196 protein-coding genes and 2 pseudogenes (2 of these 198 cut by a window edge) are annotated in these 230686 nt (G+C 43.7%); 146 read left to right on the top strand and 52 right to left on the bottom strand.

Annotation, left to right across the window (positions count from 1 at the left end):
- From PTQ21_RS29545 to PTQ21_RS29525, 5 genes are all read left to right on the top strand, one after another.
- Window positions 1–782 carry the 3' portion of an amidohydrolase family protein gene (locus PTQ21_RS29545; RefSeq protein ID WP_274568183.1) on the top strand. 445 nt of this gene lie to the left of the window's left edge, so only the last 782 of its 1227 coding nucleotides appear in the window; the start codon falls outside the window, past its left edge; it ends in the stop codon at window positions 780–782.
- 179 nt (window positions 783–961) lie between these two features.
- Window positions 962–1390 carry a GNAT family N-acetyltransferase gene (locus tag PTQ21_RS29540; protein WP_274568181.1) on the top strand — a complete coding sequence of 143 codons (429 nt, stop codon included), beginning with the start codon at window positions 962–964 and terminating at the stop codon, window positions 1388–1390.
- A gap of 66 nt (window positions 1391–1456) precedes the next feature.
- The gene (locus PTQ21_RS29535) at window positions 1457–1867 is read left to right on the top strand and encodes a DUF6157 family protein (RefSeq protein WP_063565271.1); all 411 of its coding nucleotides are present in this window, start codon (window positions 1457–1459) and stop codon (window positions 1865–1867) included.
- A 62-nt stretch (window positions 1868–1929) separates the two neighbouring features.
- Window positions 1930–2421: a GNAT family N-acetyltransferase gene (locus PTQ21_RS29530; RefSeq protein WP_274568179.1), complete on the top strand. Its 492-nt coding sequence runs from the start codon at window positions 1930–1932 to the stop codon at window positions 2419–2421.
- A 26-nt stretch (window positions 2422–2447) separates the two neighbouring features.
- A complete protein-coding gene (locus PTQ21_RS29525; RefSeq protein WP_090809572.1) occupies window positions 2448–2921 on the top strand; it encodes an NUDIX hydrolase in 474 nt (157 codons plus the stop codon).
- Here the strand turns inward: PTQ21_RS29525 and PTQ21_RS29520 are convergent.
- Window positions 2918–3820: an ArsR/SmtB family transcription factor gene (locus tag PTQ21_RS29520; protein WP_274568177.1), complete on the bottom strand. Its 903-nt coding sequence runs from the start codon at window positions 3818–3820 to the stop codon at window positions 2918–2920. The genes PTQ21_RS29525 and PTQ21_RS29520 overlap by 4 nt on opposite strands.
- 177 nt (window positions 3821–3997) lie before the next feature.
- Between PTQ21_RS29520 and PTQ21_RS29515 the strand changes: the two genes are divergently transcribed.
- From PTQ21_RS29515 to PTQ21_RS29470, 10 genes are all read left to right on the top strand, one after another.
- Entirely contained in the window at window positions 3998–5488 is a 1491-nt protein-coding gene (locus PTQ21_RS29515) for a glycoside hydrolase family 43 protein (RefSeq protein WP_274568176.1), read from the top strand.
- Between the two features lie 197 nt (window positions 5489–5685).
- Complete coding sequence (locus PTQ21_RS29510) at window positions 5686–6549, top strand: GNAT family N-acetyltransferase (protein WP_274568175.1); 864 nt, start codon at window positions 5686–5688, stop codon at window positions 6547–6549.
- 48 nt (window positions 6550–6597) lie between these two features.
- The gene (locus PTQ21_RS29505) at window positions 6598–7143 is read left to right on the top strand and encodes a GrpB family protein (protein ID WP_274568174.1); all 546 of its coding nucleotides are present in this window, start codon (window positions 6598–6600) and stop codon (window positions 7141–7143) included.
- Between the two features lie 42 nt (window positions 7144–7185).
- On the top strand, window positions 7186–7614 hold the full coding sequence (locus PTQ21_RS29500; protein ID WP_063565278.1) for a hypothetical protein: 429 nt from the start codon (window positions 7186–7188) through the stop codon (window positions 7612–7614).
- A 40-nt stretch (window positions 7615–7654) separates the two neighbouring features.
- Window positions 7655–8182 carry a cysteine hydrolase family protein gene (locus tag PTQ21_RS29495; RefSeq protein WP_274568173.1) on the top strand — a complete coding sequence of 176 codons (528 nt, stop codon included), beginning with the start codon at window positions 7655–7657 and terminating at the stop codon, window positions 8180–8182.
- 766 nt (window positions 8183–8948) lie between these two features.
- Window positions 8949–9431: a DinB family protein gene (locus tag PTQ21_RS29490; protein WP_274568172.1), complete on the top strand. Its 483-nt coding sequence runs from the start codon at window positions 8949–8951 to the stop codon at window positions 9429–9431.
- Window positions 9432–9457: 26 nt separating this feature from the next.
- Window positions 9458–10351 carry a phosphotransferase family protein gene (locus tag PTQ21_RS29485; protein ID WP_274568170.1) on the top strand — a complete coding sequence of 298 codons (894 nt, stop codon included), beginning with the start codon at window positions 9458–9460 and terminating at the stop codon, window positions 10349–10351.
- Between the two features lie 50 nt (window positions 10352–10401).
- Window positions 10402–10755 (top strand): hypothetical protein, encoded by a 354-nt coding sequence (locus PTQ21_RS29480; RefSeq protein WP_090809586.1) that lies wholly within the window; start codon window positions 10402–10404, stop codon window positions 10753–10755.
- A gap of 556 nt (window positions 10756–11311) precedes the next feature.
- The gene (locus PTQ21_RS29475) at window positions 11312–11500 is read left to right on the top strand and encodes a hypothetical protein (RefSeq protein WP_274568168.1); all 189 of its coding nucleotides are present in this window, start codon (window positions 11312–11314) and stop codon (window positions 11498–11500) included.
- On the top strand, window positions 11479–11862 hold the full coding sequence (locus PTQ21_RS29470) for a hypothetical protein (RefSeq protein WP_274568166.1): 384 nt from the start codon (window positions 11479–11481) through the stop codon (window positions 11860–11862). The genes PTQ21_RS29475 and PTQ21_RS29470 overlap by 22 nt, the downstream gene beginning before the upstream one ends.
- A gap of 140 nt (window positions 11863–12002) precedes the next feature.
- On the opposite strand, the gene PTQ21_RS29465 is transcribed toward PTQ21_RS29470, so the two are convergent.
- Together PTQ21_RS29465 and PTQ21_RS29460 are read right to left on the bottom strand one after the other, a co-directional pair.
- Entirely contained in the window at window positions 12003–13070 is a 1068-nt protein-coding gene (locus PTQ21_RS29465) for an ABC transporter substrate-binding protein (protein ID WP_176854651.1), read from the bottom strand.
- Between the two features lie 87 nt (window positions 13071–13157).
- On the bottom strand, window positions 13158–14726 hold the full coding sequence (locus tag PTQ21_RS29460) for a helix-turn-helix domain-containing protein (protein ID WP_274568164.1): 1569 nt from the start codon (window positions 14724–14726) through the stop codon (window positions 13158–13160).
- 421 nt (window positions 14727–15147) lie between these two features.
- Between PTQ21_RS29460 and PTQ21_RS29455 the strand changes: the two genes are divergently transcribed.
- Window positions 15148–16272, top strand: coding sequence for an MFS transporter (locus PTQ21_RS29455; RefSeq protein WP_274570585.1), 1125 nt, complete (start codon window positions 15148–15150; stop codon window positions 16270–16272).
- Window positions 16273–16284: 12 nt separating this feature from the next.
- Here PTQ21_RS29455 and PTQ21_RS29450 read toward each other — a convergent pair whose 3' ends face one another.
- Window positions 16285–16725, bottom strand: coding sequence for an Lrp/AsnC family transcriptional regulator (locus tag PTQ21_RS29450; RefSeq protein WP_274568163.1), 441 nt, complete (start codon window positions 16723–16725; stop codon window positions 16285–16287).
- 185 nt (window positions 16726–16910) lie between these two features.
- On the opposite strand from PTQ21_RS29450, the gene PTQ21_RS29445 reads away from it, so the two are divergent.
- From PTQ21_RS29445 to PTQ21_RS29420, 6 genes are all read left to right on the top strand, one after another.
- A complete protein-coding gene (locus PTQ21_RS29445) occupies window positions 16911–18071 on the top strand; it encodes a serine hydrolase domain-containing protein (RefSeq protein WP_274568162.1) in 1161 nt (386 codons plus the stop codon).
- A gap of 91 nt (window positions 18072–18162) precedes the next feature.
- Complete coding sequence (locus PTQ21_RS29440) at window positions 18163–18333, top strand: hypothetical protein (RefSeq protein WP_274568161.1); 171 nt, start codon at window positions 18163–18165, stop codon at window positions 18331–18333.
- Between the two features lie 155 nt (window positions 18334–18488).
- Entirely contained in the window at window positions 18489–18815 is a 327-nt protein-coding gene (locus PTQ21_RS29435) for an immunity protein TriTu family protein (RefSeq protein ID WP_274568160.1), read from the top strand.
- A 127-nt stretch (window positions 18816–18942) separates the two neighbouring features.
- Window positions 18943–19761, top strand: coding sequence for a purine-nucleoside phosphorylase (locus PTQ21_RS29430; RefSeq protein ID WP_076287857.1), 819 nt, complete (start codon window positions 18943–18945; stop codon window positions 19759–19761).
- Between the two features lie 185 nt (window positions 19762–19946).
- Window positions 19947–20276, top strand: coding sequence for a GRAM domain-containing protein (locus PTQ21_RS29425; protein ID WP_063565294.1), 330 nt, complete (start codon window positions 19947–19949; stop codon window positions 20274–20276).
- 336 nt (window positions 20277–20612) lie between these two features.
- The gene (locus tag PTQ21_RS29420; protein ID WP_063565295.1) at window positions 20613–21152 is read left to right on the top strand and encodes an SMI1/KNR4 family protein; all 540 of its coding nucleotides are present in this window, start codon (window positions 20613–20615) and stop codon (window positions 21150–21152) included.
- Window positions 21153–21264: 112 nt separating this feature from the next.
- Here PTQ21_RS29420 and PTQ21_RS29415 read toward each other — a convergent pair whose 3' ends face one another.
- Genes PTQ21_RS29415 through PTQ21_RS29390 form a run of 6 tightly spaced genes read right to left on the bottom strand, consistent with a single transcriptional unit; the run spans window position 21265 to window position 27214 of the window.
- Window positions 21265–21654, bottom strand: coding sequence for a DUF3899 domain-containing protein (locus PTQ21_RS29415; protein WP_090809598.1), 390 nt, complete (start codon window positions 21652–21654; stop codon window positions 21265–21267).
- On the bottom strand, window positions 21654–23312 hold the full coding sequence (locus tag PTQ21_RS29410) for a peptide ABC transporter substrate-binding protein (RefSeq protein ID WP_274568158.1): 1659 nt from the start codon (window positions 23310–23312) through the stop codon (window positions 21654–21656). Before PTQ21_RS29410 ends, PTQ21_RS29415 begins: the two co-directional genes overlap by 1 nt.
- A gap of 32 nt (window positions 23313–23344) precedes the next feature.
- A complete protein-coding gene (locus tag PTQ21_RS29405; RefSeq protein WP_063565298.1) occupies window positions 23345–24301 on the bottom strand; it encodes an ABC transporter ATP-binding protein in 957 nt (318 codons plus the stop codon).
- Window positions 24282–25316, bottom strand: coding sequence for an ABC transporter ATP-binding protein (locus PTQ21_RS29400; protein WP_274568157.1), 1035 nt, complete (start codon window positions 25314–25316; stop codon window positions 24282–24284). The genes PTQ21_RS29405 and PTQ21_RS29400 overlap by 20 nt, the downstream gene beginning before the upstream one ends.
- Before the next feature lie 13 nt (window positions 25317–25329).
- Entirely contained in the window at window positions 25330–26286 is a 957-nt protein-coding gene (locus tag PTQ21_RS29395) for an ABC transporter permease (protein ID WP_063565300.1), read from the bottom strand.
- A gap of 1 nt (window position 26287) precedes the next feature.
- Window positions 26288–27214 carry an ABC transporter permease gene (locus PTQ21_RS29390; RefSeq protein WP_063565301.1) on the bottom strand — a complete coding sequence of 309 codons (927 nt, stop codon included), beginning with the start codon at window positions 27212–27214 and terminating at the stop codon, window positions 26288–26290.
- Between the two features lie 352 nt (window positions 27215–27566).
- On the opposite strand from PTQ21_RS29390, the gene PTQ21_RS29385 reads away from it, so the two are divergent.
- The 3 genes from PTQ21_RS29385 (at window position 27567) to PTQ21_RS29375 (ending at window position 30795) form a co-directional block, all read left to right on the top strand.
- Window positions 27567–28007 (top strand): GNAT family N-acetyltransferase, encoded by a 441-nt coding sequence (locus PTQ21_RS29385; RefSeq protein ID WP_090809602.1) that lies wholly within the window; start codon window positions 27567–27569, stop codon window positions 28005–28007.
- A gap of 141 nt (window positions 28008–28148) precedes the next feature.
- A complete protein-coding gene (locus PTQ21_RS29380) occupies window positions 28149–29396 on the top strand; it encodes an MFS transporter (protein ID WP_274568153.1) in 1248 nt (415 codons plus the stop codon).
- Window positions 29397–29472: 76 nt separating this feature from the next.
- Window positions 29473–30795, top strand: a complete 1323-nt coding sequence (locus PTQ21_RS29375) for an LLM class flavin-dependent oxidoreductase (protein WP_274568152.1) — start codon at window positions 29473–29475, stop codon at window positions 30793–30795.
- A 32-nt stretch (window positions 30796–30827) separates the two neighbouring features.
- Here the strand turns inward: PTQ21_RS29375 and PTQ21_RS29370 are convergent, their stop codons facing one another.
- The gene (locus PTQ21_RS29370; RefSeq protein WP_274568151.1) at window positions 30828–31511 is read right to left on the bottom strand and encodes a DUF6199 family natural product biosynthesis protein; all 684 of its coding nucleotides are present in this window, start codon (window positions 31509–31511) and stop codon (window positions 30828–30830) included.
- Window positions 31512–31704: 193 nt separating this feature from the next.
- A complete protein-coding gene (locus PTQ21_RS29365; RefSeq protein ID WP_274568150.1) occupies window positions 31705–34854 on the bottom strand; it encodes an alpha-mannosidase in 3150 nt (1049 codons plus the stop codon).
- A gap of 250 nt (window positions 34855–35104) precedes the next feature.
- Between PTQ21_RS29365 and PTQ21_RS29360 the strand changes: the two genes are divergently transcribed.
- From PTQ21_RS29360 to pstB, 17 genes are all read left to right on the top strand, one after another.
- Window positions 35105–36919 (top strand): cache domain-containing sensor histidine kinase, encoded by a 1815-nt coding sequence (locus PTQ21_RS29360; protein ID WP_274568149.1) that lies wholly within the window; start codon window positions 35105–35107, stop codon window positions 36917–36919.
- Window positions 36916–38475 (top strand): response regulator transcription factor, encoded by a 1560-nt coding sequence (locus tag PTQ21_RS29355; protein WP_274568148.1) that lies wholly within the window; start codon window positions 36916–36918, stop codon window positions 38473–38475. The genes PTQ21_RS29360 and PTQ21_RS29355 overlap by 4 nt, the downstream gene beginning before the upstream one ends.
- A 285-nt stretch (window positions 38476–38760) precedes the next feature.
- Entirely contained in the window at window positions 38761–39666 is a 906-nt protein-coding gene (locus PTQ21_RS29350) for an ABC transporter permease (RefSeq protein WP_205524889.1), read from the top strand.
- 22 nt (window positions 39667–39688) lie between these two features.
- Window positions 39689–40645, top strand: coding sequence for a carbohydrate ABC transporter permease (locus PTQ21_RS29345; protein ID WP_063565310.1), 957 nt, complete (start codon window positions 39689–39691; stop codon window positions 40643–40645).
- A 58-nt stretch (window positions 40646–40703) separates the two neighbouring features.
- Window positions 40704–42212 (top strand): ABC transporter substrate-binding protein, encoded by a 1509-nt coding sequence (locus PTQ21_RS29340; RefSeq protein ID WP_274568147.1) that lies wholly within the window; start codon window positions 40704–40706, stop codon window positions 42210–42212.
- Window positions 42213–42311: 99 nt separating this feature from the next.
- Window positions 42312–44975, top strand: a complete 2664-nt coding sequence (locus PTQ21_RS29335) for an endo-beta-N-acetylglucosaminidase (protein ID WP_274568146.1) — start codon at window positions 42312–42314, stop codon at window positions 44973–44975.
- Window positions 44976–45299: 324 nt separating this feature from the next.
- Entirely contained in the window at window positions 45300–46307 is a 1008-nt protein-coding gene (locus PTQ21_RS29330) for a zinc-dependent alcohol dehydrogenase (RefSeq protein ID WP_274568145.1), read from the top strand.
- A 12-nt stretch (window positions 46308–46319) separates the two neighbouring features.
- On the top strand, window positions 46320–47147 hold the full coding sequence (locus PTQ21_RS29325; protein ID WP_274568144.1) for a sugar phosphate isomerase/epimerase family protein: 828 nt from the start codon (window positions 46320–46322) through the stop codon (window positions 47145–47147).
- 35 nt (window positions 47148–47182) lie between these two features.
- Window positions 47183–48061: an AraC family transcriptional regulator gene (locus PTQ21_RS29320; protein ID WP_274568143.1), complete on the top strand. Its 879-nt coding sequence runs from the start codon at window positions 47183–47185 to the stop codon at window positions 48059–48061.
- Between the two features lie 543 nt (window positions 48062–48604).
- Window positions 48605–49660 carry a hypothetical protein gene (locus PTQ21_RS29315; protein WP_274568142.1) on the top strand — a complete coding sequence of 352 codons (1056 nt, stop codon included), beginning with the start codon at window positions 48605–48607 and terminating at the stop codon, window positions 49658–49660.
- 621 nt (window positions 49661–50281) lie between these two features.
- Complete coding sequence (locus tag PTQ21_RS29310) at window positions 50282–50713, top strand: RrF2 family transcriptional regulator (protein WP_072734667.1); 432 nt, start codon at window positions 50282–50284, stop codon at window positions 50711–50713.
- Between the two features lie 72 nt (window positions 50714–50785).
- On the top strand, window positions 50786–51652 hold the full coding sequence (locus tag PTQ21_RS29305) for an aldo/keto reductase (protein WP_274568139.1): 867 nt from the start codon (window positions 50786–50788) through the stop codon (window positions 51650–51652).
- Between the two features lie 281 nt (window positions 51653–51933).
- Window positions 51934–53328, top strand: a complete 1395-nt coding sequence (locus PTQ21_RS29300) for a stalk domain-containing protein (RefSeq protein WP_274568138.1) — start codon at window positions 51934–51936, stop codon at window positions 53326–53328.
- A 55-nt stretch (window positions 53329–53383) separates the two neighbouring features.
- Window positions 53384–54247, top strand: coding sequence for a phosphate ABC transporter substrate-binding protein (locus tag PTQ21_RS29295; RefSeq protein WP_063565318.1), 864 nt, complete (start codon window positions 53384–53386; stop codon window positions 54245–54247).
- A 107-nt stretch (window positions 54248–54354) separates the two neighbouring features.
- Complete coding sequence (pstC, locus tag PTQ21_RS29290) at window positions 54355–55323, top strand: phosphate ABC transporter permease subunit PstC (protein ID WP_274568133.1); 969 nt, start codon at window positions 54355–54357, stop codon at window positions 55321–55323.
- Window positions 55320–56228, top strand: coding sequence for a phosphate ABC transporter permease PstA (pstA, locus tag PTQ21_RS29285; protein ID WP_274568132.1), 909 nt, complete (start codon window positions 55320–55322; stop codon window positions 56226–56228). Before pstC ends, pstA begins: the two co-directional genes overlap by 4 nt.
- A gap of 242 nt (window positions 56229–56470) precedes the next feature.
- On the top strand, window positions 56471–57226 hold the full coding sequence (gene pstB / locus PTQ21_RS29280; RefSeq protein WP_170867890.1) for a phosphate ABC transporter ATP-binding protein PstB: 756 nt from the start codon (window positions 56471–56473) through the stop codon (window positions 57224–57226).
- Window positions 57227–57291: 65 nt separating this feature from the next.
- Here the strand turns inward: pstB and PTQ21_RS29275 are convergent, their stop codons facing one another.
- Entirely contained in the window at window positions 57292–58170 is an 879-nt protein-coding gene (locus PTQ21_RS29275; protein WP_274568128.1) for an SDR family NAD(P)-dependent oxidoreductase, read from the bottom strand.
- 135 nt (window positions 58171–58305) lie between these two features.
- Here PTQ21_RS29275 and PTQ21_RS29270 point away from each other — a divergent pair, with 135 nt between their 5' ends.
- Window positions 58306–58764, top strand: coding sequence for a MarR family winged helix-turn-helix transcriptional regulator (locus tag PTQ21_RS29270; protein ID WP_072734664.1), 459 nt, complete (start codon window positions 58306–58308; stop codon window positions 58762–58764).
- 506 nt (window positions 58765–59270) lie between these two features.
- Window positions 59271–62792 carry an S-layer homology domain-containing protein gene (locus PTQ21_RS29265; RefSeq protein ID WP_274568124.1) on the top strand — a complete coding sequence of 1174 codons (3522 nt, stop codon included), beginning with the start codon at window positions 59271–59273 and terminating at the stop codon, window positions 62790–62792.
- Window positions 62793–62986: 194 nt separating this feature from the next.
- On the opposite strand, the gene PTQ21_RS29260 is transcribed toward PTQ21_RS29265, so the two are convergent.
- Window positions 62987–63853, bottom strand: coding sequence for a helix-turn-helix domain-containing protein (locus PTQ21_RS29260; protein ID WP_274568123.1), 867 nt, complete (start codon window positions 63851–63853; stop codon window positions 62987–62989).
- A 190-nt stretch (window positions 63854–64043) separates the two neighbouring features.
- Between PTQ21_RS29260 and PTQ21_RS29255 the strand changes: the two genes are divergently transcribed.
- Together PTQ21_RS29255 and PTQ21_RS29250 are read left to right on the top strand one after the other, a co-directional pair.
- Entirely contained in the window at window positions 64044–65060 is a 1017-nt protein-coding gene (locus PTQ21_RS29255; protein ID WP_274570584.1) for a quercetin 2,3-dioxygenase, read from the top strand.
- A 7-nt stretch (window positions 65061–65067) separates the two neighbouring features.
- A complete protein-coding gene (locus PTQ21_RS29250) occupies window positions 65068–66417 on the top strand; it encodes an MFS transporter (RefSeq protein ID WP_420800387.1) in 1350 nt (449 codons plus the stop codon).
- A gap of 333 nt (window positions 66418–66750) precedes the next feature.
- Here PTQ21_RS29250 and PTQ21_RS29245 read toward each other — a convergent pair whose 3' ends face one another.
- The 3 genes from PTQ21_RS29245 to PTQ21_RS29235 all read right to left on the bottom strand — a co-directional run bounded on the left by PTQ21_RS29245 (window position 66751) and on the right by PTQ21_RS29235 (window position 68882).
- Window positions 66751–67626 carry an amidohydrolase family protein gene (locus tag PTQ21_RS29245; protein ID WP_274570582.1) on the bottom strand — a complete coding sequence of 292 codons (876 nt, stop codon included), beginning with the start codon at window positions 67624–67626 and terminating at the stop codon, window positions 66751–66753.
- A complete protein-coding gene (locus tag PTQ21_RS29240) occupies window positions 67602–68072 on the bottom strand; it encodes an amidohydrolase family protein (protein WP_274568122.1) in 471 nt (156 codons plus the stop codon). The genes PTQ21_RS29245 and PTQ21_RS29240 overlap by 25 nt, the downstream gene beginning before the upstream one ends.
- 198 nt (window positions 68073–68270) lie before the next feature.
- Window positions 68271–68882, bottom strand: coding sequence for a TetR/AcrR family transcriptional regulator (locus PTQ21_RS29235; RefSeq protein ID WP_274568121.1), 612 nt, complete (start codon window positions 68880–68882; stop codon window positions 68271–68273).
- A gap of 404 nt (window positions 68883–69286) precedes the next feature.
- Between PTQ21_RS29235 and PTQ21_RS29230 the strand changes: the two genes are divergently transcribed.
- From PTQ21_RS29230 to PTQ21_RS29190, 10 genes are all read left to right on the top strand, one after another.
- Window positions 69287–71527 (top strand): ATP-dependent nuclease, encoded by a 2241-nt coding sequence (locus PTQ21_RS29230; RefSeq protein WP_274568119.1) that lies wholly within the window; start codon window positions 69287–69289, stop codon window positions 71525–71527.
- Window positions 71509–73386: a UvrD-helicase domain-containing protein gene (locus PTQ21_RS29225; protein WP_274568118.1), complete on the top strand. Its 1878-nt coding sequence runs from the start codon at window positions 71509–71511 to the stop codon at window positions 73384–73386. Before PTQ21_RS29230 ends, PTQ21_RS29225 begins: the two co-directional genes overlap by 19 nt.
- Before the next feature lie 169 nt (window positions 73387–73555).
- Window positions 73556–73825, top strand: a complete 270-nt coding sequence (locus PTQ21_RS29220; protein ID WP_274568117.1) for a hypothetical protein — start codon at window positions 73556–73558, stop codon at window positions 73823–73825.
- Between the two features lie 198 nt (window positions 73826–74023).
- Window positions 74024–75061: an ROK family protein gene (locus PTQ21_RS29215; RefSeq protein WP_274568116.1), complete on the top strand. Its 1038-nt coding sequence runs from the start codon at window positions 74024–74026 to the stop codon at window positions 75059–75061.
- Between the two features lie 96 nt (window positions 75062–75157).
- Complete coding sequence (locus tag PTQ21_RS29210) at window positions 75158–76357, top strand: MFS transporter (protein ID WP_090810011.1); 1200 nt, start codon at window positions 75158–75160, stop codon at window positions 76355–76357.
- Between the two features lie 186 nt (window positions 76358–76543).
- The gene (locus tag PTQ21_RS29205; RefSeq protein ID WP_274568115.1) at window positions 76544–77506 is read left to right on the top strand and encodes a phosphatidylinositol-specific phospholipase C/glycerophosphodiester phosphodiesterase family protein; all 963 of its coding nucleotides are present in this window, start codon (window positions 76544–76546) and stop codon (window positions 77504–77506) included.
- Window positions 77493–78191 carry a response regulator transcription factor gene (locus PTQ21_RS29200; RefSeq protein WP_079697362.1) on the top strand — a complete coding sequence of 233 codons (699 nt, stop codon included), beginning with the start codon at window positions 77493–77495 and terminating at the stop codon, window positions 78189–78191. Before PTQ21_RS29205 ends, PTQ21_RS29200 begins: the two co-directional genes overlap by 14 nt.
- Before the next feature lie 75 nt (window positions 78192–78266).
- Window positions 78267–78407 carry a histidine kinase dimerization/phospho-acceptor domain-containing protein gene (locus tag PTQ21_RS31430; RefSeq protein ID WP_139295696.1) on the top strand — a complete coding sequence of 47 codons (141 nt, stop codon included), beginning with the start codon at window positions 78267–78269 and terminating at the stop codon, window positions 78405–78407.
- A 64-nt stretch (window positions 78408–78471) separates the two neighbouring features.
- Window positions 78472–78957 carry an ATP-binding protein gene (locus PTQ21_RS29195; RefSeq protein WP_274568114.1) on the top strand — a complete coding sequence of 162 codons (486 nt, stop codon included), beginning with the start codon at window positions 78472–78474 and terminating at the stop codon, window positions 78955–78957.
- Between the two features lie 356 nt (window positions 78958–79313).
- Window positions 79314–79550 carry an XRE family transcriptional regulator gene (locus PTQ21_RS29190; RefSeq protein ID WP_274568113.1) on the top strand — a complete coding sequence of 79 codons (237 nt, stop codon included), beginning with the start codon at window positions 79314–79316 and terminating at the stop codon, window positions 79548–79550.
- Between the two features lie 187 nt (window positions 79551–79737).
- Here PTQ21_RS29190 and PTQ21_RS29185 read toward each other — a convergent pair whose 3' ends face one another.
- Window positions 79738–80211, bottom strand: a complete 474-nt coding sequence (locus PTQ21_RS29185; RefSeq protein WP_274568112.1) for a hypothetical protein — start codon at window positions 80209–80211, stop codon at window positions 79738–79740.
- Window positions 80212–80860: 649 nt separating this feature from the next.
- On the opposite strand from PTQ21_RS29185, the gene PTQ21_RS29180 reads away from it, so the two are divergent.
- The 6 genes from PTQ21_RS29180 to PTQ21_RS29155 all read left to right on the top strand — a co-directional run bounded on the left by PTQ21_RS29180 (window position 80861) and on the right by PTQ21_RS29155 (window position 84914).
- A complete protein-coding gene (locus PTQ21_RS29180; RefSeq protein ID WP_274568111.1) occupies window positions 80861–81421 on the top strand; it encodes a DUF4367 domain-containing protein in 561 nt (186 codons plus the stop codon).
- 171 nt (window positions 81422–81592) lie between these two features.
- Window positions 81593–81886, top strand: coding sequence for a hypothetical protein (locus tag PTQ21_RS29175; RefSeq protein ID WP_274568110.1), 294 nt, complete (start codon window positions 81593–81595; stop codon window positions 81884–81886).
- Window positions 81887–81963: 77 nt separating this feature from the next.
- Complete coding sequence (locus PTQ21_RS29170; protein ID WP_274568109.1) at window positions 81964–82476, top strand: polysaccharide lyase domain-containing protein; 513 nt, start codon at window positions 81964–81966, stop codon at window positions 82474–82476.
- A 389-nt stretch (window positions 82477–82865) separates the two neighbouring features.
- Window positions 82866–83384 (top strand): aldo/keto reductase, encoded by a 519-nt coding sequence (locus PTQ21_RS29165; protein WP_274568108.1) that lies wholly within the window; start codon window positions 82866–82868, stop codon window positions 83382–83384.
- 76 nt (window positions 83385–83460) lie between these two features.
- The gene (locus PTQ21_RS29160; RefSeq protein ID WP_274568107.1) at window positions 83461–83706 is read left to right on the top strand and encodes an XRE family transcriptional regulator; all 246 of its coding nucleotides are present in this window, start codon (window positions 83461–83463) and stop codon (window positions 83704–83706) included.
- A gap of 215 nt (window positions 83707–83921) precedes the next feature.
- Window positions 83922–84914, top strand: coding sequence for a phosphotransferase enzyme family protein (locus tag PTQ21_RS29155; protein ID WP_274568106.1), 993 nt, complete (start codon window positions 83922–83924; stop codon window positions 84912–84914).
- A gap of 324 nt (window positions 84915–85238) precedes the next feature.
- On the opposite strand, the gene PTQ21_RS29150 is transcribed toward PTQ21_RS29155, so the two are convergent.
- From PTQ21_RS29150 to PTQ21_RS29140, 3 genes are all read right to left on the bottom strand, one after another.
- Complete coding sequence (locus PTQ21_RS29150) at window positions 85239–85697, bottom strand: hypothetical protein (protein WP_274568105.1); 459 nt, start codon at window positions 85695–85697, stop codon at window positions 85239–85241.
- Between the two features lie 292 nt (window positions 85698–85989).
- On the bottom strand, window positions 85990–86142 hold the full coding sequence (locus PTQ21_RS29145) for a hypothetical protein (protein WP_274568104.1): 153 nt from the start codon (window positions 86140–86142) through the stop codon (window positions 85990–85992).
- Window positions 86143–86258: 116 nt separating this feature from the next.
- A complete protein-coding gene (locus tag PTQ21_RS29140) occupies window positions 86259–86582 on the bottom strand; it encodes a hypothetical protein (protein ID WP_274568103.1) in 324 nt (107 codons plus the stop codon).
- Between the two features lie 224 nt (window positions 86583–86806).
- Here PTQ21_RS29140 and PTQ21_RS29135 point away from each other — a divergent pair, with 224 nt between their 5' ends.
- Window positions 86807–86977, top strand: coding sequence for a hypothetical protein (locus tag PTQ21_RS29135; protein WP_274568102.1), 171 nt, complete (start codon window positions 86807–86809; stop codon window positions 86975–86977).
- A 495-nt stretch (window positions 86978–87472) separates the two neighbouring features.
- Here PTQ21_RS29135 and PTQ21_RS29130 read toward each other — a convergent pair whose 3' ends face one another.
- The gene (locus tag PTQ21_RS29130; RefSeq protein ID WP_274568101.1) at window positions 87473–87673 is read right to left on the bottom strand and encodes a hypothetical protein; all 201 of its coding nucleotides are present in this window, start codon (window positions 87671–87673) and stop codon (window positions 87473–87475) included.
- Window positions 87674–87682: 9 nt separating this feature from the next.
- The gene (locus PTQ21_RS29125; protein ID WP_274568100.1) at window positions 87683–88387 is read right to left on the bottom strand and encodes a hypothetical protein; all 705 of its coding nucleotides are present in this window, start codon (window positions 88385–88387) and stop codon (window positions 87683–87685) included.
- Window positions 88388–89780: 1393 nt separating this feature from the next.
- Between PTQ21_RS29125 and PTQ21_RS29120 the strand changes: the two genes are divergently transcribed.
- Together PTQ21_RS29120 and PTQ21_RS29115 are read left to right on the top strand one after the other, a co-directional pair.
- A complete protein-coding gene (locus PTQ21_RS29120; RefSeq protein WP_274568099.1) occupies window positions 89781–90401 on the top strand; it encodes a hypothetical protein in 621 nt (206 codons plus the stop codon).
- Between the two features lie 132 nt (window positions 90402–90533).
- The gene (locus PTQ21_RS29115; RefSeq protein WP_072734642.1) at window positions 90534–90989 is read left to right on the top strand and encodes a DinB family protein; all 456 of its coding nucleotides are present in this window, start codon (window positions 90534–90536) and stop codon (window positions 90987–90989) included.
- Window positions 90990–91106: 117 nt separating this feature from the next.
- On the opposite strand, the gene PTQ21_RS29110 is transcribed toward PTQ21_RS29115, so the two are convergent.
- A complete protein-coding gene (locus PTQ21_RS29110; RefSeq protein WP_274568097.1) occupies window positions 91107–91661 on the bottom strand; it encodes a stalk domain-containing protein in 555 nt (184 codons plus the stop codon).
- A 100-nt stretch (window positions 91662–91761) separates the two neighbouring features.
- Between PTQ21_RS29110 and PTQ21_RS29105 the strand changes: the two genes are divergently transcribed.
- The 6 genes from PTQ21_RS29105 (at window position 91762) to PTQ21_RS29080 (ending at window position 98524) form a co-directional block, all read left to right on the top strand.
- The gene (locus PTQ21_RS29105; protein WP_274568096.1) at window positions 91762–92205 is read left to right on the top strand and encodes a GNAT family N-acetyltransferase; all 444 of its coding nucleotides are present in this window, start codon (window positions 91762–91764) and stop codon (window positions 92203–92205) included.
- 105 nt (window positions 92206–92310) lie between these two features.
- A complete protein-coding gene (gene rarD / locus PTQ21_RS29100; protein WP_274568095.1) occupies window positions 92311–93189 on the top strand; it encodes an EamA family transporter RarD in 879 nt (292 codons plus the stop codon).
- A gap of 371 nt (window positions 93190–93560) precedes the next feature.
- Window positions 93561–93863 carry an AbrB/MazE/SpoVT family DNA-binding domain-containing protein gene (locus PTQ21_RS29095; RefSeq protein ID WP_053781483.1) on the top strand — a complete coding sequence of 101 codons (303 nt, stop codon included), beginning with the start codon at window positions 93561–93563 and terminating at the stop codon, window positions 93861–93863.
- Window positions 93860–94195, top strand: coding sequence for a type II toxin-antitoxin system PemK/MazF family toxin (locus PTQ21_RS29090; RefSeq protein WP_053781482.1), 336 nt, complete (start codon window positions 93860–93862; stop codon window positions 94193–94195). Before PTQ21_RS29095 ends, PTQ21_RS29090 begins: the two co-directional genes overlap by 4 nt.
- A gap of 296 nt (window positions 94196–94491) precedes the next feature.
- Window positions 94492–97644, top strand: a complete 3153-nt coding sequence (locus tag PTQ21_RS29085) for a GNAT family N-acetyltransferase (protein ID WP_274568089.1) — start codon at window positions 94492–94494, stop codon at window positions 97642–97644.
- A gap of 1 nt (window position 97645) precedes the next feature.
- Entirely contained in the window at window positions 97646–98524 is an 879-nt protein-coding gene (locus PTQ21_RS29080; RefSeq protein ID WP_274568088.1) for an amidohydrolase family protein, read from the top strand.
- 172 nt (window positions 98525–98696) lie between these two features.
- On the opposite strand, the gene PTQ21_RS29075 is transcribed toward PTQ21_RS29080, so the two are convergent.
- A complete protein-coding gene (locus tag PTQ21_RS29075) occupies window positions 98697–99233 on the bottom strand; it encodes a phosphotransferase family protein (RefSeq protein ID WP_274568085.1) in 537 nt (178 codons plus the stop codon).
- Between the two features lie 60 nt (window positions 99234–99293).
- A complete protein-coding gene (locus PTQ21_RS29070; RefSeq protein ID WP_274568083.1) occupies window positions 99294–99530 on the bottom strand; it encodes a hypothetical protein in 237 nt (78 codons plus the stop codon).
- Between the two features lie 270 nt (window positions 99531–99800).
- On the opposite strand from PTQ21_RS29070, the pseudogene PTQ21_RS29065 reads away from it, so the two are divergent.
- Window positions 99801–100943, top strand: a pseudogene (locus PTQ21_RS29065) (iron-containing alcohol dehydrogenase).
- Between the two features lie 366 nt (window positions 100944–101309).
- Here the strand turns inward: PTQ21_RS29065 and PTQ21_RS29060 are convergent.
- Together PTQ21_RS29060 and PTQ21_RS29055 are read right to left on the bottom strand one after the other, a co-directional pair.
- Entirely contained in the window at window positions 101310–101492 is a 183-nt protein-coding gene (locus PTQ21_RS29060; RefSeq protein ID WP_274568082.1) for a hypothetical protein, read from the bottom strand.
- A gap of 9 nt (window positions 101493–101501) precedes the next feature.
- Window positions 101502–101636, bottom strand: coding sequence for a hypothetical protein (locus PTQ21_RS29055; RefSeq protein WP_274568080.1), 135 nt, complete (start codon window positions 101634–101636; stop codon window positions 101502–101504).
- A gap of 578 nt (window positions 101637–102214) precedes the next feature.
- Between PTQ21_RS29055 and PTQ21_RS29050 the strand changes: the two genes are divergently transcribed.
- Window positions 102215–103246, top strand: a complete 1032-nt coding sequence (locus tag PTQ21_RS29050) for a cysteine peptidase family C39 domain-containing protein (RefSeq protein WP_274568078.1) — start codon at window positions 102215–102217, stop codon at window positions 103244–103246.
- A gap of 175 nt (window positions 103247–103421) precedes the next feature.
- Here PTQ21_RS29050 and PTQ21_RS29045 read toward each other — a convergent pair whose 3' ends face one another.
- Window positions 103422–103667, bottom strand: a complete 246-nt coding sequence (locus tag PTQ21_RS29045) for an acyl carrier protein (RefSeq protein ID WP_079697375.1) — start codon at window positions 103665–103667, stop codon at window positions 103422–103424.
- Complete coding sequence (locus tag PTQ21_RS29040; RefSeq protein ID WP_274568077.1) at window positions 103664–104467, bottom strand: helix-turn-helix transcriptional regulator; 804 nt, start codon at window positions 104465–104467, stop codon at window positions 103664–103666. The genes PTQ21_RS29045 and PTQ21_RS29040 overlap by 4 nt, the downstream gene beginning before the upstream one ends.
- 337 nt (window positions 104468–104804) lie before the next feature.
- Between PTQ21_RS29040 and PTQ21_RS29035 the strand changes: the two genes are divergently transcribed.
- The 25 genes from PTQ21_RS29035 to PTQ21_RS28930 all read left to right on the top strand — a co-directional run bounded on the left by PTQ21_RS29035 (window position 104805) and on the right by PTQ21_RS28930 (window position 155835).
- On the top strand, window positions 104805–109253 hold the full coding sequence (locus PTQ21_RS29035) for an amino acid adenylation domain-containing protein (RefSeq protein ID WP_274568075.1): 4449 nt from the start codon (window positions 104805–104807) through the stop codon (window positions 109251–109253).
- A gap of 30 nt (window positions 109254–109283) precedes the next feature.
- The gene (locus PTQ21_RS29030) at window positions 109284–110753 is read left to right on the top strand and encodes a serine hydrolase domain-containing protein (protein ID WP_274568073.1); all 1470 of its coding nucleotides are present in this window, start codon (window positions 109284–109286) and stop codon (window positions 110751–110753) included.
- A 100-nt stretch (window positions 110754–110853) separates the two neighbouring features.
- The gene (locus PTQ21_RS31550; protein ID WP_079697379.1) at window positions 110854–111138 is read left to right on the top strand and encodes a TauD/TfdA family dioxygenase; all 285 of its coding nucleotides are present in this window, start codon (window positions 110854–110856) and stop codon (window positions 111136–111138) included.
- Window positions 111135–111338 carry a TauD/TfdA family dioxygenase gene (locus tag PTQ21_RS31545; RefSeq protein WP_420800348.1) on the top strand — a complete coding sequence of 68 codons (204 nt, stop codon included), beginning with the start codon at window positions 111135–111137 and terminating at the stop codon, window positions 111336–111338. The genes PTQ21_RS31550 and PTQ21_RS31545 overlap by 4 nt, the downstream gene beginning before the upstream one ends.
- Before the next feature lie 53 nt (window positions 111339–111391).
- A complete protein-coding gene (locus PTQ21_RS29025; protein WP_274568071.1) occupies window positions 111392–111751 on the top strand; it encodes a TauD/TfdA family dioxygenase in 360 nt (119 codons plus the stop codon).
- 33 nt (window positions 111752–111784) lie between these two features.
- Window positions 111785–112828, top strand: coding sequence for a guanitoxin biosynthesis L-enduracididine beta-hydroxylase GntD (gntD, locus tag PTQ21_RS29020; protein ID WP_274568070.1), 1044 nt, complete (start codon window positions 111785–111787; stop codon window positions 112826–112828).
- Complete coding sequence (locus tag PTQ21_RS29015; RefSeq protein ID WP_274568069.1) at window positions 112819–117192, top strand: MupA/Atu3671 family FMN-dependent luciferase-like monooxygenase; 4374 nt, start codon at window positions 112819–112821, stop codon at window positions 117190–117192. Before gntD ends, PTQ21_RS29015 begins: the two co-directional genes overlap by 10 nt.
- Window positions 117189–124838, top strand: a complete 7650-nt coding sequence (locus PTQ21_RS29010; RefSeq protein WP_274568068.1) for a non-ribosomal peptide synthetase — start codon at window positions 117189–117191, stop codon at window positions 124836–124838. Before PTQ21_RS29015 ends, PTQ21_RS29010 begins: the two co-directional genes overlap by 4 nt.
- Window positions 124839–124939: 101 nt before the next feature.
- Window positions 124940–134275: a non-ribosomal peptide synthetase gene (locus tag PTQ21_RS29005; protein ID WP_274568067.1), complete on the top strand. Its 9336-nt coding sequence runs from the start codon at window positions 124940–124942 to the stop codon at window positions 134273–134275.
- 12 nt (window positions 134276–134287) lie between these two features.
- A complete protein-coding gene (locus PTQ21_RS29000) occupies window positions 134288–136408 on the top strand; it encodes an HAD-IIIC family phosphatase (RefSeq protein ID WP_079697386.1) in 2121 nt (706 codons plus the stop codon).
- Entirely contained in the window at window positions 136401–137618 is a 1218-nt protein-coding gene (locus PTQ21_RS28995) for an ACP S-malonyltransferase (RefSeq protein WP_079697387.1), read from the top strand. Before PTQ21_RS29000 ends, PTQ21_RS28995 begins: the two co-directional genes overlap by 8 nt.
- 25 nt (window positions 137619–137643) lie before the next feature.
- Window positions 137644–141117, top strand: coding sequence for a condensation domain-containing protein (locus PTQ21_RS28990; RefSeq protein ID WP_274568065.1), 3474 nt, complete (start codon window positions 137644–137646; stop codon window positions 141115–141117).
- A gap of 137 nt (window positions 141118–141254) precedes the next feature.
- Complete coding sequence (gene asnB, locus PTQ21_RS28985; protein WP_274568064.1) at window positions 141255–143093, top strand: asparagine synthase (glutamine-hydrolyzing); 1839 nt, start codon at window positions 141255–141257, stop codon at window positions 143091–143093.
- 9 nt (window positions 143094–143102) lie between these two features.
- Window positions 143103–144962, top strand: a complete 1860-nt coding sequence (locus tag PTQ21_RS28980; protein ID WP_338020298.1) for a non-ribosomal peptide synthetase — start codon at window positions 143103–143105, stop codon at window positions 144960–144962.
- The gene (locus PTQ21_RS28975) at window positions 144934–145923 is read left to right on the top strand and encodes a cysteine peptidase family C39 domain-containing protein (RefSeq protein ID WP_274568062.1); all 990 of its coding nucleotides are present in this window, start codon (window positions 144934–144936) and stop codon (window positions 145921–145923) included. The genes PTQ21_RS28980 and PTQ21_RS28975 overlap by 29 nt, the downstream gene beginning before the upstream one ends.
- The gene (locus PTQ21_RS28970; RefSeq protein ID WP_274568061.1) at window positions 145913–146653 is read left to right on the top strand and encodes a thioesterase II family protein; all 741 of its coding nucleotides are present in this window, start codon (window positions 145913–145915) and stop codon (window positions 146651–146653) included. Before PTQ21_RS28975 ends, PTQ21_RS28970 begins: the two co-directional genes overlap by 11 nt.
- A gap of 2 nt (window positions 146654–146655) precedes the next feature.
- The gene (locus tag PTQ21_RS28965; protein WP_079697393.1) at window positions 146656–146910 is read left to right on the top strand and encodes an acyl carrier protein; all 255 of its coding nucleotides are present in this window, start codon (window positions 146656–146658) and stop codon (window positions 146908–146910) included.
- 10 nt (window positions 146911–146920) lie between these two features.
- Window positions 146921–148669, top strand: coding sequence for an ABC transporter ATP-binding protein (locus PTQ21_RS28960; RefSeq protein ID WP_274568057.1), 1749 nt, complete (start codon window positions 146921–146923; stop codon window positions 148667–148669).
- A 12-nt stretch (window positions 148670–148681) separates the two neighbouring features.
- The gene (locus PTQ21_RS28955; protein WP_274568056.1) at window positions 148682–150424 is read left to right on the top strand and encodes an ABC transporter ATP-binding protein; all 1743 of its coding nucleotides are present in this window, start codon (window positions 148682–148684) and stop codon (window positions 150422–150424) included.
- A gap of 202 nt (window positions 150425–150626) precedes the next feature.
- A complete protein-coding gene (locus PTQ21_RS28950; RefSeq protein ID WP_274568055.1) occupies window positions 150627–151478 on the top strand; it encodes a hypothetical protein in 852 nt (283 codons plus the stop codon).
- Between the two features lie 71 nt (window positions 151479–151549).
- The gene (locus tag PTQ21_RS28945; protein ID WP_274568054.1) at window positions 151550–151786 is read left to right on the top strand and encodes a hypothetical protein; all 237 of its coding nucleotides are present in this window, start codon (window positions 151550–151552) and stop codon (window positions 151784–151786) included.
- A gap of 169 nt (window positions 151787–151955) precedes the next feature.
- Window positions 151956–152027 (top strand): hypothetical protein, encoded by a 72-nt coding sequence (locus PTQ21_RS31425; protein ID WP_338020328.1) that lies wholly within the window; start codon window positions 151956–151958, stop codon window positions 152025–152027.
- A 637-nt stretch (window positions 152028–152664) separates the two neighbouring features.
- Window positions 152665–153270 carry a family 43 glycosylhydrolase gene (locus PTQ21_RS28940; RefSeq protein ID WP_274568053.1) on the top strand — a complete coding sequence of 202 codons (606 nt, stop codon included), beginning with the start codon at window positions 152665–152667 and terminating at the stop codon, window positions 153268–153270.
- 201 nt (window positions 153271–153471) lie between these two features.
- A complete protein-coding gene (locus tag PTQ21_RS28935; protein WP_274568052.1) occupies window positions 153472–153915 on the top strand; it encodes an AbfB domain-containing protein in 444 nt (147 codons plus the stop codon).
- Window positions 153916–153996: 81 nt separating this feature from the next.
- Complete coding sequence (locus PTQ21_RS28930; RefSeq protein ID WP_274568051.1) at window positions 153997–155835, top strand: RICIN domain-containing protein; 1839 nt, start codon at window positions 153997–153999, stop codon at window positions 155833–155835.
- A 193-nt stretch (window positions 155836–156028) separates the two neighbouring features.
- Here PTQ21_RS28930 and solA read toward each other — a convergent pair whose 3' ends face one another.
- Entirely contained in the window at window positions 156029–157168 is a 1140-nt protein-coding gene (solA, locus tag PTQ21_RS28925) for an N-methyl-L-tryptophan oxidase (protein WP_274568050.1), read from the bottom strand.
- Between the two features lie 231 nt (window positions 157169–157399).
- On the opposite strand from solA, the gene argH reads away from it, so the two are divergent.
- The 17 genes from argH (at window position 157400) to PTQ21_RS28840 (ending at window position 174792) form a co-directional block, all read left to right on the top strand.
- Entirely contained in the window at window positions 157400–158908 is a 1509-nt protein-coding gene (gene argH, locus PTQ21_RS28920; protein ID WP_274568049.1) for an argininosuccinate lyase, read from the top strand.
- A gap of 18 nt (window positions 158909–158926) precedes the next feature.
- A complete protein-coding gene (locus PTQ21_RS28915; protein WP_063565353.1) occupies window positions 158927–159871 on the top strand; it encodes an amidohydrolase family protein in 945 nt (314 codons plus the stop codon).
- A 60-nt stretch (window positions 159872–159931) separates the two neighbouring features.
- Window positions 159932–161281: a sugar ABC transporter substrate-binding protein gene (locus PTQ21_RS28910; RefSeq protein WP_274568048.1), complete on the top strand. Its 1350-nt coding sequence runs from the start codon at window positions 159932–159934 to the stop codon at window positions 161279–161281.
- A 27-nt stretch (window positions 161282–161308) separates the two neighbouring features.
- Entirely contained in the window at window positions 161309–162253 is a 945-nt protein-coding gene (locus PTQ21_RS28905) for a carbohydrate ABC transporter permease (protein WP_274568047.1), read from the top strand.
- Window positions 162254–162277: 24 nt separating this feature from the next.
- A complete protein-coding gene (locus PTQ21_RS28900) occupies window positions 162278–163138 on the top strand; it encodes a carbohydrate ABC transporter permease (RefSeq protein ID WP_274568046.1) in 861 nt (286 codons plus the stop codon).
- Between the two features lie 138 nt (window positions 163139–163276).
- Window positions 163277–164637 (top strand): IS3 family transposase gene (locus PTQ21_RS28895; protein WP_274568045.1). Its coding sequence is split into 2 segments (ribosomal slippage): window positions 163277–163733 and window positions 163733–164637, totalling 1362 coding nucleotides; the frame shifts between segments, so codons are not numbered across the junction.
- 205 nt (window positions 164638–164842) lie between these two features.
- Window positions 164843–165667, top strand: coding sequence for an alpha/beta hydrolase (locus PTQ21_RS28890; RefSeq protein ID WP_090953872.1), 825 nt, complete (start codon window positions 164843–164845; stop codon window positions 165665–165667).
- A 109-nt stretch (window positions 165668–165776) separates the two neighbouring features.
- Window positions 165777–167420, top strand: a complete 1644-nt coding sequence (locus PTQ21_RS28885; protein WP_274568044.1) for an AraC family transcriptional regulator — start codon at window positions 165777–165779, stop codon at window positions 167418–167420.
- A gap of 117 nt (window positions 167421–167537) precedes the next feature.
- A complete protein-coding gene (locus PTQ21_RS28880) occupies window positions 167538–168539 on the top strand; it encodes an ABC transporter substrate-binding protein (RefSeq protein WP_274568043.1) in 1002 nt (333 codons plus the stop codon).
- 105 nt (window positions 168540–168644) lie between these two features.
- Complete coding sequence (locus PTQ21_RS28875) at window positions 168645–169571, top strand: FecCD family ABC transporter permease (protein ID WP_420800386.1); 927 nt, start codon at window positions 168645–168647, stop codon at window positions 169569–169571.
- Window positions 169564–170586 (top strand): FecCD family ABC transporter permease, encoded by a 1023-nt coding sequence (locus PTQ21_RS28870; RefSeq protein ID WP_064636055.1) that lies wholly within the window; start codon window positions 169564–169566, stop codon window positions 170584–170586. The genes PTQ21_RS28875 and PTQ21_RS28870 overlap by 8 nt, the downstream gene beginning before the upstream one ends.
- Before the next feature lie 37 nt (window positions 170587–170623).
- Window positions 170624–171358 (top strand): alpha/beta hydrolase, encoded by a 735-nt coding sequence (locus tag PTQ21_RS28865; protein ID WP_274568042.1) that lies wholly within the window; start codon window positions 170624–170626, stop codon window positions 171356–171358.
- Between the two features lie 105 nt (window positions 171359–171463).
- Window positions 171464–172219, top strand: a complete 756-nt coding sequence (locus tag PTQ21_RS28860; RefSeq protein ID WP_063565361.1) for an exodeoxyribonuclease III — start codon at window positions 171464–171466, stop codon at window positions 172217–172219.
- Window positions 172220–172250: 31 nt separating this feature from the next.
- A complete protein-coding gene (locus PTQ21_RS28855) occupies window positions 172251–172460 on the top strand; it encodes a hypothetical protein (protein WP_274568041.1) in 210 nt (69 codons plus the stop codon).
- A gap of 26 nt (window positions 172461–172486) precedes the next feature.
- A complete protein-coding gene (locus PTQ21_RS28850) occupies window positions 172487–173473 on the top strand; it encodes an alpha/beta fold hydrolase (protein WP_274568040.1) in 987 nt (328 codons plus the stop codon).
- Between the two features lie 50 nt (window positions 173474–173523).
- Window positions 173524–173670, top strand: a complete 147-nt coding sequence (locus PTQ21_RS28845; RefSeq protein ID WP_157258407.1) for a hypothetical protein — start codon at window positions 173524–173526, stop codon at window positions 173668–173670.
- Between the two features lie 144 nt (window positions 173671–173814).
- Complete coding sequence (locus PTQ21_RS28840; protein ID WP_371121655.1) at window positions 173815–174792, top strand: diaminopimelate dehydrogenase; 978 nt, start codon at window positions 173815–173817, stop codon at window positions 174790–174792.
- 180 nt (window positions 174793–174972) lie between these two features.
- Here the strand turns inward: PTQ21_RS28840 and PTQ21_RS28835 are convergent, their stop codons facing one another.
- Complete coding sequence (locus tag PTQ21_RS28835) at window positions 174973–175827, bottom strand: pentapeptide repeat-containing protein (protein WP_274568038.1); 855 nt, start codon at window positions 175825–175827, stop codon at window positions 174973–174975.
- Between the two features lie 210 nt (window positions 175828–176037).
- On the bottom strand, window positions 176038–177414 hold the full coding sequence (gdhA, locus tag PTQ21_RS28830) for an NADP-specific glutamate dehydrogenase (RefSeq protein ID WP_274568036.1): 1377 nt from the start codon (window positions 177412–177414) through the stop codon (window positions 176038–176040).
- 388 nt (window positions 177415–177802) lie between these two features.
- On the opposite strand from gdhA, the gene PTQ21_RS28825 reads away from it, so the two are divergent.
- The 4 genes from PTQ21_RS28825 to PTQ21_RS28810 all read left to right on the top strand — a co-directional run bounded on the left by PTQ21_RS28825 (window position 177803) and on the right by PTQ21_RS28810 (window position 181253).
- Window positions 177803–178276: a GreA/GreB family elongation factor gene (locus PTQ21_RS28825; RefSeq protein WP_090953627.1), complete on the top strand. Its 474-nt coding sequence runs from the start codon at window positions 177803–177805 to the stop codon at window positions 178274–178276.
- Complete coding sequence (locus tag PTQ21_RS28820; RefSeq protein WP_076287930.1) at window positions 178266–178772, top strand: cation:proton antiporter regulatory subunit; 507 nt, start codon at window positions 178266–178268, stop codon at window positions 178770–178772. Before PTQ21_RS28825 ends, PTQ21_RS28820 begins: the two co-directional genes overlap by 11 nt.
- A 3-nt stretch (window positions 178773–178775) precedes the next feature.
- Window positions 178776–179981: a cation:proton antiporter gene (locus PTQ21_RS28815; RefSeq protein ID WP_063565369.1), complete on the top strand. Its 1206-nt coding sequence runs from the start codon at window positions 178776–178778 to the stop codon at window positions 179979–179981.
- 315 nt (window positions 179982–180296) lie between these two features.
- Window positions 180297–181253, top strand: a complete 957-nt coding sequence (locus tag PTQ21_RS28810; protein WP_274568035.1) for an alpha/beta hydrolase — start codon at window positions 180297–180299, stop codon at window positions 181251–181253.
- Here the strand turns inward: PTQ21_RS28810 and PTQ21_RS28805 are convergent.
- Window positions 181248–182126 (bottom strand): PhzF family phenazine biosynthesis protein, encoded by an 879-nt coding sequence (locus tag PTQ21_RS28805; protein WP_090809713.1) that lies wholly within the window; start codon window positions 182124–182126, stop codon window positions 181248–181250. The genes PTQ21_RS28810 and PTQ21_RS28805 overlap by 6 nt on opposite strands.
- Window positions 182127–182307: 181 nt before the next feature.
- Between PTQ21_RS28805 and PTQ21_RS28800 the strand changes: the two genes are divergently transcribed.
- The 3 genes from PTQ21_RS28800 to PTQ21_RS28790 all read left to right on the top strand — a co-directional run bounded on the left by PTQ21_RS28800 (window position 182308) and on the right by PTQ21_RS28790 (window position 184788).
- Entirely contained in the window at window positions 182308–183234 is a 927-nt protein-coding gene (locus tag PTQ21_RS28800; RefSeq protein ID WP_274568033.1) for an NADP-dependent oxidoreductase, read from the top strand.
- A 104-nt stretch (window positions 183235–183338) separates the two neighbouring features.
- The gene (locus tag PTQ21_RS28795; RefSeq protein WP_079696318.1) at window positions 183339–183968 is read left to right on the top strand and encodes a type 1 glutamine amidotransferase family protein; all 630 of its coding nucleotides are present in this window, start codon (window positions 183339–183341) and stop codon (window positions 183966–183968) included.
- Between the two features lie 82 nt (window positions 183969–184050).
- Window positions 184051–184788 (top strand): cyclase family protein, encoded by a 738-nt coding sequence (locus PTQ21_RS28790; protein ID WP_079696317.1) that lies wholly within the window; start codon window positions 184051–184053, stop codon window positions 184786–184788.
- A 130-nt stretch (window positions 184789–184918) separates the two neighbouring features.
- On the opposite strand, the gene PTQ21_RS28785 is transcribed toward PTQ21_RS28790, so the two are convergent.
- Window positions 184919–185119: a hypothetical protein gene (locus tag PTQ21_RS28785; protein WP_063565515.1), complete on the bottom strand. Its 201-nt coding sequence runs from the start codon at window positions 185117–185119 to the stop codon at window positions 184919–184921.
- Window positions 185120–185305: 186 nt separating this feature from the next.
- Here PTQ21_RS28785 and PTQ21_RS28780 point away from each other — a divergent pair, with 186 nt between their 5' ends.
- Window positions 185306–185797, top strand: a complete 492-nt coding sequence (locus tag PTQ21_RS28780; protein ID WP_064636083.1) for a hypothetical protein — start codon at window positions 185306–185308, stop codon at window positions 185795–185797.
- A gap of 77 nt (window positions 185798–185874) precedes the next feature.
- Here the strand turns inward: PTQ21_RS28780 and PTQ21_RS28775 are convergent, their stop codons facing one another.
- From PTQ21_RS28775 to PTQ21_RS28765, 3 genes are all read right to left on the bottom strand, one after another.
- Entirely contained in the window at window positions 185875–187701 is a 1827-nt protein-coding gene (locus PTQ21_RS28775; protein WP_079696315.1) for an ABC transporter substrate-binding protein, read from the bottom strand.
- Window positions 187702–187766: 65 nt separating this feature from the next.
- Window positions 187767–189281, bottom strand: a complete 1515-nt coding sequence (locus PTQ21_RS28770) for an ABC transporter permease (protein ID WP_090953620.1) — start codon at window positions 189279–189281, stop codon at window positions 187767–187769.
- Window positions 189282–189293: 12 nt separating this feature from the next.
- Window positions 189294–190712 carry an ABC transporter permease gene (locus PTQ21_RS28765; RefSeq protein WP_072734795.1) on the bottom strand — a complete coding sequence of 473 codons (1419 nt, stop codon included), beginning with the start codon at window positions 190710–190712 and terminating at the stop codon, window positions 189294–189296.
- Window positions 190713–190882: 170 nt separating this feature from the next.
- Here PTQ21_RS28765 and PTQ21_RS28760 point away from each other — a divergent pair, with 170 nt between their 5' ends.
- Window positions 190883–192634, top strand: coding sequence for an ABC transporter ATP-binding protein (locus tag PTQ21_RS28760; protein WP_274568028.1), 1752 nt, complete (start codon window positions 190883–190885; stop codon window positions 192632–192634).
- Between the two features lie 106 nt (window positions 192635–192740).
- On the opposite strand, the gene PTQ21_RS28755 is transcribed toward PTQ21_RS28760, so the two are convergent.
- The 3 genes from PTQ21_RS28755 to PTQ21_RS28745 all read right to left on the bottom strand — a co-directional run bounded on the left by PTQ21_RS28755 (window position 192741) and on the right by PTQ21_RS28745 (window position 195484).
- Window positions 192741–193529 carry a hypothetical protein gene (locus PTQ21_RS28755; protein WP_063565378.1) on the bottom strand — a complete coding sequence of 263 codons (789 nt, stop codon included), beginning with the start codon at window positions 193527–193529 and terminating at the stop codon, window positions 192741–192743.
- Window positions 193530–193642: 113 nt separating this feature from the next.
- Window positions 193643–194401, bottom strand: a complete 759-nt coding sequence (locus tag PTQ21_RS28750) for a helix-turn-helix transcriptional regulator (RefSeq protein ID WP_274568027.1) — start codon at window positions 194399–194401, stop codon at window positions 193643–193645.
- A gap of 18 nt (window positions 194402–194419) precedes the next feature.
- Window positions 194420–195484: a suppressor of fused domain protein gene (locus PTQ21_RS28745; protein ID WP_072734612.1), complete on the bottom strand. Its 1065-nt coding sequence runs from the start codon at window positions 195482–195484 to the stop codon at window positions 194420–194422.
- Between the two features lie 148 nt (window positions 195485–195632).
- On the opposite strand from PTQ21_RS28745, the gene PTQ21_RS28740 reads away from it, so the two are divergent.
- The 5 genes from PTQ21_RS28740 (at window position 195633) to PTQ21_RS28720 (ending at window position 202466) form a co-directional block, all read left to right on the top strand.
- A complete protein-coding gene (locus PTQ21_RS28740) occupies window positions 195633–195923 on the top strand; it encodes a hypothetical protein (protein ID WP_274568026.1) in 291 nt (96 codons plus the stop codon).
- Window positions 195924–196203: 280 nt separating this feature from the next.
- Complete coding sequence (locus PTQ21_RS28735; protein WP_062325655.1) at window positions 196204–197661, top strand: glycoside hydrolase family 1 protein; 1458 nt, start codon at window positions 196204–196206, stop codon at window positions 197659–197661.
- Window positions 197662–197908: 247 nt separating this feature from the next.
- Window positions 197909–199333, top strand: coding sequence for a glycoside hydrolase family 1 protein (locus PTQ21_RS28730; RefSeq protein ID WP_274568025.1), 1425 nt, complete (start codon window positions 197909–197911; stop codon window positions 199331–199333).
- A gap of 234 nt (window positions 199334–199567) precedes the next feature.
- Window positions 199568–200419: a BglG family transcription antiterminator LicT gene (gene licT, locus PTQ21_RS28725; protein ID WP_053781440.1), complete on the top strand. Its 852-nt coding sequence runs from the start codon at window positions 199568–199570 to the stop codon at window positions 200417–200419.
- 127 nt (window positions 200420–200546) lie between these two features.
- Window positions 200547–202466: a beta-glucoside-specific PTS transporter subunit IIABC gene (locus PTQ21_RS28720; protein WP_274568024.1), complete on the top strand. Its 1920-nt coding sequence runs from the start codon at window positions 200547–200549 to the stop codon at window positions 202464–202466.
- A gap of 102 nt (window positions 202467–202568) precedes the next feature.
- Here PTQ21_RS28720 and PTQ21_RS28715 read toward each other — a convergent pair whose 3' ends face one another.
- Window positions 202569–203462, bottom strand: a complete 894-nt coding sequence (locus PTQ21_RS28715; RefSeq protein ID WP_063565383.1) for a LysR family transcriptional regulator — start codon at window positions 203460–203462, stop codon at window positions 202569–202571.
- 184 nt (window positions 203463–203646) lie between these two features.
- Between PTQ21_RS28715 and PTQ21_RS28710 the strand changes: the two genes are divergently transcribed.
- Together PTQ21_RS28710 and PTQ21_RS28705 are read left to right on the top strand one after the other, a co-directional pair.
- Window positions 203647–204231 (top strand): ankyrin repeat domain-containing protein, encoded by a 585-nt coding sequence (locus PTQ21_RS28710; RefSeq protein ID WP_274568023.1) that lies wholly within the window; start codon window positions 203647–203649, stop codon window positions 204229–204231.
- Complete coding sequence (locus PTQ21_RS28705) at window positions 204228–205574, top strand: uracil/xanthine transporter (protein ID WP_274568022.1); 1347 nt, start codon at window positions 204228–204230, stop codon at window positions 205572–205574. Before PTQ21_RS28710 ends, PTQ21_RS28705 begins: the two co-directional genes overlap by 4 nt.
- A 67-nt stretch (window positions 205575–205641) precedes the next feature.
- Here PTQ21_RS28705 and PTQ21_RS28700 read toward each other — a convergent pair whose 3' ends face one another.
- The 4 genes from PTQ21_RS28700 to PTQ21_RS28685 form a co-directional block, all read right to left on the bottom strand.
- Window positions 205642–206019, bottom strand: coding sequence for a PilZ domain-containing protein (locus PTQ21_RS28700; protein WP_063565385.1), 378 nt, complete (start codon window positions 206017–206019; stop codon window positions 205642–205644).
- 181 nt (window positions 206020–206200) lie between these two features.
- Window positions 206201–207364: an alpha/beta hydrolase family protein gene (locus PTQ21_RS28695; RefSeq protein WP_063565386.1), complete on the bottom strand. Its 1164-nt coding sequence runs from the start codon at window positions 207362–207364 to the stop codon at window positions 206201–206203.
- A complete protein-coding gene (locus PTQ21_RS28690; RefSeq protein WP_063565387.1) occupies window positions 207337–208026 on the bottom strand; it encodes a GNAT family N-acetyltransferase in 690 nt (229 codons plus the stop codon). The genes PTQ21_RS28695 and PTQ21_RS28690 overlap by 28 nt, the downstream gene beginning before the upstream one ends.
- On the bottom strand, window positions 208023–208835 hold the full coding sequence (locus PTQ21_RS28685; RefSeq protein WP_063565388.1) for a MerR family transcriptional regulator: 813 nt from the start codon (window positions 208833–208835) through the stop codon (window positions 208023–208025). The genes PTQ21_RS28690 and PTQ21_RS28685 overlap by 4 nt, the downstream gene beginning before the upstream one ends.
- A gap of 100 nt (window positions 208836–208935) precedes the next feature.
- On the opposite strand from PTQ21_RS28685, the gene PTQ21_RS28680 reads away from it, so the two are divergent.
- From PTQ21_RS28680 to PTQ21_RS28645, 8 genes are all read left to right on the top strand, one after another.
- Window positions 208936–209385 (top strand): DUF6386 family protein, encoded by a 450-nt coding sequence (locus PTQ21_RS28680; RefSeq protein WP_274568020.1) that lies wholly within the window; start codon window positions 208936–208938, stop codon window positions 209383–209385.
- Between the two features lie 38 nt (window positions 209386–209423).
- Window positions 209424–210047 carry an SMI1/KNR4 family protein gene (locus tag PTQ21_RS28675; protein ID WP_090809737.1) on the top strand — a complete coding sequence of 208 codons (624 nt, stop codon included), beginning with the start codon at window positions 209424–209426 and terminating at the stop codon, window positions 210045–210047.
- Window positions 210048–210085: 38 nt separating this feature from the next.
- Entirely contained in the window at window positions 210086–210412 is a 327-nt protein-coding gene (locus PTQ21_RS28670) for a hypothetical protein (protein ID WP_090809739.1), read from the top strand.
- 140 nt (window positions 210413–210552) lie between these two features.
- Window positions 210553–211101 carry an RNA polymerase sigma factor gene (locus PTQ21_RS28665; protein WP_256338006.1) on the top strand — a complete coding sequence of 183 codons (549 nt, stop codon included), beginning with the start codon at window positions 210553–210555 and terminating at the stop codon, window positions 211099–211101.
- Entirely contained in the window at window positions 211091–212230 is a 1140-nt protein-coding gene (locus PTQ21_RS28660; protein WP_269054836.1) for a DUF4179 domain-containing protein, read from the top strand. Before PTQ21_RS28665 ends, PTQ21_RS28660 begins: the two co-directional genes overlap by 11 nt.
- Window positions 212231–212428: 198 nt before the next feature.
- On the top strand, window positions 212429–213481 hold the full coding sequence (locus PTQ21_RS28655; RefSeq protein WP_090809742.1) for a pectate lyase family protein: 1053 nt from the start codon (window positions 212429–212431) through the stop codon (window positions 213479–213481).
- 310 nt (window positions 213482–213791) lie between these two features.
- Window positions 213792–215273: a methyl-accepting chemotaxis protein gene (locus tag PTQ21_RS28650; RefSeq protein WP_090809744.1), complete on the top strand. Its 1482-nt coding sequence runs from the start codon at window positions 213792–213794 to the stop codon at window positions 215271–215273.
- Window positions 215274–215529: 256 nt separating this feature from the next.
- Window positions 215530–216753: a GNAT family N-acetyltransferase gene (locus PTQ21_RS28645; protein WP_274568014.1), complete on the top strand. Its 1224-nt coding sequence runs from the start codon at window positions 215530–215532 to the stop codon at window positions 216751–216753.
- A gap of 129 nt (window positions 216754–216882) precedes the next feature.
- Here PTQ21_RS28645 and PTQ21_RS28640 read toward each other — a convergent pair whose 3' ends face one another.
- The gene (locus tag PTQ21_RS28640; protein ID WP_274568013.1) at window positions 216883–217251 is read right to left on the bottom strand and encodes a VOC family protein; all 369 of its coding nucleotides are present in this window, start codon (window positions 217249–217251) and stop codon (window positions 216883–216885) included.
- 359 nt (window positions 217252–217610) lie between these two features.
- Between PTQ21_RS28640 and PTQ21_RS28635 the strand changes: the two genes are divergently transcribed.
- Together PTQ21_RS28635 and PTQ21_RS28630 are read left to right on the top strand one after the other, a co-directional pair.
- Window positions 217611–218867, top strand: coding sequence for an amidohydrolase (locus PTQ21_RS28635; protein ID WP_063565396.1), 1257 nt, complete (start codon window positions 217611–217613; stop codon window positions 218865–218867).
- A gap of 170 nt (window positions 218868–219037) precedes the next feature.
- Window positions 219038–220672: a carboxylesterase/lipase family protein gene (locus tag PTQ21_RS28630; protein ID WP_274568011.1), complete on the top strand. Its 1635-nt coding sequence runs from the start codon at window positions 219038–219040 to the stop codon at window positions 220670–220672.
- Between the two features lie 107 nt (window positions 220673–220779).
- On the opposite strand, the gene PTQ21_RS28625 is transcribed toward PTQ21_RS28630, so the two are convergent.
- A complete protein-coding gene (locus tag PTQ21_RS28625) occupies window positions 220780–221340 on the bottom strand; it encodes a hypothetical protein (protein ID WP_274568009.1) in 561 nt (186 codons plus the stop codon).
- Between the two features lie 740 nt (window positions 221341–222080).
- On the opposite strand from PTQ21_RS28625, the gene PTQ21_RS28620 reads away from it, so the two are divergent.
- Together PTQ21_RS28620 and PTQ21_RS28615 are read left to right on the top strand one after the other, a co-directional pair.
- The gene (locus PTQ21_RS28620) at window positions 222081–223037 is read left to right on the top strand and encodes a helix-turn-helix transcriptional regulator (protein ID WP_274568007.1); all 957 of its coding nucleotides are present in this window, start codon (window positions 222081–222083) and stop codon (window positions 223035–223037) included.
- A gap of 110 nt (window positions 223038–223147) precedes the next feature.
- Window positions 223148–224335 carry an MFS transporter gene (locus tag PTQ21_RS28615; RefSeq protein ID WP_274568006.1) on the top strand — a complete coding sequence of 396 codons (1188 nt, stop codon included), beginning with the start codon at window positions 223148–223150 and terminating at the stop codon, window positions 224333–224335.
- A 2-nt stretch (window positions 224336–224337) separates the two neighbouring features.
- On the opposite strand, the gene PTQ21_RS28610 is transcribed toward PTQ21_RS28615, so the two are convergent.
- Genes PTQ21_RS28610 through PTQ21_RS28600 form a run of 3 tightly spaced genes read right to left on the bottom strand, consistent with a single transcriptional unit; the run spans window position 224338 to window position 226300 of the window.
- A complete protein-coding gene (locus PTQ21_RS28610) occupies window positions 224338–224997 on the bottom strand; it encodes an Imm50 family immunity protein (RefSeq protein ID WP_274568005.1) in 660 nt (219 codons plus the stop codon).
- 60 nt (window positions 224998–225057) lie between these two features.
- A complete protein-coding gene (locus tag PTQ21_RS28605) occupies window positions 225058–225615 on the bottom strand; it encodes a DUF1697 domain-containing protein (protein WP_274568003.1) in 558 nt (185 codons plus the stop codon).
- A gap of 34 nt (window positions 225616–225649) precedes the next feature.
- Entirely contained in the window at window positions 225650–226300 is a 651-nt protein-coding gene (locus PTQ21_RS28600; RefSeq protein ID WP_274568002.1) for a hypothetical protein, read from the bottom strand.
- Window positions 226301–226834: 534 nt separating this feature from the next.
- Between PTQ21_RS28600 and PTQ21_RS31540 the strand changes: the two are divergent.
- The 3 genes and pseudogenes from PTQ21_RS31540 to PTQ21_RS28580 form a co-directional block, all read left to right on the top strand.
- Window positions 226835–228308 (top strand): annotated as a pseudogene (locus tag PTQ21_RS31540) (DUF1593 domain-containing protein); the annotation flags it as partial.
- A gap of 187 nt (window positions 228309–228495) precedes the next feature.
- A complete protein-coding gene (locus PTQ21_RS28585; RefSeq protein WP_072734598.1) occupies window positions 228496–229302 on the top strand; it encodes an alpha/beta fold hydrolase in 807 nt (268 codons plus the stop codon).
- 29 nt (window positions 229303–229331) lie between these two features.
- Window positions 229332–230315 (top strand): sensor domain-containing diguanylate cyclase, encoded by a 984-nt coding sequence (locus PTQ21_RS28580; RefSeq protein WP_274567997.1) that lies wholly within the window; start codon window positions 229332–229334, stop codon window positions 230313–230315.
- A gap of 127 nt (window positions 230316–230442) precedes the next feature.
- Here the strand turns inward: PTQ21_RS28580 and PTQ21_RS28575 are convergent, their stop codons facing one another.
- Window positions 230443–230686, bottom strand: partial view of a right-handed parallel beta-helix repeat-containing protein gene (locus tag PTQ21_RS28575; RefSeq protein ID WP_274567995.1) — the end only. It continues 1247 nt past the right edge of the window; 244 of the gene's 1491 nt are visible here — the last part of the coding sequence; the start codon falls outside the window, past its right edge — the gene reads right to left on this strand; it ends in the stop codon at window positions 230443–230445.

Here is a 230686-nt window from a genome sequence, read left to right as displayed (position 1 = left end):
CAAAGCAGGCATTGGAGTCATTTTCGGGCAAAATATCCTCTGAAATCGTCGCTTTCCCGCAGCATGGACTTCTCCGCTCTAATTCGGTTGAACTCATGCGTCAAGCCATGGCGGAAGGGGCTACTCATGTAGGTGGACTTGATCCTCACACCGTGGACGAGCATATTGAGAAATCGCTTAACGCAATGGTCGAACTGGCTGTTCAATATCAGGCAGGCATCGATATTCATTTGCATGATTCTGGAGAACCGGGTAAACAAACGTTGCTGCAATTGGCTGATCTGACCGAAGAAGCAGGACTTCAGGGTAAAGTTACCGTAAGCCATGCGTTCTGGTTCGCCCGTGCGGAGCAGCAAGAAGCGGAAGATATGGCCAAGCGATTGGCCTCCCTTGGTATGAGCGTTGCTTCGACCGTGCCTATCGGTAAAATGATGATGCCACTTCCGATGCTCCATCAACATGGGGTGAACGTGAAGCTGGCGACAGACAGTTTGACGGATCATTGGTCTCCATTTGGGAATGGAGATCAACTGGAGAAAGCCGGCCGTTTTGCCGAATTGTACGGGTATAACGATGAACGCTCCTTGGCTCAGTCTCTTGCATTTGTCACAAGTGGTATCACTCCACTGGATTCAGAGGGACAACAGGTATGGCCGAAGGTAGGGGATACAGCTAGTTTTGTACTGGTAGAAGCAAGTTGCTCGGCAGAGGCGGTTGCCAGAAGGTCTGCGCGACAAGCGGTATGGTTTGAAGGAAGACTGGTAAGTGGATCGGTAGAATAGAGCATACTGGAATGGATGGACCACGGGAAACCGTGGTTTTTTGTTCTGGACCTGTAAGGAAAGAACCGCTAATCAGCAGGTGGGAAAAGAGGAAGTTACTGTTCGCATATACCGCTTTTTGGGTTATTATGGACGTAGTTATCATTTAATTTACTATTTAAGTTGAGGAGTGGAACCTGATGATCAGAGAGGCCGAAGCAAGGGATGTCGAGGTTATTGAAAGGTTGTACAAAGAATTATTACCGAACAACCTGAATACGAAGGTACTGGCGGAGCGGATTGAAGAAGTAAGGGATAATCCCAACAGTTTCTTATTTGTTTACGAAGTCGATGATCAGGTTATTGGGACTGCGCATTTACATATTTGTCTGGATGCTTTAGTGGAAAATAGACCTTTTGGCGTGGTTGAGCGGGTTATCATTACGGAGCATGTGCAGAGCAAGGGATATGGATCTGAACTTATGAAGTATATAGAGGATGTATGCATACAGAAAAATTGTATAAAGGTGTTTCTCACCAGCGGTTCATCCAGGTACGAGGCACACGGCTTCTACACGAAGTTAGGGTACGATGGGGAATCCAGCAAGGCTTTTAAGAAATATTTATAAAACAGCTCCAGCTTGATTGTATATTCGTATCCATATTTTTTTATGAATTGATGGGAGGATATATAGATGAAAGACATGAACTACTATGAAACTTTTATTGCAGTAGCAGAAGATTGCCCTGTTAAAGTGGCAGAGATCCCCAAAGCCAAAAACGGCAGTAAAACCGTTCCAGTTATACAATATGAAATGATAGCAAACCACCCTTATCAATATACGCAAGAGGATGTCATGTTTGAAGTGTTCGCGCAGCGCAATGATATACCCGACGAACAAAGATCCATAGAGAGAACCAAGTTTTTCTCTAAGGGACAACCCTGTCTTCGTACTTCTTCGTTGGGTAAGCGTTACGGTTGGGGTATTCATCATAATTCACAAGGAAAAGTGGCGATCTACGCCGTTGAATCCGAAGTCTATAAAGAGTTCTTAAACGATAGTAGTTTAAAACATGTAAAGGCGATGCGTTCGAGCCGTCAATAGCTCTATCCGTTGGAGCACCAATGCTCAGCGTGAAATTTAAAAGAGAACTATAGGGAGGCAGTATGATAGTAGACCTCACTCCAGTAACGTTGGCAGAGAAAAATATGTTATCGAATCTGTATCAACTGTACCATTATGATTTCAGCGAATTTACAAGCGAGGATATCAATCAAGAAGGTAAATACGATGTGAATATTGACTTCATTTGGGAAGGTGATAACAGGTGGAGGCCATATTTCATTACGATTTCTGGCACTATAGCCGGCTTTGTGATTGTACTACTTGAAAATTTAGATACCGATCCAGATCCTACACATGTAATCTATGACTTTATGATCCTGAAGAAGTTTAGAAGAAGTGGGGTTGGATATGCTGCTGCGATGCAGATATTTGAGTTATACAAAGCCAATTGGGCACTTGCTCAGATGGAGAGTAACACACCTGCAATAGCGTTCTGGCGAAAGGTGTTAAAAGATTATACAAATGATCATTATACGGAAACATTCAGAGACGATGCCAGAAAGTATATTCAGACATTTAGTACGAAGGAATAAAAACAAACATAGGTTAAGGAGAAAAAATGAAAATTCGTTCTGTCTCATTAGCTATTTTGAGGAAAGAAGATCGCATTTTGGTTCAGGAAATTAACTTCCCGGATATTTCAACTACTTTCTACAGACCTATTGGTGGAACGATAGAGTTCGGTGAGAACAGTAAGAAAACTCTGATCAGGGAGCTCAAGGAAGAGTTGGATCAAGAGATCGAAGAGCCCCGATTAATTTCCGTTATTGAAAATATTTTTGGGATAGAAGATGAATTAGGTCATGAAATTGATTTTATCTATGAAGCATCATTTATAGATAAATCTCAATACAACCAGGAAGAATTTGTTGGAATAGAAGGCTCTATCCCCTATAAAGCATGTTGGAAACCAATCACTTATTTTTCAACAACAATGGATGATGTAAAGCTAGTTCCTGATGGACCGTTCATTCAAAGGAATACGTTTGAAGAGAAGAACGGGATTATTCGTTACTACATAAAGAAAGATTAGCGTTGTACGCGTATGACAATATCCTGGTCATGATTGCCGAACCCGGAACCATAAAGTGTTAATCCCCCGACGTTAGCCCCCTCCTCGTCAACTGTGAAACGAAGCGTCCAGAATGGCTGCTCCAGTTTGATATCCTCGATCGTCACGTCCGACATCCGCTCTCCATCCATATACGTACCCGAGTCATCAACACGAATCGTCTTTAATAATCCATATTGATTCACATTGCGATGCCACCATGTTGGTGTATATTTGCCTCGGGCAGCTCTTCCGAAGTCAGCGGGGCTTGTCCACGTTCCAAGCGAAATGCCGTTAAACGTAAATCGGATATCCGATGGCCAATGATCTCTTAAACCCGGGGCTTCAGAAGCCAGTTCCACTGAAATTTCAATGGCGTTAGCAGTCTGATCGGGAAGTATATAGTTAGGCGTTTTGTATTCGACATAACCTCTTCCAAACCAAAGGATGGCAGCGTGAACCCGCTCAGGATCAAGAAAGTAGCGTGGGTCGTCCCAAACACCAATTTCTTTCTCGTGTGTTCCAAGTCCACAGGTAGGATGGATTTCAAATGCAGTATAGTGCCCCACTGAAATTGTCTGCTCTCTAATTCTTGCTGTCCGGCTGGGGGATGGTAGTTCGATCTCAATGTTATTTTGTTTGAGGAAACACAATTTGTGCGTGCCTCCATTCAGGCGTATCCTACGGCTATCAATCAGTCCGGCTTGCTCAAGCTTTCGTATGTGCATCGTGACGATGGAGGGGCTAAGTTCTAACGCAGCCGCAATATCCTTGACATTCATTTCGCTATCTGCAATCAAATCCATGATCCTCCATCTAACCTCGCTTGCCAGCGCTTCGTATAATGGTATGAATTTTGGATCTCCGTTCGCTTTGATCATCTTTAACAATCTCCTAACCAGATCTATTGAAATCATATATATATTAATTTAATGAATTTAACTGGACTCTTCAACTCTAATGCATTGAAAGTATGTTTGCGATAGTGTTTAATTTTTTTATCTACTTATAAAGTTGGATTCTTAAATATATGAATTATAGAAAAAGAGGTGGCTCAAATGAAATACAATAATCCGGTTATTAAAGGATTCTATCCTGATCCGAGCATCTGCAAGGTGGATGACACTTATTATCTGGTGTGCAGTTCTTTTCAGTATTTTCCGGGTGTCCCGCTTTTTGAAAGCAAAGATTTATTGAATTGGACCCAAATCGGTCATTGTTTAACTCGAAAAAGCCAGATTCGTCTGGAGACGGTGGGCAGCTCTGGAGGTGTCTTCGCCCCTACAATTCGATACAACAATGGGCGATTCTATATGACCACGACGAACGACACGACGCGTCAGAATTTCTACATATGGACTGACGATATATACGGGGAGTGGTCAGAACCGATTATTGTGGATCAAGGGGGAATCGATCCGGATTTGTATTTTGAAGATGGTAAGGCCTTCTTTATGAGCAACGGGACCGATGATGAAGGGATTGGGGGAATCATTCAGTGTGAAATTGACATTGAAACAGGTCGCAAAAAGACTCCAAGCCGTTCAATATGGCAAGGATCAGGCGGACGTTATCTGGAAAGCCCACATTTGTATAAAATCAATGGATACTATTACCTCATGGCATCTGAAGGCGGAACCGAATACGGTCATATGGTCACGTATGCGCGGGGAGATTCTCCTTCGGGTCCTTTCGAGCCCTATGCCAAGAATCCTGTTCTGACCAACCGTAATCTGGGCGGTTACGAATTGCAGGGGGTTGGTCATGGCGACTTGATTCAGGACAAGGAAGGCAACTGGTGGATTTTCCATTTGGGATTCCGTCAGAGTGGACAATGGCTTACCTATCATCATCTGGGCCGAGAAGTATTCCTTACGCCAGTTAACTTTGATGAGGAAGGCTGGTTTACGGCAGGGCATGAAGGTACGACGCTTATGAGTTTTGACACTGATCGTATTTCCGACATAGTCATTCAACAAGAGAAGAAAAGCTATACGTTTGAGAACACGGATTGGAATCTGGACTGGTGTTATCTTCGTCATCCCAATACAGAAAATTATTTGTTAGAGCAAAGCAACTTAAAGTTAAAAGGAACCGAAGTGACACTGGATGTTCCAGCATCCCCGACATTCATTGGCCTACGCCAAAAAGACTTTGATGCGACCATCTCTGTTGACGTTAGTCTTACGAATGGCGAGGCAGGCATCACCATCTATATGGATGAACAGCACCATTATGACTTGGCCATTCGCAAAGAGCAGAGCGGGTATAAGGTGATTGAGCGTCTGAATATTGGGGATATCAAATCAGTCGAAAATGAAGTTGAACTGGGAAGTGATCATCATGCCACATTGGTTATACAGGCAAGCCATGAACGCTACAGCTTCCTAATTCATGCAGATGGCAAGGACATCCTCTTAGGTACAGCACAGACGAAATACCTTTCTTCAGAAGTTGCCGGGGGATTTACAGGGGTGCTCATTGGTCTATACGCGAGCGGAGAAGGTTCTGTAGCTGAGTTTTCTAAATTTAAGTGTGATTATATCTGAAAAGGTAAGGGGAGGGACTTTTGTTCCTTCTCTTTTTTTGTCAATTCTCGTGATTTCTCAAACAAAAGTGTAGTAGCACTTGTTTATGTATTATATAGCCGTAGCAAAGAATGAGTTGTATGCTGAGAATCAAATATAGATTACAACATATTTGGATAACCACCGAGAAGTAAGTTGTAGTAGAGAGGGAGAAGGCAATGAGTGATAAGACTTCATATTCGTTAGTAGCAGCGAATCAAACTAGCTATGCCAAGTATTTTGCGACGTATAGAAAGAATATCTGGTTTAGACCGAGCTGGGCATCTCTTCAAGAAATGATGCTAGACGCAAGTGATTGTTATTGGATCTATCAAAACAATCAACGAGTGGGCGGGATTTCTTTGACAAGTAATGAACTTGGATCTTTCTTTATGATCCCTCCATCCACGTTGACTGTAGATATGGTTCATTTCTTAAAGGATTATGCCATTCAAAATTCAGGGGGGCAGTCAAAGGTAGATGCTTACAATGTTCTGGCTGAACATATTGATGTGTTGAAGTCGGCTGGTTTCGAAGTTTTAAACACAAGGAAATGTATGATTAGACCTACAGAGAAGATCGAAAATGACCTCCATACTGATTGTATTTGTATTAAACCCCAACTGGAACATTTGCCAAGCATTGTTCAAGTCATGAACGAATCATATCGTGGAGGAATGGATGAGGGAAATCTGGATACATATCGGGATGACGTGAGTTATTATTTTGAACATAACCGTCAGGATGAGCTGTTGAATGCATCATCGGTTTTAGTAGATAAAAAGACGAACGAGGTCGTTGGATTTTGTTTGATTTCGATGTGGGAGGATATGCCTCTTGTGTATGATATATCGGTTAAGCCGGGCTATAGTAATCAGGGTCTAGGAAGATATATGTTATACAAGGCGATTTCTCATTTGGAAGGTTTCTCTCCAACCATTCGTTTGTTCGTTACTATAGGAAATAAGGCTGACTGTTTATATACCAAATTAGGTTTCCTTTCAGGAGACGAAGCATCTCACATGGTTTATAGAGTCGTGTAGAGAAATGATGATAGAAACTATACTTAATGAAATTGAAGGGAGGACTACATGGAAGATCAATGGAGAATTGCAACGTATGATCCTGCTTGGAGGCACATGTTCCTCGATACCGGAATGAATTTAAGAGAGGCGTTGGGAGAGACGGCTGTGCGGATTGATCATGTCGGATCAACTTCCATCGTCGGAATGGATGCCAAGCCGATCATAGATATACAAATTTCCGTATCTGATTATGATGGTTTGCTTAACTACAAACAAGAAATCGAAGCGGCCGGCTTCGTATTTAGAGAAGAAAATCCCGATAATACCAAGCGATATTTTCGTGAAGTGCCCGGAAGCAGGAGAACACATGTACATGTAAGACAAGCAGGGAGTTTCTCTGAGCAGATGAACTTGCTTTTTAGAGATTATTTGAGGCAACATCCAGAGGATCGATTGAAATATGTAGAAGAGAAGCACCGGCTTATGGCATTATACAAGGACCAGCGTCCAAAATACGTGGAAGGCAAAGGACCGATGGTGTGGAGCATTTTAGAGAAAGCTCATCTATGGTCCCAAGAAATCGGGTGGCAACCGGGAGAATCTGACGCATAGGAAACATTCATTGTATATGGATAACCTTATGGGAGTGGTGAGATGAACATTGGAAGAAAGCTTCTGACGACCGTTCTAACCATCATTAGTTTTACTTTAATTGCAAGTATCATATCCATGAATGAATCTTACAGCTTTGATTTCTATATTCTTGTTTATCTTGTATATGCGACTCCCCTGATCACATTGATCGGGCTACCGTTATCTTTATTGCTGGACTATCTGTTGAGCAGAATTCAGTTCGTTAATCATGCCTTGTATCTAAGTCTGAGAATACTGGGTTACGCATGTGCTGGAGTCTTAGGTATGTATATCTATTATTTACTCATGGGTGCTGGAGAAGAAATTTTAAATTTTAAAGAGTCGTTAGTTTTGAGCTTATTTGGCGTCCTAGCTGCTATACTATTTGTGTTGATCGATCTGGGTTTGGAAGGTTTGTTAACGGTGCGAAAACGGAAGAAGGAGTCATAACAAGTGCTAATTTAATATTATTTTTCAGGAGGAATATAAGATGCCAACCCACTGTGCACTTCTTGTAATCGATGTTCAGGTAGCCATGTTCGATGAATCAGATCCCGTATATCAGGGGGACGTATTGCTTCAGAAAATTCAACACGTCATTTTCAAGGCTCGGGAAAAAGGTCACTCCGTTATCTACATTCAGCACAGTGAAGGAGCAGGCAGTCCCCTTGAGCGTGGAACGGCAGGTTGGGCGATTCATCCGTCCATTGCGCCGATCACTGGTGACCTTATTATTGAAAAGCTTACACCGGATTCGTTTCACGAAACAGATCTGAACATGAAATTACAAGAAAACGAAGTGAAGGATCTTATTCTGACTGGCATGCAGACGGAAATATGCGTGGATACGACTTGTCGCAGAGCAAGTAGCCTTGGCTATGCACTAACCTTGGTTCGTGATGCTCACAGCACATGGAATTCCAACATTCTTCAAGCTGAGCAAATTATAGAACATCACAATTCGGTTCTGAGTATGTTTGCGAATGTGGTGGATACCGAAAATGTAATGAATGGATGAGATGAATTGACGTTTAATAAAAGAATATTTAATCTTTCGGCTTGGCTTGCTGTATTAGGTTTGATCTTTATTCCAGGAACAGCCTACACGGAGGGTACTTTACGAACAGAGTATGGTTTTCCATTCCGGTTCTTTACTGATTATCACTATAAGACACCTGATGATACGATCTGGTTTCTTTCCAGTGTAAATGTGAATGCCCTTCTTTATCTGTTTAATGTCCTGTTTATATACGCTGGAATTCATGTTTTACTCTATGTAAAGAAGAGAATAACGACGCCAAAAGAGTAGGAGCTGCGACGATCGCGGCTCTTTTATTTTTACCATATCATGGGTTATGATAGAAGGCACGAATAGATTGGGGCCACAGAATCAACGTGGCGCTCAAAAATTGGCCTGCATTACGATTTTGGACCAAATCGGGATTTGATCAAATTAGCGGGATTTGCGGAGACCCTGAACATTCGGACAAAACTTTTGCAAATATGGAACTGATCAAAATACTTAAAAAGCATGATATATAAATTGAACTAAACATTTACACGAGAACGTAGAGGGCAGAAATAACCTGAAGAAGCGGAGCGTTCGCCTAAAAGCTTTCTGAAAGAAAGCTACATCGGAAGCATAGGCTATCCCCGGATTTTCCCCTTTGAAAAAGGGATTCCAAAAAATCTGGGGATAACAGCGATCGGAAGGTTGTTCTGTCATTGGAGTGGCAAGTGTAAATATTTTTTAGTTCAATTATATAGAAAAGGAGAATAGCTAAATGGAATCTTTCTTTCGTTATAACTGGATCGTGCGTGAGCAATGGTTTCAGTGGTGTGAGGATGTACCGCTGGAAGAGCTGCTTCGACCTCGGACGGGGGGAGTAGGCAATATTTTGCAAACGTTTTTTCATATCATCGATGTAGAGTGGAGCTGGCTCCAAGTATTGCAGGGCAAACCGGATGGTATGGAGAATTTTGATAATTATAAAACACTGGAAGCCGTACGACAATTCGACCGCAAGCTGCGACCTGATGTGGAAGCATTTGTTCTATCCTGGGATCCCAGCATGGAAAAGAGACCTTACATTGATCCCGAATTGGATAGCTCCATCGCCAAGGAATCGTGGGGAGAAGTGATGCGTCACGTGATTGCTCATGAGATTCACCATATGGGGCAATTATCGGTATGGTCCAGAGAACTGGACAAGAAGCCTGTGTCTGCCAATTTCATTGGTAAAGGACTAATTCCACTCGACAACTAGAGTGAAGAGGAGACAGAAAGATTCAAATGCTAATTCACAGAGAAGGGTTGGGCAAAATGAAGTTAACGCTGGAAAGTATCCGTTGGATAGAGTTGAGCGAAGAAATTCGCATTCTGACTGAAAAACCATACAAGGTGCTTCCCCTGTCACCAGGGCTGGAAGCAGATGTTGTGAAGATAGAATGCGCCGATCACGCTTATGTGTTAAAGATATGGAACAAGGATTCCAAACCCAATATTCGCAACCAGTATGAACTATTATCTCAACTATACGAGAGTGGAATAAAAGTCTCCCAACCCTACGGTTGGGGCGTGGATGTGGATTCTAATCAAGTCCTGTTAACAAGTTATGACGGGGAGCCTATAGCCAAGTTAAGCAAAACCAAGCTGGAGCAATTGGCTCAAAAGTTAATTCAGGTCCACGGTTATGATGTAAAGGATGCAGGTAACGCGGCTGCAAATTACATACCACAATATGATTTCGTTGGATATTTTTTTCCCTCCATTGAACTGCATGAGGATATGCATCAGATTCTGACGACCCTTCTTCAACGGACTGAGTTGAGGCAAGATCATTTGATCCATGGTGATTATAACCTGGGAAATGTTCTGGAGGCAGGTGATCAATATGCGATCATCGATTGGACAAATGGTCAGCGTGGTGATCCCAGATACGATATGGCGTGGTCCATTTTTTTGATGACGATCTATACGGGGGAACGAAACGGTAAGATGTACAGTGCTCTATTCAAGAGTCTGACGGAATACACACCAGACGATGCGGAGATTTTTGAAGCGATGGCTTGTTTGCGCTGGATTCTATTAAAGCGAGTGTCTAATGTTCCTCTGGGGCCGGGTGTGATGCAACGGATTAAAAAGATTATTGGCAATAATTCATATTTAAATGATGAACTGCTGTAGTAGTGTCCTAAACTATCCTTCACTGCATACCTATGGTATAGAGGAGCGTGATGGGTATGGAACAGAAGGTGCAAACCTATTTTGAATTAAAACAGCAACAAAAAGAAATTGAACAACGTCTATCTGTGTTACGAGATGAGATTGTCGGGTATTGTGAGGAGCAGGGCGTCTATGAGACGCAAGTTGGCGGATACGCTGTGAAAACGGTGCTTCAGCACCGCAAGGAATATAATGATCAGAAGCTGTATGCTTCCCTTCCCGATCCGGACATCTGGCGACTTCTGTCCAAGGTGGACAGTCATAAGCTGAAAAGCCTGATCAAACTGAACATACTGACTGAGGAGCAGATTAGTCCAGCTTGTACGGTGAAGCCGGTAACATTATTACAGGTGGACAAGTTGTAACCCTTCACACGCCATTACAGATTAACCATTCTATGATCGTCATCACAAAGCACCTTCCAAGGCATATTGCTCTGCTGTCATCATGGACGGAATACGGAGGTGTTTTTGTTTTTTTGCGTGGAAGCAAAAACTGGCCTTTGTATATTCGATCAGCAGCTCAGCCAAAGAAGCCGTTCTGGAGTAACATTAAGGAGAGCAATCATGGGCTCCTTGTCATTCGCTCATATTTGCCAACGCTCCCCGAGGAGCTGATTGAATCGGTCACGAGGTGACCGGTTTTTTTGTTGTATGCAAAAGTTGTGTGCCAATTTCAGCCGTGCGTTTTAAGGCATCTGTAAGCATAGGCCTGATTCCGTGCCGTAATGAAAGTAAGTGAATTGCTTTAAACCGTTATGCGAGTAGTTTATATGTTATAATTTGTAATTAATTCATATGCCATCTTTGATAGGGGGGGAATGAAGACTTTCCCATCCCTGTCCATATTCAAGGGAATGAAGATCAGGAAGAGACAGTATATCTTCAAAAGTTGTAGACCGATGAGTTGAGGAGATGGACTATGAGGAAAAAAATCATTTCGATCGTGCTTGCCATCTGGGTATTGATGATTGTGATCAGTGTGGTTCTTCTGTTTCTGCCCAGAACGATCCATCTTGATGGTGTGGGTGTAAAGTATCGGCTGGGGGAGAAGACAACAGGGAGCCAGAGCAAACGGTTCATATCAAGATGGATGGCAAGCGTTATCTAACGACCTCGGGTGATTACATATTCAAAGGAACCATTGATATTGAAGGTGAGCCTTTCCCTGTACCCGAAGATCAAAAGATGCTCAAAATTCGTTTTCATAAAGGATACGGATCGATGGAGTACATCATTTTTGAAAATGGGAAAACGGATATCTTCCTATACGGAACACTATTTGTTGATCGTGCATTCAGCAAACTCACCATCGCCATTTCCGAGGAGGATTCAAGCGGAGAGCAGAACAGTAAAAGCTGGAGCGCCGAAGATGGGCTCATGCTCTCGATGCCTGCAACGAATCGTTCCGAAGCTATTCAGCTCTCTAATGAACTGATGGAAACTTATCTCGGGGGCTATACATTAAAATGAGAAACAAAATCATAAACATAAACATAAACATAAACATAAACATAAACAGGCATGCATTTACGTTGAGGGCCTTCCCCCTTCATGTAAACGACATGCCTGTTTTTTTTTATTTATGCCGCAAATCTCTAGTCATCTTGCGTTCAGTTTCCAAGCAAAGCTTGTTCTACTTCATCCAGAACCTGGCCATAGGCAATCGGTCCAAATCCAGCTACCCAGACCGTGTTGTCCACCATGTAGACCTGGTTACTTTTCACAGCTTTCAGGCCTTTCCAGACTGCATTGTCACGCAGCTTAGTGAGTGCTTGTTCGTTATCTGCTTCACTACCGGAGATGATCATGAAAATACGATCCGGATTCAATTCAGGCAACAATTCGAGCGACACATTCTCAATAACTTCATTCATGACGATGCCTGCTTTGGCAAGATCAGGTGCATGGAGTCCGGCTATATCGTACAGCAGGTTCGGAGAATAGAAGGCGTCAGGTGATTTGTCACTTGGAGCAAATACCTGAATCTGCTTATCGGTCAAACGAAAAATCAGAATGGTATCATCCGCGGCATCGCTGGCAGCAACCTTGGTGCCCAGATCCTTCGCCTTTTGATACAACTGATCCACGATTTCGTCTGCCTCTTTTTCTTTGCCCAATACTTTGGCTGTATCCTTGAACCATTCAAGCGAATTGCTGAAGTAGCTACTCATATAGACTGGTCCAATTGCGCTGATTGCGTCGTATTCATCAACAAGTACTTCATTGGACAGAATGAGATCCGGCTCTGTGTCTAGAAGTGCTTCCTTGTTGAATTCATTAACTGAACCGAGTGGAATGACGCCTTCGAGCTTGTCCTTCAGATAGGCAGGCATCTCCTGACCGACTTGGGTCACCATGGCGTATGGTTTCATGCCCAATGCCACGAGGTGATCGGCATACGCATAGGTCAAGCCAGCGATACGCTTGGGTTCAGCAGGAATATCAACAGGACCCTTAATACCCTCAACGGTGCGTGTCTCTGTACTGATTGCCTCGCTATCCGACGATGAGGTGCCGTTGGTGCTCTCTGTTGACTCACTGGTTGTGGAAGTAGATTCACCCGTAGAAGCTTGTTCGGCCTTGGAGCACCCGGCAACCAGAATAAGCAGCAGCATTAGCATGATGCTTGCCTTCAAATTGGTTTTGAATCCACGTTTGTTTCTTCTATCTGTATTCATATGTGCATGTTCCCCTTTACTGATTATCATTCTCAATTACTAGTATAGGAGAGAAGATTCCGTGCGTCGAGGCACAAAAGGAACCATTCACATGCACGATAGTGACCGAAGGCGCTCGGGAATTTCCCGTAATAACAGATCATGCGAGAAGGCATTATAGCTACCGAGTACATAATTCATCTGATCCAAATAAACCCGCCCCCGCTTCACCGCTTCCCGCGCTTTCCACCAGGGTGAGTTCAACCATCTCTGCTGCTCGGCATCACTGACCGAAGGGTGGAACACTAGCATGATGTAATCGGCGTCCAGATCGTCCATTTTCCAATCCTCAGCAATATAGTGGCTCTGCTGTTCATGGATCAGGGAAGGGGTGGACAATTGCAGATCCTGATACAGGACCGCACCCATATGGCGGTAGCCGGCAACAAAACAATCCTGACTTCGAACGAGTAACGACACGATTGAAGCAGAGCCAATCTGCTGACGAAGATGGGTTGCAGCCTGATGGGATTTCTCATCATATTCATCCAGCCAGCTGCAAGCTTGTTGATTTCGTCCGGTCGCCTCAGCAATTTCGAGGAACTGACTGCGCCAGTCCTGGGATTGAAAAGCAATCGTCTGTGTAGGTGCAATCTGGTGCAACTGCTGAACATGTGCCTCGTCTGCATATTCACTGGTCAGAATCAGATCCGGTTCAGCCCGGAGCAATGTAGTTGAATCGGGCGCATCCCCTTCATAGGCATTCATGAAAAGCGTATGATCCAGCAAAGAGGTTTCGGCTTTGAAAGAAGGACCCGTTGCGGCGCAAGGCTCCAGTCCCAGTGCTAGCAGATGACCTGTATATTGATTATTCATGGCGGCCACCCTGATCTGGCGTGGATTTGAATGAATATAGACGGTGGGCGAGAGGCCCACGGTTTTTTTGAATATACGACTGAAGTATAAAGGGTTGTTATAACCCACTTGAGCGGCTACATCCTGTATGGAGCTTTGTTGCCTGGTGAGCAGCCGTTTGGCATGATGCATTCGAATGTCGGTCAGATATTCTTGCGGACTTTTGCCCACGTTTTTCTTGAAAAAACGGGAGTAGTACCCCTCGGAGAAACCTGCCCGTTCGGCAAGCTGTTGGCGTGTAATCGGCGTCTGATAGTTCTGCTCCATGTAACGCAGCGCATCCAGTACAAGACTGGCCGAGTCATAATCGGAGGTGGATTCAAGCCGTTCTCCTACATCTGCGACCCATTGCAGAAATTGTCCTTGGATACGAATCTGCTGCCAATGATTATGCTTCTGCCAGAGTATATGCAGTTCTTTGATTAACTCGCGTTCATGGGATTGCAGAATACCCACACGGTTATGCTCAAAAAGGGGAGGGAGAATAAGAGCCTCTTCGGAATCCTCTCTATTCGAGACTTGCCCCTCTATCTCCAACGCGATGATGCGTAATGGATCTGCGGAAGTCTGTCTAATCTGCAGCTGCTTGCCATCCTGGAGAAAAATAAAATACCCTGCCTTAAGATCGCGATGCTGACGATTCACGGTCAGACAGATCTCTCCATCCTCCAGCAGCAATAACAGTTGTCCTTCTGTATGTGTGAACGGGTTGCCGTTAGAGGGCAGCCTGGTGTGGTGCTCAATGGATGTAAGATTGTACATCGAGATGTCCCCCTCTATGAAGCCGATTTCAGTGTGTGTTTAAAGGCATTGAAGTCAAAGCCTATGTATTATCTTATCATTCTAGCGAGTATCAGAAGTGCTATCAATCATCTTCGTCATCTTCGATGTTCCCTTCGTTGTTCTCCCATCCTCTTTAATGATCCAGTACGCGATGATAATTGCTTTAATAGCGTTTACATTGAAATTCGAAGTGAAACACCGAAATTAAATGGATTATCCTTATAAAATGCTCGATCTGCCGTTGATTATGTATGCCAAATGTGGGTTCGATTTTATAAGCTTATTCTGTAGGCCAGAGGCTTCTAGATTATACAAAAATAAAGGATAAAGGAGAGTTTTTGTGAACGCGAACACAATCGCAAAAGAACGCCTTCCCTGGTCAGCTCTACTCGCTTTGGCCATGGCTGGATTTATATGCATTCTTACAGAAAGCCTGCCGGCGGGGCTGCTGCCGCAAATAGCGAAAGATCTGAATATCAAAGAAGGTTTGGCTGGACAGCTCGTCACTTTGTATGCGGTGGGGTCTATTCTGGCGGCAATTCCTCTGACGACAGCAACTCGTGGATGGAGACGCAGGCCGTTGCTGCTATTATGCATCTTCGGTTTTCTGATTTTCAATACGATTACGGCCGTATCTACAGTATATGGTTTGACCCTTGCTGCACGCTTCATGGCGGGTGTATCTGCTGGAGTGTTGTGGGGGATGACTGCAGGTTACGCACGCCGGATGGTTTCAGACTCGCTAAAGGGAAAAGCGATGGCTGTCGCCATGGTGGGAACACCGCTCGCCCTTGCATTGGGCGTTCCCTTGGGAACCTTTTTGGGCAATTACGCAGGATGGCGTCTTATTTTTGGAACAGTCTCATTATTGACGGTAGTGCTTGTATTGTGGGTGCTCTGGAAAGTACCTGACTATGAGGGGGAGCCTGCACGTCATCAGCTTGCGCTTCATCGGATTTTTGTTATACCGGGGGTTCGTCCCATATTGTTTGTTGTTCTGACCTGGGTACTGGCCCATAACATTCTGTACACGTATATCTCACCTTATCTGGGCGAGACGATGCTGTCCGAAAGGGTGGACCTGGTTCTGATGATCTTTGGAGTGACTTCGGTAATCGGTATATGGATTGTTGGACTGTTGATTGACCGTTACATGAGATTATTGATTCTGGTTAGCCTTGTTCTATTTGCGCTGGCATCGCTGGCAATGGGGATCTTTATCCATCAACCGATAATGATCATTCTGGGAGTAGTCGCTTGGGGGCTTACATTTGGCGGAGCGGCTACGTTATTACAGACTGCAATTGCGCAGGCCGGAGGCAAAAGTGCCGATGTTGCCCAATCCATGCTGGTGACAGCATGGAACCTGGGGATCGGAGGGGGAGGGATCGTCGGAGCCATCCTGCTGGAGCAGACAGGCGCTCGTTTCCTACCTATTTCCCTGATCCTGTTGATCGTTATGGCCTTACTCGTCGCCTGGTTCGCCAGTAAACATGATTTTCCAAGACAGGTTAAGGACCGATGATCGATGAAACATTTAAACCGGATTCGTTCCTTCGATGAGATTTTTGGTTGCAATAGGTGAGGACATCGCGATGAGGGTGGTGTAGGTACCGTATTGATCGCATCGGTCTCCAAATGCTTCAAGACCAGCAATCGAATCTGTCATGATCTTCAACAGGTAATTATGCTCTCCGCTCACGCGATGACATTCAATCACTTCGGGTGACGAACGGCAGAAATCAAGAAAGGCATGACAATCCCGTGTGCGAAAAAGAAGATAGGAAGTACTCGACCTCCCTATTTTCAGCGGGGAAATGATAGTACGGTACTCTTCGATTACACCGCTTTCTTCTAGACGCTTCACGCGTTCCGTTACGGCGGGTTGAGATAAACCGACCAGCTTGCCCAATTCCGTCATGGATAGCCTTGCCTGGTTTTGCAAATGAAAGAGGATATTAGTATCGATTTGGTCCATAAGATGGCCTCCTTTTAAATTATAGGAAATATTTTGTGAATGCCTTTATATTCATTGTAGATTAAAGCTGATAACTTTGTTGTCTTATGTAATATGAATGAGATCATTTATATAATAAGCACACTTACTTTAAATAATCAAGCAAGTGGCACATGGAGGGGAAGAGAGAAATGGGAGACAAAGATATGAAGTTTAATTCTGCATTTGTAGAAGAAGTGATTCACCGTACGTTGGCAGAAAAAAGAATTGTGGGTTCCGTTGTTAAGATTGCGTGGAAAGGGGAGATGGTCTATAACAGCGCGGATGGCCTCGCCGATCGGGAACAGAACAGACGCATGCAAGAAAATGCACTGTTCAGGTATGCTTCTGTAACCAAACCGATTGTATCCACCGCCGCCATGGTATTGATATCCCAAGGTAAATTAAATCTGGATGACCCGGTTATGAAATGGCTGCCTGAATTCCGTCCCAAACAGCCAAATGGGGAAGTTGCCTCCATGACGGTTCATCATCTGATGACACATACGGCGGGTTTAACGTATCGTTTTTTTCAGGAAAACGGAGGAACGTACGAACTTGCCGGAGTATCAGATGGGATGGATATCGCTGATATTACGCTGGAAGAGAATTTGCAGAGGATTGCTTCTGCTCCACTTCTGTATGAGCCCGGGAAGATGTGGAGATATTCGATTGCAACAGATGTACTCGGTTCTGTTATTGAGAAAGTGACCGGGGGGTCACTGCGAGAGGCCGTACAACTGCTCTTGACTCATCCACTGGGTATGAAGGATACGGATTTTGTCGCTGTGGATTCGAAGAGAATGACAGCTGCCTATGCGGACAGTTCCAACAGTTCGGGGCAACCTCGTCGCTTGTGCGATGAGGACCATGTACCTTTTATTGAAGGAACGGCGGGCTTCCAACTCGCACCCGAAAGATACCTTGATCCATCGGCCTATCTTTCGGGTGGTGCGGGCATGATAGGAAGTGCAGGAGACTTTCTTATATTGCTTGAAACACTGCGTCAAGGTGGAGGTTCGCTTCTTCCTAAAGCGCTGGTCGCTGAAATGACGAGCAATCAGATTGGCGATCTGGAGATGCCTTATTGGCCAGGCAGAGGATTTGGCCTGGGATTCACGGTGCTGAAAGATCCGGTTGAGGCGGGTACTTTGGAATCTACTGGAACGTGGCGCATGGGTGGAACCTATGGTCACTCGTGGTTTGTTGATCCAACAGAAGAACTGAGCGTTGTCGCATTTACGAATACGGCTCTGGAGGGCATGTCAGGCAGATTCACAACGGAACTTTGCGAGGCGGTCTATGAGGGGATTGAGCGAAAGAGATAAGTTGTATTATGGATTTATATGGAAAATTATGATAAGGTAGAGCAGCAGATTACAGTGAAATCTAAATTTGATTCCGAAATGAGATGAGAAGATGGATCGCATCCGCAATTACCTGTTTGTTTTCGCAGGCAATTTTCTAGCTGCCTATATGATCTTTCCTGAAAGAACCATTGGTAAATCCGTGATGTTTGCTGCACTGATGCTGTTGCTGTGCATGGGGATGGATTTCATGAAAAGCAAAAATCAGCATTCGCTAGAGTAGCAGTAAGCCAGCTTATCATTACATGTCAGTATGGAATATCTTATCCGTATTTAATAATGGGGCCGATTCTCGACAGAGGATCGGTTTTTTGTGTACAGTTGAAGCATGAATGGCCTGAATGTTGGTCAAGCCAGAAGGCAGGGAGCGTTTTTCATATGATCCGAAACCAATTTAATCAATGGGCCAGGTGTCAGGTAGAACGGCAACAATCGTTGGGTATCTCGACGGAGCAGGCCAAACAGGGGGACGTTGATGAACAACTTATCCCAGATCCTTCAACCGGATTCGTTCATGAGTCCGAGTATGCCATCGGCCAGGTGACTGTCTGGGCATCAAAACAAATGGAATATGAGGTTGTGAACATCGAGACGGAAGAACTTCTTTTATGGAAGTATGTTGAAAACGTAGAGGATGACGAACCTGATTTTGATGAGATTTTGAAACCATATTTCGACGTGTTACAGTCAGGGCTCAAACTTTAACCTGCTTTGGGGAGGAGAGGCAGAGTCCACTTTATCCGGCTCCCATTTACTTGATCACTAATGTTCATTACACTTGGTTTATAGTACTTACTTAATCCAAACTCAGATGTTCAGGGGGAATATATTTATGCATCAATCCGCACATATTCAGGAAGCCAGAGATTACATATTAAACCGTATTAATAACAAGCCTGTCGTGGGTATGATTCTGGGATCAGGGCTGGGAGCGCTCGCGGACGAGATCGAGAATGCTACCGTCATTCCATATACGGACATTCCTTATTTTGCTCAATCCGAGGCGATTGGTCATGCTAACGAATTGGTCATCGGAGAACTGATGGGCAAGACAGTCGTAGCGATGAAAGGACGCCTTCATTATTATGAAGGATTTACCCTGGATGAAGTCACGTTCCCGGTTCGGATTATGAAAGCACTGGGTGTTGAGCAGTTGATCATCACGAATGCTTGTGGAGCGATCAATACCAGCTTCGAACCTGGACAGCTTATGTTGATCACGGATCATATCAATCTGGTAGGCAATAATCCGCTGATGGGGCCGAATAATGCCGAGCTGGGCGTGCGCTTCCCTGACGTGTCACAGGTATATAATCGTGAACTTCGCAGTATCGCCCTGAAGGTAGCGGAGGAGCAGAATGTTGGCTTGCAGCAAGGGGTATATGCATGGTGGAGCGGTCCGGCGTATGAGACTCCAGCAGAGATTCGCATGATTCGTACGATGGGCGCGGATGCTGTGGGTATGTCGACGGTACCTGAAGCGATTGTAGCCATTCATGGCGGGATGAAAGTACTGGGCATTTCCTGTCTGACCAATATGGCCTGCGGCATTCTGGATCAGCCGTTAAGTCATGATGAAGTGATTGAAGTCGCGGCAAAAGTGAAAACAACCTTCATCGGACTGGTTAAAGGTATTCTGAAAGAGATGTAATCTGTAATCGAGAGGAAGCTCTTCTTTCAAAGCACTAATATATTAAGCATTGTCCAAGACGGAGTGATTCCGTTGGGCAGTGCTTTTTTTTACAAATGAACATGTGCAAAATATTCCTATATCGGTCAAAACGACCTATAATAATAGAGATTCAAGCTATAGGCTGAAAAAGGAGACTGATAGAAATGGAAGAATTGGGCCCCCATGAACACGTCATTTTTGAGAGGATTCATGCAAACTGGTTAAGAGGTTTTGAAGGAGTAGGAGGAAAGCTTTTTCTAACTAATGAACGATTAGTTTTTATTCCTCATGGTCTGAATTTTCAGACGGAATGGGTTCAAATCGAGATCTGGGCTATGACTAAGATTGAGAAAAGTGCGACATGGGGACTAATCCCTAACGGAATTACCATTACATTAGACAGTGGACATGTCTTCAAGTTTGTTGTCTGGAATCGTTCTAAGATCATCAAGGAGATTGTACAAGCCAAGAGAATGAATAACGAAATAATGTAAGTTTCAGATGAAGTACATAAACCAAAAAATGTGGGATAATAAAGTGAACGGATTCTGCTCTGGACAGATGAATTTATTAAATCCTCACAGATTAATCATGCATTGAAATCTATATAGACAATATTAATAACATGATATGCACTAAAAAGGCTATACAATGGGCACTGTCTATACGGAATTAATCCGTTGGGCGGTGCTTTTTGATTTGGCAAAATGATGGGATTAACAAGATCGTCATGCACTCCCTTGTATTTCCTATCTCTGATATCGTACAGTTAGATTTTCTATATCATTAGACTAGACAATCTATAAAGCGCACAAGAAGGAGGATGTAGAATGATCAAGCAAGCAGAACTGCTGTGGCAACGTATTATTGCAAAAGGGACGGTAGCAAATGCAGATTTTGAGGTAGCACTGAATCTTCAACCTGGTGCGAGCGATGAAGATTTTCGATCCGTAGAAAACGAACTTGGCGTGACCTTGCCTGAAGAGATGAAGGCTCTGTATCGTGTGCATAACGGACAAGCCTGGAATGTTGGCGTAGATTCCTTTGTTCGTACCCTGACATTGTCACCTCTGGATCAGGTGAAGGAGAACTGGGCCTTTTTGCAGGAAGAATTCGATTCGGACGAGATGGAGCCCGAGATTGAGGATGATGCCATTAAGCCAGTACTGTGGAACTGCAAATGGATTCCGATTGCAGAAAATGGCGGTGGGGATTATCTATGTCTGGACACAGACCCATCAAGTTCTGGAACCGTGGGACAGGTATTGTACTTTTGGCATGATTGGGGACATCGGTCGGTTGAGGCTAAGGGATTATTTGATTTTATTCGGAAATGTATAGCAGAGGACGAATCGAACGATTCCGCTTAATCATTAGGCAGAAGAAAGAAATTTCCGTGCAAAATAGTGGCGCAGAAAAATAAATCGCTCCCTGGAGTGCAGGCATCAAGCCGCACCAGAGAGCGATTCTTTTATGTTGGATTTAGTAGGATACGGGCCAGAGCAACAGCAGTGAACATAGAATCAGACCTGAACCGCCGCCCAAGGTATAGACCGTGAGCTGGCGGAGTAAGGACTTTTTCCAGAACGGCAGAGCTGTCTGGGTGCGAATCCGTTCATTTTCCCGTTGCAGGGCGTTCGATTCTCTGACAAACATGCGCTTGAGATCACCGAATCCTTGCAGAAAGGGGTTCATGAACCCAGTCTGCAGCACATGGATTGCTGTTCCGGCCAAGAGACATATCAGACCGGCGACAAACAGCTGGTCTGAACCTTCATGTAGGCCACCGGAGCCGCCTAGTATTCCGCAGAAGTCCAGCAGATAGGCGGCCAGAGCCGTTATCAGACCGGCCAGAGCGTAACGGATAAACATTACTCGGCTACCCGCTTGGTGAAGCGGAGATCCGGGTTGGAACGAGTGTCAAAGATAACGCCCTCAATACTAGGACTAATCAATGCAGTGTCGGCAGAGAAGAGGATCGGTATAATTGGCAGTTCGTCCATTAGAATGGCCTCGGCTTGATGCAGCTCTTCAAACCGTTTAACTGGATCAAGCTCAAACGTGGATTCACTGATCAGCTTGTCGTATTCAGGATTGCTCCAGTTGGTGAAGTTGTTGGAGTTCTTCGATGTGTAGTGTTCCAGCACACCCAGCGGATCGAGGAAGTTTCCTTCCCAGCCCATACGTGCGACTTGGAAATTCTTTTGCTTGAAGGTATCGATGTAAGTTTTCCATTCTTGATTCTCCAAGTTGACTTCAATACCCAGATTAGTTTTGAGCATTTCCTGAATGGCTTCGGCTACTTTTTTATGTTTGTCGGACGTATTGTATTTGAAGATAACTGTCGGGAGTGCAGACAAGCCTTCTTCCTTCAATCCTTCCGCCAGCAATTCTTTGGCTTTTGCCGGATCGTACGCATAATATTGGGTTGGCGCCTCTTCCCGGAAATCTTTGCCGGATGGTGCTGTTACGCCGTAAGGGACATATCCGAAAGCTGGTGTTTCACCGCCCTTGGTTACACTTGTCGTCAACGCTTCACGATCAAGTGCATAAGCTAGGGCCTGTCTGATCTTTTTGTTCGTGAAAGGTTTTTCCTCCACATTGAAGGAGTAGGTATATACGCTGAACGAAGGATGGGACAGGAACTCGGCATTGTTCCGCTCCTGATCAAGCGTATCCACTGGTAGGGAGAGGATCAGGTCAAGCTCACCCGTTTTGAACAGTTGATAGTACGTGTTGGAGTCCTGAACCATTTTGAAATGGATGGTATCCATTGTGATGTTGGATTTATCCCAGTATTGATCATTTTTGGCCAGTGTAATTTGTTCATTGTGTTTCCATTCCTTAGCAATGTAAGGACCGTTACCTACAATCGTATCGGCTTCTGCTGCCCACTTCTCATTGTTGTCCACAACGGAAGCTTGAACCGGCAGATAAGCATGGCCAACGACAATGGTTGGGAAGAAGGCCAGCGGAGATTTCAGCTCAACCACCAGTGTATGGTCATCTTTGGCTGTCACACCGACATCCTCAGCTTTTCCTTTTCCCGTGTTATAAGCTTCTGCACCCTTAATGTAATACAGAGAAGAGGGGTCGTAAGCGGCAGTGGCAGGGTTCAATACACGTTTCCAAGAGTATTCAAAATCCTTGGCAGTTACAGGTTCGTTATTCGACCATTTTGCATCGTCGCGGATAGTGAACGTGTAAGTTTTACCGTCCGGTGATACATCGACTTTGCTTGCTGCCCCTTCAACGATTTTGCCTGATTTGTCGTATGTATACAGTCCCTCATACAGATTATCAATCACCCAGTAGGATGTTGTGTCAGATGCCAGTGCAGGGTCCAGTGTGTATGGTTCTCCACCGGCCAGATTTGTGTTCAGTACTTGCTCAACGTTTGCCGCTGCTGCCTGATTGTCCGGTTTTGAAGCAGTGGCACCATTGTCAGTTGTCGAACTGGAGCATGCGCTCAAGGCAACGGATGCTGCGAGCAAGAGAGAGACGGTCCAGTTCGTTTTTGTTTTGTTCATTTGTTCATTCCTCCATTAATGATTAATTCGTGTTATTCGTAAAGATGACATGCTACCCAGTGTCCTTTTTCGACCTCCCTTCCGGCAGGCATGCGGTTTGCGCAAACATCCATCGCGGCAAAACATCGTTGATGAAACGGACAGCCCGCCGGGGGATGAATGGGACTGGGCGGATTCCCTTGAAGCCGAATACGCTCCCTTTGCCCTTTTAAACGGGGATGTGCGGCGGGAATGGCCGACAGCAGCGCCTGAGTGTAGGGGTGGAGCGGATTAGCAAACAGATCGTCCCGTCCGGACAGTTCCATCATTTTACCCAGGTACATGACTCCGATCCGGTCGCTGATATGCTTCACCATAGCCAGATCATGCGCGATAAATAGATACGTCAGTTCCTCTTCGCGCTGCAGGTCCTTCAGCAAATTGACGATCTGTGCCTGAATGGACACATCCAGCGCGGAAATGGGTTCATCGGCTACGATGAAACGTGGCTTGACGGCAAGTGCCCGGGCAATCCCGATGCGCTGGCGCTGTCCTCCACTGAATTCATGGGGGAAGCGGTGGGCATGATCCGGGTGAAGCCCGACGCGCAGCAACAAGTCTGCGATGATGTCTTTTCGCGCTTTTCCTCGAGCCAGCTTGTAAGCATCCAGCCCCTCAGCGATAATATCTCCGATGCGAAGCCGCGGGTTAAGCGAAGCGTGCGGGTCCTGAAAGATCATCTGCAGATGGCGGTTCAACTCCCGCTTCTCACGCGGTTTGGCCTGTCCGGTATCTTGTCCGTTAAACAAAATCTGTCCTTCCGTAGCTTTCAGCAGCCCCACGATGGTTCGACCTAGTGTAGATTTGCCGCTGCCGCTCTCGCCGACAAGCCCGAGTGTCTCTCCCCGACGGATGTTCAGGCTGATGCCGTCAACCGATTTGACGGTCAGATTGGACGGGCCGTGAAAATGCTTCTTCACATTGCGAATTTCAATTATAGATTCGGTCATGCTCATTCCTTTCTGCCGGGATACGGTCATCCGCTCGAGGAGCTCGAGGATCGTTTAGCCAGCATCTGGCACTGTGTTTTGATGAAAATATGGTTGCATCAGGCATTTCCGTCAAACAGATATCCATCGTGTGCGGACATCGGTCTGCGAACGGACAGCCAGGCGGGAGCGCAGCAATATCCGGGGGCGAGCCCTCAATAGGAATTAGCCTGTCATGTTCTGTATCATCCAGTCGCGGGGTGGACTGGAGCAGTCCCCACGTATATGGATGGCGTGGCCGATCAAAGATATCCTCCACCGTGCCGGTCTCCACAATGGTGCCTGCATACATGACAGCAACGCGGTGAGCCACTTCGGCGACAACGCCCAGGTCATGGGTAATCAGCAAAATTGAACTGCCCGTTTGCTGCTGTAGGCTGCTTAGAATATCCAGAATCTGCGCCTGAATGGTAACGTCGAGAGCGGTCGTTGGCTCATCGGCGATCAGAAGCTTGGGATCACAGGCAAGTGCCATCGCAATGGCAACCCGCTGACGCATTCCGCCGCTAAATTCATGAGGATATTGATGATAGCGGCTTGGTGCATCAGGAATACCCACGAGGTTTAGCAGTTCTACAGATCTGGCCCGGGCATCTTTTGGCGATAGTTTGCGGTGCTTGCGAAGTCCCTCGCCGATCTGAATACCGACCTTCATCGTTGGATTCAGAGAAGACATGGGGTCCTGGAACACCATGCTGATCTCGGAGCCTCGGATTCGGCGCATGGCTTTAGCGGATAATCCGCTGATAACCCGCCCCTCAAAGCGGATTACGCCGCTGCGAATACGGCCGTTTGGTGACGAGAACATCCCCATCAGGGAACGGGCGGTTACGCTTTTTCCACTCCCACTTTCACCGACGATGGCAAGTGTCTCTCCTTCATCGACGTGAAAAGAAACATCTCTTACAGCTTCAAGTTCTTTATCACGTGTGGCAAAGGAGACCTTCAAATGATTGACCTCCAGTAAATGACTCATGGTGTGAACCTCCTTAACGGTTGGAGCGCGGATCAAAAGCATCCTGCAGCCCATCACCGAAAGCGTTAAATGCAAACATGGTGAGCGAGATCATTAGACCGGGAAATAACAGTCTCCACCATTGTCCACTCAGAATGACCCCAAGCGAATCGTTGGCCATCGTCCCCAAGCTAGCGATGGGTGACTGGATACCGAGTCCTAAAAAGCTCAGAAAGGATTCGGAGAAAATAGCCGATGGAATCGTGAAGGTCAGGTTGACGATAATGATTCCAGCCGCGTTGGGCAGCAGGTGCCTGAAAATGATCTTGGCATGGGATGTGCCGAGCTTCTGCGCTGCAAGCACGTATTCCTGTTGTTTCAATTGCAGGATCTGACCTCGGACGACGCGGGCCATCCCAACCCAACCAGTAATGGACAGGGCAATAATCATCGTTAATAATCCCGGTTTCATAACGACAAGAAGTAGAATGATAACCAGCAAATACGGGATACTGTACAAAATTTCAATGATTCGCATCAAAAGGCTGTCGATTCGATCTCCTGTCCGTCCCTGTCCGGCGCAGTAACCGGCGATTCCGCCAATTAGGACGCCAAGCACGAGGTCTATGGCTGCGGCAGTAAAGCCAATCAGCAGGGATATACGAGCTCCTGACCAGGTACGGGCCCACATATCCCGTCCGAGATCATCCGTGCCAAACCAGTGATCAGCGGAGGGTGGCAAATTGGTCTTGAGCAGGGACTGTGAGCTTGGCGAGTAGGGAACCAGTAACGGACCTACCAGAGCCAGCGCAATAATGACAACGAGCAACAACAAACCAAGCAAGGATAATCGATGACGAAAAATACTGTATGTACGTTGCTTCCATAAGGGAAGACCCGGGCTGGATATGCGGTTCGCACTCAATCGGCTTCGATCTGCCGGTGTGAAGCGAGGGTCCGATGTAATGGGGTCTGTAGTTGTAGCTTTCATGCTAATCTCCTTTGCTGGAAAGCTTGATTCTCGGATCGACGATCCGGTACGAAAGGTCGATCAGGAAGAGGGTTACGACCAGAATGACACTGTAAAAGATCGTCGTTCCCATGATGACCGGGTAATCACGGTTGAAGATGCTGTCCACAAAATATTTGCCGATTCCCGGAATGGCAAATATCTTCTCAATTACGAAGGTGCCGGTGATTACGGAGGCGAAGAGCGGCCCGATAAAAGATAATACCGGAATGAGCGCGTTTCGCATTCCGTGCCGGATGACGACTGACCAGGTAGATAATCCTTTGGCTTCTGCTGTTCTTATGTATTCCTGCTGCAGCACATCCAGCATGCTGGTCCGCATGAAGCGAGCGATGACAGCCAGTGGTGTTACCGACAAAGCCAGCGAGGGCAGTATCGTATGCTGCCAGGTTCCCCAGGATGCAACGGGGAAGAGCCTCCATTGGACAGCCGCATATTTAATGAGCAGCGGTGCAAGAATGAAGCTCGGGACGGATATCCCGATGATGGCAATGAACATGGATATGTAGTCCAGCGGCCTTTTGTGGAACAGGGCGGCAACCGTGCCCAGTGCAATGCCTGCAATCAGTGCAATGACAATGGACTGGATGCCAAGAAGGGCGGAGGGCGGAAACCCTCGTGCGATCAATGTGTTGACATCGGTCGTTTTGGACTGGATGGAGGGTCCCAGATCCAGCACCAGCAAATTTTTCAAATACAGTGCATACTGGACAGCAAGCGGTTCATCCAGATGGTATCTTGCACGCATATTTTGCAGGACAGCTTCAGGTATCGTTTTGGAATCGTTAGAAAAAGGGTCTCCAGGGATCATGTGCATGATTAGAAAGGTCAGCGTCACAATGATCCAGAGCGTCAAAAGCATGGTGAAAAAGCGTTTAACAATATACATGATGCAAATCTCCTGTTCTGTTTCTCTAAGCACTCTTCCCATTTAATCTACTACTGTTCAATTAATAATCGCACAGAAATGCACACATTCGATGTAGAATGCGAGAAACTATTAAAAGCTGATAAGAATACTAGGTATATTAAAGTGGTTTGCATATATTGTCAACATAGGTTGTCAGGTTTTTCGCCTTGGAAAACGCTCAGAACATAAAAATAGCTTGCTTTTTCCTGTATAATTGGGGTCGAATGAATTTATTAAATCCCCATAGACCAATGATCCACCGAATCCAATATAGACAATCTGAATAGCTAGAATACAGAATAAAATAATCGAAGAAAAAGGAGTCTTTCCAATGATCCAAATCACCATGCGTCAATCCAAGCAGGCAGATCAGGAGCACCTTGCTGAGTTGCGAGCTTTGGTTCTATATGATGATCTAAACAGGCTGGGAAGGTATGACGATGTGAAGGTTCGTGAACGTTTCCGTAGTACATTTGACCCTGTCCACTCGTGGATTATTGAGGTCGAGGGTGCACTGGTGGGGTGTGTAGCGATGAAGCCCAAGTCAGAGGAGATGCTACTTGAGCATTTCTATATTCATCCCGATTATCAGGGTCAACAAATAGGAACTCAAGTGCTGAATATGCTGCTGAAACGGGATGAGGTCCGGGGCAAACGTGTTACTTTAAATGTATTGCAGGGCAGTCCGGCTCGGCGTTTGTATGAGCGCTTTGGGTTTGTTTTGGACAGTGAAGATGAGGTGGATGTGTTCATGTCCGTTCAAGTGCACTAATTGTTACGGTCAAAATAGCAGCATCTAACAGACCCATTCATTTAATTCTTGAATGGGTCTATTGAACTTTTCTATTATACTTTCCAGTGACGGTATCCTAATATGGATAATAACCTACTTTTTATATAGGAATTATATAGTATGGAGAATACCAAGATGCCGCATTGGAAGCGAAATCTGTATATTCTGTGGTTTGGCCTATTTTTTAATCATATGGCTTACACCTTGTCTGTGCCGTTCTTTCCGCTGTTTCTGCAAAATGATCTCGGTATTCAGAGCGGATTGGAAGTCTGGTCCGGCATTTCGATCTCGATCAGCTTTCTGATCAGCGGACTATGTGCTCCTTTCTGGGGCTCGCTGGCTGACAGATATGGAAGCAAACTGATGCTGATTCGTTCGGGCGTTGGCCTCGCCATTGCTCATCTGGCTAACTATTTCGTTTATGATCCTTACACGTTTATCGCTGTGCGGATATTTCAAGGACTCATGGCCGGCTTCAATCCTGCATCTATTACGTTGGTCGGCACCAATACACCAGAGAAGCATGTAGGTTATGCGCTTGGTGTCATCTCTACATCCACGGCTGCCGGAGGAATTCTGGGACCGCTTGTGGGTGGAGTACTAAGCCATTGGATCGGGCTGCGAGGATGCTTTATCGCCTCGGGAATCATTACGCTGCTCTCGGCTGTGATGGTGATATGGGTAAAAGAAGCCCGCGGCCCCCGCACTGTGGTTCGCACAAGTATTCTGGGTGATCTGAAAAAAGCTGCCTCCACTCCGGGATTAATGCGGATCTATGGTTTGATTTTACTCGTTTCAACTTCCGTGCTCATTATTGAACCTGTATTGACGCTTTATGTGGTCCAGATTGGTGGAGACGTTAGTAGTGCAACACTTAGTGCAGGAATCGTCTTCTCAGCCATCGGCGTGGCAACGGTAATAATGGGGCCGCGCTGGGGACGGATTGGTGGGAAAATCGGATACGAGAAAACGCTGTTTATCGGCCTGCTGGGCGGCGGCATTGGTAGTTTACTGCAACTGACGGCGTATAACCTCATTTATTTTGGAAGTTTGCGATTTGTCTACGGTCTGTTCTTTGCTGCCGTGTATCCGGCCTTGAATGCGTTAATCATCAAATATGCTGACCGTGATTTCCGGGGAAGGGCTGTCAGTCTGAGTCAGACTGCAAATCAATTCGGTATTGTACTCGGCCCGTTACTCGGCGGTTTTCTGGGCGGATGGACGGGGATTCCTTTTATTTTTCTCCTAACGGGCATTGTCCTTCTGGGAGCAGCCTGGACAGTCCAGGTAAGCGAAAGGAACGAGGCGAATAAACCGGGATTGGGCATGGCAGCAGCAGAAGCAGGCGGAAACAGCATAAAGAAATGATGAAATGATCCTCAGAGAAAAAAAGGTACTTGGACTGAATTAAATGGTCATCACTACAACATAGGGAGGAATCAATATGTCACAACGACGATTGAGATTGGGAGCAAACTTGAATGGAGTGGGAAATAGCATCTCTTTTTGGCGACACCCGGATATTCCGATCAATGCCAGCGTAAATCTGGATTTCTACAAGAAACAGGCGATTAAGGCGGAGGAAGGGAAATTCGATCTTCTCTTTATTGCCGACGGCCTCTTTATTAACGAGAAATCCAACCCGCATTTTCTGAATCGTTTTGAACCGTTAACCCTGCTCTCCGTTCTCGCAGGAGCAACCTCACACATCGGGCTGGTCGCGACGTTGTCCACCTCATATAGTGAACCGTTCACAGTGGCAAGACAATTTGCCTCCCTGGACCATATCAGTGGAGGACGAGCCGGATGGAACGTTGTCACTTCACCACTGGAAGGCTCGGCTCTGAATTTTGGCAAAGGTGAACATCCGAACCACGCGCTGCGCTACGAAATTGCAGAAGAACATCTGAATGTGGTCAAAGGGCTGTGGGATTCATGGGAGGATGACGCGTTTATCGGGGATAAAGAGAACGGTGTTTTCTTCGACCCATCCAAACTGCATACGCTGAATCACAAGGGAGATTACTTCTCCGTTCAGGGTCCACTCAATGTGGCGCGCTCGGAGCAGGGACATCCGGTCGTTTTCCAGGCAGGTTCTTCCGAATCCGGCAAGGATCTGGCGGCCCGATCGGCCGATGCTGTATACACGGGGCATGAGACGTTAGAGGAAGCTCAGGAGTTCTATTCGGATGTGAAGGCAAGAGCGGTGGCTTATGGGCGTAAGGCAGAAGATATCCTGATCTTCCCTGGCATTGGTCCTATTGTGGGTAGAACGGAGGAAGAAGCGGAGCGCAAGTATCAGGAAATCGCGGAGTTGGTCGATATTGACCATGCGCTGAATTATTTGGGACGTTACTTCGATCATTATGACTTCGCCCAATTCCCATTGGATGAGCCCTTCCCCGAGATTGGTGATTTGGGAAGTAATAGCTTCCGCAGTACAACAGACAAGATCAAGCAGCAGGCACGAGAACAGGGACTGACCCTCCGCCAAGTGGCATTGCTTGCATCGACGCCTCGCACTTCTTTTATCGGTACACCGGATCAGATCGCTGATCAGATTCAGGAGTGGTTCGAAGGTGAAGCTGCGGACGGTTTCAATATTCGCACAGTTGTGCCGAACGGACTCGCGGACTTCGTGGACCTGGTCGTACCTGTCTTACAAGAGCGAGGCCTGTTCCGTACCGAGTATGAGCATGAGACACTGCGCGGTAATCTGGGGCTTGAGATTCCACGCAATCGATATACATTGGAGACTGTAAAATAAATCAATCATGGCTCATCGAACTTGCTTCCGGTTCAGAATGCTTTAAAGGCGATCCATAAAGCCCCTATCATAACGACAATCCCGCATACCTTGCTCAAAAAGTAATCAAAGTCGCTAGGCTCGACATCGTTCGCCCAGAACGAACGAAGTGAGAGGTAGAAAAGGAAGTTTTGAAATTTTTGATAACGGAAGCTGCACCATCCGAAAATCACTGCGGCTAATGCGAGAAACAGATAACCTGGAGCACCACGAGTGTAATGATATTCTGGGTAAGCGGCTGTTACAAGCGTTGCAGGAGAGAATTGTTCTTCCCCCTCCTGAAGTACTCTTTGACTGCCAACGTACAAGAAGACCTCGGAAACGCTATTGCCTTTTGCATCAAAACTTATTAATTGTCCGGAATGATCTTGGACTTCATATTTGTTCCCGTTAGGATATATCAACTTATACGTTGTACTGAACGCAGAATCAATTTTCTTGATGAGATATTGCTGATGATTGATGTAAACAGTCCGTTCCTGATGATCAAGGCGTACTTGAATAGGATCTGCCGTTCCGCTGCGATAAGTCATTAGATTACCTTGTTCACTATCGAATGTGTACTTGTTGTTCTCAACATGGAAAATCGGCTCTGTGAAATAAGGTCTGGACAGGATCGCGATGATTACGGACAGGACCAGAACGCATGAAAAGAAAATGAAGGTGGGGGACTTCATTTTTTTGAGTGACTCTCCCATATAAACGCCATCCTTTCCATTTAGTTCTATAATACGTCATTAAGAAGCACAGGTTGCGATCTCCGTTACTGTCTGAATAACGATCAAATAACTACAACACAAAGAAACCAGCAAGTCGCCCATCATCTGGGGATTTGCTGGTTTCTTTGGTTAAGCTGCTGCAGTTATAGGGTTATACTCTCAGATCAATCTCAAACGTCTTGATTTCATAAGGTTCAAGAGCAAAAGTTATCGGTGTATCATACAGGAGTTCGCCCTCTGGTACTTCCATAAGATTGCATTCTCTCCACGCGTGAATCCGTAGATCGCTTGTCAGTTCAAGCGTATTCATGCTGCCTGAATAATCATGAACGCGTACGATGACACGATTGGAATCCTCCGCCTTCTTAACTGCCGAGATCATGGCTGTGCTGCCGGACAAGGTGAGCATGGATCGACTTGGCTGCTCTGATACCCCTTGTGTATATCGAGCTGGAGCATTCAGAAGCCAGGCCTGCTGCACGGTTCCGCCAACGAGCCAATCTCCCTGATGCGGAAGAAGAGCATAGGTGAAGCTGTGCAGTCCCTGATCGGCATGTGGATCAGGGTGCGTAGCGCTCTTGATCAGGGTCAGCCGCATGACGTTGTCTTTAATGTCATAACCGTACTTGGAATCATTCAGCAAACTGACGCCATAACCTCTATCGGACAGATCAGCCCATTGATGGCCAACAGATTCGAAACGCGCCCAGTCCCAACTTGTGTTCCAGTGCGTCGGCCGTTTAACGTTACCGAATTGAATATCATAGGTGGCTTCCGTAGAGCGGATGCCGACTGGGAAGGCAACTTTCAGCAGTTGCTGCTGTTCATGCCAATCCACCTCAGTGGTGTAATCGATTCGTCGCTGCCCGGTATATACAGTCATGTTCTGCGTAATCGTGGAGCCGAGGTATTCCCAAGCGAAGCGGATCACGGACTGAAGTGGCCCCGTCTCTACGACTTCAATGCTGGTGCATTTCGTAATCTCTCGCATATCTTCCTGATAGAAGATATCAATATCCCAGGCCTCGTGGGCAAGTGGTTTGTCCTCGAACACCTGAAGCACATTGCCTCTAGCGCCTTTGGCAAGCACCTCACGATGTGACTCTTTATCGTAAAGGCGGGTCAACTGCCCATTCTCATTCCACTCGAGCAGATAGAATGGTGTCTCGATTCCATTAGCTGTGTGGATGAATGGAGATTGCTCAGGGATATCGTTTACCGTATTGCTCTGGAAGTGAATTGTGGTATACCCCAGCGAAGGAATATCCTTTACCTCGACGGACCAACGTGCATCCTGGTATTGAGCGTTCAGAATCTCACCGGAATCGCTCAACCAAGTTCCCATTTCCAATTCGCCTGATGCCGCAGGAATGCTCACGATTTCTGTAACGACCCATGGGGAGGAGTTCCAAATGGTGTACGTACACGGAGATTCTCCGCTGCCAGCAATAGCCATCCGAGCCTGCGTGTCCACGTGATTGCCAATCAGCTCAGCTTCTGCATATTCAATTCTGCTATCCTCATACACCTCTGTGATGGAGGAACCGGGAATGATGTCATGGAACTGGTTGCGCAAAATGATTTTCCAACCCGCAGTCAGGGACTTCGCTTGATACAGATTCCAGTCATTGTGCACAATACTTTGCAATGCATTCAGCCACTCCGCTTCGCGGTAAGCCAGCTCAAGCTTGCGGTTCATCCGTTTGTTGTACGCCTGACTGGTATACGTTCCGCGGTGATACTCCAGATACAGTTCACCATCCCATGTATGGATGTACGAATCGGTTTTCTCGACCGTCTCCTGCAGCTTTTCAAAATAATCATCTGCGCGTCCTGTCTTGACCTTGGGCAATCCGGGCAGTTGATCCAGCCGCCGTCTCATCTCCAGCATTTCGCGGTTAACTCCGCCTCCGCCGTCTCCGTATCCGTACGACAGCAGCAGATCCTGGTTCATCTCCTTATCGCGGTAGGCATCCCAGATGCCCTTGACCGTCTTCGGAATGATTTTTCCGTTATAGGTATAGAACCATGACCCCGGCTCGGACCAAGGCTCGGGTGTAGTAATGAAGTGGGTCAGCACCTCTGAGCCGTCAATTCCGCGCCAGTGGAATGTATCGAATGGCATGCGGTTGTATTGGTTCCAGCTGATTTTGGTCGTCATGAACGTATGAATGCCGGATTTTTTCAGAATTTGCGGCAGAGACCAGCTGTAGCCGAATACATCGGGCAACCATAGATATCGGCAATCCGTCCCGAATTCTTCTTTGAGAAAACGAGTGCCAATCAGCAATTGTCGGACCAGGGATTCGCCCGAGGTCAGGTTACAGTCAGCCTCCAGCCACATGCCGCCGCCCGCTTCCCAGCGTCCTTCAGCGACACGCTCCTTGATGGATTCGTACAGTTCCGGGTAGTCCTCTTTCACATATTCGTACAATTGGGGCTGTGTCTGAAGGAAAACATACTCCGGGAACATCTCCATCAGGCGCATGACCGTAGAGAAGGAACGGGCGCATTTCTCGCGCGTATGCTTCAACCGCCACAGCCAGGCAACGTCAATATGAGTATGGCCGATACAAGTGACGGTCACATCAGAGGCTTTGTCCATCGTACTCAATCGGGCGCTCAGGTCATCCCTTGCCTCATGCACAGAGGTATAGAAGACATCGGACTTAGGCTGCGACCAATCAATCAGGCGGAAGGACTGCTGGAGTGCATGAAGCAGCTTTGTGCGTTCAGGTGCATGGGCATCCAGAATGTTGACCGTTTCCAGAATTGATGACCCTGTAAATACAAGATCATCAACAGCTTCATCCAGCCAACACAGTTCTGCTTGTCTGAACGTATGCGTCTGGTTGCGGGGCTGACCGCCACCTTCCAGACCGGACCATAAGCGGAAGACCAACTCGTTGGTGCTGCCTGCGGCAGAGGCTGGAAAGAACACTTCCTTGTGGTTGGAATCCACGCCTTGAAACGGCTTTCCATCCCAGTAGAACAGTGATTCAAAGCCGGAATTGTTACCACCCCCGGTATCGCCGAAATCAAACAGTCCGACAATCCGTTTATCTTCCCAGGAGGCAGGGAACTCGACTTTTGTACGCAGCCACAAATAGAGATCTCGACCGGACCAACTTTCTCCTGTATGCATAGGCTTCCAATGGCTATCGTCTCCCGGCAGGGCAGGGTTAATTTCTTCCCTGCGGTCTTCGCAGGCAAGAAAATGATTTAAAGGCAAACGATCCCGGTAACGCAGCTCGGATAATTCATGAATACGTGCTTGTAGTTTGTTTTCAGTAAGAAACATCGTTAAAAACCCCCAGTTCATTTTATCGGGGAGTGATTCATATATAGAGAGCATCCAAAGCGATTATGTATTACATAACTATTATAGGGGAATGCGCCCATTATAGCGCTTCCATTCGCTTTTGACAAATCAAAATATGGATTACTGATTCTGAGCGCTGGTGATTGTCGAATTTAACCAAACGGTGATACACTGAGTTGGAAATTGGTCTGGAGGAGGTGTTCAGGCGCGAATGTCCAGGATACGAACCATGTATAAGAACTACTTGAAGAAAAAAATGTTCAACAAAATCCTACTGTTTTATTCCATGGTGATGGTCCTGTTGTTCATCAGCATCTCGGTGTTGGCCTACCGCTACTATGAACAGCGAGTGGTACAGGAACAAATGGATGCCAGTTTGCAGGAGCTGGATATTGTCAGTATCAACCTGAATCAGCAGTACGAACGGCTGTATAATGCCGTGCAGCAGATTTATACCGACGCCATGATCGGCGATGATCTGAAGTATTTTTTGACTAATGAATACGAGGATTTTCTCAATTGGCGCCTGAATCAATATGCTTACAGCTACCGTACAGAGCGAGGGAACTTCGATTATCAATTACGTCTGCTGTTAAAGGATGAGGCCTCGATTGCAAATGTCGTGTTATACAGCACGGATCAGGATTTTTTCTATGTTCTTAATCGGGAGACCCAGCACTTTTACTATCATCCCAAGCTTTCGGCAGGGCATCAGGACTGGTTCCAGCGGCTGAGGAGTGCACCTTGGCAGTATATGGGCAGCGAACCGCTTTTCGAAGGGAAAATGGCTGATGAGCCTACCCCGTACAGCTACGCGAATGTGCTCAAAGACTCCGTGACATTGAAGCAGTACGGTGCAATTATGTTTGAGCTGAATACAGACCGCATCAAAGGGCTGCTTCGAGACAGACCGGGCGGCAAGAACAGTCGGATCATGTTGATGACAGGGGAAGGTCAGGTGATTTTCGATTCAAAGGGCAAGTATGACAACACCGTCTACCCGTACTGGGGGAAGATGAATTTGCCGGAGGATTGGGTGGATCTGGAGGAGCGCTCCAAGGTGCAGCTGCTGAATATCGGGAATACGGGAATGGTCGTGGCTTCTATTATTCCGGAGTCGCAAATCAAACAGAGCCTTCAGGCGATTCGTTTCAGCCTCATTGGGATTGTGATTCTGTGCATCATGATTAGCATTGCGGTGACGTTCACCATCATCCGCCGTTATTCCAAAAAAATTCACAGACTCGTGCTTTACATGCGGCGCTGGCAGGAGGGTGATCTGAGTAAACGTATCGAGATGGAGGGGGAAGATGAGCTGCAGCAGATTTCGCAGAGATTTAATCATATGTGTGATCGGCTGGAGTCTTACATAGAAACGGTATATGTGTCGGAGATCAAACAAAAGAACGCGCAGCTTGTGGCTTTGCAAGCACAGATTAATCCCCATTTTCTGTACAATACGTTGGAAAGCATCCGCATGAAAGCCATCAGTTTGGGAGCCAGGGATGTTGGGCAGATGATTTATATTCTCGCCACGATGTTCCGTCATTTGATCAAAAAGCAGACCCATGTAACCTTGGCGGAGGAAATAGAGCTGTGCGGCATGTACCTGGCTTTGGTCCAATATCGGTATGAGGACAAGCTGCACGTGGAGACCCATATCGAGAATGCAGCGGCGGGAAGCATGGTCGTCAAGTTGCTGGTCCAGCCGATTATTGAGAATTACATTGTGCATGGTTTTCGTACGAATGATGATGATAACAGGATCTCCATCACAGCCGAAGAAGAGAACGGCGTGATTCACATCCGTGTAAAGGATAACGGAAAGGGGATTTCCGCGGAGAGACTGCTTGAACTGCAACATGGGTTGCATAAGGGCGATGAAGCTGCTGAGACATCTGACCGATCTTTGGGTCTTAAGAACGTGCACGACCGCATACGTCTGAATTATGGCAGTGATTATGGTCTGCACCTGAACAGTGCGGAAGGCGAAGGATGTGAGGTGACCATCAGCATTCCAGTTACAAGGGAGGAAACGGGATGAGAAGTGTAATGTTGGTCGATGATGAGCCGCTTATTGTCAAAGGAATGCAAGCGATCATTGATTGGGATCAGAATAACATGCAGATTGCCGGAACGGCATGCAATGGGTTGGAAGCGCTAGCAATGATGGACGAGGTTCCTGTCGATCTGATTATTACGGATATCATGATGCCGCAAATGACCGGACTTGAACTAATCCGGGAGACTAAAGCGCGCAATCCATATACCAAATTCATTATTTTAAGTGGTTACGAAGAATTCAAATATGTGCGGGAGGGCATCTCACTGGGGGTTGAGAACTACCTGCTCAAGCCAGTCAATATGGATGAACTGGAAGCGACCATCAAGCATATGCAGCGGGATTGGGAGCACGAAGAGATGCGCCAGATTCAAATGGATCAGAGCTGGAGGATTCTGCGCAACAATATTTTGCAGCGGTGGGCGAACGAGACCATTGACGCCAAAGAATTCCGTGAGCGTGCGCAGATGCTTGAGATTCCCATGAACAAATCCACATATTGTGCGGCTTCTCTAAGGATTGTAGGAGATGACAAGGGGGATGATCCCCAGATGTATCTGCCGGGAATTGCTGAGCAGTGTGAGCAGATCGGGAACAAAGGCCTCCCGGATGGCTGCGGTATCATCTGTTTTCCTGATCAGAACGGAGACATCATGCTGCTGTTCGTTTCAGCCGGTACGGAAGGTAGTGATGAATGGCAGCTTCAGGCACTCACCAAAATGAAGCAAGCGGTTGCTGAGGACACAGGTGCACGTGTATGGGGGATCATCGGTCAATCCGAGTCGACCTATCTGGGTTTTCCAAAGAGTTGCAAGTCCGTAAAGCTGTGGCTTCAGAATCATTTGTTTATGGATTGTAATACCTTCATCATGCAAGTGGAGAACGAAGAAGCTAGCAATCAGCATCAAGAGAAGCCTGGGCCAGCGATGGAGCAGTTCCACAAGCTGCTGCGGGATGGGGAAGGTACTGAAGTGGATCGATTCATCGACGAATTCTTCATTGTTGAGGGTAAGGAACCCTGCCTCCCGAGAACACCGTTCTTCAATTCTGCGATCCAGCTTATGCTGGCCGCCAAGGAACTAGAGAAAACGCCTGACTACGGGGACATCTTCGGCCCCCTGTCCAGAATTCATACGCTCAGCAAACTGAAACAATTGGTCAGAAAGGTTGTTCATCACACGCTGGATACATACCATACTGCCGAGAAAACGTACAGTCCGCATATCATGGCTGTGCTGGAGGTGGTGAAAAATCACTATCAGGATGAGCTTTCACTTAAGACGCTCAGTCAGAGGCTGGAGCTTCATCCGAACTACCTCGGCCAATTGTTCCAGCAAGAGGTCGGTACCACCTTTTCTGATTATGTGAACCAGTACCGAATCGAGCGTGCCACTCATTTGCTGTTATATTCGGACAAAAAGACGGCAGAAATAGCGGGAGAGGTGGGCTATTGGGACTCCACATATTTTTACAGACAGTTTAAGAAATATGCTGGCGTTTCTCCTACGGAGCTGCGCTCGATCTACATGAAAAAATAAGCCGGGTGCTCCGGCTGAATGAAGACACTCCCCATGTGGGGGTGTCTTTTTTGTTATGCAATGAAAGCACGATCTTTAATTAATCCATCAATTTATTGGGTTTTTCAACTATCTCAAAATTGGTAGCGCTTGCATAATGGAGGTAGGAGTGAACGAGGAAATCCAAAGCACCAAAAGAGCTTAGATCCAGTGTTGATTATAGGGGATTAATGCTGGATGCAGCTAAAGCGATAATGAACGAGATTATAAGGAGGGACAGCCGTGCAGGGCATCTTCAAAAGTCTGATGAAGAACAAGGCGTTTCTTCTGCTGGTACTGCCGGGAGCAGCTTGGTTTATCATTTTTGCCTATTTGCCAATGTTCGGAACGATTATTGCTTTTAAGGACTTCCGGATACATCCGGGCGGATTTCTTGAAAGCGTTCTAAAAAGCGAATGGGTTGGGTTCAAGAACTTTGAGTTTCTGTTCTCCACCAGTGACGCCTATATCATCACACGTAATACCATTCTGTATAACCTGGGTCTGATCTTTCTCGGGTTGGTGCTCGCGGTGACGCTTGCGATCATCATGAACGAACTGTTGAACAAACGGCTGGCGAAGATTTACCAGACCGCGATGTTTATGCCTTATTTCCTGTCTTGGGTTATTATCAGTTATTTCGTCTTCTCGTTTCTGAGTGTGGAAAAGGGTGTGTTCAACCAGATCATTACCTATTTTGGTGGAGATCCGGTTAGTTGGTACAGTGAGACAGGATATTGGCCGTATTTTCTCATTCTGCTCGGCCTGTGGAAAGGTGCAGGTTATGGCAGTGTAGTGTATCTGGCAGCAATCGCAGGTATCGACCGTTCTTATTATGAGGCAGCGATGATCGACGGCGCTACGAAGTGGAAACAGATCCGGTACATTACGCTGCCACTGCTCAGACCACTAATGATCATCCTGACCATTCTGGCGATCGGCGGGATCTTCCGTTCCGACTTTGGACTGTTCTATCAGGTTCCGCGGGACTCTGGTGCGCTGTATCCGGTCACCAATGTCATCGACACGTTTGTATACCGCGGCTTGACCATTATGGGTGATACGGGAATGAGTACAGCTACAGGATTGTATCAATCGGTTGTCGGTTTGATTCTTGTCCTGCTGGCAAACTATGCTGTGCGTAAAATTGAAAAGGATTATGCCGTATTCTAGGCTGCGGCAAGGGGGTGCTTCCATGAGTAATTTAAGCGAACCGGTAAAGCGGGCATCTGCCCATACGAGGAGAACCGGAAAGAAATCGAGAGATCTGAATGCCATTTCGCCATTATCCAATGTGATTTTTAATATAGCTATCGGTCTGTTTGCCTTATCTTGTATCTTTCCGTTTCTGTTCATTGTTATCATCTCATTTACCGATGAGAAGACGCTGGCGATCAATGGATTTAAGTTATTCCCTGAAGTCTGGACGCTGGATGCCTACCGATTCCTTATGGAATCCGGGCAGCAGATGGCCCAATCGTTTGGGGTTACCTTAACGGTGACGGTTGTCGGAACCGCGCTCACACTGTATTTGGTCACCACGTATGCATATGCCATCTCGCGCAAAAATTTTGCACAGCGTCGGTTTTTCAGCTTTTTGGCCTTCTTCACCATGCTATTTTCCGGCGGTCTCGTTCCCAGTTACATTGTGGTTACGCAGGTGCTGCACTTGCGGGATTCGATCTGGGCGCTGATCCTGCCGTCAATCATGAACGCTTTTTACATTATCGTTATGCGTACATTTTTCACGACCACCGTGCCGGATGCGGTTATTGAGTCGGCCAAAATCGACGGAGCTTCTGAATTCGGTATCTATACGCGCATCGTGCTGCCGATTTCGTTGCCGGGCATTGCGACTATTGGATTGTTCAGTACGTTAGGATTCTGGAATGACTGGTTCAATGCGTTGCTCTACATCGACAATGCGAATCTGATTCCACTCCAGACATTGCTGATTCGAATACAGAACAATATGGATTTTGTTGTGCAAAACAGCAGCCGAGTCGTGTCCTATGACATTGCCTCGACACTGCCAACGGAGACCGTCCGCATGGCGATGGTTGTCTTGGCTACACTGCCGGTTGCGCTGGCGTATCCGTTTTTCCAAAAGTATTTTATACAAGGTCTGACCATCGGTTCGGTCAAAGAATAAGTCTGGTTGTGCCTGCCCTCAAAGGGCAGTAACAATAACATTGATAAGGGGGATACACATGAAGAACAAAAAGACCAAAAAAATGGTTCTGCTCATGGTTACTTTACTGCTTGCTTTTTCTACTGTTCTAGCGGGCTGCGGTGGCAGTAATACCAATGATACAAGCGGGAATGCGGCATCCGGGGGAGAAGCCGGCGATAAGGACACGGTGAAGCTCAAGGTATATCTGATTGGTGGTCCACAGCGCGATTTGCCAATGGTACAGGAAGAAATGAACAAATACTTAATGGAGAAAATAAATACAACCGTCGACATCACGATGATTGACTGGGGTGATTATTCCAAACGTATGCCAGTCATTACCGCTTCGGGCGAAAATTATGATATCGCTTTCACTTCTTCCTGGGCTTATGATTATCTGCCAAATGCCACCAGAGGAGCATTCCTGCCAATCAATGATCTGTTGGATAAGTATGGTCAGGGCATTAAAGAGCAACTTGATCCACGGTTCCTTACGGGATCGCAGATCGGTGGCCAAAACTATGCCGTGCCAGTGAACAAAGAGTTGGCTTCGCAATGGGTATGGCGCTTCAACAAGCAGTACGTTGATAAATACAACATGGACATCACCAAGATTCGCACATTAGAGGATCTGGAGCCTTACCTGCAGCAAATTAAGGATAATGAACCAGCCGACATTACTCCGCTGGCTGTTCCGAAGGGCTTTAAGCCTTATCTGGCGTTCGACTTCCTGTTGGGTGACGAATTTCCGGTTGGTATCAACATGAATGGTGACACTGGTAAATACGTTAATGTGTTGGAATCCGAAGAGCTGAAAAGCTCGTTGAAAACCATCCGTAAATACTATCAGGCAGGTTATCTGCGCAAGGATGTAGCGACACTGGAAGGCATCGACAACATCAAAACAGGCAAATGGTTTGTTGACCGTGAACAGACACAGCCGTACGCCGAACTGGGATGGTCCAGAAGTGCGGGCTATGATATCGTGACTACACCGATGCAGGATCCGGTTATTTTCACTGGTTCGGCAACAGGCGCTATGCATGCAATCTCGGCGAACTCCAAGAACCCTGAACGGGCTATGATGTTCCTGAACTTGCTGAATACCGATCCATATCTGCGTAACCTGATCAACTACGGCATTGAAGGAACACATTACAAAAAGATTTCGGATAATGTCATTGAGGATCTGCCAGCGATGAAGGACGGATTCCAAATGCCTGGCTTTGCACTGGGTAACCTGTTCCTGACCTACATGCACAAGGAAGATCCAGCAGATAAGTGGGAAGCGTTCAAGGAATTCAACAATTCCGCGAAGGTTGCTCCAAGCTTTGGCTTCAACTTCAATCCTGACCCGGTGAAGACGGAAGTGGCTTCCATCTCCGCCATCGTGAAAGAATTCTACCCATCCATCATGACGGGGGCTGTTGACCCGGATGAGCATCTGCCGAAAGCGATCGAGAAGTTGAAAGCGGCAGGTCTGGATAAAGTGATTGCAGAAGCGCAAAAGCAGTACGACGAATGGAAAGCTGCAAATCAAAAATAACCTGAATTATAAAGTAGACATGGAAACGTCTGTCCTGGTTTGACGGGCGTTTCTTTTTTACCCTGATTAGTTTGCCAAAAATGGATTGGAGGGTATGGTATGAAAAAACTTGGTGCGAGTCTCCTATTTGTAATATGGGTATGCGCCGTTCTTTCCTCAGCGGCCTTGGCGAAGCAACCTTATTCATCCTATTGGCTGCCTGAACAATTGCTTCACTGGAATCCAGCTTCCGACCCGGATGCGGCCTTCAACCGGAGCACCATTCCGCTCCAGAGCCGATTCACAGGAGAGGCAGTTAACCCGAACGCAACAAAAGATCCCAAAGTGATGGCCTTGTCTGCGTTGAATCAGGGAACCAGTGGCGTTCCGTCACAGGGCTCGGATACATTCTCTGCAAATACGTTCTCTTACTGGCAGTATGTCGACAAGCTCGTATATTGGGGTGGCTCGGCGGGAGAAGGTATTATTGTGCCACCAAGCGCCGACACGATTGATGCGGCACACCGGAACGGAGTGCCAATCATGGGCACAGTGTTCTTCCCGCCATCGGTATACGGTGGCAAATATGAGTGGGTGAAGCAAATGCTTCAGCAGAACAGCGACGGCTCCTTCCCCGCCGCGGATAAATTAATTGAGGTAGCAGAGTACTACGGTTTTGACGGCTGGTTTATCAACCAGGAGACTGAAGGTGGAACAGCCACTGACGCACAGTTAATGAAGACATTCCTCCGTTATCTTCAGGATCATAAGCCTGCGGGTATGGAGATCATCTGGTATGATTCCATGACGAAGGAAGGCAATATTTCATGGCAAAATGCGCTGACGGACCGGAATGCAATGTTCCTTCAGGATAACGGGAACAAGGTATCAGACAGCATGTTCCTGAATTTCTGGTGGAATGATCTTGGCAGTTCTGCGGCCAAAGCCAAAAGTCTGGGCAGATCACCATTTGAACTGTTCGCAGGTATCGATGTGGAAGCTAAAGGATTCGATACCAGTCTGAAATGGAATTTGCTGTTTCCTGAAGGGAAATCGGCTGTGACTTCCCTCGGCATTTATCGGCCGGATTGGTCGTACAACAGCGCGGACAGCATGACCGATTTCTTTGCCCGTGAAAATAAGTTCTGGGTAGGGCAGAACGGCAACCCGGCCAATACGTCGACAAGCCAGGCCTGGAAAGGGATTGCGAACAATGTGGTTGAATCATCGCCGGTGGACCAGCTGCCCTTCACGACCAATTTCAACACGGGCAGTGGCGAGAAATTCTATGTTGATGGCACACAAGTGCGGGAGACTGGATGGAATAATCGCAGTTTGCAGGACGTACTTCCGACATGGCGCTGGTTAGCAGAAAGTAAAGGCACGGCGCTGAAACCTTCTCTCGATTGGTCGGATGCCTATTATGGTGGCAGTTCCCTGAAGGTAGCCGGTGCATTAAGTCCAACGAATGCAACCCATCTGAAGCTGTATAAAACAGATCTCAAGATCGAGTCGGGTACTGAGCTGTCGATTACGTACAAGACGCAGAGCAAGCCGGGCATGAAGGTTGGCCTCGCTTTTGCAGACCAGCCGGACCAGTTCGTCTTTCTGGATGTGAAGAACGAGAAGGCAACCGACTGGACGACGGACACGATCAATCTGACGCCTTACCAAGGAAAGCAGATTGCGGCATTGTCTTTGTATTTTGACAGTACGGAAACCGTATCGGATTATAACATCCATATTGGGCAGCTATCTATCCACAAGAACAAGAACAGTAATCCATCGAACCCTCTTGAGGCCGTTCAAGCATTGAATGTCACCCAATCCGATTTCCGCGGCGGTATTTACGGTGATGCAAGGTTGCAATGGAACGCGTTGAACGAGGAAGTTCAACAATATGAGATTTACCGTGTACTGCCCGACGGCAAAGAGACTTGGGTGGGTGCGACCGCCAATAACGTGTTCTATGTGCCTGAGATGAAGAGAATCAACGCGGAACAGGCGACTATACTGAAAGTCGTGGCACTGAATGCAAAATATGAGCGCGGCCAGGCTGCCAGCGTGACCATTCAGTGGCCAGCGTATCCGAAGCCGGAAGCAAAGTTCAAGGCCGATGCAACGCTGATCACACCGGGTCAGCAGGTGCATTTCACTGACCTCTCTTCCGAGGTGACGGAAGGCTGGTCGTGGACTTTTGAGAATGGCAGTCCGGCTGTCAGCACGGAGCAAAATCCAGTGGTAACGTATGACAAGGAAGGCACGTACAATGTGACGCTTACAGCTACCAACAGCTCGGGGCAGGATACGGTAACAAAGCAAGCTTTGATCACCGTAAGTAAGGCTGTTTCCGGGATCAAAAATGTCGCACTTGGCAAAACGGCCACTGCCGACCATGCTTGCGGACCTGCTGAAGGTGCGGGAAAGGCAATTGATGGGAAGGTGACGGGCAACAGCAAATGGTGCGCACTGGGAAACCAGCCGCATTGGCTGCAAGTTGATCTTGGCAAAGAACATCAGATCAGTGGTTTTGTCATCAAACATGCGGAGAGTGGTGGGGAGTGGTCTGGTTTTAATACAAGCGACTATTCGATTCAGGTCAGTGCTGATGGCGTGAATTGGTCAGATGTAGTTCATGTACAGGGGAATACCGCAGCCGAAACCTCGGATGCAATTGCACTGGTCAAGGCTCGTTATGTGAAGCTGAATGTGCTGAAACCTACGCAGGGTGGCGATACGGCAGCACGAATCTATGAGTTTGAGGTTCGGGGGTTGCAGCCGTAGTTTGCGGTTGAGAAGTGACAAGTGTAGCTGTGAAATTAGCAAAAAAGGAACCATGCGGCCAATCCAGTTTCAATGACGGCTGGATATCCCTGAAATATCCCGTCTTCTAATGGGGGGACCGCATTGTATCAGACTACGACTGAATAGGATTGAATTTGAGGCTCACAGATCATTGGATCATGTGAGTCTTTTTACGTTTATACTGGATTCGCTTACAAAGGTTTTAAAATCGTTGTTTTAGATAAAAAATCGGTTTTGCAATCAAAGACAATGTTAATGAAAAGTCTTATATTGTAGTTAAAAAGATAGAAAGGAGTGAAGGTGATGAAGAATAGAAAGATCATGTTTGCTCGTCCGCTGCAAGTGGAAACGGTAGAAGAGGACTTTATTTTGCCAGCTCTAGGGGAGAAGGAAGTATTGGTTAAATTGATCTATTCCCTGATCAGTCCGGGAACGGAGCTGGCCATGTTATCGGGAAAAGAAGAGTGGGCCAAGCTTCCCGTATGTCCGGGGTATGCGAGTGTAAGTGAAGTGATCGAGGTGGGAGAGGGTGTACACCATGTTCAGCCCGGGGACGCTGTGTTTCATTATGGTCAACATGCTGAATATCAAGTGGTATCCATAGATCATGTTTTCATCAAGGTACCTGAGCACTTAGATTTGAAGTGGGTTCCCTTCACCCGTATGGCAACCGTGGCATTCACCTCCGTTCGTGTATCCAATATTGAACTTGGGGACGTTGTTGGCGTGACGGGGCTTGGATTGGTAGGGAATTTGGCTGCTCAATTGGCACGCCTTCAAGGTGCAACTGTGATTGGCGTGGACCTGTCACCGGAACGAATTCGAACTGCCCAGACATGTGGGGTTGACTATACGCTCCATGGCGGAGAAGATAAAGTAAAAGAAAAGATACATGCCATAACGAGTGGAGCAGGTGTATCCACTCATATTGAGGCGACGGGTGTACCCAGTGTTGGTGTTCAAAGTCTGGAGTGGATCGGGAAGCTAGGAGAGATTATTTTCCTGGGCAGTCCACGAGGCGAATATAACACGGATGTCACCGATATATTGAACTACTGCCACCTGTATGGACGAGGCTGTATTACGTTTAAGGGGGCACATGAATGGCGCTTCCCAGTTGAGCCGAACGAATTCGTTAAGCATTCCCTGGTGAGAAATTCGAACATTGTATTTGAACTGATGTTAAAGAACAAGCTGCATATCGAACCATTGATCAGTCATGTGATGAAGCCGGATCAAGCGCAAGAAGCATATGAGGGACTGAGATTGAATAAAGACCAGTATAACGGTGTACTGTTTGACTGGTCCTAGGAGGAGATTGGGATGATTAGAGGGTTAACAAGAGCAGGCTTAGGGAACATCGAGTCCAATGAACAATATATTACGAATGCTGCAAAATACGGATTTCAGTCTGTAGATTTGAATCCGCTCTCATTAATTGAAGAGGTTGGCAAAGAACAGGCCAAACACCTGTTGGAAAGCAATCAGGTGATCATCGGTTCATCCGATCTGACCGTGGACTGGAGAACCACAGATGAACAGTTTCGTGAAGGACTTCAATCGCTGGTTCAATTGGCAGAAGCCTCCGCTTCGTTGAACTGTTACAGCTGTTGCACCTATATTTTACCTTCCACAGATCAGCCAGCAGCATCATTTATGGCGGCAGCTACCAAACGATTGAGATTGTGTGCAGATATTCTGGACGCATATGGAATTCGACTGGGCCTGGAGTTTGTGGGTTGCCATCATCTGCGTACTCAATGGAAGAATCCATTTATTTGGAGTGTGGAGGATACGCTTGACTGGATCGAAACAATTCATGCTCCCAATGTAGGTTTATTGGTGGATTCCTATCATTGGCATACGAATGGATTAAAGATTGAAGAGGTGTTGGATCTTAAGAAGGAACAGATTGTCCATGTTCATATCAATGATGCTTATGATCTGCCCATTGAAGAATTGCTGGATCATGAGCGTTTATACCCTGGTGAAGGAGTAATTGATCTGCAGGGATTCTTGAAGAATCTAAAAGCGATTGGATACACTGGCGTCGTATCTCAAGAGGTACTGGCACCAACGCCAACCGTCGATTCAAGTGAATTGTTTGCCAAGTCCAAAGCAGGCTTCGATAAATTGTTTGCGAAAATATAACCGGATCAGTGAGAAGGCAGTTGGGAGGAATACATGTGTATGAGCCATGGATGAATAGCATTTCGCCATTCGTAAGAGCGGCAAGAATGACGGAATCATTTTCTTTGGCAGGGGAATGGATAGACCACGATCATGTGTATACATACATCGAACAAGGGGAAGCGGAGTTCTTCTTGAGTGGTGTGAAATACCTGGTCAAAGAAGGCGACATTGTGCTGATGCATCCATTCATGTCTCATATCATTCGGTCCACCTCCACGCAGCCATTGATTCAGTATATTTTTCATTTTGATCTGTACTATGAGGAAGAGCGTAGTTTATTGAAGAATACGAGTGCAGCTCATAGTGAACGACCTGATCTGGCGGATAGGGAAATGAAGCTGGCTTCCATACGCCCAATCTCTCATTTGCAGCTAGCCGATCGAATTGAATGGAAAAAGAGATTTGCGCTTATGCATAAGGAGTTTCAGGAGCAGCGGGGAGGATCTTCGTTAATCACGAAATCCATATGTTTGGAGTTGCTGCATCTGTTTTTCAAAAATCAATCCGAAGATCAGGACCAAGAGGGGAACATGACCAAGGGGTGGGCATTCATTGAAAAGTCGATTCGTTATATTCATGAATGCTACGCCGACCCTCAATTAAATAATGTTGCTATCAGTAGACATGTCGGTGTATCGACGAACCATTTATCGCATTTATTCAAAAGCAAGCTGGGGATTACCCTTCACAAATATGTGACACATATCCGAATAGAGCAGTCCCAGAAAAGAATTATTGAAGGCACACATAATTTAACCCGGATTGCCGAGGAAGTTGGCTTTTCGAGTATTCATCTGTTCAGTCGGTCTTTCAAGGCTGCTGTAGGTATCACTCCCAGTAAATATGCAGCGATGAAATCGAGGGTGGAGTGAACTCAGTAAAGTTCATCAAGGAGCTGCCCATAAGTAGATGTATAAATATAAGAAACGAGAAAAGGCGAGTTAGAGAGTTCTTTTATCTCTATAACTTGCTTTTTTCGTTTTAACCCATGTCTTCCCAACGTACTTTATGCTTTCTTAATCATACAACTAAAGAATAGCGCATTGACTTTCTCATTTTTCAAGAGTCTCCTTTATGTTCCTCAGTCTGGAATGGGTTCTTTAGCTGTCCATTATTGTAGGGATAAATTTGGATTCTAGGAGGTGAAACTTCATCTATGTCGAAATTAATGTGTAGCTATGTCTTAAATTTGATAAGGGAGTAATTATCAAGTAAACATTCAAGAAACAGGGAGGGTTGTTTAGAAAAAGTAAACAACGGTACTGGGTATTGTTTTCAGACATAATTATGATAAATTAAAATAGAGGCTTCGAACTCAGTAATTTTGTGCTGATAATATATTTCTTACTTCAATATTATTAATAATCGAATGAAACATGAATTTAATAAAATTTTTATAGGGGGAATGAATCTAAATGAAGTTACCAATCGGTCAACCAATGATAAGATCTTATCCTGTACATCTTTGTCATTTATCTATCATATCTCATAATAGAGATTTTGAGCCCTGGTTTTTTAGCAATTATATTCAAATATCTTGTCCTCCGGAATTTCCTTATGATAGAACCAAGATTATAAATTTTTTTGATTATGACTATTATAATCCTTTTTATGCTTCATCCCCTTTTGCAAGTGAGTTGAGGACTGAACGTTTAAAGATACCTGGAAAAATCATATCGGATTTTCTTGAAGCTATAGAAAATAATATTTATTTGCATATTTACGTGGATGATTTTTACATTCCTTTTAGATCGGCTTACAAAATAAAAAATATACCACATGAATTGTTTATATATGGATATGATATGTCAAATAGGATTTTTCATGTTTTGGGATATGATAAAAATGGTAAACCACAAGAGATGACCCTTACATTCGAGGTTGTAGAGCAAGCATATGTTGGAGCGAATTTTATTTTGGAGAACGGTTACAAAAATTGTGAATGGATGCATTTTGATTATCAAATTAGTTATACTAGTACTCAGTATAATATTAATTTAAAGAGAATCATTAATTCTTTGAAGTCCTATTTAGATTCAACAGAGTTTAATTTAATGCCTGAAACAGTAACAGGATTATCTGTCTATAAGCTTTTAAAGGAATATTATAATAATTACATTAATAATCGAACTACCTTTGATGTACGTGCATTTCATGTATTATGGGAACACAAGAACGTAATGTATCAAAGAGTTAGATATTTAGAAGAAAAAATGCCTTTCAATCTGAATACACTTACTACAAGGCTTTTTAAACTGCAGAATGATTATTTAATATTACGAAATAGTTTGATAAAAAATGAACTAACCAAAAAAAAAATAGATAATAAACAATTTTGTGAATTAATTGATTCACTAGTAGATCGCGAAAGTCAAATATTAAGTGAACTACTAGTTGAGCTTAATTTTAATAGTAGATTGGAGGTTAGCCAATTGCAAGAAAGTAACGGGGGCCAGAATAATCAGATTTAGGCAAACTCATGTTCATCCACCATAAGCTAGCCAAACTTAACATTCCTTAATTCAACTTTTCGTTGAAATACATAGCGACACAAGTGGCTTTCGCAACTATACTGTTACCTGTTTTTATACTTCCTTCTTGAAATTTTAACTCTAAAAAAACGAGTCATGGATCATATTCCATCGACTCTTTTTTTGTATTTATGAAAACATTGACAATTTGTTAACAATTCCAGGATTTCCCGTTGTTGAACCAGTTCTGGTGGCAGTACATAGTCTGCATTTTTTTATTTCATCTGATTTTGCTCCTATCTATATAACGTAATGGATATATATAGGGGCAAAGGCTCTTACCTTCAATGCTGTTAGAAAAGGCTCCAGGGCAAATATGGAAAGAAGGCTCTGCCCAGAGACGGATGCATCGATTCGAACCATCCCATCAGCTCTTTTCTTAAATTCAGGATGATGTGCAGATGAACGTGATATACAGTTAAAATTGGAATTGTATTACACCGGAAGGGGACAGTCAACTGAATGTTTATTGACCTTGCTGTGAAAGGTCATTTTATAGTTGCTAACTAAATATAAAAGATATATAGTATATTTAGAAAAGAAATAGTTAGGATGAATGCAATGGCATACTCTACAGCCTTATCACAGGGAATCTCCATTCTTCTCTACGTTCACGCGTACACCGAGAAGAACTGTCTTAACTATCTATCGACCAAAGTGATATCGGAGCAGCTAAATATTCCGGTTCCTACGACGGTAAAAGTCATTCGCAACCTGAATAACGCCAAACTGACAGTGGCAAAAGAAGGTGCCAAGGGCGGCATATTGCTTGCTCAGCCTTTATCGGAAATCACGATGTTGGATGTATTCCTGGCGGTTGAACCCGGCAAAGATTTGTTTAAAATTCATACCGATGTAACACTCCAGGGACAAGACGTGGATGACGTGAAAGAAAAGGTCATTCATCATCTTGAAGGCGCAGAGATCGCAATGCAGAATTATTTAAAAGACATACGGTTAACCGATCTGTTTCATGAAGAAAAAAAGGGTTAACCTCTTTTTTGGCTTTAACTAGATATAATATATATCAAGTATATTCTGTTTTTTTGGAGAGGAGCAGTCAAAATGAATTTGCATACAAAAGTGATTGAAGCCAGGAACGGTGTTCCCATTCCTCAACTGGGTTTTGGGGTTTACAAAATAACGAAAGAAGCAGAATTTACAACTGCGACTCGCGAGGCCATTCAGGTCGGGTACCGACATTTTGATACTGCCCGAATCTATGGGAATGAGAAAGCACTGGGAGCAGAGATCCGGCATAGTCCAATTCCGCGCGAGCAATTCTTCATCACGTCGAAAGTCTGGAATACGGATCATGGCTATGAAGCGACCAAGAAAGCTTTTCAGGAAACGATAAACAAGCTGGGTGTCGATTACCTCGACATGTATTTAATTCATTTTGCCTCGCCAAAGTATATCGAAACGTGGAAAGCCATGGAGGAATTATACGAGGAAGGCAAGATTAGAGTCATTGGGGTCGCGAATTTTGAAATTCAGCATCTGGAAGAATTAAGGAAACACGCGAAAATCTTGCCGATGATCAACCAGATCGAGACGCACCCGGAATTCCCGCAGAACGAACTACGTGCCTATATGGACAAACATCAGATTTTGCATGAGGCGTGGGGTCCGTTGGGACAGGGAAATAAAGTGTTATTGCAGCATCCGATATTGAAGGAAATTGCTGATCATCACCATAAGACGGTGGCTCAAGTGATTTTGCGTTGGCATCTGGAACGGGGCGTCATCCTGATTCCCAAATCATCCAATCCAAAGCGGATCAGAGAGAATAGTGGAATCTTTGATTTTGAACTGTCCGTTGAGGAAATGGAGAAGATCAGCCGTCTGAACTCGGGTAAGAGGTATTCTATCCATCCGACAGGTTATATTGTGAATCCGATTTTTAATACATTGATGAAACTTTTTATCTAGGGAAAAAAGACAAAAAACGAGTCGTGGGTCATATTCCAACGACTCGTTTTTGTGTGTTATGAAAACATTGACAATTCGTTAACAATTCCAGGATTTTCCGTTTACAAATCTCTCCTATAATTACAATCGTGATAGGTCATTTTTACTATGAACGTGGAAGTTTGGGGGGATGAGCCGGACAAGCTCTCATAAAGACGATACATGCAGAATACCAGACAGCAGGGCATGACAAAACAAGGCAAATTAAATGGAATAGAGAAGGGTGACAAGAGCCAATGTCAATGAAAAAGGTGTTAGTGGTGTCCATGGTAGCAACAGTGTTAGGTACTTCTGTGGTTAGTGCAGTATCGGCTGCTCCTGCAGTGAAACCTGTGGCTAATGCAGCTCAGGTGCAAAATTCCACACTTACAATAAACGGTAACAGCGTCGTCGTTCGTTCCATCGTTAAAAATGGCGAGACACTCGTTTCACTTCGTGATGTGATCAAAGCCATCGGCGCACAAGCCGAAGTACATAGCGGAACAACGGTGATCAAGCTGAATGATCACAGCGTGACGCTCCAAAACAATAGCAAACAAATTGTGGTAGATGACGTCAAAGTGAATCTGAATCAACCGGTTACCATCATCGGTGGTACAAGTTACATCGCTCTTCGTCCACTGGTGTCGGGTGTTGGCGGTACGATTGTCAAGCGAAACGGACTGCTTGAGATCAGTACGGTATCCTTGATCGATGAAGTCGAGAATCCTCGTTTTGCTGGAGCAGATAAGCTGATTGTCTCCAAGAACGATAACAATGGCAGAAACGATTATCTCGTGAATACAACAAGCGGCAAATATGAGTTGTTGTTAACGACAGACGGTGGGTCCGATCTCGTTATTTCGCCAAGTGGTGATCAAGCGGCATATACGAATGCCGAAGGAGCCGTTTATGTTATTGATCTGAAGACCAAAGCTTCCAAACTGATCACGAGCGACAACAGCATCAAGCCTGAGTTGGTATGGTCTGCTGATGGGAGCGCAATCTACTTCCTGCAAGGGGATAAAGGGTCCGTGATTGCCAAGCTGAATCTGGCAGATGGCGCGATTACGAAAGTGCTCGAAGACAAGGTGGACTATAAGGAAAACCTGAATGTTTCTGCTGACGGCAAGAAATTCATCTATACCGTAACAACACTTGGGACCGTAACTTCGGATACAACCAATGTGGATGAAGACAATGTCTCCATTGATTTCTCATCCAATCAACAGCAAATATTTTCGTATAACACAGGAGATTCAAAACCAGAGGCTGTGAAGCTCACAACATCAACCGACGACAAGGTATTTGTATGGTCTGCTGACGGACAAAAAGCCTACTATGTGAGTGTGCCTTCCGAAGACGGTAAAGCATCGTTGCTGTCTGTGGATTCATCTCAAAAGTCTACGCCGGTGTATGCTGAGTACGATGTAGAACAGGCTATTCTGTCGGGTGGAACCTTGTATGTACTGGCGGCCCAGGATGACAGCAACAGCGTGATCCTTTCGATCGACCCGGTAACTGGAAAACAAACCAAGCTATACACCGTATCTTCCGATGTATCCTCCATCGCGGTTGCCGGAACACAAATCTCTGTGGTTGAGAACGGCCGAGTTCTGGTACAAGCTGGCGGAAGCTGGAGAGCCGTTACGAAGTAATGTTTTATATCAAGTATGATCACAAGCTTTTTAATTCGAGAGGAGTTAAATTAATATGAAAAAATGGATCAAACCCTTCACAGCAATGCTTATGGCTGTATCTCTGATTGGTGGACTTGGTGGCGCAACGACAGCATCAGCTGCCAAGAGCACAGAGAAAGGTAAAATTGTCATTAACGGTTCCTCCGCATTGCTTCCGCTGACACTTCAAGCTGCCAGCGAATTCAAAAAAGATAATCCGAAAGTTAAAATCTCCGCTTCTGCAGCAGGTTCCATCACAGGTCCTCAATCCGTTCGTAAAGGGATCGCGGACATTGGCGCCGTAGACTGGGATGCATCCAAAGATGTACCTGGCTTCAAGAAATTTGATGGCTTGGTAGCCAATCCGGTAGCTGTAACAGTGTTCACGGCTGTCGTTAATACCAATGTGGGTGTAAGCAATCTGACAACAAAACAACTGCAAGACATCTTCTCCGGCAAAGTGACTAACTGGAAGGAAGTCGGCGGATCGGATGCGAACATCGTTGTGGTTAACCGTAAATTTGGTTCCGGTACACGGGTTAACTTCCAACAAAAAGCACTGGATGGCAAGGACTTCATGAGCAAAGGGGATAACTACAAAGAGGTTGGCTCCAGCGGTGATATGAAAACAACGATTGAAACGACACCAAATGCAATCGGTTATATTGACCTTCCGTATGTAACTAGCAAAATGAAGGCTGTATCCATCAATGGCGTAGCACCAACAGAGAAAAACGTCCTGAACAAAACATACAAAGTATGGGGCATTGGATATTACATGACCAAAGGTCAACCTACAGGAGCAACCAAAGCGTTCATCGAGTATATCCAAAGCAGCAAGTTCCAGAACGGTTCCCTGAAAAAACTGAAATTCATTCCGCTTGCTGCCGTTAAATAACGAAAGCTAAGAACGTTCATCATTCTCGCATTTCATAAGGAAAGGGATAGCCAGCTTCTGCGCACGGTCGCCAAGCTGGCTTCTCTATGTGAAAGGAAGAGCCCTTCATGATCGATTTAAATCCATCCACGAACAGCCCTGCTCCGAGTGAGCTTGGTTCAAGCATCGGCAAGGCTCCCGGATCGGGAACCGGGTTTGACCGTAAGGCGCGTTTAAGATGGTCCAATAAACTGTTTCGCATGGTCTGTATTGGCAGTACATTATTCGTTTGTCTGGTTCTGTTATGCATTCTGGTCCTTATGCTTCGTACGGGCGTTCTTACCTTTGCGGATGTTTCGCTCAGCGAATTCTTTTTCTCTACCAACTGGGACCCGGAAAATGAGCATTACGGGGCGCTGACCTTTATTCTGGGAACGCTGGCACTGACGGGGCTCACGATGTTGTTTGCCATTCCCATCTCCGTCATCATTGCCGTGTTTCTGGCCGAAATGACGCCAAAATGGCTCCGCCATATTCTGCGACCCGTATTGGATCTGTTGGTGGGTATTCCTTCTGTGGTATACGGTTTCTTGGGACTGACGATTCTCATCCCCTGGCTTAGGGATATCAGTGGACATGATCTGGCGGACGGTTTGCTCGCAGCGTCCATCGTTCTGACGATTATGGTGCTGCCTACCATTAGCCGGATCAGTGATGATGCCATATCTGCTGTACCGAACAAATACCGGGATGCAGCTTATGCACTTGGTACGAACCGATTCCAAACCATAACTCGTGTGGTCTTGCCTGCTGCAAGAGGCGGAATCATGTACGCCGTCATTCTCGGGATGACTCGTGCCATTGGAGAAACGATGGCGGTGGTGATGGTCATCGGCAATACGGCGCAGCTCGCTAACAGTCTGTTTACACCAACAGCGGTGCTGACAAGTAATATCGTCATGCAAATCTCAAGCGTCGAATTCGATTCCACCTGGAATCACGGGCTGTATATGATGGGCTTTATCCTGCTTGCCATTTCCATCTTGATGATTGTAGCCGTAAGAATGCTTCAGAAGAAAGGGGGACGCTACTCATGAGTATGAAGAAACAGGCGAACGCTGTCCCCTCCTATTCGTTCGGCAAACGTAGGGGTACATCCACGCTGATGGACCGGATTTTTACGGGCATGGTATGGGGTGTAGGGATTATCGTCATTTTATTCATTGTTGGACTGTTATTTCTTCTTCTGGAAAAAGGGCTGCCTTTGCTGAGCTGGGACTTTCTATATGGTGTTCCAAGCGAGATTGAAGAAGGAGGAGGAATTGGGCCGGCGCTGTTCAACTCGTTCTATGTGCTGATTCTATCCCTCCTGATCTCGATTCCCATCGGCATGGCGGCCGGAATTTATCTAGCGGAATTTGCTCCAAACAACAAACTCATGGAGATCGTGCGGATTTGCGTGGAGGGACTGTCTTCTGTTCCATCCATCATCTTTGGTTTGTTTGGTATTGCCCTGTTTGTAGAGTTCTTCGAAATTGGTCTTACGATTCTGGGCGCCGCCGTCAGCCTTGCCTTTCTAAATCTGCCTGTGCTTACCAGGGTAACCGAGGAATCGGTTCGGGCGGTTCCGGTTGAACTTCGTAATGCGTCCTTTGCACTTGGCTCTACCCATTTGCAGACGATCCGTAATGTATTGCTGCCGGTGGCTATAAACGGGATCATGACAGGCATTTGCCTCACTGCAGGTCGGGCATTTGGTGAGAGTGCCGTCATTATTCTGACCGCAGGGGTGTCTACATCCGGGGAAATGTGGGATTTCAATTTGCTATCGCCGGGAGGAACCCTTGCTGTGCATCTGTGGTACATTCAATCCGAAGCGATTGTGCCCGATGCCGAGGAAATTGCGCAAAAGACAACGGCTGTGTTGATCTTTGTGGCCTTGCTCATTAATATTCTGTTCCGTGTGCCAATTTGGCTGAATGCACGCAAAAATCAAGCCTGATAGATCAGAATGATGGCAATTAGTTGAACTATGCATTTACACGAGAACGTAGAGGACAGAAATAAGCTGGAGAAGCGGAGCGTTCGCCTTTATACCCGGATTTTCACCTAATTAAAAGGGAATGAAAAAAATCTGGGGATAACAGCGATCGGAAGGTTGTTCTGTCATCGGAGTGGCAAGTGTAAATATGTTTAGTTCAACTTCCAGCAATACATTCAAATTCAACACCGGGAGGAACTATTGTGCGGTCAATCATTGAGATCAACAAATTGAATTTATATTACGGTCAGTTTCAGGCGCTAAAGGATGTTTCCATTGAAATTCCGGAGCGGGCCATTACCGCTTTTATCGGACCGTCGGGCTGTGGCAAATCGACGCTGCTGCGAACCCTCAACCGCATGAATGACCGGATACCCGGCACACGGATTGAAGGTAAAGTGGCCGTAGGGGGAACCGACATCTACAGTGGTGAAGTTCATGTGGAAACCATTCGCAAGAAGATCGGTATGGTTTTTCAGCAGCCGAATCCCTTTCCAAAATCCATATACGATAATGTGGCCTTCGGCCCAAAACAGCACGGTATCCATGGTAAGAAGAAGCTGGATGAAATCGTGGAACAGAGCCTGCGTTCTGCTGTCCTGTGGGATGAAGTAAAGGATAACCTGAAGCGTTCCGCGTTAAGTCTATCCGGAGGACAACAGCAGCGCCTCTGCATCGCACGTGCACTGGCAGTGGAGCCGGACATTCTGCTTATGGATGAGGCTACGGCGTCGCTTGATCCCGTCTCGACCTTCAAGATCGAGGAGTTGGCTCATGAGTTGAAGGAACGTTATACCATCGTGATGGTCACACACAATATGCAGCAAGCAGCTCGGGTCTCCCAACAAACGGTTTTCTTCCTGAATGGGGAGGTTGTGGAATACTCTGCGACCCAAGATATGTTCGCCGAGCCCGTTGATTCGCGTACGCAGGACTATATCAGTGGTCGGTTTGGTTGATTCTGAATCGGCAAGAGGTGGAAGTCTTTCAGATAGTTATCTGGAAGGCTTTTTTCTAATTTTGATTAGTTCAACAGACCACGTTGCTCCAGTAATTGTGTCGTAACCTTCCACAGCTTGTTTTGCATTCCAGTATCTCCGCCTGGATACACAGGAGTAATGGATGCCCCGCTTCCAACATTGAAATACCCTCCCGTTACTTCTCCAAAATTCGGCTCCACAGCCAACCGGGTCATAATGTCCGTACCCCGCCGTGGGTCGCCGATGTGTAAAAACGTTAGAATGTGCTCAAGCACACTCGCAAACCATAACTCCCGACCAAGACCCGTAACATTAAATCCCGGATTTAAAGCATTCACACAAATTCCAGTTCCATCCCAGTGACGGGCAAGTTCGCTAGTAAACATAATATTCAGCAGTTTGGTTTTGCCATAGATGGCGGAGGAGCCGCGTGCAGTAAAGGGATCGGTATCCGTTAAGTCATCGGGCAGCACCAGTGTGCCATGATTCCGCGAGGCTTCAGATGCAACATTGACGACTCGAGCGTGGCCTGCCCGAATCAGGGAAGAATGCAATGTGTGCGTTAGCAGCCAAGGTGCCAAATAGTTCACGGCGATCATCTCGGCAAACCCTTCGGAAGTGACTCTTTGTTCAAAAGCATGAAGACCCGCATTATTCAAAAGTACATCGATACGCGGATAAGCGGCTGCGATTTCAAGCCCTATACGTTTTACATCGCTCAGTAAGGACAAATCTCCAAAGAAAAAGTTGATCTTGGCGGATGGCTCAATTTCCCTGATTTTGTTTCTGGTGGTCTCGGCGCGTTCTTCGCTTCTAGCTGTGAGTACAAGATGTGCACCACGTTTGGCAAGTTCAATGGCGGCAAGCTGCCCCAGTCCACTTGTTGCTCCGGTAATTACAATAATGGGTTGTGTTGTTCTCATAATGAGGTCTCCTTTTGACACGAATAGGGTCGAACTATATAATGGACATAAATCAACTATATATTTTAATTGATATTTGTCAACTATATATTCATAAGCCTACTTTGATGTATCGAGGAGAGGGGAACAACAATAATGAGTGAAAACCCGGTTAAAACCAAAGATAGAGAAACTCTGGAACTGGCACTTGGTGAGCAGATCCATGCGCTAATTAGTGCTTCGCATGCGCTCAATGTGCGATCTGCCGAGCGTTTTGATGCGACTATGCAGCCTGCCGCTTTTCATTTGGTGCGGTGGTTGTATTCTTACGGTCCTACAAGCGCCGCAGCTTTGGCAGAAGCGACGGCTATGGACCGCAGTTCGGTAAGTCGTTTGATTAAACAACTTGAGAAGGCAGGGTATGTAAGCAAGGAGCCGGACCCCGAAGATCGGCGCGGCGTTTTGTTGTCTTTGACGGAGCTTGGTCAACAATCGACGGTGGGTGCGCTCAAGGAGAAGGAGTCAACTTTTTATGAACGCATATCGGGATGGAATGAAGAGGAACTGGAACGTTTCACCACTATGCTTCGGCAGTTTAATGGGTTTAATGTTTAGGGAGAGGTATCATTTCACAACCCGTTAACTTACCCTTCACAAAAGTAAACATGTAAAAGCTAAATCAAAACCCAGTCAAACTCAGAGTACCTACGGATTCAGGGCGCATTGCGTCTGTGCATTCGTGGGTTCTTTTTTTATATTAGGCAGATGCTCCGTCCTCAAATATTTACAAAGTCCTTCATTTATACCTCTTCAGCACCTCTGTTCTGCTAATTCTCTTCCTAATGCTCCACTAGCTGTGGTGGAACTTTCCTGAATGGTGAACAAAATCTGAATTTTTCTTCACCCTCTTGCAACCTCTCTCTAGTCCATTCCAGCACCTCAATATGGAGGATGATAGAGCATAATCTTCGTAGATACAGCAAAAGAAATCGTTAACGAAATATAAAGTGATGCAGGGATATGTCAAATTTTTAATAGGCGCTTTCATTGCGTTGACCCTGCCCTCAAAGTTTCTTATATTTACTCCCGACACAACAACTCAGAACGGTGGTGGGATGATTTTGTTCAACAATAAAGGAAAGAAAATGCTCGCTATGCTTACGCTTATACCACTGGCTACGGGCCTTGTCATGGGAGCTTTCCCTGCTGCGGTAACCTATGCGGATGCGGGAGATAACACACCAACCAACAGCTCGGCAACAGGTTCATGGCAAACGGGGGATTTGCACGTACATACGTTTGAGTCCGATGATGCGCAGAATTCGTTGGAAAATGTACTCGACGCAGGACTGACGAAGTATGGTCTGGACTGGATCGCGCTTACGGATCATTTGCGGTTATCCAAGCGGGATCAGAACGGAGTAGACATTCCAGGTGGATCGATTCCGATGTCCAAAGGGATGAATGAATACCAGGTGCCACAGATCAAAGGACTTCAGGAAGCGGGCAAATATGCAGGCAAAACGATCTTCTCCGGTTTCGAATGGGACATGCCGACACATGAACACGTTGGTGTAGGTATTCTCACAGATGAGCCGAATTCGACCGAAGCGCTGGAAGCTGCAAACGAATTTGAGTATCGTTTTACCAATCGGGATGCGAGTCTATTTGATGCGGCTGACGTAGCGGATTGGAATCAGACGGGAGGACGTGCCTATACGACCCATCAGGATGCACTAGCTGCTATCAATTGGCTGGCAACCAAGTATCCAACGACGAGTTATGCGATGATCAATCACCCTTCACGGGGCAAAAACAAATATACCATCGCGGACTTCCGTGAGTTCAACGATCTGGCTCCACAAGTTGTTTTTGGTATCGAAGGTATGCTGGGCAACCAGATGGAACCGGATCGCGGCGGGTATAACACGAGCTACAACGTAGCCAATCCGACCGCAGATGATGGATACAAATACCGTACATACGGCGGTGTGGACTATATGGTCGCCAAGGTGGGCGGTTTGTGGGATGCATTGTTGGGAGAAGGGCGTCACTTCTGGAACTATGGTAATTCGGATTACCATTTCAAGACAATTGGCACGAATTCCAGCGGTTATTTTCCGGGCGAATATGCCAAGACCTATTCGTGGGTTGATGGTACTGGGATGCAAGCCGTGCTGGAAGGACTGCGTTCGGGGAAATCATTTTCCGTATTCGGTGATCTGATCAACGCACTGGACTTCACGGCTTCCGGCGCGGGTACTCAGGCTGAAATGGGCGGAGACCTGGGTGTGACCCAAGGTGACGAAGTGGAACTGAAAATCCGTTTCAAGAGTCCAACCACGAGCAACAACTATGAAAAACCAATCAACAGCGGCACGTCCGCTGGACAAGTACCGGTGGTCGATCATGTCGATCTCATAGCAGGAGATGTGACGGGCAAGGCCGAGAAGGGCACAGCCGCCTATTCCAAAGATACTAACGACTCTACCAAAGTGCTGGCAACCTTTACGTCCAACGATTGGACGACAGACGCCGAAGGTTACAATGTCATCACGTACAAGATCAAAGCAACGGACCAGGATAAATATTATCGCCTGCGCGGTACAAATCTGGGCATGAACGTTTCTGGTGAGACCGTAAATGGTGAACCGCAACTTGACCCGAAGATCACAACAGCGGATGCAGAGACTCGGTTCAACGAGATCAATGATCAGAACTATCGCGACCTGTGGTTCTACTCTAACCCGATCTTCGTGAATGCCACACCTTACAGTGATGCACAGGCGGTAACGGATACGCTTCAAGCGATTGATCTGGGCGATCTGAACGCGGTCACTTCCGACCTTACCCTTCCTGTTGAAGGAAAACATGGAGCAACGATTAGCTGGTCCAGCTCCAACCCGGAATTGATGGATGTACAGGGGAAACTTATTACACAGCCTGAGAATAATGAGCGACTGGAATTGACGGCAACGGTACAACGTGGCAGCGAAATGGATACCAGAACGTTCACTGTCATTGTGGAAGGAACAAATAATCAGGTATTGGTGTTAAAAGGTAACATGACCACCGCTGACGGCCAGCCGTATCATACGGATACATGGACAAACCAGTCCGTAACGGTTAGTGTAACCAGCGCAGTATACGCCCCTGCTACTTCCGCAATCATTGAGTTGTCTCGTGATGGAGGGCAGACGTACGAACCGTATACAGAGAATACGCCTTTGGAGATAACGGAGTCGGGAGAAAATAAGCTGCTATTCAGAGCGACAGACGATTTGAACGAAACCTATACTTTACCATTGGTGGTCAAAATAGATCGCGAAATTCCTGTCATCACCCTGCAAGGCAACAGCCAAATGTCATTAACCGTGGGAGATACGTATAACGAGCCTGGAGCACAGGCTACCGATAATGTGGGCATCAATGGTTCCGTGCAGATGGACGGCACAGTGAACACACAAGCGGCGGGGATCTATACCCTTCGTTATAACGTGAAAGATATTGCCGGCAATGCTGCACAGGAAGTCACACGTACGGTTATCGTACAAGCCCGTTCGGGCAATGGCGGCGAGGGTTCAGGTAGTGATGGAGGCAATTCCGGTGGAAGCACACCTAGCGTGCCAACAACGCCTACCGTTCCAACCACACCAACCAACCCGGATACGGGATCAGATTCAACTACTGAAGTGAAGGTAGAGGTTGAAGCGAATCAGCCAGTACAAACGGGTCTGAAAGACATCGTGCAATTCAACGCTCCGGCTGGAGCCATTGGGGAAAAAGATACATTGCAGCTGTCCGTTGTATCCAAGGACCAATTACAGAATACAGCTTCGCTGAATGTTCTGGGCCAAGCAGTACAGATTACTCGCAGTGGAGGACTGACATTGAACGATCAGGCAGCCCTGAGTCTGCAATATGATGCTTCCAAGCTGACTCAAGGAACACAGCCAGCGATCTACTATTATAATGAAGCCCGTCAGAGCTGGGTATTCATTGGTGGCAAGACGAATGCAGCAGGAACAGTATCGGCAAATGTGAATCATCTGGGTACCTTTGTTGTGTCCAGTTACACAGCTGCTAGTCTGTCCGATCTGAACGGACACTGGGCATCCGACTATGCAGATCGTTTGATTGGCATGGACGTTATCCAGGGCTACACAGATGGTACATTCCAATTATCCAAGAAGATTACACGGGCAGAGTTTGTTACGTTAATCAGTAAGGCACTGGCCTTGAAGTCCGTGCAGTCGGATACGTCGTTTGCAGATCAAGGCAGTCTGCCAGACTGGGCGAAGAGAGATATAGCCGCAGCCGTGCAAGCCGGAATCGTAAAGGGCTATGGAGACAACACGTTCAAACCTAATCAGACGATTACTCGTGCGGAGATGGCTGTGATGATGGCGAATGCATTGAAGTTAAGTGCAGATGCACAATCGGGAACGAGCAATGATGCTGTAAAACCAAGCTTCACTGACGAGTTGCAAACTCCGGCTTGGGCACAAGATGCACTGAATACAGCCGTTCAGGCCAAAATTGTGAACGGATATACGGACAATACGGTTCGTGCAGGGAATATGACTACCCGTGCGGAAGCCGCGGCAATGATCTATAAGCTGCTATTGGCGCTGCATGTTTAACTAGTAAATTAAAAATGTTTAGCAAAAGAGAAGTACCCCGTAAAGAGGTACTTCTCTTTTTTTTCTTAATACAATGGTCGCGATCTACTTATTTTAAAATAACCACAAAACCCGTACATCATTTCTGTAACGGTTTTTGTGGCCTTCTTATTTTAATAGAGATCATGTGCACATTATTGCACATCGTATGTGAATCACGACCCTTGAGGCTGCCTGAACTCTTTAGGGGTCATTCCACATTTTTCTTTAAATATCCGATAAAAGTACTTCATATCCTGTATTCCAACCTCTCTGGCAATGGTTTGCACACTCCAATCGGTTTCGGATAACAGTTCACAACTTCGTTGTATACGTTTATTTTGTATCATCTGTGTCAGGGTGAGCCCGGTAACCTGCTTGAATGTTCTTTGGAAATGGCGAGGGCTTATGGCAAATCGTTCACACAAACGAGTAAGAATGGCGGATTCATTATAATGACTGGATATATAGTTCACTGCAAGTTGAATGTGGTCGGTCAGATCTCCTTGTGCAGACTGAAGATCACTTGGCTCGGCATGCCGTATGCGAGTTAACAAGTCCATCAGATGAAGATACAGTCGGTAACGATAGCCGGATTCCTTACATTGAAGTTCAAGGTGTAAAGAGTACATGATCTTCCCGAATTCTTTCTTGTTCTCCGTTACTTTGAAGCCGTTCCCCAGAGTACGAAATGGTTGAGTGAGCTCATCAATATCATCATAGATCATGCGGTCACCGATGGCTTGAGGCCCCGATAATATGTGCTTCTCCACAAGGCAATTCATGAGCGTGACAGACTGATTCAATGTGGTCTGGAACACATGTCTCGTATCTGTAGGAATGAACAACAGGTCTCCACGAGTGATTGGGATACAGCTGTCATCGATCGAGAGTGTTCCTTGACCTGCCATCACATAAGACAATTCATAAAATGAATGCGCATGCTTCTGACATTGGTTATTTCGTATTTCTACCGGATGCATGGAAATGGGAGTGTCATGGAAAGGGTGCTCCATGTAATAGGTTGAATCGTTAAAATTCATAAACAGGAGGCCCCTCCCTCTTCAATTTTTTATTATTTAATTTTAATGGATTAAGCGAGTGACTTCAATCAATCAGATGTCGCATTTGCCCATAGGCTGGTCGCCCTAGACCATTTTTTATATAGGGTGAAGTCCTTAAAATGAACATGAATAAAGGAATGGAGGAGAGAATCAAGTGACATCAACATTAATGAGTACATTGCCTCAGACAAGAAAGCCTTATTTACTTCGTAAAGGAGAGGGCACGAGTTATACGTTCGGTAAACAGGTAGTTACAGTCATGGCGGATGCTGACAGTACAGGAGGACAGTTCGAAATGTTCACCATCGCCGGGAGTAAGGGAGAGGTGTTTCCCCTCCATTTTCATAACAGTAGCTACGAATCTTTAATGGTTCTGGAGGGAAGAGTTGAGTTGGTAATCGACGGGCAATATCATCTTCTAACTTCTGGAGACTATGCAAATATACCGCCAGGGACAAGGCATGCCTATCGGTTTGCAGGTCATCGAAATCGTATGGTTTCCTATTCATTACCTGGGAATATCACGTCTATCTTTCCTGTCATCGGTTTGGCCTATTCTTTCAAGGATTACCCACCGCAGCCCCTACACGAATGGACGCAAGAGGATTTGATCCGAGCCTCCGAGGTAGCCGATATTTGTTTTGAAGATGGGGAGTTACAGTGGGGTGCTTCCCAGCTTGTTGAGACAGGAGTAGTGTACGGCGGAGTCGTTCCTTATGTATTGGAGAGCGGGGAAGGGGATCGTCTCTTAACGGGAGATCAATTGCATCGCATTCTTGCGTCTCAGAAAAATACAGATGGCGCCTACATTTTTGTATCTACGGAAGGACCGAAGGGTGAACCTATTGTAGAGCATTATCATGAGAATCATGTGGAAACTTTTTATTGTGTACAAGGCCAGATGACCATGTGGGCGAATGGAGAAGAAGTTCAGCTTCATGAAGGAGACTTCCTCCACGTGCCGGAAGGTACTACCCATGCCTATCGTCTCGATGCACCGTATACCCGCTTTGTTGGAATGCTGGAGTGCGGTTTGTTTGAGCCATTCTTCCGCATATTGGGAGAGCCTTATGAACATTTTATTTTCCCGAATGAACCTGGCCCGCTACGGATGGACCGCGTTATGGCTAATATGGATACTCTGGATCTGAAAGTGGTTGCCCAATCACCGTTGCATCGCAACTGAGTATATGATGGATAAAAAAACAAACCTTACACAACAATCACAATCGTATAAATTAGTTTGGATTTTGGCTTTTGCGATGGTTATTTCCGTGATGAATTCCACCATGTTTAATGTGGCACTGCCTGATCTTAGAGCGGAATTCGGACTGACTTCTTCCCAGGTTAGCTGGGTGGTAACCGCGTATATTATTATATACGCCATAGGGTCAGTAACGTATGGCAAGCTGGCTGATATGTTCAAGCTGAAAAATTTGATTACATTTGGATTATGCTGCTTTGCAATGGGGTCGCTAATCGGAGTACTGGCGGACAGTTATATGTTCATCATTGTGGCTCGAATTCTACAATCGATAGGAGCGTCCGTTATCCCGGCCTCTTCCATGTTGATTCCAATTCGTTATGTGGCTGAAGAAAATCGTGGCAGAGCATTGGGGATTACTTCGGCTGGTATGGCTCTTGGGACAGCGATTGGTCCAATCATTGCCGGGTTCGTTCTTAGTATGGCAAGCTGGCGTTTTCTCTTCGCGATTTCCATTTTGGTACTTGTTACATTACCGTTCTTTCGAAAATATCTGGGTAATGACAAGGGTGTAAGAGGACAGGCAGATCTTCCAGGGGGGCTATTGCTGGCTGGCGTTATTACACTGTTAATGCTTGCGATTACAAGACAAAGCTTGCTCTTGTTGCTGCTGATGTTAGTGACGCTCGTACTGTTCTGGATAAGGATGAGAAGATCGTCAGCACCGTTTATATCTCTTGAATTGTTTAAAAACAAACGCTACTCTCGCGGACTTCTCATTGGGTCCATGGTGTTGACTTTGAATTTGTGTGTGCCTTATCTGATCCCCCAGATGTTAACCAGTCTTAATCAGTTGTCTGCGTTACAGATTGGTTTGGTGATGTCGCCTGGAGCCTTGTTTGCCGCATTATTTGGACTCTTGGGCGGGCGTATTACGGATAAAAAAGGGAATCGTTATCTGTTTTCGTGGGCTTTTGGACTGCAATTTATTGCGTATACACTACTGTATATTTTTACAGGTGGTTCGTATGGTGTAGTGCTGTTTGTTCTTATCGCTGCGAATACAGGGCTGACATTTGCCCAGATTGCTCTGGCGAATACCGTATCCAGAACCTTGCCGAGGCATGAGGCGGGTGTTGGTATGGGTGTCTATATGATGTGCAGCTTTATCGCTGGTGCGATCGGAACGTCGATTCTTGGAACCACATTGGATGCAAAAGGGGCAAGCACTCAAGTATTCGGTTCCATTTATATCTTTTTTGGGATATGGATTGTGGTCTCCGCAGTATTGTTTCTTTCCTTTACCAAAAAGAGAGAGTCCGAATCTGCATCAACCTAGGTTGTACTTGGTATCGTCGATTTAAAATCGATAGAAGTTTTCTGTCATACGCAAGTTATTGAACAGGCTGTCCCACAAGTCCTCTAAAGGATGGAGCAGCCTGTTTGTTATGTTTACGGAAAGATCTCAGTATCCTGAAGCTACAGTAAAAAGATCGGGATAAATAAGGCAGGGAGCAGGTTCAACACTTTGATCTTCGTAATCTACAAGATGTTTAACCCCGTATAAAGCGTCAGAATACCGCCAATTAGAGTAATTTCGTTCATGATATTCAACGTCATGAAGATGGATAAACAATAAATCAATTTTTCAAGCAAGATTTCACTCCTGAATTCACCAAACTGAGTTTAGAACATCATCGACTTCTTTGATTCTTGTGACAGATGGTGTATGAATTAGATTTCCTTTGACCATGACCATAGAAATGTCTGACAAGGCCTCAATATGTTCCAGCGGATTTTGTTTTAGGATAATCAGATCGGCATGTTTTCCGATATCCACCGTCCCTGTAACATCGTCAACACCGAGGATCTTCGCATTGGTTCGAGTCACCATGTCGATGACCTGTTTGTTGTTCAGGTTGGCCTGTCTCATGTAATGGTCCATCTCTCTCCACATATCATAGTGAGTCACGTAAGGCATGGCGGCATCGGTGCCTATCCCGATGGTGATGTCGTTTTCGGTCGCTTGTTTTACACCTTTGAGCATGGAATCATAGACCAGTCTGGAATTTTCTTTTACCGTTGCACTTACCTTCGTTACGCTGGTATCCAGTGAAGCGGATGGATAAGCGGCTTGTAGGGTGGGGATGAGTGCGGTGTAGCCATTCAGGGCATTGGGATTATTTTTGTACAAACGAATGATTTCGTCGTCCATCTCCGAACCGTGCTCAATCGTATCGACGCCACCTTGTAACGCAATTCTTACGCCTTCCGTGCTCTCAACATGCGCTGCTACCCGCAAACCAATCTTATGCGCTTCATGGCAGATCGCCGCAACTTCGTCCACCGTCATCTGTAAACGTCCAGCTTCGCCCACCATCTTCGCATCCGTCACGCCGCCCGTCACACAGATTTTGATCAGATCCACGCCGTGTTTCACATTGATCCGTACATTTCTTCGTGCTTCCCACGGGGAGTCGCCAACCAGAGCGAGGAATGGAGCACCATGTCCGCCCGTGACACTTAGGAAAAACCCGGAGACGAGCAGATTAGGTCCGACAAAGCACCGTTGTTAATTTCATCCCGCAGCTGGACGTCGGTGTAAAAGAATTCCCCCACACTACGCATCGTTGTTACACCCGCATGGAGTGCGGTCAGCGCGTTGCGTTTCATTCGTTTTTTCAAAACGTTTCTGCCAAACTTGGTGTTCAATATTCGATCATAGGCAAACTGCAACATGCCTTCACTGACCGAGAGACTGAACGGTTTACCGTCTGCAAAGAGGTGCACGTGTGCATTGATCAATCCAGGCATCACGTATTTCCCTGAAAGGTCGATTGTAGTGTAGTGACTTGGGATAAGCAGTTCGTTATCTTGGCCGATAGTCTGAATAAGTCCTTGTTCATTGACGAGAATCGTCATGTTTTTTTGCAGATTGCGGCTTGAGTCGCCGTGGATCAGATTAACGTTTTTCAATGCGTATGCGGTGTTCATATGGTGTTCCTCCTTAGAAAGTGGGTGAGGTGATAGTTAGGGTAACAAAGATACCTATTTCAATAATGAATAAATAATTCATTTTTAGGTTAAAAAAATAGGCTGATATATATGATGAAGTTTTTTTGCGTGCAAACCAAGTGAAGTTGATCTGATCTGCACGCTTTGTCTACCCGGCATAAATGATGAGATGGAGCGTTATTCGTTGAGACTCTTCATACCGTACAGTCTGTAGACATACAACGCTTCGAAAATTTGCTTCCGGCTGTCCTCACTCATATCCCGCTTCAATAGATCCAAGTTCATGTCGATCACGTTGTGCGCGAGAATGTTCAGCAAGATCAAATTCTCTTCGGTTCCGATCTCATATCGTTTATATTGATTTTTGAGATACGCCTTCTTGGTTTCGATCATCAGCTCAACAAGCTCATTTTTGGCGTTGGTGTAGATGGTACCTTTATTCTTTTTAAAGATGATCACGATCTGATTCCGGTATTTCCGTAGTACATCTACCTGTTCCTGCAACAGCGCCGACTTTCGCTCGCTATCCGTTTCCTCGAACAAGGTCTGGTTATCAAAGTGAATCGTCTCCACCAGCACATTCTTCAGATAATCCACCAGATCCGGCGGCACGACGGCGTAGAATAGATCTTTCTTGTTCTTAAAATAAGTATAGATATTGCCCACGGAAATATTGATTTCATTCGCAATATCGCTCATCTTGGCATCGACATAGCCTTTCTCAAAAAAGACCTTGAGCGCCGCGTATTCAATTTCTTTCCTGACTTCGTCTTTCTTGGCTTGCACCATCGGGAACGACTCCTTAATAGTGAATGGTTGGTTCGTTATTAGGATAGACCTTTTTGGAGGGGGGTGTCAATATTTTAAATATATACTGAAAACACTATGAATTTATAGGTACGGTGATACTCATGGCTACTTAGAAAATAGCGATATTAGTTAATAATTTTGTAATAGAATGGCGAGTAAATTGCATTAGAGTGAAATTCAACCAAAAGCAAGTGAGTAGTTTGGTCTAAATGTAATTTCAGTTATTAGGTCCTAGTTCTGAAAGTTCTTCTAATTTTTGTAGAGGAAATAGTCTATAAATGTAGAATAAGATTTTATAGGTCAAATGTAACAGATCTAACAAGGCCTTAGAGGTAGAAATAATTGAAATTTAAGTTCTTATTATTAGAATTGGAGTGAACAGTATGCAAATTTCAAAAGTTAAGATTGAGAATTTTAGACTTCTCAAGTCCCTTGAACTTGATTTAGAAAAGGAATTGTCTCTGGTAATTGGTAAAAACAATTGTGGTAAAACTTCATTACTTTCAATATTAGACAAATTTATTGGTTCAAAAGCAAACGTAAATACATTTTCTCTCGATGACTTTAACATTGATTTTCTTAGAGATCTGATAAATAGAATAGAAGCTGAAGAAGATGAAGAAAAAGAAAGTAGTACATATTTAGGCATATCATTAATGTTATTTATAAAGTACGACGAGGGGGATGATTTATCCAATATAAGTAAATTAATGTTGGACTTAGATCCTAATCATAGAACAATTGTTTTGAAATTTGAATATAGGCTGATAGAAGAAGATCTAAGAAAGATGAGAAATGATTACAAAGAATTTCAAGATAAACAACTCATAAAAAAAAATGTAGAGATAGAGGATGGCAAAGTTGAAAACAGAGGGAATATTTTTTTGAGAGATAATCATAAGAAGTATTTTAAACTATCGAAAAAATCACTTGGTTACGATACTGAAACGTCAACTGAAATAGAAAGTGAATACATTGATTTATTGAAAGAGAAGATTGCAATCGAAAAAGTTATAAGCTTTAAAATGATCAGTGCTAAAAGAAATGTATCTAATATCGATTCGGATAAAACATTATCAATTTTATCATCAAATTATTACAAGAAAAAAGAAGAAAAGAATCAAGAATCAGAGAAAATACAGGAATTCAAAGATATTCTAAGCAGAACAGATAAGCACTTAAATGAAGTGTACAATAATTTGTTTGAGAAAATAATAGAAAAGGTTGGGATGTTTGGCGGTATTAGAAAAGGTGACTCTAATATAAAAATTGTATCTACTTTACAACATAAAGAATTATTAAAAGACAACACAACTGTAATGTATGATCATAATGGTGAACACTCCCTTCCTGAAAATTATAATGGTCTAGGATATCTCAATTTGATAAGTATGATATTTGAGATTGAGCTAATTTTAAGTGAATTTAGATTTGAAAATAAACTGAACGAAGAACCAGCAAATATAAACTTGCTTTTCATTGAAGAGCCAGAAGCACATACTCATCCACAAATGCAATACATATTTATAAAAAATATTAAAGATATTTTGAACAGTGCGAGTAAGGGTGACGATGGTAAAAAGTTTAATTTACAAACTATTATTACAACTCATTCTTGCCATATTACTGCTGAGAGTGACTTTAATGATATAAAATACTTTTATAAAACTAATCAAAATCAAGTTATTGCAAAAAATTTAAAAGATTTAGAGAAAGAATATGAGAAGGATAAAGAAATCAGTAACTTTAAATTTCTAAAACAATATTTGACGTTACATCGAGCAGAGCTGTTTTTTGCGGATAAAGCAATATTCATAGAGGGTGACACAGAAAGGTTATTATTACCTGCAATGATGAAAAAGATTGATCAAGAGACGGATGAAAATCCACTACTCTCACAAAATATTTCAATAGTAGAGGTAGGTGCATACTCTCATATTTTTGAGAAATTCATTGCTTTTATTGGAATAAAATCGTTAATAATCACTGATATAGATTCTGCTATGAAAAAAGTTAAGAAAAATGAAGATGGCAAAGAAAAAATTAAAATTATAAAATGTAGAGTTTCTGATGAGGGGGCCTTCACGACTACAAATGCTTCATTAAAATATTTTGTTAATTACAGCAATTATATTGTTTCCCAATCTTTTGGAAAAGAAGTAGCTTCAACTTCAGAGATTCTAATAAGCGAGCCTAGTGAAGAAGTCGATATTTTAAATTTTTATAGCAATTTGAACTACAGTGAGAGAATACTTTTAAAAGATCCAGAAACGAAAAAATGGTTACCCTCTGATGGTGGTAATTTATTAATTATTTATCAAACATCTGAATTAAACTCTTTAAATATTGCCTATCATGCAAGAAGCTTTGAAGATTCATTTTTTCACATAAATAGGCAGTTTATTATAGATAATAAAGAAAGTTTCAAGAGTTTAGTGAATATAAAATATTTCGAAGATAAAGAAAAAGATTCCTATTTTTTAGCTGAGGAATGTGTAGATAAAAAGCCATCTTTTGCAATGGAAATCTTACTAAATAGTAAGGAGATAAACAATAAAAAACATTGTAATTGGGATATCCCGAGTTACATAAAGGAAGGGTTATTATGGTTGAAGAACAATTAGAAGTTGAACAAATATTTAAATTAATCAGTAATGGGCATAATTTTTTGTTAAGTGGAGGGGCCGGTAGTGGGAAAACTTATTCTCTAATAATGGTTATAAAGAAGGCGATCAGAGATAATCCAACCGCAAAAATTGCTTGTATCACTTATACAAATGCTGCTGTTAAAGAAATAAAAGACAGAATAGATCACAATAATTTGTATGTAATGACTATTCATGAATTTTTATGGAGCATGATTAAGCCTTTTCAAAGAAATCTAAAAAAAGAATTGATTTCTCTTATCAACGACGAAAATTCTAAATTTGCTAACCCTGATGGTATTGTTGATAAGGGATATTTTGACTCGATAGAGTCAGGTATTCAGTATAAGGATTATGTTCGAATCAGAGAAGGTATAATTTCACATGATGAAGTTTTGGAGTTGTCAAATCTAATGTACAAGAAATACCCCCTACTTTGCGATATTTTAAAGGATAATTACAAATATATTTTTATTGATGAGTACCAGGATACTAGTCAATTAGTTATTGAAATATTTTTAGATCATCTTAAGCAAAGCAATAAGAAGAATATAATAGGTTTTTTTGGGGATTCCATGCAATCAATTTATGATAAAGGTGTTGGTGATTTATATAAATATATTGAAAAACAGGATGTTAAGGAAATTTGGAAAAGACAGAATCGTAGAAACCCTAGTAAGGTAATTAATTTAGCAAATAGTTTAAGGTCAGATGGCTTAATCCAAGAACCCTCCCTTGACAATAAAGCTCCTAACATGTTGAAAGGATTCATTAGAGAAGGTAATATAAAATTTTTATACTCATCAAACAATGATCTGAATGAAATTAGAAAGACAGAGTACTTTGCTGGTTGGAATTTTGATGACTCCAAACAAACAAAAGAATTATACCTTACACATAATTTAATAGCTCCTAAAGCAGGGTTTCCGGAATTAATGGAGATATATGATAAAGATCCGATAATTGATTTGAAAAATAAAATAAAGGAAAAAATAAAAAAAGATAATATAGAAATCAAAGAGGACTATTCTTTTGATCAAGTTGTGGACTTAATCGCACTAAAAAATAGAAGTAAACTACGAAAAGATATTATCATAGAAAATCCTATTCATAGTGTCCTATACGATGAATTGAAAAACGAACTATTTTCAAAAGTTAGCAAAATATATCTGAATAAGGATTCCTTAATTGATGATAAGAAACAAGAAGAACAAGATATAAATAAAGAAGGCTCGAAAAGGGATGCTCTAATTAAACATCTATTCAAGATACAAACTATTATTCAACTTTATAAAGATAAATTATATAACGACTTTATCAGAAAAACTGAGTTAAAAATCACTTCAATAAATATGAAGAGAGAGATAAACGAAACTATCTCTATTGTAGATCAAATGTTCAATTCGACTATAGAGGAAGTTATTGATTTCGTAGATGAGAGGCGCCTTTGTCGTAAAGACGATAATTTTTATAATTTCATAAATGAAAATGAGTATATATTTAATAGAGTTAAAAAAGTGAAATATCAGGAGTTTCGAAATTTGTTTTATTATTTAGAAGGGCATACTCCTTTTTCTACGCAACATAAAATTAAAGGTGCAGAATTTGATAATGTTCTTGTAATACTAGACAATGGGAAATGGAACGATTATAACTTTGATTACTTATTTAGTAGAAGAACAGAAAAAGAAACAATTTTTTTAAGAACACAAAAAATTTTTTATGTATGCTGTACCCGAGCGAAAGAAAATTTAATAGTTTTTTATCATAATCCTAGCGAAATTGCAATCAATCAAGCAAAATTATGGTTTGGAGAAGAAAATGTAAAAAAGATATAGTGCTTAATTGTCTATTGAGATGTGATTAACTGGAATTTATTATATAAGTATTGATTTACTTAGATCCCATGCAATGCAATTAATCTATTATCAATCTAAAATGATACGTATCGACGTACCACACTTTTCTATTCTTTATGTTACCCTCTCTATACAAAGGAGTGGTGACATGACAAGTACCAACAGCGAAGACCTACCTTCGCAGTACGCACAACTCATCGAACAAGAAGACGATTACGTCGACCAACTGGTTACATGTAACAAACTCATCTTAGACGCCATGGACATCATCGCAAAGCAGGCAGGTGTGCTAGAGATGGATACCGTGAAACAAGCAGCATATCACCTACATGCGATGGAACAGGATCTGAACCGAAAGCTATTTAAAGTCCGACTGGAGAAGAGCATCTTGGCAAATCAAATGAGCCAGTCTACATAAACCACCTTAACTAAAGGACAGTGCAGGATCATACAAGATGATCTTGCACTGTCTTTTTACCTTTCCATCCAAACGATTTTCTCTCCTAATTTAGCATTGACTTTCCCCACAAATCCCCCTAAACTTCAATTATTAAAATACTTTTAAAAACATACATTGAATGGTTTGAAATGAACGGGAGGAGGCATACAACTAACGATGTTACCTACATCACACAACACCCAACAGGTGAAGCGAATTAACGTTGAACTTGTGAAGAATACGCTCCGGTCCATGGACGTAGGCACGAAGGCTTCCATTGCGAACCTGACAAAACTCAGCGTAGCCACATGCGGCACCATCCTGAACGAACTACTCCAGACGGGTGAGATTATCGATCTGGGCCCGGACGAATCGAGCGGGGGAAGACCAGCGAGTCGGTATCAGTTTAATGCGGACTACGCGAGTGTGCTGTGCCTGATCATTAGAACGGAGGGCGGCATACACTCAATCACGCATACCCATGCCAATCTGAACGGGGAAATGACGGACGAACAGACTCTTATTTTGGATGAGATTAATGTGACTGTGGTGGAGGATTTGATTGCGAGCCTGATCGAAACGCACCACAATGTGCAGGCCATTGGCATTGGTATACCAGGGGTGGCACACGACGGTGTAATTGGCATTTGTGATGTGTCGGAGCTGGCGGGTCAACCGCTAGGGCCAAGGCTCAAGGAACAGTTTGATGATGTGGAAGTGGTCATTGGTAACGACATGAATCTCACGGTGTACGGACTGTATAACCAGCAGCAATTTGAAGAAGAGAAGAACTTCGCGGTAGTTACATTTCCTGAGAACCATTTTCCTGGTGCAGGCTTTATTATTGATGGTCGTCCGCTCACAGGGAACACGCAATTTGGGGGCGAGGTATCTTTTCTACCTTTTGGCGTGTCACGGGAAGAACAGCTACGGATGTTGAAAACAGCGGAAGGGTTGCGGGAACTGGTGGTACAGACACTGGTATCCATTATTGCGATCATTAATCCGGCAACGATTGTGGTAACAGGGGATACGATGGACCCGGTTATGCGGGATGGCCTGACGCAAGGTTGTCTGGATCGAATGATTCCATTGGAGCATATGCCGGAGTTGATTATCCAGAGAGACACACGACGTGAATACCTCACTGGGGTGGTCGCTGTTACGTTGGAGAGCCTGACTTATCGCATCCAACTGATCGAGATGCAATGGTAGTCAACCACATTTTATGGCACCTTAATGGAGGAACTTAATTTGAATCAGCAAGCAGGTACAGAAGGAAACAAGAAAAAGTTCAACAAGCTTTACGCCATGCAACTGGCAACGATTTTTCTGGGATTTATCGTATTTGGTATATCTGAAAATATTAAGGGACCAGCCATTCCGCGAATTCAATTCGACTTCAATCTGGATGAGAAACAGCTCGGGACGTTATTGTCCCTGAATGCACTGGGGTACCTGATCGCCTGCTCCTTCACCGCCATCCTGGTTCGCAAATGGGGCATTAAGGCGGTTAGCATCATTTCGTTTGCATCAATGATTCTCTCGGGTGTGTTCATTTACGTATCTCATACATATCCACTCTTTGCTTCATCATACTTCTTCATGTACATCGGAAACGGCATGTTGGAGATTGCGCTGGCGATTCTGGGGGCGCGAATCTTTGTGAAAAACACAGGTACGATGATGAACCTGTCCCATTTCTTCTATGGGCTGAGTTCAACGGTAGCGCCTTTGCTGGCGACAGGTGTGATGTCGTTGCACGTGTTTGGTCACGAACTGGACTGGCGCGGTATGTATCTGGTGATGTTGTCGCTCTGCCTGCTGCCGATCATTGCGGCGCTGCGCAGCAAATTCCCGGGGGACGATCTTCCTCATGAAGATCGGACTTCGCTCAAGACGTTAACACGTGATCCAGCCATCTGGCTGATGGTGCTCATTCTTTCTTTTGGCGTGGTATCTGAACTGGCGGTTGGGGGTTGGCTCGTTAACTTTCTGGAGAAAGCCTACACGTGGGACACGGTCAAAGCATCTGGGCTGCTATCTGCGTTCTTCCTCAGCTTCTCGTTGGGACGCCTGCTGCTAGGGCCGCTTACAGACCGGATCGGATTCGTATTGTCGTTGATTCTGTTCTCTGCTTTCTCGGCGGTATGTACGTTTGTCGCCATTGCAGGCGGAGAGGGGCTGGCATTCTTCTTTGCCGTATCGGGAGCGGGTATTGCGATGATCTATCCAACAGTCATGGCATTTATCGCACGCAGATATCCGAACGGCAGTGACACTGCGATTACCTTCACAGTTACCCTAATGGGGATTGGTAGTGTCATTGGTAACTATGTGATTGGTTGGGTGATTGAGGGCGTGAAGAATGCATATGGCCCAACCACTCAGCTGGGGTTATTGCGCGGACTTCAAGCAGGGTACGGATTCATCGGACTATGCGCTGTAATCTGTGCGGCATCTGGAATAGTGTTGTACGGATATTTGAAGCGGAAGCAGGAACTGATTTAGTTATCATTCTAATGGATATGAATAGCGCAAGATGATATGGGAATTCTCGTTTTGGCAAACGGGGATTCTTTTTTATATGGATTTCAATGCATACAAACTTCATAAATTCATTCGTTTTTATACCAGTCCTTCTTCATTTGAGTCCTGTAGTATGACTTACATCGGGATAACAAAGGAGCAGAACGAATGAAGAAGACGAGTATGTTAAGCTTATTCATAGTCATTACGGCTGGAATGATCTGGTGCAGCTGGGGCCTTGTTTGGTCAGGTCAGAATCAGCCGGCCTCTACAGCTGGCACCAGCGGCTGGCAGGGAAATAGGCTTATTGCACATGCATTTGGAGGAGTCAACGGCGCTAGCTACACAAATTCTTATGAGGCATTTATAACCAATTACAATAGAGGGTACCGTTTGTTCGAGGTTGATCTTGTGCAGACGACGGACGGGGAGCTTGTAGCCAGACATGATTGGTCTCACAGGCTGCAGCCGGATTTGGCTGCTCATCGCGGACGAAACGTAACAACGCTTCAGTTTGCAAACTCGCTTATCATGGGCAGATTCCACCCGCTTACACTGCCGGACATACTGCAGCTGATGCAGCAATATCCTGATTTTGACTTAATCGTGGATACGAAAGCAGGCAGTAAAGAGCAAATTCAGCAGCAGTTTGCGCATCTAGTCAATGAAGCGCACCGTACGGATCCTGCACTGCTCAACCGGATTATTCCTGAAATTTTCAGCCCGGAAATGTATGACACGGTTATGGGAATCTACCCCTTTCCAAACAAAATGTATTCACTTTACAAAACTGGCGCCTCTGCCGAAAGTATTGTAGAATTCGTAAGGGACAAACATATGACAGCGGTTGCCATGCCTGTATACCGCGTGTATCTCAACCCCAATCTAGTACCAGCACTAAATAAGTTTGGGGTAAAAAGCTATGTTCACACCGTCAACCGCAGACCGGTTATGCAGATTCTGGACAGGTTCGGGGTGCATGGATTTTACACGGATCAGGAAGTATCACCGGAAGAGCTGATGCTTGCAGACGTTCCCCCCGGCCATGTTGATTTTCCGGGATACATGAGTTCCGGATGGGCAAGTATAAGAAATATCGTGATGAAGGTGAGAAATAATGGCTATAAATAACATTCTTGTTGTAGACGATGAACCGGAAATTCGAGAAGCGCTCGTTATTTACTTGAAAAGCGATGATGTGGATGTATTAACGGCCTCTAACGGATTGGAGGCGCTGGAAATCCTAGAACAAGAAACCATTCATCTTATTATCATGGACAACATGATGCCACAGCTCGATGGAATTAAAACGACATTTAAAATTCGTGAAAACAAAAATATACCGATCATTATGCTTTCCGCCAAATCGGAAGATAGCGACAAGATTTTGGGACTCAACGTTGGGGCCGATGACTATATTACGAAGCCGTTCAATCCGCTAGAACTAATCGCTAGAGTCCGATCTCAGCTGCGTCGGTTTACGAATTTAGGTTCCTTCCAGTCAAACGGGGAAGAGATCATTCAAGTAAGAGGACTCGTGCTGAACAAAAGCTCGAAAACTGTTGAGGTAGATGGAGAGGACGTCAGACTGACCCCGAAGGAATACAAAATTTTGGAGCTGCTGATGGAGAACAAGGGCAGAGTTTTCTCGATCGAAGAGATTTATGAGCGCGTGTGGAATGAACTGATCTTCGCTTCAGAGAATACGGTTGCCGTACATGTGAGAAATATTCGTGAAAAAATTGAAATCAATCCCAAAGACCCAAAATATTTAAAGGTGGTATGGGGAATTGGATACAAAATTGAGAAAAAGTAAAGCAGATCGGAAGGTTTCAATCGACCTTATTGTCATCATTGTTGCCGCGATCTTAAAAGCGCGCTGGAGAATCAAATGAAGAGTGAACGGTTAAAAACAGAGCTGATTACCAACGTATCACATGATTTGAAGACCCCGCTTACTTCTATTATCAACTATGTCGATTTATTAAAAAAAAGAAGATCTGTCTACGGAGACATCCCGAGCCTATATTGAAACCCTGGACCGGAAGGTGCTACGGCTGAAGCTGTTGATAGAAGACCTGTTCGAAATCTCAAAGATGGCCAGCGGTACAGTAGAGCTGGATATGGAGTACGTCGATGTTGCAACCTTGTTAACACAGGCGATTGCCGAGTCCAATACCAGTATGGGACAAGCGTCGCTCGTGATTCGGGAGAGGATCGCGAAATTCCCGATCCATGCACATTTGGACGGCAATAAAATTTGGCGTGTCTTCGAAAATTTAATTGGCAACGCGCAGAAATATTCGCTTCCAGGAACCAGAATCTATATTTATTTGGACGAGTCTGATGATATGGTATTATTTAAAATTCAAAACACAGCTGCTTATGAAATTGATTTTGCTGCGGAAGAATCGTTCGAGCGTTTCAAAAGAGCAGACGTATCCCGCCAGACAGAAGGCTCCGGACTAGGGCTGTCCATTGTGAAAAGCATCGTTGAGCTGCACGGCGGGGAGATCAAAATTGAAATTCATGGCGATCAATTCAACGTTATTCTGCATTTGCCCAAGCAGCGCTTAATATAAACGTCATAAAACTAAGTTAACCCTCAATGCTCCTTTTCAGGATGCATGAGGGTTAACTTATCTTCAGGCTCTCTTCCAGCCCAACTAGAAGCATAGCGAATCAGATATTACCCTTTGCAAAAGAGAATGGGATCACAATTATGGGATATTCACCATTTGGATTTGCTCCTCATTTACATACATTGGGTATGAAAGGTTTTCCTGAAGTGGGTTCAATAGAAAGAATGGGAATTAGAAAAAGATGATATTGACCAGATTGAGAATCTCTTCCCATTTGTAAAAATGGAAGTATATTCACGCTGGCAGTGGATTACGCTTAAGGTTAAATATGTTCTTATAAGGGAGGTCATCGTTTCTTGAAATTTGAATTAGGGCGTTGCTTACTGAATGAACGATTGATGGAATCCGGAAGGTCAGCGGAATGGCTGGCCAAAGAATTGCTTTTAAAACCGGAACGAGTTTACGACTTTATTGAGAACAAAAGAGTGATGCCACTCAAAATTGCCATATCGATCGCTGATTCCATCGGTTGTGATGTTCGTGCCTTGTATGAGTTAATTCCGAATGATGTAACTAAGAAATTATTACGTTAACGGGAAAGGCTAGTTGAATAAAGACAAAAAGGCATCCGATCAATGTTGAACTGCACCTCCCATTGCCAGGTGGTATCTAACAACAATTGGAGTGTAGTTCAATTCTGATCGGCTACTTTCGTTCCCTAATTGGTAGGATAGTTATTTCTTAAAATACAAAAAAAGCCGCAACCGCGGCTCAAATAAATTAGAAATTAAGATGTAGTAATGGTTTAATATGCTCAGTTGCCGCATTAAACTTATCCGCAAATTCCTTCGAATTTTCGTATTCTTTTGGCATGTTATTCAGGAATAATTTGACCTGTTTGACCACTTTCATGCGTACTTCAGAATCTGCACGATTACCTTTTAATTGATCTCTTACAAGATAACCATATTCCCCCCTAAATATTAAAAAGTCATTGATGAGAACATTTAGTTCAGGAAAAGTTTTAGTATTTTCTTTTAAGAGAGTTAATTGGTCATTCACTAAAATAATGGAAGTATAGACATCAAACATTTGCTCAACTTCATCGTTAGTCTCTATCTCACTGGTTTGAGAAAGTGTATCATCCAATTTCTGTACTCTCGCAACAAAACCAGTATAATAATTCGAATTAACCTCAACTTCTTTCTTAGTGTATAAGCTTTCAATTAAAATAAAAGTTGAAGCAATGATCAAGAGAACGACAACAACGATGATGATTTTAGAATATTTTTTCTACATCATTAATTCAACGCGTGGTATTTTCTGCAATTTAGTATACCTCTATAATATTTTTGTTATGTACACAACATTAGCGATACTACCACAAAAAAAGGGAACAGATCTATCTGTACAATTTACCATTTATATGGAATCGAATTGCAATAATCTATCATGTTTTGTAAAGGACATAGGTTGTGAAGCTCGATATGGACAACTCTACCTTACTGAATTCTTATATACACTTAGATCCGGATAAATTCAGATTTATAGGTCAGATATCTACAGAACACGGAACTTTTGCATGGGCAGAGAAACAGACGGTTTTTAACGAATCTGAAATAGCCCGCCAATTAAATCAAATTAACGATAAGACTAAACAATTAATGATTCCTATGTTTGGATCAGTACACCTCAGAGTAGATGATGACGCAGGAGAGAGTTAGAGAATAATTTAAGATTATCAACTGAAAATCAATTGTCCTTCAATATAAGCTAATCCACTCGAATAATGGCGGAAATCTCAGAGTAACCGACTCTGGGATTTTTTGTGTTTAAACTAAAGGGAAGAATAGTTGAATTAAACAATGGCATAATATTACTAAAAAAAATGGAGGAAATGCCCTTGTCTAAACGGATTGTTTTATTGATTTTTATCTTTACGCTTTCTGTTGGAATCAACAATGACCTACTCATCGCATCAGCTAAACCTACGCTAGCTTTTTCAAATGTTGATTTGGACAAGCTGCAAACTGTTGCGGATTTCAAACTCTATACGCCCTTTTACTCGGCTGAAAACTATAAATTAGAAATTAAGGAACCATACCCGTGTGCTCCTAGTCCATCAGTTTCAAAAGTTAGACTTCATTTTTTTGATGAATCAGGACAGACATATTTGTTTGGAATTGAAGAACATAAGGCGGGTGGATATAAAGTAAACCGAGTTGTCATTAACGTCGATGTTCGTAACCGAACAAGTACAACACGAACTATAGTCGAGGATTTTAAATTTAATGAACATGGAGAGAAAATGAACATAAATGGAATCGAAGGGCGATTTGAACCATGGGCTAACCATATACCAGGAGGATATCTACGATGGGTACAAAATGATACTTTCATTGAAATGGACAGCGGAGAATTAACTAAAGAGGAAATGATCGCGTTAGCAAAATCAATGAGATGATTCAGTAATTCACACTAACGGAAAACGAAAGCAATTAAGGCTGCCATCTTACATGGGAGCCTATTTTATATTTGACTTTAAGTAGACTATGAAAGCGGAATGACTTGTATTTTTGAAATTAAGAAACAAATTCGATATAAATTCGTTGTAGTATAAGAGAGGTGATATGATGTGACAAAAATGAGTAGTTGGATCTTAATGTTGGTATTAGTGGTACCCATGATATTTGCTGGGTGTTCATCAACAGAAAAAAAAGAAGATACTGTGACTCAAAGTATAGTAGCATCTAATTTTGTTCTTGAAGTAACAACGCCAACTATTATAGTTACTGGTGAAGCAATGAAAGTAAAAGGGACTCTTAAATATACGGGTATTAAACCTGTTGAAGTTTCCCATGGAAAACCAATCATTCGTTTTTACTTTTCGGGCAGCCATATTGTGAATTACAGATGTAACTTTCATTGATTTGATAGCGTTATTAATAACGAGGAACGTCTTATAGATTTTAGAATAACTAATAAAAGAATACGAGGGATAAAGTTGTGAAAAAAAAGGGGCTTTTTTTTGCTGTTTTATTATTATCTTTAACAACAGTGACCGTAACTGCCTGTGATTCAACAAGTTCAACTCAAGAGAATACCACTACTCCAAAGTCTGGTGTATTATCAAGCAAGTCAACAAGTACAACCCTTACTAATACTTTAAGTGAAGAAGAGGATAAACCCTCGCACTATATTGCTTCTGGGGGCGCAACGGTACAGCAACCCTTTTCAATAAATCCGGAATTTGTACATATAAAACTTCTAATGAAGAACAATAGTAAACACGAAGTCAATGTTAGTTTAACACACTTAGATACTAGTGAAGTGTATTTCGCTAGAACGATTGCTGCTGGGGAATCTCTGGATTGGATAAATATTAATCAAGGTTTCACGCAAGGCATACGTACTGGAGGCTACTTGCTTCAATGGAGCGGTGGCGGTTATAACGTTGATGGGGAAGTATGGGGAGCAGCTGTTTCAGACCCGGACGATACTGCTCCTCTATCTTATTGAACTAACGGGCAGGTTAGTTTTAATTTGAGGTATCGCTGCATGGAATCAATAGAACTATCTATGTGGTAAAATATAGGAGGAGTACTATTCGAAAAGTGAGGAGGCAACAAATACATAATGGTCAATGATCTATACCGAAAAATGGGTCCTTTCCTTTTAAAGAAGAATCTAGTTCAGTTAGCATCTCAGTTTTTTATTTCGGCGTTAATCGGAGTTATATATACATTAATGATCATTGATGAAACTATAGGTGGATATATTCATGAAGTATTACCGAGTAAGGATGGACCGAATCTTCATCAATATTTGCCCATTGTGATCACTGTGTTAATTTACTCGTGCTTCATTCAAAGAAAAGAAAGAATTTTTATAGAAAAAATCTCATTCAGTTGTCTTCATATTTTGATTGCAATACTAAGCTGTATTTCTTCTCTTATCGTTATTATGATGATTCAATTCCGAATGATGTAACTAAGGTGAGTAACTTTAGCATTCAATTAATGAAAGAAGCTCAGTACCATTTAGGAACTGTGCCTTTGATATGTAATCAAGTACCGTATCATTTAAACGATAGAAGCATAGAGAATCAGATTTTACCCTTTGCAGAAGAGAATTGGATCACAATTATGGGATATTCGCCATTTGGATTTGCTCCTCATATACATAAATTTGGTATGAAAGGTTTCCCTGAAGTGGGCTCAATTGAAAGAAATATACTGAACACAATAGGGGACAAGTACGGTAAAACAGCATATCAAGTTGCGTTAAACTGGGTTTTAAGACAGCAGGGATTAGTTACGATCCCGAAAGCTGCGAACAAGGAACACATTGTTGATAATCTAAATGCCTTAGGATGGGAATTAGAAAAAGAGGATATTGACCAGATTGAGAATCACTTCCCATTGTAAAAAAGGAAGTATATTCATGCTGTTAATGGACTACGCTTAAGGTTAAATGTGATCTTATAAAGGAGGGCATCGCTTTTTGAAATTTGAACTAGGACGTTGCTTACTGAATGAACGATTGATGGAATCCGGAAAGTCAGCGGAATGGCTGGCAAAAGAATTGCTTTTTAAACCGGAACGAGTTTACGACTTTATCGAAAACAAAAGAGTGATGCCGCTCAAAATTGCCATCTCGATCGCCGATTGCATCGGTTGTGATGTTCGTTCCTTGTATGAATTAATTCCGAATGAAAATGAAGTAATTATGGAAAAGCATTGGGATTGAGCAACAGGTATTTGATCACACCATTAAGCTAACGGGCAGGTTAGCGCAATAGATCAACTATTTTTGTTGATTGTAAAAAGTTTAATTATTATGATATATATGGAATAGAATAATCTTGAAAGTGGGGCTTTCGCATGTCACCAGGCACTCATTTTACTAAATTTAAGCAACAGCGAGTTAGGCCATAATTTAATCTTTATTACTAAGGAGAGCTAATGGACCCAAAAATAAAATTATTGTTCTTGGACGAACATGCTGCAGAAGGCGCCGAGCGTTATGGGGTCAGCCAAGAGGAACTCACTTTCATTGGAGGTTTTCAAAACTTTATATATTCCTATAATCGCGATGAATTGAAATATATTCTCCGTTTCACTCCGAGCACTCTTCGCACGTCGGAGGGACTTGTAGCAGAAATGGATTGGATTCATTATCTTTCAGAGAGTGGTATAGCAGTGTCAGAACCGATTTCTTCAATTAATGGAGAGTATTGCGAACTAGTTCAAGGCAATAAAATGAATTTTTACGTAACCTCCTTTACACATGCACCAGGCCGTAAAATCGGATATCCAGAATGTCTAAGCAATTCTATACTTTATGAAGAGTGTGGACGTATAACGGGCCGACTTCATGAATTAGCGAAGCTTTACAACCCTACGATTGCCAAAAGGCACACTTGGGAGCTTAATGAATACCTCCTACGAGCCGAGGATTATTTGCCGTCAGAACTTCAACCAATCCTTATTGCCCTTGATGAACTTAAAGTACAATTGGCGAGTCTGCCTGTTAATGCGGATAATTTTGGCTTGATCCACGGAGATATTAATGTGGGAAACTTCACGATCAATGAAGCTGGGGGATTAACTCTTTTTGACTTCGACGAGTGCCAGTACAGTTGGTATGTCGAGGATATTGCTATCCAGCTGTATTACTTGCTATATGTATTCGGAGAAGATTCGAAGTTCGAACGAAAGGACCAGTATGAACTTTTCATAAAGCACTTCGAGCTAGGCTATATAGAGGATGGCCGACGAATGCCAGACAACTGGAAGGATTTGTTGAAGCTTTTCCTTAGACTTCGCGAAATCATTGTGGTTGTCGGTATGCATCGGAGTTGGGATTTAAGCAAACCAGATGACTGGACCCGCGATTTCTTGCAAGATAGTAGAATGAGGATTACTAAAGGTATCTCGTTGATCGATGAGTTTTGAACGACTAAATGGAGGATACTCATTGAGCTAACGGGAAACGATAGAATAATAAAACTAAGAAAGCAGCTGATCCATGTGATCGGCTGCTTTTATCCAACTAACGGGCAGGTTAACGTAGGAAAAATAGATATGGACGTGACTGAAACGGAGCTTTTTATATTTATATAGATTGAACTTGGAAATATCTTATAAGGGAAGAGAGGCGGAGGAGAATTTTGGAACTTTAGGAGCGATAACGTCCGCCTTTTTCACCGGATTTCTACTGTGAATATCTGGGAACAATAGCGGCCGGAAGTCGAAACATTCACTGGAGTCACGGTAATTTCATAAACTTGATGGAACATCAGTATCAGTCGGGTTTCCATCTGTTTCATTTAAGAGTAACGAATTGGGATACGATTTAAGAAATGTTGATTCATCTACTTTTAAAAAGAACTCGCCTTCAGAAATTAGTTGATTCGTATTAGGTCCGATTTGATCTAACTTTCTTGCTATCTCAGATTCCTTAAAGATACTTTGTTCATCTGCTCGCAAGAACATGCCATGAGGTGTATATAGTTGACTAAAATACCCTTTTGCGAGTTTTGATTCTACGGATTCTTCGATTTTTATTGATTCTTCGGATTTTACGTTATTTGTTGAAAAATTAGAGTTAACAGGATTTTCAACTGTCTTATTTACGGTTTCCATTTCTGGATAGGTGTCTGCTTTTGAATTCGATATTAATGCCACTCCTGAAATAATAGTCACTGCAAAGGCTATTAAATATATTTTTTTTAACATATTATCCCCGCCCTTTCTATACCAACAATTATTTCCTACTTTAAAACATTATATTCAGTAAATGGTAAGGGCCTATTTGGCTTTGCAGTACAACTGGTTTCCAAAAGGACAACAACGCAAAATCCCGACTCATAGCGAGCATAAAGGAACCAAACTGTTTGCTTCCATCGACTACGAGACGGGTCATAAATCAATAAAACAAAGAAAGCCGTATTCAACTCCTCATTTTGGGAGAGGTGCTTGCATTTGATAAAGTTAATTTTGACAATCGTTTTGTTCAATGATTAACAGTTCATTTCTTGAAATTAAAATAAGTATCCCCTTTAAATGGGGTTAAGGATTGTCCGATCTTAACCATATACTCTATCGCTTTATCTTTGCTGATAACACTGATTGGATTAACATTATTGATTGATTTGGCATTTTTCTTTTCAATAAGAATCATGTAATTTCTACCTTCCTTATCAAAATTCAATGAATAAAGGAAATTGTTTTCCTTATACTCAGCTTTTGTTTTATCATTTATGGTGATCGTCCTACGCTTGCTTAAATCTGACCGGTCTATTTTTGGATTAACATGATTCGAACTTTCAGATCTTCACCTACGTATTCCGTTGTTAGAACATCACCACCACCAAGAATGCGTATGCTTTCCAAATATGATTCACTGGGTAACCATTTTGGTATCAATACAGGATTTGTAGATGTTAAATTTTGATATTCTTTAACTGCTTCATTTAGTGAATCAAAATACGTAATCGGATAGTGACCATCCTTATCAACTTTAGGTAATACAGCTTCAGAATAAGCACTAATGGAAGGGATTATCCCTGTTATTCCAAGCCCAATAAGTACTAATAAGCACTTCATCATTAATCTTTTCATAAAAATCCTCCTTGAAACTACTCAAACCTTTGTTTGAGTTATGTATCTGCTTTTCTCGACTTTTTATTCAGGCCGCTCAAAAAAAGATTAAATAGCTGATAGGCGATTTTCAATCATAAGCCGATTCCGGAGGTAGTGCCCAATTTATTCGGCTCAGGTCTCCACAAGTATCATCGATAAGAAGTCAATTACAGCAGGAGATGAGCCGAATAAGGAATTAATTCATGAACATTCATGTGTTACTGATCCAAGGTTCAGATACTCTGGAGTTTAAGTTTATTTTAGAAATGACGGTGATAATAGGAGAGGAGCAAGAAACAGTTCAAATGACGTTTGGACGAGTTGGTTTAAATGGCTATAGGGTAGATGATAACTTTTCTTGTTATATAATATAGCAACGGAGAGCTAGATTAGTTAGTACGAATGGAGGATTTTTTTAAGCCTATTGGCAAGAGGATGGGAGGATCTATAACTTATTGGACTGTTATGGAAAAACAAGGTATAGAAAGCCACTGCGCGGATCTGATACTCTTTAATCAGTAGTATTTATGGCGTAAAGCCAGGGAGCTTGAAGAAAATGAACCGGAGAATGTTAGGCGAATCGGTCAGATTTATGAGATGATCAAGGACATTAGTAAGATATCTGAGGTTAGAGCCGGACACAGCTCAATAGAAACAAACTCTATATATTTTAAAACAGAAGATTCTATTTTCTGGCATGGGTACTTGTAGGGGAGAATGCATGTTGGAGGAGATATATTTCATTATTTTCTGAAGATAAGCAGAAAAAAAGGCATCTCCTGAAGAAGATGCTCTTTTTTTCTTGAGTAGAAACATTGTTAGGATTGCTACTGGAATCATTCGTCCTAAAACGAGGAAGTATAAATATATTACTCTCTTTTTTCATTATCTAATCGCCGACGAAATACCAAAGCCGAGACAGCAAATATAATAAAAGATAATGTTGAAGCAGCAGTAACCATCTTCAACACATTTCCTATTGGGGGGTTAAACAGCAGAGCAATTGAGATGATTAAAACGGCACCAGTTAAACCCATTCCCAAAATCGAGAACGCTAAAATCTTGTTCATCAAATCACCTCACAGGTAATTGAAACAAGCTACTGCTCCAGCGATACCACCAGCACCAAGAACTGCATATGCACCAATACATGCAGCACATATCGGAGCAGTCACTGGTGTCGGTACTGCACACGAACCACCGCACGCAACCGCAATAATATAAGCCGCCGTACCACCAATGCCAAGCACTGCTCCAAGACAACCTGCCACTGCGCCTACACTCTTCGGTTGAATTCCAGAGTTAACTGGCTCTTCTGCAAGCATTTCTTCGTCTGTGATATAAGGTCTGTCAGTGTCCACGGATTTAGCAACTGATCCATTCAAATACGTCTCAACTCGGAAGTTTCCTGCCTCATTCTTGGTCACCAACATTTCATTTGTCTGCAATACGGTATTATCCTCATCGAAGAATACTGTTACGTTACTAGGAAGGCTATAATCGCCATGCAAAGGAACTGTAACAACCGTAACTCCACCGCCAACCGTGTACACACTCGATTTTTCCAAATCAAAAGCAGACACAGGGGCGATATTCTCAATTTCTCCTGCTTCTACTCCATGTAGCGTTGCATTGATCAATTCCTTGGCTTCATTACCTATAACTACAGCAAAATCTTGGCTGTTATCCGCTTGCGCTGTAACACTCAAATTTGGAGATAAACTTAAACAGAAAATAGACAAAATCATTAATACTGGCAAAAAGACCTTTTTCGCCTTTAACATAGTAAAAAACCTCCTATTTTTTAATATTTCGTCATAACATTTCCTCTTCAAGATTGGTACCATCTGTATGCAATTGCTTTAGATACCAGTTCGATAGCATCTGCATGTTCAATGAGGGATTTTTCTTCTCGTTGTCCGGCGTACCTGGGAGTGTATTATAGAAATGAATGCTGATAGGCCTGAATTTGGATTTTTTTTCCTACCCTGAGTTGGTCTCCTGACACGTTGCCCATTAAGCTGAAGCCTAGGGCAAACGTACCCGTAAGTAACCAATTCTTCTTAAATTTCAATAACATTCACGCTCCTTATAACCAGTTTTGAGGATTTCCCCCTCACATATATAGACGCCTTAAAAGGAAAATAGTTACTTTTTTATTTATTATTTTGCATAAAGCCCAAAAAAAGATAAAATAACCGCCTATATGGACGACACACCCTAGGAACAAATTGCACATATAAGTACGAAAACCCGTCTCTAAAGGTATATGATTACGTCAAGGCTTATAAGGATCAATATCGGGAAGTCTACATAACTGCTGATCATGACGATTTTATCGCTGTTCAAGCACTAAATGGAATTATTGTCTTCCCGAAGAAGTGGGCTTTGATCGTTTGTGTATTCTATTTGAAAATGAAAACAACTAAAGACTTTATAAAGTAGCAAGAAACTGAGTGAAGTTCACCAGTCACAAAACCAACTACAACGCGATATTAAGAAAAGTAAGGAGATTGTTAGACTGATGTTATCAAAATGGGCTGTCAGTGCTTATGATGCATTATCAGAAAGGGAAGTGCGTTCATTACGTTCGATCTGATAAAAGTAATAACTATTCAACTTATATTGTAAGTAAGCAATTTTGTAGTAGATCATTATGGAAACACTAATGTTGCCAAAATAGGATAATTACTTTAGTTTTCGGAGCTTTAATTTACGGATTGACATAAAGTTACCCACCAGACTGGAGAATGACATCATAAAGTTGCCTACCAGACTAGAAAAATCACTAAAGGAACAGATCGAGTTCCAGTTTGCTCCGTTTAATAAAGACAAAGGGCATAATTGCATGAAAGTAGGGAACTCATTCAGCAAAGCGTTTACGAAGCAAAAAGACGTGACCGGATTGTCGATTGGATGTATATTGTCGCGAGAAAAGAGCGCATGCATTTAAGAATTCGCTTGAAAAAATTTTTTTTGTATCTTGAACTAGTTTTTTTCGATCAAAGGCAAGAACTAGTTCATGTTTGAAACGGTTAATGTTGATAAGAAAATCTTTATCTGCTCCATTAAGCTAACGGGCAGGTTAGTTCATTTCTTACGTCGAATAAATCTACTATTTGAGCGGGCACTTATACTAAAGGGCAGAATACCACGAAGCTTAGGAGGAGTAGGAAGATGATTCGGGGTGTAATTATTGAAGGGATGTCTACTGTAGGAAAAACATCATTATTTTCTGCTATAAAGAGATTACATAGTCAAACACCGAATAGTGAAAAAACTATAATTTCAATAAGTGAACACTATTCACAAGTATTGCATTCACACCAAGGTGTTTTAAGATCCATGGATAAGGATGAACATATTTCACTTCTAAGTCGACAGGTTGATTATCTTGAACAACAATACGATTGGATTAGCTCTCTTGGTCATTCCAAACCATCCAAAGGTATATTTTTTCTTTTAGAGAGGTTTCATGTAAATCATAGAGCTGCATTTAAAGCCTCTCCTGAGATTGAGCTGCTTGAGAAACGTCTATCCAGGATGAATGCACATTGTGTACTCTTAACCTTGACCCCGGATGCTGTTGAGTCTAGGTTTATTGAAAGTCGCGGTGAAGCGTGGAAGTCATATGTGATGGGAAAGTCTACTACTACCCAAGTATGTGAAACGTTTTTAGATAATCAAGAAAAACTTCGAATGGCTACGAAACAATCATTGATTCCAACTTTAGAGATTAACACAGATGAAGCAGACTGGGAAGTTTATGCAAAACAAGTCCTTACGGATTTACGTTAAACGATGGCGTTCAACCAAGACACTACGGAATTTGTTCAGATATCAGTTAAATCAAATGAAAAGCTTCATTGATGAAACTATTGGATGGCAGCAGGTTAAATTAATCAATGAGTTGAAGAGGGGGAAATCGAAATGAAGACAATCAAGTGCATGATGGACCACCTGTACTGGGCAGACGGACGTATCTTGGAAGCACTCGAAGAGAGTGGGACGAAGAACAAGGACCTTCTGAAACTCGTTCGGCACGTCGCGGTCGCGGAACGAGTCTGGTTGTCTCGATTGCAGGGCAAGGGCAGTGCGCAATATTCGTTGTGGGAGGAATCGGAAGACCTGACGGCGATCCGGACGATATTCGAAGAAAACGCTGAGCAATATCGCGTCTATATCGAAGGGCTTGAGGAATCTGAGTTGGACGAAATGATCGACTATGCGAATCAGAGTGGGGTTCCATTCCAAACATCCGTAAGGGACATCCTCTTGCAGGTTCTCTTACATGGGCAATATCACCGAGGACAGATCAATCGGGCACTTCGGATCGAATCGGCAGAGCCTGCCCAAGTCGATTACATCACGTTCGCGAGGCTCTAACGGGCAAGATAGCGTGGCATATAGAGGACTGGATATTCATAGATAGGTTTCTTAATAAGAGGAAAAGAAACCTATCCTGGGGATAACCGAAAGAGAATTTGAAAATATAGGTTTTAATTAATCATTGAACTGAACATTTACGTGCATATACTTATCTAATCCTGGCAAACCGGCTGTACCTTTAATATCCAAGAAATTCAGTTTTTCTTTCCAGTCCACTCTTTCTTGATCGGAGTCATCTGCAGATACTTCAAAAATATATGCTAAGACAAATGCATCAATACTCGAGACTCCATTTTTTAATTGTACCCACTCTCGAGGGAGAACAACTTGATTTTTACCCGCTGTGATTTCTTTGCCAGAGAAATTAAGAATCAGTTCTTGGCCTTGATTTTTAACCGTAGTAATTTTTTTCTTTCCGTCCCAATTAAACGTTGCTCCAGATTGTTTAAAAACATCCTTCATAGGAACATAAATGGAGTTATGTTGGGTTGTCGTTAACTTGTTGTCCTTTGAGATATCTAACAAGACCTTTTTTAATGAAGGATTATACACATTCGCCGCACGTTCCTTAAAAGGTAGATCCTTTAAAGGTTGGTCCGTAGCAGATGCAACCGACACTACACCCACAACTAAAGTTGACATCAAAAATAGAGAAACTAATCGCTTCATCTTGATTCCTCCTTAAGTATTGTTATTCACGTAACATAAACGCTACAAGACAGGAAAATGTTTCCTTTAAAATCCAGTTGTATGAAAAGGGAGAATAGGCATGGAAATTAAGATACGAGAAATTGCAGCGAATGATTATACTGAAGTTGTTTTTTTATGGAACGATGTGCTTGAGATTCGCAATGTTAATGAGGAAAATTTTCGAGATACTACAGAAAAAATGAATGAGGACGGGAATTACAAAACATTTGTTGCATTATTTGAAAATGATGTGGTTGGTTTTGTAACGATAGTTCAGGCATTGTCCATAGGGGTTTCCATTGGTTATTTACATATACAAGCTCTTGCCGTTAAAAAAGAATTCCAGCATCGTGGGGTAGGTACACAACTATTAAGACATACTGAAAATTATGCTAAAGAACTCGGAATATCTAGTATTATTTTATGCAGCGGATTCAAGCGAACTGATGCCCATGCTTTCTATGAGCATAATGGCTATGACAAAGATTCATACTGCTTTGATAAGATTATTAACCTTGACTAATAAATAATAATTAAATCAAATTCATCAATTATTTGCTTTACTTGAGAGGGGATTGAGACGTATAATCCGTTCAGACATCAGAGCAAGAAGAGGGGAAAAATGATTATGAATAACGGGTTAGTCAACGCTATTATTGCGTATATCATGTGGGGGGTTCTCCCGCTTTATTGGAAGTTGTTTAGCGAAGTGCCGGCAGGCGAAATTCTATCGCATCGGGTTGTCTGGTCATTCGTTTTCATGGGTATTCTTGTCGCCGCCCAGCGCCGCTGGGGTGACATAAAGCGGATTGCAACTAACCGCTCGCTTCTTCTGTCCCTCACCGCCAGCGGAATGCTGATTGCAATTAATTGGCTTATCTTCATCTGGGCGGTCAACAACGGCCATGTCGTCGAGACAAGCCTTGGCTATTATTTGAATCCGTTGCTGAACGTCTTGTTAGCGGTTCTCTTCCTTCGTGAGAAGCCAAACCGCGGCCAATGGCTCGCGATTGCCATCGCTGGAGCAGCGGTGCTTATCATCGCGATTGACTATGGACGGTTTCCGTGGGTCGCGATCTCGCTGGCTGCGTCATTTGGCTTGTACGGCCTGGCGAAGAAGAAGATCAAGCAAGACGCTTCTATAGGTTTATTCTCGGAGACGGCTGTAGTCCTGCCTGTCGCGCTCGGCTACTGGATCTATTTGGCCGTTGTGGGGAAAACGACGGCATGGACGCTGCCTGCACCGACGTTCATCGAATTGCTTCTTTCCGGCGTAGTCACGGCGCTGCCGCTGCTCTTTTTTGCGCGAGCAGCTGCCCGGATGTCGCTGTCAACGCTCGGCTTCGTTCAATACATCGGGCCGACGATCATGCTGTTACTGAGCATATTCGTATTCAAGGAATCGGTCTCGCCGGTTCTGCTCGTTGGCTTTGCGCTCATCTGGACAGCGCTTGTCGTATACGCTACAGCATCGATTCGCGGCACGAAACTCGCGAAGGCGAGCTGATGGCACAGGACCCTGGTATCATCAAAATGGCTCTTTCCGTCCGATAAGGCGGAAAGAGCCATTTTTTGTTTGTGGTGTTATCAGGCGTACCTGAGCGCACTACGTTGGAACGATAGCTCCATAAAACAGAGGCAGTCTGGACTTTATTTTTTCGTCTAATGCTTACAGCTGTTTTTTATTGTTGGGGATGATTTAGGAACCCTCGTTTAGACCAAACGAGGGCTTTTTATGCTCATTTTGCTTTATATCAATGGTATATCTATTCGTAATCATAGGCTTTACAATCATTATTTTACGGTAGAATACAATGTATCCTTTTATTGTTTTATGTATATCATATGGATATACAACTGTAGAGAGGTGAGGTATAATTGGAGCATCAATCAAACGAAAGGCGTGGGATTGCCATGACTACAGCCACACTTAGTAAATGGGGAAATAGCAGTGCAATTCGCATTCCTAACCAATTGCTTAAGCGTCTTAATTTGGAAGAAGGCTCGGAAATTGAGATTTTGGTGACAGAAGATAATGAATTGTTGTTGCGTCCAAAAACCAAGCCTGTAGAGTCCAATGAGGAACTACGTGACCATCTAAAGACTTTGCTATCTAAAGTGAAACAGGATACAAGACATGAAGAAATAGACTTTGGCACTGAAGGGAACGAATTACTTTGATTATTCCCAAGCGAGGCGATCTGATATGGCTTGACTTTGATCCTCAAGCGGGTCACGAGCAAGCCGGGAGACGACCGGCGATTGTTCTATCGGAACATGAATTCAATGAAGTAACGGGTTTTGCCGTTGTATGTCCCATAACGAGCCATGCCAAGGATTATCCTTTTGAAGTTATACTACCAGAAGACCTGCCATTTTCAGGTGTTGTTTTGACGGATCAGTTGAAGAGTCTTGATGTGCGGCAACGACGTATTCAAATTGCGGGGCATGCCGAACCAACCTCTGAATTTATGAAATCAGTTCTACGCAATGTCCGTTCTATATTGGCATAATTGAAGATTATTAGCTGTTCGTATACCTAAATCCACGTCTAACTCAGAGACGTGGATTTTTTCTTTCATACCTAAATAGATTCGTCCATCACTGACGCTTCGAACAAGAGCCGAAAGGCACTTATAAGTTGGAAAGAAAGATTTTTAATCCTCTGAAAAAGCTTCCATTTATAGTATGATAAGACTATCGCTAGCTTCTTCAAACATGGCCTGTATTATCTCTGCGGCTATCGGGCAAAGGCCATATCGAATGATCACGAAGACCATCCTATAGATAAAGATAAGGAGATCCAAATATGACAGTAACTTCGATCATGGAACAAATCCGCATTATCGAATACGATCCCTCCTACGCCGCTGCAATCGCTGATATGTGGAACCGCAGCAATGAAAGTTGGGGAGGTGGCACCAACCAGAGAACGGAGGATACCGTTCGCCGGGAGATGGAGACTTCGTCCAATCTTCATGTATTTCTCGCCGTTCATGAGAAAGAGGTTGTTGGCTTCTGCAGTTTCGCCCACTACCGCTATGACGAGAATGCCCTGTATGTACCGCTGTTGAATGTGCGCCCCGATTATCACGGCTACAAGGTCGGACGTAATCTGATCCTGAACGCCGTTCGCAAGACTGTGGAAGCGGGATGGCCTCGCCTGGATCTGTTCACTTGGGCAGGTAACACCAAGGCTGTACCGATGTATAAGAAATGCGGGTTCTTCTGGGAAAAAAAGGATGAAAATGTGCATCTGATGAACTTCATCCCGACCATTTTGCAGACGGAAGCACTTGCTCCTTATTTTGAGGAGCTGGATTGGTACGCAGACAGCACCCGCGAACTCGTCATCGAGCCGGATGGCCGACGGGAGCGTGGTTTCGATTTCTTTGATTATTCCTGGAAAAAGGGAGATATCTCTTTACGAGCCGAATTCGAGAAATCGGGTCGCGGGCTGACAGCTCTTGAAACACCGGATTACGAAATTACCACAGAGATCGACGATCATGATCTCGTATTTGGTTCCACATACAAGGTTCGCTACCGGATCACGAACCGCTCAGCATCCGAGCTGAAGTTTGAGATCAAGGGCCAAGACAACAAAAATATTCGTTTTGCGCTGGACGTTGCAAGAGCAGTTGCTCCGGGAGAAACGGTAATCGTGGAGGGCGAATTCCACCTTGATTCGGTTCAAGAGGAGCAAAGTCAGAATAAGACCCATCCCGTTGTGACGAGCACATGGCTGATCGGTGGCAGGAAAGCCGAGTTTCGTATGGGCGTTGCCCCGAAATTCCCGGCCAAGATCAACACGGCGTTGCCCGTGAAAGAGCTCTATACAAGCGTTCCTGCTGAGCTATACCTGAACGTGGAGAATAATTTTGATTCCGAAGCAGTGTTCACTTTTGACTTGCCAGAAGAAGAATTCCTGGAGTGGGCAGAACGCTCGGTGCGCCTCACGGTCCCTGCAAAAGGCAAAGCATCTGTTCCCGTAGCGTTCACCTTGCGTTCGTATGGTCTCTATTCGCGAGAAGTAGAGGTAACAGCTGTTCCGACGGATAGACAAGAGGTATCTTTTACAACCAAGCTGTCTGTTCTGATGAAGGGAACACAAGGACGTTACGGTGGGGAAAACGGGGAACAGTGGGTGGCCGTGAACGGTGCATTCTCCCTCCATATGAGCAAGCAAGAGAACAACATGTGGATTGAGTATCCTGGCTCCGTCCACACGTTCTGGTGGACCTATCCGAAGCTCGGTAAGCCATTTGCAGAAGAGTTTTCCAAGAGACAAGCCAAGGAAGTCAACATCTATCCGGAGGGAGAAAACCAGGTTCTTGAAGCACTGTTTGAATCGGAAGATTTCCCTGGTATAGAGATCAAGTCCGTGGTCAAACTGTCTGCTAACGGAATTGCGGAGTTTTACCACGAAATTGGGAATACGCGCAGCGCAGAGCTGGAAGAGAATATGTTCTTGATGACGAACTTTGGTTTCTTCGGCAACCGGCTTATTCTCCCGTACCAAGGCCGTTATGTAGATATGGGCGATGCGTACTCTGGCGATCCGAGCCACTGGGACAGCGCCCAAATTACAGAGAACTGGCTGTTCTGCAAGGAAGAGTATGGTGCTTGCGGTATCTATTGGGACCCTTCGCTGAAGCTGCTTCGTCCGGAACACACGCTGGGGTTACAGCATGAGCTAGGCCGGATTCCAGCAGGAGCCGTTGTGCAAACAAAGGCGACCGTATTTGCTCTGAATACCTTTGCCAAATGGCAGGATTTCCGGTCTTTCGCTCAAAAACGGCATAGCCCGGTTGTACCGAAGCTGGACAACCATCTTGAGCTGGCATTGGGTGGTGGCAATCCGTTTGCCCAGGATGTGCTGACTGCAGAACTGATTGAACGGAAGATGGTTCCGCTCGCTGGAAACCTGGAACTGTACGTGCAGAATGGTGGCACACCAGAGCATTTAGCTGCTGATATGGAATTAAATCGAGAGCAGGATCTGCGCTCTGCTAAATTGCAGTTTTCCCCTGAGGAAAAGGATGAGACAGGAGAAAGCGAATTTGGCTGGAAGGCTTGGGCCGTATATCGAGGCGAGGATCGGATTCATGAACGTACAGCCCTCTGGTATCCGCAGACAGGAACAGCCGTTGATTGCGTGATTGAGGAAGGTCCAGCAGGTCCTGTGTACACGGTGAGCAACGGAGTTCTTTCGATGGCAGCTGCCCCTGGTTTCGGAAGTGTCGTGCATTCCTTGAAGTACCAGGGTGAAGAATGGCTGGACAGTACGTATCCGGAAGCAGCACCGCGTTCCTGGTGGAATCCATGGTACGGTGGACTTGGTGTAGGTATCCCTGGTATGAACGGTTTCAGCCGTCAGTTGGAACAAAGAAGCGCAGCTTGGACGGAGCAGAAGGATGAATTCGGTAACGTCTGGAAAGGAATTCAGATCACAACCCGCATCGAGAAGCATGAAGCGAATCGGGGAATCACGGTACAGCAGCATTACCTCATGCTGCCCGGCGTTCCTGTTCTCTGTGAGTTGCACTCGGTTACGAACCAAAGCGGATTGGCGCTGGATTACTCGCTAGCCGAGGAACATTTCTTCAAACCCTCGCCTGTCTTTGCTGATGGTTGGCTGGAACACCCCGAGCAAGGGCGGTACCCTCTTGGAAAGCTAGATGGATATCTTCAGTCCAAAGGTTTCTTGCGAATGGGTGCAGTTTCGCGTATAGACATGCTGCATGCAGTGAATCGTTACCCTAATCAGAATGCTGCGGGGTTTGTGAACAATGTGGTGCTTGGTCACAATGTGTATCACAATCTGCCACTGCTGAACGGGGAAACGGTCTGGACAGAGCCGACCTATCTGATCTTGGGGCAAATGCCTCTGAATCCAGAGGATGTACGTGGCCTTCTGCAGCTAGACTTTGCAACTTCAAAAGGTGAAAAGGAGGCTTAACATGCCGATTATTGATATTCACATTCATCTGTCGGACATCGACAGCTTTCATCGAACGGCGATAGATTTATCGAAAGTGGATTATTCTGCCGCTGGCCTCAAGGCGGAGTTTGATAAGAACGACGTGATTCTTGGCATCGGAATGGGGGTTACGGAGCAGACGAAGGGAGCATTCCCGGATTCCAGTTCTCCCAACCCGATGGGACTTGATTTGGAAGAAACGGTTCCTTCATTCCTGATGGAATGCGTCGGCATTAATCCAAACCACCTAGTTGGTGAAAACGCTCAGGACGAGCTGGACCGGATTGAAGCACGATTACAAGCTCCTGAGGTAGCCGGAATCAAACTATATGCGGGGTACTATCATCACTACGTGTATGACAAGATCTACACACCGGTCTATGAACTGGCAGCCAAGTATAACGTGCCTGTGGTCATTCATACGGGCGATACGTACTCCATGAATGGATTGCTCAAGTATGCACATCCGCTGACCGTGGACGAATTAGCCTTTCAACAGCGCGGCGTGAATTTTATGATCTGTCATTTGGGTGATCCTTGGGTGATGGATGCCGCTGAAGTTGTGGCGAAGAACCCTAACGTTTACGCAGATCTGTCCGGCCTCGTTGTCGGTGATCGGCCCCATTTTGAACGATTTATGAACGAGCCCTTATTCATGGATCATTTCCGCCGGGCGCTGGTGTATTCGGATCATTACGAGAAAATGCTGTTCGGAACCGACTGGCCGCTTGCGCCGATCGATCTGTATGCAGAATTCGTCCGCCGACTTGTGCCGGAGCAGCATCATGAGAAGGTATTCTATGAGAATGCTTTTGGTTTATTTCCGCGCATTAAACAGCGAATTGCAGATTTGGGTTAAGCACCAGTTCATAATTATCTGTGAGAAATGTATGGCATTTAGGTCAGGGAAGCATATGATGTTCATGCTGAATCCCTATCATGTAAGCTCCTTTCACTTCTGGTGGCAGGAGCTTTTCTTATCCGGGAAAACAGTGAATTCTTCCTACGGCTAACTTGGAATGAGTAAGGGATCAGGAGAACAAAGGTTGAGTTACCATCTTCATATATTTTTTTAAGTCAGCTTTTCCATGCGAGTGTTTCTCCCATACCCCAAGGCTCCAACTCATATAACGGATGCCAAGATAACGGGACGCCAGGGAGAAGTATTTTTCGAATTGCTCTTGTGGAATATCGTATCCGTGGGAACTTAGGGCCTCCCGATAGATGTCTACTTGTTTTAAGTGGCTACAGCGTAGAGGAATATCGAAGAATAAGGAGCCGTACCTTGCTTCCTCCCAATCAATAAAATAGACATCCTCATTGTTATGTACCAGTACGTTTCCGGGATTCAGATCATTATGGATCATCGTATGCATATGTTCATCTCTGATCAGAACTTCAAGATCATCTACGATGGTACTGGCTAGAGCTTCAATTTCCGATATGATTGGTAATCCAAATTCCGCAATGAATGCTGGGTTTTCTATGGCGGCGTTCCACGAAGGTCTCCAACGATTTTCCATCATGCCGATGATATGATTCCGATCCACAGTGGGTATCCAGGGCATTTCTTTTTTTAACCCCATATTCGTTCCATGTATGTAAGCCAGCGCTCGTAATTCTTTATTCTAAAGCAGATCCATATCCAGATGGCTATAATCGGTTTGGTAGTCCACATCCTGAATACAGATCAAGCTGCGATCTTCAGTATGAGGCTCACTTGTTAGACTAAATGGCACATTCGCGCCTTGTGAAAATAATCTGGTCAATGCAGAGCGTTCTATGAACGTGGCTTTCTTCGTAATGACAGAAATGTCCTTTTGCAATTCATTGACTAGGAATTCAATATGATAGGATGTGAGCATCCGAGGATATATACTGATGGATGGTTTGTTTTATTAATGCTTGTACTGTGATAGATTCCTTACTCATCTGATCGCTCCTTCCTGCTCATCAGTTTAAAAGCAATGTTAATAGTGTCATATATAAGATGCATAGTTTGTCGAAGAGAATAAAAGAATATCGCAGTAGCTATTCGATAAGGCAATGAACGCCCCATTTGTTTTTACGAATAAAGAGAACTATAATGATGGATGCACAAAATTTCAGACTTCTTTGGAGGAACATATAACGTTATAAGATCTTTTCAATTTTACAATCCTACCCGGCTGATTTTTGGCAAAGGGCAGATTGAAGCACTAAAAACTAAAGTTCCAAAATACGGAAAACGTGTTTTGCTTGTATACGGTGGTGGCAGCATCAAACGGAGCGGGCTGTACGATCAAGTGATCGGGCAGTTGAATGAAATCGGAGCAGAGGTAACGGAAATGGTTCGTGTAGAACCGAATCCACGTCTTTCCACAGTTCATAAGGGCGTGGAGCTGTACAAAACGAATAACATTGATTTGGTTCTTGCTGTAGGCGGTGGTAGTGTGCTTGATTGTGCTAAAGCGATCGCAGTAGGGGCCAAATATGATGGAGACATGTGGGATATTGTTGTGCGCGAAGCAACTCCTCAAGGCGGACTTCCGCTTGGAACGGTTTTGACCATGGCTGCGACGGGGTCAGAGATGAATAATGGTTCGGTAATTATCAATCAGGACACACAGGAGAAGTGGGCCTGGTTCAGCGAGTATTCCTTTCCGGCGTTTTCCATTCTTGATTCGGTGAATATATATACCGTACCTTTGGATCAGACCGTATAAGGTATGGTGGATATGATGTCTCATGTGTTTGAACACTACTTCCATCTGGATACTAATACACCTGTTCAGCTTGGATTCTGTGAGACCATTCTTTGCACGGTAATTGAAACTGCGCCTCTTCTGAGCAAAGATCCCGAAAATTATGAACTGCGCGAGACCATTCTCTATTGTGGAACAATGGCTCTTAACGATGTGCTGAATATGGGTCTTGCCGGGGACTGGGCATCTCACAAAATTGAACACGCCGTGTCCGCCGTGTACGACATTCCGCATGGGGGAGGTCTTGCCATTCTGTTCCCGCACTGGATGAAGCATAATCTGGATGTGGATGTAGATCGCTTCAAACGCATGGCTGTTAATGTATTTAATGTGAATCCTACAGGGAAGTCAGATAAATAGGTTGCTGAAGAAGGCATTGAAGCGCTGCGTAAATTCTGGACCTCAATTGGTGCACCTAGCCTTCTGGCTGACTATGACATCGACGATAGCCAGATAGATGCTATGGCTGATAAAGCGATGCGTTTTGGTCCATTCGGCTTTTTTAACAAATTGCAGCGTGAAGACGTGGTTTAGATTTATCAAGCATCGTTGTAATACAAAGGGCACATTCACTTTGTAGGTAAGCCTACTCAACAAGGACGTTCCAGTACTTCTCAGGAACGACCTTATTTTTTTATTATTACCTAATCCCTTGTACATTCAACCGTTTAATCCAGGTCATATATTGCGAGCACCTTTTTCCGGTATTCCAAGTGTAACTGAATTTGGCTTAACGATTGGAGTGAAGCTGAGGGATCGCCCTCAAGGCTAAACTTCCCCAGATTATTATTGATATGCCTGTAGTCCCTCAGTTAACAGTCAGTTTGGTTGTGCCATTGAGCCCTACTAGTTCGATGATGTTGAGTTCGCTCAAGTCGGCTGAAACTTCTTCAGATTTCTTCAGAATCTGGAGAGTAGTATAGGCATCGTTCCATCGTCAAAGTGGGTCATTCGGTGATCCCGCTTCATAACATCATCCACGGTTGTGCCTACATCTATAAGATCTGACATCACAGACAGATCGTCAAAGTTGTTGAATACTACAGAGTTCGCCGAAAGGTTAACGACGCGATAAATCGTCACTTTATTTTACTAACTCGCCAGTTCGGCATCATCAGGATTATCGGTCGATTCTGCACCGTACAGACCATATAAGACCACGCTTCCTGCAATGATTACAACGGCAAGGGCAGAAAACATCACCACGTTTTTTCTGGATTTCAACACCGTTTCAATTCCTTTCTAATCAGGATAATCGAATACTATAACCGCAGATCCTTCTGGTTGTATTCTCGCGTAGGGCCTTCCTGCTTAAGATACACCTTGCTGGGCTTTTGGAGAAACAGATTAAGCAACTTGAAGATGTGAACAAGAGGAGGGAATTCTGAATGAACATAACGCCAAAAAAAGGGCCAGGTTCATAAACGTAATCGTTAGCTTATAGCTTTGTCTTGAGATAAATACGATGGTCAGGATCGGAGGAACCAGAACCATGAGGACTCAGAGCCCGATACTTACAAAATAGGCGATCTGTTTCTTTAATGAAGTAAAGAATTATTTTAGTTTAATGTCTTGCTATGGTAATTTAACATGTATGCTATGTTTTTTTCTTGGCTTTCATTATCGTGTTGCTTGCTTAAATTTGAAGATTCTCCCTAGCTACAGAAAATATATTTTGATTATTTGTGAAAGCCTTTTCATTTACAAATGAATTCTGGTATGATAGAAATGGAAATTGGAAGAAAGAATTTTTTTGTAAGTAAACTCTTAGAATTAACTGTTATGATTAGGAGAGAAAGATAAGGATGCTAACAGAAAAAGAACTACCGATTAAATATCCTATGATTACCTCACTTCCTGCGTTTGCAAACATGACTGCCATTCTTTGTACTCATGAAGATGTTTTTTTTCCGTGGTTGTGTCATAATCATGTGCAGTTAGTAGCATGGGAGACTCCAGAGGTTTACATACAATTTTATACTCCTGTTTTTAGAGAACACTATAGATTATTTGTACTGCACCACTATCATAAGAACGTTTTGGTAAAGTGGTGTGATAATATAACACAGTTTATTATTGATGCAATTGATGAAGAAAATTATGTGTATTTAAGCATAGATCAATACTACATTGCAGCCTATGATAATTTTAGAAGAGTGCATACGCCACATGATATGCTGATATATGGATATAACAAAGAAAACCAAATGTTTTACGTAGCTGATTTTTTTAATTCTAAATATTCCTTCTCGAAAGCATCTTTTAATAGCGTTAACGGAGCATTTTTAAGTCCTCATTCTGAGGGGGAATGGTTCAAAGGGGTTCAGCTTTTGCAATTCAATGAACGAAAAAATGAATTCAAGTTTGATCTAGCTTATCTGATTAAACAGTTGCATGAATATTTGCATGAAAAAAAATCCTCTAACGATTATAAGTTGATTGAAGAACCTGGAAAAGATACGGATGCTTGGGGAATAGGGGTTTATCGTTTTTTAAGAAAACATATTACAGAAAATGCTTTATTTGAATTTAGTCTGATTAGATCTCTCCATTTGCTCTTTGACCATAAAGAAGTGATGTTAAGGAGTTTGGTTTTTCTCGATGAAAAAAAATATATTACCAGATTTGATTTTCATGAAAAGGCTTACGGAGAAATTAAACAGCTATGCTTAATTCTTAGGAATTTGTGTATAAAGCACAGTATTTCAGAAAAAACAAATCATATAAAAAATATAATTGAATTGATCGAAAAGATTGAGAACGAGGAACGGATTGCAGTACAGGAACTGTTATCAGATCTTGAGGAAGTAGAGAAAAACCTAGCTGAAGTAGATTAAATTAATCATTTTATAAAAAATTAAGAAAGGTGAACTCTGTCATTCAGAGATCACCTTTCTTAATTTTTAGTAAGTATAAGAAGTCATGTATTATTTGTTTTCCAGTGTGGATTTGTCTGAAGCGTTGCTAATTAGAGGCACAGGAAATTTCACCTGTTATTAAAGTGTTTAAAACTTATTTTAACTTCAATTGAATTATGTTAAGTATATTTGATAAAGTGTTAAAGTTCTCAAATAACAACTCTTCATCATTAAAAATGATATCAAAATGTTCTTCTAAAATTACAATCAGTCTTATCATTTTAATAGAACATACCCCTAAGTCATTTAAATTATCATGCATATCAATTTCTTTGATGTTAGTAACTTGCAGACACTGGGCGATATTTTTAATTACGATATCTTTTAGATCTTCGGTCAATGAGTTACACTCTCCCCTTCGTTGCAGTTCATGCGGATAAATCTCCGATATTCTGCTGGAGTACAAGAAAAGTGTTTCTTAAAGATACTCGAAAACTGAGAATTTGAAATATACCCGATGGCAATAGTGAGTTCTTTGATATTCAAGTTGGATGTTTTTAGAAGATCACAGGCACGTTTCATCCGGACTTGTTGTAAGTACCTCATAGGTGATATATCAAATATTTTAGAGAAACTATTGCTTAAATAAACTGGATTGCAATAGATTAATTCAGCAAGTAATTGTAGCGTGAGTGGTTCTGCATAATGTTTACGGATATAACGATGTACCATAATCAAACGACTGTCAATTGTTCTTGTCTGTTCTTTTGTATTCGCATATAGAGATCGCCTACTAAAAGTCTCAATATTTGCACGAAGAAGGGTTTCAATTTGCTCTTCTGTTTCAGCAATGTACCGTCCAGCTAACGGCCCGCAAATTAATTTAGACAGTTTGTTTATGTTTCTCATTGTTTTAGAAGAAGCTTGGATGACCAAAGGATATTGATCAAGGTCAGAAAACGAATGGTTAAAAGTTATCTTGCGAATCTCTGCATAAGAAGAACCTAAGTTCTGCAGACTGAAATTTTTACCTACAAGTATGCTCATTTTATTTATAAGTAGCTCATTACCATCGTAAGATACAAAAGTCGAAGAAGGAACAATAATTGCGTAAGCCTGATGGTGTATAGAGGAACAAAATATTTCGGTTTTAGGAAAAATATTTTCTACACTATATGCAGAAACCGTAACAAACTTCATGCATGGTTACTCCTTTACAAGTTTAATAGACCTAAGATTGTAATCCATAACATTTTTCAAACTACATGTACATAGTTCAGTGAAGAAATGAATATTAATTACAAATTTTAGAATCATATATAGATTAAAATAACATATCTTTAATTATGTATCCAATTTTACATAAAAGCAAAAAAAGCATTTTTTTTGAAAAAAGTTGGTTTATAATATCTCCTATAGAAGAAAAATGGGATTTATTATTCCATTATAATCAATTTTACGACAAATAACACCATTATCTGATTAAAATAACAACAAGTTTTAATTAACAATTGTATGTAAATAAGGGGTGTTTATATTGCTATATCCATTGTCTCATCCACAAAAAAGAGTATGGATCATAGAGAATATATATTCAAAGAGTTCTCTGTATAACTTAGGCGGCGCATTTTATTTCAAACAAGAAATGGATCTGACATTACTGAAAGATAGCATTAAGGAGCTGATTGATAACAATGCTAACTTGCGTATTCGTTTGAAACGGGGTTTTAATAACGTATATCAATATGTTGATGAAACTGAACATGAAGTCACCTTCATCGATTTTAGAGAGAGGCAGATCGATTCTGAAACGTGGTTTACCAATCACTTTAACGAACCTTTTGAATTGATTGAAAGTTCACTCTTTTGTTTTATCGTTTTCATTGATCAGTCTGGTAATGCCGGATGTTATTTTAAAGTGCATCATCTGATTGGCGATGGTTGGTCTGTGAAGCTCATCGCGGAGTCAGTCGTTGATATATATCAAAGCAAATTTTCTGGGAAAGAAGTTAAATCAGATCAGTTATTATTTACTGATTATCTACATAGGGAAGAAAAATACAAGAACTCTTCGAGATTTTTAAAGGACAAAACCTTTTGGACGAAACGTTTCGAAGATTTGACTAAGGTTGCTCAATCTAAAAGCAGCGAGAACACGCAAGCTCGTAGGTTAACAACGATCATTGATGCTAACCGTTCAAACAGCATTAGGAACTATATCCAAAATCAAGCTATAACAAATGCAGCATTTTTCACTGGTTTATTGTTTCTTCACTTGTCCAAGATGGATAAGACAGAGGAGCTCATATTGGGGACTCCTGTGTTTAATCGTTCTGGACGCAAGGAGAGGGCAAGCTTTGGGATGTATACCAGCACAATGCCCTTAAAAATGAACATTGATCCAGAAATTCAAGATTCGACATTTATGATTCAGGTCCACAAAGAACTAAATGATTGTTATTTTCATCAGAAATATCCTTACGATATTTTAATTGAAGATATTTTGCTCAAGCAACAAGGTAAGGATCAACTATTCCAACATTGTATCAATTACAGCAATGCAGCACTTCCTGAGCATTGTGACGGAATTGACATTAAAACGTTGGACTTTTTCTCCGGTCATCAGATTTATTCGCTTCAAGTTTTTGTTAAAGACTGGTACCAGGATGGGCATATCCGACTCGACTTTGAGTATAAGACGGACGACTATACAGACGCTCAGATTCAACACTTCTCATCTGTCTATCTATATTTGATAGAGCAGGTCATCATAGATAATGGGGCAAAGGTAAAAGATTTAAGAATTATGGAGCCAGAGCTTGAAAAAGAGATTATTCATCAATGGAATGATACTGAGGATCACCAGACAGAAGGAAATAGTATTGTTGAATTATTCTACAAGCAAGCGGCACTTCATCCAGAACGAATTGCGCTTGAGTACGGTGAGACCAGGTTAACATATGAGGAGCTTAATCTAAAATCCAATGCATTAGCACGTAACCTTTCCAGATTTGGCATTGGATCAGAGAAGGTTGTAGCTATTATCTCAGAGCATTCTCTGGAAGCCATTATAGCGATATGGGCTGTATTGAAAGCTGGAGCGGCATTTTTACCCATCGATCCTAAACTTCCTTCAAAAAGAAAAAGATATATGCTTGAGGATAGTAATGTTAGCGCTATCTTAACTAATTTAGGTGGAATTAATGAATGTAGTAATAATATCAATGTGATTGATATTTCTTTAGAAACAACATATGAGGGAACAACAACGAATAATTTAACGGTTATTCCAGCCAAAAACCAACTTGCTTACATTATATATACTTCTGGCTCAACGGGTATTCCTAAAGGAGTCATGGTAGAACATGGTGGATTGTTTAATTACACGACGTGGGCTTGCTCAACATATGTGGACGAAATTGAAGTGTTTCCGGTCTATTCGTCATTTTCTTTTGATTTAACTTTAACTTCGATTTTTACACCGTTAATTTGCGGAAGCAAAGCTATTATTTACAGTGAATCTGATAGTGGGTTTGTGTTGGATAAAGTCATAACGGATAACCAATCCACCGTAATTAAGCTTACTCCATCTCACCTAAGACTGCTGATTGAACATGGGCGATATGGAAATTCACTCAGAACGTTAATCGTTGGAGGGGAAGATTTAAAAGTACAGCTTACCGAAAATGTGCTTGAAATGTTTGGTCGGGATATCAATATATTTAATGAATATGGGCCGACAGAGACTGTAGTGGGATGTATGATTTACCGATACGATAGTGCTTTGGTTAGAGGCGGATCCGTAAGTATTGGAAAACCTATACAAAACACTCAAATCTATATTCTGGATGGTGAGTTACAACCGGTTCCTTTGTATACAAAAGGTGAAATTTTTGTTTCGGGAGCTGGTGTTGCTAGGGGGTATTTAAATCAAGGTGATTTAACAAATGAAAAGTTTCTACCTAATCCATTCGTACTCGGTCAAAGGATGTATAAAACGGGGGATATAGGTTATTACGTCGAAGACGGAAACTTATTTTATGTAGGCCGGGCAGACGATCAAGTGAAAATTAATGGTTATCGGATCGAAGTGTTAGAAATTGAAAATATCATGTGTGGACTTGAAGGCGTTAAAGAAGCGGTAGTAACGAAACATTCATTATCCAATGGCTCAGATATGCTGATTGCACATTTGGAGTTGCTAGAATCCATTTCTACTAATCAGTTAAAGAGATCGTTATCGCTTCTCTTGCCAAGTTATATGATTCCTTCGCATTTTGAGATAATGGAACGTTTACCTGTCACGACCAATGGAAAGATAAATCGTTCACAACTACCAATGCCTAAGTTATCACAGGGTGTTGAGAATCGCAGTGGCCCATCTGAAATCGCAAAACAGGTATTGAGCGCATTGGAAGAAATCTTAAAAACAGAAAATATATCTCTGGATGACAATTTCTTTTTTATCGGAGGGGACTCCATCAAAGCCATACAAGTTTCCTCTCTGCTTAACACGCAAGGAATTGAATTGAAGGCCAAAGATATACTTTTATTTCCAATTGTTGGAGAGCATGCTGAGATGGCAGAGAAGCGTGTTACTGAACAAACAACTCAACCAGCCCAGTGTAAGGGAAGTATTCCTCCTGCGCCGATCAATCAATGGTTTCTTAAAGGCAGTATAAGCAACAAGGATTATTACTTGCAATCCGTCCATATCAATCTTAAGGAAGATATTTCTTACAACCAATTTTGCCATGCTATTTCTCAACTGGTTGATGTTCATGATTCTTTAAGAATTACGTTGGACAAAGAAACAATGCAGTTAAAATATCAAGATGTTTTTCCCTTGACATCCGTAATGAAATACATGGATCTGCGCTTAGAAGAAGAGGGAGATTATCTGGAAAGTATGATCAAATACGATAAGGAGATCAAAGAGAGTATTTCAATGGATTCACACTCCTTATTTTATTGCGTGTATTACGATACTCCACATGGTATTAAGGTATCGTTCATTGCACATCATCTGATTGTAGACGGAATATCGTGGAGAATTCTACTGGAGGATCTGGATTCATTGATTAGGGAGGGGGAACAATCTCATATTTCTCGGATATCCAAAGGAAGCTCTTATCAAGAATGGGCTGGTAAACTATTGGAATACGCTGAGAGTCCTGCTGCCAGGAAAGATAGAGAGTATTGGAACAAAGTTGTTTCCCAAATTCACTATATAGATTTAAAAGATAAGCTACAGACCGAACGATCTCACTCACCAAGTGTTCAGGAACAAAGGATAGTTCAAGAAAGTATAACAAAACTCATTATGTCCACGGTGAACAAAAATCTGCAGACGACATCAAAAGATTTAATTGTTGCAGCTGTTGTTCTCAGCATATGGGAGCTAACGAAGGAGAGCAACATCTCTGTAATGCTGGAAGGCCATGGCAGGGAAATGTTCGATCATACGCTCGATATTAATCGTACAGTCGGATGGTTCACCAGTTTGTTTCCCGTTAACTTCTTTGTTGAATCGGGAGATTTAACAGATCAGATTATTGCTATTGCCAATGATCTGAACAGTATACCTCTCAATGGAATGGGTTACGGAATACATTATTATTTAAAAGATGTATCAGGGGTGGAAGAGAGAAGATTAGTCCGACTGAACTATCTTGGTGAGATGGACAATGGCCTTGCTGGTACGTGGTTTACACCCTCAGATACAAATACTAGCGCCGATGTTTGTCCCTACAATGATTTAAACTGTTTGCTGGACATCAATATTTATGTCATGAGTGGACAATTGTATATTCAAATCAACTATAAAGAAGATGATTTCTCTGTAAATACCATTCAACTATGGATGAATAAAATACAAAATAAACTAACAGAGATTTCTCTCATCCGTTCAGTTGTAAGCGACCCTATTGTAGATCTTACAGAACATAAATTAAACCAGGAGGACTTGGATGCATTATTTTCTTGATAAGCCAATAAAAAGAGAGAGGTTCTATATATGAAATTCCGTCGTATGTTTACCTTACTAATTCTAGTTGTATTTTTGAGTAATAACTATGTTGGGTATGCTGAATCCTCAACACATAATCTTGAAAAATCTATTGATATGTTTATTGATAGGGAAATGGAAAAATTGAAAATTCCTGGATTATCAGCTTCTATTGTTTTAGATAAGTTTGAATATAGTTCAGGTTATGGATTTCGTAGTTCTGGGAACAAAGCCGTTGATGAAAGGACGCTTTTTGAACTTGGTTCCAATTCCAAAGCTTTTACCGGGCTTGCATTACTCCACATGGTTAAACAGGGCAAGCTTAGCCTGGATGATAACGTAACAGCACATTTGCCTTGGTTCACGGCCGTTTTGGATGGCACCGAATCAGACATTAACATTCGGCAATTGTTACACCATACAAGCGGAATTCCTACTGATTCCATAACTCTAATCCCTGAAAGCAATGATGCTGATGCCTTGAAGCAAATGCTGATGGAAATGGTACCTGTACAACTTGTCAACAAGCCAGGGCAAATATTCGAATACGCAACCTTGAATTACGATATTATCGGTCTCATTGTTGCAGAAGTTTCGGGGATGAGTTACGAAGAATACATGATAGAAAATATATTCAATCCGTTGGGATTATTGAATACTTTTCCTAAGGCACAAGTTCAGTCAGAGGAAAATATGGCTTCTGGACATAAGTTAGGTTTTTTCGGCGCAGCCTCCTATGACGGACCATCCTATCGCGGGAATACGCCAGCTGGATACATTGTGTCCAATGCTGAGGATATGCGTCAGTGGATGAAGATCCAATTGGGGATGGTCAATGTACCTGGTTTTGGTGAAGTCATTTTGGAATCACACATGAAGGATAGCACTCTGGAGGGGATACAAGAAGGAGCGCCATATGCCGCTGGATGGGAGATTTATTCATTTGAAGGTGAGCAACTTGAACATTCAGGAGCAAATCCGGGATTTTCATCTTACATGTTATTGAATAAAGGGAAAAAAATAGGGGTAACCGTGATGGCCAACCTGAATTCAGAGGCTGTATTTTCAATAGCTATGGGAATTGAGCAAATTTTATTAGGGAACACGCCGACTCCATCCGAAGTAGATCTATTTCTAATATTAAATAATGTGATGAGAGTGCTTCTTGCATTGAGCTTGCTTGTGATCGCGCTGTCATTATTCTTCTGTTCTCGAATGTATAAGGACAAGCATAGATCTTTCCAAAAACCATCCTTGAATGCGGGAATTAAACTGACGTTGTTATCTGTTGGATATGCAATTTTCACTGTGGCCATCTACTTATCTCCTACTGTTTTATATCACGGGTATCCCTGGAGTTTCCTGAGCGTTTGGGCTCCTTCAAGCTTGGTTGTGGGTGCAATCTTCATGGTCGTAGCTGCAGGGGGATGTTTACTTTGCGGGGGATATAGCATTCTATTTCCAAAAAGAAAAGATTAAGTTCTCGAAAAACGTATGAAATCAGGAGGTTTATCATTATGAGAAGCATTGGTAATTCCATATTAAATACACCGCAGGATCACTCTACACATATACTCCCATGGATAAAGAAATCAAACTGAATCAATGGGTTACAGAGAACAAGAAGGAATTAGAAGAGGTATTGCTACAAAGAGGAGGCGTTTTGTTTCGGAATTTCCCCAAGGCATCGATCTCAGAGTTTAGTGAAATCACGCAAATTTTCAGTTCAGAATTGTTAGAGTATAAGGAACGATCTACACCACGAACTGAGGTTCAGGATAATATCTATACTTCCACTGAATATCCTAAGGACCAGTGTATACCTATGCATAATGAAAGCTTTATTCAAAAGTATGGCCTATGAAGATATGGTTTTCTTGCCAGATCAATGCCGAGGTAGGTGGGGAAACTCCGATTGCAGACAGTAGAGAGTTATTGCAGAAGCTAGATGCATCCATTAAAAAACAATTTATCGAAAAGCAAGTAATGTGTGTAAGGAATTCGACGGTATCTTGGATTTGTCTTGGCAAAATGTTTTCTAGTCAGAAAACCAAAAGATCGTAGAACAGTATTGCCAAAAAAATGGGATTGCATTCGAATGGATATCTAAAGATCATTTGCGGACGCGAACCGTTCGTGATTCAGTAGCCATTCACCCCCTCACTAAGGAAAAGGTCTGGTTCAATCAAGCTAATTTATTTCATGTCTCTAGTCTGCTTTTAGAGGCCAGAGAATGGCTTATAGAAGAACGGGGTTATGACAATCTTCCTCGCAATACGTATTTCGGAGATGGTAGCACAATTCCGGATTCTTTAATTGATGAAATCCAAGGACTGTACGAGGAAATCAGTATAGTCTTTCCATGGCAAGAGGGAGATGTCCTCATGTTGGACAATATGCTCATGGCGCACGGCAGAAAAACATTTAAGGGAGATAGAAAAATTGTCGTTGCGATGGCTGAACCCTATAACGTATAAATCCAGGACCTAATCAAAGGAGAGATGATAACAATGAACAGGTATATTCTTTCGGCTAGTGAACTCAATGAGATCTATGAACTCGTTGAATCTATTCCCGCAGACACGGATCTTGAGACGGACCGTTACTTAATGGAGGCAGCTCTATGGGGATATAATTTACCTTTTGAACTAAAGAAGAAATTAATTGATTTTAAACAATCGGAACAACAATCTCATCTCGTTATATCCGGATTCCCAGTTAATGATGATGATATCGGTCTAACACCCTCCCATTGGAGAGAACGGCCAGATCCTAAATTAACACGAAAGGTAGAAATCTTTTTTTCGTTATGTGGGTCGATTCTAGGAGATTTGTTTGGATGGGGGACCCAGCAACAAGGATATTACATTCACAATATACTTCCTGTAAAGGGAGATGAGAATGAGCAGTTGGGCTCAGGGAGTAATTCGTTACTTTGGTGGCATACAGAAGAAGCCTTTCATGAGTATCGGGCTGATTATCTCGGTTTGTTTTGTTTACGGAATCCGGATTCAGTTGCAACAACTTATGCATCTATAGATATGTTAAATCTGGAAAAGAAGTACAAGGATGTTTTGTTTGAGCCGAGATTTTATATTTTGCCTGATGAATCTCACTTTAGCAAAAATAATGTGGTACAAGATTCATCAGAAATTTTTGATCAATTTGAAGCTAATTATTCATCGAAGCAGCCTTTGTCTATTTTATTCGGTAACTACGACTCTCCCTATATAAGGCTAGACCCGTTTTTTATGGGAGTTATAGATGAGAAAGATGACTTAGCCAGAGAAGCTATGGCACATATCGTATCCCAGATAGAAGATTCAATTATGGATATTTCACTGAAACCGGGAGACATGTTGTTTGTTGATAATTATCGTGCTGTCCATGGAAGAAAACCATTCAGCCCCAAATATGCGGGCAGAGATCGTTGGCTCAAACGCATCAATATTACACGAGACCTTCGAAAGTCGAGAGATAGTAGAAAGAGTGCTGAATCTAGGTTGATACAGCCTAAAATGAAAAATAATGTAGGTGTTTCGACATGGACATGAAGATTTCCAAGCAAAATGTGGAAACGGTCACAGATCTATCCCCTCTGCAAGAAGGGATGCTTTTTGAGCATATGATTAATCCACAGCAGCATCATGTAATATACCATTATCACATCAAAGCTAAATTCCTAGACGAAGAGATTCTTCGCAGGGCATTAGATCATGTAACAGTTCAAAATGACACGTTGAGAACCGTTTTTCGGTGGAAAAAAATAGAAAGACCTATACGTATAGTGTTAAAGGAGTATCATGTGCCGTTCCATTTCACCAATGTATGGAGTGATCAACTCGGTTCTCAAGATCCACAAGGTGTTGATGAACTATTAGGGTCATTGCGCGAAAAAATTGATATTATGCATGCTCCTCTTCATATAGGTCTGTTAAAAACCTGTGAGGAAGAATGGCATATCGTCGTCGCATTTCATCATATTCTGATGGATGGTTGGTCCAATATGCTCTTTATGGAGCAATGGTTAGAAATATATAAACATCTGTTAAAAGACGACACCTATTCCGTAGTTCAAGAAAAAGCAAAATACAGCCAGTTCATTGAAGCCTTAAGACATACGAGCAGTCATTCGGAAAGCGTTTACTGGACGAGCTATTTAGATGGAGCAGTTAAGACCTCCTTATTTAAGAAACATAATCAGAATATAGATTCCTTCACAAACTATAAAATCAATCTTGGCGAAAATAATAAAGATTCGATTATGCATAACATTTCTACCATTCAAAGTACACTGGCCATGGCTGTTTATTCTACATGGGGAATCTTGCTTCAGAAATATGCACAAAGTGAAGATGTGCTGTTTGGGGTGGCTGTTTCCGGAAGAAATATGGAAGTCGAAGCTATTGATGAAACAATAGGACTTTTTATCAATACAATCCCTTTTAGGTTCAAACACAGTTCTGATGTTAATGTACAGCAGGTATTACAGGAGTGTGCCGGTCGCTTCCATGATGGCATTGCATTTGAACACACACCTTTGACTCGAATTCATGAATGGTCAGGTTTTGGGAAGATAAATCGTTTGTTTGACACCGTTGTGGTCATTGAAAACTACCCTATGAATATAGAAAGTATGGAGAAAAATCATAACATTTCTATCCTGAATTATGAGGTTCATGAGACTAATCCATACGATATTACACTAACGGTTACGCCATCGGAAAGAGATGTTGAGTTTAATTTCAGCTACAATAGAGAGATTTTTGAAGATGAATTCATAAAAGGATTATCAGATCAGTTTATCCATATATTAAACCGAATGTTGAGCAACCCTCAGATGAAGTTGGAGAAGCTCTGGTATTTACCTGATGTGACAGCAGAGAATCTGGATCAGAAACCTTTATCAGACCTAGAGTCGATTCGTGCTTACAAGGAGAAAACACTAGATTTAATCTTCGATGAAATTTGCGTGGAGAAATCAGGGGATGTAGCGTTGGTATATAAGAACCATATTCTTACCTACGCAGAATTAAAAGTAAGGGTCGATTCATTTGCTAACTTCCTTCACAATCAATTGGATATTAGAGCAGATGATAGGGTAGGAATATGTTTACCACGTTCGGCTGAGTTAATTATTGCTATTTTGGGTGTGTTAAGAGCCGGTGCAGCTTATGTACCAATTGACCCGACATTGCCCGAAGAGCGCATTCAATACCTTGTTGAGGATAGTGGTATGATCGCCTTGGTAACGGATACAATCCCTGAAAATTATGACTTCCCCATGAGGCTTATTACATTAGAAGACTGGCATTCTTCTTCGAGTTCGAGTTCTATAATCATGGATTCAAGAATCCATGATGTCAGCTCACTAGCTTATGTCATCTATACGTCTGGTTCAACAGGAAAACCAAAAGGCGTTATGGTAGAGCATCGAAACGTTATTCAGTTTTTTGAGAGTTTAAATGATTACTTTAAACCGAGTACGAAGGATGCTTTACTATCGGTTACGACCGTTTCATTTGACATTTCCGTTCTGGAGTTGTTATGGACTTTATGTAACGGGATACAGGTTGTATTAAAAGTAGATGACCATGAACAATTTGAAAGTTACGACGCTTACTTAAATACGTCCCGCAAACTAGATTTCAGCCTCTACTTTTTTGGTAATGCCAATCGGGATAAGCAGCCTGAAAACGAGTATCAATTGTTATTTGAATCTTCCATTTTTGCAGATAAACATGATTTTGAAGCAGTATGGACGCCTGAACGTCACTTTCATGAGTTCGGTGGGAAGTTTCCTAATCCTGCGATAACCAGTGCTGCTATAGCAGCTGTCACTCAAAAAATCCATATTCGAGCGGGCAGCATTGTCTCCCCTTTACAAGACAGTTTGCATATCGCTGAAGACTGGGCCATGATTGACCAGCTTTCCTCTGGTCGCGTAGGAGTATCTTTTGCATCAGGATGGCATGTAGACGATTTTAGCTTGGCACCGGAACGATTTGAGAACAAAGAGGAACACATGTACAAACAAATAAAAGAAGTCAAAACATTATGGTGTGGTGGAGAGATTAGTAGAATCAATGGATTAGGTCAAACCACATCACTGCGTGTATATCCCAAGCCTGTTCAGGAAAACTTGCCGATCTGGATCACATCTGCAGGAAATCCAGATACATTTCAGAAGGCTGGGCAAATAGGTGCTAACGTACTTACACATCTACTAGGACAAGACTTGGAAACGTTAAGGAGTAATATCGATATTTACAGGAAATCCCTGTTGGAATCGGGGTTTTCTCCAGATACAGGCAAGGTAACTCTGATGATCCATACTTACTTGGGTGATGAACTTGAGGAAGTAAAGAAAATAGTTAAAGAGCCGTTTTGTAACTATTTGCGTTCTAGTGCCGGACTTGTTCAAAGATTGATTGATAAACTCCACGAGGATTTTAACATTGAGTCAGAAGATGAAATGTATGAATTTGCTTTTAAACGATATTGGAATAAAGCAGCATTGTTTGGAACGGTAGAGACATGTCAAGTCATGGTAGACGAGCTTGTTCATATCGGAGTCAATGAAATTGCAAGCCTGATTGATTTTGGAATTGATTCTGTAAAAGTCTTGGAAGGGTTAGAACGATTAAACGAATTAAGGATGAAGAGTTTCAAAGAATATGAGAAGCTTCAAGTTCATAAGGAGAAGATGAGACCCATTAATTATTTTCAAACCACTCCTTCTCGGCTACAACATATTCTAAATGATTCATCATCACACGAATTTTTAAAATCTCTGACAACAATCATTATTGGTGGGGAAGCATTTCCAGTGGAAATGTTCCACAAGCTCCGTCATATTACGGATGCCCGAATCATAAATGCTTATGGCCCTACGGAGACAACGATCTGGTCGGCGTTATTGGATGTGGAGCAGAATAAGCGTGATTTTATACCGATCGGAAACCCATTACCCGGCGAAATGATCTATGTGGTGGATGAAAAACTCAGACCTTTGCCCCCTTACATTCAAGGTGAAATTGTAATTGGTGGAGGTGGCGTTTCGAGAGGTTACTTGAACAGAGAGCAACTAACGAACGAAAAATTTATTTACCTTCCTTCTGACCTGCGACAACAACAAGGAAAGTTCTTTAGAACTGGAGATCTTGGAGTCATACGGTCCGATGGATCGCTTGAATACCTCGGAAGAAAAGATAATCAAGTAAAAATTTCTGGATATCGCATCGAGTTGGAGGAAATAGAAGCTTTCATCCGTGCGATTGAGGGAGTTGTGAAAACCGTTGTGTTCGAAGGTGAATTCCAGGAAGGGTCAGATGCAGTGTTGAACGCCCTAATTGTTGTTCAACCACCTCTTAACAAAGAGTATATTCGTAAAATATTATATCGGCGGTTACCACGGTATATGGTTCCAAGGAACATTGTTCTCGTTGATGATATCCCCCTCAACACAAGTGGCAAAATTGATCGGGGTGCAGCAAAAAAAATGGATTTGCGGCAATTTTATGTGGAGGAAGAGAACGTTCTTCCCCAAAGTGAGGAAGAAATATTAGTCGCTGAAGTCTGGAAGCAGGTTCTTGCCCGTGATGAAATCAGTATTTCTGATGACTTTTTCTCACTCGGTGGAGATTCTATCAAAGCTATGCGTGTTGTAGCACTATTGAAGAAAAAAGATTATGAGATTGATGTGAAAGATATATTCCAACGCTCTACCATTAAAAGTCTCATTGCGAGCAAAAACAGTATTGGACGGAGTACGATACCTAGCGTAGATACTGGCAAAAAAGTGCCTTCCAGCAAGCGGAGAAGTCATTATCAATATGGTCAATTAAATAATGAGCAATTGCAACAGGTGGAACATATCATTCAAGAAAATAAAAAAATGGGAGGTTCACATCCATGAGTGATGTTCAAAGAATAGATGTTGTCCCCCCAATACAGGCAGGATTGATGTTCCATCTTATTAACGATGAACATCCTGATGGGACATATGTTGAACAGTTTGTTGTTCAGATCGAGGGACTATTCCAATACGATAAATTTATAGAGGCTTTGCACGGCATCACGAAACGGTGTGAAGTAATGCGAACTACTTTCTTACATGAAGATCTTGATCAAGTGGTAAGGATAATCAGGAAGGAAGGATTCACAAGAGTGAATCACATGGATGCTTCCAAACTGGAGGGAGACGATGTTGAAGACCTCTTATGTAAGCTGCTGGTTGAAGACCGTACAAAGCCTTTTGTGGTATCAGAAGAAGCGCCCATACGATTTTCTATCCTCTCGACCAGCGACAACTCATTTAAACTGATTTGCAGTTATCATCATATACTCATTGATGGTTATTCCTTCAAAATTTTGTTAAGGGATCTTTTGGTTAATTATGACAATGTGTTGCATGCCCGTGGAACGGATATCCAGCTGTTGGGAATGCCAGATGCCCATTTCATTCAATGGTTGAATGAGCAAGATTGGATGGGAGCATCCGATTATTGGAATTCTTATTTGGCCAATTACGATTCCAATTATTCAATTCCAAAGAGAAATTATCAAGATGTTATATCCGAGTATAAAGAATTGAAACTTGTAGTTGATCCAGAATTGTTCAAGAACTTAAAATCCGTTGCTGCTGCATATCGTGTAACGATTAACGTAGTGTTCCAAGGAATATGGGCAATGATGTTACAACGATACGCTAATTCGGAGGACGTTGTATACGGATTGGTCACTTCACTTAGAGATCCCGGAATTGAGAATATCGAACATGCCTTAGGGGTATTCTTAAACACGATTCCAATGCGAGTGATATCAACCTCAAATACAACTCTGGTAGATTTGCTTAGAAACATTCAAAATGACATGTTCAAATCGAGAGAGTTTTCATATTATCCGCTGCACCAAATTCAGGGGGAAAGCGAAATTTCTCAGGATTTAATTGATCACATCTTAATTTTTAATAATCATGGGGATATTCCTGCTGAGGATCAATTTTCTTATGATCTTAACGATCAAATTACAGGAATGAATGTGAGTAATGTGACATTTGCTTCAAAATCACACTATCCATTAGAAATGATATTTGATATATATACTAACCATGCTGAGCTATCCATTATTTATGATCGTAACCGTTATGATTGGGAGTTGCTCAACTTGTTTAAAGGCCACTTCCTTCGAATTGTCCAATTGGTAGCTGACCAAAAAACGGAATTGATCAGAGATTTTGATATGTTGACTGCTCAGGAAAAAGGGAAGTTATTGAGTAGGCAGGAGCTTACTAGCATGCCGGAGTTCTCATCCGTTTTTCATATGTTTGAACAACAGGCTAATGCTCATCCTAATGAAACTGCTGTAGTCAGTATACAACGGACTATGACCTATAGAGAACTTCTAAGGGAATCAACCAATCTCTCCAATGAAATGATTTCAATGGGGTTGCTTAAGGGAACGGCAGTGGGTTTGTTGTTTGATCGTAATGAATGGTTCATCATTGGTGCTCTGGCAATATTAAGATCTAACTTACGTTATGTTCCTTTGGATCCGGAAGCGCCTGAAGATCGAAATCTATATATTATGCAGGATAGCGGTATTCAATTATTGCTTTCGGAGAAGAAACTTTGGGAAGCACAAGACAGGAATTATGAAGGAATGAACTGTCTGTTTATTGACAAAGCTTCCCTTTCCGATTCGGACCAAAAACCGAGCGCTTTAACTTATCCAGTTCTGTCTGATGACGGAGCTTACATTATCTACACTTCCGGAACAACAGGAAGGCCCAAAGGGGTTGAGATGCAACATAAGAGTATTATCAACCTAGTAAGAGGTCTATCTCTTGAAATATATGCACCCTTTGAGAAGAAACTAAATGTGGCTCAGCTTGCGCCATTTTTCTTCGACCAATCCATAGAGGAGATTTTCGGTTCTTTATTGCTTGGTCACACCCTATTCGTTGCGACAAACGAAGAACGTTTGAATCAGGAGCAATTACTTCACTTCCTTGATAATCATGCAATTCAAATGATGAATGGCAGTCCTAGTTATATCAGATCTGTTCTTTTTGAAAACAAACAACCACGATTTTTGCGCCGCTTATTAATTGGTGGTGAAAAGGTGCCTCATCAGTTGCTGGAGGACTTGTTTCAATTATACGGGCAGGAAGATCTGGAAGTATTTAATGTATATGGTCCAACGGAATGTTGTGTGGATGCAACGTACTACAAAGTAAACCTGAATGAGATCAAGAGTTGGCAAACTACGCCTATCGGTAAACCAATGATGAATAAAACGGCATATATTCTGGACAAATATGATCGTTTGCAGCCAGTTGGCATTTCAGGAGAACTCGTAATTGGAGGAGAGGGCCTCTCCACGGGTTATATACGCTTGCCGGATATGAGCCGGTCCAGATTTGTGCCGAATCCTTTTTTGCATAATGAACAAATGTATCGTACAGGAGACCAAGCTAAATGGTTATCGAGCGGTTATATTGATTTTTTAGGCCGTAACGATCGAATGGTAAAGCTGCATGGTTATCGAATTGAATTGGAAGAAATCGAAAAATGTCTGTTATCTCATAATGCTATAGAAGAAGTCGCTGTCTTATTGAAAGATACCGAAGATCGAAAATTTCTATGTGCATTTGTTGTTGTAACTGAGGGGAAAAAGATATTGGACCATGACTTGAAACTATGGGCCTCACGGACTTTACCTCCTTATATGGTGCCAACAAAAATAGTCTTTTTAGAGGAGTTTCCTCTCTCTGATCGTGGTAAGGTGGAACATCATCTACTAGAGCGAATGAATGTAACGGGTGGTAGTTCAGAACAAGTTACTCGAGATCCTGAAGTGATGAAAATCATTCATCTATGGGAGGGGATTTTTAAGTTTGAGGGCATTGGGCCACAGGATCACTTTTTCGAGCTTGGAGGGCATTCTCTATATGCGGCTAACTTCATTTCTAAGTTGAAAAAAGAAATGGGAATCAATGCAACACTCAAAGAGTTATTTCTATATCCTACACCCGCCGATTTTGCAAAATTAATCAAACACAAACTTGTTCAGGGTTCCTCTGTTGAAGAACTCGAACCGATGTTTGAAGCAACGTCTACGCAATATTCGTTGACACCTGCTCAGACACGTATGTTCCTAATGCACCAAATGAACATGAACAGTACAAAGTACAATATCTCTGGGAAATTTAGGATTAATAAACCGTTGGATACTAGTAGGCTTCGGACTTGTTTTCATCGTTTGTTGAAAGAACACGAGATTCTAAGAACACGCTTTTCGGTCGAGGATGGGACCATCATGGCAAGCATATTGCAGGAGTGGAATTTCAATGTACATGTGTGGCAATCTGAGCCAGCTGATGACGAATGGATAACAAGTTTTGATTTGAATGATGCTCCTTTGCTGCGAGTCTCTGTTTTTGAAGTAACCGAAGAGTGCTTTGACTTATTTATTGATATGCATCATATCATAACTGACGGCATATCAAACTTGAATTTAATCAATCAATTCATTCTTTTATATGATGGCGAGCCTGTAGAAGCAAATTACAGCTCTTATAAATATTATGCCTTATGGTTTGAAAGTTATATGAAATCGCAGAAATCTCGGGACGATCAGGCGTACTGGTATGGAAAACTAGAGGCTGAACGAACAGATTTTACTTTATTACCTGACTACTCAAGAACATCGGAACAAGATGGAAAAGCCGAGACTGTTTGGATTGAACTGAACGCTGCGATGACTGCTTCACTTCGAGAATTGGCGAAGGGTCAAGACGCGACCTTATTTAGTGTATTGCTGGCCGCTTATAACGTGATGATATACAAGTATAACGGACAAGAAGATGTATTATTGGGTACAGCTGTGTCAGGACGGACTCAGCCCGGCTTTGAAGAAAGTGTGGGCTTATTTGTAAACACCATCGCTTTAAGGAATTACCCATCTGGTGGGAAGACATTTACCGATTTTTTGAATGAAGTAACGGATTCATTAATGAATGATCTTGAACACCAGGATTATCCGTTTGATCAGCTTGTTGACGATCTCTCAATCAAGAGGGAGCGATCCCGCAATCCTATTTTTGACGTCATGTTTATTATGCAAAATAGGACACATGCAGACAATCAAATGAATGAACATGATGATATTGTTGAACACGTCGTTCCGAGCGGTGATGCCAAATTCGACTTACTGATCGAAGTGTTCGAACATACAGATGACATGTTAATTAAACTTGAGTTTAATAGCAGTCTGTATACAAAAAATACGATTGAAAAACACGGTGAATATCTCGTTCATTTAATTGCAGATATCTTGTCAAAGCCTCATGAGAAAATTGCTAATCTTAACTTTATGAGACAAGTAGAGGTGGACGATATCATCCGAGAGTTTGATCGTACACAGATGGAATTCCCTGTTGGCAAGACGATTCAGCATCTTTTTGAACAACAGGTTGCAACAGTACCTGATCATATTGCTGTTAACGATCAAGTTGAAGCGCTTACGTATCGTCAACTGAACGAACGTAGCAACCAAGTGGCCAATGCTTTACTAAACAAGGGCGTATCTGCTGGGCATTTCGTTGCCTTGCATATGGACAGATCTATCCATGCGATCGTCAGCATACTGGCTATCCTAAAGGTCGGGGCAGCATATGTACCCATTAATACGAAGTATTCTGATGATTTGATTCGTTACATTATGGAGGATTGCGGTGCAGAATTTGTTATCGCTGACTTACCATCTGACGTATGGGATGCATTCGATGCATCCGGAAAGAAAATAAGCTTGAGTGATCTGGTTGAGATTTATGAGAACGGAGATACAACAAATCCGGCGATTGCCCCTACACCTGAACATCTGGCATACCTAATCTATACATCTGGAACTACAGGCAAGCCTAAAGGAGTTATGATCACACACGCCAATATCGTTAGATTGTTTGAGAATGAAGCACCGTTCTTCCCATTTCATGAGCAGGAAGTCTGGGCCCTGTTTCATGCATTGAGCTTTGATTATTCAGTATGGGAAATGTACGGGGCTCTTCTCAAAGGCGCCAGATTGGTCATTGTTCCAAACGAGGCTGTGTACGATAACCGTGAATTTTTGCAGTTGCTAATTCGGGAGAAGGTAACCGTGCTTAACCAAACTCCGGGAGCTTTGTATGCATTAATTAGAGTCATTTTGGGGCAAGGCGTGGATCTGCCTTTGAAATATGTCCTTTCTTCAGGTGAAGCGATTCACCCGATAAGGTTACTTGCTTTTCATGAAGCTTATCCCGAAATAAAGATCTTAAATATTTATGGGATCACAGAAACAACCGTTTTTACAACATATAAGGAACTTCGACATGAGGAGATGGCTACGGATAATCGAAGTGTTGGAAGACCGATTCCTACTTTGAGCACATATTTGCTGAATAAAGATGGACAGCTTTCTCCACAAGGTGGAATAGGCGAACTGTATGTGGGTGGAGCAGGTGTTGCAAGAGGTTATTTGAACCGAGAAGAACTCAACCAAGAGAGGTTCCTGGACAACCCATTCGCTGCGAATCAAAAAATGTACAAGTCTGGAGATTTAATGCGAATGTCGTCTGAGAGGGAGCTTGAGTATGTTGGTAGAATTGACGATCAAGTGAAAATAAGAGGATATCGCATAGAATTATCAGACGTTGAAGAAAATTTGCTGAAATATTCTGAGATTGAAGGAGCTTCGGTTCTGCCATTGGGAGAACACCCAAATAACTACTTGTGTGCTTTTTATGTTTCGCAGAGACAGCTGCCAATCGAAGAGCTTAAAAGCCATCTTAATCAAAAACTTCCTTCTTATAGTGTGCCCTATAAATATGTACATCTAAATACATTTCCCCTTACATTAAACGGCAAAATAAATCGTCGAAAGTTGATTGAGTTAGCCGAATGTATGGAAGCGAATCCCATAACTCTACCAAGGAACGAAATGGAAATGAAGATATCCGTTTATTGGTCTGATCTCTTGGAGAAGCAGGGATTCGGGATTGAGGATGATTTCTTTGAATTAGGCGGAAATTCGTTACAAGCTATGCAGTTGGCGGATTTCTTGCAGAAGGAATATCAGATCTACTTCACAATCAAAGATGTATTTGATAATCCAACGATTGCTTCGTTATCAAATGAAGTTGCTAAATCGTCCAGAAGGAACAGAGAGAAACTTATAGCGACGAATGTAATTACCGGAGCTCGTTATCCATTATCTTTAGCCCAAAACAGAATCTTTCTACTGAGTCAACATCCTAACATCGGGATGTCGTATAACATTGTAAGTAAGTTCGATTTGTTTGGGGCATTTGATTTTTCACGCCTTGAATCTGCTCTCAAAACAATCATAGAGCGGCATTCCGTATTGCGTTACCGTTTTGGATATCACAAAGGCATGCCTGTGCAGTTTATGGGAGATTACGATAATTTTTTATACTGGTTTGATTCGACAATCGAAACGCGAGATCAGTTAATGGCTCAGTTTTTGCAGCCTTTCGATGTTGTTGGGGAAGTACCACTCTTCTCGGCAGCAGTAATACGGATAGAGAATCAACATCATGTATTGGTTATAAATATTCAACATCTGATCAGTGATGGAATCTCTATGGGGATTTTGGAACGTGAGCTGGTGGCGTTGCTTAGGGGAGAAACATTGCCATCCATTGAATACCAGTATCATGATTATGTGAATTGGGAAACGGATCGTTACAAGCGACAAATGTTGGACATTGACAAAAACTATTGGCTTACGACCTTTAGCGATTTTAAGCCTACCATCGCCTTGAATACAAATACTCATGTTCAGTCCTTTAGAGGCGGAGCGGTTTCATATAGCCTGCCCCAATCCCTCCTCGAAGACTTGACAGATTTATCAAACGACAAGAAAACAACCTTATTTAATGTACTGCTTACCTTATACAAATGTACCTTGCATTTGCTATGGGGATCTGAGGATATCGTTGTAGGAACACCAGTCTCAGGCAGGGTGGAGCAGGAATTTTCCGATACCATGGGCATGTTTGTTAATACATTACCTGTACGCAGCAAGCCACATGGAAGTATGAACTATAATGACTATTTGAATCAAATAAAAATGATTATGCAGGAGGCATTGAAACATCAGCTCTATCCGTTGGATAAGTTGGTGGAAGAGCTTGGGATTGCTACTGCTCCGGGACGATCACCTTTATTCCGTTTCATGTTTTCTTATGAAGTGTGTCGGCCTTCTGTGTTCTATATTGACGAATTGAAGATCGTCGCTAATGAGACTATGGATGATGGCAGCGCCATGATGGATCTTACATTTGGAATCTTGGAGAGCCCTACAGGGACGGAAATTCAGGTCGAATATGATACCTCCCAATTCAGCAAGGATATGGTCGAATATATAGTTGAAACTTTCGTTGAGATTGCGAGCCAGGTTCGAGATGATCATGATATTAAATTGAATCAGATTAAAATTAAGCAGCAGAACGAGAGTGAAGGCGAATGGAATACGCAGCAATTCGAGTTTGATTTTTGATCTACTGATCTACTGTAATTGTAACAGTCGTCGGCAATATGATTGTCGACGACTAATCAAATGGGAGAAAGCGAGGGATTATGGTGCCTACTGAAAAGAACATGGATGAAGCAAAACAGTTTTGGGAAAACGTGCTGGGGAACGAATCATATCCAGCTACAGATATAACCATGCGAGTACACCCGTACACCTTGTCGGAAGGACAAGGATTGGTTCGAAGAACAATGGATCAACAGACAGTCGAGCTTTTGAAACAAAAATGTAAACATAATGATTCATTAATATTTACTTATCTTCTAACCATATGGAATACGATGTTTGGTCAGTATACAAGAAGTAGACGTACCGCCGTTGGTATTCCTAATATGAAATCTAATTACAGAATCCCTCAAGTGAGCCTGACGTTACCTTACTTTCAAGAATGGAAGGCCGAGACTAGTTTAAAAGAAGTGTTGATCGAGGCCAAAAGTAAACTTGATACTTTGTATGAACATGCGTCAATTCCTCCATTCGTTGAAAAAAATAATCAGCCAATGGACACACTGTACAACGTAATTATCGGCTATGAACCTCTTCATGGAAGCAACAGCATAGATAGTCTCTCACAAAAGTATCCGATCGTTCTTTGGATGAGTAGCGCGTTGGATGAATTGGCAATAAGCGCAGCTTATCAAGCCGATTTTAGTGAAGAGCAAGTGCGAGCGATGTTGCGTCATTATGAACAACTACTTTTTAATTCACTTAAAGGTTCATCGGACGTCAGAATAAGTGAACTGTCAATGTTATCGCAGGAGGAACATACACAAATAGCATATGTGTTCAACGAAAGAAAAATAGTGGAGGAACCAGAATTACCGCTAGCTAAGTTGTTTGAGAAGTATACTCTTAGGTTTTCCCAGCGGAGAGCCGTACAAGATCCAGATGAAGCATTAACTTACGAACAGCTGGCTGAACGCTCAGATCATATCGCTTATGCTTTGCTGGCTCAAGGCTTGAGACCAGGAGAGGTAGTTGCTTGTATCTGTGAACGATCTGTTAATACCGTTTCCAGTTTGTTGGGGATACTTAAAGCGGGTGGCGTTTTCTTACCCATTGACCCGTCATCTCCAGCAGGAAGAGTGGAATACATGTATAAAGATAGTGGGGCTAGAATGGCTCTTGTCTCGGCAAAAATGGTCTCCAAAACGGAGCAATTTGAATCTAAGATCCTAATCATAGAGGATGTAATACAGTTTGCTTATGAAAAAAATCAAGAATTCCCCTCTGTTCCTGTCCATCAAGGTGCATGCATTATATACACATCTGGAACTACAGGAGAGCCGAAAGGCATTTTGTTTGAACATCAGATGTTAATACATCACACTAGTGCTTATGGTAAATATGTTGTTTCATACGAAGAGCCTAAACATATTGGTTTGATTGCACCTTACTTTTTTGATGCTTTTTTGGAAGCTGTATTCTATGGCTTGTTTAACGGACATACCCTCATAGTCATATCTGAAGAAACTCAACGAGACGGTAGATTATTAATGGAATACTTAGGGGATAACGAAGTTCATATGTTGAATTGTACACCTACACATATTCGCATATTAATGTCTTGTCCTCCTCATTTATTTCAGAATTCCCATTTAGAATTACTTTTAATTGGGGGAGAGCCTTTAAAGGAATCTTTAGTTCATGAGATTCGAGAAAATTTTAGACAAAATGCGCCAAACATTATTAATTGTTATGGACCAACAGAATGCTGCATTGAGGTAACGGCTTATAACGTGGTTGAGACATCAGACTTACCGGGGAACGCCATCCCTATAGGTAAGCCTATAAAAAACGTTGGTGCATACATTCTTGGGCCTAACAATGAAATTTTGCCTGTTGGGGTCATAGGTGAACTCTGCTTTAGTGGAGACAAACTGGCTAAAGGGTATATCGGAAAACCTGCGGAATCTGACAGGGTCTTCATGCCTTCGCCATTTGTATCAGGTGAAACATTGTACAAAACCGGTGATTTAGCGATGTGGCTCGCTGACGGTAACATTGTATTTATTAAACGCATAGATTCACAAGTCAAGGTCCGGGGTAATCGAGTTGAACTCAACGAAATTGAATGGGTTCTTCAACAGCATAGCCAGGTTAAAGAAGCGGTGGTATTACATCAGAATGAGGAACTTTTTGCGTTCCTTGTTATGAAAGATAACTCTGCATTGATGGAGCTTGAAAAGGGAATTAAAGGAAAACTTCCATCATATATGCAACCTAAAAGCTTTACATTTTTAGAGTCTTTCCCCACAAATGCCAATGGAAAGTTGGATAAAAAGGCGTTATACCAGTTGGTGAAATCAGAAGTTTCCGATAATGGGCATTCAGAACTCATAACAAATACCGAGAAAGCACTTGGAACGATATGGAATAATGTACTAGGAATCGAAACAGTAGGCAGAGAGGATCACTTCTTTGAGCGGGGCGGACATTCTCTAAGTGCGGCTGTATTGAGCGGTCAAATATATAAAGAATTCCAGAAAAATGTATCGATTAAACAATTGTTTGCGACACCTGAGCTGTATCATTTGGCAAAGTTTATTGATGACAGCGAAAAGGAGATGAATACCCCAATATCGCCGGCTCCTGTGGCAGCGTTCTATCCATTATCGCTGGTCCAGGAGAGACTATTCATTATACACTCAGCCCATCCTGACAGTACGGCATACAATATGCCAGGGATCATTGAAATAAAAGGTGCTTTGGATCGTCAGCGGTTGGATATGGCTTTGGAAAGATTAATCCTGAAGAATGAAATACTCCGAACCAAGTTTGAAGTGCATGATTATGAACCTGTTCAACGTATCGTGGATAGTACAAAATTCAGTTTAGACTGGCATCAGCTTAACTATGATAAGCTTCAATCTTTCATTGATTCATTTGTGAAGCCTTTCGACTTGGCGAATGCTCCGCTATTCAAGGTAACTGTGGTCGAGTTGGATAAAGATCGGTTCTATGTCCTGTTTGACATGCACCATATTATCGCAGATGGACGAACCTCCCAGATTTTGGTTCAGGAAATATTTGAATTATATAATGGCACAGATGTTCCGGAAAAAATGATCCAATACAAAGACTATGCATACTGGGAGAAAGAGCATACGAATAGCTCTGAATACTTCCATTTAAAGGATTTTTGGATGAAATACATGGGTGGAGTTCTTCCCCAATTGTCTTTACCTTATGATTATGATCGTAACGAACATCAAACGTTCACAGGCTCCGTATGTTTCAAGGAGATTAAAGGCGAGACCGTACACATGCTTAAACAGCTTTCCAAGAAAAATGAAACCACAATGTTTATGAATATCCTTACTGCTTACTATGTATTATTGAACAAATATTCAGGAGATCAAGAATTTATCGTAGGAACAACTTCATCTATACGCGATGATAGCAACCTGGATATGGTTATGGGACCGATGATTAATGCCATACCTATTCGGCAAAACGTTGATCCCGAGGTTACCTTCTCGAAGTTGCTAGATCAGGTGAAGGAAAACGTGGTGAATGTATATGAGCATAAGAGCTATCCATTCCACCAACTGGTAGAAAATATTTCATTTGATCGGATGAACAACCAGAATCCTATATTTAATACCATGGTCATTATGCATCAGTTTAAGGAAGACTTTGATACCGTAGTCGAAGAGATGACGATCAAACCTGTAGCATTCGAAAATAAAACTTCAAAGATGGATCTTTCATTGGAGTTAACAGAACATCAAGATAGCATGACAATTTGCTTTGAATATAACACGCAGTTATTTGCTCAAAGCACTATAGAGAGATTAGCCAATCATTTTATTGAACTTTTAGATCGTATTGCGCAAAAACCTGATGAATGTATCAAAACATATAGCCTTCTTTCTACAGATGAGCAAAATTGGCAAATCTACGAATTGAACCGTAACGAAGTTTCATTATCATTCGAGAGACCAATACATCATCTGATTAGAGAGCAGGCAAGGATAAATCCTGAACGAATTGCAATACGAGAAGGAAATGAAAAGTGGAATTACAGGGAACTGATGCAGCAAGCGGATGCTTTAACCAATCAATTGGTAATGAGGGGCGCTAGTGCTGGGAAAATTGTCGGCATCATGATGGAAAGATCCTCTTCATTGATTGCAAGTATTTTGGCGGTGCTTCAAACGGGAGCAGCCTATTTACCAATAGATCCAATGTATCCTGAAGAGAGAATCAGTTACATTTTGGAAGATAGTCAATGTTTTGCATTAATTAGCGATAAACCTGTTGAGAAATTAGTAGGTGAGTGCAAATTCAACTTGATTGTAAATTCAGAATTGGAACCTTTCGTGGAAACTCAGTGTGATGCTATACCCGAAATTAACATTCTCGAACCAGCGTACATCATTTATACATCAGGTTCTACTGGACAACCCAAAGGCGTAATGATTAGTCACCGGTCATTGTTGAATTATTCTTTATGGGCTGCCAAGGTGTATGTAAGCGGAGAAAAGGATATCGCCTTCCCTTTATATTCTTCAATCGCTTTTGATTTGACGATTACCACTTTATTTACACCATTGATCACAGGAAATAGCATTGTCGTATACAACGATCCACCCGAGGAGTCTCTCAAACGGATCATTCAGGATAACTTGGTCGATATTATCAAATTAACTCCGTCCCATCTGCGGCTAATGAAAGAAATGGAACTTGAGGGCAATCGCATTAAACGTTTCATTGTCGGGGGAGAAGCTCTGGAAACCAAGCTAGCTCGTGATATTGAGTCGATATATGGTAAGGGTACAATCAAAATATATAACGAATATGGTCCAACCGAAACAACCGTAGGTTGCATGATCTGTGAGTTGGAGTCTGATTACAATTCACCATTCGTTTCTATAGGTGTGCCAGCGGACAATACAAAAGTCTATGTTTTGGATAAGTATCTCAATCCTTGTCCTTTAAGCGTGATTGGAGAATTGTATATCTCCGGATTGGGAGTTGGGATGGGGTATATTGGACAAGAAGAACTCACAAGAGAGCGCTTCATTCCAAATCCATTTGAAAACGGAGAATGGATGTATAGAACGGGGGATTTGGCCAAGTTAATGCCGGATGGCAATCTTGCATATGTGGGTAGGATAGATACCCAGGTCAAAGTAAGAGGATATCGGATTGAACTAGGCGAAGTGGAGCATTATTTGAATCAGAACCCAAATATTAAGGAGTCAGTAGTATTCGTTGAGAATGATTCTATTGGTGGATATGCATTAATAGCTTGTGTAGTACCGACTCAATCAAACTCTTCAGATGTTTTGAAAAACGTCGAAGAAGAGTTGCAATTGTATTTACCCCGGTACATGATACCGGACCAAATATATATTATGGATGAAATTCCGTACACTTTAAATGGAAAAGTGGATCGTAAAGCTCTCGCCAAAAAACAGATTTCTACCAATCTTAAAACGAAGGAAAGCACAGATATATCTGATCCAGAACGTATGGATACGTTGACAACGGCATTATCTGAGATGTGGACTTCTTTATTAAATGTTTCGGAGATAAGCATCAATGATAATTTCTTTGATCTAGGTGGGCACTCGCTTAAAGCAATCATGCTCCTCTCCAGAATCAAAAAGAAATTCGAAGTTGAGATTAGTTTGGAATCGTTCTTTGCCAATCCAACAATTGAGATGTTATCGGAACTTGTTGTGAGCCGCCAAAAACCAGTTATTCCAGCAATTAAACCTGTCGAGAACCAAGGTCATTACCCGTTGACATCTGCACAAGTGAGATTATATTTTCTTCAACAATTCAATAATGGAACCGTTTATAACATCGTTGAAAACTTTGTTATTGAGGGTAACTTAGAGAAAGAAAAGTTCGAGTCTGCCTTGAGAAAAATGATTGAACGACACGAAATTTTACGAACCAGTTTTCATTTTACAGAACAGGATGGTTTGGTACAAATGGTTCATGATCCAGACCGTGTTAAACCATTTTTGGAATGGTGCAAAACGTCGGATATCTCTGAATATGAACAACCTTTCGATTTATCTGTTGCGCCATTATTTAGAACAAGAGTGGTCCGATTGGGAATGGAGCGCCATGAAATAAAATTTGATTTCCATCATATTATTTTTGATGGTATTTCTATGGAGTATTTTATCCGTGACTTTGTGAGTTTTTACAATGCAAAACATGAACTTCCTCCACTTAAGATTCAGTATCGAGATTATTCCATATGGCAGGAAGCGTTTTTACAAACGGAAACCTATGCTCAACAGGAGAAGTATTGGTTGGAACAATTGTCTGGAGAATTGCCTGTTCTGGCTTTTCCGACAGATTTTCCAAGGCCAATTGTAAAAAGCTTCAAAGGAGCAACTTTTCGATTCGAGGCAGATTCGTCCGTATCATCCCAATTTTCACAGTTGTGTAAACAGAACGGAATTACATTATATATGGGACTGATTAGCCTCTTTGGATCAACCCTGTACCGCTACACTCAACAAGAAGATATTTTAATAGGGACACCTCTAGCTGGAAGAAAGCAGCAGGAATTGGAAGGTGTTATAGGGATGTTTGTAAATACGACAGTACTTCGTCTTGCACTTACAGGAGAAATGACCTATACACAACTGATAGAAGCAGTCAAAAGAAATACCATTCAGATGTTAGAGTATCAAGATGTTCCTTTTGAACAATTGGTTGAACGTCTCCATGTGGAGAGGGACACTTCGCGTAACCCCATTTTTGATGTTATGTTTGCTTTGCAAAATTATGATGATGGGGGCCTTGCAATTCAAGACTCCATAACAATTGTACCTGTAAGTCCAGAAATGGGAAGTTCAAAATTTGATTTGACACTGTTTGCTTGGGAGGAAAATGAACAGATCTCGTTCTGTTTTGAATACAGTACTGATCTTTTCGAAGAACAAACGATTAAACGTCTATCGACGCATTTTATGAATTTAATGCGCGATGTTATTAGACAGCCCAATGCGCCTATAGCACATTTAAATATGCTTGCAGATCATGAGAAGAGACATTTGAATGTGGATATTCGTTCTAGCGGGAAGGAAACCCAACCCATAACACTCTATCACTGGTTTGAACAGCAGTGTGAGCATACGCCAGAGGCTGTTGCATTAATTCACGATGACATTCAACTTACGTATTCCGAATTACATCGGCGTACTCAGACGGTGGCCGGAGCGCTTGCTTTAAAAGGAGCTGAAGCAGGGACGATTGTGGGTGTGATGATGGAGCGTTCCCCAGAAATGATTATCTCGATTCTGGCGGTGCTTCAAACGGGAGCAGCTTACTTGCCATTAGATCCCGAATATCCCGATCAACGTCTGCAATACATGCTGGATGATAGCATGACGGATGTGTTGATGACGGATAATCAAACCAGCACAAAGATGCTTGCAGAATTTCAGGGACAGCGCTTTAACGTGCAGGATATCGAATACGATTATGTATCGGAGACTATTTCTGGAAGTTATCCGGACACCGAAGCATTAGCCTATGTCATCTATACTTCTGGATCAACAGGAAATCCAAAGGGAGTCAAGGTAAGCCATGCAGCCATTTTTAATACGCTGAAATGGAGAATAAACCATTATTCGTTTGGGTTAGGTGATAATACACTTCAAGTACCTTCTTTATCCTTTGATAGTTCTGTAGAAGATATTTTCTGTGCATTATTGTCAGGAGCAACGTTGACATTAATGTCGTCGAAGGATCGATTGGATGTTACAGCACTAACTAAAATTGCAGAGCGACATAAAATTACTCATTTTCTGATGGTCCCTAGTATGTATGCCGCTATATTGGAAACTAAGCCGGATTTCAATTATCTTAAATCGGTAACTGTAGCTGGAGAATCAGTTCATGCGCATCTCGTAAACAATCATTTTGCATTATTCCCTGACGTGAGGTTGTTTAATGAATATGGGCCAACCGAATGCAGTGTTTGTACGACAGTTCATGAATTCAAGGCAGAAGATACACAAATTCGCATTGGAAAACCTATCGATAACATGGAAGTTTATATTCTGGATAACCATGAAAGAATAGTACCCATTGGAGTACCTGGAGAACTGTATATAACAGGAAAGGGCCTTTCCAAAGGTTATTTGAATGACGATGTAAAAACGAGTCAACGTTTTGTTCATGTAACCGAATTGCCAAATCAATTATTGTATCGTTCGGGTGACCGGGGGAGATGGTTATCAGATGGTACACTGGAATATTGGGGTAGAACTGACAATCAGGTGAAAATCAGGGGATATCGGGTTGAGCTTGAAGAGATTGAACGCAGTGCAATGCAGATGGACTGTGTTACACAAGCTGTTGCAGTAATGAAGAAAACCGATGACAGCCAACGTCTTGTTCTTTATGTCATCATGGATGTGAGCGAGCCAATAGAAGATTCACAATTAAAGAAAGAACTTGCTCAGAAATTACCACCATTTATGACACCCGAAGATGTGATATTCCTGAATGAATTCCCTCGAACGGCTAATGGGAAGATTGATAAGTTGGAGTTGTCCTTGCGTGAGGATCTTACGGGTTTGATTGATCGTCCAATGGAGAATGAGTCGTTGAACCAAACGGAGGCTGTTTTGTTTGATGCATGGAACATTGTATTAAAACATCATCATATAAGCAGACATGACAACTTCTTTGAGGTTGGTGGTAACTCGCTCCTGCTAATACAGCTGCATGCCAGACTAAATGAAGCATTCTCGGGATTGTTGACGATTACGGATTATTTCACTTATCCAACCCTTCGAGAAATGGCTCAATATCTGGATGACACAGTTACGGGTAAGGAAGGGTCCCGAACCAATGAGGCAAGCAGAGTTACTTTGGGAAGCGACCTTGCCGCTATGGGATTATCGGATGGAGCAATGTATCGGGTGATTTTGGCTGAGGAGAAGGTAAGTATTTTGAATGAAATGGCTAAAGGCATGGCTGTGGATATTCAAGATATTACGTTTGCTATTTGGGTATATACACTGAATCAGTATGCTCAATTGGAGAATATCTCCATTGATTTAGGGGTTTCCGAAGATTCTATCGTGCATTGTGATGTTCACTTGCCTGAATTTGAAAGCTTGGAGGAATTGGTGAGCTATCTCTATGAAAAAAGATATGATCCGAAGTCAAACAAACATGACTTTGAGATGCATTATCCAGATGGAGAAGCCAGTATTTTATATACATGGAAATCGTCCAGTTCCTTGTATCAAAAATACGATATTACATTGTTAGCACAAGAAAATGAAGAAGGACTAACCATTCAATTTATCGGCAGCTCCAGAATACGTGAGCAAACAATACAAGAGATTACCGAACTCTACGTCGCTATGATATCGGCTGTTTGTGACCAGGTTTCTAACAACACAACAGTTTGAGGAGGGGTTATATTGACAATTGCAGAAGAGAACACTCGTAAATTAGTGATTACATCGACTTTTGAATCGGACCCTATTGTGCCGCATATGGAATGGTGGGCAGAAAGAATGTTACCTTTCAAACTTAACGTTACGCTCCATAAGCAGCGGATGTTACCTGATTTGTTATACCCTAGAAGTCAGTTCATGAACTCATTCGATTATCGCGTTGTTTTTAATAGATTTGAGGATTGGATTCGTGACGATGACCACATGATGGAACCACAAAAATGTGAAAAGTTAGAGTATGCCTTTAAAGAAACATTAAATGCTATTGAGAGTGCCTCCCAAAAGGAGGCGCTCATCGTAGCCATCTTCCCTATATCCACCGAAGCAGGTTTAAGTAACACGCTATTTAGCTATATTACAGAGTTGAACCAACGATGGAGAAATGCTCTAAGTGGCATTTCCGGTGTTCACCTTGTGGATTTTGAACGTAGCCAAAAATTGTATGTCATTGAGAATCCGTTCGATTATGTCAAGGATAATCTGGCGCAGATGCCATTCTCCCAGTCGTTTGATGCAGTAATGGGGGCTTATCTCATAAGACAATTGCACGCTTTGAATAATCAGAAATTCAAAGTCATTGTGCTGGACTGTGATAATACCTTATGGGAAGGTATATGTGGTGAAAACCAGACAAATGTAGGAATAGATAAGCCGTTCCAATCACTTCAGCAGACCATGATTTCCAAAATGGAAGAAGGTATGCTCCTGTGCATAGCCAGCAAAAATAACGAATCAGATGTGTGGAATGTGTTCGAAAACCATAAGGATATGTTACTGCAAAAAAAACATTTCGTAAGTTGGAGGATTAACTGGAAGAGCAAGGCAGAAAATATTCGCGAGATTGCCCAAGAGTTGAACCTAGGAATGGACAGCATCATTTTCATAGATGATAGTCCACATGAGTGTTTAGAAGTTATGAATCAACTGCCTGAAGTTTTGACTCTAAAACTGCCAAAAGATAAAATGCAAATTCCTACATTTTTATCCCATGTATGGGCATTAGACAAGTTGTTAATTACAAATGAAGACCGAAAACGCACCCAAATGCAGCTGACCAATGCACAGCGGAAAACATTGGAAGCAAAGTCGCCGGAAGATTATATGAATGAACTGGGTCTCCAATTGTATATGGATGTGGCCGACTCTAGTATGATTCCAAGACTGGCACAATTGACTCAACGAACCAATCAGTTCAACTCAACCATTATCCGAAGGTCGGAAAAGGAAATGTATGGATTGATGCAAGATCGGAATTATGTCTGTTGGGCGATTGAAGTTACAGACCGTTTTGGATCATACGGCCTTACGGGGTTAATCATTACTAAAATGATGCAAGAAGCATTGATTATTGATACCTTTTTGCTGAGTTGCCGAGTCCTTGGAAGAGGTGTTGAGGTTGCAGTATTCTCTTTGTTGAAAAAGTTTTGCTTGGAACGGCAACTAACCAAAATTGAACTTGTATTGATTAACGGAGATAAAAATAAGGCCATCCAACAATTTATACGAGATAACGATTGGATGGAACATGAGGTAGTGCACGAAGGAGAGCGAGTGATTACGATACCTGTGTCACGTATACCCGATGAAGTAAGCCATATCGTTTGTGTATATGGACAAGGTCTGGACGACGAATACTTGGAGAATGAAGAGCCAGCAAAGGAAACTGAAAGCAAAAGCGAGTGTATCGAATCTGTGGGTGAGTGGGATATATTCATTAATAATGAGAAGGAACTAACTCATGCTGAACAATATATCCCGCTCCTACATAGTCAACCAACTGAGTTGAAATTTTTGCCTATGGAATCCAGGAGAGTAGAGCACGTTCAACAAGAGGGACTTTCTGAACTTGAAAAAATTGTGGAAAATGCCATGTACAACGTTTGGGGAGAAAACGCCGTTTCTTGGAATGACAGACTTAATCTGAATAGTGAGGAAGTTTGGCATAAGTTTGCATTCCTATCTGAAATCTATCAAAAATTCGGTGTTGTCTTGCCAGAAGAAAAATGGGAAGAGTTCATCACGCGAGGTGATATCATCGATTTCCTCAAATTGGAATTGAGAGGGATGGACCCCTATTATGCATAAAACAATGATTCTTTTTCCCGGTCAAGGAGCACAGTTTACCGGTATGGGGAGAGCCCTTTATGACCATTACCCCATTATAAAAAGGACATTTGATGAAGCAAGTGATATCCTGGATTTTTCAGTGTCTAATCTATGTTTTAGTGGAACGTCAGAACAATTAAAGAGAACAATAAATGCCCAAATTGCTATTTTTGTGTTAAGTGTCGCAGCATACCGTCAACTTCAGAACATGCATCAATTGGCCCCCGAAATTATGGGAGGCCATAGTTTAGGAGAGTATTCTGCACTTGCATCTTCTGGAGCCGCATCGTTCGAAGACTTACTTCGCGTTGTACATTATCGCGCGCAAGTCATGGAGGAAGTAGCCGACTCGGGGAACGGAGCCATGTTTGCCTTAGAGTACGAAGTAAAAGACTTGCAGCATATTGAACAGGAGTGCGCTGATTTACGCTTAAACGATATGCAGATTTGGATTGGGGCGTACAATTCGGATAATCAGATTGTGCTGACAGGTAAGAGAAGTGATCTTATGAGTGCAGAGACGAAATGGAAAGAGAGAGGTTATAAGGTAATTCCTCTTCAGGTTTCCGGTGCTTTTCACAGTCCGTTGATGCACGAGGCAGGAGAACTTCTTGGAAGGCGTTTAAGAACAGTAGAATGGAGCCCTCCACGATGCACAATTATCTCTAATGTAACGGGTCAAGCTTATACGGGCGCTGATTGTATCGTGGAAAACTTGGAAATGCAACTGACCAAACCTGTGTTATGGACAAAATCGATGGAAACGGCCATTAGGCATGGTGTTACACACCTAACGAGTATGCCGCCTAAAAATATTTTTCAGAAGATGCTTCAATATTTCGAAGGTGTAAACGTACATGCACTATCGAGCGTGGATGATTTCGAAAATTATCAAAAGAATGATGAATCAGAGATTTATAATCATCTATTGTCTATTGCAGCTGGTACTCGGAATTACAATAAAGATGTAGCTGAATATGATCGGACAGTTGTGCGAGCATACAAAGAGTTAGAGGCCATAAAATACAGCTTTTCAAGTGCACGGGGAACTGCTGAAGATCGAATCCATCGAGCGGGTCTATTGTTCTTAACTATTCTTGAAAATAAGAAGATACCTTTGGAGAGTAAAACAACGATCCTCCATGCCCTCCATCGCAAATATAACTTGAGAATAGAAAGCCAGGGTTAAACATCGAGCAGAGGAGGAAGCCACGATGATCAAATTGACTGACCTTAATATAAAACCATCTAACGCCCCACTCAATGAAATGACCATTCAGAAAATGGATAATAAAGACATTGCTATTATTGGGATGGAAGGATATTTCCCAGGCGCGGATTCCTTAGATGAATTCTGGGCAAATCTTCGTGAAGGCAAAGATCTGATCGGTGAGTTGCCGGAATACAGAAAGAAAGATGTAGACGACTATTTAAAGTATAAGAACATCGAGAATCCCCAGTATGTAAAAGCTGGGTTTTTAAATCAAATTGATAAGTTCGATTATCCCTTTTTTGGACTATCGCCAGCTGAAGCAAAAGCAATGGACCCCAATCAAAGGTTGTTTCTGGAGGTAGCATGGAGAGCTATAGAAGATGCGGGGTATGGAGGAAGGAAGTTGAGAGGAAGCGAAACCGGAGTGTATCTCGGTTTTAGCGGCAACGCTGGAGGGCTATATCAAGATTTTGTGCAGGATATCGCTCCTGAATTAGAAAATGTCGCAGGTAGCCTGAATGCGATCATCGCCAGCCGAATTTCCTACGTGTTGGATTTGAAGGGACCGAGTATGGTAATTGATACCTCTTGTTCATCTTCACTAGTTGCAATTCATACTGCAGTTCGAGCGATAAGAAACGGGGATTGTACGGCCGCTATATGCGGCGGAGTGAATCTGAGTATTTTACCGACAGAAAGTCAAAGCCAGATCGGTATAGAATCCTCTACGTCCCGGATTCGTGCTTTCGCGGAGGGGGCAGATGGAACCGTGAGTGGGGAAGGAGTAGCTGCCCTTATATTAAAGCCGTTACTTGCAGCTAAAAATGACGGTGACCATATCTATGCGATTATCAAGGGAAGCGCAATAAACCAAGATGGCAGATCCGCTGGAATAACGACGCCTAATGTAACAGCGCAGGAAGAAGTGCTGATTAAAGCGTGGAAAGATGCTCGAATCGATCCGAGTACCCTATCTTATATTGAAACTCATGGGACAGGTACAAAGATCGGAGACCCTATTGAAGTTGAAGCTTTGACAAAAGCAATGAGAAGATTCACAGATCAAAAACAATTTTGCGCCATTGGATCTTTAAAATCTAATATTGGTCATTTGGATGGAACGGCCGGAATTGCAGGAGTCATTAAAAGTGTGTTGTCTTTGAAAAGGAGAGCGATTCCTTCTTCTCTACACTTTGATTCTCCTAATGAACTGATTGATTTTATTAATTCTCCATTCTACGTGAATCGGGATTTCTCTTTATGGGAAGCAGGTTCCGGCATCCGGCGTTGTGGAATCAGTGCCTTTGGTATGAGTGGGACGAATTGTCATCTTGTCCTTGAAGAGTATGTGGAGAACGAACAAAAGAGTGCAATTATCGAAAAAACAAGTCAGACCTCGTTTGAGTTTTTAACTATTTCTGCTCACAATTACAGCACACTAGTTGAACTGATGAACGCCTATGCTTTGTTTTTGTCTTTAAATCCAGATGTTGACTTGAAAGCGCTATGTTATACAATTAATACGGGCAGGGGACAGTATGCGGAGCGAGTATTAATTATGTTCCATAATTATGAAGATCTTGTCCAGAGATTGGAGTCGATCCGCTTAAATCCGCAAAACAACAAGATAGAGCATGTGTACTATACTAATCCTGCGGCGGAAGCGCCGTTACTGTTTCATCCGTTAGCGTTATCTGACTCAGTAAGTACGCTCTTGCATAGCTACTTGCAAGGTGACCAGGTTCAGCTTGAAAGTCTGTATGAGAAACCGGTGCCTAAAATATCATTGCCTGTGTACCCATTTGAAAGAATTCGATGTTGGTTGGATGTAACAAACCAATCTCCTCTGAATAATTCTTCCAATGCAGGAGACGCCGATACCATTCAACAAAAGGTGATCCAAATTTGGAAAGAGGTCTTAGGATACAGCGAAATCAATGTAGACGCAAATTTTTACGATTTGGGTGGAGACTCTATATTTGCTTTGAAAATCATCAATAAATTAAGAGACCAACTTCATATAGATCTTGAAATTAGCCAATTATTAGTCAGTCCGACACTTTACGAGTTCGCAAGTTATATAGAATCACAATGGGACAAGAAACAGATGGTATCCCTCGACCATATTCATCGAACCCATAAAAAAGAAGAATTTATACCTCTTACGTATGCACAGAGAGGGATATACTACGCCCTTCAAAGAACAAAGATCAATACAAGCTACAATATGCCTGGCTCCCTGGACATTTATGGGACCTTGGATGTAGAGAGAGTGGAGCGCTCTCTTCAAGAACTGGTTCTTCGACACAGCCAACTACATGCATCGTTCCACTATATTAATGATATGGCTATGCAAAGGATCGAAAAACACGATTTGGTCATTGAATACTTACATTTGGAACCCCAATCGACCATGGAGTCATTATATAGAAATTTTGTACGTCCATTTGATATTACGAGCGATTTTTTGTTTCGAGTGGCTATAGTAAAATGTGCGGAGACACATCATTGCCTCTTTTTCGATGTACATCACCTTGTATCAGACGGTGTTTCTATGAATATTCTAATGGAGGATTTTGTTGATTTATATCATGGTCATCCGATTGAATCTAGCAGGTATACCTATGAGGATTATATAAACTGGCAGAAAGGTGAAGAAGGAAAACAGACGCTAAGGAAACAACAGCAGTTTTGGAGAGGACAATTCAAGGACGGAGTCCCTCTTCTTGATATGCCCACAGACTTTAGCCGTCCGAATGTAAGAAAGGGTACCGGGCAGGATTTACGAATGGATATACCCACCTCTTTAATTAGAAAAATTAAGGACATTGCCCATGAGGAGCAAACGACCTCGTATACTGTGTTGCTCTCAATATATGTATTGTTATTACACAAGTATGCAGGGCAAGAAGACTTGGTTGTAGGTACACCGACTTCGGGGCGATCCCGTAGTGAGTGGGATAGAATTGTTGGAATGTTCGTTAACACGCTAGCACTTCGAATGAAAATAAATAAAGAGAATACATTTAGGGTGTTTTTGCAATCTATTCGTAAAACAGTTCATGATGCACTCAATAATCAGAGTTACCCTTTTGAACTCTTGGTTGAAGAGCTTGATTACTCTACTCCATTAAATCGAAACCCGCTATTCGATACGATGTTCATCATGCAAAACAATAAGTCTAGCATTGGAAATATCGACGATTTATCTTTTATAAGCAAACCTTTTGTCAATGATACTGCTAAATTTGATTTCAAAATGGAAATCTATGAACAAGATGAGCAGATGACGATTGTATTTGATTACAGCACAGAGTTATATCACGAAGCTACTGTGAAAGCATGGTTAGATGATTATATTTTCTTAATAGATCAAACATGCGGAAATATGGATCAACGCATTGTTGAGCTTGAGCTAACGGGAAGTGAGAAAAGTAAACAGACCATGATCAATTTTAATGACGATCTGACCTAGTGATGGGTCATAAGCAGCTACATTGGATTAGAATTCACTTCTGATTGAATCGTTCTCATTGATGTGGAAGTCTCATCGAAGAAACTATGCAAGAATGTGTGGAGGGTCATATGTGCGGAATATGTGGAGTATATAACATGCGTTTTAAAGAACAAGTCATCGTTCCAGGTACGTTGGAACAAATGACGCAAGTTCTTCATCATCGGGGCCCTGACGATCATTCTAAATATATTGGGAATCGAGTTGCTTTTGGATTCACTCGCCTTAGTTTGATGGATTGGGAACATGGTCAGCAACCGTTCTCTAATGAAGACGGCACAGTTATTGCTATATGCAATGGTGAAATTTTTAACTATGAGAGCTTGAAAAGCTCCTTACAATCTGAGGGGCACGTTTTACACACAAAATGTGATATGGAAATCATTCCTCATCTATATGAAAAATATGGTATGAAGTTTATGCAATATATAAACGGGCAATTTGCTATTGCATTATATGATTCAGTTCGAGAAGAGATGTATTTGATTCGGGATCAGGCAGGAATATGCCCTGTGTTCTACGCGGTGAATAACGATGACTTTATTTTTGGATCGGAGATCAAATCCATCCTCCATCATCCATCTGTGGAAAGAAAAGTAGACTTGGTTGCTTTAGATCAATTACTGACTTTTCCCAGTATTATAGCTCCCAGAACATTATTTCATGGAATTTCCAGCTTGGAAAGCGGACACTATTTACATATTACTGGTAACCGCATGGAGAAGGTTCAATATTGGGATCTCGTTTATCCCAAGTCGCACGAAATAGAAGATTCATTGTGCGAGGAGCAGGATTACATTGAAGAACTGGACCATATTTTTTCCGAGGCTGTTGGAACTCGGCTAACGGCTGACTTCCCGGTAGGACTTTATGTCAGTGGGGGGTTGGATTCTTCCATGATTGCTTTGAAAGCTTCTCAACTTTCACCATCGGCAAGGAAGTCATTCTCCGTTACATTTGCTGATAAAAGTATGAATGAGTCTATCTATCAGAAGTTAGTTGTCGATGAGATTAAATCGGAACATTTCCAACACGAATTCGATATTCGTGATATCACTGAACATTTGAAAAGTGTGGTTTGGCATTCGGAAACAGCACTTAAGGAGAGTTATAATACAGCGTCCTATATGCTGTCCAAGCTGGTGAACCGTGAAGGTATTAAAGCGGTCTTAACCGGTGAGGGAGCAGATGAGCTTTTTGCAGGCTATGTAGGCTATCGGTTTGATCAATTTAACGCCAAAAAGGGGACTCAGTCCATCGCTGAAGAGGAGGTTGCCATACGAGAAAGGTTATGGGGGGATGGCAGCTTTTTCTATGAACGGGACTATAGTCAACTGAGACAATTGAAGTTAAGGCTATATGGGGAGAAAATACTTCCTGACATTGAATCCATAGATTGTCTCCGGTATCCTGTAATCTCTAAAGAGAAGATTGCGGATATCCACTTGCTGCATAAACGTTCCTACATTGATTTCAAATTGAGACTACCGGAACATCTATTGGCAGGTCATGGCGATCGCATGGCATATGCGCATTCGGTTGAAGCGCGTTACCCTTTTCTGGATTATAAGTTGATGGAATTTGTCTCCCGAAAATTGCCAACCCACTTAAAGCTTAAAGGGTTTAATGAAAAATATATTCTCAAAGAAATAGCACGAAGTATGGTTCCTAACGAGATTATCAAACGGCCGAAATTCGCTTTTGTCGCTCCCGGAAGTCCCGACTTAATTAGAGAGGCAGACGAGTATTTGATTAACCTCCTCTCTAAAGAGCGATTAAAGAAGCAAGGCTACTTCAATCCAGATTTTGTGCATGAATTGGTGGAGCAGTATAGTCGTAATGATTTCAGATTAAACCTCCCTTACGAAAGTGACATACTTATCATTATAATTACTTTTTGTGTATTTTTAGATGTGTTTGATATGCCTGATTTATAAAAGAAATGGGTGAATGGATTGGATGACAAGGTTCGGAATACGATTCAGAACAGAATATCAGAAAGTTTCGCACAATATAAGGACTACTGTGCGGTGGAATATTTAAGTCGTCATATCACGTATTCAGAGTTATATAAGGACATGAATCGAATCACACAGTGGCTGCACGTGAACAATGTTGAGAAGGGCACATTTGTTGGTGTGTGCTTCCAGGATCGTTATATGGTAATTGCATCTATGCTTGGAATCTGGCAAGCCGGTTGTGTATTTGTGCCGCTTGATGCAGACTATCCAGACCAAAGATTGTTGTCGATGGCGGTCGCTTCCGATTTGAAATTGGTCATTACAGATTCTATGCCTGGACTTGTTTCACTAGAGCAAGCTGGGCTTAAGGTTCTAACGCTAGATCGAAAGCAATTGGACGATTTGTTATTTTCCGAACCAATGGAATCCGTTGAATATGATGAGGATGATGCAATATATATTTACTACACATCGGGAACAAGCGGAACTCCCCATGCCATACTCGGTAGAAACAAAGGGCTCACTCATTATGTAGAGTGGGAAACTAGTGAATTCGAGTTATATAGAAAAAAGGTGAGTCAACTCACTTCTCCAAGTCATGATCCATTCCTTAGAGATATTTTAGTGCCCTTGTTATCAGGCGGGACAATCTGCATTCCCGAATCTAGGATGACTCTTCTGAACACCAATCAGTTAATGGATTGGCTAGAAAATAGAGGAGTTCAGTTAATTCATTGTACACCAAGTTTGTTTAAGAACATGACTGCTTTCAAGCCCAACCGAGAGCATTATAAGAGTTTGGAATATATCTTTTTGGCAGGAGAAGAGATCGTTCCGCAAAAGCTGAAATCTTGGTATGAGGCCATTGGAGATCGGGTACAGCTTGTTAATCTGTATGGACCTACTGAAACGACGTTGGCTAAATTGTTTTATAGAATCAAACCCCAAGATGTGTATCGAGCTAGTATGCCCATCGGTCAACCTATATCCGGAACTCGTGTCATTATATTGAATGATGATTTGCAGATGTGTCCAGTTGGAACAAAAGGTGAAATTATTATACGTACTCCGTATCGAAGTTTAGGGTATCTCCATGAGGAAGGTCTCAATCGCGAAAAATTTATACAGAATCCTTTTTCAGAGCGCGACAACGATTTGGTTTACAAAACTGGAGATATTGGAAGAGCATTACCCGACGGGAATATTGAGTTTTTAGGGCGAAAAGATAGACAGGTCAAAATTAGAGGACATCGGGTTGAATTAGCTGAGGTTGAGCGAGTGATCATGGCTTCCGGTCTTGTGAAAGACGTCGCTGTTATAGTGAAAGAAGCACCTTCCGAGGAGTTAGTTCTCATTGCTTACGTTATTCCGAATACGGAAATTAAAGCAAATTACGAACCTGTGTATCCATACGAAACCTATATCCGAAAAGTTGAGAACCATTTATTAGAACCAATGATTCCTTCGTACTTTATTGAGCTTTCTAAATTCCCTATTAACGCGAATGGAAAGATTGAGTATTCAGCTTTGCCTGAGCCTGAGATGGTTGAATATGTTTCGCCAGTCGGTCGCTTTGAACAAGAAATCTCCGAGATCTGGACGGAAATTTTGGGGGTTGAATTCATTGGAAGAGAGCATCACTTTTTACATTTAGGAGGAAACTCTATCAATATTATGAATATGATTGCTAAAGTATACGAAAAATACGAGGTGGATTTAACACTGGAAGTTATTTTTGAAAATTCTCGCCTCTCTGATATTGCTCGGTATGTAGAAGCGGAATATGTGGAAAGAAAAGAGGCGGGAGAGGAAGTACATGGCATTAAAAATCATTCAGGAGATTAAGCCGTTCAACCAATTTTTTTACAAAAGCTGTTTTTATAACGCCCTTTTCTCCGTGCTGGAATGGATGGATAGAAGCATCTATCCACATATTTCTAATGATATTATGTTTTATAGTCAAGACGAAGAAGTGCCTGGCATGCTGGATATGACATATTATCCTTTTCGAGATCCGGAATTAATATTTAAGGAAGAAAACTATGAAGTCTGCACAAGCCGGCGACAAGAAAATATTATAGAATACCTTGTCAGTTCAATACATCAGAATAAACCTATTATTATATGGGTCGATTGTTTTTATGAAGATATTCGATTGGATATGTATCATAAGGAACATTGGGCCCACACGTTATTGATTGTTGGTTACAACGATGATACGAGGCAGTTTGCTATTATGGAACACTCCAACAAAGAATCCCTAAATTATGGATTGAAATGGATTTCTTATGCCAGTCTTAAAGAAAGCTACGATGCTTTTTTTCAACTGGATCATGCGGATGAGAATCTTATTTCCACCTATAGGTTTGAATCGAAGCAAGAGCCTTTTGTCTCTGATTGGATCGAAACATATGAATACAACATATTTAAACATCGCGCTAAGTACACAGGGGGTATCAAACAACTGGAACAATATTCGGCTTGGTTTGGAGAAAAATGTCTAGAAGAGGGTGAGATACAGGTATACGCCGAGTCCATATTTCTAGGATTTAATCGCATTGTTGCAGCCAAACAAGTAGAGTGTGCGAGGTACTTTTATTTTGATAGTAAACCAGATCGGCTTCAGACAATAGGAGAACTATTGGACGCATGGAAGAATATCCGGGCAATTTGGGGCAAATTATATTTTTCCGATATGTACTCTCCCAATCAATTGATGGCTTCCAAAGACATCTTAAACAGAATCGTGGAAATGGAGACGAGACTGATTAAAATTAATGGATGGGAGCACATCAATGAATACTGAAATGAAACCAATATTATTTTGCATTCCTTATGCCGGTGGAAGCTCCTCTATTTATTATAAATGGAAAAAGGAATTAGAGAGTAGTTTAAAGGTTATTCCGCTGGAAATGAGTGGTCATGGAAGCCGTCTAAACGAACCACTGTATTCCAATATTGATGAAGGTGCGCAAGATTTGTTAAGTCAATTAAAGAGAGGGGATATAGATACACCTTATATTATATTCGGCCATAGTTTGGGAGGAATGTTGGCTTACGAAGTTTCTAGAAAAATTCAAATAAATGGGGATCCTCCACCAACTCGCATCATCATATCAGGATGTTTACCACCAGGTAAATTCGGGACTTCCAGGCAAGAAAAAGTCAAGGATATGGACGACGATCAACTAATAGAAACACTAAGGGATTTGGGAGGCACTTCGGAAATGTTGCTTGAGGAACCAGAGCTCCTTCGTTTGTTTTTACCCATTATCCGCAATGATTTCCATATAGTTGACAACTATCAGCATATACCAACAGATCCTCTTAATATTCCATTGTCGGTGTATATTGGAGAGCGGGATGCACCTTGTGACCTGAAGTCGGTGATGGAATGGCAATATTTTACTACGCTTCCTTGCACGGATGTTAAGGTTTTTCGAGGTGGTCACTTCTTCATTCATGAAGATGAGCAGTCAGTTCTCCAACAAATCTCAGTTGAAACGAATATCTTATCATGTACAGGGAGTGAATAAATATGAAGAACATAGAGCAACGTTTTTTAAATGTGATCCAAAAAGAATTTCCGGAGGCAGATATTGAATTTTCCATGGATACTAACTTGATCGAGGCAGGAGTAAATTCAATCAGTTTTATTAAGCTTGTAATTCTCATCGAAAATGAATTTGATATTCAATTCGAAGAAACCAAATTAGACTTAAGTTACTTTCCAACCATTAGAGAAATCTTAGAGTATATTGAACAACAATCCAAAAGTGAAGATACGAACTAGAGGAGCCGAGATGGGAAAGACAGCCGTGTATTCGACACGTAAAACGTTTGTCAGACTAATCAAACATTCTAAAGCCTATGTTTTTCATTACCTCTGTTTATTGCTTATCATCTCATGTTTAGCCTTTGTTAACATAGGATACCTTGAATCTATCCGTAGAATCATATCAGGTGCAACTACAAAATCCCTTGATAGCGTTTATATGGGTGCCATTTTGGCGATAGGTGCAACAATTGTACAAGTTTTGTTAGGTCTTTTACAGGGCAGAGTCATGATTCGAGTGAAAAATAAATCTGTAACCGCTATGCAACATAGTGTCCTGAATCAATTGCACGGTAAACAGCATGAATCCTTAGAAGGCTATCATAGTAGCGATCTTGTGGGTAGACTACTTCATTCTGTCGATAAAGCTCAATCAGGTGTAAATGAAAAACTTCTGGTTTTTTTTCAAAATGGCTTACAAGTAATTTTAAGCTTAGCCTATTTCAGTTGGCTTAACCTTCCACTGACGATTGGATTGATTGGCTTTACTTTACTCTACCCGATCATCACGTATCCCATTTCACGTGTTCTGCGAAAGAATTACGACCATCAGGGTGATGAGATTGCTCAAAGAGATGTAGTTTTGCAGGAAGCGGTTCAGGGAGTTGAAGAAGTTCGGACATATCAATTGCAAAATTATTTTCAAAATGTACTAGAAGGCAGGCTAAACAAGGTTCTAATGCGGACCCTTAAAATCTCCTTGTACGAGAGATCTGTCGATTCTCTGAATCGATTTGCTACCTTTGGTGGTATGATTTTCACGTTGGGTTTCGGTGGGTATCAAGTCATTCAAGGGGAGTTACTTGCAGGGACATTAGCTACATTTGTAGTCACCAGCGGTCAACTTATCAATCCTCTATTGTCCATATCCAGTTTGTGGACTGAGATGATTCAATCTATTACACAAGCACAGCGAGTTTTCACCATTAGTGATCTGCCAGAGGAAAATAATAAAACTTTCACTGGAAATTCGAGCTCCGTTTCTCAAACTTCCCATTCTATTATGTTTAGTAACGTAGGTTATCGTTATTCGAACGGAAATAATGGGGTGAAGAATATATCTTTTCAAATAGAAGCAGGTCAGATGCTGGCCATTGTCGGACCAAGTGGAGCAGGAAAATCGACTTTGATGAAGTTAATGTTACGACTGTATACTCCTTCAGAAGGCGTAATAAAAAGTGGTCAAGTGTCCATAACAGATATGGATCTTAACGAATGGAGATCTAGTCTGGGTTATGTCTCCCAGGATGCAATCGTTTTTAGTGGTTCTGTTAGAGAGAATATCTGCTTTGGACTAAGCGATATATCTATGACCGAAGTGGAGAATGCAGCGAAGCTTGCACATTTGCATGATCGAATTTCAATGCTCCCTCAAGGTTATGAGACATGTATTGGAGAGCGTGGAGTTCAGCTATCTGGAGGAGAGGTTCAGCGGCTTGCACTTGCAAGGGTATATTTACGGAAATCACCTATCCTGTTATTGGATGAACCGACTTCCGCATTAGACCTTGAAAATGGAATAAAGTTCAGGGAATCACTGGATCGTTTAGTTCAAAGCTGTACAACGATTGTCATAGCTCATAATTTGGATACAATACGCTCTGCGAACAAAATTGTCTACATGAACGAAGGAACTATTGAAGAAATGGGGAGCCATGAAGAACTGATGAATAATAAAGGAAAGTATTATCAACTTATACAGAGCAAGGTTTTGTGAGGGGGAAGGTACTTGGAACTTCGTTTTAGCACACGACAGACCGTATCTCTTATATGGTCTTACACTAAGAAATACGGAATTTTGCTTGTGTTTCTTCCTTTTTTAATGTTAGTTGATGTCATTTTTGAAGTAGGCGTTGCGAAAATCCAGGGATTATTTATCGACACGGCAACCAGCAGTACTAAAGAACACTTATTTTATCTTGTTCAAATTGTGGTCGCTTTATTAGTTGCAGGTATCCTGTTATTGGCTGTGCATCGTCATATTATTGTCAAAATTTTGGGCTATGTCCATCGTGATTTAACGTTGAAGTTGTTTGCAGTACTAAATCATATGCCTTATGAAGAAATAAAGAAATATCATTCTGGCGAGCTCACTTCACGTTTAAAAGAGGATATTGAACATGGTTCGCAAATTATTGAAGCTATAATTGAATTTATCACCGTGTTGTTGCTCATTATCTTATCTTTTGTTTACTTAATTAGGATTGATCTGGTATTGGCATTGTTGGGGGCAGTGGGTTCCCCGGTTCTTTTTCTGATTGGTCGTATATTTGATCGGAGGATTCGATATCAGGCTAGTCGTGTACAGGAAGATGAAACAAAGTTAAGAGAAACATCACAAGAATTTATTCAAGGTTTGCCAGTCATCAGAATGTATGGTGCAAAATCTCTTTACCTCAAACAGTTTATGGAACAAAGAGGAACACTTAACCAATCCCAAACGAAGCTTGCCATGTCCAACGCAATGAGTCGGATTTTTACGGAAAGAAGTTTTCAGCTCGTGTATGTAACCGCTCTGATCTTTATAGCTATTGCGGCTTCCAGAAATACGTTAACGCCAGGAGCCATAGTGACATTCAGCGTTCTATTTGAATTAGTGATATGGCCCGTAATCGGGTTGTCTGATCAGTATAGTCGTTTACAAGAAGGAGTAGGAGCCTTTCAACGCATTAATAAGTTTTTAAATACAAAAAGAAGCACAAATGAGAACGAAACCGTTCACTCGGATGATAGGAAACCAATTCATGAAGATACGATAATCTTTATGAGAGATGTCTCTTATCAGCCTCAAAATAGTGAACAAACGATTCTAGAACATATCAATTTTGAGTTGAAAAAAAGAGAAAAAGTTATTGTTATAGGAAGTAGCGGTTCGGGTAAATCGACATTTTCGAAAATATGCTCTGGACTTTACCAACCTACTAGTGGCGAATTCAGATCAGCAATCAATAAGTCCGTATACGTTAGTCAATCAATATTCTTGTTCACAGGTACAGTAGGCGAGAATATTAAATTAGCTATGGACGGGGCCACGGAACTGGATATTCGTCATGCAGCCTCTATGGCGGGAGTGAATGAAGATATTGAACGTTTGCCTCTGTCTTATGAAACTTTCTTAAGTGAGAAGGGAGACAATTTCTCTGGTGGGCAGAAACAGCGTTTAGGCTTGGCGAGGGCATTTATTCATCAGGATAGTCCATTGGTAATTATGGACGAACCCACATCGGCATTAGACTCAGGGAAAGAACAAATCATAATAGATGCCTTGGAGAATTTCTTGCAAAACAAAGCTGCAATACTGATTACCCATCGTTTGAATCTAATTCCTTTAGCAGATCGCATTATCGTCATGGAGGATGGCCGAATTTCTGAGGATGGGACTCACGACGAACTAATGAAGTTAAATGGAAAGTATCGAACACTCCATGATTTGCAATATAGTTTCGAAGATGTCACAAAGGAACGGGGATAAAAATAAAAAAAATGGAATTACCTATTAAACCATACAACGAATTATGGATAGATTGTGTTTCAAATAACATGTTAAGTGTTTTGAGCGCACATAACGAAGAATGGACCTATTTGCCTTGCTTTTCAAAAGCTTATTATGCCAAGCGAATGTTAATTCCAGAAGTAGCAAGTGAAGAAGACTTTAAGCTTTACATGCATGAAGGATGGCTTACATTGCAGGTACAGTATCTTTTGCCAGATCTCCAGGATTTTTTGAATTCAATGTGTTACAGGTGGACTCACAAATTGAAATATTCAATAAGATAAAACAAAAATTGAATCAAGGGTATTATATATCTATCGAGCTGGATCGTTTTTATTTTTCTGGCGGTATTGAGTATAACAAAAAACATTTAGTCCATCCTACTTTAATCTACGGATATGATGAAAAAGTAAATTCTTTTTGGTTATTGGAGGATTGCGTTCAACTTGGTCATTTACAAGAATATCATCTATCTTATTCTGATTTCGCGTTGTCTTACCAAGCTTTGGAGGCCGAACTTCAACTGAATGAGACAGTTTTTCATGCTTTTAAAATCAAACCATTCGAGCAATCGCAATTCTTGCTGAATAACATAGATGAATATGGTATTAATGCGATTGGTTGTTACGCAGATTACGCCGAAGATATCGTTTACGCTGCGCATCACAAAGAACATTTATATCATATTTGTAAAATGCCGTTTAATATGCAGAAAAGGAACTTGCTCTTAATTGAGTTATTGCATCGGTTTAATATTATTAATAACGAACAAAATAGTTTATTTAAAAAAAATACGAGGATCTTAAAACGCAGGGCTTTAATATGGAAGCCACTTGAAAATATCATTCAGTATATTGGAGAGGACCATCCAGAGGTCGCGTTTCTCAAAGCTTATGCTGATGCATTAAGTCAGCGTGTGAAGTCAATCACTTCACAAGGGTTAGATTGGGGATTGTGCATGGGGACATGCACGGCAATAACAATGCTTTTCAACGTGGCGAATCATTCGTACATTATGACTTCGAATGGGTAGCGACTGGATGGCGTGCATATGATCTTGCACAAGTACGTATTCGAAAGAGACAGGCAGAGGATAGGAAAGACGTGCTTTGGCAAAAATTATTGGAAGGCTATCGTTCAAAACGTCCGTTATCTGTTCGAGATGAAGAAGCGGTTGAGGTGTTCGTTTTGGTAAGACGTTTTTGGGTTATGTCTCTCGATGTCATGTTTATTCCAAGCGATACGGGAGCATTGGATTATGGGGAAGATTGGTTGAATGAGTTTATAGAAGAATTTAGAAATAATTTTATAGGTTCATCAATTTGTACTGACAATTTTTGATTTATAATAAATTGTAATTCATTAGTTATTATTAAAATAAATTGTTTTTGGTGCATGTTTGTTCAAACACCTGCAGTTTTGTACCGCTGGCGTTTCGTGAAGCTTACTGTTTTCGTTTCCGAGCACCCTTAGGTAAACCTGACGCTTCGCCTGACCGGTATGAGCAAAGCTGAACGGACATCATCTGGGGCGTCACTGGCAGATTGGTCCGCAAGAGGATTACAAGATTCCAGTAGCCTAGCTACAGGAAGAAGAGAATGAACTACTTTTGTTCGACGAAGAAGGCAGAATAAAAGAACGGGTACAATTCCTGCTTGATGCGTTATCCTGGGTTGTCGTGAAGTAGATCATGCATTGGACGTAGCCGTCGCACCGATTCAGCCATGCTTGGGAAAGATAATTGAATCGAGATTGAGTTGGAGCAGCCTTTTGTAGAAATGAGTCCTAATACAACCAATTCACATTAGCATGCCAGAGATAAATCATCAAGAGATGGATTAGGACTCGAAAATAGCATCATACAACGCAAAGATGTACCTTTTACCGCAGGCATATTACCTCATTTTCTTAGTCAAAATAATTCGGGTCATGAACCTTCGAATTCAGTTTTGTGCGTGATTTGGACTAAGAAAATGGGAAAACTGTGGTGAATAGATCAGTACAATGAGCAGAAATAACGTTTTTCACTTCATTTATTGTGTTCACTTACATATAGAACAATTGTTCATCCATGATCTATGAAGGGAGTAATGCCTCATGTAATTGGAATTCGAACAGGTAGTCGTGAGGTTTGCTTATAGAGGGGCAACTCCAAGATAAAGTTTATTCGCCATGTGGTAGATTCTAATTAATCATTCTAATCACTCTTGGATAAGGAGATGACCGATGTTAACGAGAGGAGAGCCAGAGCAGCAACAAGTGTTTACACGATTTCGGCTTTTACCAATACGAGCGAATCCAATCTGTATATCTATGAATCCTACAATGCGACTAATTACGGTTTGCTTAAAGGGCCTGCCTATACACCCCCGGCCAATCTGATCCGTGATCCCAGCATCATGAAGCATACGGATGGGCTGTATTATGTCGTTTATACCACGAACTGGTCAGGTAATACGATCGGCATCGCATCAAGCACAGATAAGGTGAATTGGACGTTTGTCCGCAATATTACCCTATCTGCACCCACCACGATTGCACATACCTGGGCACCGGAATGGTTCAAAGACAGCAACGGCAGTCTGAACATCATCGTGTCCATCTCCCCAGGCAATTATGAGAACTTCAAACCTTATGTTATCACAGCGACCAATGCAACGCTGTCTTCCACAACATGGTCTGCTGCCACAGAGCTTGCAGGCATTGCACCCAACTACATCGATACCTTCATCGTCAAGACAGGATCAACCTATCACGTATTCACCAAGAATGAAACCACCAAGTATATCGAATATGCTACAGCTACTTCCCTCACTGGACCTTAAACATTCAAAGGGACAGGGGATTGGGCAGGATGGGGTTCCTGGGTAGAGGGACCTGCGCTTGTCCAGCTGGATAACGGTTCTTGGCGAATCTATTTTGACGGATACTCTACACAAAAATATTATTACAGCGACTCTGCTGACGGGTTTCAGACCTGGAGTGCAAAGCAGGAGCTTGCCGGTCTGACCGGATTGGTTCGGCACATGACCGTGTTGAAAGAAACCGGGCAGCCTGGCGATATCCGCAAGCTGGAGTCCTATAATGTGCCAGGCAGCTATATTCGCCATTATAACTATGTGGCCCGAATCGATGCCAGTGTCAGTCCCGCAGAGGACGCACAGTTTCGCATCGTTCCCGGGCTGGAGAATGCCACAGGAATTTCGTTTGAGGCCATGAATTATCCAGGCTATTTCCTGCGCAATAATAATGGCAACATCACACTGGTGAATAATGACGGCAGTGCTACGTTTCAAAATGATGCCACGTTCAAACGTGTAAATGGACTTGCTAACGCCGCTTGGACATCGTACGCCTCGTTTAGTAACCCGAACCTGTATCTGAGGCATTACAATAATGTGCTGAAATTGGAAGCTGTCGTTACCGCACTCGATAAGTCAGACGCGACCTTCCGAGAGGTTGCACAGTAATCTTCTGGATTCTTCCATTGAAATTGAACTCATTTTATCTCAAGAAACTGAACTCATTTTACTTTAGAAGGAGTGAATCGAATGAAATGGTTGAAACGGTTGGGCACCCTGCTAATAGCAGGAAGTCTTATAACAGGGAGCTTGGGTACGGAAGAATCCGCCGCGGGTTCTTATACAGCCACGGCTGATCCCTCGAAGCAATATCAGACTATCGAAGGTTGGGGAACATCCCTTGCCTGGTGGGGCAAAGTGGTCGGAGAGTACTCCAACCGGGATGAGTATGTGGAAAAGATGTTTAGCCCAACAACCGGACTAGGTCTGAACGTCCTGCGTTACAACATTGGAGGTGGCGATAATCCTTCATCAAATGTGCTGGAATATCGCAAAGCCGTGCCGGGATATCAACCTTCCCCGGGCGTGTATGACTGGAATGAAGATGCCAATCAGAGGTATATGCTCCAAGCCGCCAAATCATATGGAGTCAACGTCTTTGAAGCCTTTGCGAACTCGGCACCCTATTGGATGACCATTAGCGGAAGTGTGTCCGGGGCCGCGAATGGTGGCAATAATCTCAAGCCGGATTATTATGATGATTTTGCTGATTATCTCACAGAGGTCGTGAAGCATTTCAGAGATAACTGGGGCATCACGTTTGACACAGTTACCCCGCTTAATGAACCGATCTCCACTTGGTGGAAGCTGGGCAATAATCAGGAGGGTATGCACTTTGATCGGGCAGATCAGAACACGATTCTGAGCCAGGTGCAATCTTCACTTACAGCAAAGGGATTGTCCACGAAGCTGAGCGCACCAGAAGAATACAGTCTGGATGACACAACCACTTCCTTCAACAGTTACAGCAGTGCAGTGAAGTCTGCGATCAGTCAAATTAACACACATACCTATGGCGGAAGCAATCGTGCATCATTGCGGAATACAGCAACTTCAGCGGGAAAACATCTCTGGACCTCAGAATATGGAGACGGGGATGCCAGCGGACTAACGATGTCACGCACGATCCTTAAGGATATACGCAACATGGGGGCGAGTGCGTGGGTCTACTGGCAGGCCGTAGATAGTGCGGATGGCTGGGGATTTTTCAAAAACGTACTGAATAACACGCAAACGACCAGTTACACTGTGAATCAGAAATATTATGTCATGGGCAACTACAGCAAGTTTATTCGTCCTGGTTACAAGATCATCGGCATGAGTGATGCCAATACGCTTGCTGCCTATGATGCTACTTCAGGTAAAGTGGTGCTGGTGACTACCAATTCGGATTCGAGTGATACAGCGGTGACGTATGATTTGAGTCAGTTTACAAGTGTTGGATCGTCTGCTCAAGTACACCGGACCTCCTCTACGGAGAAGTTGCAGCAGTTGACCAACATCAACATTCAGAATAAAAAGTTTACAGCGACCGCCAAAGCGGGCTCGGTTACGACCTATGTCATATCTGGCGCGACGTATAATGGCAGCACAGGATATGAATCCGGGGCGATCTATAAGCTGATCAATCGGAACAGTGGTCTCGCTTTGGATGTGAATGGGGCTTCTGCTGCCGGGGGTGCAACGATCATCCAGTGGAACGACAATGGCGCAGCAAACCAACAATGGAAGTTGGAGTCTGCGGGCAACAGTTATTATAAGATCCGTAACGTAGGCAGTGGTCTGCTGCTGGATGTGAATCAGAGCTCTACTCAAGGAGGAGCAGCCTTGATTCAGTGGCAGGATAACGGGGGCAACAATCAACAATGGTTACCGGTGGATGTCGGAGGATATCTTGTGCTCGTGAACCGCAATAGCGGCTTGACCGTTGATATCAACCAGAGCTCCACAACCGCTGGTGCCTCGACCATTCAATGGGCAGACAATGGTGGAGCCAATCAGCACTGGAGTTTGGTTAAAGTGAATTAAAAAGGAGAGTATTCATTGCGCGGACTGCTCTCGCTTTAGAATGATTTAAACGTTGCTAAGGTAAGGATACTCCTTTCTTGAAGTAGGGCGCGCTATGCCACACGGCACGGCTCAAGAAAGGAGTTCATCCTGATACACCAAATCGAGTTAGCTTACGTTCAGTACTAGTTCAGCCTTCTCCGGGGCTAGTGCTCTATTGAAAACGTGAAAGGGCAAATCGTCCAATATCCTGATCCGTATGCCCTGTTTGCACCAAGTCAGACAATATTTTGCCCACTGCACTTGCGAATTTGAAGCCATGACCGGAAAATCCACCTGCCAGCCATACATGATTATGGGCAGGGTGACGGTCGATAATAAAATCTTCATCCGGTGTGAACTCGTATTTGCATACCCCACCACGCTTCAGCTTTCCCGCTGCCAGAGGCATCCGAAGTTCAAGCAATCTCCGCAGATCACCCTCATCCGTCTTATCAGAGCCAAATGAAGCCAGTGTACCGCCTGGTGTCCACTCCTGCCCCGTATCGTGACGTCCAATCTTCAGACCCGACCCGCCAATGCTCGGAAATCCATAATATCCGCCTTCTTTTCCAGCCAGCGTGAAACCGGGAAAGTGATCCTCGGCGAACAATGCCTCCGGTGCATCGAACCATCCCACGGTTTTGCGTACAGCTCGAATGGGAAGGTTCACGAACGGTTTCAGCGTCTGAAACCATGCTCCGGCACTGAGAATGACCTGGTTCGCATAATACGTCTCGCCAGCAGATGTGATGACTCCAACAGAATCTGCGCTGCACTCGATATGTTCCACACGTGTGTGCGTTAAGAGAGTGGCACCCGATGCTTCGGCTGCCTGACGGAAGGCGAGCACGCAGCGTTCACTGAATAAATAACCTGCATCAGGCTCATACATTCCCTCGTAATGTTCAGGGACTTCAATGCCTGGCCAGCGTTTCATGATTTCGGCTGCGCGCAAGGTTTCATATCGAATCCCCGCATCGTCAGCATGGGTTAAACGATTATGAAAAGAATGGATGTCCGGGTCAACCATATTCAAGACGCCCGAAGGTACAAGCAATTTGGCCCCGGTAGTATCCTCCAGTTCTTCCCACAGTTCCTGCGCCAGAAGTGCCATCGCTATATAGTCAGGTCCCCCGCTGTACACGTGGCGGATAAGCCGTGGTTCTCCGTGATGGCTGCCCTCCGTATGCGGAGGATCAAAGGCATCAATCAGTAATGTTTTTAATCCACTGCGCGCAAGATAATAACCTGCACTCATGCCCATCGATCCGGCTCCAACGATAATGACATCATAGGAATGTGATATAACCATCCCTCCTTCCGCTTATTTTTCAGAGACCAATCTTATACAGGATAATCTAGTCTTCAAATCTACGGCAGTCAATAGAACAGGTTATAGAGAAAGCCGATACAACAATAGAAAATTTTGATTAAGGATAAAGTTGTATGTATACCAAAATAGTGGTAGAGTTTTGAACTAAACATTCCGACCTGATTAGTCGGCATTTCAGATCTCTGTATATTCAGATGAAGAACAAGGAAGGTGAAGTCAACGTCAACGAATCCAACACAAGTGTCTGGTTTTCCCAGTCAAACCTATGCCGAAATTGTACTTGAACCCGCCTATAACCAGGCCACACAGCATCTGCTGAACCCCATGATGGCCGTAAACAAAGCACATCTAATTATGCTCCGTGAACAACACATCATTCCGGAGCAAGAAGCGTGCCACATCGCTTCGGCTGTACAGAGTCTGGATGTGGATGGGCTCCGAACGAGCGAGTATTCCTCCCACGTTGAAGATTTGTTCTACCAAGTCGAAGTTGAACTAGAGAAGCTTGGCGGACCCTCTGTCGGGAATCTGCACTTAGCCAGAAGCCGAAACGATATGGGAATCGCCATGTATCGTATGGTGCTGAGGGAGAAGCTGAACTCAGCGATTTCCTCAGGGCTGTCATTACACCGAAGCCTAAGAGAATTTGCATTACGTCATATCGATACCCTCATGATTGCTCACACGCACACCCAACAAGCCCAGCCGACCACACTTGCCCATTACATCTGTGCCGTTAGCGATTCCCTTGAACGGGATCTCGATCGGTTGAAATCCGCCTATACAGGCTGCAATCGCAGCAGTCTTGGTGCGGCTGCTCTCACCACTTCTGGATTTCCGGTCTGTCGAGACCGAACCGCAGAATTGCTCGGCTTTGATGGCATTATTGAGAATGCCTATGATGCCGTCAGCGGTGCAGATTATGCAGGTGAAGCCGCCTCTGTAGCCCAACTGGCAGCTATCAATCTGGGACGTTTCGTTCAGGATCTGCTGTTATGGTGCACACAGGAATATGGTGCATTAATTGTAGCTGCCCCTTACGTTCAGATTAGTTCAATTATGCCGCAAAAACGGAATCCGGTATCGATTGAACACGCCCGTTCACTCCTTTCAAGTGCCAAAGGGGATGCAGCAACTGCTCTTAACATGATGCATAACACACCCTTTGGTGACATTGTAGATACCGAAGATGATATGCAGCCCTATGTATGGAGAAGTCTGAATACACTTGAATCCGTATATCGCTTGCTGTCCGAAGTGATGGATACCCTTAAGGTCAATGTGTCATTGCTGCGTGAACGGGCAGAGCGTAGTTTTGCCATGGTTACCGAACTTGCAGATACGCTGGTCCGCACAGAAGGATTATCGTTTCGACAAGCTCATTCCATCGTGAGCCGGATTGTAACACAGCTGACGGAATCTGGTATTTCTATTTCGGGATTGAACTGGGAGGTTGTGAACACAGCGGTACAGGAAATTGCCGCCAAGCCGCTTGCCCTAACCTATGAGCAATTAGAGGAAGCAATATCTCCCGAGCATTTTGTACACATTCGACATGTGCGTGGTGGACCCAATCCGGAAGAAGTGGCAAGAGCATTGGAGGCCCAAGCGCTCCGTCTCGGCACACAGGAACAATGGAGTCTCGATACCACTAATAAACTCCGTTCTGTAGATGCAAAACTGGATTTAATTTTAAACGGCTGGCTTAACAGAATCTAAATGGAAGGAGCAAAATCAATGTTCTCCAATCCCGACTTTCGAGTTTTTGACATCCATGCCCATCTGCCTTATAAACTTTTGCTTTCCTCATATAAAAACCATGAGTTGGTGACGCGATATGGCAAGGAACGCAGTGAGCGAATGAGACTAACCTGGGACTTCCCGGCGGTGGAGGAGCAGGGAGAGGAAGCTGCGCGGCCGTTAATCGAACGGTGGGTAGAGGAATTAGACAAATACAATATTGCTGGACTTAACTTTCTGACGGCTCTGGATAATGACAACTTGGCTGAACAAATATCCATATACCCGGATCGGTTTACCGGATTCGCCTATCATCCCATTGAAAATGAAGATGCATCCATCGAGCTGCGTAGGGCAGTTGATGAGCTCGGATTGCGAGGATATAAGTTGTTTGGTCCGCTCACCCAGATTCCCTTTGACTCTCCTTCGCTCGACCCGGTGTGGGCATTTCTTGCAGAGCGCCGCCTGCCTGTCCTGATTCATTTTGGCATGCTTGGTCATGCCGGAGGCATCGTTCATCATCCCAACATCAATCCGCTTGCCATATTTAATACGGCCCGTGCCTATCCGGATATTCCGTTCATCATCCCTCATTTTGGCGCAGGGTATTTCCAGGAGCTTCTGCATCTAAGTTGGAGTTGCCCTAATGTATACATCGACACCTCGGGTTCCAATCAGTGGGTACGTTGGATGCCCTATGAGCTGAACCTGGAGACGTTATTCCGCAAAACATACGAGCTGCTGGGTCCAGAGCGAATCATCTTTGGAACGGATGCGAGCGGATTTCCGCGTGGTTATCCCTATCGTTATTTACAGGATCAGGTGCGTGTATGCCGTGAACTTCGCTTCCCTGAAGCGGACATTGAACTCATCTTCGGAAATAACGCAAGACGTCTGTTGAAGCTGCCTGTTGGCAAAGCCGTCGGTTCCACCAACGCGTAAGCCAAGGAAATAGAGAACGTTATAACACTTTTGTTGCAAAAGAGGGGAGAGTGGCTTCACTTGACGAAATCCGGTTATTTTTCATTCAGGCCAAGCAAGACTCTGCAATTTTTGATTGCAGGTTTACTCTTATTGAGCATTACAGCTTGCTCAACCAAGCCATCCGAAGAGTCTGGTTCGGCAGGTGTAACAGCTTCGGGTGATCAGACGGAGCCCATCACGATTGAGTACTGGCAGTACGAATTTCCAGCCAAGGTTGAACTGATCAATGCCTTAATCCAGGAATTCGAGACGGAACATCCCAACATCAAAGTCAAACAAACCAATTTTCCGTACGACCAGTACAATCAAAAGGTAGCTACACTGGTTCCCGCTGGAAAAGGACCGGATGTCATCAATCTGTATTACGGCTGGTTGCCCAAATATGTGCAATCCGGTTATTTACAGCCGTTGCCGGAAAGCAGCTTTCCGGGCATCGCCGAGGCATTTTTCCCTTTTGTAGATACAGCCAAATTAAACGGAAGCTATTATGCTCTGCCTACAGGCGTGAGAACGCTGGGGTTGTTTTATAACAAGGACTTGTTCACCAAGGCTGGACTTGATCCGGACAAACCGCCTACGACTTGGGAAGAGCTTGTCTCGGATGCCAAGGCATTAACGGAAACGGACAAAAATGGGCAGTTGGTGACAGAGGGTTTCGCATGGGAACCAGGTTCCCAGCTTCATCACTGGTTCCGAGACGGATTGTTATATCAAGCGGGAGGCAAAGATACGAGCGAGGATCGTCGGAAAATCCTGTGGAAGGATACCCCTGCAGGGCTTGAAGCATTCAAGTATCTGGTTGATTTTGCAACCATGCATAAGGTAGGAATTAACGGCTTTTACACTGATGATGCCAATGCATTCAAAACGGGCCATGCCGCAATTAACGTCGATGGTTCATATCGATTGGGATCTATCAAAAAAGACGCTCCCGATTTGAATTTTGCTGTCGCACCGCTGCCGGGTTATAAAGGAAAATCCACACAGGCTTCATTCTGGGCTAATGCGATTCCAGCCAATGTTACCGGGGAGAAGCTTGAAGCAGCCACGGCATTTCTACAATTTTTGATCAGCAAGGGCGTCCAGGAACAGTGGGTGGAGAAGGTAGGCGAACTGCCTGCTCAGAAAGAAGTGGCTCTTCAGGATAAGTATGTGAATGACCCGCTGCTTGGCCCTTTTATCTCCCAACTGAACGATGCCAACGCCCATTTCTTCATTGATGAGACGCAGGAGCGTACGTTGTTTGTGAACGCTGTGGATGAGGTGATGCTTAATCATGTGCCGGAAGAGCAGGCTTTCAATGATCTGGTGACCAAAACCCAGAAGCTCTATGACGACTACTGGGCGAAACAGGATAAGAAAAAATAAGTTCTCATTCAAGGAGGCTGCGCAGCTATGAGGACTACCGGGGTGATCCCTTCGCGGCCGAAACGGCGTTTATGGTTCGGATCGGGAATTGGAAGACTCAATTACAGACATAAACAGCGGTTATTCATTTATGGCGGTTTGTTGATTCCGCTGATCTATTTTGTAGTCATCCGCATCTTACCGATTCTGTATTCCTTTAACGTAAGCTTTCGCGAATGGGGCATGCTGTCAACGGATAAACCCTTTGTGGGCTTTGATAATTATGCGACATTGCTAAGTGACCCTCTATTCCTCAAGTCGCTGGTGAACACAGGAATCTACGTCGTTGTTGGAGTGCCTGCACAGTTAATTGCCGGATTAATCGTGGCTCTTCTTCTCCAGCAAGTGGTGAAGCTGCGCGGATTGTTCAGGACGGCCTACTTTATCCCGTATGTAACCAGTGTAGTGGCGGTAAGCTGGATATTCCGGTGGCTGCTGATGAAGAACGGGATTGTAAATGCTCTATTTATAGAGTTGGGCCTTGGGCCGCAATCTTTCCTGTATTCGCCCACACAGGCCATCTTTTGGATTATTGCGGTGATGGTATGGCAAAATATCGGATTTCAGATGCTCATTTTCCTGGCGGGTCTGCAAAACATCCCCAAATTGTATTATGAGGCGGCTGCCATAGACGGAGCCACGGGTTGGCAGCGCTTTGTGCATATTACGATCCCTCTGTTAAACCCGGTCATGCTTCTATCTGTCGTCATGGCAAGCATCGGGTTTCTGCAATCCTTCACTCAGGTGCTGAATATGACTGGAGGCGGGCCGTTGGACTCCACCATATCTGTCGTGCTTCATATATACAATTTGGCTTTCAAGAGTTTTGATATGGGCCTGGCCTCGGCAGCCACCGTCATTCTGTTTGTCATCATATTCATGCTGACTCTGGTTCAGCTTAAAGTGCTTGGCAGTCGTTTTCAACAGGAGTAAAAGGAAGGAGGGTGCTTTACAAGCATGAGCAGATCTGCCGCATGGGCCGATACCCGAACAACACTCCGCTGGAAACGTTCCGGGTCACTGATCAGTTATGGTTTACTTACGCTCGGACTTGGGTTGATGGTGTTTCCGTTTCTATGGATGATATCGACGTCGTTCAAGACGCTGGATGAAATCTACTCTCTAAGCCTCATCCCTTCCAGAGTCACATGGGATAATTATGCGGCTATTTTTCAGGGAACTCCATTTCCCCGCTGGATGTTGAACAGTTTATATGTAGCCGTCATTGCCACCGTGAGCGTCTGCGTATTTGATTCCATTACGGGATACATTCTGGCCAAATTTACGTTTTGGGGGAAACAGGTTATTTTTGTGCTCATTCTAAGTACATTAATGGTGCCGACTGAAATGCTAATTATTCCATGGTATCTTGTATCCAGCAGTTTTAACGGCATGGATACGTACTGGGGAATTCTGTTTCCAGGTTTAATATCCGGGTTTGGCATTTTTCTAATGAAGCAATTCATGGAATCCCTTCCTTCCGAATTACTGGATGCGGCACGAATTGATGGCATGGGAGAATGGGGCATTTTCCTTCGGATAGCTGTTCCGCTGGTAAGGCCAGCGTTCGCCACCCTCTGCATTCTGACATTCTTGGGCAGTTGGAATGCATTCATCTGGCCGCTCATTATTACACAGAGTGAGGAGATGTTTACGATTCCGGTCGGGATGGCTTTCTTCTCCAGCGAGGCTAAGGACAGCAGCAACTGGGTGCAGATTATGACTGGAGCAACACTTTCGGTTCTGCCATTGATCTTTCTCTTTTTGTGCTTCCAGAAGCAGATCATTCGTGGCATTGCTACAACAGGTCTCAAATAGAATTAAAGCGACGGACATGTTTTATAGAAAAACAGAACCCTACAATACAATACAAAGCAAAACAAAACAGAGCCGGTTACCCCGTCATGAACTGCACCCCATTTGTTAGACACGACTAACAATGGAGGTGCAGTTTTTTTGCCTAAATTCAGTTTAGATGAGAAATTGAAAGCCATTCATAGATATCAGAATGGTACTGAAGGAGTCAAAAGTATTGCAAAATCATTACGGATAAATCATGAAACTTTACGTATGTGGATTAGGCAATACGAATATCACGGCGTCAAAGCTTTTGAAAAGAGCTATACAGCTTACACTAAGACATTTAAACTAGACGTACTCACCTATATAAACGAGAATGGGACGTCTCCAAATGAAGCTGCGGTCATTTTCAATATACCCTCTCCTAGGATTATTAGAAAATGGCGTATTCAATTCAATGAGGATGGAGTGGACGGCCTGAAATCAAAGAAAAAGGGGCGTCCACTCATGAAAAATACGAACAAAAATATGACGAAGAAGCTAGAACCTGGCGATGAATCAGTTGAAGTTCTACAAGCTGAATTAGAACGTTTGCGTATGGAAAACGCCTATTTAAAAAAGTTGAATGCCTTAGTTCAAAACAAGGAAAAATCACCAAACAAGACAAAGCGCAAGTAGTCTATGAATTAAGGCTTGAATTCCCGGTGGTTGCATTGCTAGCGTTCGCTGAAGTCCCACGTAGCACCTTCTATTACTGGGTGAAACAGTTTGACAAGCCCGATCTAGACGCAGACCTGAAACTCCTTATTCAATCCATTTACGAGGAACATCAGGGGCGTTATGGCTATCGTCGTATCCGTGATGAACTAGTTAATCGTGAACACCGAGTTAACCATAAAAAAGTACAGCGTATCATGAAAGAATTAGGCCTGAAATCAGTAGTGCGTATGAAAAAATATCGTTCCTATAAAGGAACAGTGGGTAACATTGCACCAAACGTACTGGATCGTAACTTTCAAGCAGAAAAACCAAATGAGAAATGGGTTACCGATATTACGGAATTTAAGTTGTTTGGAGAAAAGCTTTATTTATCACCTGTTCTGGACTTATTTAACGGTGAAATTATCACGTACACAGTAGGATCTCGCCCTACTTATTCATTAGTCTCCGACATGCTAAATAAAGCTTTTAAACGCTTATCCAACGAGGATGAGCTCCTCCTGCATTCGGATCAAGGCTGGCACTACCAGATGAAGCAGTATCAACATGCTTTGAAGGAACGGGCGATTATCCAGAGCATGTCACGCAAAGGAAATTGTTACGATAACGCAGTAATGGAGAACTTCTTTGGCATTATGAAGTCAGAATTTCTCTATCTTAATGAGTTTGAAAGTCTAGATGACTTCAAGCAAGAACTAGCACAATACATCGATTACTACAATCACAAACGCATTAAGTCAAAATTAAAAGGCATGAGCCCGGTACAATACCGAATTCATGCCATACAGGTTGCATAAAAATATTTGTCTAACTTTAAGGGGTCACTTCATCAAGGGGGCCGGCTTTGTTCTTTCATAAAAATAAAAAAGCCTTGTATGCAATGAAGCGGTGCATTTTCCATATGGAAATGGGTGATTCGTCCATGGAAGGCCGGACCGACCTTGGATATAATCGGAGACTAAAGCCGTAGCAACCAGGAGGAATACTTCATTGAAACAAGTGATGAGACATGACGGAACAGAACCGGAGGTAACTTTGCCGGGAACAACCTTTTACCGCATGCGTGCAGAACAGACCAAAAGAGAGTACGAGATCAGAGTTTGGGTGCCGGAGAGCGCCCCGCCAGCTTCCGGATATCCCGTGATCTATCTGCTGGATGCCAATGCGGTGTTTGGTACGATGGTTGAAGCCATGCGTGTACAGTCTTTGCGCCCGGAGAAGACCGGGGTTGTTCCGGCAGTTATTGTTGGCGTGGGGTATACAGCCCGGGAAGCCTTTCCACCGGACAGGCACTATGACTTTATGATGTTGGTTCCCGAAGAGGAATTACCCCGGAGACCGGATGGAGCAACTTGGCCGGAGCATGGCGGCGCTGAAGCATTCACCCAATTTATCGAGGAACAATTGAAGCCGGATATTGAACGACGCTATGCCATTGATAGGAGCAGACAATCCGTTGTGGGGCACTCGCTGGGCGGCTTATTTGTTTTGCAGTTGTTACTGGAACGTCCGGGAACATACCGAAATTACATTGCAGGTAGTCCGTCTCTTCATTGGAACTCGGCCTGGATCGCCCGGCAGCAAGAGACGTTTGCTTCCCGTATGCTGGATAATCGTATGAAAATTCACGTTTTACTTGCAGTAGGAGAACTGGAGGGGAGTCATCCCAGCGGGGTGATTGAACGTTCCCGAGTGTTTACCGAATGGTTGAACCATGCCGATGCTAGGGGAGTCCGCGCTGATTTTATCTGTTTTGAAGATGAAGGTCATATCTCGGTATTGCCTGTGTTGATCAACAGGGCACTGCGATTTGCATCCAGAGATTGAACGGGTTGAGTACCATCATGAAAGAACTAGTAGATGCGGGGGTCTCCGAAAATTTGATATACTGATGATAGTTATTGAGAATGGTTATCAAATGGAGGCCTATAAATAGATGATTTCCCCTAACTTATACCCTAATCAAGAGGTGGATTCCACGTATCCACTCGACAGATTGACTATAAAATTGCGTGACATGGAGAAAATGAAATCCACTTCGGACTGGAACATTCCCCAGCAGCATACCTCGTCTTATGTGCTTGTCATGGTCACAGGTGGTGAAGCCTTACTGACACTGGATCGGGGGTCTATCCATATCCATGCACAAGGCGTATATTCCTGTGTACCCGAATCCACTTTTGGACTGACCTCTTTCGGAGATGAAGGAGCCGAAGTAACGATCATGCGGTTTGACCTTTATCAAGAGCTGCATGATGATCCTGACACTTTGCATGTGGTTAAAGATACCCCGATGTTCAGATCTGGCAAGGAGCTGGCGGTGTCACCAACCGTTCAGCTCTCATTTATGTGCGAAGAAATACACAACCTGTGGCATAGTGGCAGGGCCATGGGACATTTTCAGGCACATGTGCAATTTCTCCAATTACTCGCAAGCCTTACAGAAGCATCACCTCCGCTCAAGGAAGATTCCCAGATGATGATCCAGCGTACCAAAGATTATATCGATGAGCATTCCAATGAGAATCTAACCGTGGAATATCTGGCAGGCATGGCCGGGCTGAGTCCGAAATATTATGTGGACCTGTTCAAGCGAAGATATGGAATGAGTACAACTGATTATATTTCTTCACTCCGCATTAACCGGGCAAAACAACTGATGGCCGGTACTGAAATGCGTCTGCGGGATATTGCTCATCAGGTTGGATATCACGACGAATTTTACTTCAGTCGCAAATTTAAAAAAGCCATGGGAATATCCCCTTCGGTATATATGAACAGCCGCCGCCGTAAAATTGCCGCCTATCACATTGCGATTACAGGACATTTGCTGGCCCTGAACATGATTCCCTATGCGGCACCGCTACACCCGAAATGGACATCGTATTATTATCGAATGTATGGCAAGGACATCCCTGTACATCTGAGTGCCTATCGGATTGACATGGAATGGCAATCCAAAATTCAGGCTCTGCAGGAGCATCAGCCTGACCTGATTATCAGTTACGACCACTTGCGACCTGAGGAGAAAGCACAGCTTGAAAGTATTGCGCCGGTTCATTACCTCACGGTCTCAGATCACAACTGGCGTTCACAGCTTCAGATTCTGGCTGAACAACTGGGGGCACAGCAGGATGCCAAGAGTTGGCTGGAAACTTATGATCATAAGGCGGACCAGGTCAAAACGATGATGCATCAAAAGCTTGGCAACGAGAAGGTAGTCGTTGTCCGTTTGTTAAAACATCAGTTCACACGTTATTGTTCACCATCCATGTTGGAAGTGTTATATGGAGATTTGGCAGTCAAACCAGCTCATGTCAGTGAGGAAGGGGAGATATATAACGAGCCGATTACGCTGGAACAACTGGATGAAATGCAGACGGATTGGATATTTCTGATGGTATGTCAGGAGAGTGAGACGTTATCCTTCTGGGAGGATGTGCAGAAAACCTCCTTGTGGCAAAATATAAAATCTGTTCAGAATAACCGGTTGTTCATCATCCCGGCTGATCCCTGGCTTGAGAACTCGCCCCTCGCCAACGAACGCATCCTGGACGATCTGATGGATCGCTATCGGTGAAAAATCCATAGAGATTCAGGACAGAGTCCATGGTTCTGTCGGTCAATCTTGTTTATCATTCAATAATGATTATTATTCTCAATTAGAATAATCGAAATTGAAGGGGGATCACCAGAGATGAAAAAGAAATTGGGGTTATGTTTGGTAATGATATGTATGCTCGCTGTATTGGGAGCGTGCGGCAATAAAGAGGACGCGTCAGGGACTGCGGAGAATTCGGCTTCGACTGGAACAACGGCGACGACCAATGAAACGGATACAGCTGAGGCAGCTGAAGGCACAAGAACTATTAAATACTTAGATCAGGAGTACACGGTTCCGACAGAGGTTAACCGTATTGTAATTACCGGTTCCATGGAAGCCATGGAGGATGCACTGGTTCTTGATGTACATCCGGTAGGGGCTATTACTTTTGGCGGCGAATTCCCGGAGATGTATGCTTCTATCACGGATCAAGCTGAGTCCATTGGGCAGAAGATTGAGCCTAACTTTGAGACCATTCTGTCCCTGAAACCGGATATTATCCTGGGTTCTACGAAGTTTAAACCTGAAGTGGCCGAGCAGTTAAGCAAAATTGCGCCATTTATTCAGGTGTCTCATATTGCTACGGATTGGGAGTCGAACCTTAATCTACTGGCTGAGCTGACAGGCAAGCAGGAACAGGCCAAACAGGAAATTGAACAGTATAAGGCTACTTTGACTACTGCCCAGGCTGAACTTGGGGACAAACTGGAAAACAAAAAGGTGTTGGCAGTACGTATCCGTAACGGACAAATGTATGTGTATCCTGAGTCTGTCTTTGTGAATCCGATTCTGTATGGAGACCTTGGATTCCAGGTTCCGACCGAGATTCAGGCAGCCAAAGCGCAGGAAGCACTTTCGGTGGAGAAATTTGCAGAGATGAACCCTGATTATGTTTTTGTACAATTTGAGACATCTGAGAACTCCGACACCCCGAATGCCCTGACAGATCTACAGAACAACCCGATTATCCAGAAGACAACTGCGCTGAAGGAAAATCATGCTTTTGTTAATGTCATTGATCCATTGGCTGAAGGTGGTCCGGCCTGGAGTCGTATTGAATTCCTGAAAGCAGCAGTTGAGCAGTTATCCAAATAATTAGAGCAAGGCGTGTATACTCCTATGCAAAAAAGAAGATTGAATCCGGTGGTGCTGTTCGCAGCAGCACCTCTGTTCATTGCAGTTACCATTCTTGCGTCCGTCATGTACGGAGCCAAGAGCATTGACGTTTCAACCATAACGGCAGCCATTTTCCATTTTGATACAGACAGCATCGATCACCAGATCATCGTGTCATCCCGGCTCCCGCGTGTTATTGGTGCTCTATTGATCGGGGCTTTTCTGGCGGTGTCAGGTGCGCTCATGCAGGGGATGACAAGAAACTATCTTGCATCCCCTTCCATTATGGGGGTATCCGATGGATCGGTAGTGGTCATCACCTTATGTATGGTATTTATGCCGAATACGTCATCTCTTGGTCTGATATTTTACTCTTTGGCGGGATCGGCACTTGGAGCAGGACTGGTATTTTTCATAGCCTGGTTACTACCGGGCGGCATGTCGCCTGTTCGACTTGCCATTTTGGGCACGATTATTGGTACATTCCTCGGTGGTGTATCTCAGGCCGTGGCTACCTATTATCAGGTGTCTCAAACGATCAGTTTCTGGTATAACGCCAGATTGCATCAGATGGACCCGGGCATGATCAAGCTGATTATTCCATTTGCTGTGGTGGGACTGGCGTTAGCCATCATCCTCTCCAAGTCTATTACCATTCTGTCGATGGGCGATGATGTGGCAACAAGCCTGGGGCAGCGTACCGGATGGGTTAAGGCTTTATCGATACTGAGTGTAGTTATCCTGACTGGAATATCTGTGGCTTTGGCGGGCAAAATCGCTTTTGTCGGTTTGTTGGTTCCGCATATTACCCGATTTCTCTTCGGGGTAGATTACCGCTGGATTATTCCGTGCTCCGCTCTGCTGGGCGGATTCTTTTTGGCCTGGTGTGACATCTTGAGTCGTTTCATTAACTCTCCGTTTGAAACACCAATTGGAGTCGTCACCGCATTATTTGGCGTTCCCTTCTTCCTTTATCTGATCAAAACCAAAGGAGGGGGAAAACATGCCTGAACCGCAGCGGGGAAGATTATGGGCCGTCATTTTCATAAGTTCAATAATCATTGCAGCAGCCGTTTATATCAGTTTGACTAACGGTGCGTTTGACATATCGGTGATGGATGTGGTCAAAACGTTATTACGGCTGGACCCTGTCCATGAGCATGATCTGGTCATTTTTGATTTCAGGCTACCGCGAATTGTCATTGCATTACTGCTTGGCCTGGGACTCGGGATTGCCGGAGCTGTAATTCAGGGTATTGCGCGCAATCCGCTTGCTGACCCCGGCATGCTTGGTATTAACGCAGGTGCTGGAACAGCAATGGTGCTCTTTATGCTTCTGTTTCACGGGTCCATAACGGGTACAGGATGGTTGTCCGTTATGGCGATGCCGCTGTTTGGCCTGGTGGGTGGATTAACCGCAGTTATTCTCATCTTGTGGTTTGCTCAGGAGCGCGGACAGTTGGATTCCCAAAGGCTCATTCTGGTCGGGATTGCCATCGGTTCAGGTTTTAGTGCAATTACGCTTTATCTTTCCCTAAAGATGAACCCGTCCGATTTTGAGATGGCTACCGTCTGGCTGACAGGCAGCATTTATAATGCCAACTGGCGATACATATCGGCGATGATTCCATGGCTGGTCCTGCTGATTCCATTGCTTTGGGCTAAATCCCGTGTGCTGGATGTCATGCAGCTGCAGGAGGCCAGCAGCATGGGACTCGGTGTAGATGTTCATCGGGAGAGAAAAATATTGTTACTGGGCAGTGTTGGACTCGTCAGTGCCTGTGTTGCCGTTTCCGGGAGTATCGGATTTGTTGGGTTAATCGCTCCTCATATTGCACGGCGGCTGGTGGGGCTTCACCATAAACGGGTCATTCCAATATCCGGTTTGGTCGGCATGGCGATGGTTGTTGTAGGTGATTTGATCGGCAAAACGGTATTTGCCCCGGCAGAACTGCCTGTGGGCATCGTCATCTCCATTATTGGCGTTCCTTATTTCATCTTTTTACTGCTTAAAAACAGGATGTAACAAGCCAGATTTGAAACAGGAGGGAAGGGTTCCATACATGAGTAAATGGGTACAAGAGTCGGTTAATGGCTGGACGCTCCATCTGCTGCTTCCGCCATCTTACACAAAGGGAGATCGTCATTACCCGGTCGTTTATATTCAGGATGGAGGTGCGGTAGCCAAAGCCTGTAGCAATCTGCTGGATCATTCTTTTCGCTCCGGAAAACTGCCTGAATTGATTTTGGTTGGTATTGAACCTCACAATCGCAACGATGACTACACGCCATGGCCTGTACCAGCGCTGCATGCATCCTTTTCGGCCTTTGGCGGTCAGGGAAGCATATATCTGAAGGCGATCACTGAGCAGCTGAAACCGTATGTGGACTCGTCTTACCGTACTCTTGCAGATTCAGAGAATACAGGTATACTTGGCTGTTCGCTCGGTGGGCTGATCTCTCTGTTTGCGGCGATGGAATTCCCTCATATCTTTGGAAAGGTTGGGGCGTTATCGGCCTCTATGTGGTATGAAGGTTTCCTCGATTATATGAGTGACTATTCCTGGGCTGAACGCCACGGGTTGAAGCTGTATATGTATGTTGGGAGTCTGGAAGGTGTGTACAAGGTTAATGCCCAAGCACAAATGTTGGAAAATACACGTTCTGCGTGTCGCATGATTTTGGCCCAGGGTTATCCTGCCGAGCGGCTGAATTACGTGGAGGAAGAGGGCGGGACACATGATCTTTTGTTTTTTGCCAAGCATCTGCCCGAAGCATTATCCTGGTTGTATCAGTGAGCATATAGCTTAGGAAGCCCTCATTCTGTTTGGATATCGTCACACCTCAGCTTGTCCTTCCGAATTCGCCCATGCTATATTGGGGAGATGTGAGGAGATGAGGATATGAAGCTGGTGTCCTGGAATGTGAATGGATTGCGGGCATGTGTTACCAAAGGATTCATGGATTATTATAACGAGAGTCAGGCCGATATTTTCTGTGTGCAGGAGACCAAGCTGCAGGCAGGACAGATCGAAATGGATCTGGGTGAAGACGTATATCAATACTGGAATTATGCTGTCAAAAAAGGATACTCCGGCACAGCCATATTTACCCGGATCAAGCCGCTATCTGTCTGGTACGGGATAGAGGAAGATAGTGAACCGGAAGGCCGAATGATTACGCTGGAGTTTGATCATTTTTATCTAATCAACGTATATACCCCCAATGCGAAGCGGGATCTGACCAGACTTCCTTACCGTTTGGAATGGGAGGATCGGTTCAGAGGGTACGTGCTGCAATTGGAGCAGACCAAGCCGGTTATCGTATGTGGTGACCTGAATGTAGCCCATCAGGAGATCGACCTGAAGAATCCGAAGCCGAATCTGGGCAACTCGGGATTCACGCTGGAAGAGCGAGGCAAAATGACCGATCTGCTGGCTGCCGGATATGTGGATAGCTTCCGTCATCTGTACCCGGATCGCACGGATGTGTTCAGTTGGTGGTCGTACATGCCCAAGGTAAGAGAGCGTAATGTTGGATGGCGGATCGATTATTTTCTTGTGTCCAATCAGCTGGCTCCGAAGGTGTCAGAGGCGCATATTGATTGCCATGTCATGGGCAGTGATCATTGCCCGGTGGGTCTCACGTTGCAATTGTAGATTGCAGAGGGTTTATTTGGCTTTTTACAAAATGAATATCATCCAAACCGCAGGTTTCCGTTATCGGGAATTTGCGGTTATTTTACGTTGTCTATATGATTATCTTCCCTTTGGTACAGGTCTCAATCGTATTTTTCATACTGCGGGTAGGGGTGGAACTAGACTTAGGTTGGGGAAAGAACTGGACCCGGGATCGTTCCGTTTCCATCCGTACTTGGGTAAGATTGAAGAATACATATAGAAGAAGAGCCGGGTAAGGGGTAGAGAATGATGAAGAAGGGGTTACGGAGAGGTTTGAAGGGGCTGGGGGGCCTGATGCTGGCAACAGGACTTCTGCTGCTGGCAGGAACCGCGTACGAGGCGTATCAGTCGACACAGGACATGAAATCTTATACTGCACCAGGCAAGATGTATGAGGTGAGCGGACGTAACATGCATCTCTATACAACGGGAAGAGGAAATGCGACAGTTGTTCTCGCTTCAGGCTGGGGTACGCCCAATCCGTATGTTGATTTCAGCCCGCTATATAACAAGTTGAAATCCCAGGTGAAAATTGCGGTGTATGATCGGTTCGGTTACGGGTATAGCGATTATACGGATCGGCCACGTGATATCGATACCATTACAGAGGAAATCCATCAATTGCTGCGAGTATCCGGCCAACGTCCGCCGTATATCATGGTAGGTCATTCTCTCGGATCGCTGGAGACCGTGCGATTCGCACAAATGTACCCCGATGAGGTAGCTGGCATGGTCATGATTGATGGAGGAAGTCCCGAATATTACAGCACTGTGGCTATGGAGCAATCGGATTGGTATTTCGATTCAGCCCGTCTTCTGGTGAAAACAGGAATTGTGCGGACATTGCTGCATTCGGATCGGTTAACCGAATCTTTGGTCGTTAACCCGGATCTCGTTACGGAGTCAATGAGAAAGGCAGCCACCATATCCACACTCAAGCATGCTTACAATGACAACGTGATTGGAGAGATGCGCAATTCCAAGACGAACGCAGCCCATATCTTGGAGCATAAAAAGGAATTCTCCTTCCCGCTAACCATTCTGACGGCCGGTTCAGAGAAACCGAGCGAAGGCAGCCGGGCATGGCAGGCAGATCAAGCCGATTTTGCTTCATGGTCCAGTCAAGGAACACAGGTCACTGTGGCACACGCCAAACACGATATTCATAACAGTCAGCCGGATATTGTCGCCAATGAAATTTTGGAGTTGGTGAGGCGGTCCGGTGAACTATGAAGAACATAATCCAGCCAAAATATAGCAAACAGGATGAGGAGGTAGGATGGATGAAAAAGATCAGAACCGCTTCAAGATTCCTTTCCTTACTCCTGGCAAGTTGTCTGTTGTCTCTAACGGTATTGTCCGTTTCCGTCTTGTTTGCTACTTCTTCCGTGGATGCCATACCTTTTATCCATTCGGTTGGACGTGATTAGAATAAAAGGAATATATCAGGCCTTGCTGCTCTGCATGCAAGGTATTTTTATTTCAAACTGGAAACCTGACAATTTACATGTTATGTTATATCATTATACTAGATAAAGTAGGCAACTATAGATGAAGACAGGAGAGGATTGAACATGGTCAAAGTTGGTATCGTAGGTTACGGAAATCTGGGCAAAGGTGTAGAGAAAGCTATTACTCAAAACCCGGATATGGAGCTTGTTGCTGTATTTACACGTCGTAACCCGGAGCAGATGGTTGCAGAAGGTACAGAGGTTCGTTTCGAACATATCTCTGCTGCTGAGCAATACATAGGCAAAATTGATGTGATGATTCTGTGTGGAGGTTCGGCAACCGATCTTCCGGAGCAGACACCTGCAATTGCTAAATTGTTCAATACGGTGGATAGCTTCGATACACATGCCAAAATCCCTGAATTCTATAAAGAAGTTAACGCTGCGGCAGAGCAAGGTGGCCACGTGAGCGTCATTTCCACAGGTTGGGACCCAGGCTTGTTCTCCATGAACCGACTGCTTGCTCAATCGATCCTGCCAGAAGGTAAAGAGTACACGTTCTGGGGTAAAGGAGTAAGCCAAGGTCACTCCGATGCCATCCGTCGTGTTCCTGGCGTTAAGGCTGGTGTGCAATACACTGTACCTGTTGAAGAAGTAATCAACAGCATTCGTGCTGGGGAGACCCCAGAATTGACCACACGTGAAAAGCATCTGCGTCAATGCTACGTAGTTGCAGAAGCTGGTGCAAATCAGGACGAGATTCGTGAAACGATTGTATCTATGCCTAACTATTTCTCGGATTACGATACAACGGTAACGTTTATTACTGAAGAGCAATTGAAGGCTGAGCATGAAGGCATGCCGCACGGTGGATTTGTCATTCGTAGTGGAGTTACAGGTGCAGGCCAGAAACAAATTATTGAGTTTGGTCTGAAGCTCGACAGCAATCCTGAATTTACCGCAAGTGTACTGGTGGCTTATGCAAGAGCCGCACAACGTTTGAGTCTGGAAGGACACAAAGGGGCTAAGACAGTATTTGATATCCCACTCGGTCACCTGTCTCCTAAATCGGCTGAGGACCTTCGCCGCGACTTGCTGTAGTCCGTTAATTCATTACCGCAGTTGCAAGTCCTGACTTTTATATCTAAAATGTAATACAACACAAATAGCTCGTCCTTCTAAAAAGAGGGACGAGCTATTTGTTGTACAAACGAATCAGTGCATATTCATGGTTTATTCATATTCATTCATAATTCATACTTCATCTTGGGGTAGTCTTCCCTACAGCCAGTGTGAGGGAATGTTTAAATGATCCGGCAACTTGGTATCTGCACTGCCTTTTGCCGAGTTGAGCTGGGATTGCGTCAGAAAGATGCTGCCTCTCAGATCCGCTCCACCCAGATTCGCATCCCGCAAGTCAGCCCCAATTAGATCGGTCTTTCTCATATCTGCGTTTCGTAGGTCAGCCGCTATCATTAATGCACCTCTGAAGCTCGCTCCCCGAAGGTCAGCTCCTTTTAGATTGGCACCCAGAAAGTCTCTTCCGATACGCTTTTTGGTCTTCGATTTGGAAGGCTCCTTACCCGAAGCTGGGACCTTTGCCCGCACCATCTCGCTAGCCTGTACAAGCAGTTCGTTCACCACCGCCCGATGTGCGGGAATATCGAGACGTAATATGGCAGATGGCTCCAGATCGGTCAGTCGTTCCGTTTCCCGATATACGTCCTTCAACGCGGCATGGATGGATGATGTTTCCGGCAGCTGTAGCATTTCATTGATGTAGTTCATCATCTCATGAAGCTGCTTCATGACAGGCAAGCAATCGAACATTTCAGCAGCTGATTCCGGATGATTACGCCAATCCTTGCCCGCATATGTAATTTGTGATAGTTTCTGACCAGCTCCGAAACAATCGTAGACTGTGCAGCCCTTGAACCCTTTCTGTCGCAGCTGTGTATGGATGCCACAGCGGTTATCGGTACGAAGATTGGAACAGGGAGTACCGCTGGATTTATCAAAAGCAAAGTCTGAGGATTTGCCATAGGGCAAGGCGACACAGCATAGACCAAAACATTGCTCACAGTCTGCGCTTAAATGCAGAGTAGCCTGATTGCTACTGAATGCTTGATTAGTCATTTATACACTTCCTTTAATTAAAAAAAATGCTATTTTAAGGTCAGTACAACTTTACCATTACACTGGATTTCGATCAATTCCGATATGGATCACATGGCGATCCTGATACCGGATTAGACTCCATAAATGACAGGTAGGAATGTAAAATAACCGCCTCCCGTGATGGAAGGCGGTTTATTTAGTTAGTTAACAACTGTAACACAATTAGAATTAGACGATACCTTGCGCAAGCATGGCATCTGCCACCTTCAGGAAGCCAGCAATGTTCGCTCCGGCAAGCAGGTTACCTGCACAGCCGTACTCATCCGCTGCCTGTACACAGCTAGTGTAGATGTTCGACATAATGTCATGCAGCTTGGCGTCCACTTCTTCAAATGACCAGGACAACCGCATGCTGTTCTGCGACATTTCAAGTGCGGACACGGCAACTCCGCCAGCATTAGCCGCTTTGGCTGGTCCAAACAGAACGCCTTCTTTATGGAAAACGTCAATCGCAGCCAGAGTGGAAGGCATGTTCGCTCCTTCACCAATCGCTTTAACTCCGCCTTGCACGAGCAATGCAGCAGCCTGTTCGTCGATTTCATTTTGCGTTGCACAAGGCAGCGCGATATCACAAGGGATAGACCAGATGCCTTCACAGCCTTCGGTATACACGGCATGTGGATGCTCTTTGACATATTCGCTGATCCGCAGACGATCAACCTCTTTTAATCTTTTTACGGTATTCAGATTGATTCCTTGAGCGTCATAGATATAACCACCAGAGTCACTACACGCGACAACATTAGCTCCAAGCTCTTGAGCCTTCTGAATGGCATAGATGGATACATTACCCGAACCGGAGACAACCACGGTGCTGTCCTTGAAGCTCAGTCCTTTAGATGCCAACATTTCCTTCACAAAGTACACGCATCCGAATCCGGTAGCTTCCTTACGTGCAAGACTTCCTCCGTATAGGAGCCCTTTACCTGTAAGAACGCCAGCTTCGTGTCCACCGCTGATGCGTTTGTACTGTCCGAACATATAACCGATTTCCCGTGCACCTACACCGATGTCCCCGGCAGGTACGTCCGCATCGGAACCGATATATTTGTACAGCTCAGTCATGAAGCTTTGAGTGAAACGCATGACTTCCAGATCTGATTTTCCTTTTGGATCGAAGTCGGAACCACCTTTACCACCGCCGATTGGCAGGCCAGTCAGGGCATTCTTGAAAATTTGTTCAAATCCAAGGAATTTAACGATTCCCGAGTAAACGGAAGGATGGAAACGAAGTCCACCTTTATAAGGACCAATTGCGCTGTTGAACTGAACACGGAATCCACGGTTTACTTGTACCTTGCCTTGATCATCTACCCAAGGCACGCGGAACGTAATGACACGTTCTGGCTCAACAAGCTGTTCAAGCAAGCCATTTTCCCGATATTTCGGGTGAGCTGCAATGACAGGAATAAGCGAGTCCAGGATCTCTTTGACAGCCTGATGGAATTCACTTTCCTGTGGATTTCTGGCGATAACCGATTCGTAAACGGAATGAACATACTCTGCGGCAGTTACTTGAGTTGAATCCTTAGTTATAGTCGACACTTTTTCAATGCACTCCTTTATTGTGTTAAAGTCTTGGGATGGCTATTTGTATAAATTGCATAAAAGTTTGTAGTTAAATATACAGGAAACAAAATAAAAATACGAGATGAAAACCCATAAAATGTTTTTTATGACGTTATTAAAATCTTCTATGGATCTGTCATATGATGTAAAGGTTAAGTTTGGAAGCTGGATTGACGCCCTTTTTATCATTATACAACGCAAAGTTAACAGAATAGCTGGATTAAAAAATTTGTTTTGGTAAGATGGTAGTAAGACCGCGGTATCCGTGGTCTTTTTATCTATATGAAGGAGGAGAACAACATGATGAAGAAAAACATGCGAATCAACATGGAGAACAGGGCTTGTATAGGAGGTGAGATTTATTATGAACCATAGGACCTCCTTTCAAAATTGCAGAGAAATGCTGGTGAACCAGCTCATTATATTCGGTGAAGAGAAAAGAACATTTCTCGACGCCTATTTTGACGTGCGTGATCCGGAACGCTCGCAGATGGAACGCCTGCTTGCGAACTATACAACGTGTGTGGAGAAGCTGCTCCTTGGTTCGGATGAAGCTCTGGACTCGGTGGTACTTATCGGTAGTTTGATCCGTTTTGATTACGTTGACTTCCATACATCTGATTCTTTCAACATTGTTATGCCGGATGACGCGGATCCGGATGCGGGGCATATTTCATTCCTCTCCCCTGTGGGGCGGCAATTATTGCTTGGGCTCAAGGGAGAAGTGAGGTCGATTAATATACCGGCTGGCTCCATGCGAGTACGCATTACGGATATTACGTTAAACAATGAGTCCTTGAATCGGATGTCCACTGGGGGTGCAGATCATGCACTTTAAAGAGACGGATTTGCCGGGAATTGGACGCAAATATTGGTTGCACACACGCAGCGGTGAGCATCTGGTCATCGTTATCCATAATGATGAGCGACGTGACCTGTTTCACATGGAATCAGGCGATTCGCCTGAAGAATTGGGAGATATGGTGTCACTGGTCACACTGGATGATGATGAGGCACGTGCGGTTGCGGCTATTGTCGGTGGCATGACGTACAAACCAACCTTTCAGGATGAGCGTGAAGTTATGCTGGAGGGACTGTTAATTGAGTGGCTCCGTATTGAGCCGCATTCAGAGAGCATAGGAAGAACGATCGGAGAACTGAATATTCGCCAGGCAACAGGAGCAGTTATTCTAGCTGTGGTGGAGAAGAACAGGACGAAGCAGTTTAATCCAGGTCCGGACTATATCTTTACCGCGGGGGCTACGGTTGTTGTCGCTGGTGAACGGGATCAGATCAAACTGTTAAAACAGTTGTTATCCAATGGACGGCTCTAGCCTATGGATATGCTCATATTCGAAGTGGGAATTGCCGTTGCGCTGATTACACTTACGGGGCTAATATCTGCAAAATTACGATTTTCGGTCATTCCTTTCTATATTCTGATTGGTATGGCTGTTGGACCGCATGCACCACAGATCGGCATTGTGGATTTGCGTTTTATCGAAAGCTCGGAATTTATTGAATTTATGGGCAGGCTGGGTATTCTGTTTTTGCTCTTTTATCTGGGATTGGAATTTTCGGTCTCCCGCCTGATGAAGTCGGGCAAAGCCATTCTGACCGGAGGTATGTTCTACGTTGGACTAAATTTTGCTTCCGGTCTGCTGCTAGGATGGTTCATGGAACTGCCACTCAAAGAAACGTTAGTTGTCTGTGGTATTATGACGAGTTCTTCCACAGCTATTGTGGCTAAAGTACTCGTGGATCTGAAGCGCACGGCGAACCCGGAGACGGAGATTATTATGGGCATGATCATGTTTGATGATCTGTTTATTGCCATCCATATCTCGATTCTGACGGGGCTTGTACTTAGTGGGGCTACCTCATTCCTCAGCGTCTTGCTCGTATCCTTGTCTGCGCTGCTCTTTATTGTGCTATTTCTAATCATAGGCAGGAAATGCATCAAGTATATTGATAAGGCACTCAACATCAAGTCATCGGAGTTGTTTCTGCTTACCGTTATGACGCTGCTCTTTCTGGTGGCGGGTTTCTCGGAAACGCTGCATGTAGCCGAAGCGATTGGAGCTCTGATGATGGGGCTGGTTCTGGGGGAGTCCAGACATGCCAGCCGAATTGAGCATCAGATTATGCCGTTCAAAGATTTCTTTGGGGCGATCTTCTTTTTCAGCTTTGGCCTGACCATTGAACCTTCGACCCTTGGCGGAGCCGTTGGAATGACCGTGATTGCCGTTATTCTGACCATTGCCAGCAACTATGGTGCGGGCATGATCGCTGGCAGACTCTCCGGGATGTCTCCACGCGCTTCTCTTAATGTGGGATTCACGCTGGTGTCCCGTGGAGAGTTCTCTATCATTATGGCGAATATCGGCAAGGCAGGAGGCCTGATGGCATCCATTCAGTCTTTTGCCGTGTTATATGTGTTGATTCTGGCAGTGCTTGGCCCGATCCTGACGAAAGAATCACCTTGGATCTACAGTCAATACGCTCGCTTGAGGAAAAGAATGAGGGGGAAAGAGACGGGATGAATTGTGCATCTGTTTGCCACGTCTTTACAGCGTAGGTTAATACACAAATGCAAACACGCTTTGAATCTAATCCACTGCTAAACCGTACACGCCACACTACTTGGAGTATATTCTCTCCTTGGTGTGGCGTTTATTGTATCGGGGAATGTACCATCCCTTTATTGACAGATGTATGAAGGCTGTTATACAAAGAAGTATACTTATGGAAGTAGGCTTAATGTAAGGTCGTGCAATGCACGGCCTTTTTTGGCTATATAGGATCAGTCTCATTCAATCTGAATGAGACTGATCTATGACAAGAGGAGAATGAACAGCATGGATAATCTGCCTTCATATCATTCATCACATCATTATTGGAAACAGTATCAAGCCTTTTTCCCGGAAGAATTCAGGCTAGGGGACCATGCGAATCCTGAAGAGGAGTGGTGGGAATCGAACGGGGTTCATCTGCACATCGATCGTCTGCCCGCGCCCGATTCGCCGATCAAAATTCTGTTCATTCACGGAGCTGGAGGCAATGGCAGGTTGCTCGCGCCTTATGCTCGAATGTTGCAGCTCCGAGGCTATGAGGTAGTATCGCCAGATCTTCCACCGTATGGACTGAGCTATCCGTTGCCTGGGACACGTCTCAATTATGAACTATGGATCAAGCTGCTTGTTTCACTCGCTGATTGCGAATTTAGGAAAGACGGCAAGCCGATCGTGGCATTGGGAAGCAGCATCGGAGGTATGCTGGCTTATCACATGAGTGCACGCAGTGAGCACGTACAAGGCTTGATTGTAACGACATTTGTGGACACGAGTGATGCGGATATGCGTGACCAGCTTGCACCAAACCGTTTGGTGAGCCGATGGGGCAAACGTATGATGGATCGGTTTCCGGCTTTACTGGATCATATACGTATCTCTGTGAAGCAAGTATCGCGTATGCAGCTGATTACCAATAATTCGGAGTTAACCCGACTTATTATGAATGATCCACAGGCGGCATCGACACGTGTCCCATTAGAACTGTTAAGAACATTCCTGAATAAGAAGCCGGAGGTAGACTCGGAACAGTTTGACCAATGTCCTGTACTGCTGGTTCACCCCGAACTGGACCCGATGACACCATTACGGTTCAGCCAATCTTTTTTTGATCGATTAAAGGTGGAAAAGGAATGCGTAGTGTTGGAAGGAGCGGGCCACTTCCCTATAGAACAGCCAGGGCTGAATCAATTGGAAGAAGCCGTGTTACGATTTTTACATAAGATTGAAGCTCAACATTTATGAAAGTTGAATTCGAATGTTCTCTATATGAACCGCGACCCCGCCCACTTGAATCTTTGTAATTTCATTGGACATGCCCAGTGTTAATCTGGCTTGGATCTCCGAGGGACGGTTCATAGTATACCCTTGTCTAATCGTATAGATTGTATCGTGGGGATCTGAAAGTTGGTTGTATTTATGTAAATAACAGAGTAAAGCACCGTTAGAAGTACCAGTTGCGCTCTCTTCCGGGATATCGTAAAGGGGAGCAAAGTTCCGGCATTCTGCCAGAGTACTCTCTTTATCTGGTTCGACTGCAAATACGTGATAACCTACGACATGGTTAGCTTTGCTAATTTCAGCGATAAGCTGAAAATCAGGAATGATTTTTGACAGAACATCAACATGGTTAACCGTAATCAAGATATCGCGCAATCCGGTAGATACGATCTGTACAGGTAATTCAGCGTGTAAATCATGTGTGGAAATACCCAGAGAATCTGCAATGCCTTGTCGGTCAACGATCTCTCCAAACTCCGGAAGCGCCTGAGACAGATAGACTTCACCATTGTTCTGGACAACTACTTCAAGTATTCCGGCTAACGTCTCCAGCGTGTATACACCTACATCAACGATATGCTGTGCTTTCATTAAATAAAATAAGGCAATCGTTGCATGTCCGCATAGATCAACTTCATCACTAGGGGTGAAGTAACGCACTTTGAAATCAGCCTGGTCCGATGGCATAACAAACGCGGTCTCTGAGAATCCAACTTGTCTGGCAATCTCCTGCATCTGGGAGTCGGACAAGTGTCCTGCTTGTAAAACAACTCCTGCGGGGTTTCCGCCTAGAGGCTTATCCGAAAATGCATGTAACGTACTTACTTCAATTTCCACATCTCTACCTCGCTTGTTCAGTTATTTAAGTTCAACAGTTCTTCATTATATCACGGTTCCTAATCGGGATTGTGAACCCAAACCTGCTGCGAATTCATGAATATAGGTCAAGTGAACGTTCGGGAAGGGTAATGAAGAAGGAGAGCATAACGATAATGCTATGGAAAGGCTGGGATCTCTAATGAAAGCAATTGTGATTGAAAAGTTCGGTGGAGCGGAACAATTGAAGGAAAAGGAAATGCCGAAGCCGGCATGTGGAGTGAACCAGGTGCTAATCCGCATTCATGCTACTTCTGTAAACCCGGTGGATTTTAAAGTCAGACAAGGCCATATGAAAGAGGCAGCAGATTCTTTCCCACTAATATTGGGCGGGGATGTGGCCGGGACAGTGACTGAAGCGGGTTCCAATGTCACTAGGTTCAGAGCGGGCGATCGCGTATTTGCCCGTCCTCGTCATTTCGGGACCTATGCAGAATATGTGGCTGTGGATGCGGACATCATTGCCCGTATCCCGGAAAATCTAAGCTTCAAGGAAGCAGCTGCCATACCGCTAGCAGCCATGACGGCCTGGCAGGCACTTGTTGACCATGGACGGCTTGCCAAAGGGCAGAAGGTTCTCATTCACGCCGGAGCAGGTGGTGTAGGAACCTTTGCTATTCAGATTGCCAAATATCTTGGCGCTGAAGTGGCTTCCACGGCGAGTGAATCGAATGAGGAATTGCTTCGTTCGCTGGGAGTGGACCATTTTATCAATTATAGAAAAGAAGACTTCTCAGAGATTCTCTCCGGGTACGATGTCGTGCTGGACACGATGGGTGGCGATATTCAGCGTGATAGCTTCAAGGTATTGAAGGCCGGTGGACATCTGGTATCGCTTGTGGAACAACCGGATGAAACGATGGCTAAGGAAGCTGGTGTAACGGCCAACGTGTTCATGATGGAACCCAAAGGGGATCAACTCGATCAGTTGGCTGAGCTCGCTGCTGAGGGCAGGCTGAGACCCATAATTGATGAGACATACCCCTTGAGTGAACAAGGACTGCGTGAAGCGCACGAAAAAAGCGAAACCCATCATACACGCGGGAAACTGGTCATTCGAGTAGAGTAGGTGAGGATTAACCGCTGAATATTTCAAATTTAAAAACTTTACTGACGGAAGATGTCAGTAAAGTTTTTTTATAATAGGCTTATCGACTAGAAGGGGAGTGCATTATGCATACAAAAAAAGCATATCTTTATGTATTTGATACGATGTCAGACTGGGAGGTAGGTTATTTAATTGCTGAATTAAACTCGGGAAGGTATTTTAAGAAAGGGCTGGCGGCGATAGAGGTGGTTGCTGTTGGCGTTGATAAAAGTCCGGTGACTACCATGGGGGGATTGGAAATATTACCTCGCATTTCAGTTGATGAGTGTATGTTGGAAAGTACGGATGTATTGATTCTTCCAGGCGGAAATACTTGGATGGAATCCATTCACGAGCCAATATTGAAAAAAGCTTCGACATCTTTGGAAAAAGGTCATGTTGTTGCGGCAATATGTGGTGCAACCGTTGGACTTGCGAGGGTGGGATTGCTAGACTCCAGAAGGCATACAAGCAACGATCTGGAATATTTGAAAATGATTTGTCCTCATTACATTGGAGAAAAATACTATGAAATGGTACCGGCCGTAACGGATGGCAATTTAGTTACTGCATCGGGCATAGCTCCTTTGGAATTTGCGATGCATGTATTGAAGGTACTAGATGTATTTACACCGGAGACTTTAGATTCGTGGTTCAATCTATATCAGACTCATGAACCAAAATACTTCTTCGAGTTAATGAATTCTATCAAATAGCTGACATTTCGATATTTTCGCATGGAGTGGAATAAGATATAATAGTAACAATTTATTCCATTCTATGTATGAGGTGATTCGGATGTCCAATGAGCTCATTCAAGCGATTCAATTATTAAAAGAAAAGAAGTGGGTGGATCTGACCCATACGTTTGGACCGGAATCTCCACATTTCTCAGCTTTTGATGCGGCACAATTCGATACGTTGTTTAATCACGACCAAGGTTTCTTTGCCCAAAGTTTCAGGTTTCCCGGTCAATATGGTACTCATCTCGATGCACCGATCCATTTTGTGCGTGATACCCGTTATCTCGATGAATTGGGGTTGAAGGAACTTGTGCTACCGCTGGTGGTCATTGATCAATCTGTGGCTGTAGAGAGCAATCCGGATTTCACGCTGGATGTCGATCATATTCTTGAGTTTGAAAAAGAGCATGGCGTTATTGAAGCTGGCAGCTTTGTAGCACTACGTACTGATTGGAGCAAACGCTGGCCCAGTCACGAAGCATTCGACAACAAAGATGCAGAGGGAAACAGTCATGCACCCGGATGGTCAGTCAGTGCGCTAATGTTTTTATTCGAGGAAAGAAAAATACAGGCGATTGGCCATGAGACCTTCGACACCGATTCAGCTGTAGACTATCAAAAGAACGGGGCACTTCTGGCAGAGTATTATGTACTTGCTCAGGATACATATCAGGTAGAGCTGTTAACGAATCTGGATCAGGTACCAGCCAAAGGTGCGGTGATCTTCAATATCGTACCTAAGGCCGAAAAGGCGTCCGGCTTTCCAGTACGCTCGTTTGCCATTTTACCTTAAAACAAAGTTGAACATAGGTATAATGCAAAGGACTCACACACAGTTCTTTCCGAATGATTCACCAACGGCATTTGTGCAAACTGCTCATATAAATAATAAAGGAGGCGTAGTACGCCTCCTTTTTATGTGGTTACTTTTGATCCGAAGAGGGATCCTGATTGAATCGTTGTGAAATTTTCTTCTCTGTCTTCTTACGCCGAACCCAGCGCTTGAAAATACTTTCTTCTTTTCTTCCCTGCAGTGTTTCCTTCATGCCTTGGATCATAAATTCGGATCTTCGTCTGTCATCCCGACTAATCTCGCGTAGTTCCTTAATAAATTTGTCGTCCATATCTGCCTCTCGCTCATTAAGTATATCTCTATTATACCGAACGTACGTTCTTTTATCAAGTTTTACCATAATCGAATTTTTTGGGACGATTTTAGTGAGAAAGAGCACAGGATTCAGCCCTTTCCATATGTGAAAATGGAATAGAACGTTCAGTATATCTGTATAACAATGTCTGGAGGGTGAGGGATGAGGACTAGTGATGATGGAATAAAGCGTGAATGTGTACCTGAAAGATCTTGGGCGCTCATTATGATGCAGGGGTTACTGGGCATTGGTGCGATGGTTGGAGGGGGAGCACTCATTATCGATCCTTCGGGAAATCTCGTCCATATGCCGGATTCATTATTGGAGCATTCCCCTTTTGGCAGTTTTCTGATCCCGGGAATTATACTATTGTTGGTTCTTGGTGTTATGCCGATGATCATTGCCATTTCACTCCTTCGTCGCACTCACTGGGAAATAGGTGAGAAACTGAATCTCTACTCGAATCAATACTGGGGATGGACGTTCTCGTTATATACAGGATTTGCTCTGATCATCTGGATTATGGTGCAGGTATACTGGATCCAGCATATATCTGTTATCCATCTGGTCTATTTTTCCTGGGGAGTGGGAATCCAGATCGTCACTCTGCTTCCTGACGTACAGCGAAGGTATCAGGCAGACTGCTCATCATAATATATTCTTTCTATAAAATAATACGGCTGTCATCCGGATCTTGGAGTGATCCGGGTGACAGCCGTTTATCTTAATTGTTACTTGGAAGCCTGGTAGGCGCTCAAGAATTCTTTTACTTTTGCCGGATCGGACTTCAATTCATTCCCGGTCTGCACGAGTGGACTTACTGTAGAGTATGCCTTAAGTTTATTGTTTTTGTAGAACTGCAAAATGTCATCCTGATTGATGGAGTAGAGCACGGATTTTCTCAGATCACTGCTCTTGGCAACTTCCCGATTGGCTGTGTTGAACAGCAGATAGGAAACCGCATTGCTCGGAATGCTCTGCAATTGCAACTTGCTGTCATTTTTGATGATGTCATACTTTGTTTCGGATACTCCGTAGTACAGGTGGATTTCACTGCTGCGAAGAGCAGACAACGCACTGTCGGCATCAGAGATGAATCGAACATTCACCTGAGAGATTTTGGGTGCATACTCAGAGCCTTTGCGGTATCCGGGATTCTGATAGAATACACCTTCGTAATCATTTTTATATGCCAAGATATATGGGCCGCTGGCATACAGGGTGTTGTTGTACGCAGCACCTTCAGTCACGGTATTCTGATCGCCGTAAGGAATGTCTTTATTCACGTCAAACGAAGCTACATCATACGTATTGATGCTTTCGACCTGTTTTTTGGACACAATGCCAGCAGATTGGTGAGCCAGATAGTTCAATACTTGCGGGAAAGGTTCCGTTGTTGTGAGTTTCACAACCTGATACTTTCCGGCAGCGTTATCGGCTTTGTTTTTGTCCGTAACCAGTTCCGTAATTTTCGTGCTAAGCCCTTGTTCCAATGCGTCTTTAACCGTACCACTGCCACTAGATTGCTGAACGGATTCCAATGCGCCCAGATCGGTTACTAACTCGGCTTCCTTGATATGTTCGTGAAGGCTGTATGTCCGGTGATCTGGTACGGAATCTTTGTTTTTGGCGCGATCGAGAGAGAAGATGACGTCATCTGCACCGACACGCTCTCCCGTATCTACCGCTTTTTTATTATCAATCTTGGCAAAGTTGATATCGTCTCTGAGAATGAAGTAATACTCCGAGTTACCCTCAGCAATACTGAAATTGTGGGAGAGGGAACCCTCTGGTGTAAGTTGATCGTCATCTGTCAGGTTAACGAGACGTACATACATGTTGGTGTTCAGTTGGTTGATGGAACCGTCATTTCCTTTGATCGGGTCAAGGGAAGTCAGGACGGAAGCGGTTTGTGTCAGAATTAATGGTTCTTTTGTATTTTTGGAGCTGTCTTTGAATTCAATCGGTTCCCATGCCATGGCGCGGGATTTAGACAAGCGAACGGTGTCTACATTGAGAATGTCTTTGTTCACAGCCTGACTTTTCAGGGAAATGTACAGCGGAGCGATATAGGCTTGATCGGTTACCAAGCGGTCCTCCAATTGTTTATACGTATCCTTGTATTCGTCCGGAGTCTGGGTAGCAGCCTGGTCAATAAGTTTATCGATTTCCTCATCAGCCAGAATGCTGTAATCTCCGCCTGTTTTGAAGAGTGAACGAACTGCGTAATCCGGATTCCCGGTTACCGTTGTCCAGCTGGACAGCGCAATGTCATAATTGCCAGCATCCTGCTGGGATTTGTAGCTGCCGTAATCCGGCTGCAGGTTCAGCTTAACATTGAAGCCATTCTTGGTAAGCTGGTCGCGGATAATGTTCACGTCATTTTCGGAGGAGCTCTGAGCCAGTAATTCGATGTCCACCGGTTTTTGGTTTTGCGTGTTTTCTGTTGTATCCGATGGTGAGGATTCTGACTGGGATTCCGTCTTGGTCTTCACACTGCAACCGGAGACCACAAGGACAAAAGTTAATAGTAGTGCTATCAGCATACGTTTTTTCATGAAAATACCTCCAGATAAGTTCATAATCAATGGAATTCAATTTGAGTTGAATATTGTAGAAGTGGTTAAGCCTTTTCGAGCTTCGGATCAAGCGCGTCGCGCAGTCCGTCACCAAGAAAGTTGAACGAGAGCACGAGCAGAATGATCGCAAGACCTGGATAGATGGCCAGATACGAATGGGTTTCCAGATACGTGCTGCCCAGCTTGAGAATGTTGCCCCACTCGGGAATATGCGGCTCCACGCCGAGTCCCAGATAACTCAGACTGCTGGTGGCAATGACCGCTCCGCCGATCGTAAGTGTAGACTTGATAATCATGGGTGCGAGCGAGTTCGGAATAATATGTTTGAAAATAATCGAGCGATTGTTGTAACCCAGTGCACGTGCAGCTTCAACAAATTCAAACGTAGATACATAGAGCACACTAGCCCTCATGGTTCGTGCATAAGTTGGGATTGAGCCCAAGCTGAGTGCGAGAATAAGATTGACCGTATTGGCCCCGAACGCCGCAATGATGGCGATAGCGAGCAGAATACCCGGAATGGCATAGAGAATATCCAGCAGTCGCATGATGATATTGTCCGTGTGTCTTCCATAGAATCCCGAGAAGGCTCCGAGAATACCGCCTATCAGTACCGGAATCAGGGTTGACATGAATCCTACGATCAACGATATACGGGCACCGAATACAATCCGGGAAAATAAACATCGTCCAAAGTCATCTGTTCCCAAGGGATAGGCGAGCGATGGAGACTGAAGCAAGGCAGAGTAGTTATTTTCTACAGCCATGCTGTAATCAAAAGTAAAGAAGCTGCAAATCGATATTGAGAACAGGAAAATGATAAAAAACAAACCGGACATTGCCGTGACATTCGGAGCAAGACGCTCCCACAGATCATTCCAGAAGTTGGATTTTTGTTTACCCTGTCTGCGGATTCGTCCAATGATGGAGATACCCAGCAGCAGTGCGAATACATTCCCTGTGACCGAAGTCAGAATCAGGATCACGCTCACGCCCAGCATCCAGCGTGGGATGATCGAGGCTGACGTATACCGGGATACGATAAACAGCACCACCAAATCAATGACAAGGACAAGTACGAGCACAGCCATGGCTGGCAAAAACGTATCCGCAACATACGGTTTAAACATATTGAGTGCCGAGACCCCAATAACGAACAGCTGGGTCAGCAGCATATACACCGCAAATGTATACTCAATGCTCTTTGTTTTCTTGATCAGATGAAAAGCGGCCGTCACGATAAAGATATTGCCTGAAATGATACCTAACAGTTGGACCCAGGCGAGTCTGCGAGTCAGCACAGAGATTGTCCCCTTCTGAATCAGGTCTCTCCGAATTCGGAGCGTCAGTACACTCTGGACCAGCGTGAAAAATAGGTAGATTCCGAGCGCAGTCAGCAGAAATGGTCTGAACTCCTGAAGGCTCCAGTCATAACTGTTGAACAACAGTAACACCGACAAGAGAAGGGAAGTGACCCAGGCGAAGCTCGCCTGACTGTACTCCTGTGAAGACTTAAGCCGAAAACGCATTTCTTGTGTAAGTGAACCCGATTTTGTCATAGTGCACCTGCTTTAATATTGTTTCATCTTGGAACGAACTCTGGGATCGACAAAAGCGTACAACAGATCTACCACAACATTGATGATGGAGATTGTAATCGCTGTGTATATGACCCCGCCCATAATGCTCGGAATATCAGGGATAAACTGTTTATCCACAATGTAGCTTCCAAGTCCGCTGATATTAAATACTTTCTCCGTTACAGCCGCCCCACCAAGCATGCCTCCGAATTGAAGACCTACAACGGTTACGATTGGAATTAGCGCATTGCGCACTGCATGTTTCAGCAGAACCTGTCGTTCGCTTAATCCTTTGGCACGAGCAGTCATCACGTAATCCTCATGAATAACTTCCAGTGTGGAAGACCGAGTCATACGGGCCACCGCAGCGGTTAATCCCGTTCCCAGAACAATCGTTGGCATAATAATAGATAGCCAGTTCTGTGGATTGAAGGTAGCCGGAAGCCACTGCAGTTTGATCGAAAAATTCAGGATGAAGATGAGTCCTTGCCAGAAATTCGGAATCGATAATCCAATTAATGCAATAAACATGAATGTGTAATCAAACAGTGAATTGGGCTTGATCGCCGAGATGATGCCGATTGGCAATGCGATGACAAGGGCAAGCAGCAAGGAGATAACGGCCAGTGTTAACGTGATTGGAAACTTTCTGGCGATCGTAGCCGTGACATCTTCATTCCCTGAAAAAGACTTACCGAGATCAAATAGCGCTATGCCCTTGATATTGTTCCAGAGCTGGACAAGATAGGGCTGATCCAGGCCATAGACATGGTTAAAAGCTGCGATCTGTTCCTGTGTCGCTGTCTCTCCGAGGATGTTGGCCGCCGGATTGAATGGGGACAGGTACAAGATGGTGAATACAAGTGTAGCTACGCCCAGAATGACGAATACCGTCATCAGAATTCTTTCGAATATGTACTTTAGATAAGGATTGCCATACAAAAACATCATGGCGTACATCAGACAGCCCGGAATAACTGATATCGCAAGGAACCAAGGTTTATCAATCATCGATTGGAATGTATCAGCCATCGTCAGTCGCTGTTTTCCCTGTTCCTGAAGCTTGCTGAACGTTCGTTCCTTTAACTCCTTCTGAACGGATTCCTCCAGCCACTCCTCGGTCTGACGCTTAAACTCTGCCTCACTAACTTGCTGCCGAAAGAAACGGTGTTTACGCCTCAACTGTTCTTCAACGTCCGTCCTAAGTTTATCCCGATAAGAAGTGGAGAGCATATCGCGTTCAACAGCTTGTTGAACCACGGCCCAGCCATCCCTTTTTCGTCTAGATTGCCAGATCAGAAGTACAACCAAATTAACGGGCAGTCCGAGAATAAATAGAACATATCGATAGGAGGGATGAAGCAGCATTTTGCCATAATTAAATCCCAGGGTGTAAACAAGCTGTGACATTTTGCTGCCTTTTGCAAGATTCAAACCATGCGAGCCTCCTTTCATCTCATTTTAAATTGCATTATTCCGATTGATATAGTATATATTATTTAGAGTCTATTTAATTGTCAAGGTATGGAAGAGTATACATATGAGCACATGTGAAAATATGGATGAGGGCTGGTGATCACATGCAACCTTTGTTGAAAGTAAATGAGTTGTCCGTTTCTTTTCATTCCGGAGAGAATGAATTTCAGGCGGTGAAAGAAGTCAGTTTTGAAGTGCGGAAAGGCGAAACGCTTGGCATTGTAGGGGAATCCGGCAGTGGCAAGAGTGTGACGGCACGTTCCATTATGAGGCTGCTTGCCTCGCCTCCTTCGCAGATGAAAAAGGGTGAGATCCTGTTTAAAGGGGTAGATCTGGTCCATAAAACGCAAAAAGAGATGGAGAGTATCCGTGGCCGTGACATCGGCATGATCTTTCAGGATCCTATGAGCTCTCTTAATCCGACCGTGAAAATCGGAAAACAGATCACCGAAAGTCTGATTAAACATCAGAAGCTTTCCAGAGGGGAAGCGAAGAAGCAGGCGATTGCCATACTGGAGCTCGTTGGTATTACCCGGAGTGAAATACGTTTCAACCAGTACCCACATGAATTCTCCGGAGGTATGCGTCAGCGGGTGATGATCGCTATTGCTCTTGCTTGCCGTCCTGAATTGCTGATTGCGGATGAACCTACAACTGCGCTTGATGTTACTATTCAGGCCCAAATCCTTAATTTGATGAAAGATATGCAGGCACAGCTGGGCACTTCCATTATTCTGATTACCCATGATCTCGGAGTAGTGGCAGGCATGTGTGATCGGGTTGTGGTCATGAAGGACGGGCAGATTGTGGAATCCGGCACAACCACAGAGATTTTTGCGAATCCGAAACATCCATACACAGCAAGACTGTTGAATGCATTACCTCGACTGGATGAGAAGAAAAAACCGAAACTCGTCTCGTTGGTGCCACGCGATCTGGAAGATGATCAGCCTTTACTGGAAGTGAAGTCCCTCAAACAACATTTTAATTTGGGTAAAGGCAACACTTTAAAAGCTGTGAACGATATCAGTTTCGAGATTCGCCAAGGGGAGACGCTTGGGGTCGTAGGCGAATCGGGCAGCGGGAAATCGACTACAGGCAGAGCCATTCTACGACTGCATGAACCTACAGGTGGGGATGTGCTGTTTAAGGGAGTGCCGCTCAACCGCCTCTCTGCCTCAGAGATGAAAACGATGAGGAGACATATGCAAATTATTTTCCAGGATCCGTATGCCTCGCTTAATCCGAAATTTAGAATTATGGACATTATTGGGGAAGCCTTGGATATTCACCATCTTGCCGGCAGCCCCGCTGAGCGGGAAAAACGTGTGGAGGAATTGCTGGAGATGGTGGGTCTCGATCCGGCTCATGCCCAGCGATACCCTCATGAATTTTCGGGTGGTCAACGGCAGCGGATCGGAATCGCTCGTGCGCTGGCCGTGGAACCTGAATTTATTGTATGTGACGAGCCTTTGTCTGCGTTGGATGTGTCCATTCAGGCTCAGATCGTACAGCTGCTTGAAGAATTGCAGCAGCGACTTGGTCTGACATACCTGTTCATTGCACATGATTTGTCCATGGTTAAACATATCAGTGATCGTGTAGCTGTCATGTATAATGGGAAGATTGTGGAGTTAGCAGAAAGTGAAGAACTATATTCGAACCCTCAGCATGCGTACACAAAGGCCTTGTTATCGGCTATTCCGGTTCCGGACCCGGCTGTGGAAGCGAAGAAAAAACGTCATGCTGTAAACGAAGCCCCAAGAGAGACGGTAGAAGTGGAAGATCGCTATAATCTGGAACAGTCCCGATGGGTGGAAGTAAAAGAGGGACATTGGGTGGCCATTTCCGGATAAGGTGAAACATTCATTTTTACTCGAAAAAGAACCCCGGCAATGATCTGTAGAAGGTCATTGCGCGGGGTTCTATTCATGCACAGCAAGCACTGTGACAGTGAGTGTATTATTTGAACTGCACGGATTTCTTAATGTTATCGATCTCGGCCTTTGTAGTATCATCCAAATAGGTGAAGATGAAGTTGAATGCATAACCTTCAATAATGGTGCTGTAGTAATCTTGCGTAATGGTTGATCCATTGCCCGCATCCATCGTAATTTGCATCAGATCCATCTCTTTGCCACCGATGGTTTCGGTTGTGAATTCCTTGTATTCATAAGGGAACTGGCTGTCCTCCATGAATTTCTTCGTTGCTTTCAGATAATCTTTACCGGTACGAATTCCTTGCAGCAGGCTTACTTTTTCAGCAATCGCCATGGCGGAAGGGCCAACTTGACTTCCGTCCAATGGATATTGTGAAGCCATCAACAGGTTCAGTGTTTTGGCCTGAGATAGTTCAATTTGTTTTTTCTTCGTTTCATCATCTCCAGCAATAACTTCGGAGGAAGCGTTAGTCAGCTCGTTCATGCCTGCGGCATCCTGGAACTCCCAAGCTTCGGGGAATTTCAACGAAACTCCGAAATAGTCATTGTTGTAAGAGCCTTTTTCCGTAGTTCCCAATTCAACGTCTTTGGAGTTATCTGTTTCCTTGGACTCGGAAGTGGATGCTTCGGAGCTCTCCGTGTTCTCCGTATCTTCTGTCTTGGCTGTGTCTGTATCTGTGCCGGCAGTGGTTTCTGTTGCAGTGGATTCCTTCGATTTAGCGTTGTTATCCGCTTTGTCGCCGCAGGCTGCAGCAACCAACAGAATCATAATTAACATGGCAAACAATGAAGCTTTTTTTGGATTAGACATATTACCCTCCTGAAAATGTGTGTGTGTTCTTGTTCTCTCTCTAATTCATGTGTACCTAAAATCTTAGCACAGATGTTCGTGTTGACCAGCTATAGGAATCTATAGGTGTACCTTTATAGATAAGACAGACGGCTGGCAATTGAAACAGCTTCCGTGCTGGATTGTACACCTAATTTGTTAAAAATCACTTTTTTATGGTGATTTACGGTGCATTCCTTTATTTTCAATTTCAAAGCAATGGCTTTAACCGTCAGTCCGTTAGAGATCATTTTCAGAATGGTTAACTGTCGCTTGGTGAATTCAATCGATGGCTGCTCTGTTACCGACGAGGCAAGGTTAGATTGATACCGATTTTGCATATGGGCCGGGATCAGCTTGGCGATTGCAATCAGCTCACTCTGGATGTCTGCATTAATGGTGGAGACGTCCAGGTAGCCAACATGTTGAAGACCGACCGACAAAGGTGCAGCGTAGCAATGCCAGTTCTGAAAAAGTGGATTCTCATGCTGCTCAGGGGACAGCTGAACAGGCCCATGTTTATCCATTGATTCGGATATGGCATTGACGCCACAGCTTCTAGCTGTAAAGATCATACCCGGGCGGATGGGTGACTGTTTCACCACCTGTTCCAAATCAGGGCTATAATCCATGGCAAGCAGAACTCCATGCCCGTCGGTGAGCAGAAAGAGATACGTGCTGGATAGGTTTTCTTTGATATCCGAGAGACTCTGCTGGAAGGCGTTAATCAGAAAATGATTGATTTTGCAAATCCTGTCCAGATTGGTTTTAGTTAAATATTGAATATGTGCCATACCGGGAGTAAAATTTTCGCTCTCGGACCAGCTCTTCCGTAAGGAAGATGTTCTTGACATATGGTTACCTCCTTGTGATCAACCGATGGTTTCGATCACATGACCATCCTGATCGGTAATTTCAGTGCGGGCAATTCGAAAGAGAACGCCGGGCAGTGAAGCAATTTCAAATGTTTGCTCGACTGGGCGAAGGTTTGCAACTAACTCCGATACGGTTTGTTCATGCACAATTACCTTAATCTGGTTGCCATCCTCAGAAAATGAAGGTGTCCCCCCGGCTTCGAACGTAATGTTCACTCCTGATCCGATTAGGGACAGTGGAGCGCCTTTTGAAAAGCGGCTACGTAGTATTTTTCCGATAATTTGGGCTTGTTTTGCTCCGATCTGGAGTTCAGCGGGTACACTTTTTTGCAGTATTCTCTTGCGTGGAGATGTCCAGGCCAGTTGTTGTATGAATAAAAATGCTGTACTGGAACCTTCCTCTTCAATCCCGCGCTCAACAGCCTGTATCACTGAGGGGATATCCAAATATGAATTTCTCATGAGATCCGTAACGTATTTTGGCATGAATTCAACAAAGGCTGCTAACAATCCGCGGGTGTTCCATGTTTGCATCGTTTCGAGTTCCAGACCGGTGATTCCCACCATCTGAATGAATTTCACCGTTCCATTGGGTGTGGAGATCTCTGTCAGATCAGGATCTTCAATAAAAGAAAGTGCGGTTAGTAATGTATCTGAGCCGAGACAAATGGGGCCATTTGCATCCATGTAATCTCCTGCATGAAATACGTTTCCGCTAGTAAAAACATATCGTCCAACGTTCTGTAATAGATTCAGAGCCCAAGACGGGGGTGTGGACTCACCCTCACTCCGGGTAAGCCGAAACGTCATTTCAAATCCATAACCGCTATGCTCGAGATCTTCCGATTCCTTCTCATACAGTTCTGAAAAACCATAGGTAATGAAATGCCAGTGAGGTATGGGGGCATCCACTTTGTATACGCTAATTCCATTTAGCGGATCAGGTCCACCGAGCATATAAGGAATGGCTGTACCATAGTGAAGTGGTTCCTGATCTCCATATAACTTACCAACTGCTATATCAATGGCATCCCAACCGGATGTGTTTGCTTCTTCAGTCATTGTTGTGTTCCTCCTTGGCTATCCATTTTCCCGAAAAACATTTAAAATTAAGTCTACCTTTTTCAAAATCGGTTTCAAGCGGCTTAAGGATGAATTGCTTATCGTAGGACTTGGGGGTTACGATGTCTATTTCAGGGAGGGAATTTACATGAGTATGAAAGAGTTATATCTGGCGGAATTTAATCAAGGCAGTTGGGACTCATTTGTGCAACTCTTTGAAAAATCATATTTACATGTGGACCCAAAATGGGCTGAATGTGCAGAGCAGCGAGGGATTCCGGCAGATATTAGCAAGGTTATATTATGTGAAATGGATGAATATGCGCTAAGATGGATAGACATGAAAGTTCCTGCATTGGGCGACGAAAGTCCTGCCAGCTACCTCGAATACGGGGATACAAATGCCCTAAGAGCAGCGATTATGCGAATGCCTCGATAACGTCCAAAGGTGGTCAGCGAGTGCATTGAGCGGAAAGTTGATTTTGCAAAACAGATATGTTACGCTTACATTACAAGAGAAAAACAACCGAATACACAATAACATCTTTTGATGGATTGTAACTGTGCAGACAGGCAAAACCTAAACTGATGGTGAAATGAAGGCTCTTTTTTTGCGAGCTATTTTACCTTGAGTTTAGGTTTTTCTTGTTTTTTGGCGTGAAATACAGCCGCTGTATTCGGGAAAAACCCAAATAAAATTCGAAAAGAGGTTGTTCGTTATGACCACGGCAAAAAAAGGATTCCCCGAAAACTTCCTGTGGGGAGGCGCTACAGCTGCCAACCAATTAGAAGGTGCATTCGATAAGGACGGCAAAGGTCTCTCTACTGCGGATATGATTGCGCATGTTCCCAAAGAGAAGCGTACAGGTGGACATGCCATGGAAATCTCCTCTACACGAATTGAAGAGATCCTTTCTGGCAAAATTGAAGAACGTTTCCCTAAACGCTTTGGTATTGATTTCTATCATCACTATAAAGAAGATATCGCGTTGTTTGCTGAAATGGGCTTCAAAGTGTTCCGTTTGTCCATTCACTGGGCACGTATTTTCCCGAATGGTTACGATCAAGAGCCGAACGAAGCTGGCTTGAAATTCTATGACGATGTCTTCGACGAACTGTTGAAATACGGCATTGAACCGTTGGTAACCTTGTCTCACTATGAAACTCCGCTGGGTCTGACACAGAAATACAATGGTTGGGCAGGCCGTGAAGTGATTGGGCACTATGTGAGATATGCAGAGACTGTGTTCAACCGTTATAAAAATAAAGTGAAATACTGGTTGACGTTTAATGAAATCAACGTGATGTTGTTTAGCCCATACACAGGCGGCGGTATCCTGATTGATAAAGTGGACAACCAACTGCAAACGACATATCAAGCGCTGCATCACCAATTTGTAGCAAGTGCACTGGTAACCAAGCTTGCACATGAGATTATTCCTGGTTCCCAAGTGGGCTGTATGCTTGCTCGTATGGAAACATACCCGGCGACTTGTAATCCGGTAGATGTTCGTCTGGCGCAACATGAGAATCAGATTAACCTCTTCTTTACGGATATGCATGCTCGTGGTCAATACCCGAACTACATGGCTCGTTATTTTGAAGAAAACAACATTGTGATTCAGAAAGAAGCAGGCGATGATGAAATCTTGCTCAATAATACCGTTGATTTCATTTCCTTCAGTTACTACATGTCCGTAACCAAATCTGCATCCGCAGACAAAGAAGAAACAACAGGTAACCTGACTGGCGGCGTGAAAAACCCTTATCTGGAAGCTTCCGATTGGGGCTGGGAGATCGACCCGATCGGTCTGCGCGTAACGTTGAATAACTTCTGGGATCGCTACCAGAAACCATTGTTCATCGTAGAAAATGGTCTGGGTGCATATGACCGTGTTGAAGAAGACGGTTCAATCCATGACTCCTATCGTGTGGATTATCTGAAGAAACACATCGAACAAATGAAAGAAGCGATCAAAGACGGTGTGGATCTGATTGGATTTACAGCATGGGGGCCGATTGACCTCGTGAGTATGTCCACATCTGAAATGTCCAAACGTTATGGTTTCATCTACGTGGATTTGGACGATGAAGGTAATGGAACACTCAAACGTTCGAAGAAAGATTCGTTTGACTGGTACAAAAACGTAATTGCCAGCAATGGTGAGCAACTATAATTTGGTCTGACTCCTTTATCTTAAACCCGGATCGCTGTAGTAATTAGGCTATTCGAGGATTGTTACCGCATAAAGCGGGCAAAACCCAGCATAAAGCAGGCCATCGGTGATTATCTGATCTGAAGCCCTTTAGTTGGCGTGTTGTCCGCTTATTGATGTGGAACTGATCGAAACAAGTGCTTACGGGCATAGGGTCAACCGTTTTAACAAAGAATGAAGATAACGTAACCAGAGAGGAATGACAGATATGACAACACCATTTCCGAAGGATTTTCTATGGGGCGGCGCAGTCGCAGCCAATCAGCTCGAAGGAGCCTACAATACAGATGGCAAAGGCCTGTCTGTTCAGGATGTAATGCCGCATGGGATTACGACGCCAAGAACGGAAGGACCGACAGAGGATAACCTGAAATTGATTGGTATTGATTTCTACAACCGTTACAAAGAGGACGTTAAATTGTTTGCTGAAATGGGCTTCAAAGTATTCCGCACATCCATTGCCTGGTCCCGTATTTTCCCTAAAGGCGATGAATTGGAGCCAAACGAAAAAGGTCTGCAGTTCTATGATGACCTGTTTGGCGAGTGCCACAAATACGGGATTGAACCCCTCGTAACGATCTCTCATTATGAGACACCGCTGCATTTGTCCAAAACGTATGATGGCTGGGTTAACCGTAAAATGATTGATTTCTACGAGCGTTATGTAACCGTGCTGTTTAACCGTTTCAAAGGCAAAGTAAAATACTGGCTGACGTTTAATGAAATTAACTCCATTCTGGAAGAACCATTCATGAGTGGCGGCATTTTCACACCAAAAGCGGAACTGTCCAAACAGGATCTGTACCAAGCAATCCACCATGAGCTGGTGGCAAGTGCGCTGGCAGTTAAACTGGGTCATGAGATTATGCCTGAAGCGAAAATTGGCTGTATGGTACTCAGTATGCCAACCTATCCATTGACACCAAATCCGGATGATGTTGTAGCTGCAATGCATGCAGAACAGCGGAATGACATCTTTGCCGATATTCATGCACGTGGCTATTATCCGAAATACATCAATCGTTACTTCAAAGCGAATAATATCAACATCAAGTTTGAAGATGGCGATGCTGAAATTCTGAAACATACGGTGGACTTCATCTCATTCAGTTACTATGTAAGTATTTGTGAGACAGGTGACCCACAGAAACGTGTTGAAGGTAAAGGAAATCTGTTTGCAGGTGTACAGAACCCTTACCTCAAAGCAAGTGAATGGGGATGGCAGATTGACCCGCAAGGCCTGCGCGTAACGCTGAATAAATACTGGGATCGTTATCAAAAACCGCTGTTTATTGTCGAAAATGGTTTGGGTGCAGTCGATGAGCTGATCACAGACGAAAATGGCAATAAAACAGTGAATGATGATTACCGGATTCAATACCTGAATGATCACTTGGTGCAAGTGGGTGAAGCGATTGAAGACGGCGTTGAAGTCATGGGTTATACCTCATGGGGCTGCATCGATCTGGTGAGTGCATCCACAGCAGAAATGAAGAAACGCTATGGCTTCATCTATGTGGACCGTAACAATGATGGATCAGGTACCCTGGATCGTTACAAGAAAAAATCATTCCATTGGTACAAAGAAGTTATTGATACAAACGGCGCAAGTCTAAAATCCGAAAACCATTAATTTCTAGTTCCAAAGACATATGTGGGCAGCATCTTCTTGTGTCATATTCAAGCACATTAACCGCTTTCACAAAAACATTGTCAGATGGATAATTATATGGTAAGATGGGCCTAAGGCTAATGAATACTGGATTGTTACTGTTCAATCAGGCAAAACCAGAAGCGGGGCATGTGTATCATGACCAACTTTGGTTTTGCCTTTTACTACTTTGACGGTGCAAGGTGATGTGAAGAAATGAAAATTGAGAAGGTGCTGAACAACAATGTAGTTACTGTGATTGATCCAGGAGGAAACGAACTGGTCGTCATGGGACGGGGCATAGCCTTCAAAAAGCATACTGGTGAAACGATAGACGACAGTCTGGTCGAAAAAATATTCTCATTGGAAAGCAAGGAAGTATCGCAGAAACTGAAAACGCTTCTGTCTGATATTCCAGTTGAATATGTTGAATGCTCGGATGAGATTATTCGTTACGCCGAGACCGTGTTGGGTGAGAAGCTTCATGAAAGCATCTACATTTCACTTACGGATCATATTCATTTTGCCATTGACCGGCATCGTCAAGGCTTGCAGATTCGTAATGCATTATTCTGGGAGATCAAGCGCATGTACCGCAAGGAATATGCCATTGGGCTCAAGGCACTTCAGATTATTGAAGAAACATTGGGTGTCCTGCTTCCTGAAGACGAATGCGCATTCATCGCAATGCATCTAGTCAATGCCCAGATGAACGGTGAGATGAGAGAAACCATCAGCATTACGAATATCGTAAAAGATATACTCAACATTGTACGACGCAGCTTTGTCATTGAGCTGGATGAGGATTCGCTGAGTTATTATCGATTCCTGACACATTTGAAGTTCTTTGCTCAGCGCGTACTACACGGTACAGCGATTGAAGATAAGGAAGCAGATAATCCGCTTCATGACCTGGTGAGCAAACAATATCCTGAGGCACATGCTTGTGCCTGTAAGATTAACGACTATACTCGCAAGATCTATAGCCGGGTCTTATCCAAGGAAGAAATCCTATATCTGACCATTCATATTGAACGAGTTGTCAGAACTGAACAAACAATTGAATAATTGGGATTGTTACTGCAAAAAAGGCAAAACCTAAACGTTGAATAATGATAAGCTGAAACTGCTTTGTCATTATTCAGTGTTTAGGTTTTTTTTTAACCTTCATTACACATAAAAGGAGCAAAACACAATGGATAAACAACAATTGTCCAAGGATATTCTGAAGCTTGTTGGTGGCGAAGAGAACATCGATCAAGTCACACACTGTATGACAAGACTCCGGTTTAACCTGAATGACAACAAAAAAGCGGACAAAGCGACGCTGAAAAATACACCTGGCGTTATGGGCGTTATGGAGAATGGCGGACAGTTCCAGGTCATTATCGGGAACGATGTGCCCGTTGTGTATAATGCACTTGTAGGCAACATGTCCAAATCCCCGAATGCAGACGCTGGATCAACCGGTACTTCGACTGGGGTTAAGAAAAAGAGAAATCCAGTAAGTGCATTGTTCGACTTTATTTCCGGAATATTCACGCCGATTCTGCCAGCGATTACAGGTGCCGGTATGATCAAAGGGATCGTGGCAATCCTGGTAGCTGTAGGTTGGTTGTCTGATACCAGTTCAACTTATATCATTTTATCTGCTATCGGTGATGGTGCATTCTACTTCCTGCCGATCATTCTGGCGATCAGTGCTGCACGTAAGCTCGGTAGCAATATGTATATTGCTGCAGCGTTGGCAGCGGGGATTATGCATCCGACGATTACAGCCTTGCTTGCCAATGGTGACACCACATTTGTGGGCATTAAGGTTATAGCAGCAACCTATTCTTCTACGGTTATTCCAATTATTCTCGCAATCTGGATTGCTTCCTATGTAGAGAAAGCGGTTGATCGTGTTACACATGCTTCACTTAAGCTTCTGATTGTTCCAACGGTTACCCTGTTAATTATGGTTCCTCTGACCTTGATGACAGTTGGACCATTGGGTACAGTGCTCGGTAATGGTTTGTCAGGTGGTATTTCCTGGTTGTTCGACAATATGTCTATATTCGCAAGTATCTTGATTGGTGGTACGATGTCACTTCTGATCATTACGGGTATGCACTATGCACTGCTGCCGATCATTGTTGGTTCGATGACATCACTCGGTTACGATTTTATTATTCCACTGATGTTTGCAGCTAACTTGGCACAAGGTGGTGCAGCATTTGGTGTTGGTCTTAGATCGAAAAATGGTAAAACTAAATCGCTTGCTTATTCCACAGGTCTTACGGCTATTATGGGGATTACGGAACCGGCAATGTACGGGATCAATATGAAGTTCAAAAAACCCTTTATAGCAGCCCTGATCGGTGGAGCTGTTGCAGGTGGATTCATGGGGATCGTCAATGTTAAAGCTTATGTACTTACAGGTCTAGTGGGTCTGCCGAGTATTGCAGCATTTATCAGTCCGGCAATTAGCACGTTACTCTACGCTCTGGCTGGTGGTTTGATTGCCATCGTAGCAGCAGCAGTACTGACGTACATCCTTGGTTTCCAAGAAGACAATGCTCCACAATCGGTTGAAGCTACGCCAGCTGCTGAGCCTACAACACCAGCAGCAACGACTTCTGCTTCCGCATTAACTGCTGTTGAAGAAACTAAAGTGCTGGATCAAGAAGTATTTAGCCCAATTACTGGTGAAGTTAAATCACTGAGCGAAGTTCCAGACCCTGCATTCTCCGAAGAGATTATGGGTAGAGGGTTTGCGATTCAGCCGTCGGAAGGCCGTGTGGTTTCTCCAATTAACGGTACAGTATTCTCGTTGTCGAAGAGTGGACATGCCATTGGTCTCGTTAGTGATGACGGCGCTGAAATGCTGATTCACATCGGGATTGATACCGTGAAACTGAAAGGTCAATTCTTCTCCCCTAAAGTTCAAGCAGGAGCGAAGGTTGCCGTTGGTGATGTACTGATGGAATTCGACAGAGAAGAAATCGAAAAAGCCGGTTACACAACGATTACGCCGGTCATCATTACGAACATGCATCAATATAATTCAATTGAGTCTGCCGGACGTACAACGATTAAGGAAAAAGAATTGTTGTTCACGGCAAAAGGTTAACGAACATCGAAAAGCAGCAGTCTTTCCGGATGAAATTATTTCGGCAAGGCTGCTGCTTTTTATATATGGGCGATATTTTTCCAGGCTAATATCTGCTGGACACTAAACCGAGCGAGATGGCAGCAGCTCCTGAACCAATTGTACAAAGTGCTGCGCGGGCTTGGAAAGATGACGATTGCGATGCCACACAAGCGCAGAATCTACGTTAGATTGCGCATCTTGAATACGATAGATATGGAACGGATGCTCATGATAAAGCTGAAGAACCGTATGGGGCACGATGGAGCTTGCAAAACCGAGTCGCACAAGTTCCAACAACATGTTAATATCCGAGCATTCGCCCGCAATCGAAGGGTTCACGTGATGCTCACGGAATTTCTGTAATATCAGTTCGAACATCCCGAGTCCTTCAGTGCTAGGAAGCAAGAGAGGGATATCGGCCAGCTTTTGAAAATAAATCCCGCGCTCATCCGCTGACTTCAGTGGTGTGGAGGAAATATAGAAGAGAGCTTCCTGCGGTAGATGCAGCACTTCATATTGCTCTGTTTTGACAGGCATCCGTACACAGGCAAGCTCAATTTTGCCTTCACCCAAGAGCTGGCAGAGCTGTGCAGATTCATTTTGCTGAATTTTATAAGTCACCTGAGGGTGTGTTGTCCGAAACTGCTGGAGCGCCTGTGGGATCAAACGATCTGAAATGGTATTAATGCCAAGCGACAGCTTGCCCCGAATGCCATACCTGAAGCTTTGCATCTCCATGACGGCTTCTTCCATATATTTGGTCATTGTGACCGCATAATCATAGAAGCTTCGACCCGCCTGTGTCAGCTCCATGCTGCGTCCTTTGCGTTCAAACAAAGCCACGCCGAGCTCGTCTTCCATCAGCTTGAGCTGCTGGCTTAAAGGAGGCTGAGCCATGTGTAATCTGCGCGCTGCCGCCGTGATCTGTCTCTCCTCGGCAATCGCGATGAAATAGCGACATTGTTTGATATCCACGTGTGTTCTCCTTATTTGCAGCGATATGATTTTCATATGGGAAACCAACAAAACATGTATTTTTATTATACTTACATCCTATGTTACCATACATAAGATTTAAACACTGCAAATCACACATGTCGATTATGATCTATCGAATATATGCCGTGAGGATGACGACGAATTGGAGGGTGAAGGTGCGATGCTGAAAACAATACATGCAGCTGCTGAAGCTGGACATACAGATGATGTGCTGCGGTTTATCGCACAAGGAACCGGAGTGAATGACCGGGATGCGCGAGGACGGACGCCTCTGATGGCCGCGGTACATGGCAACAAGCCAGAGACGGCAAGTATGCTTATTGAAGCGGGAGCGGATGTGAACATCCAGGATCAACGACTGGACAACATGCTGCTGTATGCCAGTGCGGAAGGTTTGCGTAAAATGGTCGAACTGGCTATAAAAGCAGGTGCCGATACCCGGATTACGAATCGGTTTGGGGGCACAGCTCTTATTCCTGCTTCAGATCGAGGTCATGTCGATATTGTGGAGATCCTTCTGAAACGCACGGATGTGGATGTGAACCATATCAACAATCTGGGCTGGACAGCCTTGCTGGAAGCGGTCATTCTGGGGGATGGCCGAACTCGCCATCAGCAGATCGTAGCATTGCTTTTGCAATATGGTGCCGATCCTTCCATTGCTGACCGGGACGGCGTTACAGCATTTGCGCATGCCCGGAGGCATCATTATAAAGAAATGGAGCGAATGTTAACCCAATCATGAACAGACATCAAGAGCAATCTTTGCAAAATAATTTAAAGGGTGCGTCATCGCTTGCTTTGGCAGGTATTCAGTGGTTTTTCTTCCTGTTTACCAACACAGTGGTGGTGCCGTTATCCATCGGACACAATTTTCAGCTTTCACCGGAGGCCATTGCTGCGTCGATGCAGCATGCCTTTTTGCTTACCGGGGCTGTGTGTATATTACAGGCGTTCTTTGGCCATCGTTATGCCGTGATGGATGGTCCCTCGGGGTTATGGTGGGGGCTGACGCTAAGCTTAACGGCCTCGGCTTCATCGGCAGGAATGAGTTTGGAACGTATTGGGGGAGGACTGGCTGCGGGTTTCCTGTTAGCTGGGCTGACGATGATGATCCTTGGCGGGCTTGGAGCGGCGCATGTGCTTCAGAAGCTGTTCACACCAATGGTCAAGAGTGCGATGTTATTTCTGATGACGATTCAATTGACCATGAATTTCTTCAAAGGCATGGTTGGATACACCGAGTTTGGCACATTCAACCTGCCTGTAGCGGCGTTGTCCGTTGCTATTGCGTTTCTTGTGGCCTTAATCCAGCTTAAGGGAAAAGGCAAGCTTGGCAACTATTCCATCCTGATTGGCATCGTGACGGGGTGGATTGCCTACAGTTTTGTGTTCCCTGGACAACATGCAGGAGTATCCGGTCAACAGGATTTAAACCTGTTTTCCTGGTTTCCATGGGGGACGCCGAAGTGGGAACCGGGAATCGTCATCACAGCTTTTTTTGTTGGGCTGGTGAATATGACGAACTCCATCACCACATTAAGCTCCGTCGAAAAAATATATGGAGTGCAAACGACCAGCCAACAATATAAACGATCGTACATGCTCACGGGATTGTTCACCATGTTATCTGCGTTTGTAGGTGTGCTGCCGTTCGGATTATTTGCTTCTTCGATTGGTTTTCTGGAGAGCACCCGCATTCTGAAACGGGCTGCGTTTGTTGTTGGAGCAGGCATGTTATGTATATTGGGACTTACACCTTCTGTGACAGCCTTTTTCGCACAAATTCCTCCCAGTGTAGGGAGTGCTGTGCTGTTTGTAGCCTATTTGCAAATGTTTGGTACAGCCCTAAGAACACTTGAAGGCACCACCTTTAATTCCAAAACCATCTATCGTGTGGCACTGCCTGTTCTTACAGGTGTTGCTGTAATGAACATCCCTGCTGAAGCGTTTCATGCTCTGCCCATGTATCTCATTCCGATCATTAGCAATGGGCTTGTCATTGGGGTTGTGGTGTCACTTTTGCTCGAAACCACAGTGGATTGGTCCAAGATGGACAATACTACGACTGCTACCAAAGCAGCCTGAAAATTTAAAATATTGAAACAGTCCGGTTCACCGGGCTGTTTTTTTTGTTAGATTCGTGCTTCCCGGGTTACTTCACCATAATTTTGCCTTGCCCCGCAAGCATTCTCATTTCTCTGGATAAACGCTCATGATTGCCTTGCTGGATCTCCAGCTGTACGCCGTAGTGCCATTGGTTATTTTCTTCTTTGCCCCAGCGCAGCGTTCCTTCCAAATACAAGGGGTCTTCAAAAAGCAGCAAGTTCATGCCGATTCGGATGTTATTGGACTCCACATGTAGATTTAACGGAAATGAAAGCTGACAGCCGGATCGGCTGATATCGCATAATTCCGCTTGAATGGGTTTGGGTGGTGCTGAGGCGCCGTTAATGCTGAGTATAAAAATTTCGAACATTATCGGTTCCTTTAAAGTATAGCGAAAAGGTTCTCTTCTAAGGTTGATAGCCATGGTTTCCTCCACAAAATCAAAAAAAGTCAGTTATGATTATATCGTCATTTTTGCTAAAAAAATGAAGAGAATAACCTTGTTTGCTAACACCTTAATTCTTCACATGTATAACATGAACCTAGTTAACTCTTGAGTACCTTTAACCTGTGTGCCGGGCTTGATATAATGGTTAAATATGGTTCTAATAATCTCGCCTGCGGATCAAAAGGGGATGGAGCGGATCAAATTGCGTCATTTTTCTTAAGAATTTCAGGAGAAATGAATCGATTGGGAACCGGAAGTGTGCAACAAACGGTTGATCAACTGCGTGAATAGAGTTCAAGAATTGAACAATATCATCCAAATACTGTGCGTCCATTAGTTTTCGTGGCGAGAACAAGGCCGTTGCATAGGTTTTGAACGTAGAATGTACCAGTGAAGAGGGCAGCATCGAATGATCAGCATCCGGTAGTTTGGTTACACTGAGCAGTGATTGTGGAATCATCTGACGATACACGCGCTCTGTCTCTTGAACATCGACATTTATATCTTGACCTCCAAGCACGAGATGAACAGGGCTATGAAACGAAACGAGCCCATCTGTGGCATCTGATTCCACATTGTTGACGATAAACGTCCAACGCTCCTTGGAAATGAGTTGGTCCTTATTAGCTATGAGTTTATATTCATCATAGGTGGCCTTGTTTCGAATCAGCTGCAGAACCTGGTCATTATAGAGCTGCCTTGCAGTGATCTCTTCCTCGGTATATCCCTTCTGGAGCATTTCCTGCTGGGTGTTGTATCTGCCCTGTGTAATCCAGTTGATGGCGGGGGAAACCAAAATGCTAAATGCAATATCCGGATCTTGTTTCACGATGTTTGGAATGACCCATCCAGCCTGGCTGGCACCCCACAAACCAATTCGATCTTGATCAATAGAGGGTTCTTTTCTGGCCCATTCAATGGCGGTTAAGACATCCTGTGCACGATCCTCCATGGTTTGGTCAAGCCAGTTTCCCGAGGAACCGCCAACACCACGTTTATCCAACGAGAGGGAGGCATACCCCGCCATGGCAAGCTTTTCCCACAAAGGTCGATACCCACCGTCATAACTGGCATTAATCGGACCATCACCATGTACAAAAACGACAAGGCCAACCTTATCTGAATGCTGTTTGGGCAGTGTGAGTATACCCGTTAATTGTCCATATGAGGTTGGAATGGAGATGCGTGTTTCTTTCATGTTGAATGTGTTCTGAATGAGCAGCCAAGACACAATAGCCAGAATGATGATTGTTACACCGATCAGCCATTTGAAAACTGAGGTCGTAAATAATCTTAGTCTAGGGGGCTGTTGTTTAAACACTGAAATGCCTCCTGTATGTTAGAGATAGGGATCATCATGAAAATCCATTCAGGTTCACGGAACAGGAATTTTCGGGAAATGCTGTTGTGTGATGATTCCACTCTGAAGTTCAATTGTTGGTAAAGACGAATGGCTTGTGTGTTGCTGCTGGATACGTGCAAAGATATATATTTACAATGGAGATGTTGGTTTGCAAACTGCTGAGCAGTAATCAGCAACTGTCTGGCAATCCCACGCTTTCGGTGACTTGAAGCTACAGCCAAATGCTCAATATAACATTCGTGTGGACTTGGCTTATATTCCAGGGCAATCATTCCGACCATAAACATGCAGACATTGCGTAGTCCGTATTGCTTGCAAAGCTTACGGAGTGGAATGTGATGGATCTCCTTTTTTATCTGTAGGGGGTTTTTGAGGCACCATTTCAGGCATAGAACCCCGACAACCTGGTTTCCATCCATTGCAATGAACTGCCTATCGGAGGGTGAGTTTCCCTGATCAATCCATATAGCGCCAAGCAAGTCAACTATTTCCGTTGGGGCGAGCCGAACAAGAGCCTCAAACTTGGTTGCAAAAGAATGGACTATTAATTTTCGGACAGCCAGTTGATGTTGATTTTGATCATCATAGTCCACAATTTGAATTGGAGTCGTGAGGTTCATAATGGGTTCCTTTCTTTCACTTTAGGAGGAGTGACCTCAATTCTGGCCTGAATCTCATAGTGTAATTGATCAGTTCCTAACATGGAGAGATAGGACTTTTCAATCAAGATTATAGGGTCTACCAGCACGTAAGTGGCTTGAAATGCATATTCCTTAAGGTGATGAATTTCCTGGGTAATATTTTCTTCGGATGTCACTGTGAATGATCTGGTTAGATATAACCCTTTTTCAACAAAAGAATCGCTGGTAGCATTAGAAAACGGAACACAGACTGCAACCTGGTCTAAGGTATACAAGTAGTGTAAATCAATTTCAAACAATGCAGGTTGATCCGTACGATGCTGATAAAGTGCACGGGCATGCAGAGATTCGTTTGGTTGGATGGTGATCCAAGTGGTGAAATGCCGAACAGGAATTTCCTTTATCTCATATATGGGTATACACTGATCCTGCTGGGATTGGCTGATCCATTCCTGCTGTTCCTGCAATATGCCTTGAATGAATTGTTCCATATGCATTAACGAATCAATCTGTGATTGTACAGCTCGAAGTGAATCGGTTAATAATCGGTTATAGTCATCTGCGGAATAGGAGAGCATGCACTCTTTGATTTGCTGAACAGGGACATTCAACTTGCGCAATAGAAGAATGTGAGAAAGCTGGTAGATCTCATCCATTCCATACATACGGTAGTGGTTGGTATCCACATATGCCGGGAAAAGTATTTCTTTTTCCTCAAAGTATCGAATTTGATGGATTGAAACATGCATTAATTTGGATAGTTCGCTAATCGTAATGTATTTGTTCATTAAGCTGGCTCCTGTCTGCTTGAATGGAATAGTTCCACTATAAACCTTAGGTCTGACCTAGGGTCAAGGTGTTTATTTTGAATTAGAAAGGAGAGATAGAATGAACGGGAAGTTTCAGTTCTTCACGGATACGGCAGCATTGTGCCTGTACGATCTGGGGGCGCTAAAACATCGTGTTGGAGACACACCGGACTGGTGGTCTATTGCAGAGGATGAACTGACAGAGGTAAATGCAGGCAACTGTTTGTTTCTGAATCTGGGTGAAGATGGACAGTATGAGGTGACATGGAGTCTGGATGATGCGGGGAAGGAACTGGAGATTGCACAGGTATACCATCTACGTGTCCCTTCCGGTAACGTGTATCTGGGGGCGGCGGAGGATGTCACTGGGGGCGAGCTAGAACCCGATGAGTCTTGCGGTGGTGTGTTGCTCCAGATGGAGCCCGGAAATTATGCGTGCATAATATTGAGGGAAAGCAATCAAATATGGATTACCATCAAACCCAGTCTGCAAAGCGAAAATAGTTTGAATGACTTGATTCGAATCTGACGTTATAGGTACAACGCGATGGAAGGAGGCTTACGTACATGTACAAGGTACAGTTGGAACGCATACAGGGAAAGTTGAACAAACTCCAGACTCTGGACCCGAAGCGGAATCTGTTTGGGGCAGAGAATCATCAATATGAGATGGCTCCGGTATGGACATTGGACGAAATTAAAGCTTTTGAACAGAAATGGAAGATAACGCTGCCCGAAGAGTATCAAGCTTTTTTGCTTGGGATTGGAAGCGGTGGTACAGGTCCTTATTATGGGCTGGAAAAGCCGGAGAACGGCATATATTTGGTGATGGATTATGATGATGAATTGAATGCAATTTCTGAGCCGTTTCCACATGTGGAATCCTGGAATTGGGATGTGGACTGGTACGACGACAGCAAAGAAGAGGACGAGTGGGCAGCGCTTGAACATGAGTATTATGATCCGAAATGGTCGGCAGGGATGCTGCGAATCAGTGATTTTGGATGTGGCGTCTCGCTCAATCTGATCGTGAAGGGATTGTCCTACGGAGAGATCTGGACCGATGATCGAGCGAACAGTAATGGAATTTATCCGGATCATTATATGGGCAACGCGGAGCGGCTGGGTTTTCTCGACTGGTATGAATTGTGGCTGGACCGCTCGATCAATGAATTGAATGAGCAAGAGTAATCGTTTTTAGCTAACTTTTAGATTAAAGGAGGTACCATGTGGGCTGGGAATATGGCATCAGAACATCAAATCCTGTCATTTTACCTCGGATTGTGAAGCGACTGGCGGATGCCTTAACCTTCTCTGACTTGTATAAGCTGGATCATTATGAAGATGGGTTTGCGTTGCTTCAGGAGGTTTCGCCCTGGCCTGAAGCTTTACAAGTCTCGATTGAAGTGGCATCGGGAATGGATGAGATTGTAGAGGGAGAGTTATACATCTATTGTCTGTTCCATACTTGGGGTGACATCGCAGCAAACTGGCTGAAACAAATGGAAGCAGCTACGAATCAGGATGATAATGAGCTGGAATGGTTTGAACTTTAAATAATGATGCGGAAATCAATACAAGAGCTTCCTCCTCAGGATTAGGCGGGGCTTTTTTGTGATGGGAAATAAATAAAAAACGGTTTGGCTTGTTCATCCGTCTTAAACCACAGAAAGAGAGAGAAGGAGGGGATTGCGGGGTGGAAACCAAAGCCGAGATGAAAAAGATGCTGTTTGTACAGAGCGAAGACGAGACGACATTTGTCCAATCCATCATGGAGCATCAGGACACGCTGATCTCCATTGCCTACAGTTACCTGCGTAATCGTCATGATGCGCTCGAAGCAGTGCAGGAGATGACATGCCGGGCCTGGATCAAGCGTCGCTCTCTGAAAAATGAGAAGGCGTTCAAATCGTGGATTATACGTATTCTGATCTATGTGTGCATTGATGAACAAAGGCGTCGCAAACGGGCAACACCACTGCCGAGCGAAGGGTTGGAGGAGGCGATATCCGAGTCTGGCAGTGCAGGATGCAGCGACAATAGACTTGCGATGTGGTCCATGCTTGAGAAAATCAAACCCAAATATCGCCATGTATTACTGCTGAAATACTATAACGACATGACGTCGATTGAGATTGCCTCCATTCTTGGCAAACCAGAGGGCACCATTAAAACCTGGCAGCATAAAGGGTTGGAACTGTTACGGAAACAGATGAAGATCAGGGGGGATTGGCATGACAACTAGTCCGGAGGAGCAGGCACTTTTCGCAGATGCTTCCCAAGTTAAGCTGGAGAGACAGCAATTGAATCCGGCGGACACGGCCTTTGCCATTCAGCAAGGTCTGGCCAAGGCAAGAACTCGGCGAATGACAGGTCATGTGCAATTAAAGTGGATTACGGCGGTGCTCGTAACCGCTCTGGCAGCCGGTTGGCTGCTGATGGGTCCACTTGGCGGTACTCCACAACAGGCAATGTACAGCCAGCCCGCACAGAATTGGGGAGTTCTTGAACCTTTTCGGGAGTTGGCTGAAAAGGATGTAGACGGAAACACGATTACATCCGCAATTAACAATGGTTATGTACAGCTCGTGAATCGTTCTGTGAAATCAGGAATATATCAGTTAACCGTCAATGCAGTTATGGCGGATGAAAACAAGATAATCGTTTTGTACACAGCCCAGACGGATGCTTCCCAGGAGATATATTCGGTTCCCAAAACGAGTATGGTCAATGGCATGACGAACCAATCACTTGGCAATGGCGGTATAAGCAGTCTGTATAGCTCCAATGGAAAGTATATACTTTATGGACGTAGCACCGTTGAAATGGATGGGAATACACCGCTTCCTGGACAAGTGAAGTTCAATTTTCGCATTTCATCTGTAGTTCCTGATCTGCTGACTGACACGAATAAGGTTAAAAAAGATACCAAATACCAATTTTCGAAACCGATGGAAGTGAGCTTCGATCTGGACCCTAAATTTTCGGTGCCCAAGACCGAGAAGATCAAACTTAATCAGTTATTTACGATTGGCGGTCATGAGGTAATGTTATCTGAAGCAGAGGTATCTCCACTTGTGACACGGGTAAGATTTATCTATGAACCTAATCAAAAGATTGATTATAAAACCAAACTCTCCGTCAGTGATGTGGTCAACCCTACCGAGATTGTATCCACCACCAAGGACAGGCAGAAGACCTTGTTGTCCCGTGTGTCAGGTAACGGGACGGAAGATGGGATGATCTATTCCTTCAGTAGTAATCTGCTGGATGCCCCCCAATCTCTGGTATTAAAACTTCACGGTGAACCGGGCAAAGTTTACGATGATTTGCAGGAAGCGGAGAAACACAAGCTGGAACTGAAAATCAAATAGGATTCAGAAGAAGGGCGATACAAAGTCATGGTTTTTGTAGATGAATTTGTGTCGTCTTTTCATTTTTCTTATACGGGGACTGCTGTTGCAAAAAAATAAAAATAATGGTTAAATTGCAATTTTTGTATTGTCACATCTGATGTTACACGATATAATCAACTTGTCTTGCAGGATAAAATTATAAAGGATGGTGAAATTTTGAAGAAATTTTCGATTCTTTTACTCGCTGTAACACTGTTATTATTGACAGTCTCCACGGTCTCTACGGCACCCGCTACATATGGTGCGGCCAGTTATCCCAACACAGGCACCAATGGTTTAACGGGTTTTGCCGGTAACGCCAAAAATGAGAGTGGTGTATCCAAATCAGCCACGACAGGTGGTAAGAACGGTCAGGTCATCTACATCAGCAATCTGAACGATCTGCGAACACATATGGCAGGCACAACAGCTAAAATACTGGTTATTGAACAAAATATTTCTTCCTCTACCTTGCAGAAAGTCGAATTTGGATCGAACAAAACGTTGGTAGGCTCTTTTGATAAACACACACTGATGAACATTCATTTCAGATCGACGTCCAGCTCAAGCAATGTCATTTTTCAGAATCTGACTTTTGAACACGCTTCCAATATTAATGCTAACGACGATATCCAGATGTATATTACTTCAGGCTCCAACTACTGGATCGATCACGTGACGTTCTCCGGCCATAGCTACAGCTCGAGCGGAAGTGATCTGGACAAGCTCTTGTATATTGGGGATCGTGCAGATTATATAACGATCAGCAATTCCAAATTTGCAAACCACAAATACGGAATTATTCTCGGATACCCGAATGATGGCAACAGCAGCTATAATGGTGTACCTCATGTAACGATGGCTAATAACTATTTTGAAAACCTGTATGTACGTGGTCCTGGTCTCATGAGATACGGTTATTTCCATATCAAAAACAATTACGCGAACAACTTTAACCAGGCGATTACCATTGGCGAGAAAGCACGCATTTATTCTGAAAACAATTATTTCGGTGCAGGCGCTGAAAAAGGCGGCATTCTGGATGATAAAGGAAACGGGGAATTTACGGATACAGGCAGCACACCTGCGTTAAGCAGTCCATCCTCTCCTCAAACGAGTTGGAGACCGAGCTCCAACTACAGCTATGAAGTACAGACAGCCAGTTATGCCCGCGAGTTTGTCACCAAGTATGCAGGTTCGTCTAACAACACACTTGTGTTCGGGAAATAAAAGGTAGCTGATCTTCTTAACATGTGAAAGCCCGTATCCCTGATGCGGGTTTTTACTATTTTTTTACTATGGAGAAAACCAAATAAAATTCCTGAAATATAAGTACATATTATATTCCTTCATATATTAAAAATTTATAATAAAATTCCGATATACATTAAGTGTGTTTTCATGTTTATGAAGACCTAATGTACTATAACAAAGCCCTAGGACTTTGCGATTTATTCATAAGCAAGGACCAAAGACTGATAAAAGATAGTACAGAAATGTTTCACCATCGTATTTAATTGATAAAAAGGACGGGAAATTCATGAATCGTTATGACGAAATCATCTGGAAAAGGAACAAGCTGATCTGTATCATCCTGTGGGTTATTGTTGCCATCGGTTTTGGTATGGCCTTTCTGGAACCCAAGCTGCTTGTTTCGAGTGGGGTAGCTATTTTATTCACCGGTTGGGTAACGTACGCCAATATCAAAAAGAAGTATATTCATGTGATCCCGTGGCTTTGTACACTCCTGATTACGGTTTGTGGAGTCTATGCAGGCTGGGGAAGTGTTAACATCACTTTAAGTCTGGTCATCACTTCAGTATTGTTGCTCTATCCCGACAAGAAACTGTTCACTACCGGATTTTTCGTGTTGTTTATCATCAGTATTATTCAGGTCGTTCTGGTGGAGACAAAGAGCTCCGAGGAATTTATTGGCCATATTGTTGATGTAGGATTGTTTGCGCTTACGGGAGCCATTCTGATGCTGGTTTCCCAGTTGAATCAAAGACTCTTTTGGGATAGCGAAGCGCGTTGGCAAGAAGTAGAGCATTCCAAAATGAGAGTGGAAACAATGCTTGTAAGGGTCAAAGAATCTGTAGAGGGCCTATCTCGTTATACGGATCAACTGAAGCAAAAAGTAACCGACACCGGCTCCATTACCCATGAAGTAACGCTTGGATTCAGCGAGGTGGCCAAAGGGGTTGAATTCCAGGCCACCAGTGTGGCTGAAATTTCAGAGTCCTTGTCCTTGTCGGATCAGCATATCCGCGATGTTGCTTCCTACTCACTTCAGATGAAAGAACTGTCAGCCAGCATGGCAACGAGCACGGAAACAGGCAGTGCGCAGATGGATCAACTGAATGTTCAGATGCAGGAGCTGTATGAAACGATTAATACCACAGCCGATGATATGAGTAAGTTTAACGAGGAAAGTGAGTCCATGTCGCTAATGCTGAACAGCATCTCGGATATTGCCAACCAGACGAATCTGCTTGCGCTCAATGCAGCGATTGAAGCAGCCCGTGCAGGTGAACATGGACGTGGGTTTGCAGTCGTTTCGGAGGAAGTTCGCAAGCTGGCAGAACACTCCGGCCATTCGGCCAGTGATATTGCTGCTATTTTGTCCCGTTTGAGAGGACAGACACAGGCGTTGACGGATCGGTTTGGGCGTATTCGACTCGCTTTGGAAGCAGGAAAAGACAGTGTGCAAACGGCAGAAGAAGTTTTCCGTACGATCAACAGCAATTCTCAGCAAGTATTGAATCAGGCCGCAGATATCGAGAGTAGTTCAGTCACCATGAGGGAATCCTCTACGAAAGTGGTTAATGAGGTTTCAGAAATTTCAAGTGTGACTCAGGAATCGAGTGCTGCTACGGAAGAAATTCTTGCCAGTATGGAGGAACAGCGCAACCTGACCGAGAAGATGGTGGACAGCTTCGGAGAACTGGAGCAACTGATTGTGGACCTGAACGAGTTGGTATCCGATAAGAACGAAGTAGGTTCTGCAACGGGTACGCTGTAAAATACTTAGGCTGAAGCTAGCCTACTGCATCGGAGTCACCTGATTACACCAATTTTATATTCGAAGTTCAGTTACTGAGCCTGTCTCCAACCATGATGTGGGGGCAGGCTTTTTTTGTTTTTAGATGGCTTATCTCTCCGCCCGTTTTTAACGAAACAATTGTGGATGCTCATCCAGGCCTACTATAATGGGAGGAATAGGAATTTGTAAAAAAACAATTGATGGCAGGAAGTTTGGGTAATTGGGGGAGCAGAACGTGAAGAATGCAGTAATGGAAAAAAAGACGGATAGCCGCGATCTTACAGATCCAGCGAAGAATGAAAGACGCGATAGTCGCGTTCGTTTCTATGATCGGAATTCGCTCGAAGATATGGGCTGGCCTAACACCGAGGATGGCAGATATGCAAGAGCATATTTGGAACCCATGATGTTGCAAGGGACACGGGACTTCATGATAAATGTAAACACAACCTTACTCATTGCTCGAATTGACGATCTAGTGCTTCCGTTGACGGTAAATGATGCAGAGTATGAAAATTCTTACGTTTGTTCGCCTTATACGCATTATGTGAGGTATGCCAAGCAGGAGTTGATGCTGCTTCGGAAACCGTTGCTGGAAAAAGGGCTATTCGCCCTACTCAGTGTGGTGGGGTGGGGAATGCGGCAATCACAAATAAACAAAGTTGTACATATCAACAACTGGCTGTTATCAACAAACCTGTATCCAGCCATGTCCGGAAAGCAGGCGGTTTGTCTGCTTGCAGCAGTAAAGGAACGTTATCCTGAGCATGCCGTCATATTTCGCTCCTTGTGCCCAGGGCTTCACTCCGATCTGACGGGAGAGCTGAAGCAAGCAGGCTGTCAACTAATTCCGAGCCGTCAAATCTATCTGTACCAGGCGAATGATCCGAATTTCGGCAATGCGAAGTCGCGCTGGCTGCTGAAGCGGGATTACGAATTGTTGACCAAGCACGGATATGAATTCGTTTCCGGATCGAATTTGACGGAGGAAGATATTCCGCGAATTGCGGAGCTGTATAGGCTGCTATACCTCGAAAAATACTCTTATGATAATCCGCAATTCAGTGAACAGTTCATTGCGACAGCAAAAGCTTCGGGAACACTGACCTTGTATGGTCTGCGAAAGGAAGGGCGTATAGATGCGATTATGGGATACTTCTGTCGGAATGGGGTGATGACAACGCCGTTATTCGGTTACGATACGGCGCTACCCCAGTCTATCGGACTGTACCGTATGCTATCAGCTTGCCTGATTGGACAGGCCCGTGAGAACGGTCATCTGTTGCATGAGAGTGCTGGTGCTGCGCAGTTCAAACGCAACCGTGGCGCTGTGTCGGATTTCGAGTATTCTGCCGTGTATGAGCGCCATTTGCCAATGAGCAGACGCTGGTGCTGGCTCCTGCTTGAACGGCTTTTGAATCGAGTAGGTGTGCCGCTGATGCGTCGGATGAAGCTGTAAACTTGCACAACAGCGCGCTGACGCCGTCCTATGTGGGGTGCGCGTGTAGGTTTGGCTCCACACACAACAGGTCAGTCATCGTGAAACGTACACTTATTTAGATTCGCCTCAAAAATAATTGCGCCTTAATCATACATGTTCGGCCAACTGCACTTCGAAGCCATCTGGGTCGGCAATGTAAATAAACCTCAGATGCGGATTGGGCTGGACGGGGCCTCGTACAATCGGGATGCCTAATGCTGCGAGCTGCTCCATGGCTTCGTCCAGTGAACTTACCTCATAACCGATCGAAACACCGGCCTCTGGCTTGAGTGTGGTTTCGCTGCCCTCAATCAGTTCCAACTTCGTTTCATCTTCCAGTCCCAGCATGGCGATCTGCCGTCCACGGCTTTCGAATCTGCGCTGAATCGGCAGCCCGAGCAAATCGTGGTAGAAGCGGAGCGATGCTTCCAGATCGTGTACCCGCAGTGTGATCCAATTTAGTCTAATCAACATCATGAGCTTCTCCTTTTTTTGCGCCATATTCATCAACGTTATGCTTATTATACGATAAGCTTGTGCGTGGGCCTACCATACCACGTTACCTTTGCCTATAGAAGTTGCACTTAAAAGTGAAATCGAAAAACTGCCCAAGAATATTCTTGGGCAGTTTGGCTAAGAGTGCCGTTCAATGAGCGGGCAACTTTTTTATTGAATCAGATCAATCGCATCCTGTGACACGAAGGGTCCCCATTATGGGCGTGAAGCATGTGTGTAGAAGTAACGCGAAACAGGATTAGCGACCCATAATATAGAATTCGTAGTGTAAAGGTGTATGTATGATGAAATAGAGAGCTTGATGAGAGAGGTGAGTGACCATGATTGATATTATTGCGCTTCGACGAGACCTTCACGAACATCCCGAGCTGGGATTCACCGAATTTCGTACGGCTACCAAAGTCGTGCAGATGTTAACGGAACTGGGTTACCATGTGGCCTATGGAAAAGATGCGATTGATGACACATCGCGGCGAGGTCTGCCAAACCCTGAAGTGTTGGAAGATGCATATCAGCGTGCCATCGATGAAGGGGCAGATTCAGCGATTGTGCAGCAGATGCGAGGGGGATTTACGGCGGTTGTCGCTGAGTTACAAGGAGAAATGGAAGGGCCAACAACGGCGTTCCGTTTCGATATGGATGCACTTCCGATCCGTGAGAGCAAGTCAGACAAACATATACCACAAGCGGGGAAATTTCGCTCCAGTCATGAAGGCATTATGCACGCTTGCGCGCACGATGGACATACAGCCATTGGGCTTGCACTTGCAGAACGTTTGAGTAACCGAAAGTTCGCCGGGAAGATCCGTCTGCTGTTCCAGCCTGCTGAAGAAGGTGTGCGTGGTGCGTATGCCATGGTCGAAAAAGGCATGCTGGAACAGGTGGACCGTCTGTTCTGCATACATCTGGGTACAGGTGTGCCATCCGGTCATGTCAGAGGGGCGTCTGCTGGATTCCTGGCAACGACCAAGCTGGAAGCCCATTTTACAGGTGTGTCTTCTCATGCCGGAGCTACACCGGAGGAAGGACGGAATGCTTTGCTGGGAGCCTCTACAGCACTCCTTAATATTCATGCGTTGCCTCGGTTTAGCACGGCAGATACACGCATTAATGTGGGTATTCTTGAAGGCGGAACAGGGGCCAATATTATTCCCGAGCACGCACGGATGGTGATTGAAACCCGTTCAACGACAGAAGAAACGAATCGTGAGCTGGAGCGACGGGTGCGTCAGATCATCGAGCACAGCGCGGCGATGCATGAGTTAAGCTCTACGGTTGAAGTCATTGGCGGTGCAGTCCCTATTCACTGTGATATGGAGCTTGCAGAGCTTGCTGTACAGCAAAGTGAAGGCATCGCAGGATTTACCCATGCGGAGGCTATTTCGGATGGTGCTTCACTCGGAAGTGAGGATGCCAGTTACATGATTAGGCGTGTACAGGAACAAGGTGGGAAAGCAACGTATATGATTATTGGCAGCGAGCTGCCTGCTCCGCATCACCATCCGGAATTCGATATTGATGAAGCAGTGCTAGCTCCTGCGGTGGAACTGCTGGAGAGATTGGCACGAACGCTCTAGAAAGATATAACTACAACCAAGGAGAGGCTTTCACTTACATATCGGTTAAGGAGGTGAACGCGCTTCAAGGCAGGAGCACGAGCGAACGTACCAATCGCCAGTTGGCTGAAACGACTGCATAAGCTTTGCAGGCACAGCTCAATGGCGGTGGAACCTTGGAGCAGAGTTGGATGAAACATAAACAAGATCAGGGGTTCAAACCTCAAACATTGCAGCAGACGAAATATGGAGCCATTGATGGAAAAACCTATGAACAATACGGTACGCTCGGCTGGTTAGGTGTTCCTTATGCAGCACCTCCGGTAGGTGAATTACGCTGGAAAGCACCGCGTGAACCGGATGCATGGACAGGGACTCGAACCGCCAAGGAATTTGCTGCGTGCAGCTTACAGTTATCCGGTGAAACGATAGCCGGAAGTGAAGACTCACTGTATCTCAATATTTGGCGTCCAAATACAACCAGTTCGAAGCTTCCGGTTATGGTGTTTCTGCACGGCGGCGGGAATATGACCGGATCAGGCAAGGATTTTCAAGGTGAACAACTTGCGCGTAACACGAACAGCATTATCATATCGGTGAACTATCGTTTGGGAGCTCTTGGATTCTTTCAAAATGCTGCATTGAAAACCGGAAATCCCCTTGATGATTCGGGCAACTATGGCTTACTTGATGCATTCCGTGCACTGCAGTGGGTACAGGATAATATCGAGGGCTTTGGCGGAGATACAGGCAATGTTACGTTGGCCGGGCAGTCGGCAGGAGCACGTAATGTTCTGGCAGCGTTAATCTCACCGCTAAGCAAAGGGCTATTTCAGAAATTAGCTGCTTTCAGTGGTGGTCTGACCACGGCTGCACCGGAGGAAGGCGAACAAAAATCCGAGGATGCATTTGTGAAATTGCTCGTGCAAGAGGGTAAAGTGACCTCTATTGAACATGCGGGAACATGGATCGGCAAGCAGTCTCAGGCACAGCTGGCCAGCTATTTGCGTGAGTTGCCTGCTGACAAGCTGGTCACTGTATATGGTTCAACGGCGATTCGTATGCATCCATTCCCACATTTGTTCCGTGACGGTACAGTCATTCCGAAAGAGGGATTCGATGCCATCAACAGCGGTAATTATGCACAAGTTCCTGTTCTGCTGGGCAGTTTGGAAACTGAGTTTTCCAGCTTTGCTTTCGGTGATCCATACTTTGTACCCTCATTTCATGATGAAACTCTGTTTACAGATGAAACCAAGGCCGAACAGTATGCCGCAGCTCTGAAATATGGCAGTGAGGCTTATGCAGGCTTCAATGCGGAGCGGGTAGCCGAGCGCCTGACAAGTGAAGCGGGACAGCCACCTGTATACGCCTATCGTTTTGCATGGGGCACAAAGCCTGGGGTCATTTCCGAAAGGCTGCAAACATTGCTGGGCGCACCGCATGGCGCGGATATGGACTTTTACACAGGACACGCAGACGGCGTTGCCGCTCTTTTCCCTGAAGGTTATTTTAGTGAACAGAACAGACCAGGCCGTGAGGCATTGTCTGCCGCGATGGCAGCTTATCTGAAGCAGTTCCTCTACACAGGCAGCCCGGGTCGTGGTGGATCATTGGAATTGGCCGAATGGACATATTGGACCAAAGATGCCAATGCACCAATCATGCGCCTCGACGCAACCGATACCACAGCCGAGATCGGCATGTCTAAGCAATATAATGAAGGCAAGGATGCCGTGATGGCGAAGATGAAAAAAGAATTGCCAGAGGAGACATACAAGTTGCTGACGGAGAAGGTATTTGCCGGACGTTTTTTCTGGGAATAGATTGGACAGAACAGATTAGAATGGAAGTACAACAAAGCGGACAGGAGAATCATTCTCCTGTCCGCCTAAGTTATAAATTTAAAAGCTTTTACATTAATAAGTTGGCTTTAAATACCTCTGTAGATATAGCCGTTTCCAGAAACGCTATAGCCACTATGATTGTATACAAGTATTCTATATGTACCTTTAGGTACAGAAACCTTAGTTTTAGTATTGGTATCAGTGTAATTTCCGAAAACATAACCTTCTTTAATTATTTTACCATTATTCGGATCGGCAAAAATGTAAGATACTGTTGGGCTACGAACAAGTTGTAAACTATCTGCCCACTGAACTACTGTGATGTCGTAATTCCCATCTTCAGAAACTGTAATATTTTGACCAGTATTATAAAGCCCGTTCTTGTCTAAAGATTCAAATTGCCATACTGCAAGTGGTCCAGCTAATGCCGAAATTCCATCAGAAGAATGATTTGAATTAGTAGTTTGGTTGCTTTCAAGCACAACTAAGTTACTAAATAGCTCATCAGCTTCTTTATCCGTAAGGATAACTTTGTAAGGCTCTTCAGAATCAGTTACAGTAGATTCCAAAGCGAATACATTTGTACTAAAACAGAAAACTAAAACGGCAATAAGTGCAAATTTAAATGTGAATCTTGTCTTTTTCAAAAAATTCCCTCCTAAAATATATTATTGTAAAACTATTGTTCTAATATATATAAATTGGTTTAATAAGTCAAATGAGTAATATAAATAGATATTATGGTAGATTAATCAATGATGACTGATTTAAGTAATATTAAAATGAAGTGTAATAGTAAGTGCCCCTCAGATCTTAAAAAGTAGAGAGGCATTTACATATTTATTTTAGCTAAAAAACAATGACCCCTTCACTCTTCCGCGATTAGGGATTAAAAAAGGTTGAAAATTAAGTGGGGATTAGTGGGTCAGAACCAGCCCATGCACCGTCAACAATGAAGTCCGAACCAATTACAGCCTGCATTCTCACTTGAGAGGAAGGAAGCAGTTCCGCAGTTAACGGATATCAATCAGGACGGGAATGGGATTCACAGGAATACCGATATGAACCATTTCAAGTGCTCCGTTTATGGTGATTAATTCGGCACGGATTTTGGCAGAGATATACATAGACACATGAAAGTTGGGGGGTGTCCAGAAGGGAGATTTAAGGTGTGCAGAGTGTCATTTCGATTGTTTGGGTGATTCGGAATAGAAAGGCATCAGATCTCAAGACTAAGCGTTTTCTGGATTTTTTTCGTATGAAGTGTAGTGATCTCGTCATGGGGCTGGTCTAAAATAAAAAATTGAGGTAGAATTATTGAGAATTATTCTCAATAAACAAATCTCTTTCTGGAGTTAAGATCAAGTTATAGACGAGGTGAGAACACATGGGTTTCGATTCGTTAGCCGTTGTATACCAACATTATTTAACGCAGGAACCATTCACTCAGCAAGATGAAAACACGTACCTGCTCTCTGCTAAAGCGGGCAGTGGCAATATAAAAAGAGTAACCACGTATAGTGGTATCGAAATTGTGTATTCTCAGATTAATTATAGTGAACCATGCTCTACGTTCTTTGCATCGAATATTCCCATCATTGAGCTGCAATTCGCCTTGTCAGGTGCGCGCTTTGTAGACATATCCGGTCAGCAATATACGCTGCCCACTGGACAGGGAGCACTCATTATGATGCGTGATTTTGAAGCCTGGTTCCATCCGCCTGCGCAGGAGAACTATACTTCTTTTGCCATCGGAATTCCGATCTCGTTGTTCAATTATGCTGGCGCACAATTGGCAACGAGCCAGTCCATTCGTTTTCAGGACATTTTGGGACATTGTGTGTTCAAACCCATCATATTTCAGCTGGATCACAGAATTCGAACGATGATTGAAAGTCTGATTGGGGAATTGAACAACCCCTATAGATCTTCCTTAATGATGGAAGCGACCGCATTGGAGATATTGAATCGGTTTATGATTCAGCTGTTTGATCTGGCGCCTATTCCTTCGGGATTTTCCAGAGAGGATATACGGAAGCTGCATACCGCCCGGGAGATTATGGAGGCAAGTATGGTGGACCCTCCATCCCTGCTGGCGTTGTCCAAACAGGTGGGTCTGAATGATTTTAAATTGAAAAAAGGCTTTAAGGCGCTGTTCGGTACTACCGTATTTGAATATTTGCGCCAGATTCGTCTCGACAACGCCATGAAATTGCTGCGCAGTCAAGAGAACAACGTTACTGAGGCAGCGATAGCGGTTGGTTACAGTAACATCAGTGCATTTTCCCAGCAATTCTATCGCAAATTCGGCGTGAAGCCATCGGAAATGAAAAAAATATATTAATAATCCGTCTAACCGTTAATTGTTCCGTATGGAGGCAGTCGAGATTCTCTCAGCCTTGTATACTCCAGGTACAGTGGATACTGTACTGAAAAATAAAGGAGTGTATGAGCGTGAACAGAATCAGAGGAAGTATCTTTTTTAGCGTATTTGCAGCCATGTTGGGTCTTATGCTTATTGCTCCCATTATGCCGCCACTTATTCGTGAGCTGGGGATGAAAGAAAGTCATTCCGGGCTAATTATTTCACTCGGGTCCATCGCCATGGCTGTGATGGGTCCGGTATGGGGCAGATTCAGTGATCTGAAAGGCAGAAAACCAATCATATTGATTGGATTCATAGGCATGTCCATAAGCTGTGCGTTGTTTGCATTGGCGATGTATAGTGGATTAAATGCGTGGATCGGAGGGGGACTTTTGTTAACCCTTCTGATTGTAACGCGGAGCTTGATTGGTATGTTCATTCCGGCAGTGCTATCCTCTTCACAGGCATATATGGGAGATGTGACGGAAGGAGAAGAGCGGGGAAGCGGGATGGCGATTATTAGTGCCGCCAATGGGCTGGGACTTGTATTTGGCCCTGCGATTGCAGGCGCTTTTACCATTATCGGTCTCCTGTGGCCGCTTTACTTTGGTATTTTTATTGCGATAGCGGCTTTTATCATTGCTTTGTTGCTCATTCCTGCTGCCAAGCCGGTCATTCAGGAGAAAGCGCCCAAGGTCAACCCGCTCCAACGCGGTTTGCGTATGTATCTTGCTGCCGGATTGGTTACGATGATTGGCATTATGACGGTACAGGTTATCGGTGGATTTTATTTCCAGGACCAACTCGCATTATCTCCAGGGGCTACAGCCCGAATGGTCTCGTTTGGACTGATGTTCTCCGGGGCTGCGATGCTGATCATGCAGGTGATCCAGATGAAGTGGTTGAAATGGCAGCCACGGCCGATGATTTTGCTCGGGTCCCTTTTTCTGCTCGCAAGCATGGTATTGTTTCTGATCTCTAGTCAATTGGTTGTCTATTATCTCTCATTCTTCCTGTTCGGCATGGGCTCGGGTCTGATGATGCCTGGTTTTATGGCCGGGGCTTCTCTTTCGGTCAGCAAAGAACAACAGGGCGGCGCAGCCGGATTGGTTGCAGCGATTCAAGGCATATCTGCCGTGATCACCCCTTTACTGACAACAACGTTGTATCAGGTGGATAAACATATTCCGTTCATGCTGGTAGCCCTATTGGTTCTCGTCATGGGTGCAGTCATGCTGGGAGTGAGGAAAAATCAAACCCATTCCGTAGCCGGGTAAGGTTAAAGACCTAACTGAACCACAACTTTGCGGCATAGAAATGTCGCTGCGAATCCGGCTATCGCGTCCAGTTGCACGCCAATCTGTTCACCCTCGTAAGCGAAGCTGAGCTGCAAGCAGACATTGCTTTCCTCGGCGGGAGAGATGTTCTTAAACTGGACGTCTTCAAAATTAAAGTCGAGGGGCTGTTCCAACCCGTCTGTGGAAGTATGCGTAATCGTCAGGGACAGATTTTCAAACTTATCGCCTTGATCCGCGTTTTGCAGCTTCACATTGGTTAGTTCATCGTAGTGAAAAGGTGGGAAGAACCCCAACGTATCGATCACGTTCTGGGCACCTTCTATGGAATTGAGTGGTGAGAAGATCATTTCAAACTGCCAGGCTTCCATCAATCGTGTATCATACTGGGGGCTTGTGTACAGCAGGATCGAATCAGGTCCGCATTTGATTGCCGTTCCAATAAATGCGGCCCAGCCTGCTGTTCCAACCTCACCAACCTTTATCAAAATCTGATCTTGAGCATGCAGCCTTAATTCGCAATCTGAATTGAAGTGTACTCGGTAAGCTGGTACCTTCACCTGCCAAGCCGTATTCGGGGCAAAATAAAATTCCTCCCGCTTCACAGATTTTATACTAACGTTCCATGTCCGCTCCTGATTCATGCAATCCCCTCCGATATGCATAAGCTTTGAAAACTGGCAAGACACTTCACTTGGCCTTGATCATCTCTCAGCCGCAGCCTGCATCAGCTTGTAAATCTGGCGGGTCGTGTTCACGTTCCGGACCGTCATATATTTGTAGATCTTGGAGCCTATGAGCTTGTTCATACCACTTTTGGTGACAAGTTCTTTATTGACGGAATATAAAATGGCTCCGGGAACATATAGCAATGTGCCGATTTCCGGTTTGATGGGCAGTTTGTCCAAAACTGAAACATCATTCACTTCATCCCAGAGGAACATGACATCACTTTTGGCCGTGGCATCATTCGTCCAGTCCTCCGGTAGTCCCTGAATAACAGTTCGAACTTCATCCAAATTACGTACCATCACCTTGATCTGTAAGCCAAAATCGACAGCTATGGATTGTTCAAGAATCTGGGATAATTCCGTATTCGCATCCACGCGTTCCTGATGATCGGCAAAGATAATATTGCCTGAGTTGATATACGTCACCACGTCCAGCAAGCCCGCTTGTTCAAACGTTTCTTTTAACTGCTTCATATTGATTTTATTATTCCCGCCCACATTAATGCCCCGAAGCAAAGCAACATAAATCATGATTCAACCCTCCGTATCTTGTGATCCTTTAATTTCAACAAAATGACAAATACTCGAATAAATGTGCAGTATGCTCTTCTCCCAGTAAATCATTCAATATAGGTTCGACATGCTCCAGATATTCGGGTTTGGTTTCATAAGTTTCTTCGTCCTTCAATTCTCCAGCATAGGCCCGTGCAGCTTCAATCAGGATGGCCAGTGCATTGAAAAAGTCTGTTAATGAATTGGCAATAAGCTGAGGTTCTTCTCCTGCAAAGGCCGCATATACAGGAGAGTTCGGTGCTGCTGTATCTACAATTATCGGATCATCGTTAAAATTCGCAATGACGACATGATTTTTTTGCCAAGAGGCTGACTCCTCATAAGGTTCGTTCATTCCGATCCAGCGGTGACCGAGTTGCTGACGATGGAGATGTTCAGGTGCAACAAAGGAGATTAGAGCTGCATCACCAATCTCGACGGCTGCATTTTTCATTTTGAGTGTGCCCTTGGCCTGTTCATCCATCATCTCGTAGTGGCTGTACAGATATTGGAGCTCTGGAGAGAGCGGGATTCGTTCGTCCACTTGCAGCTGGTGTTGTTGTTCACGAGGACGCAGATCATGATTTTTGAAAAGTCCATAAGCTTTATTATATAAATCTTGCTGCTCCACAAAACGGATTAGGGCAGCATTCAGCTGTTCCAAGGTGTCTGAACCCTCCTGGTGTTAGAATTATTTTCAAACAGTTACATTCATTCATAGTCATAAGCATAAGCATATATCAAAATGGAAAAAGCTTACACCCTCTGGTTATATAAATATTCTTTAGTTCAATTTATATAGTTAATATTGAATACGTTTACATTAAACTGCGAACATGTTATACTTTTTCTCAAATGAGGATTGTTACTGCTTTGGCAGGCAAAACCTGAATGTCGATATGCGTGGACTCTGTCCAGCTCATATTGATGTTTGGGTTTTTTTGCATTTTACGGACCATATTAAGTAGTAGACCAACATCGCAGACATTCCCAAAAACACATCGCGTGGAACACAAGAAAGGGGAGCATCACGAATATGAATACAAGAAAATGGTTAAACGTTTTGGTGGCTGGTTGCCTCAGTATGATTCTGATTGTCAGTGGGTGCGCATCCAAAACACCGCAAACGGTTACTGAAACGCCGAATAAGACGGCAGAACAGGAACAAAATGAATCTACAGAAACGGCAGATCATTCAGCAACCAAAGCTAGAACGGTCATTACAACCGATGGTGAAGTGGATGATATGAATTCGGTGATTCGTTTTCTGTTATATTCCAATGAAATGGATCTGGCAGGCATTGTGCTGACCAGTTCAGTCTATCATTATGCGGGCGACGAGGAAGCAGGAATCAAACCTTTCCGCTGGACAGGTACACAGTGGGTTTACGATATGATTGATGCCTATGGCGAAATTTATCCCAACTTGTCCAAACATGCAGAGGGATATCCGGAGCCGGAACAGCTTCGCAAGATGACCAAAATCGGTAATATCTCCGACAAAGGGGAGATGGAGAAAGAAACGGAAGGTTCCCAATTTCTCCAAACGCTTTTCCTCGACGATGATTCCAGAGATCTGATTGTGCAGACCTGGGGCGGTACGAATACAACAGCCAGAGCACTGAAATCGATTGAAGAACAGTACAAGGACACAGCTGAGTGGGAGACGATTCGCAAAAAAGTCAGTGATAAACTGGTGCTATACATCATCCTCGATCAGGATGACAGCTATAACGACTATATTGCAAAAAAATTGGCCTGACATTCGTATTCTGAACGACCAATCGAACTTCTGGCATTTTGCCTATGCGTGGAAATTCCATACAGAGGAAGTCAACAGCAAGCTGCATGGGGATTGGATGGTCAAAAACATTCTGGATGGTCATGGCAAGTTGTTGGATATGTATGCATCTATGGGTGACGGCAAAATGATTGAAGGCGAGCTGGAAGAAGAACAGCGCGGTAGTGCTGAATATCTGAAGAAGAATCCGCAATATGACAAATACGATTTTATATCCGAGGGTGATTCTCCATCCTTCTTCTATCTAATTGACAATGGGCTGCGCAGTATGGAAGACCCTTCCTACGGTGGTTGGGGCGGACGCTTCGGTGTGGTAAATGACAAGCTGTTCAGGAATAACGTTCTTGATTACGATCCGTATACCAAACGATATGAGGCTGAATACTCTTTGATGAGATGGTTTGACGATATTCAGAATGATTTTGCGGCTCGTGCCGATTGGGCCGTAGCAGATACCTTTGAAGCAGCCAACCATAATCCGTCATTAACGATTAAGGAAGGACTGGATCTGTCCGTCAGTCCGGGTGAGAAAGTAACCCTTCATGCCGAAGGACAAGACCTGGATGGGGATGAATTAACCTACAAATGGTGGAGATATTTTGAAGCAGATACGTACAAAGATTCCAACGTCCAGGAGGAGAAAGTTCAGCCTGAGATGGCGGGTGATCTGCAACTTGGATTACATCGTGAACTGGCGAAGGGCGAGAAGTTGGATACGATTCAATTGGAGGGCAGTGACACCGATGCTGTATCGTTCAACGTACCTGACGATGCCAAATCGGGCGATACCATTCATATCGTAGCCGAAGTACAGGATGATGGGGAGCATCAGTTGAAGCATTATCAACGTGTGATTCTCACTGTAAAATAGCCAAAAATAAAAAATGAGTACAAAGAGCCCTTTCGTGATGAGAGGGCCTTTTGGCATACAAAGTGGATTGTTCTTTATGTATCCAAAGTAATGAAAATTAATATTTCTTATCCATAACCCAACAATTTCCGATATAATAACCAGATAGGTCAAAGCAAAAGGATACTACCTCAGAGAGGTGATTTGGATGACGATTGACGTCCTCGTGCGTAACAATGTGAAAGTGTTGGGAAAAGGCAGCCAAACGATTATTTTTGCACATGGATTTGGGTGCGATCAGGATATGTGGCGCTATATTGTTCCGAGTTTTACGGAGCACTACCGAGTTGTTTTATTCGATTATGTAGGCTCAGGTGAATCTCAAATTAACTATTATGATTCAAACAAATACAGTGATCTTCAAGGATATGCCCAGGATGTGTTGGAGATTATGGAAGCGCTCGACTTGAGAGATGTCATATTTGTTGGACACTCGGTCAGCAGTATGATTGGCATGCTTGCTTCCATTCATGAACCTAAATATTTCAAGCAAATCGTCATGCTGGGGCCTTCCCCGCGTTATGTAAACGATCTTCCGGGTTACTATGGCGGATTTGATCGGCGTGACATTGATGAGCTGCTGGAAATGATGCAGATGAACTTTATTGGTTGGGCCAGCTATCTCGCTCCGATTGTTATGCAGAATCCGGAACGGAAAGAGCTGACGGAAGAGTTGGAAAAAAGCTTCTGTTCGAGAGATCCGCATATTGCCAGACAATTTGCGGAGGTGACGTTTTTCTCGGATTGTCGGAATGAATTGGAGCGTGCCTCGGTACCTACGCTCATTCTTCAATGCTCGGATGACAGCATCGCTCCCGTTGAAGTGGGGGATTACTTGCATGCGCATCTGAAGAACAGTAGACTTCAACAGATGACGGCGAAGGGGCATTATCCACATTTAAGTCAGCCTGAAGAGACAAGCCGCTTCATTAAAGAGTATTTGCAGAGCGTGTAAAGTAAAATGAGAGGAAAGGCAGTTAATCCATGGATATACAATTAGATATGGCACCCTGTGGATACTTCTCCATTTCTGACTCGGGCATCATAAAAACGATTAATCAAACCCTGCTGACCATGCTGGGGTATGAACGCAATGAGCTATTGGGACGGCATATTGAGTCCACTATGTCGGTGACCAACAAGCTGTTTTTTCATACGTATTTCTATCCCTACATCCAGTTATATGGACATGTGGACGAGATGTACTTTACGTTTCGCACCAGTGATCAGCAGGATGTCCCAGTTTTGCTTAACGGGATTCGCCAAACTCGCGATGGGGAAAGCGTAGTAGATTGTGTGGTTGTGGTGATGCGTAAGCGAATTGAACATGAGAAGGATATAATGAACACCAAGACGAAACTTCAGGAACTGTATCAAGCCACAAATGATGCGAACAAGGAACTTGAACGACTGCACGAAGAATATAAGGTGAAGCAGCAGGCGTTAATCAAAGTGAATGATCAGTTGGAGACGATGGCTTCGACGGATCTGCTCACCGGACTCAAGAACCGCAGGTTTTTTCAGGATAAAATGGTGGAAAGCCTGGCACTCTTCCGGGAAACTCAGTGTGTTTTCTCCCTTCTGGTCGTTGATATTGATCATTTCAAGAACATCAACGATACGTATGGACATCCGATTGGAGATCTGGTGCTGGGCAATCTGGCAGGCCTGCTGCAATCGGTGTCACGGAGCACGGATGTGGTGGCGCGTTATGGCGGAGAGGAATTTGTCATTATTCTTGCGAATTGTGATCGAGAGCAAGCTGTGGCTACAGCGGAGAGATATCGTTCACAGGTAGATTCCGCCGATTGGGGCGAGTATAACATTACAGTGAGTATTGGCGCAGCTACGGTTTCGCAGGAAGATACAGATCAGTCTTTGTTTCAAAAAGCGGACAAAGCGCTCTATGCCTCCAAAACGGGTGGGCGAAATCGGGTGACCCATGCAGCCGAGCTTGTAAGAAATTAAGGGCTGGGTTAAACAGGAAAACATTAAGGAGCCTGCATCATAAGGGAAGTGCCCCTATGCGCAAGCTCTTTTATTTTGTTTGAAACGGGACAGCTGACTTGAATTGGTTGTTCTTCTTCCATAATCATTATCGCGGTGCAAGGTAGCCGTATCCTTCGGCGAAAGAACCAGCTTGGAGAGTGAAGTCTTCGTTGGCCTCATCCATAAATTCGGGGTTTACATACAATGATTGTGCCTCATTTCCTGATCCCTTCATGTAGGAGGTGAAGCCGGAATACTCCGTGTTTTTCCATACCCACAGCGCATCTTCTTGTGGTGCAGAGGAGTAGTACACATTGTGATCAAACACATTCCCCGAATTACTGGTGTAT

The sequence above is a fragment of the Paenibacillus marchantiae genome, assembly GCF_028771845.1.
Taxonomy (GTDB): domain Bacteria; phylum Bacillota; class Bacilli; order Paenibacillales; family Paenibacillaceae; genus Paenibacillus; species Paenibacillus marchantiae.
This window is presented reverse-complemented; position numbering and strand designations above follow the sequence as displayed.

Coding starts and splice junctions, on each gene's coding strand:
- PTQ21_RS29540 (WP_274568181.1), top strand. CDS start 962: ATGATCAGAGAGGCCGAAGCAAGGGATGTCGAGGTTATTGAAAGGTTG.
- PTQ21_RS29535 (WP_063565271.1), top strand. CDS start 1,457: ATGAAAGACATGAACTACTATGAAACTTTTATTGCAGTAGCAGAAGAT.
- PTQ21_RS29530 (WP_274568179.1), top strand. CDS start 1,930: ATGATAGTAGACCTCACTCCAGTAACGTTGGCAGAGAAAAATATGTTA.
- PTQ21_RS29525 (WP_090809572.1), top strand. CDS start 2,448: ATGAAAATTCGTTCTGTCTCATTAGCTATTTTGAGGAAAGAAGATCGC.
- PTQ21_RS29520 (WP_274568177.1), bottom strand. CDS start 3,820: ATGATCAAAGCGAACGGAGATCCAAAATTCATACCATTATACGAAGCG.
- PTQ21_RS29515 (WP_274568176.1), top strand. CDS start 3,998: ATGAAATACAATAATCCGGTTATTAAAGGATTCTATCCTGATCCGAGC.
- PTQ21_RS29510 (WP_274568175.1), top strand. CDS start 5,686: ATGAGTGATAAGACTTCATATTCGTTAGTAGCAGCGAATCAAACTAGC.
- PTQ21_RS29505 (WP_274568174.1), top strand. CDS start 6,598: ATGGAAGATCAATGGAGAATTGCAACGTATGATCCTGCTTGGAGGCAC.
- PTQ21_RS29500 (WP_063565278.1), top strand. CDS start 7,186: ATGAACATTGGAAGAAAGCTTCTGACGACCGTTCTAACCATCATTAGT.
- PTQ21_RS29495 (WP_274568173.1), top strand. CDS start 7,655: ATGCCAACCCACTGTGCACTTCTTGTAATCGATGTTCAGGTAGCCATG.
- PTQ21_RS29490 (WP_274568172.1), top strand. CDS start 8,949: ATGGAATCTTTCTTTCGTTATAACTGGATCGTGCGTGAGCAATGGTTT.
- PTQ21_RS29485 (WP_274568170.1), top strand. CDS start 9,458: ATGCTAATTCACAGAGAAGGGTTGGGCAAAATGAAGTTAACGCTGGAA.
- PTQ21_RS29480 (WP_090809586.1), top strand. CDS start 10,402: ATGGGTATGGAACAGAAGGTGCAAACCTATTTTGAATTAAAACAGCAA.
- PTQ21_RS29475 (WP_274568168.1), top strand. CDS start 11,312: ATGAGGAAAAAAATCATTTCGATCGTGCTTGCCATCTGGGTATTGATG.
- PTQ21_RS29470 (WP_274568166.1), top strand. CDS start 11,479: ATGGATGGCAAGCGTTATCTAACGACCTCGGGTGATTACATATTCAAA.
- PTQ21_RS29465 (WP_176854651.1), bottom strand. CDS start 13,070: ATGAATACAGATAGAAGAAACAAACGTGGATTCAAAACCAATTTGAAG.
- PTQ21_RS29460 (WP_274568164.1), bottom strand. CDS start 14,726: ATGTACAATCTTACATCCATTGAGCACCACACCAGGCTGCCCTCTAAC.
- PTQ21_RS29455 (WP_274570585.1), top strand. CDS start 15,148: ATGGCTGGATTTATATGCATTCTTACAGAAAGCCTGCCGGCGGGGCTG.
- PTQ21_RS29450 (WP_274568163.1), bottom strand. CDS start 16,725: ATGGACCAAATCGATACTAATATCCTCTTTCATTTGCAAAACCAGGCA.
- PTQ21_RS29445 (WP_274568162.1), top strand. CDS start 16,911: ATGAAGTTTAATTCTGCATTTGTAGAAGAAGTGATTCACCGTACGTTG.
- PTQ21_RS29440 (WP_274568161.1), top strand. CDS start 18,163: ATGGATCGCATCCGCAATTACCTGTTTGTTTTCGCAGGCAATTTTCTA.
- PTQ21_RS29435 (WP_274568160.1), top strand. CDS start 18,489: ATGATCCGAAACCAATTTAATCAATGGGCCAGGTGTCAGGTAGAACGG.
- PTQ21_RS29430 (WP_076287857.1), top strand. CDS start 18,943: ATGCATCAATCCGCACATATTCAGGAAGCCAGAGATTACATATTAAAC.
- PTQ21_RS29425 (WP_063565294.1), top strand. CDS start 19,947: ATGGAAGAATTGGGCCCCCATGAACACGTCATTTTTGAGAGGATTCAT.
- PTQ21_RS29420 (WP_063565295.1), top strand. CDS start 20,613: ATGATCAAGCAAGCAGAACTGCTGTGGCAACGTATTATTGCAAAAGGG.
- PTQ21_RS29415 (WP_090809598.1), bottom strand. CDS start 21,654: ATGTTTATCCGTTACGCTCTGGCCGGTCTGATAACGGCTCTGGCCGCC.
- PTQ21_RS29410 (WP_274568158.1), bottom strand. CDS start 23,312: ATGAACAAAACAAAAACGAACTGGACCGTCTCTCTCTTGCTCGCAGCA.
- PTQ21_RS29405 (WP_063565298.1), bottom strand. CDS start 24,301: ATGACCGAATCTATAATTGAAATTCGCAATGTGAAGAAGCATTTTCAC.
- PTQ21_RS29400 (WP_274568157.1), bottom strand. CDS start 25,316: ATGAGTCATTTACTGGAGGTCAATCATTTGAAGGTCTCCTTTGCCACA.
- PTQ21_RS29395 (WP_063565300.1), bottom strand. CDS start 26,286: ATGAAAGCTACAACTACAGACCCCATTACATCGGACCCTCGCTTCACA.
- PTQ21_RS29390 (WP_063565301.1), bottom strand. CDS start 27,214: ATGTATATTGTTAAACGCTTTTTCACCATGCTTTTGACGCTCTGGATC.
- PTQ21_RS29385 (WP_090809602.1), top strand. CDS start 27,567: ATGATCCAAATCACCATGCGTCAATCCAAGCAGGCAGATCAGGAGCAC.
- PTQ21_RS29380 (WP_274568153.1), top strand. CDS start 28,149: ATGGAGAATACCAAGATGCCGCATTGGAAGCGAAATCTGTATATTCTG.
- PTQ21_RS29375 (WP_274568152.1), top strand. CDS start 29,473: ATGTCACAACGACGATTGAGATTGGGAGCAAACTTGAATGGAGTGGGA.
- PTQ21_RS29370 (WP_274568151.1), bottom strand. CDS start 31,511: ATGAAGTCCCCCACCTTCATTTTCTTTTCATGCGTTCTGGTCCTGTCC.
- PTQ21_RS29365 (WP_274568150.1), bottom strand. CDS start 34,854: ATGTTTCTTACTGAAAACAAACTACAAGCACGTATTCATGAATTATCC.
- PTQ21_RS29360 (WP_274568149.1), top strand. CDS start 35,105: ATGTATAAGAACTACTTGAAGAAAAAAATGTTCAACAAAATCCTACTG.
- PTQ21_RS29355 (WP_274568148.1), top strand. CDS start 36,916: ATGAGAAGTGTAATGTTGGTCGATGATGAGCCGCTTATTGTCAAAGGA.
- PTQ21_RS29350 (WP_205524889.1), top strand. CDS start 38,761: ATGAAGAACAAGGCGTTTCTTCTGCTGGTACTGCCGGGAGCAGCTTGG.
- PTQ21_RS29345 (WP_063565310.1), top strand. CDS start 39,689: ATGAGTAATTTAAGCGAACCGGTAAAGCGGGCATCTGCCCATACGAGG.
- PTQ21_RS29340 (WP_274568147.1), top strand. CDS start 40,704: ATGAAGAACAAAAAGACCAAAAAAATGGTTCTGCTCATGGTTACTTTA.
- PTQ21_RS29335 (WP_274568146.1), top strand. CDS start 42,312: ATGAAAAAACTTGGTGCGAGTCTCCTATTTGTAATATGGGTATGCGCC.
- PTQ21_RS29330 (WP_274568145.1), top strand. CDS start 45,300: ATGAAGAATAGAAAGATCATGTTTGCTCGTCCGCTGCAAGTGGAAACG.
- PTQ21_RS29325 (WP_274568144.1), top strand. CDS start 46,320: ATGATTAGAGGGTTAACAAGAGCAGGCTTAGGGAACATCGAGTCCAAT.
- PTQ21_RS29315 (WP_274568142.1), top strand. CDS start 48,605: ATGAAGTTACCAATCGGTCAACCAATGATAAGATCTTATCCTGTACAT.
- PTQ21_RS29310 (WP_072734667.1), top strand. CDS start 50,282: ATGGCATACTCTACAGCCTTATCACAGGGAATCTCCATTCTTCTCTAC.
- PTQ21_RS29305 (WP_274568139.1), top strand. CDS start 50,786: ATGAATTTGCATACAAAAGTGATTGAAGCCAGGAACGGTGTTCCCATT.
- PTQ21_RS29300 (WP_274568138.1), top strand. CDS start 51,934: ATGAAAAAGGTGTTAGTGGTGTCCATGGTAGCAACAGTGTTAGGTACT.
- PTQ21_RS29295 (WP_063565318.1), top strand. CDS start 53,384: ATGAAAAAATGGATCAAACCCTTCACAGCAATGCTTATGGCTGTATCT.
- pstC (WP_274568133.1), top strand. CDS start 54,355: ATGATCGATTTAAATCCATCCACGAACAGCCCTGCTCCGAGTGAGCTT.
- pstA (WP_274568132.1), top strand. CDS start 55,320: ATGAGTATGAAGAAACAGGCGAACGCTGTCCCCTCCTATTCGTTCGGC.
- PTQ21_RS29275 (WP_274568128.1), bottom strand. CDS start 58,170: ATGAGAACAACACAACCCATTATTGTAATTACCGGAGCAACAAGTGGA.
- PTQ21_RS29270 (WP_072734664.1), top strand. CDS start 58,306: ATGAGTGAAAACCCGGTTAAAACCAAAGATAGAGAAACTCTGGAACTG.
- PTQ21_RS29260 (WP_274568123.1), bottom strand. CDS start 63,853: ATGAATTTTAACGATTCAACCTATTACATGGAGCACCCTTTCCATGAC.
- PTQ21_RS29255 (WP_274570584.1), top strand. CDS start 64,044: ATGAGTACATTGCCTCAGACAAGAAAGCCTTATTTACTTCGTAAAGGA.
- PTQ21_RS29250 (WP_420800387.1), top strand. CDS start 65,068: ATGGATAAAAAAACAAACCTTACACAACAATCACAATCGTATAAATTA.
- PTQ21_RS29240 (WP_274568122.1), bottom strand. CDS start 68,072: ATGAACACCGCATACGCATTGAAAAACGTTAATCTGATCCACGGCGAC.
- PTQ21_RS29235 (WP_274568121.1), bottom strand. CDS start 68,882: ATGGTGCAAGCCAAGAAAGACGAAGTCAGGAAAGAAATTGAATACGCG.
- PTQ21_RS29230 (WP_274568119.1), top strand. CDS start 69,287: ATGCAAATTTCAAAAGTTAAGATTGAGAATTTTAGACTTCTCAAGTCC.
- PTQ21_RS29225 (WP_274568118.1), top strand. CDS start 71,509: ATGGTTGAAGAACAATTAGAAGTTGAACAAATATTTAAATTAATCAGT.
- PTQ21_RS29220 (WP_274568117.1), top strand. CDS start 73,556: ATGACAAGTACCAACAGCGAAGACCTACCTTCGCAGTACGCACAACTC.
- PTQ21_RS29215 (WP_274568116.1), top strand. CDS start 74,024: ATGTTACCTACATCACACAACACCCAACAGGTGAAGCGAATTAACGTT.
- PTQ21_RS29210 (WP_090810011.1), top strand. CDS start 75,158: ATGCAACTGGCAACGATTTTTCTGGGATTTATCGTATTTGGTATATCT.
- PTQ21_RS29205 (WP_274568115.1), top strand. CDS start 76,544: ATGAAGAAGACGAGTATGTTAAGCTTATTCATAGTCATTACGGCTGGA.
- PTQ21_RS29200 (WP_079697362.1), top strand. CDS start 77,493: ATGGCTATAAATAACATTCTTGTTGTAGACGATGAACCGGAAATTCGA.
- PTQ21_RS31430 (WP_139295696.1), top strand. CDS start 78,267: ATGAAGAGTGAACGGTTAAAAACAGAGCTGATTACCAACGTATCACAT.
- PTQ21_RS29195 (WP_274568114.1), top strand. CDS start 78,472: ATGGCCAGCGGTACAGTAGAGCTGGATATGGAGTACGTCGATGTTGCA.
- PTQ21_RS29155 (WP_274568106.1), top strand. CDS start 83,922: ATGGACCCAAAAATAAAATTATTGTTCTTGGACGAACATGCTGCAGAA.
- PTQ21_RS29150 (WP_274568105.1), bottom strand. CDS start 85,697: ATGTTAAAAAAAATATATTTAATAGCCTTTGCAGTGACTATTATTTCA.
- PTQ21_RS29145 (WP_274568104.1), bottom strand. CDS start 86,142: ATGATTCTTATTGAAAAGAAAAATGCCAAATCAATCAATAATGTTAAT.
- PTQ21_RS29140 (WP_274568103.1), bottom strand. CDS start 86,582: ATGAAAAGATTAATGATGAAGTGCTTATTAGTACTTATTGGGCTTGGA.
- PTQ21_RS29135 (WP_274568102.1), top strand. CDS start 86,807: ATGAACATTCATGTGTTACTGATCCAAGGTTCAGATACTCTGGAGTTT.
- PTQ21_RS29130 (WP_274568101.1), bottom strand. CDS start 87,673: ATGAACAAGATTTTAGCGTTCTCGATTTTGGGAATGGGTTTAACTGGT.
- PTQ21_RS29125 (WP_274568100.1), bottom strand. CDS start 88,387: ATGTTAAAGGCGAAAAAGGTCTTTTTGCCAGTATTAATGATTTTGTCT.
- PTQ21_RS29120 (WP_274568099.1), top strand. CDS start 89,781: ATGATTCGGGGTGTAATTATTGAAGGGATGTCTACTGTAGGAAAAACA.
- PTQ21_RS29115 (WP_072734642.1), top strand. CDS start 90,534: ATGAAGACAATCAAGTGCATGATGGACCACCTGTACTGGGCAGACGGA.
- PTQ21_RS29110 (WP_274568097.1), bottom strand. CDS start 91,661: ATGAAGCGATTAGTTTCTCTATTTTTGATGTCAACTTTAGTTGTGGGT.
- PTQ21_RS29105 (WP_274568096.1), top strand. CDS start 91,762: ATGGAAATTAAGATACGAGAAATTGCAGCGAATGATTATACTGAAGTT.
- rarD (WP_274568095.1), top strand. CDS start 92,311: ATGAATAACGGGTTAGTCAACGCTATTATTGCGTATATCATGTGGGGG.
- PTQ21_RS29085 (WP_274568089.1), top strand. CDS start 94,492: ATGACAGTAACTTCGATCATGGAACAAATCCGCATTATCGAATACGAT.
- PTQ21_RS29080 (WP_274568088.1), top strand. CDS start 97,646: ATGCCGATTATTGATATTCACATTCATCTGTCGGACATCGACAGCTTT.
- PTQ21_RS29075 (WP_274568085.1), bottom strand. CDS start 99,233: ATGCCCTGGATACCCACTGTGGATCGGAATCATATCATCGGCATGATG.
- PTQ21_RS29070 (WP_274568083.1), bottom strand. CDS start 99,530: ATGCTCACATCCTATCATATTGAATTCCTAGTCAATGAATTGCAAAAG.
- PTQ21_RS29050 (WP_274568078.1), top strand. CDS start 102,215: ATGCTAACAGAAAAAGAACTACCGATTAAATATCCTATGATTACCTCA.
- PTQ21_RS29040 (WP_274568077.1), bottom strand. CDS start 104,467: ATGAAGTTTGTTACGGTTTCTGCATATAGTGTAGAAAATATTTTTCCT.
- PTQ21_RS29030 (WP_274568073.1), top strand. CDS start 109,284: ATGAAATTCCGTCGTATGTTTACCTTACTAATTCTAGTTGTATTTTTG.
- PTQ21_RS31550 (WP_079697379.1), top strand. CDS start 110,854: ATGGATAAAGAAATCAAACTGAATCAATGGGTTACAGAGAACAAGAAG.
- PTQ21_RS31545 (WP_420800348.1), top strand. CDS start 111,135: ATGAAGATATGGTTTTCTTGCCAGATCAATGCCGAGGTAGGTGGGGAA.
- gntD (WP_274568070.1), top strand. CDS start 111,785: ATGAACAGGTATATTCTTTCGGCTAGTGAACTCAATGAGATCTATGAA.
- PTQ21_RS29015 (WP_274568069.1), top strand. CDS start 112,819: ATGGACATGAAGATTTCCAAGCAAAATGTGGAAACGGTCACAGATCTA.
- PTQ21_RS29010 (WP_274568068.1), top strand. CDS start 117,189: ATGAGTGATGTTCAAAGAATAGATGTTGTCCCCCCAATACAGGCAGGA.
- PTQ21_RS29005 (WP_274568067.1), top strand. CDS start 124,940: ATGGATGAAGCAAAACAGTTTTGGGAAAACGTGCTGGGGAACGAATCA.
- PTQ21_RS28995 (WP_079697387.1), top strand. CDS start 136,401: ATGCATAAAACAATGATTCTTTTTCCCGGTCAAGGAGCACAGTTTACC.
- PTQ21_RS28990 (WP_274568065.1), top strand. CDS start 137,644: ATGATCAAATTGACTGACCTTAATATAAAACCATCTAACGCCCCACTC.
- asnB (WP_274568064.1), top strand. CDS start 141,255: ATGCGTTTTAAAGAACAAGTCATCGTTCCAGGTACGTTGGAACAAATG.
- PTQ21_RS28975 (WP_274568062.1), top strand. CDS start 144,934: ATGGCATTAAAAATCATTCAGGAGATTAAGCCGTTCAACCAATTTTTT.
- PTQ21_RS28970 (WP_274568061.1), top strand. CDS start 145,913: ATGAATACTGAAATGAAACCAATATTATTTTGCATTCCTTATGCCGGT.
- PTQ21_RS28965 (WP_079697393.1), top strand. CDS start 146,656: ATGAAGAACATAGAGCAACGTTTTTTAAATGTGATCCAAAAAGAATTT.
- PTQ21_RS28960 (WP_274568057.1), top strand. CDS start 146,921: ATGGGAAAGACAGCCGTGTATTCGACACGTAAAACGTTTGTCAGACTA.
- PTQ21_RS28950 (WP_274568055.1), top strand. CDS start 150,627: ATGGCTTACATTGCAGGTACAGTATCTTTTGCCAGATCTCCAGGATTT.
- PTQ21_RS28940 (WP_274568053.1), top strand. CDS start 152,665: ATGACCGATGTTAACGAGAGGAGAGCCAGAGCAGCAACAAGTGTTTAC.
- PTQ21_RS28935 (WP_274568052.1), top strand. CDS start 153,472: ATGACCGTGTTGAAAGAAACCGGGCAGCCTGGCGATATCCGCAAGCTG.
- PTQ21_RS28930 (WP_274568051.1), top strand. CDS start 153,997: ATGAAATGGTTGAAACGGTTGGGCACCCTGCTAATAGCAGGAAGTCTT.
- solA (WP_274568050.1), bottom strand. CDS start 157,168: ATGGTTATATCACATTCCTATGATGTCATTATCGTTGGAGCCGGATCG.
- PTQ21_RS28915 (WP_063565353.1), top strand. CDS start 158,927: ATGTTCTCCAATCCCGACTTTCGAGTTTTTGACATCCATGCCCATCTG.
- PTQ21_RS28905 (WP_274568047.1), top strand. CDS start 161,309: ATGAGGACTACCGGGGTGATCCCTTCGCGGCCGAAACGGCGTTTATGG.
- PTQ21_RS28900 (WP_274568046.1), top strand. CDS start 162,278: ATGAGCAGATCTGCCGCATGGGCCGATACCCGAACAACACTCCGCTGG.
- PTQ21_RS28890 (WP_090953872.1), top strand. CDS start 164,843: ATGAGACATGACGGAACAGAACCGGAGGTAACTTTGCCGGGAACAACC.
- PTQ21_RS28885 (WP_274568044.1), top strand. CDS start 165,777: ATGATTTCCCCTAACTTATACCCTAATCAAGAGGTGGATTCCACGTAT.
- PTQ21_RS28880 (WP_274568043.1), top strand. CDS start 167,538: ATGAAAAAGAAATTGGGGTTATGTTTGGTAATGATATGTATGCTCGCT.
- PTQ21_RS28875 (WP_420800386.1), top strand. CDS start 168,645: ATGTACGGAGCCAAGAGCATTGACGTTTCAACCATAACGGCAGCCATT.
- PTQ21_RS28870 (WP_064636055.1), top strand. CDS start 169,564: ATGCCTGAACCGCAGCGGGGAAGATTATGGGCCGTCATTTTCATAAGT.
- PTQ21_RS28865 (WP_274568042.1), top strand. CDS start 170,624: ATGAGTAAATGGGTACAAGAGTCGGTTAATGGCTGGACGCTCCATCTG.
- PTQ21_RS28860 (WP_063565361.1), top strand. CDS start 171,464: ATGAAGCTGGTGTCCTGGAATGTGAATGGATTGCGGGCATGTGTTACC.
- PTQ21_RS28855 (WP_274568041.1), top strand. CDS start 172,251: ATGAATATCATCCAAACCGCAGGTTTCCGTTATCGGGAATTTGCGGTT.
- PTQ21_RS28850 (WP_274568040.1), top strand. CDS start 172,487: ATGATGAAGAAGGGGTTACGGAGAGGTTTGAAGGGGCTGGGGGGCCTG.
- PTQ21_RS28845 (WP_157258407.1), top strand. CDS start 173,524: ATGAAAAAGATCAGAACCGCTTCAAGATTCCTTTCCTTACTCCTGGCA.
- PTQ21_RS28840 (WP_371121655.1), top strand. CDS start 173,815: ATGGTCAAAGTTGGTATCGTAGGTTACGGAAATCTGGGCAAAGGTGTA.
- PTQ21_RS28835 (WP_274568038.1), bottom strand. CDS start 175,827: ATGACTAATCAAGCATTCAGTAGCAATCAGGCTACTCTGCATTTAAGC.
- PTQ21_RS28825 (WP_090953627.1), top strand. CDS start 177,803: ATGAACCATAGGACCTCCTTTCAAAATTGCAGAGAAATGCTGGTGAAC.
- PTQ21_RS28820 (WP_076287930.1), top strand. CDS start 178,266: ATGCACTTTAAAGAGACGGATTTGCCGGGAATTGGACGCAAATATTGG.
- PTQ21_RS28815 (WP_063565369.1), top strand. CDS start 178,776: ATGGATATGCTCATATTCGAAGTGGGAATTGCCGTTGCGCTGATTACA.
- PTQ21_RS28810 (WP_274568035.1), top strand. CDS start 180,297: ATGGATAATCTGCCTTCATATCATTCATCACATCATTATTGGAAACAG.
- PTQ21_RS28800 (WP_274568033.1), top strand. CDS start 182,308: ATGAAAGCAATTGTGATTGAAAAGTTCGGTGGAGCGGAACAATTGAAG.
- PTQ21_RS28795 (WP_079696318.1), top strand. CDS start 183,339: ATGCATACAAAAAAAGCATATCTTTATGTATTTGATACGATGTCAGAC.
- PTQ21_RS28790 (WP_079696317.1), top strand. CDS start 184,051: ATGTCCAATGAGCTCATTCAAGCGATTCAATTATTAAAAGAAAAGAAG.
- PTQ21_RS28785 (WP_063565515.1), bottom strand. CDS start 185,119: ATGGACGACAAATTTATTAAGGAACTACGCGAGATTAGTCGGGATGAC.
- PTQ21_RS28780 (WP_064636083.1), top strand. CDS start 185,306: ATGAGGACTAGTGATGATGGAATAAAGCGTGAATGTGTACCTGAAAGA.
- PTQ21_RS28775 (WP_079696315.1), bottom strand. CDS start 187,701: ATGAAAAAACGTATGCTGATAGCACTACTATTAACTTTTGTCCTTGTG.
- PTQ21_RS28770 (WP_090953620.1), bottom strand. CDS start 189,281: ATGACAAAATCGGGTTCACTTACACAAGAAATGCGTTTTCGGCTTAAG.
- PTQ21_RS28765 (WP_072734795.1), bottom strand. CDS start 190,712: ATGTCACAGCTTGTTTACACCCTGGGATTTAATTATGGCAAAATGCTG.
- PTQ21_RS28760 (WP_274568028.1), top strand. CDS start 190,883: ATGCAACCTTTGTTGAAAGTAAATGAGTTGTCCGTTTCTTTTCATTCC.
- PTQ21_RS28755 (WP_063565378.1), bottom strand. CDS start 193,529: ATGTCTAATCCAAAAAAAGCTTCATTGTTTGCCATGTTAATTATGATT.
- PTQ21_RS28750 (WP_274568027.1), bottom strand. CDS start 194,401: ATGTCAAGAACATCTTCCTTACGGAAGAGCTGGTCCGAGAGCGAAAAT.
- PTQ21_RS28745 (WP_072734612.1), bottom strand. CDS start 195,484: ATGACTGAAGAAGCAAACACATCCGGTTGGGATGCCATTGATATAGCA.
- PTQ21_RS28740 (WP_274568026.1), top strand. CDS start 195,633: ATGAGTATGAAAGAGTTATATCTGGCGGAATTTAATCAAGGCAGTTGG.
- PTQ21_RS28735 (WP_062325655.1), top strand. CDS start 196,204: ATGACCACGGCAAAAAAAGGATTCCCCGAAAACTTCCTGTGGGGAGGC.
- PTQ21_RS28730 (WP_274568025.1), top strand. CDS start 197,909: ATGACAACACCATTTCCGAAGGATTTTCTATGGGGCGGCGCAGTCGCA.
- licT (WP_053781440.1), top strand. CDS start 199,568: ATGAAAATTGAGAAGGTGCTGAACAACAATGTAGTTACTGTGATTGAT.
- PTQ21_RS28720 (WP_274568024.1), top strand. CDS start 200,547: ATGGATAAACAACAATTGTCCAAGGATATTCTGAAGCTTGTTGGTGGC.
- PTQ21_RS28710 (WP_274568023.1), top strand. CDS start 203,647: ATGCTGAAAACAATACATGCAGCTGCTGAAGCTGGACATACAGATGAT.
- PTQ21_RS28705 (WP_274568022.1), top strand. CDS start 204,228: ATGAACAGACATCAAGAGCAATCTTTGCAAAATAATTTAAAGGGTGCG.
- PTQ21_RS28700 (WP_063565385.1), bottom strand. CDS start 206,019: ATGGCTATCAACCTTAGAAGAGAACCTTTTCGCTATACTTTAAAGGAA.
- PTQ21_RS28690 (WP_063565387.1), bottom strand. CDS start 208,026: ATGAACCTCACGACTCCAATTCAAATTGTGGACTATGATGATCAAAAT.
- PTQ21_RS28685 (WP_063565388.1), bottom strand. CDS start 208,835: ATGAACAAATACATTACGATTAGCGAACTATCCAAATTAATGCATGTT.
- PTQ21_RS28680 (WP_274568020.1), top strand. CDS start 208,936: ATGAACGGGAAGTTTCAGTTCTTCACGGATACGGCAGCATTGTGCCTG.
- PTQ21_RS28675 (WP_090809737.1), top strand. CDS start 209,424: ATGTACAAGGTACAGTTGGAACGCATACAGGGAAAGTTGAACAAACTC.
- PTQ21_RS28660 (WP_269054836.1), top strand. CDS start 211,091: ATGACAACTAGTCCGGAGGAGCAGGCACTTTTCGCAGATGCTTCCCAA.
- PTQ21_RS28650 (WP_090809744.1), top strand. CDS start 213,792: ATGAATCGTTATGACGAAATCATCTGGAAAAGGAACAAGCTGATCTGT.
- PTQ21_RS28640 (WP_274568013.1), bottom strand. CDS start 217,251: ATGATGTTGATTAGACTAAATTGGATCACACTGCGGGTACACGATCTG.
- PTQ21_RS28635 (WP_063565396.1), top strand. CDS start 217,611: ATGATTGATATTATTGCGCTTCGACGAGACCTTCACGAACATCCCGAG.
- PTQ21_RS28630 (WP_274568011.1), top strand. CDS start 219,038: ATGAAACATAAACAAGATCAGGGGTTCAAACCTCAAACATTGCAGCAG.
- PTQ21_RS28620 (WP_274568007.1), top strand. CDS start 222,081: ATGGGTTTCGATTCGTTAGCCGTTGTATACCAACATTATTTAACGCAG.
- PTQ21_RS28610 (WP_274568005.1), bottom strand. CDS start 224,997: ATGAATCAGGAGCGGACATGGAACGTTAGTATAAAATCTGTGAAGCGG.
- PTQ21_RS28605 (WP_274568003.1), bottom strand. CDS start 225,615: ATGATTTATGTTGCTTTGCTTCGGGGCATTAATGTGGGCGGGAATAAT.
- PTQ21_RS28585 (WP_072734598.1), top strand. CDS start 228,496: ATGACGATTGACGTCCTCGTGCGTAACAATGTGAAAGTGTTGGGAAAA.
- PTQ21_RS28580 (WP_274567997.1), top strand. CDS start 229,332: ATGGATATACAATTAGATATGGCACCCTGTGGATACTTCTCCATTTCT.